228 protein-coding genes, 2 tRNA genes, 1 other RNA gene, 1 pseudogene and 1 other annotated feature (1 of these 233 cut by a window edge) are annotated in these 230686 nt (G+C 53.0%); of the genes and pseudogenes, 106 read left to right on the forward strand and 126 right to left on the reverse strand.

Annotation, left to right across the window (positions count from 1 at the left end):
• Positions 1–529 precede the first annotated feature (529 nt).
• Positions 530–1828 (forward strand): two-component system sensor histidine kinase RstB, encoded by a 1299-nt coding sequence (gene rstB, locus ACHHZ6_RS07095; protein WP_395122021.1) that lies wholly within the window; start codon positions 530–532, stop codon positions 1826–1828.
• Between the two features lie 74 nt (positions 1829–1902).
• Positions 1903–2832, forward strand: a complete 930-nt coding sequence (gene tus, locus ACHHZ6_RS07100) for a DNA replication terminus site-binding protein (RefSeq protein WP_395122023.1) — start codon at positions 1903–1905, stop codon at positions 2830–2832.
• On the opposite strand, the gene fumC is transcribed toward tus, so the two are convergent.
• Positions 2833–4227, reverse strand: a complete 1395-nt coding sequence (fumC, locus tag ACHHZ6_RS07105) for a class II fumarate hydratase (RefSeq protein ID WP_395122025.1) — start codon at positions 4225–4227, stop codon at positions 2833–2835.
• 144 nt (positions 4228–4371) lie between these two features.
• The gene (gene fumA, locus ACHHZ6_RS07110) at positions 4372–6018 is read right to left on the reverse strand and encodes a class I fumarate hydratase FumA (protein WP_395122027.1); all 1647 of its coding nucleotides are present in this window, start codon (positions 6016–6018) and stop codon (positions 4372–4374) included.
• 197 nt (positions 6019–6215) lie between these two features.
• On the opposite strand from fumA, the gene manA reads away from it, so the two are divergent.
• Both manA and ACHHZ6_RS07120 read left to right on the forward strand, forming a co-directional pair.
• Positions 6216–7391, forward strand: coding sequence for a mannose-6-phosphate isomerase (gene manA, locus ACHHZ6_RS07115; RefSeq protein ID WP_196391221.1), 1176 nt, complete (start codon positions 6216–6218; stop codon positions 7389–7391).
• A gap of 99 nt (positions 7392–7490) precedes the next feature.
• Positions 7491–9023: a YdgA family protein gene (locus tag ACHHZ6_RS07120; protein WP_196391220.1), complete on the forward strand. Its 1533-nt coding sequence runs from the start codon at positions 7491–7493 to the stop codon at positions 9021–9023.
• A gap of 70 nt (positions 9024–9093) precedes the next feature.
• Here the strand turns inward: ACHHZ6_RS07120 and ACHHZ6_RS07125 are convergent, their stop codons facing one another.
• Positions 9094–9393 carry a DUF1889 family protein gene (locus ACHHZ6_RS07125; protein WP_182271242.1) on the reverse strand — a complete coding sequence of 100 codons (300 nt, stop codon included), beginning with the start codon at positions 9391–9393 and terminating at the stop codon, positions 9094–9096.
• A 172-nt stretch (positions 9394–9565) separates the two neighbouring features.
• Positions 9566–10594, reverse strand: a complete 1029-nt coding sequence (locus ACHHZ6_RS07130) for a Mal regulon transcriptional regulator MalI (RefSeq protein WP_395122030.1) — start codon at positions 10592–10594, stop codon at positions 9566–9568.
• 178 nt (positions 10595–10772) lie between these two features.
• Here ACHHZ6_RS07130 and malX point away from each other — a divergent pair, with 178 nt between their 5' ends.
• From malX to add, 3 genes are all read left to right on the forward strand, one after another.
• On the forward strand, positions 10773–12365 hold the full coding sequence (gene malX, locus ACHHZ6_RS07135; RefSeq protein ID WP_395122032.1) for a maltose/glucose-specific PTS transporter subunit IIBC: 1593 nt from the start codon (positions 10773–10775) through the stop codon (positions 12363–12365).
• A gap of 48 nt (positions 12366–12413) precedes the next feature.
• Positions 12414–13586 carry a MalY/PatB family protein gene (locus tag ACHHZ6_RS07140; RefSeq protein WP_182918527.1) on the forward strand — a complete coding sequence of 391 codons (1173 nt, stop codon included), beginning with the start codon at positions 12414–12416 and terminating at the stop codon, positions 13584–13586.
• Positions 13587–13682: 96 nt separating this feature from the next.
• A complete protein-coding gene (gene add, locus ACHHZ6_RS07145) occupies positions 13683–14684 on the forward strand; it encodes an adenosine deaminase (protein WP_182271238.1) in 1002 nt (333 codons plus the stop codon).
• Positions 14685–14727: 43 nt separating this feature from the next.
• Here the strand turns inward: add and ACHHZ6_RS07150 are convergent, their stop codons facing one another.
• Entirely contained in the window at positions 14728–15768 is a 1041-nt protein-coding gene (locus ACHHZ6_RS07150; protein WP_182918529.1) for an oxidoreductase, read from the reverse strand.
• A gap of 243 nt (positions 15769–16011) precedes the next feature.
• On the opposite strand from ACHHZ6_RS07150, the gene blr reads away from it, so the two are divergent.
• The 10 genes from blr (at position 16012) to nth (ending at position 23554) form a co-directional block, all read left to right on the forward strand.
• Entirely contained in the window at positions 16012–16137 is a 126-nt protein-coding gene (blr, locus tag ACHHZ6_RS07155; protein ID WP_168112406.1) for a division septum protein Blr, read from the forward strand.
• Positions 16138–16369: 232 nt separating this feature from the next.
• On the forward strand, positions 16370–16585 hold the full coding sequence (gene ydgT / locus ACHHZ6_RS07160; protein ID WP_013096896.1) for a transcription modulator YdgT: 216 nt from the start codon (positions 16370–16372) through the stop codon (positions 16583–16585).
• A gap of 87 nt (positions 16586–16672) precedes the next feature.
• Positions 16673–17113 carry a DUF2569 domain-containing protein gene (locus tag ACHHZ6_RS07165; protein WP_395122033.1) on the forward strand — a complete coding sequence of 147 codons (441 nt, stop codon included), beginning with the start codon at positions 16673–16675 and terminating at the stop codon, positions 17111–17113.
• Between the two features lie 76 nt (positions 17114–17189).
• Positions 17190–17771, forward strand: a complete 582-nt coding sequence (gene rsxA, locus ACHHZ6_RS07170) for an electron transport complex subunit RsxA (protein WP_182271235.1) — start codon at positions 17190–17192, stop codon at positions 17769–17771.
• Positions 17771–18349, forward strand: coding sequence for an electron transport complex subunit RsxB (gene rsxB, locus ACHHZ6_RS07175; protein ID WP_182271234.1), 579 nt, complete (start codon positions 17771–17773; stop codon positions 18347–18349). The genes rsxA and rsxB overlap by 1 nt, the downstream gene beginning before the upstream one ends.
• Complete coding sequence (gene rsxC / locus ACHHZ6_RS07180) at positions 18342–20549, forward strand: electron transport complex subunit RsxC (protein WP_395122034.1); 2208 nt, start codon at positions 18342–18344, stop codon at positions 20547–20549. Before rsxB ends, rsxC begins: the two co-directional genes overlap by 8 nt.
• Positions 20550–21602, forward strand: a complete 1053-nt coding sequence (gene rsxD, locus ACHHZ6_RS07185) for an electron transport complex subunit RsxD (protein WP_395122035.1) — start codon at positions 20550–20552, stop codon at positions 21600–21602. It abuts the gene before it with no gap.
• 10 nt (positions 21603–21612) lie between these two features.
• Complete coding sequence (gene rsxG, locus ACHHZ6_RS07190; RefSeq protein ID WP_182271231.1) at positions 21613–22233, forward strand: electron transport complex subunit RsxG; 621 nt, start codon at positions 21613–21615, stop codon at positions 22231–22233.
• A gap of 2 nt (positions 22234–22235) precedes the next feature.
• Complete coding sequence (locus ACHHZ6_RS07195) at positions 22236–22922, forward strand: electron transport complex subunit E (RefSeq protein ID WP_182271230.1); 687 nt, start codon at positions 22236–22238, stop codon at positions 22920–22922.
• A complete protein-coding gene (gene nth / locus ACHHZ6_RS07200; RefSeq protein WP_395122036.1) occupies positions 22919–23554 on the forward strand; it encodes an endonuclease III in 636 nt (211 codons plus the stop codon). The genes ACHHZ6_RS07195 and nth overlap by 4 nt, the downstream gene beginning before the upstream one ends.
• Before the next feature lie 74 nt (positions 23555–23628).
• On the opposite strand, the gene ACHHZ6_RS07205 is transcribed toward nth, so the two are convergent.
• A complete protein-coding gene (locus tag ACHHZ6_RS07205) occupies positions 23629–26724 on the reverse strand; it encodes a multidrug efflux RND transporter permease subunit (RefSeq protein ID WP_395122037.1) in 3096 nt (1031 codons plus the stop codon).
• Between the two features lie 296 nt (positions 26725–27020).
• Positions 27021–27407 (reverse strand): transporter, encoded by a 387-nt coding sequence (locus ACHHZ6_RS07210; protein WP_182918532.1) that lies wholly within the window; start codon positions 27405–27407, stop codon positions 27021–27023.
• Between the two features lie 381 nt (positions 27408–27788).
• On the opposite strand from ACHHZ6_RS07210, the gene ACHHZ6_RS07215 reads away from it, so the two are divergent.
• On the forward strand, positions 27789–28493 hold the full coding sequence (locus ACHHZ6_RS07215) for a response regulator (RefSeq protein WP_182271227.1): 705 nt from the start codon (positions 27789–27791) through the stop codon (positions 28491–28493).
• Positions 28490–29557 carry an ATP-binding protein gene (locus ACHHZ6_RS07220; protein ID WP_182918534.1) on the forward strand — a complete coding sequence of 356 codons (1068 nt, stop codon included), beginning with the start codon at positions 28490–28492 and terminating at the stop codon, positions 29555–29557. The genes ACHHZ6_RS07215 and ACHHZ6_RS07220 overlap by 4 nt, the downstream gene beginning before the upstream one ends.
• A gap of 24 nt (positions 29558–29581) precedes the next feature.
• On the opposite strand, the gene ACHHZ6_RS07225 is transcribed toward ACHHZ6_RS07220, so the two are convergent.
• The gene (locus ACHHZ6_RS07225) at positions 29582–30496 is read right to left on the reverse strand and encodes an ATP-grasp fold amidoligase family protein (RefSeq protein WP_182918535.1); all 915 of its coding nucleotides are present in this window, start codon (positions 30494–30496) and stop codon (positions 29582–29584) included.
• A gap of 422 nt (positions 30497–30918) precedes the next feature.
• On the opposite strand from ACHHZ6_RS07225, the gene ACHHZ6_RS07230 reads away from it, so the two are divergent.
• From ACHHZ6_RS07230 to gstA, 3 genes are all read left to right on the forward strand, one after another.
• Positions 30919–31491 (forward strand): cytochrome b, encoded by a 573-nt coding sequence (locus ACHHZ6_RS07230; RefSeq protein WP_182271224.1) that lies wholly within the window; start codon positions 30919–30921, stop codon positions 31489–31491.
• Positions 31492–32120: 629 nt separating this feature from the next.
• Complete coding sequence (gene dtpA / locus ACHHZ6_RS07235; RefSeq protein ID WP_182271223.1) at positions 32121–33629, forward strand: dipeptide/tripeptide permease DtpA; 1509 nt, start codon at positions 32121–32123, stop codon at positions 33627–33629.
• A 108-nt stretch (positions 33630–33737) separates the two neighbouring features.
• Positions 33738–34343: a glutathione transferase GstA gene (gene gstA / locus ACHHZ6_RS07240; RefSeq protein ID WP_182271222.1), complete on the forward strand. Its 606-nt coding sequence runs from the start codon at positions 33738–33740 to the stop codon at positions 34341–34343.
• Between the two features lie 56 nt (positions 34344–34399).
• Here the strand turns inward: gstA and pdxY are convergent, their stop codons facing one another.
• From pdxY to anmK, 5 genes are all read right to left on the reverse strand, one after another.
• The gene (pdxY, locus tag ACHHZ6_RS07245; protein ID WP_182271221.1) at positions 34400–35260 is read right to left on the reverse strand and encodes a pyridoxal kinase PdxY; all 861 of its coding nucleotides are present in this window, start codon (positions 35258–35260) and stop codon (positions 34400–34402) included.
• A 65-nt stretch (positions 35261–35325) separates the two neighbouring features.
• Positions 35326–36600 carry a tyrosine--tRNA ligase gene (gene tyrS, locus ACHHZ6_RS07250; protein WP_182271220.1) on the reverse strand — a complete coding sequence of 425 codons (1275 nt, stop codon included), beginning with the start codon at positions 36598–36600 and terminating at the stop codon, positions 35326–35328.
• Positions 36601–36725: 125 nt separating this feature from the next.
• Positions 36726–37382, reverse strand: coding sequence for a pyridoxamine 5'-phosphate oxidase (gene pdxH / locus ACHHZ6_RS07255; protein ID WP_182274502.1), 657 nt, complete (start codon positions 37380–37382; stop codon positions 36726–36728).
• 57 nt (positions 37383–37439) lie between these two features.
• Positions 37440–37763 carry a C-type lysozyme inhibitor gene (gene mliC / locus ACHHZ6_RS07260; RefSeq protein ID WP_182271219.1) on the reverse strand — a complete coding sequence of 108 codons (324 nt, stop codon included), beginning with the start codon at positions 37761–37763 and terminating at the stop codon, positions 37440–37442.
• 93 nt (positions 37764–37856) lie between these two features.
• A complete protein-coding gene (gene anmK / locus ACHHZ6_RS07265) occupies positions 37857–38981 on the reverse strand; it encodes an anhydro-N-acetylmuramic acid kinase (RefSeq protein ID WP_182271218.1) in 1125 nt (374 codons plus the stop codon).
• A gap of 251 nt (positions 38982–39232) precedes the next feature.
• Here anmK and slyB point away from each other — a divergent pair, with 251 nt between their 5' ends.
• Positions 39233–39700, forward strand: coding sequence for an outer membrane lipoprotein SlyB (gene slyB, locus ACHHZ6_RS07270; protein ID WP_182271217.1), 468 nt, complete (start codon positions 39233–39235; stop codon positions 39698–39700).
• Between the two features lie 204 nt (positions 39701–39904).
• Positions 39905–41266 (forward strand): MASE4 domain-containing protein, encoded by a 1362-nt coding sequence (locus tag ACHHZ6_RS07275; RefSeq protein WP_395122038.1) that lies wholly within the window; start codon positions 39905–39907, stop codon positions 41264–41266.
• Between the two features lie 36 nt (positions 41267–41302).
• Here the strand turns inward: ACHHZ6_RS07275 and slyA are convergent, their stop codons facing one another.
• On the reverse strand, positions 41303–41743 hold the full coding sequence (gene slyA / locus ACHHZ6_RS07280; protein WP_182271215.1) for a transcriptional regulator SlyA: 441 nt from the start codon (positions 41741–41743) through the stop codon (positions 41303–41305).
• Between the two features lie 185 nt (positions 41744–41928).
• On the opposite strand from slyA, the gene ACHHZ6_RS07285 reads away from it, so the two are divergent.
• Genes ACHHZ6_RS07285 through ACHHZ6_RS07295 form a run of 3 tightly spaced genes read left to right on the forward strand, consistent with a single transcriptional unit; the run spans position 41929 to position 45061 of the window.
• Positions 41929–42165, forward strand: a complete 237-nt coding sequence (locus ACHHZ6_RS07285) for a DUF1656 domain-containing protein (RefSeq protein ID WP_182271214.1) — start codon at positions 41929–41931, stop codon at positions 42163–42165.
• A gap of 2 nt (positions 42166–42167) precedes the next feature.
• Entirely contained in the window at positions 42168–43031 is an 864-nt protein-coding gene (locus ACHHZ6_RS07290) for an HlyD family secretion protein (protein ID WP_196391372.1), read from the forward strand.
• Positions 43028–45061, forward strand: a complete 2034-nt coding sequence (locus tag ACHHZ6_RS07295) for an FUSC family protein (protein WP_182271212.1) — start codon at positions 43028–43030, stop codon at positions 45059–45061. The genes ACHHZ6_RS07290 and ACHHZ6_RS07295 overlap by 4 nt, the downstream gene beginning before the upstream one ends.
• On the opposite strand, the gene sodC is transcribed toward ACHHZ6_RS07295, so the two are convergent.
• The 3 genes from sodC to ACHHZ6_RS07310 all read right to left on the reverse strand — a co-directional run bounded on the left by sodC (position 45040) and on the right by ACHHZ6_RS07310 (position 46821).
• Complete coding sequence (sodC, locus tag ACHHZ6_RS07300; protein WP_182271211.1) at positions 45040–45558, reverse strand: superoxide dismutase [Cu-Zn] SodC; 519 nt, start codon at positions 45556–45558, stop codon at positions 45040–45042. The two genes, ACHHZ6_RS07295 and sodC, sit on opposite strands and share 22 nt — an antisense overlap.
• 78 nt (positions 45559–45636) lie before the next feature.
• On the reverse strand, positions 45637–46533 hold the full coding sequence (locus ACHHZ6_RS07305; RefSeq protein ID WP_196391209.1) for an aldo/keto reductase family oxidoreductase: 897 nt from the start codon (positions 46531–46533) through the stop codon (positions 45637–45639).
• A 48-nt stretch (positions 46534–46581) separates the two neighbouring features.
• Positions 46582–46821, reverse strand: coding sequence for a DUF1289 domain-containing protein (locus ACHHZ6_RS07310; RefSeq protein ID WP_182274501.1), 240 nt, complete (start codon positions 46819–46821; stop codon positions 46582–46584).
• A gap of 149 nt (positions 46822–46970) precedes the next feature.
• Here ACHHZ6_RS07310 and eptA point away from each other — a divergent pair, with 149 nt between their 5' ends.
• From eptA to rnt, 5 genes are all read left to right on the forward strand, one after another.
• A complete protein-coding gene (gene eptA, locus ACHHZ6_RS07315) occupies positions 46971–48596 on the forward strand; it encodes a phosphoethanolamine transferase EptA (RefSeq protein WP_395122039.1) in 1626 nt (541 codons plus the stop codon).
• A gap of 41 nt (positions 48597–48637) precedes the next feature.
• Complete coding sequence (locus ACHHZ6_RS07320) at positions 48638–49276, forward strand: TetR/AcrR family transcriptional regulator (RefSeq protein WP_395122040.1); 639 nt, start codon at positions 48638–48640, stop codon at positions 49274–49276.
• Positions 49277–49483: 207 nt separating this feature from the next.
• Positions 49484–50581 (forward strand): alkene reductase, encoded by a 1098-nt coding sequence (locus ACHHZ6_RS07325; RefSeq protein ID WP_395122041.1) that lies wholly within the window; start codon positions 49484–49486, stop codon positions 50579–50581.
• Between the two features lie 100 nt (positions 50582–50681).
• Positions 50682–51089, forward strand: a complete 408-nt coding sequence (gene gloA / locus ACHHZ6_RS07330; protein WP_182271206.1) for a lactoylglutathione lyase — start codon at positions 50682–50684, stop codon at positions 51087–51089.
• Between the two features lie 96 nt (positions 51090–51185).
• Entirely contained in the window at positions 51186–51842 is a 657-nt protein-coding gene (rnt, locus tag ACHHZ6_RS07335; protein WP_182271205.1) for a ribonuclease T, read from the forward strand.
• 58 nt (positions 51843–51900) lie between these two features.
• On the opposite strand, the gene grxD is transcribed toward rnt, so the two are convergent.
• Entirely contained in the window at positions 51901–52248 is a 348-nt protein-coding gene (grxD, locus tag ACHHZ6_RS07340; RefSeq protein WP_003832760.1) for a monothiol glutaredoxin 4, read from the reverse strand.
• 338 nt (positions 52249–52586) lie between these two features.
• Between grxD and ACHHZ6_RS07345 the strand changes: the two genes are divergently transcribed.
• Together ACHHZ6_RS07345 and sodB are read left to right on the forward strand one after the other, a co-directional pair.
• The gene (locus ACHHZ6_RS07345) at positions 52587–53363 is read left to right on the forward strand and encodes a C40 family peptidase (RefSeq protein ID WP_182271204.1); all 777 of its coding nucleotides are present in this window, start codon (positions 52587–52589) and stop codon (positions 53361–53363) included.
• A 122-nt stretch (positions 53364–53485) separates the two neighbouring features.
• The gene (gene sodB, locus ACHHZ6_RS07350) at positions 53486–54067 is read left to right on the forward strand and encodes a superoxide dismutase [Fe] (protein ID WP_182918544.1); all 582 of its coding nucleotides are present in this window, start codon (positions 53486–53488) and stop codon (positions 54065–54067) included.
• A 37-nt stretch (positions 54068–54104) separates the two neighbouring features.
• Here sodB and ACHHZ6_RS07355 read toward each other — a convergent pair whose 3' ends face one another.
• Positions 54105–55271 (reverse strand): MFS transporter, encoded by a 1167-nt coding sequence (locus ACHHZ6_RS07355; protein ID WP_395122042.1) that lies wholly within the window; start codon positions 55269–55271, stop codon positions 54105–54107.
• 164 nt (positions 55272–55435) lie between these two features.
• Positions 55436–55525 (reverse strand): YnhF family membrane protein, encoded by a 90-nt coding sequence (locus tag ACHHZ6_RS07360; protein ID WP_042319665.1) that lies wholly within the window; start codon positions 55523–55525, stop codon positions 55436–55438.
• Positions 55526–55823: 298 nt separating this feature from the next.
• Here ACHHZ6_RS07360 and purR point away from each other — a divergent pair, with 298 nt between their 5' ends.
• Entirely contained in the window at positions 55824–56849 is a 1026-nt protein-coding gene (purR, locus tag ACHHZ6_RS07365) for an HTH-type transcriptional repressor PurR (protein WP_182271201.1), read from the forward strand.
• Positions 56850–56866: 17 nt separating this feature from the next.
• Here purR and punR read toward each other — a convergent pair whose 3' ends face one another.
• Positions 56867–57778, reverse strand: a complete 912-nt coding sequence (punR, locus tag ACHHZ6_RS07370) for a DNA-binding transcriptional activator PunR (protein WP_182271200.1) — start codon at positions 57776–57778, stop codon at positions 56867–56869.
• 115 nt (positions 57779–57893) lie between these two features.
• Between punR and punC the strand changes: the two genes are divergently transcribed.
• Both punC and cfa read left to right on the forward strand, forming a co-directional pair.
• A complete protein-coding gene (gene punC / locus ACHHZ6_RS07375; protein ID WP_182271199.1) occupies positions 57894–59093 on the forward strand; it encodes a purine nucleoside transporter PunC in 1200 nt (399 codons plus the stop codon).
• Between the two features lie 299 nt (positions 59094–59392).
• Positions 59393–60541 (forward strand): cyclopropane fatty acyl phospholipid synthase, encoded by a 1149-nt coding sequence (gene cfa, locus ACHHZ6_RS07380; RefSeq protein WP_182271198.1) that lies wholly within the window; start codon positions 59393–59395, stop codon positions 60539–60541.
• A 28-nt stretch (positions 60542–60569) separates the two neighbouring features.
• Here cfa and ACHHZ6_RS07385 read toward each other — a convergent pair whose 3' ends face one another.
• Positions 60570–61211, reverse strand: a complete 642-nt coding sequence (locus ACHHZ6_RS07385; protein ID WP_182918545.1) for a riboflavin synthase subunit alpha — start codon at positions 61209–61211, stop codon at positions 60570–60572.
• 225 nt (positions 61212–61436) lie between these two features.
• Here ACHHZ6_RS07385 and mdtK point away from each other — a divergent pair, with 225 nt between their 5' ends.
• The 3 genes from mdtK to ACHHZ6_RS07400 all read left to right on the forward strand — a co-directional run bounded on the left by mdtK (position 61437) and on the right by ACHHZ6_RS07400 (position 63121).
• Entirely contained in the window at positions 61437–62810 is a 1374-nt protein-coding gene (gene mdtK / locus ACHHZ6_RS07390; RefSeq protein ID WP_395122043.1) for an MdtK family multidrug efflux MATE transporter, read from the forward strand.
• Positions 62811–62963: 153 nt separating this feature from the next.
• Positions 62964–63040: transfer RNA gene (locus ACHHZ6_RS07395), tRNA-Val, on the forward strand.
• A gap of 4 nt (positions 63041–63044) precedes the next feature.
• Positions 63045–63121, forward strand: a tRNA-Val gene (locus ACHHZ6_RS07400).
• A 203-nt stretch (positions 63122–63324) separates the two neighbouring features.
• Here the strand turns inward: ACHHZ6_RS07400 and ACHHZ6_RS07405 are convergent.
• Positions 63325–63960 (reverse strand): carbonic anhydrase, encoded by a 636-nt coding sequence (locus ACHHZ6_RS07405; protein ID WP_182271195.1) that lies wholly within the window; start codon positions 63958–63960, stop codon positions 63325–63327.
• A 73-nt stretch (positions 63961–64033) separates the two neighbouring features.
• A complete protein-coding gene (locus ACHHZ6_RS07410) occupies positions 64034–64816 on the reverse strand; it encodes an MBL fold metallo-hydrolase (protein WP_196391206.1) in 783 nt (260 codons plus the stop codon).
• Between the two features lie 125 nt (positions 64817–64941).
• Here ACHHZ6_RS07410 and ACHHZ6_RS07415 point away from each other — a divergent pair, with 125 nt between their 5' ends.
• The gene (locus tag ACHHZ6_RS07415; RefSeq protein WP_003857665.1) at positions 64942–65082 is read left to right on the forward strand and encodes a hypothetical protein; all 141 of its coding nucleotides are present in this window, start codon (positions 64942–64944) and stop codon (positions 65080–65082) included.
• A 158-nt stretch (positions 65083–65240) separates the two neighbouring features.
• Here ACHHZ6_RS07415 and ACHHZ6_RS07420 read toward each other — a convergent pair whose 3' ends face one another.
• Positions 65241–65408, reverse strand: a complete 168-nt coding sequence (locus ACHHZ6_RS07420; RefSeq protein WP_182271193.1) for a hypothetical protein — start codon at positions 65406–65408, stop codon at positions 65241–65243.
• 242 nt (positions 65409–65650) lie between these two features.
• Between ACHHZ6_RS07420 and ACHHZ6_RS07425 the strand changes: the two genes are divergently transcribed.
• From ACHHZ6_RS07425 to ACHHZ6_RS07440, 4 genes are read left to right on the forward strand one after another with little or no spacing between them, the layout of a single operon-like run.
• Positions 65651–66481 (forward strand): ABC transporter substrate-binding protein, encoded by an 831-nt coding sequence (locus tag ACHHZ6_RS07425; protein WP_182271192.1) that lies wholly within the window; start codon positions 65651–65653, stop codon positions 66479–66481.
• A gap of 1 nt (position 66482) precedes the next feature.
• Complete coding sequence (locus ACHHZ6_RS07430) at positions 66483–67298, forward strand: amino acid ABC transporter ATP-binding protein (RefSeq protein WP_196391205.1); 816 nt, start codon at positions 66483–66485, stop codon at positions 67296–67298.
• Entirely contained in the window at positions 67298–68074 is a 777-nt protein-coding gene (locus tag ACHHZ6_RS07435) for an amino acid ABC transporter permease (protein WP_395122044.1), read from the forward strand. The genes ACHHZ6_RS07430 and ACHHZ6_RS07435 overlap by 1 nt, the downstream gene beginning before the upstream one ends.
• The gene (locus tag ACHHZ6_RS07440) at positions 68058–68744 is read left to right on the forward strand and encodes an amino acid ABC transporter permease (RefSeq protein WP_182918551.1); all 687 of its coding nucleotides are present in this window, start codon (positions 68058–68060) and stop codon (positions 68742–68744) included. Before ACHHZ6_RS07435 ends, ACHHZ6_RS07440 begins: the two co-directional genes overlap by 17 nt.
• Here ACHHZ6_RS07440 and fumD read toward each other — a convergent pair.
• The 4 genes from fumD to ACHHZ6_RS07460 all read right to left on the reverse strand — a co-directional run bounded on the left by fumD (position 68725) and on the right by ACHHZ6_RS07460 (position 71567).
• The gene (gene fumD / locus ACHHZ6_RS07445) at positions 68725–68934 is read right to left on the reverse strand and encodes a fumarate hydratase FumD (protein WP_008500615.1); all 210 of its coding nucleotides are present in this window, start codon (positions 68932–68934) and stop codon (positions 68725–68727) included. The genes ACHHZ6_RS07440 and fumD overlap by 20 nt on opposite strands.
• 108 nt (positions 68935–69042) lie before the next feature.
• Positions 69043–69855, reverse strand: a complete 813-nt coding sequence (locus tag ACHHZ6_RS07450; protein ID WP_182271188.1) for a MetQ/NlpA family ABC transporter substrate-binding protein — start codon at positions 69853–69855, stop codon at positions 69043–69045.
• Positions 69856–69883: 28 nt separating this feature from the next.
• A complete protein-coding gene (locus ACHHZ6_RS07455; protein ID WP_182271187.1) occupies positions 69884–70552 on the reverse strand; it encodes a methionine ABC transporter permease in 669 nt (222 codons plus the stop codon).
• A complete protein-coding gene (locus tag ACHHZ6_RS07460; RefSeq protein WP_395122045.1) occupies positions 70545–71567 on the reverse strand; it encodes a methionine ABC transporter ATP-binding protein in 1023 nt (340 codons plus the stop codon). Before ACHHZ6_RS07460 ends, ACHHZ6_RS07455 begins: the two co-directional genes overlap by 8 nt.
• 400 nt (positions 71568–71967) lie before the next feature.
• Between ACHHZ6_RS07460 and ACHHZ6_RS07465 the strand changes: the two genes are divergently transcribed.
• From ACHHZ6_RS07465 to lpp, 4 genes are all read left to right on the forward strand, one after another.
• Complete coding sequence (locus ACHHZ6_RS07465) at positions 71968–73338, forward strand: pyridoxal-phosphate dependent enzyme (protein WP_395122046.1); 1371 nt, start codon at positions 71968–71970, stop codon at positions 73336–73338.
• An 11-nt stretch (positions 73339–73349) separates the two neighbouring features.
• Positions 73350–74495 (forward strand): trans-sulfuration enzyme family protein, encoded by a 1146-nt coding sequence (locus tag ACHHZ6_RS07470; RefSeq protein ID WP_395122047.1) that lies wholly within the window; start codon positions 73350–73352, stop codon positions 74493–74495.
• Positions 74496–74872: 377 nt separating this feature from the next.
• Positions 74873–76294, forward strand: a complete 1422-nt coding sequence (pykF, locus tag ACHHZ6_RS07475) for a pyruvate kinase PykF (protein ID WP_182271183.1) — start codon at positions 74873–74875, stop codon at positions 76292–76294.
• Positions 76295–76605: 311 nt separating this feature from the next.
• Positions 76606–76842 carry a murein lipoprotein Lpp gene (gene lpp / locus ACHHZ6_RS07480; protein WP_001082307.1) on the forward strand — a complete coding sequence of 79 codons (237 nt, stop codon included), beginning with the start codon at positions 76606–76608 and terminating at the stop codon, positions 76840–76842.
• A 60-nt stretch (positions 76843–76902) separates the two neighbouring features.
• Here lpp and ACHHZ6_RS07485 read toward each other — a convergent pair whose 3' ends face one another.
• The 7 genes from ACHHZ6_RS07485 to sufA all read right to left on the reverse strand — a co-directional run bounded on the left by ACHHZ6_RS07485 (position 76903) and on the right by sufA (position 83531).
• Positions 76903–77916 (reverse strand): L,D-transpeptidase family protein, encoded by a 1014-nt coding sequence (locus ACHHZ6_RS07485; protein ID WP_182271182.1) that lies wholly within the window; start codon positions 77914–77916, stop codon positions 76903–76905.
• A gap of 97 nt (positions 77917–78013) precedes the next feature.
• A complete protein-coding gene (gene sufE, locus ACHHZ6_RS07490) occupies positions 78014–78430 on the reverse strand; it encodes a cysteine desulfuration protein SufE (RefSeq protein ID WP_182271181.1) in 417 nt (138 codons plus the stop codon).
• Positions 78431–78444: 14 nt separating this feature from the next.
• Positions 78445–79665, reverse strand: a complete 1221-nt coding sequence (gene sufS, locus ACHHZ6_RS07495; RefSeq protein ID WP_182271180.1) for a cysteine desulfurase SufS — start codon at positions 79663–79665, stop codon at positions 78445–78447.
• Positions 79662–80933: a Fe-S cluster assembly protein SufD gene (gene sufD / locus ACHHZ6_RS07500; protein WP_182918556.1), complete on the reverse strand. Its 1272-nt coding sequence runs from the start codon at positions 80931–80933 to the stop codon at positions 79662–79664. Before sufD ends, sufS begins: the two co-directional genes overlap by 4 nt.
• Positions 80908–81654: a Fe-S cluster assembly ATPase SufC gene (gene sufC / locus ACHHZ6_RS07505; RefSeq protein WP_395122048.1), complete on the reverse strand. Its 747-nt coding sequence runs from the start codon at positions 81652–81654 to the stop codon at positions 80908–80910. Before sufC ends, sufD begins: the two co-directional genes overlap by 26 nt.
• 9 nt (positions 81655–81663) lie before the next feature.
• Complete coding sequence (gene sufB / locus ACHHZ6_RS07510) at positions 81664–83154, reverse strand: Fe-S cluster assembly protein SufB (RefSeq protein ID WP_395122049.1); 1491 nt, start codon at positions 83152–83154, stop codon at positions 81664–81666.
• An 8-nt stretch (positions 83155–83162) separates the two neighbouring features.
• Positions 83163–83531, reverse strand: coding sequence for a Fe-S cluster assembly scaffold SufA (gene sufA / locus ACHHZ6_RS07515; protein WP_182271176.1), 369 nt, complete (start codon positions 83529–83531; stop codon positions 83163–83165).
• Between the two features lie 447 nt (positions 83532–83978).
• On the opposite strand from sufA, the gene fdhF reads away from it, so the two are divergent.
• Positions 83979–86129, forward strand: a complete 2151-nt coding sequence (gene fdhF / locus ACHHZ6_RS07520) for a formate dehydrogenase subunit alpha (RefSeq protein ID WP_182271175.1) — start codon at positions 83979–83981, stop codon at positions 86127–86129.
• A 44-nt stretch (positions 86130–86173) separates the two neighbouring features.
• Here the strand turns inward: fdhF and fdnI are convergent, their stop codons facing one another.
• From fdnI to ACHHZ6_RS07550, 6 genes are all read right to left on the reverse strand, one after another.
• Entirely contained in the window at positions 86174–86812 is a 639-nt protein-coding gene (gene fdnI, locus ACHHZ6_RS07525; protein ID WP_182918559.1) for a formate dehydrogenase-N subunit gamma, read from the reverse strand.
• Positions 86805–87692, reverse strand: coding sequence for a formate dehydrogenase subunit beta (gene fdxH, locus ACHHZ6_RS07530; protein WP_182271173.1), 888 nt, complete (start codon positions 87690–87692; stop codon positions 86805–86807). Before fdxH ends, fdnI begins: the two co-directional genes overlap by 8 nt.
• Positions 87693–87704: 12 nt before the next feature.
• Positions 87705–90755 carry a formate dehydrogenase-N subunit alpha gene (fdnG, locus tag ACHHZ6_RS07535; protein WP_395122050.1) on the reverse strand — a complete coding sequence of 1017 codons (3051 nt, stop codon included), beginning with the start codon at positions 90753–90755 and terminating at the stop codon, positions 87705–87707.
• A 470-nt stretch (positions 90756–91225) separates the two neighbouring features.
• Positions 91226–91420: a YdiH family protein gene (locus ACHHZ6_RS07540; protein WP_131634415.1), complete on the reverse strand. Its 195-nt coding sequence runs from the start codon at positions 91418–91420 to the stop codon at positions 91226–91228.
• Positions 91421–91505: 85 nt separating this feature from the next.
• Positions 91506–91916 carry a 1,4-dihydroxy-2-naphthoyl-CoA hydrolase gene (gene menI, locus ACHHZ6_RS07545; protein ID WP_395122051.1) on the reverse strand — a complete coding sequence of 137 codons (411 nt, stop codon included), beginning with the start codon at positions 91914–91916 and terminating at the stop codon, positions 91506–91508.
• Positions 91895–94969, reverse strand: coding sequence for an FAD-binding and (Fe-S)-binding domain-containing protein (locus ACHHZ6_RS07550; RefSeq protein ID WP_395122052.1), 3075 nt, complete (start codon positions 94967–94969; stop codon positions 91895–91897). Before ACHHZ6_RS07550 ends, menI begins: the two co-directional genes overlap by 22 nt.
• 322 nt (positions 94970–95291) lie before the next feature.
• Between ACHHZ6_RS07550 and ydiK the strand changes: the two genes are divergently transcribed.
• The 3 genes from ydiK (at position 95292) to ACHHZ6_RS07565 (ending at position 97223) form a co-directional block, all read left to right on the forward strand.
• A complete protein-coding gene (gene ydiK / locus ACHHZ6_RS07555) occupies positions 95292–96407 on the forward strand; it encodes an AI-2E family transporter YdiK (protein ID WP_395122053.1) in 1116 nt (371 codons plus the stop codon).
• 207 nt (positions 96408–96614) lie between these two features.
• Positions 96615–96722, forward strand: an RNA gene (gene rprA / locus ACHHZ6_RS07560) — antisense sRNA RprA.
• Between the two features lie 297 nt (positions 96723–97019).
• Positions 97020–97223 (forward strand): hypothetical protein, encoded by a 204-nt coding sequence (locus ACHHZ6_RS07565; protein WP_395122054.1) that lies wholly within the window; start codon positions 97020–97022, stop codon positions 97221–97223.
• Between the two features lie 109 nt (positions 97224–97332).
• Here the strand turns inward: ACHHZ6_RS07565 and ppsA are convergent, their stop codons facing one another.
• Positions 97333–99711 (reverse strand): phosphoenolpyruvate synthase, encoded by a 2379-nt coding sequence (gene ppsA, locus ACHHZ6_RS07570; protein ID WP_182271168.1) that lies wholly within the window; start codon positions 99709–99711, stop codon positions 97333–97335.
• Positions 99712–100046: 335 nt separating this feature from the next.
• Here ppsA and ppsR point away from each other — a divergent pair, with 335 nt between their 5' ends.
• Both ppsR and aroH read left to right on the forward strand, forming a co-directional pair.
• The gene (ppsR, locus tag ACHHZ6_RS07575) at positions 100047–100880 is read left to right on the forward strand and encodes a posphoenolpyruvate synthetase regulatory kinase/phosphorylase PpsR (protein ID WP_182271167.1); all 834 of its coding nucleotides are present in this window, start codon (positions 100047–100049) and stop codon (positions 100878–100880) included.
• Between the two features lie 152 nt (positions 100881–101032).
• Positions 101033–102079, forward strand: a complete 1047-nt coding sequence (gene aroH, locus ACHHZ6_RS07580; protein ID WP_196391188.1) for a 3-deoxy-7-phosphoheptulonate synthase AroH — start codon at positions 101033–101035, stop codon at positions 102077–102079.
• 87 nt (positions 102080–102166) lie between these two features.
• On the opposite strand, the gene pta is transcribed toward aroH, so the two are convergent.
• The 7 genes from pta to ACHHZ6_RS07615 form a co-directional block, all read right to left on the reverse strand.
• Positions 102167–104305 (reverse strand): phosphate acetyltransferase, encoded by a 2139-nt coding sequence (gene pta, locus ACHHZ6_RS07585; RefSeq protein WP_395122055.1) that lies wholly within the window; start codon positions 104303–104305, stop codon positions 102167–102169.
• 58 nt (positions 104306–104363) lie between these two features.
• Entirely contained in the window at positions 104364–105563 is a 1200-nt protein-coding gene (gene fabV, locus ACHHZ6_RS07590) for an enoyl-ACP reductase FabV (RefSeq protein WP_395122056.1), read from the reverse strand.
• Between the two features lie 10 nt (positions 105564–105573).
• Positions 105574–105996, reverse strand: coding sequence for a MaoC family dehydratase (locus tag ACHHZ6_RS07595; protein WP_182918566.1), 423 nt, complete (start codon positions 105994–105996; stop codon positions 105574–105576).
• Positions 105997–106057: 61 nt separating this feature from the next.
• Positions 106058–107614 (reverse strand): acyl CoA:acetate/3-ketoacid CoA transferase, encoded by a 1557-nt coding sequence (locus ACHHZ6_RS07600; RefSeq protein ID WP_196391185.1) that lies wholly within the window; start codon positions 107612–107614, stop codon positions 106058–106060.
• 13 nt (positions 107615–107627) lie between these two features.
• Positions 107628–108962 (reverse strand): GntP family permease, encoded by a 1335-nt coding sequence (locus ACHHZ6_RS07605; RefSeq protein WP_196391184.1) that lies wholly within the window; start codon positions 108960–108962, stop codon positions 107628–107630.
• A gap of 61 nt (positions 108963–109023) precedes the next feature.
• Entirely contained in the window at positions 109024–110232 is a 1209-nt protein-coding gene (locus ACHHZ6_RS07610; protein ID WP_182920042.1) for an acetyl-CoA C-acetyltransferase, read from the reverse strand.
• 10 nt (positions 110233–110242) lie between these two features.
• Positions 110243–110962 (reverse strand): SDR family oxidoreductase, encoded by a 720-nt coding sequence (locus ACHHZ6_RS07615; RefSeq protein ID WP_395122057.1) that lies wholly within the window; start codon positions 110960–110962, stop codon positions 110243–110245.
• Between the two features lie 480 nt (positions 110963–111442).
• Between ACHHZ6_RS07615 and ACHHZ6_RS07620 the strand changes: the two genes are divergently transcribed.
• Complete coding sequence (locus ACHHZ6_RS07620; protein WP_182918570.1) at positions 111443–112360, forward strand: LysR family transcriptional regulator; 918 nt, start codon at positions 111443–111445, stop codon at positions 112358–112360.
• A 55-nt stretch (positions 112361–112415) separates the two neighbouring features.
• On the opposite strand, the gene selO is transcribed toward ACHHZ6_RS07620, so the two are convergent.
• The 16 genes and pseudogenes from selO to thrS all read right to left on the reverse strand — a co-directional run bounded on the left by selO (position 112416) and on the right by thrS (position 125838).
• A complete protein-coding gene (gene selO / locus ACHHZ6_RS07625; protein ID WP_182918571.1) occupies positions 112416–113858 on the reverse strand; it encodes a protein adenylyltransferase SelO in 1443 nt (480 codons plus the stop codon).
• A gap of 61 nt (positions 113859–113919) precedes the next feature.
• A pseudogene (locus ACHHZ6_RS07630) lies at positions 113920–114513 on the reverse strand (EAL domain-containing protein); the annotation flags it as partial.
• A gap of 20 nt (positions 114514–114533) precedes the next feature.
• Positions 114534–115231 (reverse strand): IS1-like element IS1B family transposase gene (locus ACHHZ6_RS07635; protein WP_095033700.1). Its coding sequence is split into 2 segments (ribosomal slippage): positions 114534–114982 and positions 114982–115231, totalling 699 coding nucleotides; the frame shifts between segments, so codons are not numbered across the junction.
• Positions 115232–115259: 28 nt separating this feature from the next.
• A complete protein-coding gene (locus tag ACHHZ6_RS07640) occupies positions 115260–115409 on the reverse strand; it encodes a hypothetical protein (protein WP_395122058.1) in 150 nt (49 codons plus the stop codon).
• Between the two features lie 293 nt (positions 115410–115702).
• Complete coding sequence (locus tag ACHHZ6_RS07645; protein WP_182271164.1) at positions 115703–116167, reverse strand: NlpC/P60 family protein; 465 nt, start codon at positions 116165–116167, stop codon at positions 115703–115705.
• Between the two features lie 74 nt (positions 116168–116241).
• Positions 116242–116997 (reverse strand): vitamin B12 ABC transporter ATP-binding protein BtuD, encoded by a 756-nt coding sequence (gene btuD, locus ACHHZ6_RS07650; RefSeq protein WP_395122059.1) that lies wholly within the window; start codon positions 116995–116997, stop codon positions 116242–116244.
• Positions 116997–117548 carry a glutathione peroxidase gene (locus ACHHZ6_RS07655; protein WP_182918574.1) on the reverse strand — a complete coding sequence of 184 codons (552 nt, stop codon included), beginning with the start codon at positions 117546–117548 and terminating at the stop codon, positions 116997–116999. The genes btuD and ACHHZ6_RS07655 overlap by 1 nt, the downstream gene beginning before the upstream one ends.
• Positions 117549–117581: 33 nt before the next feature.
• Positions 117582–118562, reverse strand: a complete 981-nt coding sequence (gene btuC / locus ACHHZ6_RS07660) for a vitamin B12 ABC transporter permease BtuC (protein WP_182918575.1) — start codon at positions 118560–118562, stop codon at positions 117582–117584.
• A 103-nt stretch (positions 118563–118665) separates the two neighbouring features.
• Complete coding sequence (gene ihfA, locus ACHHZ6_RS07665; RefSeq protein WP_003857805.1) at positions 118666–118965, reverse strand: integration host factor subunit alpha; 300 nt, start codon at positions 118963–118965, stop codon at positions 118666–118668.
• 4 nt (positions 118966–118969) lie between these two features.
• Positions 118970–121357 carry a phenylalanine--tRNA ligase subunit beta gene (gene pheT / locus ACHHZ6_RS07670; RefSeq protein ID WP_182271160.1) on the reverse strand — a complete coding sequence of 796 codons (2388 nt, stop codon included), beginning with the start codon at positions 121355–121357 and terminating at the stop codon, positions 118970–118972.
• A gap of 15 nt (positions 121358–121372) precedes the next feature.
• A complete protein-coding gene (pheS, locus tag ACHHZ6_RS07675) occupies positions 121373–122356 on the reverse strand; it encodes a phenylalanine--tRNA ligase subunit alpha (RefSeq protein ID WP_182271159.1) in 984 nt (327 codons plus the stop codon).
• 62 nt (positions 122357–122418) lie between these two features.
• Positions 122419–122543 (reverse strand) — a sequence feature (Phe leader region).
• Entirely contained in the window at positions 122494–122538 is a 45-nt protein-coding gene (pheM, locus tag ACHHZ6_RS07680; protein WP_001386830.1) for a pheST operon leader peptide PheM, read from the reverse strand. (Overlaps the previous feature by 45 nt.)
• A gap of 117 nt (positions 122544–122660) precedes the next feature.
• Positions 122661–123017 (reverse strand): 50S ribosomal protein L20, encoded by a 357-nt coding sequence (rplT, locus tag ACHHZ6_RS07685; RefSeq protein ID WP_000124850.1) that lies wholly within the window; start codon positions 123015–123017, stop codon positions 122661–122663.
• A 51-nt stretch (positions 123018–123068) separates the two neighbouring features.
• Positions 123069–123266: a 50S ribosomal protein L35 gene (gene rpmI / locus ACHHZ6_RS07690; RefSeq protein WP_003030583.1), complete on the reverse strand. Its 198-nt coding sequence runs from the start codon at positions 123264–123266 to the stop codon at positions 123069–123071.
• 97 nt (positions 123267–123363) lie between these two features.
• Positions 123364–123906 carry a translation initiation factor IF-3 gene (infC, locus tag ACHHZ6_RS07695; protein ID WP_023616141.1) on the reverse strand — a complete coding sequence of 181 codons (543 nt, stop codon included), beginning with the start codon at positions 123904–123906 and terminating at the stop codon, positions 123364–123366.
• Between the two features lie 3 nt (positions 123907–123909).
• A complete protein-coding gene (gene thrS, locus ACHHZ6_RS07700) occupies positions 123910–125838 on the reverse strand; it encodes a threonine--tRNA ligase (RefSeq protein ID WP_182271158.1) in 1929 nt (642 codons plus the stop codon).
• Between the two features lie 321 nt (positions 125839–126159).
• Between thrS and yncL the strand changes: the two genes are divergently transcribed.
• A complete protein-coding gene (yncL, locus tag ACHHZ6_RS07705) occupies positions 126160–126252 on the forward strand; it encodes a stress response membrane protein YncL (RefSeq protein ID WP_021241082.1) in 93 nt (30 codons plus the stop codon).
• Between the two features lie 97 nt (positions 126253–126349).
• A complete protein-coding gene (yniD, locus tag ACHHZ6_RS07710) occupies positions 126350–126457 on the forward strand; it encodes a small membrane protein YniD (RefSeq protein ID WP_008500658.1) in 108 nt (35 codons plus the stop codon).
• 52 nt (positions 126458–126509) lie between these two features.
• Here yniD and ACHHZ6_RS07715 read toward each other — a convergent pair whose 3' ends face one another.
• Positions 126510–127268, reverse strand: coding sequence for a YdiY family protein (locus ACHHZ6_RS07715; protein WP_182271157.1), 759 nt, complete (start codon positions 127266–127268; stop codon positions 126510–126512).
• Between the two features lie 295 nt (positions 127269–127563).
• On the opposite strand from ACHHZ6_RS07715, the gene pfkB reads away from it, so the two are divergent.
• The 3 genes from pfkB (at position 127564) to ACHHZ6_RS07730 (ending at position 129857) form a co-directional block, all read left to right on the forward strand.
• Complete coding sequence (gene pfkB, locus ACHHZ6_RS07720) at positions 127564–128496, forward strand: 6-phosphofructokinase II (protein WP_182918577.1); 933 nt, start codon at positions 127564–127566, stop codon at positions 128494–128496.
• 104 nt (positions 128497–128600) lie between these two features.
• Positions 128601–128891, forward strand: coding sequence for a type V toxin-antitoxin system endoribonuclease antitoxin GhoS (ghoS, locus tag ACHHZ6_RS07725; RefSeq protein WP_395122060.1), 291 nt, complete (start codon positions 128601–128603; stop codon positions 128889–128891).
• A 105-nt stretch (positions 128892–128996) separates the two neighbouring features.
• Positions 128997–129857, forward strand: a complete 861-nt coding sequence (locus tag ACHHZ6_RS07730) for a fructosamine kinase family protein (protein WP_196391180.1) — start codon at positions 128997–128999, stop codon at positions 129855–129857.
• A gap of 36 nt (positions 129858–129893) precedes the next feature.
• Here the strand turns inward: ACHHZ6_RS07730 and ACHHZ6_RS07735 are convergent, their stop codons facing one another.
• Entirely contained in the window at positions 129894–130430 is a 537-nt protein-coding gene (locus ACHHZ6_RS07735; RefSeq protein ID WP_182271153.1) for a YniB family protein, read from the reverse strand.
• Positions 130431–130600: 170 nt separating this feature from the next.
• On the opposite strand from ACHHZ6_RS07735, the gene hxpB reads away from it, so the two are divergent.
• The 3 genes from hxpB (at position 130601) to ACHHZ6_RS07750 (ending at position 133537) form a co-directional block, all read left to right on the forward strand.
• A complete protein-coding gene (hxpB, locus tag ACHHZ6_RS07740) occupies positions 130601–131272 on the forward strand; it encodes a hexitol phosphatase HxpB (RefSeq protein ID WP_182271152.1) in 672 nt (223 codons plus the stop codon).
• A gap of 156 nt (positions 131273–131428) precedes the next feature.
• A complete protein-coding gene (locus ACHHZ6_RS07745; RefSeq protein WP_182271151.1) occupies positions 131429–132019 on the forward strand; it encodes a metal-dependent hydrolase in 591 nt (196 codons plus the stop codon).
• 126 nt (positions 132020–132145) lie between these two features.
• On the forward strand, positions 132146–133537 hold the full coding sequence (locus ACHHZ6_RS07750; protein ID WP_182271150.1) for an L-cystine transporter: 1392 nt from the start codon (positions 132146–132148) through the stop codon (positions 133535–133537).
• A gap of 49 nt (positions 133538–133586) precedes the next feature.
• Here ACHHZ6_RS07750 and cedA read toward each other — a convergent pair whose 3' ends face one another.
• The 8 genes from cedA to osmE form a co-directional block, all read right to left on the reverse strand.
• On the reverse strand, positions 133587–133826 hold the full coding sequence (gene cedA / locus ACHHZ6_RS07755; protein WP_230857858.1) for a cell division activator CedA: 240 nt from the start codon (positions 133824–133826) through the stop codon (positions 133587–133589).
• 223 nt (positions 133827–134049) lie between these two features.
• Positions 134050–134808 carry a chitin disaccharide deacetylase gene (gene chbG / locus ACHHZ6_RS07760; protein WP_182271149.1) on the reverse strand — a complete coding sequence of 253 codons (759 nt, stop codon included), beginning with the start codon at positions 134806–134808 and terminating at the stop codon, positions 134050–134052.
• Between the two features lie 11 nt (positions 134809–134819).
• Positions 134820–136175: a 6-phospho-beta-glucosidase gene (locus ACHHZ6_RS07765; RefSeq protein WP_182271148.1), complete on the reverse strand. Its 1356-nt coding sequence runs from the start codon at positions 136173–136175 to the stop codon at positions 134820–134822.
• 110 nt (positions 136176–136285) lie between these two features.
• The gene (gene chbR, locus ACHHZ6_RS07770) at positions 136286–137104 is read right to left on the reverse strand and encodes a transcriptional regulator ChbR (RefSeq protein ID WP_182271147.1); all 819 of its coding nucleotides are present in this window, start codon (positions 137102–137104) and stop codon (positions 136286–136288) included.
• Between the two features lie 29 nt (positions 137105–137133).
• A complete protein-coding gene (gene chbA / locus ACHHZ6_RS07775; RefSeq protein ID WP_045285271.1) occupies positions 137134–137481 on the reverse strand; it encodes a PTS N,N'-diacetylchitobiose transporter subunit IIA in 348 nt (115 codons plus the stop codon).
• Positions 137482–137528: 47 nt separating this feature from the next.
• Positions 137529–138887 carry a PTS N,N'-diacetylchitobiose transporter subunit IIC gene (gene chbC, locus ACHHZ6_RS07780; RefSeq protein ID WP_395122061.1) on the reverse strand — a complete coding sequence of 453 codons (1359 nt, stop codon included), beginning with the start codon at positions 138885–138887 and terminating at the stop codon, positions 137529–137531.
• An 80-nt stretch (positions 138888–138967) separates the two neighbouring features.
• Positions 138968–139285, reverse strand: a complete 318-nt coding sequence (gene chbB, locus ACHHZ6_RS07785; RefSeq protein WP_182271145.1) for a PTS N,N'-diacetylchitobiose transporter subunit IIB — start codon at positions 139283–139285, stop codon at positions 138968–138970.
• Between the two features lie 282 nt (positions 139286–139567).
• A complete protein-coding gene (gene osmE / locus ACHHZ6_RS07790) occupies positions 139568–139912 on the reverse strand; it encodes an osmotically-inducible lipoprotein OsmE (protein ID WP_182918580.1) in 345 nt (114 codons plus the stop codon).
• 231 nt (positions 139913–140143) lie between these two features.
• On the opposite strand from osmE, the gene nadE reads away from it, so the two are divergent.
• On the forward strand, positions 140144–140971 hold the full coding sequence (nadE, locus tag ACHHZ6_RS07795; RefSeq protein WP_182271143.1) for an ammonia-dependent NAD(+) synthetase: 828 nt from the start codon (positions 140144–140146) through the stop codon (positions 140969–140971).
• A 73-nt stretch (positions 140972–141044) separates the two neighbouring features.
• On the opposite strand, the gene ves is transcribed toward nadE, so the two are convergent.
• From ves to ACHHZ6_RS07830, 7 genes are all read right to left on the reverse strand, one after another.
• Positions 141045–141602: an environmental stress-induced protein Ves gene (gene ves, locus ACHHZ6_RS07800; RefSeq protein WP_182271142.1), complete on the reverse strand. Its 558-nt coding sequence runs from the start codon at positions 141600–141602 to the stop codon at positions 141045–141047.
• A 298-nt stretch (positions 141603–141900) separates the two neighbouring features.
• The gene (spy, locus tag ACHHZ6_RS07805) at positions 141901–142395 is read right to left on the reverse strand and encodes an ATP-independent periplasmic protein-refolding chaperone Spy (RefSeq protein ID WP_182271141.1); all 495 of its coding nucleotides are present in this window, start codon (positions 142393–142395) and stop codon (positions 141901–141903) included.
• 369 nt (positions 142396–142764) lie between these two features.
• Entirely contained in the window at positions 142765–143730 is a 966-nt protein-coding gene (gene astE, locus ACHHZ6_RS07810; protein WP_196391178.1) for a succinylglutamate desuccinylase, read from the reverse strand.
• A gap of 10 nt (positions 143731–143740) precedes the next feature.
• The gene (gene astB, locus ACHHZ6_RS07815; RefSeq protein WP_395122062.1) at positions 143741–145066 is read right to left on the reverse strand and encodes an N-succinylarginine dihydrolase; all 1326 of its coding nucleotides are present in this window, start codon (positions 145064–145066) and stop codon (positions 143741–143743) included.
• Entirely contained in the window at positions 145053–146540 is a 1488-nt protein-coding gene (gene astD / locus ACHHZ6_RS07820) for a succinylglutamate-semialdehyde dehydrogenase (protein WP_395122063.1), read from the reverse strand. Before astD ends, astB begins: the two co-directional genes overlap by 14 nt.
• Entirely contained in the window at positions 146537–147571 is a 1035-nt protein-coding gene (astA, locus tag ACHHZ6_RS07825) for an arginine N-succinyltransferase (RefSeq protein WP_182271137.1), read from the reverse strand. Before astA ends, astD begins: the two co-directional genes overlap by 4 nt.
• Positions 147568–148788, reverse strand: coding sequence for an aspartate aminotransferase family protein (locus ACHHZ6_RS07830; protein ID WP_182271136.1), 1221 nt, complete (start codon positions 148786–148788; stop codon positions 147568–147570). Before ACHHZ6_RS07830 ends, astA begins: the two co-directional genes overlap by 4 nt.
• A gap of 433 nt (positions 148789–149221) precedes the next feature.
• Here ACHHZ6_RS07830 and xthA point away from each other — a divergent pair, with 433 nt between their 5' ends.
• From xthA to ACHHZ6_RS07860, 6 genes are all read left to right on the forward strand, one after another.
• Positions 149222–150028 carry an exodeoxyribonuclease III gene (gene xthA, locus ACHHZ6_RS07835; RefSeq protein ID WP_182271135.1) on the forward strand — a complete coding sequence of 269 codons (807 nt, stop codon included), beginning with the start codon at positions 149222–149224 and terminating at the stop codon, positions 150026–150028.
• A gap of 6 nt (positions 150029–150034) precedes the next feature.
• Positions 150035–150721 (forward strand): TVP38/TMEM64 family protein, encoded by a 687-nt coding sequence (locus ACHHZ6_RS07840; protein WP_182271134.1) that lies wholly within the window; start codon positions 150035–150037, stop codon positions 150719–150721.
• A gap of 15 nt (positions 150722–150736) precedes the next feature.
• Positions 150737–151897 (forward strand): ABC transporter substrate-binding protein, encoded by a 1161-nt coding sequence (locus ACHHZ6_RS07845; protein WP_395122087.1) that lies wholly within the window; start codon positions 150737–150739, stop codon positions 151895–151897.
• Complete coding sequence (locus tag ACHHZ6_RS07850; RefSeq protein ID WP_395122064.1) at positions 151870–153405, forward strand: thiamine ABC transporter permease; 1536 nt, start codon at positions 151870–151872, stop codon at positions 153403–153405. The genes ACHHZ6_RS07845 and ACHHZ6_RS07850 overlap by 28 nt, the downstream gene beginning before the upstream one ends.
• Positions 153405–154025 carry an ATP-binding cassette domain-containing protein gene (locus tag ACHHZ6_RS07855; protein ID WP_395122065.1) on the forward strand — a complete coding sequence of 207 codons (621 nt, stop codon included), beginning with the start codon at positions 153405–153407 and terminating at the stop codon, positions 154023–154025. The genes ACHHZ6_RS07850 and ACHHZ6_RS07855 overlap by 1 nt, the downstream gene beginning before the upstream one ends.
• Positions 154026–154098: 73 nt before the next feature.
• Positions 154099–155406, forward strand: a complete 1308-nt coding sequence (locus ACHHZ6_RS07860; protein WP_182271131.1) for a sulfurtransferase — start codon at positions 154099–154101, stop codon at positions 155404–155406.
• Here the strand turns inward: ACHHZ6_RS07860 and ACHHZ6_RS07865 are convergent.
• Both ACHHZ6_RS07865 and ACHHZ6_RS07870 read right to left on the reverse strand, forming a co-directional pair.
• Complete coding sequence (locus ACHHZ6_RS07865; protein WP_395122066.1) at positions 155400–156020, reverse strand: CDP-alcohol phosphatidyltransferase family protein; 621 nt, start codon at positions 156018–156020, stop codon at positions 155400–155402. The genes ACHHZ6_RS07860 and ACHHZ6_RS07865 overlap by 7 nt on opposite strands.
• The gene (locus ACHHZ6_RS07870; RefSeq protein WP_182271129.1) at positions 156013–156582 is read right to left on the reverse strand and encodes a carboxymuconolactone decarboxylase family protein; all 570 of its coding nucleotides are present in this window, start codon (positions 156580–156582) and stop codon (positions 156013–156015) included. The genes ACHHZ6_RS07865 and ACHHZ6_RS07870 overlap by 8 nt, the downstream gene beginning before the upstream one ends.
• 75 nt (positions 156583–156657) lie before the next feature.
• On the opposite strand from ACHHZ6_RS07870, the gene ACHHZ6_RS07875 reads away from it, so the two are divergent.
• Positions 156658–157068, forward strand: coding sequence for a pyrimidine (deoxy)nucleoside triphosphate diphosphatase (locus ACHHZ6_RS07875; RefSeq protein ID WP_269475507.1), 411 nt, complete (start codon positions 156658–156660; stop codon positions 157066–157068).
• Here ACHHZ6_RS07875 and ACHHZ6_RS07880 read toward each other — a convergent pair.
• On the reverse strand, positions 157034–157306 hold the full coding sequence (locus tag ACHHZ6_RS07880) for a YnjH family protein (protein ID WP_182271128.1): 273 nt from the start codon (positions 157304–157306) through the stop codon (positions 157034–157036). The two genes, ACHHZ6_RS07875 and ACHHZ6_RS07880, sit on opposite strands and share 35 nt — an antisense overlap.
• A 228-nt stretch (positions 157307–157534) precedes the next feature.
• Here ACHHZ6_RS07880 and gdhA point away from each other — a divergent pair, with 228 nt between their 5' ends.
• Positions 157535–158878 carry an NADP-specific glutamate dehydrogenase gene (gene gdhA, locus ACHHZ6_RS07885; RefSeq protein WP_182918588.1) on the forward strand — a complete coding sequence of 448 codons (1344 nt, stop codon included), beginning with the start codon at positions 157535–157537 and terminating at the stop codon, positions 158876–158878.
• Between the two features lie 115 nt (positions 158879–158993).
• Here gdhA and ACHHZ6_RS07890 read toward each other — a convergent pair whose 3' ends face one another.
• The 3 genes from ACHHZ6_RS07890 to ACHHZ6_RS07900 form a co-directional block, all read right to left on the reverse strand.
• Positions 158994–160901: a DNA topoisomerase III gene (locus ACHHZ6_RS07890; protein WP_182920044.1), complete on the reverse strand. Its 1908-nt coding sequence runs from the start codon at positions 160899–160901 to the stop codon at positions 158994–158996.
• A gap of 4 nt (positions 160902–160905) precedes the next feature.
• On the reverse strand, positions 160906–161949 hold the full coding sequence (selD, locus tag ACHHZ6_RS07895) for a selenide, water dikinase SelD (protein ID WP_182271126.1): 1044 nt from the start codon (positions 161947–161949) through the stop codon (positions 160906–160908).
• A 116-nt stretch (positions 161950–162065) separates the two neighbouring features.
• Positions 162066–162617: an NAD(P)H nitroreductase gene (locus tag ACHHZ6_RS07900; RefSeq protein WP_182918590.1), complete on the reverse strand. Its 552-nt coding sequence runs from the start codon at positions 162615–162617 to the stop codon at positions 162066–162068.
• A 166-nt stretch (positions 162618–162783) separates the two neighbouring features.
• Here ACHHZ6_RS07900 and sppA point away from each other — a divergent pair, with 166 nt between their 5' ends.
• The 4 genes from sppA (at position 162784) to ACHHZ6_RS07920 (ending at position 167801) form a co-directional block, all read left to right on the forward strand.
• A complete protein-coding gene (gene sppA, locus ACHHZ6_RS07905) occupies positions 162784–164640 on the forward strand; it encodes a signal peptide peptidase SppA (protein WP_196391171.1) in 1857 nt (618 codons plus the stop codon).
• Between the two features lie 62 nt (positions 164641–164702).
• Positions 164703–165719 carry an asparaginase gene (ansA, locus tag ACHHZ6_RS07910; protein ID WP_182271123.1) on the forward strand — a complete coding sequence of 339 codons (1017 nt, stop codon included), beginning with the start codon at positions 164703–164705 and terminating at the stop codon, positions 165717–165719.
• 9 nt (positions 165720–165728) lie between these two features.
• A complete protein-coding gene (gene pncA / locus ACHHZ6_RS07915; RefSeq protein ID WP_182271122.1) occupies positions 165729–166370 on the forward strand; it encodes a bifunctional nicotinamidase/pyrazinamidase in 642 nt (213 codons plus the stop codon).
• A gap of 177 nt (positions 166371–166547) precedes the next feature.
• Positions 166548–167801, forward strand: a complete 1254-nt coding sequence (locus ACHHZ6_RS07920) for a glycoside hydrolase family 18 protein (RefSeq protein WP_182271121.1) — start codon at positions 166548–166550, stop codon at positions 167799–167801.
• Positions 167802–167853: 52 nt separating this feature from the next.
• Here the strand turns inward: ACHHZ6_RS07920 and ACHHZ6_RS07925 are convergent, their stop codons facing one another.
• Together ACHHZ6_RS07925 and msrB are read right to left on the reverse strand one after the other, a co-directional pair.
• Complete coding sequence (locus ACHHZ6_RS07925; RefSeq protein WP_182918593.1) at positions 167854–168126, reverse strand: YeaC family protein; 273 nt, start codon at positions 168124–168126, stop codon at positions 167854–167856.
• 41 nt (positions 168127–168167) lie between these two features.
• Positions 168168–168581, reverse strand: a complete 414-nt coding sequence (msrB, locus tag ACHHZ6_RS07930) for a peptide-methionine (R)-S-oxide reductase MsrB (protein WP_182271119.1) — start codon at positions 168579–168581, stop codon at positions 168168–168170.
• Between the two features lie 340 nt (positions 168582–168921).
• Between msrB and gapA the strand changes: the two genes are divergently transcribed.
• Complete coding sequence (gapA, locus tag ACHHZ6_RS07935; RefSeq protein WP_023311257.1) at positions 168922–169917, forward strand: glyceraldehyde-3-phosphate dehydrogenase; 996 nt, start codon at positions 168922–168924, stop codon at positions 169915–169917.
• Between the two features lie 73 nt (positions 169918–169990).
• Positions 169991–170875 carry a D-hexose-6-phosphate mutarotase gene (locus ACHHZ6_RS07940; protein WP_395122067.1) on the forward strand — a complete coding sequence of 295 codons (885 nt, stop codon included), beginning with the start codon at positions 169991–169993 and terminating at the stop codon, positions 170873–170875.
• A gap of 122 nt (positions 170876–170997) precedes the next feature.
• On the opposite strand, the gene ACHHZ6_RS07945 is transcribed toward ACHHZ6_RS07940, so the two are convergent.
• Positions 170998–171744: a MipA/OmpV family protein gene (locus ACHHZ6_RS07945; protein ID WP_182271117.1), complete on the reverse strand. Its 747-nt coding sequence runs from the start codon at positions 171742–171744 to the stop codon at positions 170998–171000.
• A 431-nt stretch (positions 171745–172175) separates the two neighbouring features.
• Here ACHHZ6_RS07945 and yeaG point away from each other — a divergent pair, with 431 nt between their 5' ends.
• Positions 172176–174110, forward strand: a complete 1935-nt coding sequence (gene yeaG / locus ACHHZ6_RS07950) for a protein kinase YeaG (protein ID WP_182918594.1) — start codon at positions 172176–172178, stop codon at positions 174108–174110.
• A 93-nt stretch (positions 174111–174203) separates the two neighbouring features.
• Positions 174204–175487: a YeaH/YhbH family protein gene (locus tag ACHHZ6_RS07955; RefSeq protein WP_182271115.1), complete on the forward strand. Its 1284-nt coding sequence runs from the start codon at positions 174204–174206 to the stop codon at positions 175485–175487.
• 183 nt (positions 175488–175670) lie between these two features.
• Here the strand turns inward: ACHHZ6_RS07955 and ACHHZ6_RS07960 are convergent, their stop codons facing one another.
• Entirely contained in the window at positions 175671–175817 is a 147-nt protein-coding gene (locus ACHHZ6_RS07960) for a cold shock domain-containing protein (RefSeq protein ID WP_182918595.1), read from the reverse strand.
• Between the two features lie 142 nt (positions 175818–175959).
• Here ACHHZ6_RS07960 and ACHHZ6_RS07965 point away from each other — a divergent pair, with 142 nt between their 5' ends.
• Positions 175960–177393, forward strand: a complete 1434-nt coding sequence (locus ACHHZ6_RS07965) for a GGDEF domain-containing protein (RefSeq protein WP_395122068.1) — start codon at positions 175960–175962, stop codon at positions 177391–177393.
• 297 nt (positions 177394–177690) lie between these two features.
• Here ACHHZ6_RS07965 and ACHHZ6_RS07970 read toward each other — a convergent pair whose 3' ends face one another.
• Positions 177691–178044 carry a two pore domain potassium channel family protein gene (locus ACHHZ6_RS07970; RefSeq protein ID WP_182271112.1) on the reverse strand — a complete coding sequence of 118 codons (354 nt, stop codon included), beginning with the start codon at positions 178042–178044 and terminating at the stop codon, positions 177691–177693.
• Between the two features lie 405 nt (positions 178045–178449).
• Here ACHHZ6_RS07970 and ACHHZ6_RS07975 point away from each other — a divergent pair, with 405 nt between their 5' ends.
• Complete coding sequence (locus ACHHZ6_RS07975; protein ID WP_182918598.1) at positions 178450–178950, forward strand: YbaK/prolyl-tRNA synthetase associated domain-containing protein; 501 nt, start codon at positions 178450–178452, stop codon at positions 178948–178950.
• 21 nt (positions 178951–178971) lie between these two features.
• Here the strand turns inward: ACHHZ6_RS07975 and yoaI are convergent, their stop codons facing one another.
• Entirely contained in the window at positions 178972–179076 is a 105-nt protein-coding gene (yoaI, locus tag ACHHZ6_RS07980) for a small membrane protein YoaI (protein ID WP_182271110.1), read from the reverse strand.
• 244 nt (positions 179077–179320) lie between these two features.
• Here yoaI and ACHHZ6_RS07985 point away from each other — a divergent pair, with 244 nt between their 5' ends.
• Positions 179321–179767, forward strand: a complete 447-nt coding sequence (locus ACHHZ6_RS07985) for a DUF441 domain-containing protein (protein ID WP_182271109.1) — start codon at positions 179321–179323, stop codon at positions 179765–179767.
• Here the strand turns inward: ACHHZ6_RS07985 and ACHHZ6_RS07990 are convergent.
• Positions 179751–180542, reverse strand: a complete 792-nt coding sequence (locus tag ACHHZ6_RS07990) for a helix-turn-helix transcriptional regulator (RefSeq protein ID WP_269475508.1) — start codon at positions 180540–180542, stop codon at positions 179751–179753. The genes ACHHZ6_RS07985 and ACHHZ6_RS07990 overlap by 17 nt on opposite strands.
• A 99-nt stretch (positions 180543–180641) precedes the next feature.
• Here ACHHZ6_RS07990 and ACHHZ6_RS07995 point away from each other — a divergent pair, with 99 nt between their 5' ends.
• Complete coding sequence (locus tag ACHHZ6_RS07995) at positions 180642–181829, forward strand: CynX/NimT family MFS transporter (RefSeq protein ID WP_395122069.1); 1188 nt, start codon at positions 180642–180644, stop codon at positions 181827–181829.
• 31 nt (positions 181830–181860) lie between these two features.
• On the opposite strand, the gene ACHHZ6_RS08000 is transcribed toward ACHHZ6_RS07995, so the two are convergent.
• Complete coding sequence (locus ACHHZ6_RS08000; protein ID WP_182271107.1) at positions 181861–182568, reverse strand: CTP synthase; 708 nt, start codon at positions 182566–182568, stop codon at positions 181861–181863.
• A 152-nt stretch (positions 182569–182720) separates the two neighbouring features.
• On the opposite strand from ACHHZ6_RS08000, the gene ACHHZ6_RS08005 reads away from it, so the two are divergent.
• A complete protein-coding gene (locus ACHHZ6_RS08005; RefSeq protein WP_182271106.1) occupies positions 182721–183065 on the forward strand; it encodes a DUF488 domain-containing protein in 345 nt (114 codons plus the stop codon).
• Here ACHHZ6_RS08005 and ACHHZ6_RS08010 read toward each other — a convergent pair whose 3' ends face one another.
• Together ACHHZ6_RS08010 and ACHHZ6_RS08015 are read right to left on the reverse strand one after the other, a co-directional pair.
• Positions 183066–183371 (reverse strand): hypothetical protein, encoded by a 306-nt coding sequence (locus ACHHZ6_RS08010; protein ID WP_182271105.1) that lies wholly within the window; start codon positions 183369–183371, stop codon positions 183066–183068.
• Positions 183372–183450: 79 nt separating this feature from the next.
• Positions 183451–183705 carry a DUF333 domain-containing protein gene (locus ACHHZ6_RS08015; RefSeq protein WP_182271104.1) on the reverse strand — a complete coding sequence of 85 codons (255 nt, stop codon included), beginning with the start codon at positions 183703–183705 and terminating at the stop codon, positions 183451–183453.
• A 349-nt stretch (positions 183706–184054) separates the two neighbouring features.
• Between ACHHZ6_RS08015 and ACHHZ6_RS08020 the strand changes: the two genes are divergently transcribed.
• Both ACHHZ6_RS08020 and yoaJ read left to right on the forward strand, forming a co-directional pair.
• Entirely contained in the window at positions 184055–184153 is a 99-nt protein-coding gene (locus tag ACHHZ6_RS08020; protein WP_049003319.1) for a YoaK family small membrane protein, read from the forward strand.
• Complete coding sequence (gene yoaJ, locus ACHHZ6_RS08025) at positions 184154–184228, forward strand: protein YoaJ (RefSeq protein ID WP_071830143.1); 75 nt, start codon at positions 184154–184156, stop codon at positions 184226–184228.
• A gap of 54 nt (positions 184229–184282) precedes the next feature.
• Here yoaJ and ACHHZ6_RS08030 read toward each other — a convergent pair whose 3' ends face one another.
• Together ACHHZ6_RS08030 and ACHHZ6_RS08035 are read right to left on the reverse strand one after the other, a co-directional pair.
• Positions 184283–184531, reverse strand: coding sequence for a GlsB/YeaQ/YmgE family stress response membrane protein (locus ACHHZ6_RS08030; protein ID WP_395122070.1), 249 nt, complete (start codon positions 184529–184531; stop codon positions 184283–184285).
• 125 nt (positions 184532–184656) lie between these two features.
• Positions 184657–186189, reverse strand: a complete 1533-nt coding sequence (locus ACHHZ6_RS08035) for an EAL domain-containing protein (protein WP_395122071.1) — start codon at positions 186187–186189, stop codon at positions 184657–184659.
• A gap of 267 nt (positions 186190–186456) precedes the next feature.
• Between ACHHZ6_RS08035 and ACHHZ6_RS08040 the strand changes: the two genes are divergently transcribed.
• On the forward strand, positions 186457–187953 hold the full coding sequence (locus ACHHZ6_RS08040) for an EAL domain-containing protein (RefSeq protein ID WP_182918602.1): 1497 nt from the start codon (positions 186457–186459) through the stop codon (positions 187951–187953).
• A 355-nt stretch (positions 187954–188308) separates the two neighbouring features.
• On the opposite strand, the gene ACHHZ6_RS08045 is transcribed toward ACHHZ6_RS08040, so the two are convergent.
• The 3 genes from ACHHZ6_RS08045 to ACHHZ6_RS08055 form a co-directional block, all read right to left on the reverse strand.
• Positions 188309–188554 (reverse strand): YmjA family protein, encoded by a 246-nt coding sequence (locus tag ACHHZ6_RS08045; RefSeq protein WP_182271100.1) that lies wholly within the window; start codon positions 188552–188554, stop codon positions 188309–188311.
• A 95-nt stretch (positions 188555–188649) separates the two neighbouring features.
• On the reverse strand, positions 188650–189000 hold the full coding sequence (locus tag ACHHZ6_RS08050; protein ID WP_182271099.1) for a DUF1304 domain-containing protein: 351 nt from the start codon (positions 188998–189000) through the stop codon (positions 188650–188652).
• A 241-nt stretch (positions 189001–189241) separates the two neighbouring features.
• Positions 189242–189691 (reverse strand): hypothetical protein, encoded by a 450-nt coding sequence (locus tag ACHHZ6_RS08055; protein WP_182271098.1) that lies wholly within the window; start codon positions 189689–189691, stop codon positions 189242–189244.
• A gap of 187 nt (positions 189692–189878) precedes the next feature.
• Here ACHHZ6_RS08055 and ACHHZ6_RS08060 point away from each other — a divergent pair, with 187 nt between their 5' ends.
• On the forward strand, positions 189879–190091 hold the full coding sequence (locus tag ACHHZ6_RS08060) for a hypothetical protein (RefSeq protein ID WP_182271097.1): 213 nt from the start codon (positions 189879–189881) through the stop codon (positions 190089–190091).
• A 205-nt stretch (positions 190092–190296) separates the two neighbouring features.
• Here ACHHZ6_RS08060 and icd read toward each other — a convergent pair whose 3' ends face one another.
• Positions 190297–191547 (reverse strand): NADP-dependent isocitrate dehydrogenase, encoded by a 1251-nt coding sequence (icd, locus tag ACHHZ6_RS08065; RefSeq protein ID WP_182918604.1) that lies wholly within the window; start codon positions 191545–191547, stop codon positions 190297–190299.
• 117 nt (positions 191548–191664) lie between these two features.
• Between icd and rluE the strand changes: the two genes are divergently transcribed.
• The 8 genes from rluE (at position 191665) to ACHHZ6_RS08105 (ending at position 199471) form a co-directional block, all read left to right on the forward strand.
• The gene (gene rluE / locus ACHHZ6_RS08070) at positions 191665–192318 is read left to right on the forward strand and encodes a 23S rRNA pseudouridine(2457) synthase RluE (RefSeq protein WP_395122072.1); all 654 of its coding nucleotides are present in this window, start codon (positions 191665–191667) and stop codon (positions 192316–192318) included.
• A gap of 9 nt (positions 192319–192327) precedes the next feature.
• Positions 192328–192801, forward strand: coding sequence for an NUDIX hydrolase (locus ACHHZ6_RS08075; protein WP_182271094.1), 474 nt, complete (start codon positions 192328–192330; stop codon positions 192799–192801).
• Positions 192802–192841: 40 nt separating this feature from the next.
• Positions 192842–193954 (forward strand): tRNA 2-thiouridine(34) synthase MnmA, encoded by a 1113-nt coding sequence (gene mnmA / locus ACHHZ6_RS08080; protein ID WP_182271093.1) that lies wholly within the window; start codon positions 192842–192844, stop codon positions 193952–193954.
• Positions 193955–193981: 27 nt separating this feature from the next.
• Positions 193982–194611 (forward strand): high frequency lysogenization protein HflD, encoded by a 630-nt coding sequence (hflD, locus tag ACHHZ6_RS08085; RefSeq protein ID WP_014169611.1) that lies wholly within the window; start codon positions 193982–193984, stop codon positions 194609–194611.
• A 19-nt stretch (positions 194612–194630) separates the two neighbouring features.
• Positions 194631–196001: an adenylosuccinate lyase gene (gene purB / locus ACHHZ6_RS08090; RefSeq protein ID WP_182271092.1), complete on the forward strand. Its 1371-nt coding sequence runs from the start codon at positions 194631–194633 to the stop codon at positions 195999–196001.
• A 122-nt stretch (positions 196002–196123) separates the two neighbouring features.
• Positions 196124–196795: a two-component system response regulator PhoP gene (phoP, locus tag ACHHZ6_RS08095; RefSeq protein WP_182274493.1), complete on the forward strand. Its 672-nt coding sequence runs from the start codon at positions 196124–196126 to the stop codon at positions 196793–196795.
• Positions 196796–198259: a two-component system sensor histidine kinase PhoQ gene (gene phoQ / locus ACHHZ6_RS08100; protein WP_182271058.1), complete on the forward strand. Its 1464-nt coding sequence runs from the start codon at positions 196796–196798 to the stop codon at positions 198257–198259.
• A 90-nt stretch (positions 198260–198349) separates the two neighbouring features.
• On the forward strand, positions 198350–199471 hold the full coding sequence (locus ACHHZ6_RS08105) for a cupin domain-containing protein (protein ID WP_182271057.1): 1122 nt from the start codon (positions 198350–198352) through the stop codon (positions 199469–199471).
• Between the two features lie 44 nt (positions 199472–199515).
• Here ACHHZ6_RS08105 and pepT read toward each other — a convergent pair whose 3' ends face one another.
• Entirely contained in the window at positions 199516–200739 is a 1224-nt protein-coding gene (gene pepT, locus ACHHZ6_RS08110) for a peptidase T (protein ID WP_196391165.1), read from the reverse strand.
• A gap of 243 nt (positions 200740–200982) precedes the next feature.
• Here pepT and potA point away from each other — a divergent pair, with 243 nt between their 5' ends.
• From potA to potD, 4 genes are read left to right on the forward strand one after another with little or no spacing between them, the layout of a single operon-like run.
• Entirely contained in the window at positions 200983–202131 is a 1149-nt protein-coding gene (potA, locus tag ACHHZ6_RS08115; protein WP_182274492.1) for a spermidine/putrescine ABC transporter ATP-binding protein PotA, read from the forward strand.
• Positions 202115–202972, forward strand: a complete 858-nt coding sequence (potB, locus tag ACHHZ6_RS08120) for a spermidine/putrescine ABC transporter permease PotB (RefSeq protein ID WP_182271055.1) — start codon at positions 202115–202117, stop codon at positions 202970–202972. Before potA ends, potB begins: the two co-directional genes overlap by 17 nt.
• Complete coding sequence (gene potC / locus ACHHZ6_RS08125) at positions 202969–203760, forward strand: spermidine/putrescine ABC transporter permease PotC (protein ID WP_182919802.1); 792 nt, start codon at positions 202969–202971, stop codon at positions 203758–203760. Before potB ends, potC begins: the two co-directional genes overlap by 4 nt.
• On the forward strand, positions 203757–204791 hold the full coding sequence (potD, locus tag ACHHZ6_RS08130; RefSeq protein ID WP_182271053.1) for a spermidine/putrescine ABC transporter substrate-binding protein PotD: 1035 nt from the start codon (positions 203757–203759) through the stop codon (positions 204789–204791). The genes potC and potD overlap by 4 nt, the downstream gene beginning before the upstream one ends.
• Positions 204792–204838: 47 nt before the next feature.
• On the opposite strand, the gene ACHHZ6_RS08135 is transcribed toward potD, so the two are convergent.
• Positions 204839–206068 (reverse strand): EAL and HDOD domain-containing protein, encoded by a 1230-nt coding sequence (locus ACHHZ6_RS08135; RefSeq protein WP_182271052.1) that lies wholly within the window; start codon positions 206066–206068, stop codon positions 204839–204841.
• 249 nt (positions 206069–206317) lie between these two features.
• On the opposite strand from ACHHZ6_RS08135, the gene ACHHZ6_RS08140 reads away from it, so the two are divergent.
• Positions 206318–208237, forward strand: coding sequence for a methyl-accepting chemotaxis protein (locus ACHHZ6_RS08140; protein WP_230857857.1), 1920 nt, complete (start codon positions 206318–206320; stop codon positions 208235–208237).
• Positions 208238–208275: 38 nt separating this feature from the next.
• On the opposite strand, the gene cobB is transcribed toward ACHHZ6_RS08140, so the two are convergent.
• The 5 genes from cobB to lolC form a co-directional block, all read right to left on the reverse strand.
• Positions 208276–209097 carry a Sir2 family NAD+-dependent deacetylase gene (gene cobB, locus ACHHZ6_RS08145; RefSeq protein ID WP_182271050.1) on the reverse strand — a complete coding sequence of 274 codons (822 nt, stop codon included), beginning with the start codon at positions 209095–209097 and terminating at the stop codon, positions 208276–208278.
• Positions 209098–209111: 14 nt separating this feature from the next.
• A complete protein-coding gene (gene nagK, locus ACHHZ6_RS08150; RefSeq protein ID WP_182271049.1) occupies positions 209112–210023 on the reverse strand; it encodes an N-acetylglucosamine kinase in 912 nt (303 codons plus the stop codon).
• Between the two features lie 175 nt (positions 210024–210198).
• Positions 210199–211443 (reverse strand): lipoprotein-releasing ABC transporter permease subunit LolE, encoded by a 1245-nt coding sequence (gene lolE / locus ACHHZ6_RS08155; RefSeq protein WP_182271048.1) that lies wholly within the window; start codon positions 211441–211443, stop codon positions 210199–210201.
• Positions 211443–212144, reverse strand: a complete 702-nt coding sequence (gene lolD / locus ACHHZ6_RS08160; protein ID WP_182271047.1) for a lipoprotein-releasing ABC transporter ATP-binding protein LolD — start codon at positions 212142–212144, stop codon at positions 211443–211445. Before lolD ends, lolE begins: the two co-directional genes overlap by 1 nt.
• The gene (lolC, locus tag ACHHZ6_RS08165) at positions 212137–213336 is read right to left on the reverse strand and encodes a lipoprotein-releasing ABC transporter permease subunit LolC (RefSeq protein ID WP_182919801.1); all 1200 of its coding nucleotides are present in this window, start codon (positions 213334–213336) and stop codon (positions 212137–212139) included. Before lolC ends, lolD begins: the two co-directional genes overlap by 8 nt.
• A 335-nt stretch (positions 213337–213671) precedes the next feature.
• Between lolC and mfd the strand changes: the two genes are divergently transcribed.
• A complete protein-coding gene (mfd, locus tag ACHHZ6_RS08170) occupies positions 213672–217118 on the forward strand; it encodes a transcription-repair coupling factor (RefSeq protein ID WP_182271045.1) in 3447 nt (1148 codons plus the stop codon).
• Between the two features lie 151 nt (positions 217119–217269).
• A complete protein-coding gene (locus tag ACHHZ6_RS08175) occupies positions 217270–218235 on the forward strand; it encodes a L,D-transpeptidase family protein (protein WP_182271044.1) in 966 nt (321 codons plus the stop codon).
• A 73-nt stretch (positions 218236–218308) separates the two neighbouring features.
• On the opposite strand, the gene bhsA is transcribed toward ACHHZ6_RS08175, so the two are convergent.
• On the reverse strand, positions 218309–218566 hold the full coding sequence (bhsA, locus tag ACHHZ6_RS08180; protein ID WP_182271043.1) for a multiple stress resistance protein BhsA: 258 nt from the start codon (positions 218564–218566) through the stop codon (positions 218309–218311).
• A 246-nt stretch (positions 218567–218812) separates the two neighbouring features.
• Here bhsA and comR point away from each other — a divergent pair, with 246 nt between their 5' ends.
• Entirely contained in the window at positions 218813–219448 is a 636-nt protein-coding gene (gene comR, locus ACHHZ6_RS08185) for a TetR family copper-responsive transcriptional repressor ComR (protein ID WP_395122073.1), read from the forward strand.
• Positions 219449–219507: 59 nt separating this feature from the next.
• Here comR and ACHHZ6_RS08190 read toward each other — a convergent pair whose 3' ends face one another.
• The 13 genes from ACHHZ6_RS08190 to yceG all read right to left on the reverse strand — a co-directional run.
• Positions 219508–220047, reverse strand: a complete 540-nt coding sequence (locus ACHHZ6_RS08190) for a glycine zipper 2TM domain-containing protein (RefSeq protein WP_182271041.1) — start codon at positions 220045–220047, stop codon at positions 219508–219510.
• 192 nt (positions 220048–220239) lie between these two features.
• Positions 220240–221544: an NAD(P)/FAD-dependent oxidoreductase gene (locus ACHHZ6_RS08195; protein ID WP_182271040.1), complete on the reverse strand. Its 1305-nt coding sequence runs from the start codon at positions 221542–221544 to the stop codon at positions 220240–220242.
• 238 nt (positions 221545–221782) lie between these two features.
• Entirely contained in the window at positions 221783–222325 is a 543-nt protein-coding gene (gene ycfP, locus ACHHZ6_RS08200) for an alpha/beta hydrolase YcfP (protein ID WP_182271039.1), read from the reverse strand.
• A 33-nt stretch (positions 222326–222358) separates the two neighbouring features.
• The gene (nagZ, locus tag ACHHZ6_RS08205; protein ID WP_395122074.1) at positions 222359–223384 is read right to left on the reverse strand and encodes a beta-N-acetylhexosaminidase; all 1026 of its coding nucleotides are present in this window, start codon (positions 223382–223384) and stop codon (positions 222359–222361) included.
• An 11-nt stretch (positions 223385–223395) separates the two neighbouring features.
• Entirely contained in the window at positions 223396–224220 is an 825-nt protein-coding gene (thiK, locus tag ACHHZ6_RS08210) for a thiamine kinase (protein WP_182919799.1), read from the reverse strand.
• Complete coding sequence (gene lpoB / locus ACHHZ6_RS08215; RefSeq protein ID WP_182271036.1) at positions 224201–224848, reverse strand: penicillin-binding protein activator LpoB; 648 nt, start codon at positions 224846–224848, stop codon at positions 224201–224203. Before lpoB ends, thiK begins: the two co-directional genes overlap by 20 nt.
• A gap of 10 nt (positions 224849–224858) precedes the next feature.
• On the reverse strand, positions 224859–225233 hold the full coding sequence (locus ACHHZ6_RS08220; RefSeq protein WP_182919798.1) for a YcfL family protein: 375 nt from the start codon (positions 225231–225233) through the stop codon (positions 224859–224861).
• A gap of 1 nt (position 225234) precedes the next feature.
• Positions 225235–225594: a purine nucleoside phosphoramidase gene (gene hinT / locus ACHHZ6_RS08225; RefSeq protein ID WP_182271034.1), complete on the reverse strand. Its 360-nt coding sequence runs from the start codon at positions 225592–225594 to the stop codon at positions 225235–225237.
• A gap of 264 nt (positions 225595–225858) precedes the next feature.
• Complete coding sequence (gene ptsG / locus ACHHZ6_RS08230; protein WP_182271033.1) at positions 225859–227292, reverse strand: PTS glucose transporter subunit IIBC; 1434 nt, start codon at positions 227290–227292, stop codon at positions 225859–225861.
• Between the two features lie 299 nt (positions 227293–227591).
• Entirely contained in the window at positions 227592–228386 is a 795-nt protein-coding gene (locus tag ACHHZ6_RS08235) for a metal-dependent hydrolase (protein ID WP_395122075.1), read from the reverse strand.
• Positions 228387–228396: 10 nt separating this feature from the next.
• On the reverse strand, positions 228397–229401 hold the full coding sequence (holB, locus tag ACHHZ6_RS08240) for a DNA polymerase III subunit delta' (protein WP_395122076.1): 1005 nt from the start codon (positions 229399–229401) through the stop codon (positions 228397–228399).
• Positions 229398–230039, reverse strand: coding sequence for a dTMP kinase (tmk, locus tag ACHHZ6_RS08245; RefSeq protein WP_182919795.1), 642 nt, complete (start codon positions 230037–230039; stop codon positions 229398–229400). The genes holB and tmk overlap by 4 nt, the downstream gene beginning before the upstream one ends.
• Positions 230029–230686, reverse strand: the 3' portion of a protein-coding gene (gene yceG / locus ACHHZ6_RS08250; protein WP_182271029.1) for a cell division protein YceG. It continues 365 nt past the right edge of the window; the window shows 658 of its 1023 coding nt (coding positions 366–1023); its start codon lies beyond the right edge, outside the window — the gene reads right to left on this strand; the stop codon is at positions 230029–230031. The genes tmk and yceG overlap by 11 nt, the downstream gene beginning before the upstream one ends.

The raw sequence follows: 230686 nt of genomic DNA on the forward strand, positions 1-230686 counted from the left end.
TGACGGCGCTTAGTGCTGAATTCACTATCGGCGAAGGTGAGTTGATGGCTCATGATGTCCCTCTGGGATGCGCTCCGGATGAATATGATGATCTCATATCAGGAACTTGTTCGCACCTTCCTTAGCTGAAGTGATGTCATGCTGCACGGCATCACTAAAACGTTCATTGATTGCAAATCACCGTGCTATGCCCCCGGAATACTCAACTGCGTCACTCCTCATGGTCATATCTTCGTGATCACTCATTTACCTCTCCAGATAACGTGTAAAATATTCATTCGCTTCTTTCTTCCTGCGCGATTTATGTCATACGCCCGCGTGCTGAATGTTGTCACCCGGAGTAAACCCTGTTTTCATAGCGACATGGAAACGCCGGGGTAGTTTTCACGTATACTCAGCCTGGATAATGCCCTGGATGGCGATCAGGTCTCGTTCCTGAGCCTGCGCGCTGGTGGAGATGTCAATCCACCATCGTGCCCCTTAAGGTAAGAGCCATGTAGTTAACAAATTGATTGTTCGGTGGTTTTTAATGAAAAAGCTGTTTATCCAGTTTTATCTTTTGCTGTTTGTCTGCTTCCTGGTGATGACGATGCTGGTTGGGCTGGTCTATAAATTCACCGCCGAACGAGCGGGCAGACAGTCGCTGGATGATTTGATGAAAAGTTCGCTTTACCTGATGCGAAGCGAACTACGTGAAATTCCGCCGCACGAATGGGCCAAAACCTTAAAAGAACTGGATCTCAATCTGTCCTTTGATTTGCGCATTGAGCCGATGAAGGATTTCGATTTAGCGCCGCGAGCCATGCAGCGTCTGAGTGACGGCGACATTGTGGCGCTGGACGAGAAATATACCTTCATCCAGCGCATTCCGCGCAGCCACTACGTGCTGGCCGTGGGGCCGGTGCCCTATCTTTATTATCTGCACCAGATGCGCCTGCTGGACATGGCGTTGATGGCATTTATTGCCATTTCGCTGGCTTTCCCGGTCTTTATCTGGATGAGACCGCACTGGCAGGACATGCTGAAACTGGAATCGGCTGCACAGCGTTTCGGTGAGGGGCATCTTACCGAACGCATTCACTTCGACAGCGGTTCCAGCTTTGACCGGCTTGGGGTGGCCTTTAACCAGATGGCCGATAACATTAATGCGTTGATTGCCAGTAAGAAGCAACTGATCGACGGCATTGCCCACGAGCTACGCACCCCGCTGGTACGCCTGCGCTACCGCCTGGAGATGAGCGAGAACCTGACTGAGGCAGAGTCTCAGGCGCTGAACCGCGATATCGGCCAGCTTGAAGCACTGATTGAAGAACTGCTGACCTATGCCCGCCTCGATCGGCCGCAAAACGAGCTGAATCTCAGCACACCGGATTTGCCCATCTGGCTGCAAACCCATATTGATGATGTACAAAGCGTGAACCCGCAACGCGCGCTGATGACGACGATCACGCCTGGCGATTATGGCGCGCTGGATATGCGTCTGATGGAGCGCGTGCTGGATAACCTGATGAACAACGCCATGCGCTATAGCGAAAGCACGCTGCATATTGGGCTGGATTTGCAGGGGAATCAGGCCAGCCTGACGGTTGATGATGACGGCCCCGGTATCGCTCCGGAAGAACGTGAAACTATTTTCGAGCCGTTTGTACGCCTTGATCCCAGCCGCGATCGCGCGACGGGAGGATGTGGCCTGGGGCTGGCAATCGTCTACTCAATCGCTCAGGCGATGGGCGGCACGGTTCACTGTGAAGCAAGCGAACTCGGCGGTGCGCGCTTCTGTTTTAGCTGGCCGGTGTACCATAACATTACCCTTCCCGTTCCTGCCTGACCTTAACCGCACGCTGGTCGAACCCGGCGTGCTGTGTTATACCGTAAGTATGTTGTAACTAATGAGAGGCTAACATGGCAACGTACGATCTCATCGAAAGGCTGAACACCACTTTCCGGGAAACAGAACACAACCTGCTCACCCTGACAGAGCGTTTGCAGACCTGTCGTCTGTTAGCCGCACGCGTCTTTACCCTGCCCGATGTGGTAAAAGGCGCTGAGCACGATCCGCTGGAAACCATTGCGGTGAAGCAGCATATCGGCAACGCGGCGATGGAACTGGCGATGCAACACTATCGTCACCTGTTTATCCAGCAGCAGTCAGAAAACCGCAGCAGCAAGGCAGCCGTGCGCTTGCCTGGTGTTATCTGCCTGCAAACCGACGTTGCAACGCGCGAAGCGCTGGAAGCCCACATTGCGCATATCAACACGCTAAAAGCGACGTTTGAAAAGATTGTCACCGAAGAGTCAGGCCTCGCCCCAGCCGCCCGTTTTGAATGGGTACACCGCCAGCTTCCGGGCTTAATCACCCTCAATGCCTATCGCACCCTGACGGTACTGCACCACCCTGCCACGCTCCGTTTTGGCTGGGCGAACAAGCACATCATTAAAAACTTCACCCGCGATGAGATCCTGGCACAACTGGAAAAAAGCCTGAAAGCCCCACGAACGGTGGCTCCGTGGTCGCGTGAGCAGTGGATTGAGCGTCTGGAGCAGGAGTATCACAGCATCGCCTCGTTACCGGCGAAAACGCGTCTCAAGATAAAGCGTCCGGTGAAGGTGCAGCCTATCGCCCGCGTCTGGTATTCCGGGCAGCAAAAGCAGGTGCAGTATGCCTGCCCGACGCCGTTAATTGCGCTTTATGATGACGACCGGGGGGCGGTGGTACCGGACATTGGTGAACTGTTGAATTACGATGCTGAAAACGTCCAGCATCGCTATAAACCTCAGGCGCAGCCGCTGCAGCTGATTATTCCCCGGCTGCACCTGTATGTTGCAGAGTGATTACGTCAGGCTTCCGACCATTGCTTCCGGGCGTACCCAGGCATCAAATTCGGCGTCTGTCAGGTAGCCCAGCGCCAGCGCAGACGCTTTTAGCGTAAGCCCCTCTTTGTGCGCTTTTTTGGCAATCTCGGCGGCTTTGTCGTAACCGATATGGGTATTGAGCGCCGTCACCAGCATCAGGGATTCGTTGAGCAACTGACTGATGCGCTCGCGATTCGGCTCGATACCCACCGCACAGTGCTCATTGAAGCTCTCCATTCCGTCCGCCAGCAAGCGTACTGACTGCAGCACGTTGTGGATCACCATTGGGCGGTAGACATTCAACTCAAAGTTACCGGATGCCCCGCCCATATTGACGGCCACATCGTTGCCCATCACCTGACAGCAGAGCATGGTCATGGCTTCACACTGGGTCGGGTTCACTTTCCCGGGCATGATGGAGCTACCCGGTTCATTTTCCGGAATGCTGATTTCGCCAATACCGCAGCGCGGGCCAGAGGCCAGCCAGCGCACGTCGTTAGCAATTTTCATCAGCGAGGCTGCCAGCCCTTTTAACGCACCGTGGGTATGAACCAGCGCATCACAGGTCGCCAGCGCTTCGAATTTATTCGGCGCGGTGACAAACGGCTGCCCGGTGATTTTTGCCAGCTCTGCGGCAACGCGCACGGCGTACTCCGGATGGGTGTTTAACCCGGTACCCACTGCCGTACCGCCCAGAGCCAGTTCCGCCAGATGTGGCAGGCTGTAATCAATGTGCTTCAGGTTGTGTTCGAGCATGGCAACCCAGCCGGAAATCTCCTGGCCGAGCGTCAGAGGGGTGGCATCCTGCAGGTGCGTGCGGCCGATTTTAACGATATCGCGAAAGGTCAGCGCTTTCTCGTTAAGCGTGGTCTTAAGCACGTTCAGTTGCGGGATCAGCTGTTCACGGATAGCAATCACCGCTGCCACGTGCATCGCCGTCGGGAACACATCGTTAGAACTTTGGCTCTTGTTGACGTCATCGTTCGGGTGAACCTTGCGCTCCATACCGCGCACACCGCCCAGCAGTTCGCTTGCCCGGTTCGCCAGCACTTCGTTCATGTTCATGTTGCTCTGAGTACCAGAGCCGGTCTGCCAGATGGCAAGGGGGAATTCGTCGCCGTGTTTGCCTGCCAGCACTTCGTCGGCGGCATCGATGATGGCGGTGGCTTTGTCTGCCGACAGCAGGCCTAAATCCTGATTCACTTTGGCTGCAGCGCGTTTGGTCAGCGCCAGCGCCTGAATCAACGAGACGGGCATTTTCTCAGTCGAAATACGGAAATGCTCCAGCGAACGCTGGGTTTGCGCGCCCCATAGCTTGTCAGCCGGGACGTCGATTGCGCCCATTGAGTCTTTCTCACGGCGTATCGTTGTCATTACTTTCTCCTTGATAACAATGAAGTTGGGAACATTGCTCACATGCTTAAGAGATAAGTATTGATGGCTTTTGAATTACTGTATGGCGCTTTGTGCGCTCTTTAATGTACCGGGTGGCGTTAGCACCACCCGGTATTTGTCAAACTACTTCACGCACGCCGAACACTGCGAAGACTGGATCTGTTTGAAGAAGTCATTGCCTTTGTCATCCACCAGGATAAACGCCGGGAAGTCTTCCACTTCAATTTTCCAGATAGCTTCCATACCCAGTTCCGGGTATTCCACGCACTCCAGGCTCTTGATACTGCCCTGTGCCAGCACCGCTGCCGGGCCGCCGATGCTGCCCAGATAGAAGCCGCCATGCTTATGGCACGCATCCGTGACCTGCTGGCTACGGTTACCTTTCGCGAGCATGATCATGCTGCCGCCGTTGGCCTGAAGCTGGTCAACGTAAGAGTCCATACGACCTGCAGTGGTTGGGCCTAACGAACCAGAGGCATAACCTTCCGGGGTTTTCGCCGGGCCTGCATAATAGATTGGGTGATCTTTAATGTACTGCGGCAGACCTTCACCGTTATCCAGACGCTCTTTCAGCTTCGCATGCGCAATGTCGCGCCCCACGATAATCGTCCCGTTCAGGGAGAGTCGTGTCGAAACCGGATACTGAGAAAGCTGCGCCAGAATGTCACTCATCGGACGGTTCAGGTCGACGCGCACTGCTTCGCCCTCACCCGCTTTACGCAGTGCTTCAGGAATATACTTGCCCGGGTTGTTCTCCAGTTTTTCGATCCAGACGCCTTCGCGGTTGATCTTCGCCTTGATGTTACGATCCGCTGAGCAAGAGACGCCCATCCCTACCGGACAGGATGCGCCGTGGCGCGGCAGACGAACAACGCGGATATCGTGGGCGAAGTATTTACCGCCAAACTGCGCGCCAAGCCCCAGATTCTGCGCTTCCTGTAACAGTTCCTGTTCGAGCTGAACATCGCGGAACGCCTGACCGTGCTCGTTCCCTTCCGTTGGCAGGCCGTCGTAATATTTGGTCGAGGCCAGCTTCACCGTTTTCAGGGTGCTTTCTGCTGACGTACCGCCAATCACAAACGCGATATGGTACGGCGGGCACGCCGCAGTGCCGAGGGTGCGCATTTTCTCAACCAGATAGTTCTTCAGCTTGCCCGGCGTGAGCAGCGCTTTGGTTTCCTGGTAGAGGTAAGTTTTGTTAGCTGAACCGCCACCTTTGGCGATGCAGAGGAATTTGTATTCGTCACCGTCAACGCTGTAGAGATCAATCTGCGCTGGCAGGTTGGTGCCGGTGTTGACCTCTTTGTACATGTCCAGCGCCGCGTTCTGAGAGTAGCGCAGGTTGTCTTCGGTGTAGGTGTTGTAAACACCGTGCGCCAGCGCCGCTTCATCGCCGCCGCCCGTCCAGACGCGCTGACCTTTTTTACCGACGATGATCGCCGTGCCGGTGTCCTGGCAGGTTGGCAGAATGCCTTTTGCCGCGATATCGGAGTTACGCAGGAACTGCAGGGCCACGTACTTGTCGTTTTCGCTGGCCTGCGGGTCACTCAGGATATCAGCAACCTGCTGCTGGTGTGCGGGGCGGAGCATAAACGAGGCATCGTGGAAAGCGTGCTGCGCCAGTAACGTCAGCGCTTGCGGATCCACTTTGAGGATCTCCTGTCCTTCGAACTCAGAAACAGAAACGTGATCGCGGGTTAACAGGTAATACTCGGTATGATCCTTACTGAGGGGGAAAGGATCCTGATAATAAAAGGGTTTGGTCGACATTGTTCTCTCACTTACTGCTTCAGTCTGATTATTTGGGCAGATGTTCCGCTGCCCGCTTAAAAGCGAGTTAGCTTATCCTACACAATTTTTTAACAAAAACTGAGACTAGTACGACTTTTTACATGCGCAGGTTACTTCCGTGCGGTTTATTGCTTTAATACCCGAAGTTTATTTCACATTTGAATCAGGGCTTGATAATGCAAAAACTCATCAACTCAGTGCAAAACTACGCCTGGGGAAGTAAAACTGCGTTAACGGATCTCTACGGGATCGCGAATCCAGGCAATCTGCCGATGGCAGAGCTGTGGATGGGCGCACACCCGAAGAGCAGCTCAAAAATTGAGGACGCAAACGGCCAGGTACAAAGTCTGCGTGACGTGATTGATGCTGACAAAGCTACACTCCTGGGCAGCAAGGTTGCCAGCCGTTTTGGCGAACTGCCGTTCCTGTTTAAAGTGCTGTGCGCCGACCAGCCGCTCTCCATCCAGGTACATCCAAACAAAAAAGCGTCTGAAATGGGTTTTGCGAAAGAGAACGCAGCGGGTATCCCGTTAGACGCCGCCGAGCGAAACTACAAAGATCCGAACCATAAACCGGAACTGGTCTTCGCCCTCACCCCCTTCCTGGCGATGAACGCGTTCCGCGAATTCTCAGAGATTATCACTCTGCTGCAGCCGGTTTCAGGTGCCAACAGCGCTATTTCGCACTTCCTCGAAAACCCGAATGCAGAAAGTCTGGGCCAACTGTTCGCCAGCCTGCTTAACATGCAGGGTGAGGAAAAAACTCACGCGCTGGCAGTGCTGAAAGCAGCCCTCAACAGCCAACAGGGTGAGCCGTGGGATACCATTCGCGTCATTTCTGAGTTCTACCCGGACGACAGCGGCCTGTTCTCCCCGCTGCTGCTGAACGTGGTGAAGCTGAACCCGGGCGAAGCAATGTTCCTGTTTGCCGAGACTCCGCACGCCTACCTGCAGGGTGTGGCGCTGGAGGTGATGGCTAACTCTGATAACGTCCTGCGCGCGGGTCTGACGCCAAAATACATCGACATCCCTGAACTGGTGGCTAACGTCAAGTTCGTGGCAAAACCTGCTGCTGAGCTGCTGACCCAGCCGGTCAAAAATGGTACAGAGCTGGACTTCCCGATCCCGGTGGATGATTTTGCCTTCTCGCTGCACGATCTGAGCGCAACAGAAACGCCGGTTGCTCAGGAGAGCGCTGCTATTCTGTTCTGCGTGGAGGGCGAAGCGGTATTGCATAAGGGAGAACAACGCCTGGTGCTGAAACCGGGCGAGTCGGCATTTGTTGCGGCAAATGAATCTCCGATCGGCATTAGTGGCACTGGCCGTCTGGCGCGTGTTTTCAATAAGCTATAAGCACTTACTGAATTTCTTAACAACTCTTGCTAAGCTAGTTGCAGACTTTATATCACCAGGCGGTCTCTACCGCCTGGTTTCATTTTAGGGATAGTCGCAATGAAAAAATCGGTCGTAGCGGTTGGAGTGATTGTTGCTTTAGGTGTGGTCTGGTCGGGAGCCTCCTGGTTTACCGGTAAACAACTGGAAACCCGCCTGGCAGAGATGGTGGTGCAGGCTAACGGCGAAATTAAGCGTAGCGCGCCGGAGTCAGGTGTCGAGCTAAGCTATCAGAATTATCAGCGTGGCGTGTTTAGCAGCCATATGCAGGTCGTTGTGAAGCCCGTTGCCGGTAACGCAAATGCCTGGCTGAAGCCTGGCCAAAGCGTCGTGCTGGATGAAACGGTAAGCCACGGCCCGTTCCCGCTGGCACAGTTAAAATCCTTGAACCTGATCCCGTCGATGGCGTCGGTTCATACCGTACTGGTGAATAACGATTTAACGAAGCCGTTGTTCGACCTGGCAAAAAATGAATCTCCTTTCGATATTAATACCCGCATCAGCTATTCCGGTGACACCAGTTCTGATATTGCCCTGAAAGCGCTGAACTATGAAAACGGTAACGAGAAGGTCACCTTCAGCGGCGGTAACTTCAATGTGGGTGCTGACCGCGATGGAAATGTGTTCTCACTGACAGGTGAGGCGCAAAGTGGTCAGGTTAATGCCGTCAACGAATACGATCAAAAGGTTCAACTCACCTTCAATAGCCTGAAAGCCGACGGCAACAGCCGGATGACTGATTTTAAAGAGCGCATAGGCGACCAGAAAATCTCTGTCGATAAGATCGCTATCGCAGTTGAAGGCAAAGAGCTGGCTGTCCTGGAAGGGATGGATCTGGACGGTAAATCCGACGTTTCTAAAGACGGTAAGAGTATCAATACTCAGCTCGACTACACCCTGAAAAGCCTGAAAGTACAGAACCAGGATCTGGGTACCGGCAAGTTGTCGCTGAAAATCGGCAATATCGACGGCCAGGCGTGGCATGAGTTTAGTCAGAAATACAGCAAAGAGAGCCAGGCGTTGCTGACTGATACCGCCCTGCAGCAAAACCCGGAGGTTTATCAGCAACAGGTGATCGCGGTGTTGTTCAACAATCTGCCAATCCTGCTGAAAGGTGAACCGACGATCACCGTCGCTCCTCTGAGCTGGAAAAACAGCAAAGGCGAAACCAACTTTAACCTGTCTCTGCTCCTGAAAGACCCGGCAACCGCAACCGGTGAACCGCAGACGCTGGCGGAGGAAGTGGATCGCACCGTGAAGTCTCTCGACAGCAAGCTGACCATCCCGATGGACATGGCGACCGAGCTGATGACTCAGGTCGCGAAGCTTGAAGGTTACGGTGATGAAGATGCCGGTAAGCTGGCAAACCAACAGGTGAAAGGCCTGGCGGCAATGGGCCAGATGTTCCGCATCACGAAGCTGGAAAACAACACCATTTCAGCCAGCCTGCAGTATGCCAACGGCCAGGTGACGCTCAACGGCGATAAAATGCCGCTGGATGAGTTTGTCGGGATGTTTGGTATGCCAGCTCTGGATGTCCCGGATCAGGCTGCACCGGATGCACCTGCAGAACCGGTTGCACCACAGCAGTAATCTGAAAAACCCCTCTTTGAGGGGTTTTTTATTGCCGGGTGGTAATTAATACGAATCCAACCCCCTGCGTTCACACCAGTGCACGCAGTTCTTCCTTCATATAGGACGAAAAGTACTCAGGGTTTTTAATAATGACACGCTCACCGGACTCAATTCGTTCTGCCCATCCCGCTAATGTTTTCGTAAACCCGGGGTTCCAGCCTTCCTGAGCGCCCCGGGCAAAAACATCAGCTGCACTGGCCGGAGCCCCTAACTCATTAAGATACTTGAAAATGCCCTTAGCCGTACTTTCATCCATCGGGTGAGGCGCTGAAGATGATGTATTCATTCCATTAATAAAATCCAGTGCTTTATCAATTACCGCTGGCATATTCTTATCCTTAAATTATCCATGATATGTACAAGGCTATAATATGGACTGAATTTTGCTTAGCAATCAAAAGGTTTTTCCATTCAGTGCATATTTAGTTGGTCAAATGTGAGCTATGTACGAATGACAGATTTTTTCTACCGCCCTGCGGAATGGGGCAATTGGCCGGACGCTATTTCACCGTCACCAGCCGTGCCGCTACAATCTGGTGTCCGGCCAGGACATCTGTTTTCTCGATACGCTGCATGATCCTGTCGGCCAGCGTGTAACCCATCTCGCGTGCAGGCGTGATAGCCCAGACGATTGGCAGATCGTCCAGCGCATTTTCACCAACATCGGCAAATGCGCCCAGCGCAACCTGATGGCCGAAGAACGTTTCAACACCGCCCTCACCGCTCTGACGCCCGGCGCGGATCAAGCCAAACCAGGCCCCCATCGCAATCACGTCGTTATAGCAAATCACGGCACTTATCGTCGGGCTGCTACGTAATAATGTGCTCATCGCTTCTGCCGCTTTTTTCTGGCTGGATTCGCATTCCACCACCCATTCGCTGTGGAACGGTAGCCCGTATTTGATTAACGTTGCGCAGTAACCGCCCACCCGTTCGGCGCGCGTAAGGGACGAGCTTTTACCCCCAAGCCAGGCAATGCGTTGATGACCGCGTCGAATAAGATGCTCGGTCAACATTTGTGCGGCCTGCATATTGTCCGGACGCAGCGTATCGGCCTCGTCCAGATAACTGGCGCGCGAAGCAAACACCAGCGGAACCCCTTTCTGGGCGGCGTGCTCACACAATTCGCTCCCCACACCCGACGCCCCGGCGATGATCACTCCGTCAACGCCCTGTGTCAGCAGCATATCCAGACGCTGAAGCAGTTGATCGGGCTCACGCCCACCGTGCAGTAAAAAGACCATTCGCCCCTGCGCTTCAAGCGCTTCCGTCAACCCGGCGGTCAGTTCTGCGTAAAACGGAGAAGTCAGGTCACGGACGATCAAACCAATCACGCCACTTTGCCCGCCGCGCAGTGCCGATGCCTGACGGTTACGCACAAAGCCCAGTTGCTCAACGGCCTCGTTAACCCGCTGACCGGTCGCGGGAGAGATGCGCCCTTTCCCGCTCAGCACCAGTGAAACGGTGCTAACAGAAACGCCCGCCGCCAGCGCGACATCGTTGATGGTTATCTTTTTCGCTACAGCCATGTGGTGGCGTGACTCCCTGATAATGAGATCGGTAAAACGTTTTATCAAAACGTTATCTTTATACTACCAGTCAAAGCCTGAGAATGTGATTTAGCGCGCACTAAACTTTGATAAAACGTTTTATCTTCTCGCAGCATTGAAGCAGATAAACCGATTTTAACAATAAAGGAGTCGTTTTATGACGGCAAAAGCGGCACAAAAAATATCGCTGTGGGAGTTTTTCCAGCAACTGGGTAAAACCTTTATGCTGCCCGTGGCACTACTCTCTTTCTGCGGGATCATGCTCGGGATCGGCAGTTCGCTGAGCAGTAATGATGTCATCACGCTGATCCCATTCCTTGGCAACCCTGTGCTGCAGGCGATTTTTATCTGGATGAGTAAAGTCGGCTCCTTTGCGTTTAGCTTCCTGCCGGTCATGTTCTGTATCGCTATCCCATTGGGTCTGGCACGTGAAAACAAAGGCGTGGCCGCATTTGCCGGCTTCGTCGGTTACGCGGTCATGAACCTTGCGGTCAACTTCTGGCTGACCGCGAAAGGCATTCTGCCAACGACCGATGCTGCCATCCTGAAAGCCAACAACATCCAGAGCGTGATTGGTATTCAGTCCATTGATACCGGGATCCTCGGTGCCGTGATCGCAGGTGTGATCATCTGGATGCTGCACGAGCGTTTCCACAACATCCGTCTGCCTGATGCGCTGGCATTCTTTGGCGGCACCCGCTTTGTTCCGATCATCACACTCGTCGTAATGGGGCTGTTTGGTCTGATCATCCCCCTGATTTGGCCGGTCTTCGCGCTGGGTATCAACGGTATTGGTCGCATCATTAACGGTGCCGGTGATTTTGGCCCGATGATCTTCGGTACCGGCGAGCGCCTGCTGTTGCCATTCGGTCTGCAACATATTCTGGTGGCCCTGATTCGCTTTACCGAAGCAGGCGGAACGATGGATGTGTGTGGACACGATGTGAGCGGTGCGCTGACCATCTTCCAGGCTCAGCTCAGCTGTCCGACAACGCACGGCTTCTCCGAGAGTGCGACCCGCTTCCTGTCTCAGGGTAAAATGCCAGCCTTCCTGGGCGGTCTGCCGGGTGCCGCGCTGGCAATGTACCACTGCGCCCGCCCGGAAAACCGTCACAAAATTAAAGGTCTGCTGATTTCCGGTGTGATCGCCTGCGTCGTGGGCGGCACAACGGAACCGATCGAATTCCTGTTCCTGTTCGTCGCGCCAGTGCTGTATCTCATCCACGCCGTGTTAACCGGTCTGGGCTTTACCACGATGGCTGTCCTGGGTGTGACTATCGGTAATACTGACGGCAACGTGATTGACTTCGTGGTGTTCGGTATCCTGCACGGCCTCTCCACCAAATGGTACCTGGTACCGGTGGTGGCCGCTATCTGGTTCGCGGTGTACTACGCTATCTTCCGCTTCGCCATCACCCGCTTTAACCTGAAAACGCCGGGCCGTGATACCGACTCCGCCACCAGCGTTGAACAGGCGGTTGCCGGTACGGTGGGCAAATCGGGCTATAACACCCCTGCTATCCTCGCGGCGCTGGGCGGTGCGGATAACATTACCTCGCTGGACAACTGCATCACCCGTCTGCGTTTGTCGGTGGCAGATATGTCCAAAGTTGATACCAATGCCCTGAAAGCCAACCGGGCCATCGGCGTGGTACAGTTAAATCAGCATAATTTGCAGGTGGTCATCGGCCCGCAGGTACAGTCAGTGAAAGACGAACTGACCACCCTGATGCGTACAGTAGAAGCCTGATACCTTCCCCCCTCAGCACGAGGGGGTTTTACTTTAAGGACTAAAGTCATGTTTGATTTTTCATCCGTGGTGGATCGTCACGGTACCTGGTGTACCCAGTGGGATTATGTCGCTGACCGCTTTGGAGCCGCAGACCTGCTGCCCTTCACCATCTCCGATATGGATTTCGCCACCGCCCCCTGCATTACCGACGCGCTGCACCAGCGAATCAATCACGGCGTGTTTGGCTATAGCCGCTGGAAAAACGATGAGTTTCTGGCCGCCGTCGCGCACTGGTTCCGTCAACGCTTTAACAGCCGTATCAATACCGATACTGTCGTTTACGGGCCTTCCGTTATCTATATGGTGTCCGAACTGATTCGTCTCTGGTCAAAACCCGGCGACGGTGTCGTCGTTCATACCCCGGCGTATGATGCTTTTTATAAAGCCATCGAGGGTAATGCACGTAATGTGGTTGCAGTTGCGATGGAGAAACAGGCTACCGGCTGGCAGGGTAATATGGCCGCGCTTGAGGCCGCACTGGCAAAACCGGAAAACAAAATCCTGCTACTGTGCAGCCCACAAAACCCGACGGGCAAGGTATGGACACGCGATGAACTGACCCTCATGGCAGATCTTTGCGCACGTTATGATGTGGCGGTGATCAGCGATGAAATTCATATGGACATGGTGTGGGGAGAGCATCGTCATACCCCGTGGAACGAGGTTGCCCGTGGCAAATGGGCACTGCTGACTTCCGGCTCCAAGAGTTTTAATATTCCGGCGTTGACGGGCGCATACGGCCTTATTGGCGATGACGACAGCCGTCATGGCTATCTGAGTGCGCTAAAAGGCCGTGACGGGCTCTCTTCCCCTTCCGTGCTGGCGCTGACCGCGCATATTGCCGCCTATCAACAGGGTGAGCCGTGGCTGGATGCATTGCGGGCTTACCTGGAAGAGAATTTGCGTTATATCGCTCATGAATTGAACAGTGCTTTTCCGAAATTAAACTGGCAGCCACCTGAGGCCACCTATCTTGCGTGGATTGATTTACGCCCGTTAAACATTGATGAGCAGGCGCTGCAAAAAGTGCTGATTGAGCAGGAAAAAGTCGCCATCATGCCGGGATATACCTATGGAAAAGAGGGTAACGGTTTTATTCGCCTCAATGCGGGTTGCCCGCGCAGTAAGCTGGAACAAGGGGTGAAGCGGCTTATTTCCGGGGTGAACACCCTTCTGTAACGCATTTGCGCAACGGAATATTCCATTGCGCAAATGGATTTTTACCCCGTTTTGTTTTTATAATATGACGCACTTTAACCAGAAAAGAGTGCGACCATGATTGATACAAGCCTTCCTTTAACTGATATTCATCGTCACCTTGACGGTAACATTCGTGCCCAAACCATTCTCGATCTTGGCCGCCAGTTCAATTTAACTCTTCCTGCTCAAACGCTTGAAACCTTGATCCCTCACGTTCAGGTCACCTCAAATGAACCGGATCTGGTCAGTTTTCTGAGCAAGCTCGACTGGGGCGTGAAAATGCTGGCCTCGCTGGACGCCTGCCGCCGTGTCGCCTTTGAGAACATTGAAGATGCTGCCCGTAACGGCCTGCATTATGTCGAACTGCGCTTCTCGCCAGGTTATATGGCAATGAACCACAACCTGCCGGTTGCAGGTGTGGTGGAAGCCGTGATTGAAGGCGTGCGCGAAGGGTGCAAAGCCTTCGATGTACAGGCGCGTCTGATTGGCATTATGAGCCGTACGTTCGGTGAAGCGGCCTGCCTGCAGGAACTGGAAGCGCTGCTGGCACATCGTGACCAGATCACCGCCGTCGATCTGGCCGGTGACGAGCTGGGCTTCCCGGGTCATCTGTTCCTCTCTCATTTCAACCGCGCACGCGATGCTGGCTGGCATATCACCGTTCATGCAGGCGAAGCGGCAGGCCCGGAAAGTATCTGGCAGGCGATCCGTGAACTGGGTGCCGAGCGTATTGGCCACGGCGTGAAGGCAGTAGAAGATCGCGCGTTGATGGATTTCCTTGCAGAACAGCGCATTGGCATTGAATCTTGCCTGACCTCCAACATCCAGACCAGCACGGTGCCAACGCTGGCGCAGCATCCGCTGAAAACGTTCCTGGAGCATGGCGTTCTGGCCTCGCTGAACACCGACGATCCGGCCGTTCAGGGGGTGGATATTATCCACGAATACAACATCGCTGCACCGCAGGCGGGGCTGAGCCGCGAGCAGATCCGTCAGGCACAAATTAACGGGCTGGAAAGTGCCTTCTTAACACCAGCGGAGAAACAGGCGCTACGCGAGAAGGTCGCTCAGAAGTAACATTATTGCCGGGTCGCACTGCGCGTACCCGGCCTGCAAGGATCTACGCCAGACAAAGCGTCGCGCGATGTTTGGCGGATTCAATCCCCAGTTCGATCAGCTCCATAATCTGGATAGCCTGACTGGCCGGAATCGGGTTTTCCCCGACACCGTTCAGCGCATCACGGACAGAGGCATAAAACGCGGGATAGTTACCCGGCAGAGTCAGCAGCGTTTCCTCAACCACCTCCTCACCTTCAACACGCGTCACTACGCCATCCCGCATGTCGTAACCCCAGTCTTCCTGCGGTAAACGCTCCCCGTTTTTCAGACGGTCTTCCTGCGGATCCAGACCAAACTTCACGTAGCTCCCCCGCGTACCGTGGAGGATATACCGCGCAGATTCTGCGGCGGCCAGCATCGTTCCGTGAAGCACGACACGGCGCTGCGGGTAACTTAAGATTGCGTGAAAGTAATCCGTCGTTTGTGCGCCAGGCCTGAGCTGAGCCAGATCAACCGTCATGCTTACCGGCAGGCCAAACAGATTCACGGTCTGGTCGAGCAGATGCGGGGCTAAATCGTACCAGATACCGCTACCCGGCCCCGCCAGTTCCCGCCAGCGGTTACGCACCTGGGGACGGAAACGGTCAAAATGCGATTCAAAATAAACAATTTCCCCCAGTGTCCCCTCGCTGAGGAGCGCTTTTACCGTCAGAAAATCGCTGTCCCAGCGTCGGTTGTGGAATACCGACAGCAGTCTGCCAGAACTTCTTGCCAGCGCATCCAGTTCACGCGCCTGTGACAACGTCACGGTAAAGGGTTTATCGACAACCACATGCTTAGCGGCTTCCAGTGCGGCCTTCGCCAGCGGAAAGTGCGTGTCGTTCGGGGTGGGGATAACAATTAAATCAATATCTGGATCGTTGAAAAGATGTTTGGGCTCAGAGACCACCGGAACGGTGGGCCAGTCTGCATGCACTTTGGTTGCATCGCTGCTTGAAACCGCCGCCAGCGTCATTCCCGGCGTTCCGGCAATCAGAGGCGCGTGAAATGTTTTACTTGCATACCCGTAACCAATAAGCCCGACACGGATGCTATCACTCATAGTGTTGCCCTCTCATGTGATGTTCTTATTTCACACTGGCTATCCTGGTGTCACTACAGATTAATAATGTGCTATATGACTTAGAATAGCATCCTGTGCCGGTTGTTTTTGTTACATTAATGTAACCTTCTGATTTTGCTTAGGGGAAACGTTCCCAAAGCGCTTGCCGTGACAGAAACAGCACTGTAACATTTGCAATCTGTATTTATGGATAAATTACAAACACGAATCATGACGTCAATTATTAATAGAATCATTGAATTAGCGGGATGGATTGTTCTTGGGGTTTCGGTCATTTTGCTCGGCGTTGCCAGTCATATCGATAACTACCAGCCGCCGGAGCCTGTCACTGTCGCGCAACCGAAGTAGCCCGGGCTGCAATAAAGAGTGACATAATATGTCAGTTACTTATTGCCAGTCGTGTTGAACACGGTTAACCTTCTCTTCCAGGCATCAGTCGATGCCTGAATCTTTCAGCAAAGAAAACTCCTAATTTCGTCGCGTTACCTGAGTGGGCTGTTTACGTCTTTATTAATCCGTTTATTATTCGAACGAATTACCTTTAATGGTATTACTCACTTTTATATGGAAACTTATTAACATGACAGTTCAGGACTATTTATTAAAATTTCGCAAGATCAATTCCCTTGAGAGCCTGGAAAAACTGTTTGACCATCTGAACTACACGCTGTCGGATAATCAGGACATCATTAATATGTATCGCGCCGCTGACCATCGCCGTGCGGAGCTTGTCTCTGGTGGCCGTTTGTTCAACGTCGGTGAAGTGCCTAAATCTGTATGGCGTTACGTTTTATAAGAAAGTAGCCATCCGCGCGAAATGTTATATACTCTCCGCCCTGCAAACTGGCTGTACAACATTTCGCGCAGACTTATGGGAGAGTTCATGACCGCAACGCCTGGAGAAAGAATTGGAGGCTGGTTAATCGCCCCACTGGCATGGCTGCTGGTTGCCTTATTAAGCGCCTCACTTGCGCTGTTGCTTTACACTACAGCACTGATTACACCTCATGCAATCCAGACCCTGATGTCGCAAAGCGTGCTTAATATTGCGATGTGGTTTGTGTCTTTCGTTTTCGCGATCGCCATGTGGTACTACACGCTGTGGCTCACCATTGCGTTCTTTAAGCGCCGCAAGAGTGTACCGAAACACTACATTATCTGGCTGCTCATTTCGGTGCTGCTGGCGGTAAAGGCGTTTGCTTTTTCACCGGTTTCCGACGCTCTGGCCGTTCGTCAGCTGCTCTTCCCGCTGCTGGTGGCTGCGCTGCTGGTGCCTTACTTCAAGCGTTCGACGCGGGTGAAAAAAACCTTCGTCAACCCGTAATAACCTTACAGTTAACCTGTTGTCGCCTGTTGTGGTTTATCCGATAATGGGCGGCTTTTTTATTTCAGGCTGAATAATGACCGATTACTTACTGCTCTTTGTCGGGACTGTGCTGGTTAACAACTTCGTTCTGGTGAAGTTTCTTGGCCTGTGCCCGTTTATGGGGGTTTCCAAAAAGCTGGAAACTGCAATGGGCATGGGGCTGGCGACAACCTTCGTCATGACGCTGGCCTCTGTCTGCGCGTGGTGGATTGATACCTGGATCCTCATCCCGCTGGGGTTAACCTATCTCCGCACGCTGGCTTTTATCCTGGTTATCGCGGTTGTTGTGCAATTTACCGAAATGGTGGTGCGCAAAACCAGCCCTGCGCTGTATCGCCTGCTGGGCATCTTTTTGCCGCTGATCACCACCAACTGCGCCGTACTTGGCGTGGCACTGCTGAACATCAACCTCGGGCATAACTTCATGCAATCGGCGCTGTATGGCTTCTCTGCCGCCGTCGGTTTCTCGCTGGTGATGGTGCTGTTTGCCTCTATTCGTGAACGCCTGGCGGCTGCGGACATCCCTGCGCCCTTTCGCGGGAATGCGATTGCACTGGTGACCGCAGGTTTAATGTCTTTGGCCTTTATGGGCTTTAGTGGGCTGGTGAAGTTGTAATGAATGCTATCTGGATTGCCATCGCCTCCATCAGCGTCCTGGGGTTGATGTTTGGCCTGATTCTGGGTTACGCCTCCCGTCGGTTTGCGGTCGAGGACGATCCGGTTGTAGAAAAAATTGATGAGCTCCTGCCGCAAAGCCAGTGTGGGCAATGTGGTTACCCTGGCTGTCGCCCCTATGCAGAAGCCGTCGGTATTCAGGGTGAGAAAATCAACCGCTGTGCGCCAGGTGGCGAAGCGGTGATGCTGAAAATAGCGGCCCTGCTTAACGTTGATCCGCAGCCTGTTGATGGTGATGCGGAGGTACAGGAGCCGGTTCGGGCCCTTGCCGTGATCGACGAAGCAAACTGTATTGGTTGTACCAAATGTATTCAGGCCTGCCCTGTCGACGCCATTGTTGGCGCAACCCGCGCCATGCATACCGTAGTGGCAGATCTGTGCACCGGCTGTAATCTCTGCGTGGCCCCCTGCCCGACACAGTGCATAGAATTGCGTCCGGTCGAAACGACTACCGAAAGCTGGAAGTGGGATCTTCAAACCATTCCGGTTCGCATCATTCCTGTGGAACAACATGCTTAAGTTATTTTCTGCGTTCAGAAAAGAGAAGATTTGGGACTTTGACGGCGGTATTCATCCGCCAGAGATGAAAACCCAGTCCAACGGTACGCCGCTGCGTCAAATTCCGCTGGCCACCCGTTACGTCATGCCGCTGAAACAACATATCGGCGCGGAAGGTGAACTGTGCGTAAAAGAAGGTGACATTGTCCTTCGCGGCCAGCCGCTGACCTTTGGTCGCGGACGTATGCTGCCGATACACGCCCCAACGTCCGGCAAAGTCGTGTCGATTGCGCCCCATACCGTTGCCCACCCTTCTGCACTGTCTGAACTGAGCGTCGTTATTGAAGCCGACGGTGAAGATCGCTGGATAGACCGTGACGGCTGGAGCGACTACCGCACCCAGAGTCGTGAAGCACTTATCGAACGCATTCATCAGTTCGGCGTTGCCGGTCTGGGTGGTGCAGGGTTCCCGACGGGCACCAAACTGCGCGGCGGCGGCGATAAAATTCAGACGCTGATCATCAATGCCGCCGAGTGCGAGCCATATATCACCGCCGATGACCGTCTGATGCAGGACTGTGCTGCACAGGTGGTGGAAGGTATCCGTATCCTCGCGCACATCCTGCAGCCGCGCGACGTGCTGATTGGTATTGAAGATAACAAACCGCAGGCCATTTCCATGCTGCGCGCAGTACTGGCAGGCTGTCATGATATCAGCCTGCGCGTTATCCCGACTAAATACCCGTCAGGTGGCGCGAAACAGCTGACACAAATTTTGACCGGTAAACAGGTTCCGCACGGCGGACGCTCCTCCGATATTGGCGTGCTGATGCAAAACGTCGGTACCGCCTATGCCGTGAAGCGTGCAGTGATTGACGGTGAACCGCTGACCGAGCGCGTGGTGACGCTGACCGGGGAGTCAGTTTCCCGGCCTGGCAACGTCTGGGCGCGTCTGGGTACGCCAGTGCGTCATCTTCTGGATCAGGCCGGGTTCTGCCCTGGCAGTGACCAGATGGTGATTATGGGGGGCCCTCTGATGGGCTTTACCCTGCCGTGGCTGGATGTCCCGGTCGTGAAGATCACCAACTGCCTGCTCGCCCCTTCCCCGACGGAAATGGGCGAAGAGCAGGAAGAGAAAGGCTGTATTCGTTGTAGCGCCTGCGCCGACGCCTGCCCGGCGGATCTGCTCCCGCAGCAGTTGTACTGGTACAGCAAAGGTCAGCTGCACGATAAAGCCAAAGCACATAACCTTGCCGACTGTATAGAATGCGGTGCCTGCGCCTGGGTGTGTCCAAGCAACATCCCGCTGGTGCAATATTTCCGTCAGGAGAAGGCTGAAATTTATGCCATCTCCCAGGAAGAGAAACGCGCTGCCGACGCAAAAGCCCGTTTTGAAGCCCGTCAGGCACGACTCGAACGCGAGAAAATGGCCCGTCAGGAGCGCCATAAGCAGGCAGCCGTCCAGCCTGGAGAGAAAGATCAGGATGCGATAAACGCCGCGCTGGCTCGCGTGCGGGAGAAAAAAGCTACCGCCGCACAAACCGTGGTGATCCCGGCAGGCGAGAAACCGGATAACAGCGAAGCCATTGCCGCCCGTGAAGCGCGTAAGGCCGCAGCACGCGCACGTCAGGCAGAGAAAGCACAAGACGTACAGCCGGAAGTGAACGCCGATCCGCGTAAAGCTGCCGTTGAAGCGGCTATTGCTCGCGCCAAAGCGCGTAAAGCCGGACAGCAGGACGTGGTTGTTGAGCCTGAACAGGTTGACCCACGTAAGGCTGCAGTGGAAGCGGCTATCGCCCGCGCCAAAGCGCGTAAAGCCGGACAGCAGGACGTGGTTGTTGAGCCTGAACAGGTTGACCCACGTAAGGCTGCAGTGGAAGCGGCTATCGCCCGCGCCAAAGCGCGTAAAGCCGGACAGCCGGACGTGGTTGTTGAGCCTGAACAGGTTGACCCACGTAAGGCTGCAGTGGAAGCGGCTATCGCCCGCGCCAAAGCGCGTAAAGCCGCGCAGCTGGAGCAAACCACGGAGTCAGACGCGCCGGTTGATCCGCGCAAAGCTGCCGTTGAAGCAGCGATTGCCCGGGCCAAAGCACGCAAAGCGGCACAGCAGGAAGAACAGCCCCTGACCGCAAATGACGATCCACGCAAAGCCGCCGTCGCTGCCGCGATTGCGCGCGTTCAGGCGAAGAAAGCCGCACAGCAAGCAGTTAACGAGGATTAAATGGTTTTCAGAATCGCAAGTTCCCCCTACACCCATAACCAGCGTCAGACGTCCCGGATTATGATGCTGGTCTGTCTGGCCGCACTGCCGGGCATCGCCGTACAGTTCTGGTTTTTCGGCTGGGGAACCCTTTTCCAGTTAGTCCTGGGTTGCGCCAGTGCGTTAACGGCTGAAGCGCTGGTGCTGAAGCTGCGTAAGATGGATGTCTCCCGTATTCTGAGCGACAACTCCGCGCTGTTAACCGGCCTGCTACTGGCTATCAGTATTCCACCGTTTGCTCCGTGGTGGATGGTGGTTCTCGGTACCGTGTTCGCAGTGATCATTGCCAAACAACTCTATGGCGGGCTGGGCCATAACCCGTTTAACCCGGCGATGATCGGTTACGTGGTTCTGCTGATCTCCTTCCCGGTACAGATGACCAGCTGGTTGCCGCCGCACGAAATAGCAGCCACAGTGCCAGGTTTTATGGATGCCCTGCAGATGATCTTTACCAGCCATTCGGCATCCGGTGCCGATATGAACACGCTGCGTATGGGTGTGGACGGTATCAGCCAGGCCACCCCACTTGATACCTTTAAAACCTCCCTGCATGCCGGGCACAGCGTTGAGCAGATCATGAAATCGGCGATTTACAGCGGTGTGCTGGCAGGTGCTGGCTGGCAGTGGGTCAACCTGGCGTATCTGCTGGGTGGCGTATTCCTGCTGCAACAAAAAGCGATTCGCTGGCATATTCCGGTCAGTTTCCTTGTGACGCTGGCAGTCTGTTCCACGCTGGGCTGGGTGTTTTCTCCTGAGTCACTTGCCAGCCCGCAGATGCATCTGCTCTCCGGTGCGACCATGCTGGGTGCGTTCTTTATCCTGACCGACCCGGTCACAGCGTCTACCACCAATCGCGGTCGCCTGATTTTCGGCGCGCTCGCCGGGCTGCTGGTGTGGCTTATTCGTAGCTTTGGTGGCTACCCGGACGGTGTTGCCTTCGCCGTCCTGCTTGCCAACATCACCGTTCCGCTCATTGACTACTACACGCGTCCGCGTGTGTATGGTCATCGTTAAGGGTTTCGCTATGCTGAAAACAATGCAAAAACATGGCGTCACGCTGGCCATTTTCGCCGCCGTCCTGACAGGGCTGACGGCGCTGGTAAACGCACTGACCAAAACGACCATTGATGAACAGGCAGCGAAGCAGCAAAAAGCGTTGTTCGATCAGGTGATCCCGTCTGACGTCTACGATAATGACCTGCAGAAAAGCTGTTTCGTGGTGCAGGCACCGCAGTTAGGCAAAGGCACACATCGCGTCTTTATTGCCCGCAAAGGGGATAAGGCCGTGGGCGCGGTCATGGAAGCGACGGCCCCCGACGGGTATTCCGGTGCCATTCAACTGCTCGTTGGCAGCGATTTTTCCGGTACCGTGCTGGGTACCCGCGTGACGGCACATCATGAAACGCCAGGGCTGGGAGATAAAATCGAACTGCGTCTGAGCGACTGGATTTTGCATTTTGCCGGTAAAGTGATCCACGGTGAGACAGACACGGCTTTCGCCGTGAAGAAAGATGGCGGCGAATTCGACCAGTTCACGGGCGCAACCATTACCCCGCGCGCCGTCGTCAATGCCGTAAAACGAGCCGGGTTGTATGCAGAAACACTGCCCGCGCAAATTAATAATCTTCCGGCCTGTGAGGAGTAGTCATGAGCCAGGTTAAAGAGGTTATCGTCCAGGGGCTGTGGAAAAACAACTCCGCACTGGTGCAATTGCTGGGGATGTGCCCGCTGCTGGCAGTGACATCCACCGCCACCAACGCGCTTGGCCTGGGGCTGGCGACAACGCTGGTGCTGACCCTGACCAACCTGTCCATCTCCGCGCTGCGCCGCTGGACACCGTCGGAAATCCGCATTCCGATTTACGTGATGATCATCGCTTCGGTGGTAAGTATCGTTCAGATGCTGATTAACGCCTATGCTTTTGGTCTGTACCAGTCTCTGGGGATTTTTATTCCGCTTATCGTGACCAACTGTATTGTGGTCGGACGCGCTGAAGCCTTTGCGGTGAAGAACAGCCCGGCAATGTCAGCCCTGGATGGTTTTTCCATCGGCATGGGTGCGACCTGCGCAATGTTTGTTCTGGGATCTCTGCGTGAAATTCTGGGCAACGGAACGCTGTTTGACGGTGCCGATGCGCTGCTGGGCGGCTGGGCAAAAGCGTTGCGTATCGAGGTGTTCCATACGGATACACCATTCCTGCTGGCGATGTTACCGCCGGGCGCTTTTATTGGCCTCGGCATGATGCTGGCGGTAAAATATCTGATTGATGAGAAACGTAAACGCCGTGCTGCCGAGCGCAGCGTACAGGAAGGGATACCCGAGAAGGCCTCATGAATAAAGAAAAACGCATCGCGATCCTGACCCGTCTGCGGGACGAGAACCCACATCCGACGACGGAGCTGAATTTTAACTCGCCGTTTGAGCTATTGATCGCCGTGTTGCTTTCGGCGCAGGCCACTGACGTGAGCGTCAATAAAGCGACTGCCCTGCTCTATCCGGTAGCCAACACGCCAAAGGCGATGCTGGAGCTTGGTGTAGATGGCGTGAAGTCGTATATCAAAACCATCGGCCTGTTTAACAGCAAAGCGGAAAACGTCATCAAGACCTGCCGGATTTTGCTTGAACAGCACGGCGGTGAAGTACCGGAAGATCGTGCTGCGCTGGAGGCGTTACCTGGCGTTGGGCGTAAAACAGCTAACGTGGTGTTGAACACTGCGTTTGGCTGGCCAACTATCGCCGTTGACACCCATATTTTCCGCGTATCCAACCGCACTCGCTTCGCACCGGGTAAGAACGTAGAACAGGTTGAAGAGAAACTGTTAAAAGTGGTTCCCGCCGAATTTAAGGTCGATTGCCATCACTGGTTGATTCTGCATGGCCGTTATACCTGCATTGCGCGCAAGCCTCACTGCGGCTCCTGTATCATTGAAGATCTCTGCGAATACGATAGCAAAGAATCATTGTAAGGGTTGCAGGCGGCAGTGACGTCAGAATGCCCCGGCAGATGATGCTGTCGGGGCATGACGTTCTGTCTGGCTTCCTACTTTTTCCGCGTGTCAATGAAACGCATAATCACCACATAGAAAACGGGCACAAAGAAAACGGCGAGTAAAGTACCACTTATCATACCGCCGAAAACGCCCGTACCAATTGCGTGCTGCGTACTGTCGCTTGCTCCGCTGGCGAACATCAGTGGCACGACCCCCAGCGTAAAAGCAAGTGACGTCATGAGTATCGGCCTTAAGCGTTGCTTCGACGCAGCTAAAGTTGCCTGTATCAACGTGTGACCCTGAGCCCGTAACTGCCTCGCAAACTCTATAATCAGAATCGCATTTTTGGCAGACAGCCCTATCAGGGTTATCAGCCCCACTTTGAAAAAGACATCGTTCGTCATATTCGCAATGGTCACAGCCAGAACCGCGCCGAGGAGCCCCAGCGGAACAACCAGCATAACCGCAAACGGAATAGACCAGCTTTCATACAGTGCCGCCAAAACCATAAACACCACTAAAATCGACAGGACAATGAGCCCCGGGAGTTGAGATGCAGACTCTTTTTCCTGTAATGAGCTGCCCGCCCATTCTCCTGCAAAACCTGCGGGTAAACGCCCTGCCAGCGTTTCCATCTCTGCCATCGCAGTACCACTGGATCCCCCCGGAGCCGCGCTGCCGGTGATGCGTATAGCAGGATACCCCTGATAACGATTTAACTGCTGTGGTGCGACGGCCCAGGATTGGGTCACAAATGTCGACAAGGGTACCATTTGCCCCAAGCGGTTTTTTACCGGGATGTTCAGTAACTGCTCAGGCTGCATGCGGTAAGGTGCATCGGCCTGTACAATAACCTGCTGAACCCGGCCATTATTTGTGTAGTCATTGACGTAATTTGAGCCTGTTGTGACGGAAAGCGTTTGATTAATCTCTTCAAACGACACGCTCATGGCTTCCGCCTTTTCCCTGTCCACATTAAGGGCCAGACGGGTTCCCTCCGGAAGCCCATCAATATAAACATCCGTCAATTGTGAACTCTGGTTGGCATGCCGCACGAGCTCATCCGCTGCATTTTTTAATGCCTGATACCCCTTCCCCCCTCTGTCCTGCAGGTAATAGGTAAATCCGGATGAGGTCCCCATATCGGAAATTGCCGGTGGAAGCAGGCTCATTGTGACCGCATCAGGAACAGCTTCCATTCTGGACTGGATATGGTCGGCTTCATCCTGCGCGGTGGCTCCCTTACGGTATTTCCAGTCTTTCAGCGTGGTGAAGGACATTGCCGAATTCGGCCCTGAACCTGAAAACCCAAATCCGAGGATCATGATGTTGCTTTCAATTGCCTGCCGTGACGCAATTTCATCTTCAAATGTTTTCACCACCTTCAGGGTACGCTGCATCGTGGCGTCTGCAGGCAGCTGGATAGAAGACATAAAGTAGCCTTGATCTTCGTCTGGCAGAAACGAAGAAGGTAACGAGGATAACCCGACAAACAAGGCACTACATAATGCAGCATACAGCAGCATCATGCGCCCGGTCCGCTTCAGAACACCGCCCAGACCGGACTCATAAAAGGACGTGAGCGTGTGGAAACGTGCGTTAAACCACAACGAAAACGCATTGCCTCTGTTCTTCTGGCCAGGTGGATGAGGCTTAAGCAACGTGGCACACAGCGCAGGTGTAAGCGTTAGCGCCAGAAATGCCGATAACAAAATAGACACGGCCATAGAAATACAAAATTGCCGGTAAATGATGCCGACGGAACCGGTCGCAAAACCCATTGGAATAAATACGGCGGTGAGTACGAGCGTAATGCCTATGATTGCTGGCGTGATCTCATGCATAGCTTCCCGCGTTGCATCCCGGGGAGACAACCCTTTTTCTTCCATCAGACGTTCGACGTTCTCTACGACAACAATGGCGTCATCAACGATGATGCCAATCGCCAGCACCATACCAAACATCGTCAGAATGTTGATGGAATAACCACTTAATAGCATCACGGTAAAGGTCCCCAGAAGTGCCACCGGTGCCACAATAGCCGGGATCAGCGTGCAACGTATCTTGTGCAGAAAAAGCAGCATCACAAGGAAGACCAGCACCATCGCTTCAGCAAAAGTCTGCATGACTTTCAGAATTGAAAGCTTCACAAAGGGAGCGGTATCAAAGGGAACCGTAAACGCCATCCCTTCAGGAAGAACACCTGAAAGCTCGCTAATCCGTTCGCGAATTCCCGATGCCGTGCTTATCGCATTTGCGCCAGGCGAAAGCTGGATAGCGGCTGCCGTGGCAGGTACCCCCTTCTCGCGGATGCCGAAAGCATAACTTTGCAGCCCGGACTCAACGCGAGCGATATCGGACAACTTCAGACGTGCGCCTGTCGTCTCTGACTTAATGGTGATATTGCGAAAAGCATCCACAGAGGAGAGCTGCCCCATCACCGTAATCGGATACGTCACCCCCTGCCCGGGTACTGCAGGCTCATCGCCCGTTCTGCCAGGTGAAACGATCATGTTTTGCTGGGCAACGGCAGTCAGTACGTCGGTGACAGAAAGGCCAAAACTGTGCAGTTTCATTGGATCCAGCCATATCCGCAGGGCTTTTTCACCGCCAAACAACTGAACTTTTCCCACGCCTGGCACCCGCCGAAGCTCATCGCTCACGTTTCTGGCAAAATAGTCGCTCAAATCTGCTTCCTGGTACTCTCCTGTGCTGGAGGTTAACCCCACCATCATCAGAAACCCGGAATTTGCCGCCTCAACGTTAATACCGTTTTGACGAACTGCCTGAGGTAGACGGGGCTCCACAATTTTTATCTGGTTTTGCAGATCCATCTGAGCAAGTTTACTGTCTGTGCCAGGCCTGAACGTGACTGTAATAGAAGCGGTACCGCTGGTATCGCTGGAGGATTCAAAATAAAGCAAATTATCCACGCCAGAAATTTCACGTTCGATGAGTGAAACGACGGATGTATTCATGACGTCAGGACTGACGCCAGGGTAACTGACCGAAATAATGATACCAGGCGGCGCGACTGCCGGATACTGAGCGACGGGTAGACGCGGTATAGACAATATTCCAGTCAGAACGATGAACAGCGCCACTACCCAGGCGAAAACAGGACGTTCAATAAAAAATTGTGGCATTAAATATACTTCCAGTCAGCTAACATAACGTTCAGGTAAGTCAGAATGCTCCACCCGATAAACGTCTATCGTCGTCGGTTGTTACCCGTTTACCGGGATCCCGGAGTGGCAAAATTTTTGTAAGCAGCTGCGGAATGTCATCCAGATAAAGCGACATTCAGCATGTGTTGAGTCTACGGTGTACATGTTTAGAGTGTATGGGGGGTTTATGGAGGAAATGTTGAGCCAGGCTCAGAGATCTTGCGCCCCCCTATTTAGATAAATATGTAATATCTGAATTTGTGTTACACATGCATTCAAATCATTCTCATGATCAGATATAAAGGTGAGCCAATAAAAAAGATCAACAAAAAACATTCATAGTAAAAGACCAGATCGTCTATATCTGGCGGAACATTCAGCAGCGTGGTGAAGATAAGGATAAGGTAAGCAAAAATCACCACCAAACCAAAAGTCAAAATACATAACTCCTTAAGCGCCCCTGATTTTTTTTGCGAAATGAGTAACAGAACTGACATTGATATGCAGCCATAAATCAACGGTGACGAGAGGATGGTCGACGCCACTTGCTCTTCTTCATTGTGCATCAGAACCAGCCAAAGATAGAGCAACCCCCAGGACATTAACAGGAATACAAATGAGATGCTGATTTTTCTGGATACTGCATATTTTTTAATGTTCATACTCATTAGCGTCGAAATTTAATTAATGTGGCAAGTCATGGACAGGTTCTTTTTCCAGAAGTTCATTTGTTCACAGAATATATCCTTTCCATCTATACCTGAATGCACGCCCTGCACACTATTACACTACTGTGTTGAGTGTTTATTTCCGTAATGTGGAGCCAATGTGGAGATACCATTCTAAATGACCTTTATCACTTACCTGATACAACAATGGAAATTTTCACTATAACTGCAACTTTTACATAAAAGGAGGGTCTGAATGCTTCATACAGACCTGACAGGTCAAACAATGGGCGTTAATTTGCTTTTGGTATCAAATTTTTCAGCCATATACTCAGATAAGACATAGCATATATTATCCGTACAACAGGAGATAAAATGAACAAAAACAACCTAATCCTGGTTGCCGAAGATGATGATGAAATAGCCGATATCCTGATGAGCTATTTACAACGTGCGGGAATGAAGACGCTCAGGGCGGCGGATGGCGAGCTGGCAATAAGCCTTAGTCGCCTTAATAAACCCGATCTTATCTTGCTGGACATCCACCTGCCCGTGTTTGATGGCTGGAGTGTCCTGACAACGTTGCGTAAAGAAAGTAATGTTCCCGTCATTATGGTCACCGCGCTTGATCAGGATGTGGATAAACTCATGGGCTTACGGCTTGGTGCTGATGATTATGTTATCAAACCCTTTAATCCTTCCGAGGTGGTTGCGAGGGTTGAAGCGGTGCTGCGCCGAACAAAACCCAACGCACAGCAGGCTGGTGCCAGACCACTCAGAACGCCATTTATTACCATCTACCCTGATGATTTCTATATTGAGATCACCGTCGGGAGTGACGTTGTTACCCCGGTACTGACAACAACCGAATTTAAGCTCCTGACTTATCTGGCCAGAAACCCGAGAAAAGTGTGTTCCCGTGAAGAATTACTTAACGCCTGCCTGCCTGAAGGCGACACGCTTGACCGAACGGTAGACAGCCACATGAGTAAACTGCGTAAAAAACTTGAACACGCAGGCCTTAAAGGGGTTCCAGAAAGTATAAGGGGGATGGGTTACCGGTTGGGTGAGAATAAATGAGAAAAGAGCCTATTCTGAGCCGTCAAATATTGACGTACATGCTATCGCTAACGTTCATCATCATTATTATCTCCATCGTGGGAACCTATTTATTTTATACCTTTTTAATAGATTACATTCCGGGAGGTCTGGCATCCGGAGAAGAAGACAAGATGACCTTGCTGGACTGGTCATGGATAATCATCGCGACAACAACCAGTCTGATGATTTCCCTCTTTTTCACATTGAAATTGTCAGCAAGAATACTGACTCCGCTAAACGCTGTAGCCTATAGCCTGAAACGCATTTCACAAGGGGATCTTGATGCCAGGGCGTATTGTGCTACGTCGCAGTTGGGGGAGATAAATAACCTTGTTAATGATTTCAACGAAATGGCCGAAAAGTTGCAAACGCTGGAGGCCCAGAGACAGTCGTGGAATGCGGCTATTGCCCATGAACTCAGAACACCCGTGACGATTCTGCGGGGACGGCTTCAGGGGCTGGTAGACGGTGTTTTTGAACCGGACGCGGCTTTGTTCAAAAATCTGCTCAAGCAAACCGAAGGGTTAACCCATCTGATTGAAGATCTCAGGGTTGTTAGCTCTTCCGGAGGAGCAGGTTATACATTATCACCCTGTGAAGTTGATCTTCAGGAAACGATAACAAGTGCGCTTGATGCCTTCGCGATGGAATTTAAAAGCAATCATTTCAATATTATAACTGAACTCAGACACCAGCACTGCGTCTGCGATCCCTTGCGCATTATTCAGTGCCTGACCGTACTCTTTGATAATGCCTTACACTATTCAACATCGAAGACACTCGTCGTGAGAAATGGCGTTACTGATAAAGAAAACTACATTCTGATTGAGGATAAGGGCCCCGGCATTCCCCAACCATTTCAGAAATTTTTGTTCCAGCCCTTTCAGCGTGGAGAAGGCGCACGAGAAGCCAATCCCGAAGGGTGCGGGCTTGGGTTATCGGTCGTCAGAGCTATCATGTTAGCCCACAGTGGTGATGCAAGTTACAGGCTAACGCAGCAGAATCACTCAGTATTCAGGCTGTCATGGCCAGTGGCTAAGTAACGTCAGCGACATCATGAAACAGGCTCATGCGAGCCTGTTTTCTACTGGCGTTAAGTGCCACATCTCCCCGAGTCTGGCATCCCACTCTGACGGTGTTATTTTAAGCTTCCCGCGTTTTGGGCTTAATGTAATTTCACTGAAGTAGATTTCATCTTTGTTTAGCATAAGATCAACACGACAATAGTCTATTCCCTTTGCTAACTCCTGTGATGCAGCAATGGCATGACGAAATGATTCAGGCTCCTGAATCATATGTGGTGTATTCGGGTATTCCATCTGGAATGGTTGCAATCGCCAGGACCTATCATAAACATTGATAAAACCTTTCCCACTATCATCGGTGAAATCTGCCTCAACGAAGCAGGCAACACCATGAAAACAATGCACCCGCAGCATTTCAGGAGTATTGTTCCTGTCCTGACCCGAAAACAAATCTATGTACTCTTCGCAGAGAATGACTGGCTTGATATTCTTATATTGCCACTCCCTCGTGGTGTAATACATATTTCGTTTTAACGCAAATTTAAGCCTGTTCGCCGCTTTTGTGGTGTTAAATCCGTCCCGACTTGTGCAAATGACGGTGCTCCCGCAGTCATGATTACACTTCAGAACAAACTTCTCAGGTAACACGCTAAAATCGATATCTTCTGCTTTATTATAGATACCAATCAGAGGTACCGTTTTAATTTTTTGCGTTCTGGCGTGAACATACTCCCGAACCGCAAGCTTATCAGCAAGAAACGTATATAACGTGTTATGGTCAAATATCAGTCTGTGACATAGCTTTTCGTTCAGCGTTACAGGCTGCCTTAAGTTTGAAAGTTTACCTGATGATTTATAAAGTCTGGTTGTATGGAAGTGCAAGTCTGTTGTGAAAAAAGACCGCCATTTCCTGAGCAAATATTCAGCATATTTTAAATGACCGTTAAGTTTGTTCATTGTTCCTCCTGGGCACAATGAACATTTTGCTAGCGGATGATTGATTTATATTGTGCAAATTATGGAGAGGATATGGAGCAGGCCCTGCCATGGATATATTTTTTGCCGTTATTGACATAAGAGGCATACGTCAATTAGCATCCGATAAGGACGTTGCATAAAAATGAAGGCCGTAACATCGCTGTAATCGGTCTGAAGTAAGATATGCGCTGTCGCTATTTCGATAATAAAATAAGCAACCGTTCCATTCCAGGATAATTCGGCACTCTGTATGATATCCGGTATTGTCACAGAAGCGTCATTTTGGGTTGCTAAATAATAACTACGTCTGTACCAGACGATCAGATATAGCGCATCTGCTGAAGAGGATCGCTCCTCTTTCTGGACTGCATGGCATTCAACACTTTTCAGGATAATTACAAATGCAATGGCGCAACACCGCAACCCACTTTGGCGTGCTCGCTAAATTCTTCCACTGGACCACTGCTGCCGCGTTTATCGCCGCTTACATCGTCGTCTATTATGTCATCTGGTTCATGGACGACACTTCGCAGGGATCCTGGCCAGTACTCAATATTCATTGGGTACTGGGTTTACTGGTGGGCTTCCTGGTGCTTCCGCGCTTGCTGTGGCGGTTGCTGAACGTACAGCCTGAAGAAGTGCCCGGCTCCAGCCTTGAACACACGCTTGCGAGCGTCGCGCATTGGGGTCTGTACGGACTGCTGGTTATGATGCCGCTGACCGGATACCTCGGCACCGGGGCCCCCACGAATTTCGGGCTATTCAGCGTAACCGGCTTCAACGAAACCCGGCTGTTCGGGTGGATAAGCAGCACCTGGGGTTTGAGCTTTGAAGCATTTGAGGTGCCCATTGATGCAGTGCATCACTTTTTAGGTAAATGGGTGGCGTGGGTCGTGGTGGGTCTGCATATAGCCGCTGCACTTTTCCATCACTGGGTGCGTCGTGACGACGTGCTGACACGTATGTTGCCTTAGTCGATGGGCTGAAAATATTCGATGGCGTACTGAGCTATCACTGCTGGCATTCAGACAGGAATGCTGATTGCCAGCCAAAAAATCTCTACCGCTTAATATTCGTTTTCGTAACCCCTCTTCCTGTCAATTACCCGGTCATTTAGCACTCAAACAGGTTAATTGTTTTTTCATCACCCAAAATTTCTATACATCTGTGATCGAGATCACTCTGATAACGTCATGTTGGATTTTTGTTGTTAAAACCGCCGCAACCCCTTAGCCAGACAAGATTTAACCGCCTATCAGCAACATATAAGACCAGTCATTTTTCAGATTATAGGCTATATCACTGCCGTAAAGGTCAAATAGCAGAACATATTGCCGAAAGGGGGCCTCCAGGGGTTTTTGGCAGTGAAAAAAACCACCAATGCTCAACCATCAAAATTTAACGCTGAATAACATTTGTATGACCCGATGATTATACCGCCCCAGTTATATGTAACAGAGTATTACAAACGTATTGCCAGACGGGTCAGGATAGTGAACATTACCCGCCGTTTCCCCTCCCAATATAACTATAAGGCGGATGGACTACGGCCATCACGCTATGAACACCCCCGTTAATATGGGATGTAAAAAAAGAGGTATATGTGTCTACTGCAAACAATAAACCAACAGATGAAAGCGTGAGTCTTAACGCTTTTAAACAACCAAAAGCGTTCTATCTCATCTTCTCTATCGAGTTATGGGAGCGTTTTGGTTATTACGGCCTGCAAGGGATCATGGCGGTTTACCTGGTCAAACAACTGGGTATGTCCGAAGCGGATTCCATCACGCTGTTCTCTTCTTTCAGTGCCCTCGTGTACGGTCTGGTCGCAATTGGCGGCTGGCTGGGTGATAAAGTCCTCGGTACCAAACGTGTGATTATGCTGGGCGCTATCGTTCTGGCCATTGGTTACGCGCTGGTTGCATGGTCTGGCCACGATGCCGCTGTCGTCTATATGGGTATGGCGACCATCGCAGTAGGTAACGGTCTGTTCAAAGCGAACCCGTCTTCCCTGCTCTCTACCTGCTACAGCAAAGATGACCCACGTCTGGACGGTGCATTCACGATGTACTACATGTCCGTGAACATCGGTTCCTTCTTCTCTATGCTGGCAACACCGTGGCTGGCAGCAAAATTCGGCTGGAGCGTTGCGTTCTCTCTGTCCGTTGTCGGTATGCTGATCACCGTAGTGAACTTTGCCTTCTGCAAACGCTGGGTTAAAAACTACGGTTCAAAACCAGACTTCGAGCCAGTGCATATGGGCAAACTGCTGGCAACCATCGTTGGCGTGGTGATCCTCGCAACGATCGCAACCTGGCTGCTGCATAACCAGGGCGTTGCGCGTGCCGTTCTGGGTCTGGTTGCTCTGGGTATTGTGTGCATCTTCGCGAAAGAAGCCTTCGCCATGCAGGGTGCTGCACGTCGTAAGATGATTGTGGCGTTCATCCTGATGCTGGAAGCGGTTATCTTCTTCGTACTGTACAGCCAGATGCCAACGTCTCTGAACTTCTTCGCCATCCGTAACGTAGAGCACTCCATCCTGGGTATCGCGTTCGAGCCGGAGCAGTATCAGGCGCTGAACCCGTTCTGGATCATGATTGGTAGCCCAATTCTGGCTGCTATCTACAACAAGATGGGCGACCGTCTGCCAATGCCACACAAGTTTGCTATCGGCATGGTACTGTGCTCTGGTGCATTCCTGGTGCTGCCACTGGGCGCGAAATTTGCGACCGACGCAGGTATCGTCTCCGTGAACTGGCTGATCCTGAGCTACGCGCTGCAGTCTATCGGTGAGCTGATGATCTCTGGTCTGGGTCTGGCAATGGTTGCACAGCTGGTTCCACAGCGTCTGATGGGCTTCATCATGGGTAGCTGGTTCCTGACCACTGCAGGTGCAGCCATCATCGCGGGTAAAATCGCGAACCTGATGGCGGTGCCTGATAACGTGACCGACCCACTGGTTTCCCTGAATGTCTACGGTAGCGTATTCATGCAGATTGGCATTGCAACAGCGGTTATCGCCGTTCTGATGCTGCTGACAGCGCCTAAACTGAATCGTATGACCCTGGACGACGACAAAATCGCAAAAGCGACCAAAACCGCTACCGCGTAATGTCATCGGGAAACGACTGAACAGAAGCCGCTAACTTTGCGTTAGCGGCTTTTTTTTTATCCGTTCGCGCACTAACATAGCTGGAACCTCAGCAAAAAGGAGTTACCGATGAAACTGTTCTACAAACCGGGCGCGTGCTCTCTTGCTTCTCATATTACCCTGCGCGAGAGCGGCAAAGATTTCACGCTGGATGGCGTTGACCTGATGAAAAAACGCCTGGAAAACGGCGATGACTTCTTTGCTATCAACCCGAAGGGACAAGTTCCGGCCCTGCTGTTAGATGACGGTACGCTCTTGACTGAAGGCGTGGCGATCATGCAATTCCTGGCCGATAGCGTGCCTGACCGTCAACTGCTGGCACCTGTAAGCAGCATTTCCCGCTACAAGACGCTGGAGTGGCTGAACTACATTGCAACCGAGCTGCACAAAGGCTTCACGCCACTGTTCCGCCCGGATACACCAGAAGAGTTCAAGCCGACGGTGCGTGCCCAACTGGAGAAAAAGCTGCACTACATTAACGACTCGCTGAAAGACGATCAGTGGATTTGTGGTACGCGGTTCACCATTGCCGATGCCTATCTGTTTACCGTTCTGCGCTGGGCGCGGGCGGTTAAACTGAACATGGAAGGGTTAGACCATATTGCATCTTATATGGAACGTGTGGCAGCGCGCCCTGCGGTGGCTGCGGCGCTGAAAGCGGAAGGATTGAACTAAGCTGTTTGTCTTGCCGGGTGGCGCTAACGCTTACCCGGCATACAAAATGCAAACCGTTATAATTGTGTCGCGCTGAAATACTGCTCCGGCTTCGCGATACGATCCTGCGCCGCAACGACCTGTAACTCATATTCCTGTCTGCTTTTCGTCGCAACCATGATTTCGTAAACCGCCGCAGTAACATGCTCCAGCGCATCACGCAGCGTCGCTCCCTGAAGCAACTTCACCAACAGCAGGCCGCTGGTCACATCACCAACGCCAACCGGCTGACGTGCGCCAAAATCCACCAGCGGACGGCTGATATGCCAGGCTTCGTCTTTGGTCACCAGCAGCATCTCAAAACGATCCTGGCTCACTCCTGCACGCGCAAGATGTTTCACCAGCACAATCTCTGGCCCCAGGGCAATCAGCTCACGGGAAGCGCTAACCGCCTCTTCTACGCTGTTGACCGGATGCTCGCAAAGGATCTCCAGCTCGATCAGGTTTGGCGCAATAATATCGCTGGCAGGCAGCGCGTGACGAACATGGAATTCAGCCACACCGGGGGCCACAATGCAGCCTTTCTCCGGATGCCCCATCACAGGGTCGCAGAAGTATTTTGCCGCCGGGTTCGCCGCTTTCACCTGACGCACGATGCCGAGAATATGTTCTCCCTGCTCTGCCGAACCGAGGTAACCGCTCAGGACGGCGTCACAGCGTTTAAGCTGATCGATATCGGCAAGGCCTTGTACAATCTCCGTCAGATGCGAAGGCGGCATCACACAGCCGGCCCATTTACCGTATTGCGTGTGGTTTGAGAACTGTACGGTATTGAGGGGCCAGACGTTGGCCCCGAGGCGACGCATCGGGAATTCCGCAGCGCTGTTGCCAGCATGTCCAAAAACGACGTGAGACTGAATGGCGAGGATGTTCTTCATTTTTTGCTTACCAAACCCTTACAAACAAAAAGGGCGTGGTTTCCCACGCCCCTGCATACAGTTAATTACTTCCAGCAGACCAGACAGTAATTTTTCTTACCGCGACGCAGCAACGTGTAACGTCCGTACAGACGATCGCTGTCAACGAAGGTGTATTCCGGGTCAGCCTGTTTTTCACCGTTGATGGTGATCGCGTTAGAAGCGATGGTTTTGCGAGCCTGACCGCGGGACGGCTGCAGCTCAGAGTCCACCAGCGCCTGCATCAGGTCTGCACCTTTTTCCATTTCAACCATCGGCACACCATCCTGCGCCAGCTGTTCGAAGTCCGCTTCGCTCAAATCGCTCAGCGTGCCGTTGAACAGGCTTGCAGTAATGCGTTTTGCCGCCGCCAGACCTTCTTCACCGTGAACCAGTTTGGTCACTTCATCGGCCAGAACGTACTGAGCGCGTGGTGCTTTACCGCTGTTTTTGTCTTCTTCTTCCAGGGCATTAATTGCGTCAATGTCCATAAAGGTGAAGAACTTCAGGAAGCGGTACACATCAGCATCAGCCGTGTTGATCCAGAACTGGTAGAATTTGTACGGGCTGGTTTTCTTCGGATCGAGCCATACCGCACCGCCTTCGGTTTTACCGAATTTAGTCCCGTCTGCTTTGGTGATCAGCGGAACAGTCAGGCCAAAGACCTGGTTCTGGTGCAGACGACGCGTCAGATCGATACCGGAGGTGATGTTACCCCACTGGTCTGAACCCCCAATTTGCAGGGAAACACCGTGCAACTTGTTCAGGCAGGCAAAGTCATAACCCTGCAACAGGTTGTAGGAGAACTCGGTAAAGGAAATCCCCTGGTCGTCACGATTCAGACGCTGCTTCACCGCTTCTTTGTTGATCATCTGGTTAACAGAGAAGTGTTTACCGATATCACGCAGGAAGGTCAGCACGTTCATGCCACCAAACCAGTCGTAGTTGTTCGCGGCAATGGCAGAGTTTTCACCACAGTTGAAGTCGAGGAACGGTGCAACCTGTTTGCGGATTTTGTCCACCCACTCCTGCACGGTGTCTTCGGTGTTCAGTTTACGCTCAGCGGCTTTAAAGCTTGGGTCGCCAATCAGACCGGTTGCGCCGCCAACCAGGGCAACAGGTTTATGGCCTGCCATCTGGAAGCGTTTCAGGCATAACAATGGAACAAGATGCCCCAAATGCAAGCTGTCAGCGGTGGGATCGAAGCCGCAATAGAGCGCGATCGGGCCTTGCGCCAGTCGCTCTGCTAACGCTTCCTCGTCCGTCACCTGGGCCACGAGGCCCCGCTCTTGCAATTGTTTAATCAAGTTACTGCTTGCCATCAAATTCTCCATGTATAAACGACTGCACCTTTGCCGGTACACGACTTTTCGCCTGATGCGAAAGGTACATAGAATAAAGCGCTGACGCACGTAGCGCTAGCGCTTAAAACAACAAATTTCGGGGATTACGGAGCCAGTCTGTCGATTTTCCAGCCACCGTTGTCACGCTGGTATAAAAAGCGGTCGTGCAGGCGATGTTCGCCCCCCTGCCAGAACTCCATCTGTTCGACTGGAATGCGGAAACCGCCCCAGAAGCTGGGGAGAGGAACTTCCCCCTTCTGGAACTTCTGTTTCAGCTCAAGGAATTTACTTTCCAGCACACCACGGGCAGAGATACGGCTGGACTGTTTTGATACCCAGGCCCCGATCTGGCTGTCGCGCGGACGGCTATGGAAATACTTCACCACTTCCAGCGTGGAGAGGCGTTCCGCTTTACCGGTCACCATGACCTGGCGTTCCAGCATGTGCCACGGAAACAGCAGGCTAATGCGAGGGTTGTTTTCCAGATGGTGAGCTTTGCGGCTGCCCAGGTTGGTATAAAACACCAGCCCTTTTTCGTCATAGTGCTTAAGCAGAACGATGCGCTGATAAGGCTGACCATTCTCGTCAACCGTCGCGACAACCATCGCGGTTGGATCGGCAAGTTTCGCTTCACAGGCCTGCTTCAGCCAGCGTTCAAAAAGCACCAGAGGTTCGGCGGGAAGATCCTGGCGGCGCAGGCCGCCTTTGGTGTATTCACGGCGCAGATGCGCAATTTGCTGCAGTTCGTCGTTATCTGACATGGCGTTAGCTGAAATAGACATTGGGTGGCGCTATTGTGCGCCGCCCCTGTAAAAATCTCAACGCTTCGGATTTTGCAGCTGGCAATTGTTCAGCACGATGCGGTCGCGTTTGTAAACCGTTGCACTGTCACCTTTTGACCAGAATACGTAGATACCGTCCGTATACCGTGCGCCAGAGGCCGACATCCCCTGCTTCAGATTAAGCAATTTGTTGTCGTAGACAAAGCTGGCTTCCTGACGCGGGTTATTCAGCTTCACGGTCAGCGGTTTTTCATCACAGCGATACTCCAGCGTATCTGTCTGCATGCGCTCAACGAGCTGGTTATAGACGCTGCACCCTGTCAGTAGAAAAGGGAGAGCAACAAGAAGAAGTTTTTTCATGGGCGTATTCCAAGACTATCCTGGTCCTGGAGGACATTGCTGCCCTCCTGTTTTTATTCCATTTTAGTGGTTACGCACCGCGCTGAATTTAAGTTAACTCTGATTATGACGCGGATTTGCCGGGAAAATAGCCCCAAGCACGCTCGCTTCCCGTGCACCGGTTACCGAAGGCAAATTTCCCGGTAATCCGGCAACCGTACGCCAGGCAAGCCAGGCGAAAGCCAGCGCTTCCATATCATCACCGCTGATACCCGCTTCGTCCGTGGTCGTGACTTCAGTACCCGGCAGTAATCCGGCAAGACGCGCCATCACCAGCGGGTTGCGGCTTCCACCACCGCAGACCAACAGACGCTCACACCCACCGCTGAGAAGGACCTGTTCAGAGATCGAGATGGCCGTTAACTCAGCAAGCGTCGCCTGGACATCCTGCGGTGCAAGTGCCGGGAACTGCGCCAGCTGACGTTCAAGCCAGCCATAGTTGAAATATTCACGTCCCGTGCTTTTTGGTGCGGGGGCGGCAAAATAGGGGTCGCTCAGCATGGACTGCAACAGCGGAATAATCACTTTGCCTTCACAGGCCCACTGCGCATCTTTATCGTACGGTTTACCGCGTTGACGCCAGATCCAGGCATCCATAAGCATGTTGCCGGGGCCGGTATCGTAACCACGCACAGGCTGCTCAGGGATTAACATCGACAGGTTGGCAATACCACCAATATTGAGCACCATACGGCGTTCTACCGGGTGTGCCAGCAACGCCTGATGGAATGCCGGCACCAGAGGCGCACCTTGCCCGCCAAGTGCAATATCACGACGGCGAAAATCCCCCACTACTGTGACACCCGTTTTCGCCACAATCTGGTTGTTATCACCAATTTGCAGGGTGTTTGGCGCATCACCGGTTGGCTCATGCCAGACCGTCTGGCCGTGGCAGCCAATGGCAACCACATCCTGCGGCTGAAGATTTTCTTTGTGCATCAGTGCCAGTACCGCCTCCGCAAATAGTGCACCCAGCCGCACATCAAGCTGTCCGAGCTGTGAAAGCGTCAATGGCTGTCCCTGGCAGATGCTCAGAATGTCCTCTTTCAGCGAAACAGGGATCGGCCAGCTCAGGCTTGCCTGCTGCGCCACCATGTTTTCATCTATTGCGGCCAGAACGACATCCACCCCATCAAGACTGGTGCCTGACATCACACCAATGTAGCGACCCGATTTCATGCGCTTTCCTTAGGTTGTGTGGTCTTAAGGTAAACACTGAATCATAAACGGCGCTGCTTTGCTATGCAGCGATAGCATTTTTTAACAATCTCAGACACGTAGCACGCAGGGAGTTGTTTATGTCTTGTTAAGCTAAATACAAGTACAATTTTCCCATTGTTAATGCAAAGATATGAACTATGGCTCCTTATGCCATATAATTTAGCCATAACGGAGCCCAACCGGGCACTTTTGGTGAACAGGAGATTCAAATGATTTTACGTGTACTGGGCGTTTCGCTGATCGGATTGACGCTGGCTGGCTGTGTGAATAACGATTCTCTTTCTGGCGACGTTTATAGCGCATCTGAAGCTAAACAAGTTCAGAACGTGACTTACGGTACCATTGTCAACGCACGCCCTGTTCAAATTCAGGGTGGCGATGAAAACAACGTCATGGGCGCGATCGGCGGTGCGGTGCTGGGTGGTTTCCTGGGTAACACCGTCGGCGGCGGAACCGGTCGTTCCCTGGCAACCGCAGCAGGTGCTGTTGCCGGTGGTGTAGCAGGCCAGGGCGTTCAGGGTGCAATGAACAAAACCCAGGGCGTAGAGCTGGAAATTCGTAAAGATGACGGCAATACCATCATGGTTGTGCAGAAACAAGGCAGCACCCACTTCTCTGCGGGTCAGCGCGTTGTTATCGCCAGCAATGGCCAACAGGTGACGGTGTCCCCGCGTTAATATCATACCGGATGTGGCCGCCAGGCCACATTCGCTTACATTACCTGTCATTTCAAAATATTGTTTTACAAAATTTCCTTCCTCGCTAATTATTAAACCCTGCTTACATTGTTCCTGCGCAAAGTATTCTTTTTTTAATTCCGTTAAACTATTTATATTCACGCTGTCTATTAATTTAGTATTATTATATTGTTAAAAATAGGTATGATTTCGATTAATCGCTATGTAAAGAACCGTTATATCTCTTTCTGCCTGGGTTGCATTATTGTGGTCGGGGTATTGCAGGGGCTATTTTTAAAGCTTGCCGAAGCAGTGCCGTCATTTTCACCGCTCTTATTCCCGACACTGACCATTTTTTTACTCGTCTTCCATCTGTTCATTGCCTGTTTTATGGCGATGAAATACTGGTGTGACCGAAAGCGGTTGTATCTGGTCGCGATTGCGTTCGCCTTCACAGGATCGGCGCTGTTGATGGCAGGCACGCTTTCCTGCTTCCCGGCATGGCTTGACCTCTATCAGTTCAGCATTATTAACTATAACGATGCGATGATCTTCTTCATGTTCCGCCATCTCTTAATGGCTGTTCTGATTTTCACGTCGGCCTTACTGTATGCCATGCGCGATCGCCCGTTCTCCCGGATGACCCACGTTGCTATTGTTGTCGGTATGTTCCTGTTCACCGCAGGCATGGTTACGCTTGCCTGGTTTTATTCCAGCCACTCTGCGCTGTTTACGTTAGATCTTGTCGATAATGAAACGCGGCAATTTATGGTGCTCTGGAGTCAGGTCATCAATATTAGTTTAATCATCTTATGGATTGTTGTATTAACAACGCTGATGATTATTACGCGCGTGCGCAATCTTTTCTGGATTGGCGGTAATTTCTTATGCATTTGTTATATTACGACACTCATCATGCTTTTACTGGGTGGACACGCTGAAGATATCGACTGGTACCGGTCCCGTTTATTTGAGACAGTGGCAACGCTGCTCATTATTTTCGTGCTCCTTTACGATGTATTTAATCTGTATCGTGACTCGCATTTAAAGTATCAGCAATCTTATCAAAATTCGATTCGCGATCCGCTTACGCGTCTCTATAACCGCAGTTATTTTTATGATGCATTAAATCAGGCGATCGATAATGCTAACGCATCCCGTCCGGTTTCGGTCATTGTCAGTGATTTGGATCGTTTTAAGCGCATTAACGATTGCTACGGGCATCTGCAGGGGGACAAGGTGTTGCAGTTTGTCGCCCATCTGCTGATGGATTCCGTGCGCCCACAAGACATCGCGGCGCGAATCGGAGGGGAAGAGTTTGTGTTGATGCTGGCAAATACACCGTCAGACGCCGCACGTCAGGTTGCAGAGAGAATACGGCTGAATCTCAGTAGTTTCGATAAAGCCAGCAGCGAGGGGCAACTGCCGGAGCCCATTACCATCAGTATGGGTGTCTTTACGACAACGTCACCGAATATCACCGCCGAAGAGTGTGTGGAAAGCGCCGATAAAGCAATGTACGAGGCAAAAGAGACAGGTCGCAACCGCGTCGTCGTCTTCCAGTAAAAAAAGGCCTTGCATCAGCAAGGCCTTTTTATGTTATCAGTCGCGTGACTGCAGCTCATGGATGTTTTGCTCAAGCCGTCCAATGAGACTGATGAGCATTTCGAGCTCCGCCGGTGAAACCCCTGACAGGATTTCCCCTCGCGTTTTGCTGATCACGGCTTCCATCTCAGTAATGATTGGAGCCGCTTTCTCCGTCAGTTTAATCCGCTTAGCGCGACGATCGCTGGCGCAAGTTTGCCGGGAGATCAGCCCCTTCTCTTCCAGCTGATCGAGTGTGCGTACCAGTGACGGCTGTTCAATACCGATCGCTTTTGCCAGTTGAATTTGTGACTGTTCGGGCGGAAGCTGATGAATATTATGCAGCGTGACCCAATGCGTCTGTGTCAATTCCAGAGGTTTCAGGCGATGGTCAATCAGAGCACGCCAGACGCGTACTAACCTTGCCAGATCAGAACCTAATGGCGATTCCAATTTCATCTCCTTATAATTAGCTTGCTAAGTTATTATACTGATTTTAGAATAGTGTGCAGCATTTATATTGCCAAAACAAATGCAATACGACATTCATCAACACCAAAAGTATGATTTACACTGAATACCGATGTTCCATTTTATAAAACAGGCCGTCGTGACCATTTATCCACTGCAAAGGAACTCTGCTCGTGAAGTTCTTTCATAGCGCCACGGGGTTACCCCTTCAGGACTTGATCTTCGGTGCATCAGTCTACTTTCCTCCCCTGTTTAAAGCCGTCCTGGTGGGCTTTATGATCTGGCTGGTCGCACACCGACTGCTTCGCGACTGGATGTATTCCGGTGAGATCTGGCACCCCATGCTCATGGATCTCTCTTTGTTTGCCTTGTCCGTATGCCTGGGCCTTGCTGTGTTGATTGTGTGGTGAATATATCCATGAAAACGCTGAAGTATTTTTCTACTCTTTTTGTTCTTGCGCTGGCTCTGGTTGCCGGTTGGTGGCTCTGGAATTTTTATATGCAGTCCCCCTGGACGCGCGACGGTAAAATCCGCGCTGAGCAGGTCAGTATCACCCCACAGGTTTCAGGAAGTATCACGGCGCTTCTTGTTAAGGATAACCAGTTCGTTAAAAAGGGTGACGTTTTATTCCGCATCGATGAAACTCCCTTTCATATCGCTGTACTCAATGCCGAAGCTCAACTGGCGAAAGCCCAGTCTGATTTAGCAAAAGCAAACAACGAAGCAAACCGCCGTCGCCATTTGTCGCAAAACTATATTTCCGCCGAAGATTTAGATACGGCCAACATCAACGTGAAAGCCATGCAGGCAAACCTCAACGTGGCTGAAGCCACGCTAAAACAGGCGCAATGGCAGTTGACTCAAACCGTGGTACAGGCTCCGGTCGATGGATGGGTGACCAACCTCTCGACCCGTGAGGGGAACTATGCCACCACCGGACAACCCGTCTTTGCCCTGGTTGACAGCCACTCCTTTTATATCGTGGGTTATTTTGAGGAGACCAAGCTTCGCCACATTCGGGAAGGCGCTCCTGCCACAATCACGCTTTACAGCGGATCGCAAACGTTACAGGGTCACGTTTCCAGTATTGGTCGTGCCATTTACGATCAAAGTGTCGAAACGGATTCAGGCCTGGTGCCAGACATCAAGCCTAACGTACCGTGGGTGCGTCTGGCACAGCGCGTTCCGGTTCGCGTGGAATTTGACCGCTTACCACAGGATCTCACGCTGGTATCCGGCACAACCTGCACGGTCTCTATCGGGACTCGTCAATGAATCTGTCGGCGTTATCCTGGCGACACACGCCCTGGGCTAAAGCGACAGCCTCTCAGTGGCGCTACGCGCTGCGTAACGTCATTGCAATGTGCCTGGCGCTAACAATCGCCTATTATCTGAATCTTGATGAACCTTACTGGGCGATGACCTCTGCCGCGGTGGTGAGCTTCCCTACCGTCGGCGGTGTGATCAGTAAAAGTCTTGGCCGCGTTGCCGGAAGCCTGCTGGGAGCCACCGCGGCGTTAATTATTGCGGGCCATACGCTGAACGACCCGTGGCTCTTTTTGCTAAGCATGGCGGCGTGGCTGGGGTTTTGCACCTGGGCCTGCGCCCATTTTACCAATAACGTCGCCTACGCGTTCCAGCTGGCGGGCTATACCGCCGCGATTATTGCCTTTCCGGTAGTCAACGTTCTGGACACCACCGAGCTTTGGGATATCGCCCAGGCACGTGTATGTGAAGTCATTGTGGGTATTCTGTGCGGCGGGGTCATGATGATGATCCTGCCCAGCACCTCCGACGGTACAGCGCTTATCTCCGCCCTGAAGACCATGCATGCCCGTTTACTGGAGCATGCAAGTCTGCTCTGGCAACCTGACACCAACGATGAAATCCGCCTTGCGCATGAAAAGGTCATCGGCCAGATCCTGACCATGAACCTGTTACGTATTCAGGCCTTCTGGAGCCACTACCGTTTTCGCCGCCAGAATACGCTGCTTAACTATTTGCTCCACCAACAGCTGCGGATGACCAGCGCCATCTCCAGCCTGCGCAGAATGTTGCTTAACTGGCCGACTCCGCCAGAAAACACCCGCGCCGTAATCGAAACACTGCTTGCCGCCCTCGCGCGGCCAGATACCGACATCTACACCGTGGCACGTATTATCGCGCCGCTCGTGCCAACGGATGAGTATGATTATCGCCACCGCGCCTTCTGGCAGCGCCTGAACTACTTTTGCCGGTTGTATCTGCGCAGCAGTCGCTGGATCACTGCCGTAGAAAATGCCACCCCGATAACCGAATTCACCGTACCGGGCAGCCCGGCTCTGGCACGCCACACCGACAACATAGAAGCGTTGTGGAGTGGGTTTCGCACCTTCTGCGCGCTTACGCTGGTTGGTGCCTGGAGTATCACCACGCAATGGGGATCCGGAAGCGCGGCCCTCACGCTTGCCGCCATTAGCTGCGTACTCTATTCCATTGCTGCATCACCGTTTAACTCCCTCACGCTGTTGATGCGCACGCTGGTATTGCTGTCGCTGTTCAGTTTTATGGTGAAATTTGGGTTGATGGTGCAGATAAGCGACTTATGGCAGTTTCTGCTGTTTCTGTTTCCGCTCTTAACCACCATGCAGTTGCTGAAGCTGCAAATGCCAAAACTGGCCGGTCTCTGGGGGCAGTTGATTGTTTTTATGGGTTCGTTTATCTCCGTGACCAACCCGCCGGTTTATAACTACGCTGATTTTCTCAATGACAATCTGGCGAAGATCCTCGGCGTGGGTCTGGCGTGGCTGGCGTTTGCCGTGTTACGGCCCGGTTCAGATGCCCGTAAGAGCCGCAGACATATCCGCGAGCTGCGCCGGGGGTTTGTTGACCAGCTCAGCCGTAAACCGCATCTGCGTGAGAGTGAGTATGAATCGCTGGTCTACCACCATGTAAGCCAGCTCAATAACAGCCAGGACTCCCTGGCCCGCCGCTGGTTGCTGCGCTGGGGCGTAGTGCTGTTGAACTGCTCGCATGTGGTCTGGCAGCTTCGCGCATGGGAAACACGCTCCGACCCGCTGTCGCAGGTGCGTGATGTCTGTATTTCCCTGCTTCGCGATGTGATGAGTGAACGCGGGGTTCAGCAACGTCCGCTGGAAGCCACGCTTGCCGAGCTTCAGCGGATTTGCGGTACCCTTGCGCACCACCATTCACCCGCAGCACGTGATTTAGCCTCGATAATCTGGCGGCTACACTGTTCGCTGTCGCAGCTGGAACAGGCTCCCCCGCCAGGCACGATTGGCGATCAGATCACCCCGCAGGCATAGCGTACCCCGCCACCACCGAGCGGTTTAGGTTGATCGGACATATTGTCGCCGCCGACGTGGATCATCAGCGCTTTGCCTTTGATCTCATCCAGCTTTTTCAGCCGCGGTGCAACAACCGGCTCCGTGGCTTTACCGTCGTTATTCACCACCAGTACGGGTAAATCGCCAAGATGCCCCATACCGTTCGGGCCTTCATGTTTGCCGGAATGCAGCGGGTCAAAGTGGCCTCCTGCCGCTTCCGCCGCCGAGGCTTTACCCTCTTTCAGCGCAGGCTGGCAGCTACCTTTGGCATGAACATGAAAACCATGTTCGCCAGGAGGAAGGGTGTTGAGATTGGGGGTAAACTCCAGCCCTTTATCGGTTTCCGTGATTTTCACTGTTCCGACAGACTGGCCGACGCCCTGAGGCGTGACAAGATTCATTTCGACGTTCTCGCTGGCTGCCTGCGCTCCTGCGCAAACAACCAGCGTGATGAGTGCCAGAGCAAAACGCGTCATATGACCTCCCGGGTTATTTTTGCCCCTTAAGTTTATACCAGGGGCGGTAATCTCACCGGAAAGTCACGGTATTCCAGATTAAGGTACGTCGTACCCCAGAGCGGCTTTGCGGATACGGAACCACTGTTGACGGGTCATCTGCAGTTCTTCTGCTGCCAGCGCAGAGCGGACGCGTTCAATTTTACCAGAGCCAATAATAGGCAGCGGTTTTGACGGCAGACGAAGGATCCACGCGTAAACCACCTGTTCAATGCTCTGGGCATTCAACTCGCGGGCAATGGTTTCCAGCTCATCGCGCAGCGGCTGGAACTCATCATCATTAAACAGACGCCCCCCACCCAGGCACGACCACGCCATAGGGCGGATACGGAGCTGTTGCAGCTGATCGAGTGTGCCATCCAGCAGCAACGGCTGATGAACCGGGGAAATTTCTACCTGGTTGGTCGCCAGCGTAAACGGCAGGCGCGACTGCAGCAGCGCAAACTGCGCAGGCGTGAAGTTCGATACGCCAAAATGACGCACTTTTCCACTTTGATGCAGGTTCAGAAACGCTTCTGCCACTTCATCGGCATCCATTAACGGGTCTGGACGGTGGATCAGCAGCAGGTCGATATGATCCGTCGCCAGATTGACCAGCGACTGCTCGGCACTCTTGATGATGTGCGCGCTGTCAGTGATGTAATGCCCCAGTACGTTTTCCGGTTTTGCCGTGGTGGCAATACCGCATTTGGTGACGATTTCCATACGCTCGCGCAGCGCCGGAACCTGCTTAAGCGCCTCACCGAACGCAGCTTCACATTGGTAGCCGCCATAAATATCAGCATGATCGACCGTAGTGATCCCTAAATCGAGATGCTCCTCAATGAAGCCCGCCAGCTGAAGGGGGGACATATTCCAGTCCATCAGACGCCAGTAGCCCATCACAAAACGGGAGAACTCCGGCCCCTGGGGAGAAAGGGTAATACGCTGAACCATAACATTTTCCTCAAGGAAGTAATGTCACGAGTATACGCAATTACCGTGTTAAAACAGTGAAGGTTGCTGGGGTTCTTCAGTTTCCCCCGCTTTGTTTGCGCGAATTTTGCGCAGAAGACGTTGTCGACAGAGACGAATAATGTCCTGTTTTTGCGTATCGCTAAAGTTTTGCCAGTTAAAACGCTCATCGCGGGTACGCATGCACCCACGGCAGTACCCGCGTTCATCCGCCTGACAAATTCCCCGGCACGGGCTCTGGATGGGGAAAAACTCCAGTTGCTCTGCCACACTCACCTCCAGAAACCGATTCTCACCTACAGTGAAGACGTTAAACGCCGCGCGTGCAAGGGCTTTACCACAGATTTGTGGCATTAAGGTTTCACTAATCTTCCCTCTCTATACTCGCTCAATCATTAAAATTACAGGTTTCTTTATCGATGTGGTTAATCAAAAAGTTACAATGTAACGACATTAAATTTACTCTGGGTTGTGCGTTTTTCTTTACTCTGCTGAATGCTCTCTTCATACAGCGCAGCTGGGCTATTATTGCGCCTGCGCAATTACACGACATTCTCTTTGCGGCTTCCGTCCCTCTGGTCCTTTTTTGCGGCTGGGTGATTGTTTTCAGTTTCCTCAATATTCCCTTTATCCGTAAACCGCTGCTGATCGTATTAACCATGGGATGCGCCGCAGCGACTTACTTCATGTATACCTACGGTGCAGTTATCGATCAGAACATGATTGTTAACGTGTTCGAGACGAACTCTCAGGAAGCCACCGCGCTGGTTACGCCACAAATGCTCCTGTGGATTGTCGTCGCCGGTGTTATTCCTTCCGTGGTGCTGGCCCTGACGCGCATCCGTGCCGGAAAATGGTGGTATGCCCTGCTGATGCGTTTTGTCGCGATGCTCGGTGCTCTGCTGATTATCATTCTGGTCGCTGCCGTATTCTATAAAGATTACGCATCGCTGTTCCGTAATAACAAAAGCATCGTCAAAATGGTCACCCCGGCGAACTACGTCAGCGGCATCATCAAATACAGCAAGACACGCTGGTTCGCAGGCGATCAAACGCTGGTACGCATTGGTGAAGATGCCCACAAAGGCCCGCTGATTTCTGGTCAACAAAAGAAAACCGTCCTGGTTCTGCTGGTCGGTGAAGCTTCACGTGCAGCAAACTACTCGCTGAATGGTTATGCGCGTGAAACCAACCCGCAGTTGAAAAAACAAAATATCATTAACTTCCCGCAGGCTTCCTCATGCGGGACGGAAACGGCGGTCTCTGTCCCCTGCATGTTCTCCGGCATGACGCGCCAGAAATACGATGCAGACCTGGCCCGCCACCAGGAAGGTCTGCTCGACGTGCTCGGTCACGCGGGTATCAACCTGCTCTGGCGTGATAATGACGGCGGCTGTAAAGGTGCCTGCGACCGCATACCCCATACGGACATGACCCAGTGGAAACTGGATCAGTTCTGCAAAGACAAATCCTGTATTGACGATGTGAACTTCTATCGTCTGGACAACGTGCTGGACGGACTGAAGCAGGATACCGTGCTGGTTATTCACCTGATGGGCAGCCACGGCCCGGCATACTACCGCCGTTACCCGGATAACTTCCGCCAGTTCACGCCAACCTGTGACACCAACGAGATTCAGGATTGCGATCACCAGGCGCTGATCAACACCTACGACAACACCATCCTGTATACCGACAGCATGGTAAGCAAAACAATCGATACGCTGAAGGCACGTCAGGACAGCATGAATACCGCGCTGATTTATCTCTCCGATCACGGTGAGTCGCTGGGTGAAAGCGGTATTTATCTGCACGGAACACCGTACATGCTGGCTCCTGAGCAGCAAACGCACATTCCATTTATGTTCTGGCTGTCCCCGGACTATACGAAGAACTTTGGCATTAACGAGCAATGTTTACGTGACCGTGCAGCAAAAGATGCGGTTTCACAGGACAATTTGTTCTCCACTGTTCTGGGTATGATGGATGTGAAATCAAAGGTTTATCAACAAAACCTGGATATTCTGAACGCGTGTCGTCAGTAAAATCACTTGTAATAGACCGAACGGTCTATTACAGTGCGGCCATGAGCAGAAATACTGAGCACGATACACGAGAACACCTACTGGCGACCGGCGAGCGTCTTTGTATGCATCGCGGGTTCACCGGTATGGGGCTGAGCGAGTTATTAAAAACCGCTGAGGTACCGAAGGGATCGTTTTATCACTACTTCCGATCCAAAGAAGCCTTCGGTGTGGCGATGCTGGAGCGGCACTATGCCTGCTACCATCAGCGCCTTGCCGCCCACTTCGCCAGCGGCGAAGGTAACTATCGGGATCGTGTTCTGAATTACTATCAGGAAACGCTGACGCAGTTCTGTCAGCAGGGCATCATCAGCGGTTGCCTGACGGTAAAACTCTCTGCTGAAGTGTGCGATCTTTCTGAAGATATGCGCACGGCGATGGATAAAGGTGCCAGTGGGGTGATCGCCCTGCTTGCGCAGGCGCTGGAGAAAGGTCGCAACGAAAAGACGTTGTCCTTCCCTGGTGAACCTTTAACTCAGGCACAGGTGTTATACGCTCTCTGGTTAGGCGCTAACCTGCAGGCCAAGATTTCTCGCAGTGCGGTGCCGCTCGAAAGCGCACTGGCACATGTGAAAAGCAGTATTACAACGCCTGGCGTAAATACCCTAAATAATTCGAGTTGCAGGACAAAACGCGTGTAGCGTTTTGAACAGTGCTTGCGCTGGCCCCGAAGGGGCGAGGCCACAGGCCGAGTAACGCGGCAAGGGAGTGAATCCCCGGGAGCTTACACCAGTAAGTGACTGGGGTGAGCGAGTGCAGCCAACGCACATGCAACTTGAAGTATGACGGGTATAGCAGGTGTTTTTATTTACCTAATTACTAGTCGACTGGTCTACTCAGGAGTCTTTATGTCCGCTGATAAATTATTTACCCCACTGAAAGTGGGTGCTGTTACCGCGCCAAACCGTGTGTTCATGGCTCCACTTACCCGCCTGCGCAGCATTGAGCCGGGTGACATCCCAACGCCTCTGATGGGTGAGTATTACCGTCAACGTGCCAGCTCTGGCCTGATCATCTCCGAAGCCACGCAGATTTCTGCCCAGGCAAAAGGCTACGCGGGCGCACCGGGTCTGCACAGCCCTGAACAGATCGCCGCCTGGAAGAAAATCACGGCCGGTGTTCACGCTGACGAAGGTCGCATTGCGGTTCAACTGTGGCACACCGGTCGTATCTCTCACAACAGCATCCAGCCTGGCGGCCAGGCACCGGTTTCCGCCTCTGCCCTGAGCGCAAACACCCGTACTTCCCTGCGTGATGAAAACGGTCATGCGATCCGCGTCGACACTTCCATGCCGCGTGCACTTGAGCTGGAAGAGATCCCGGGTATCGTGAATGATTTCCGCCAGGCCGTTGCGAATGCACGTGAAGCCGGTTTCGACCTGGTTGAACTGCACTCTGCCCACGGCTATCTGCTGCACCAGTTCCTGTCACCGTCTTCTAACCATCGTACCGACCAGTATGGCGGCAGCGTCGAAAACCGTGCCCGTCTGGTGCTGGAAGTGGTTGATGCGGTATGTAAAGAGTGGAGCGCAGACCGTATCGGCATCCGCGTCTCCCCAATTGGTTCTTTCCAGAACGTTGATAACGGTGCAAACGAAGAAGCGGATGCTCTGTACCTGATTGAGGAGCTGGCTAAACGTGGTATTGCTTATCTGCACATGTCTGAGCCTGACTGGGCTGGCGGCCAGCCTTACACCGAAGCCTTCCGTCAGAAAGTCCGCGAGCGTTTTAACGGTGTGATCATCGGTGCAGGTGCATACACGCCTGAGAAAGCAGAAGATCTGATCAACAAAGGTCTGATCGACGCGGTGGCGTTTGGTCGTGACTATATTGCCAACCCGGATCTGGTTGCACGTCTGCAACATAAAGCAGAACTGAATCCACAGCGCCCGGAAAGCTACTACGGTGGCGGCGCAGAAGGCTACACCGACTACCCTTCTCTGTAATCCCTCCCTTGTGCATTGATAGCGGCGATACTTCGCCGCTATACTAAAACATCGTTTCTGTTCAAAAAGATCATCCATTCCATTGGTTAATGAGGAAATTATGCGCCTACTTCACACCATGCTGCGCGTTGGCGACCTGCAACGTTCTATCAATTTCTACACTAACGTACTGGGTATGAAACTGCTGCGTACCAGTGAAAACCCGGAATACAAATACTCACTGGCGTTTGTGGGTTACGGCCTGGAAACGGATGAAGCGGTTATTGAGCTGACCTACAACTGGGGCGTGGATGCATACGAGCTGGGCACGGCATACGGTCATATCGCGCTGGAAGTGGATAACGCGGCTGAAGCCTGCGAACGCATCCGCAGCAACGGCGGTAACGTCACGCGGGAAGCCGGCCCGGTAAAAGGTGGAACGACCGTGATTGCATTTGTTGAAGATCCAGACGGTTACAAAATCGAACTGATTGAAGCCAAAGACGCTGGTCGCGGTCTGGGCAACTGATCCCGCAGGGCGCAATATGCGCCCGTAGTTTTACTGCATCCCCGCCCAAAATTTGCCATAATGCGCTCTGCTTTTTTCCCCTTGTAAGAGACCCTGATGTCCGATAACGCTCAATTTACCGGTCTGTGCGACCGTTTTCGTGGTTTTTATCCCGTTGTCATTGATGTAGAAACAGCCGGATTTAACGCTAAAACCGATGCGCTGCTTGAAATTGCCGCCATCACGCTGAAGATGGATGAACAGGGCTGGCTTACTCCGGACACCACGCTGCATTTCCACGTTGAACCGTTTGAGGGGGCAAACCTCCAGCCAGAAGCGCTGGCCTTTAACGGTATCGACCCGAAAAACCCACTGCGCGGCGCGGTGAGTGAATACGAAGCCCTTCACGCCATTTTTAAAATGGTGCGTAAAGGCATGAAAGATAATGACTGTAGCCGTGCCATTATGGTGGCCCATAACGCCACGTTCGATCACAGCTTTACGATGGCCGCTGCCGAACGCGCGTCACTTAAGCGCAACCCCTTCCACCCGTTTGTGACGTTTGATACTGCGGCACTGAGTGGTCTGGCGCTGGGGCAAACGGTTTTATCCAAAGCCTGCATCACGGCGGGTATTGATTTTGACGGTACGCAGGCGCATTCCGCGCTATATGACACGGAACGTACGGCTGAACTGTTCTGCGAAATTGTGAACCGCTGGAAACGTCTGGGCGGCTGGCCGCTGCCGATGGGTGAAGACGCAGGCCAGGAATAACGGGCCCAGCGTAAAAAAAGCGACCTTAAAAGGTCGCTTTTTTGTCTGCACAGAAAACTTATTCTGCGTCCGGCTCTTCCGTTTTGTACTTCGCCGCCGTCTCTTTGATCAGCTGCTGCAGTTCGCCACGCTGATACATTTCAATCAGGATGTCGCAACCGCCCACCAGCTCACCGTCTACCCACAGCTGTGGGAAAGTCGGCCAGTTTGCGTATTTAGGCAGCTCAGCGCGAATATCCGGGTTCTGCAGGATATCAACGTAAGCAAAACGTTCACCACAGGCAGACAGCGCCTGAACCGCTTGCGCGGAGAAACCGCAGCTTGGCAGCTTCGGAGAACCTTTCATGTACAGGAGAATCGGGTTTTCAGCGATCTGGCGCTGGATTTTTTCAATAGTGGTGCTCATGTCTTGCTTCCTTTAACTTCTGTTACGGCATTCGTCTGACATTGTAGCGGTTCAGACAGACATCGGAAAATAACATTTTTGTCACGTCTTATTATTTTAACGATTGTCGCTAAAAGTTGCATTCTAAATGGTGCTTATCCCTGTTCCCTGCAGGGTTTTGCTTAGGGAGTGAACAATAGTGCGACAAATCGATGAATTTTTTTGCACTTGCTAACGAAACATAATTTTAGATTGAAAAATGCTATTAACTTCTCGGGTTTTTATAGATTAGAATCGTCGGGCTTTGTAAATCACACGCAGGTATTATAGATGGCCTGCCTTTACCAGGGGACTGCCCAGTGGCGCGGATAAATAAAATCTCGATCACGCTCTGTGCTTTACTGTTTACAACATTCACTTTCACGCCAGTGGCGAACGCCTCTCAGCAGGCGCGGCATTCTGCTGTGCAAAAAACGCATCTGGCGAAGAGCACAGAACGTAATAAAAAAACCGCCAGTAAGAACGAAAAGAAGAAAACCACCACTCAGACCAAACAAACCGCCTCCAGCAAGACAAAAACAAAACCTTCCCGCACCGCCCACACCACAAAGAGTAAAGCCTCGCAAACTGCCGCTAACCTCATGACTGAAAAGTGTACCGTGCGTAAAGGTCATAAAACGAAATGCACGAAAGTCCCTAAAAAATTAGCGGAAGTGCATAAGGTTCGCGTGCAGAAAGCACAAAAAACGGCGATGAATAAACTGATGGGGCAAATCGGCAAACCGTACCGCTGGGGGGGAACCTCACCACGTACCGGTTTTGACTGTAGCGGCCTGGTCTATTACGCCTATAAAGATCTGGTGAAGTTCCGCATTCCACGTACCGCCAATGAAATGTACCACCTGCGCGATGCCTCTCCGGTTGACCGTGGTGAACTGGAAAGCGGCGATCTGGTCTTCTTCCGCACCCAGGGTCGCGGAATGGCCGATCACGTCGGCGTCTACGTTGGCAACGGGAAATTCATCCAGTCACCGCGCAGCGGCCAGGATATTCAAATCACCTCTCTGAGCGAAGACTACTGGGTGCGCCACTATGTGGGTGCGCGCCGCGTCATGACACCGAATACTATCCGCTGATCCCTGCCCTGCCGCTACCGTGGCAGGGTAAGTTCCTCTTTTGAATGCCCTTTCAATTTGCTACTCTATCCTCGTTGTGCGTATGGCTATACGCAACATAAAAAACAATAAGGAGAGAAGCAATGTCGTTCGAATTACCTGCACTACCGTATGCAAAAGACGCCCTGGCCCCACACATTTCTGTGGAGACCCTGGAATACCATTACGGCAAACATCATCAGACGTATGTCACCAATCTGAACAATCTGATCAAAGGCACCGATTTCGAAGGCAAAACGCTGGAAGAGATCGTACGCAGTTCAGAAGGTGGCGTATTCAACAACGCGGCTCAGGTGTGGAACCACACCTTCTACTGGCACTGCCTGGCTCCGAACGCCGGTGGAGAACCTGTTGGTGAACTGGCTGCCGCCATTAACGCCGCATTCGGCAGCTTCGCGGATTTCAAAGCGAAGTTTACTGATGCAGCAATCAAAAACTTCGGTTCTGGCTGGACCTGGCTGGTAAAAGAAGCTGATGGCAAACTGGCTATCGTTTCTACCTCTAACGCAGGCACGCCACTGACCACCAGCGCAACGCCGCTGATGACCGTGGATGTGTGGGAACACGCTTACTACATCGACTACCGCAACGCGCGTCCTAACTATCTGGAGCACTTCTGGGCACTGGCTAACTGGGACTTTGTGGCGAAGAACTTCGCTGCATAAGAGATACGCAGAAGGGTTCGCCCTTCTGCGTTTTTGTTTATTCTGCGACGCAGGCCGTTTCAGGTTGTTTACGACCTGACATTATCACTAGCAGCAGGCCCAGTGCGGCAATGATTGCCCCCATCACTGGCACAAAGCTGTAACCCAGCCCACCAGAAATCACGGCCCCACCGGCCGCCGCTCCCAGCGCATTACCCAGGTTGAATGCCCCGATATTGACGGAAGACGAAAGACCCGGTGCTTCATGGGCGACACGCATCACGCGCATCTGCAGCGGAGGAACCACGGCAAACGTTGCCGCACCCCATACCACCATCGCAATAGCTGCCCCCAGCTCGTTACGCGCCAGCCACGGGATCGCCACCATGATGACTATCAGCAGAGTTAAAAAGCCTTTCAGCGTTCCATTCACCGAACGATCGGCCAGTTTCCCGCCGAGATAGTTGCCGATGGAAAAGCCCACGCCGATCAACACCAGCATCGCGGTAATAAAGACCGGCGTTGCGTGGGTGATATCATGTAGCACCGGGGAAATATAGGTGTAGAGGGTAAACATCGCCCCGGCCCCCAGCACAGTGGTCAGCAGCGCGGAGAGTACCTGAGGGCGCATCAGCACCGCCAGCTCTTTGCGTACTTCAGGGCGTTCACCGACACTGCCTTTTGGCAGGGAGAAGAACAGCGCCACCATCGCGACCACCCCCAACGCAGCGGTGGCGAGGAAAGACATACGCCAGCCAATCACTTCTCCCAGCCAGGTGGCAGCAGGCACGCCACCAATATTGGCGATCGTCAGCCCCATAAACATGGTTGCCACCGCGCTGGCTTGCTTGTGTTTTGGTACCACACTTGCCGCCACAACAGACCCCAGCCCAAAGAATGCGCCGTGGTTAAGACTGGTCAGGATCCGTGACAGCATCAGCGTGGTGTAATCCGGTGAAATGGCGGAGAGCACATTGCCCAGCGTAAAGATAGCCATCAGGAAAATCAGCGCATTGCGCCGGGCGCGATGCGAAAGCAGCAGCGTCATCAGCGGAGCCCCCACCATCACACCAATGGCATAAGCACTGATTAACATACCGGCCGCAGGGATAGAGACGTCCACGCCCCGGGCGATAACAGGCAGTAACCCCATTGGGGAGAATTCAGTGGTGCCAATCCCGAAAGCGCCAATCGCCAGGGCCAGCAGAGGAAAATTGATTTTCATGAGTCAACTCCGGATGCCGTGTCATCACGCGACACAGAACAAAGAAGTCAAAAGCATGACATCAATCACAAAAAATGAGAAGTTAACAAATTGGCAAAAGATTTTTGCCAGAGGAGTAACAATCGGGAGATCCGGAGGGCGAGTACACTCTCCCTCCGCGTAAATCAGTGCAATGCAGCAGTCAGACCGCCAGCCACAATCAAAGCCAGCACAATAACGGTGGTCACCAGTGAAAACTTCAGATCGGAACTCATCAATTTTTCTCCTTTTAATCCCCACACGGAAAGTGAGCTTGCTCATTTTTACACAGTTTACATCAAAAATCTTCCTGGATTTAAACTGATAACCACTTTTGCTCTTCCCCTTTTCATCAAGATAGGACAAAATTCCACGCTAAATTTATTAGCGTACCGGCCATTGACCCCCTCCTGACGTCCCGTGTCGTTTTCCTGGCGTGCCGCACTTCAAAAGTTGCGAGATAAGGGTGAGAGAAGGCAAACGTTTACCTTCCAGTTTTTCAGGAGCTTAGGATATGGTCTGGAGTGACATTTAATGGCAACAATTAAAGACGTAGCAAAACGCGCAAACGTTTCCACTACAACCGTATCACATGTAATTAACAAAACCCGCTTTGTTGCGGAAGAGACGCGTAATGCCGTTTGGGCAGCCATCAAAGAACTGCACTACTCACCAAGTGCGGTGGCTCGCAGCCTCAAAGTTAATCACACCAAATCCATTGGTTTGCTGGCCACCAGCAGTGAAGCGGCCTATTTTGCCGAGATCATCGAAGCGGTAGAGAAAAACTGTTTCCAGAAAGGCTACACCCTGATTCTGGGCAACGCATGGAACAGCATTGAAAAACAGCGTGCCTACCTGTCGATGATGGCACAAAAGCGCGTGGACGGCCTTCTGGTGATGTGTTCCGAATACCCGGAGTCTGTTCTTTCCATGCTGGAAGAGTACCGCCATATTCCGATGGTGGTCATGGACTGGGGTGAAGCGCGCGCCGATTTCACCGATTCCGTCATCGATAACGCCTTTGAAGGTGGTTATATGGCAGGTCGTTATCTGGTCGAGCGCGGCCACCGCGAGATTGGCGTGATCCCGGGTCCGCTTGAGCGCAATACCGGAGCCGGTCGTCTGGCGGGCTTTATGAAAGCGATGGAAGAAGCGCTGATCACCGTACCGGAAAACTGGATTGTGCAGGGCGACTTTGAGCCGGAATCCGGTTATCGCGCCATGCAGCAGATTGTCTCCCAACAGCACCGCCCCACCGCCGTCTTCTGTGGCGGGGACATCATGGCGATGGGCGCACTCTGTGCGGCGGATGAGCTGGGTCTGCGCGTGCCGCAGGATATTTCTGTGATCGGGTATGACAACGTGCGTAACTCGCGCTTCTTCACCCCGGCGCTGACCACCATTCACCAGCCGAAAGACTCACTGGGTGAAACGGCCTTCAATATGCTGATGGACAGGATCGTCAGCAAGCGCGAAGAGTCACAGTCCATTGAAGTTCACCCGCGTCTCATCGAACGTCGTTCCGTTGCGGATGGTCCATTCCGCGACTACCGTCGTTAATCGCCATACGGAGCCAGCTAAGCTGGCTCCCGTAGCCACTCCCGGTTCAGCGTTTCACTGTCTCCCAGATAATCCAGTAGCCAGGCCATCGCGGGCGATACATCGTTTTGTTGCCAGGTCAGACAGCAGGCCGCATCCGGGAACGGATTCTCCAGCGTCAGCGCAACCCATTCGCCGGTGTCGATCCTCGGACGGGCAAAATGGACAGGCACCATCCCCACGCACAGCCCGGCGCTGAGACAGGTCGCAGAAGATGCCCAGTCCGGCGCAACCACCCGTCGCTGGTTATCCAGCAGCCAGGTAATACGCTTGGGTAGCGAACGCGAGGTATCTTCCAGCACCAGCGACGGCCAGTTGCGTAGCGTATCGTCACTCAGCGGCCCCTCCATTGCTGCCAGCGGGTGATCGCTGGCCACCACACATTTCCAGCTCAGCATCCCCATATCGCGAAACGCATAGCGCCCCCCAACGGGGATTGCCTGGGTCGCGCCAATCGCCATCTCTACCCTGCCGTCCGCCAGCGCATCCCAGACACCGTTGAACACCTCCTGCGACACGCGCAGCTCGACATCCGAGAAATGGCGATAAAAATCAACAACCATCTGCCGGGTACGTTCGGGTTTGACGATGTTATCCACGGCAATGGAAAGATGCCCTCGCCAGCCGTTGGCTATCTGCTGACACTGTTCACGGGTGATCTGCATTTTTTTGATAACAGAACGCCCTTCTTTCAAAAACCACGCTCCTGCGGGCGTTAATTCCACATCGCGATGACGCCGCTCAAACAGCGGTACTGCCAGCCACTCCTCCAGCTGACGCACCGTATAGCTGATCGCCGACGGGACACGGTGCAGCTCCTGCGCTGCACCACTAAAGCTGCCGTTGCGTGCGACAGCATCCACGACTTCAAGAGAATAATCTGACCACATTTTCTGCCTGCAAAAAATTTGAATGCACCCGCCAAATATTAGCGTTTCACAAGCCGGTTTGCACTCCCTACACTCTGCGCCAACATACCCCTGCCTCCTTAAAGAGAATAAAACCATGCAACCCAGGAAAGGATTTTTAGTCTGGCTCGGCGGCTTAAGCGTGCTGGGCTTTTTAGCCACCGATATGTACCTGCCCGCTTTCGCCGCGATGCAGGAAGATTTACAAACGCCAGCTGCAGCCATCAGCGCCAGCCTGAGTCTGTTCCTCGCCGGTTTTGCCTTCGCACAGCTGCTCTGGGGACCGCTCTCCGACCGCTTCGGCCGTAAACCTGTGTTGTTACTGGGTCTGGCTATTTTTGCCGTGGGCTGTCTGGGCATGTTATGGGTACGCGATGCGGCCTGGCTGCTGGTGTTGCGCTTTGTTCAGGCTGTCGGCGTCTGCGCCGCTGCCGTGACCTGGCAGGCGCTGGTGACTGACTATTACCCGGCGTCACGCACCAACCGCATTTTCGCCACCATTATGCCGCTGGTGGGCCTCTCACCGGCACTCGCCCCGCTGCTGGGCAGCTGGATCCTGGCGCATTTCGACTGGCAGGCGATCTTCGCCACGCTGTTTGCCATTACTCTGGTGTTGATGCTGCCGGCATTCGCCCTCAAACCTGCACATAAAAAAGAGACGCATACCGGGGCAAAACCCATTACGTTTATTTCGTTACTGCGCACCAAAGCCTACCGTGGAAACGTACTGATTTACGCCGCCTGTTCCGCGAGCTTCTTCGCCTGGCTGACCGGTTCACCGTTTATTCTGCACGATATGGGGTATAGCCCGGCCGCCATCGGTCTGAGCTATGTTCCGCAAACTATCGCCTTCCTGGTCGGTGGCTACGGTTGTCGCGCCGCGCTGCAAAAATGGGAGGGTCAGCAAATGCTGCCCTGGTTACTGGGTCTGTATGCATTAAGCGTGATAGGTACCTGGTCTGTTGGCTTTATCCCACACGTTGGTCTGGCCGAAATTTTGATTCCATTCTGTGTAATGGCGGTCGCTAACGGTGCTATTTACCCTATCGTCGTGGCGCAGGCGTTACGTCCGTTCCCACAGGCGACAGGGCGTGCAGCTGCGCTGCAAAACACCCTGCAACTGGGTTTGTGCTTCCTGGCAAGCCTGGTGGTTTCTGCACTGATTGCCACGCCGCTGTTGACCACCACCAGCGTGATGCTGGTTACCGTTGCGCTGGCCGCCATTGGCTATCGTATGCAGTCATCAGCACAACGTGAGCAGAATGACAGCACTCAGGCGGAAACCACACATGCATAATCGCACCCGAAATTATGTTGCATTTCAGTGATTAGGTTGCTAAGAATTTTTTATTGAATCACCAAATTTTGAGGCCTATACTAAATTTGGTTCGATTAAATACGATAAATATTAAGTGTTAACGGGAGCCGGAGTGCTCCCGTTTTACCAGGGAAGGCATTTCGGCAAGGGTTATCTCCCTTCCTCTGTTCTACGTCGGATACTAGCCTCGCGGTTAATTACCGTGAGATTTCTCACAAACCATAAAAAGCGTCTACGCTGTTTGAAGGTTCTGATCACAGCAAGGTGATGGAGAAGCTATGAGTTCATCGTGTATAGAAGAAGTCAACATTCCGGACGATAACTGGTCCCGGATCGTCAGTGAGCTGTTAGGCCGTGCAGGCATCACGATTAACGGATCGTCCCCTTCCGATCCGCAGGTTAAGCATCCCGATTTTTTTAAACGCGTATTGCAGGAGGGATCGTTAGGCCTGGGTGAAAGCTATATGGACGGCTGGTGGGAATGTGAACGGCTGGATATCTTTTTCTCCAGCGTGTTACGCGCGGGTCTGGAAAACCAACTCCCTCGCAACCTGAAAGACACGCTGCGTGTCGCCTCTACCCGTTTGTTCAATCTGCAAAATAAAAAACGGGCGTGGATCGTCGGCAAAGAGCATTACGATCTGGGTAACGACCTGTTCAGCCGTATGCTCGACCCTTTCATGCAATACTCCTGCGCCTACTGGAAAGAGGCGTCCACCCTTGAAGAGGCACAGCAGGATAAGTTGCGTTTGATTTGCGAAAAACTGCAGTTACAGCCCGGTATGCGGGTGCTGGATATTGGCTGTGGCTGGGGTGGGCTGGCGTATTTTATGGCGAAACACTACGGCGTCAGCGTAGTGGGTGTCACTATTTCCGCTGAACAGCAAAAAATGGCGCAGGAACGCTGTCAGACGCTGGATGTTGATATCCGGCTTCAGGATTACCGTGATCTGAACGAACAGTTCGACCGTATTGTGTCCGTTGGCATGTTCGAGCATGTGGGCCCTAAAAATTACGCGACTTACTTCGCGGTGGCGGATCGTAATTTGAAACCTGACGGTATCTTCTTATTGCATACCATCGGTTCTAAGCGCACTGACAATAACGTTGACCCGTGGATCAACAAATACATCTTCCCGAACGGGTGTTTACCCTCCGTACGCCAGATAGCGAACGCCAGTGAGCCTCATTTCGTTGTCGAAGACTGGCATAACTTCGGCGCGGATTACGACACCACGTTGATGGCATGGCACACACGTTTTCAGGAGTCCTGGCCAGAGATTGCGGACAACTATTCCGAGCGATTTAAACGGATGTTTAGCTATTACCTGAATGCCTGCGCAGGCGCGTTCCGGGCGCGAGATATTCAGCTCTGGCAGGTGGTCTTTAGCCGTGGGATTGAACATGGGCTCCGTGTCGCCCGATAAAAATAACCCCGGATATCCGGGGTTATTTTTATTCTTCGTCTGCTGCTTTTATTACTGCGGCCTCTTTTGCCGCCAGCACACGCTCAACGGTATCCACTACCGCCTGGGTTTGCGGATCAATTTCGATATTCACACGATGACCCAGTTTTTTCGCCCCCAGCGTGGTGCGCTGGAGAGTTTCAGGAATTAAATGCACGCAAAAACGCGTTGGCGTCACTTCCCCTACCGTCAGGCTAATACCATCAATACCAATAAATCCTTTATACAGGACGTATTTCATTAATGTCGGGTCCTGCATTTTAAACCAGATTTGACGGTTATTTTCCGACGTCACGATTTTCGCCACTTCTGCGGTTGTCATGATATGGCCCGACATCAGATGACCGCCAATCTCATCGCTGAACTTTGCCGCCCGCTCGACGTTTACGGTATCCCCCACCGCCAGCTCACCCAGATTGGTAATGCGCAGTGTTTCTTTCATTAAATCAAAGCTAATCTGGTTACCGTTTATTTCGGTCACCGTCAGGCAACAGCCGTTATGTGCAATCGAGGCTCCGGTTTCAATGCCCTCGAGCATATATTCCGGCAACTCCACCACGTGAGTGCGGAAATTGGGTTTTTCATCAATAGACACCACTTTGGCGGTGCCCTGCACAATACCAGTAAACATGCTTACAACTCCTGTTTTTTCCGGACGGTGGTGACACCGTTTAATCCCACCACAATAACAGTTGGAAAAACAGGTTGCCAGCAGAGCGCATTTTCTGGCGATTTTTTCACTAGATAATTAGTTAAACCCAGCTACAATAGCGGGTACTCCCCTGCATTTTCTTCTTGCTGCCAGTTACGGCGGCTTTTTTAGTCTCTCAAATAACAACAATATAAAGGTGTTCACGTGCAGAAGTACACGAACGAAGCGCGCCAGTTATTGGCACTGGCTATACCAGTGATCATCGCGCAAGTGGCCCAGACCGCAATGGGATTTGTGGATACGGTGATGGCGGGTGGCTACAGTGCCACCGACATGGCTGCCGTTGCGATAGGTACCTCCATCTGGCTCCCGGCTATTCTATTCGGCCACGGCCTGCTGCTGGCGCTCACGCCAGTCATCGCTCAGCTAAATGGCTCCGGACGACGCGATCGCGTTGCCCATCAGGTTCGCCAGGGATTCTGGCTGGCCGGGTGTGTCTCGGTACTCATCATGGTGGTGCTCTGGAACGCCGGCCATATCATCCGCGCCATGCATAATATTGACCCGGCTCTCGCCGATAAAGCCGTCGGCTATCTGCGTGCCCTGCTCTGGGGCGCACCGGGTTACCTGTTCTTCCAGGTGGCACGTAACCAGTGTGAAGGTCTGGCTAAAACCAAACCGGGTATGGTGATGGGCTTTATCGGCCTGCTGGTGAACATTCCGGTGAACTATGTCTTTATTTACGGTCACTTCGGTATGCCGGAACTTGGCGGCGTAGGCTGTGGCGTGGCGACAGCGGCAGTGTATTGGGTGATGTTCTTCAGCATGCTCACCTTCATTAAACATGCCCGTTCCATGCGTGATATTCGTAATGAACACCGATTCAGCACACCGGACTGGAGCATCCTGACGCGTCTGGTACAGTTGGGGCTTCCTATTGCGCTGGCGCTGTTTTTTGTGGTGACCCTGTTCGCCGTTGTTGCTCTGCTGGTCTCCCCGCTGGGCATTGTGAACGTTGCCGGACACCAGATTGCGCTGAACTTCAGCTCCCTGATGTTCGTCCTGCCGATGTCACTGGCAGCTGCCGTGACCATCCGCGTGGGCTTCCGTCTGGGACAGGGTTCAACTCTTGATGCACAAACCGCCGCACGTACCGGGCTGGCCGTGGGGGTCTGTATGGCAGCCTGTACGGCACTCTTTACCATCACGCTGCGTGAGCAAATTGCCCTGCTCTACAATGACAACCCGGAGGTTGTGGCGCTCGCATCACACCTGATGCTGCTGGCTGCCGTGTATCAGCTTTCCGATTCTATTCAGGTGATCGGCAGCGGCGTGCTGCGCGGGTATAAAGATACGCGTTCCATATTCTTTATCACCTTCATTGCTTACTGGGTACTGGGCCTGCCATGTGGTTATATCCTGGCGCTCACCGACCTGGTGGTTGATCGCATGGGGCCAGCCGGTTTCTGGATGGGCTTTATCATCGGCCTGACCTCCGCCGCCATCATGATGATGATGCGTATGCGCTTCCTGCAACGCCAGCCATCGACGGTGATTTTGCAACGCGCCGCGCGTTAAATGGGCAGTAGCCGCCTGCTGGCGGCTACTTTCTCTTCACTTTGCGCGGTAATGAAGCAATCACGTGAAATCAGAGAGAAAAATGCATTTTCCCTCTTGCCTCATTGAGGCTGTGCCGCTAATATTCGTCCCCGTTGTCACCGACAACACGTTGCGTTCATAGCTCAGTTGGTTAGAGCACCACCTTGACATGGTGGGGGTCGTTGGTTCGAGTCCAATTGAACGCACCATTCTGCGTCCGTAGCTCAGTTGGTTAGAGCACCACCTTGACATGGTGGGGGTCGGTGGTTCGAGTCCACTCGGACGCACCATTTCAGTTTTCCTGATTTGGTGCATTCTCCCTTAAAAAATCCCGCATATTACGCCTTGTTTCATCCCACTCTGTAATAGCGCTCTGCAGACTCAAAACGTTTTACACCGCATGCATACCCGTCGTGTAAAAACAGCCCAAAGCACCCTTATCCGCTGGGATACGATTTTCAGGTGCTTTCGGAATACAAAAAAGCGTCAGTCGTTACTCGAAGAAGACGTCCGGGTTTTCAGACAGCGAGATGAACGTTTTCGTCTCTTTATCCAGCGCACGAATGTCGCCGCTTTCAATGTCATATACCCAGCCGTGCAGGCGGATAGCATTGTTGCGTAGCCCCACCGCAACCGATGGGTGCGTTTTAATGTTGCTCAACTGCGCAAACACGTTTTCCTGCACCATCGCGTTCACTTTATCGGTAGGGTTATCCCAGGTTTTATTCTCAATAACCGCTTTTGCCGCATCAGCGTAGCGCAGCCAGTGGGAAACCGCAGGCATCGGCTCCAGGTTCGCGTTGTCGGCAATCGCCTTCATCGCACCACAGTTAGAGTGGCCGCAGATCACGATATCCGTTACGCCTAACGCCACCACGGCATATTCGATGGTGGCAGAGACACCGCCTGGCTCAGGCCCGAAAGGTGGCACAATGTTGCCAGCATTACGAATGACAAAGAGCTGTCCCGGCTCTTGCTGGGTGACCAGTTCCGGAACCAGGCGACTGTCGGAGCAGGAGATGAACAGCGCTTTGGGATTCTGGCTGGACGCTAAACTGCGGAAGAGCTCTTTACGTTGCGGAAAAACCTCTTTTTGAAAGTTGAGGAAACCTTCAATGATATGTTGCATAGCAATATCTCTTTTATCTGTTTTGAGTTTAGGCACGATCTGGATCACACTCTGAAAGTTTACCCACCGCGCTTTACTTCAGACAAGCAATATATTTCTGGCCCGACCGCTGCACAATCTCACTGGCCTTCGCCAGGATGTTCTGACCTTCGAATGCGCCATAGAGCCGTTCAAACATCTTGCCCTGCAAATGGTGCATCACCCGTTCGACCGTGCCCGCCGACAGCGGGAGCATATTAGGGTAGCTCCACATAAACGAGACAGCATTTTTCCCCGGCGTCACCTGCAAAATATCACCTGCCAGTAAAACCCCCTCTCCGTCATGCCAGTGCAGCACCGTGCCGCCCGCAAAGTGACCGCCAGTCCGCAGCAGCGTCACCGACGGCATGATGTCCAGCGCGTCTCCCTCCCAGAAGTGGATCGCGGTGCTGCTACGCATCACCCATTCTCTGTCGCTGGCATGTAAATAGACAGGAGCATCGAAGGCCGCGGCCCAGTCCTGCATCGTGGTGTAATAATGGGGGTGCGAAATCGCGATCGCGCTGATACCGCCCAGCGCCGCGATCAACGTTTTGGTTGCCGGGTCGAGGTTCGCGATGCAATCCCACAGAATATTGCCTTGCGGAGTGAGTAACAGAATTGCGCGCTGGTTAATGGCAAAGGACGGTACCGTTCTGATGCTGAACAGCCGTGGTTCGAGCTGCTGCCATGTGTTGGTATGGGTGGCTGTCAACGCAGCCACATCAATCCATTCCTGACCAGTCACCGGAACATACTGGCGTTCATCCTCGCAAATCGGGCATCTGTCTGGCGTTGTCCCATAAGAAGTACCGCAGGCTTTACAGAGTGTAATCATGCGCTTTCCTCAGCAATTAAGCTCTGAGTATGGCAGGGATTATCCTTATGTGCTGCGCGCTACATTGCCGGCGTTTTTTGCCCTATACTGTGCCAGTATCAAAAACCGAACAAAGCAGGTGCAACATGGAAATTGATCTCGATAACTTAGTCTTTAATGGACTGGATGAAGCAGAAGAGCGCAACGCGGAACGTCTGGACGACGCAGACAAAAAAGCCCAGGCGATTGTTGCTGACGATGACTGCGGCGATGCCTGCAAAATCTGATCGCGAAGCACCGGACACCCCGGTGCTTTTTTATTGGTGTGACTTTTTCAGCCCATCCCTTTGCGCGTGATGTCTCCTTCCCGGCAGTAAACCGACGCTCGCTTTCCCCAGTGGTTTCGCACAGCTCATTCCAGTACATTTCGCGCGTGCGGCGCAGTTCAGCGTGGCGTTTTATCATGGAACCACTCCGGGTCGATGTTGGCAACGTCCACGCCATACAGGCTGGCGACAGGCAGTATTGACTCAAGAACACGTTGCGCGCTGTTCTCCGCATTCGCAGGTCGGGTCGCCAAAAACCGCCGTAACGTGCTTATCCACTTTTTCATCGTCTTTACCCCTTTCGCTCAACATGCCCTCAGTTAAGCACCCAAATTCTGTGCAGGGGAAATACCAATATCCACTGTTGATGTGCAGGATCCGCAAATAGCCCCATTTCTTCACCTGTCAGTAACACCTTGTTCACTAATGCTTTTTCACTCATAGCAAAGAACAATTTCTTATTTGGCGAGAACGTTCGCTTATGGGAGCGTAACCGGACAAAACAACAATGAGGGGCAGACGTATTACTATGGCAGAAAATAAAAAAGGATATCAAAAACAGGTCATTGCGCTGGGTTTACTGGTGGCGGGCGGCATGCTTTCTCTGCAGGCACAGGCAGATCAACTGGCGGATATCAAGGCCGCAGGGGTGGTAAAAGTCGCCACGTTTGACGCCAACCCACCGTTTGGTGCAATCGATGCCCAAACCCATAACATCGTAGGTTATGACGTCGATTTTGCCCACGCACTGGCAAAAGCGCTGGGCGTGAAGCTTGAGCTGGTTGCCACCAACCCGGCCAACCGTATTCCTCTGCTGCAGTCCGGCAAAGCGGATTTGATTGTGGCAGATATCACCATCACCCCGGAACGTGCGCAGGTCGTTGATTTCTCAACCCCCTATTTCGTCACCGGACAACAGTTCCTGGTTCCGGCCAAATCGGCCAATAAGCTGGACGACTATAGCCGGGCGCGTATTGGCGCGGTAAAAGGAACAACGGGTGAACAGACTCTGCATCAGCGCTTCCCGCAGTCCCGCGTGCTCTCTTATGACGATATTCCGCTGGCGCTGACGGCGTTGCGTAACGGTAATGTGCAGGCGATCACTCAGGACAGTACCATCCTGGCAGGTCTGCTGGCGCAGGCTCCGGATAAAGCCAACTTCAAAATTCTGCCCGACCTGCTCAGCAAAGAAGAGATTGGCGTCGGCGTGAAAAAAGGCGAAACGGCACTGCTGAAGGTCGTCAATGATGAACTGGTGAATCTGGAGAAAAGTGGCCAGGCCGCCAGAATTTATGATGTCTGGTTTGGCCCACAAACCCAATCCCCACAGCCTCGCGCCTTTAAAATAGAAGCCCAGTAATATGCTCTCAGGTTTATTTTCACGCTCCGCGGCTCGTGCCGCGGATTTTTCACATCTGGAACATGCCAGCGTCGAGTTTCGTGACGTCGTCAAACGCTACGGGGACCATCACGTTTTAAAAGGCATTAACCTCAGCATTATGCCTGGCGAAGTGGTTGCTATCCTCGGCCCTTCGGGTTCCGGTAAATCGACCCTAATCCGGCTTATCAACCAGCTTGAAACCCTGAACGGCGGCGAAATCCTGATCGACAACACCCCTACCGGGCAGCTGTCCGGTGCGGCACTGCGCCAGCTACGCAGCCGCGTTGGGTTTGTGTTCCAGCAATTTAATCTCTACGCCCATCTCACCGCCAGCCAGAATATCACCCTGGCTCTGGAACATGTTCACGGCTGGAAGCCGCAGCCCGCACAGGAACGGGCGCTGGCATTGCTGGAAAACGTGGGGATGCTGGAAAAAGCCCACCATTTTCCCGCCGAGCTTTCTGGCGGCCAGCAACAGCGCGTGGCAATTGCCCGCGCCCTGGCCTCTTCCCCGCAAATCATCCTGTTCGATGAACCTACCTCCGCGCTCGATCCGGAAATGATCGGCGAAGTCTTGTTCGTGATGAAAGCCCTTGCCCACAGCGGGATCACCATGATTGTGGTGACACATGAGATGCAATTTGCCCGGGAAATTGCCGACCGGATTGTCTTTATCGACGGCGGACAGATTCTGGAAACCGCACCGCCGGAGCAATTTTTCAGTCAGCCGTCGCATCCGCGTGCGCAGCGTTTCCTGCAAAAAGTGCTGAACCCGCTGCATCAGGAGCATCTGTAATGCCCGCGCTCGACTGGCAGGGCGTGCTGACCGGACAGCCCCTGCAATGGATTTTATCCGGTTTTTTGACCACGCTGTGGGTCACGCTCGCCGGGGCGATTCTGGCAAGCCTTCTCGCCCTGCTTTTTCTGCTCCTGCGCCTCTCCGGTGGCCGGTTTGGCAATGGGGTCGTCAGTTGCTGGGTCTCACTGTTTCGCAATACCCCCTTACTGGTGCAACTGCTGTTCTGGTATTTCGCGGCCTGGAACGGGCTTCCCCTCGCATTTCGCGATCTGGTGAACGCAGATCACAGCTGGTCGATCCTGCCGGGTGGTGTCTGGTGGTTCACGCCCGAGTTTTTATGTTCCGCCTGGGGATTGGGGGTGTTCACCTCCGCCTTTTTAATTGAAGAGGTGGAGTCCGGGCTACGTTCCGTCCCGGCCGGGCAACGGGAGGCGGCGCTGGCACAGGGGTTCTCTGCGTGGCGGCTGTTTCGCTATATCCTTCTGCCGCAAGGCCTGGCTAATGCCTGGCAGCCTGTCGTCGGGCAATATCTCAATCTGATGAAACTCTCCTCACTCGCCAGCGGAATTGGCTTTGCAGAGCTGACCTACCAGGTGCGGCAGATTGAAAGCTACAACGCTCATGCGCTGGAGGCGTTTACCGTGGGAACCGTACTGTACTTGCTCACTGGCGTGGCGATGGGCATGGCGCTGGTGCGCATTGGCCCCTCTGTGAAACGGAAACACCACGCGACTGTCGCAACAGGAAGTGAAAAACATGATTGCCGGACTTAATGTTATTACGGATAACCTGGATTATCTGCTGTGGGGACGTGCGGCAGCCGGTGAGCCTGGCGGGGTATTGCTCTCGTTACTGATGGCCGCTGGCGCGGCGGGACTGGCACTGCCCGGCGGTATTGCCCTCGCCTGCCTGGCCTGGCGTTGTCCGGGTCTCGTACGCAAAGCGCTCTTCCTGTGGGCGGAACTGATTCGCGGTATCCCGTTGATCTTCGTGATTTTCTGGATGTGGTATCTTCTTCCGCTCATCACGGGCGGCGATCTGCCGGGTGCCCTCACCGTAACGCTGGCGCTGGCCTGGTTTACGGCGGCAACGGTTATGCACTCGGTATTGGCCGGGCTGAGTGCATTACCCGGCGGACAGTATGAAGCCGCGTTGACTCAGGGATTTAGCACACAGCAAACCCTGTGGCGTGTACTACTGCCGCAGGTAATACGCAATATTCTGCCGTCTCTGGTGGGGATTTTTATCAGCCTGCTGAAGGATACATCGCTGGCGTTTATTGTGAACGTCCCGGAACTGACCACGGTGGCGGGACAGGTGAACAACCGGGTGCAAATCTACCCGGCAGCTATTTTTATCTTTACAGGGGTGGTCTACTACCTGCTCTGCTGTTCCCTCGAACAGCTTGCAAAACGCTGGCGCATTAACCGGCCAGCGCTTTAACCACCGTTTCCATCGCTTCCGTTGTCAATTCGCTGCGTTTGACGCGCTGGTTCGCCAGCGCGGTACGCAGCACACCGGCAATCACAATATGCTTCGGCTCCTGCCCTAAATCACGCATTTCGAGAACGACCTTACCTACCACCCGGCACATTTCCTGGTACAGCGCTTCGTCTTTGGTCACATTGCCCATTGGCTTCACTCCATTGCTTCAAAAACTCAGCTTAATTGATTCATCGCCCGGATACAAAAAAGAAGCCCGATGAATAAATCACCGGGCTTCATTCACAAAATCAAACAATTAGTTATTTACAGGGATCACCGCGCCTTTGTATTTGGTGCGGATCCAGTCCTGAATCTCTTTAGAGTGCAGCACATTCACCAGCGCAACGATATCTTTCTTCTTCTCATCGCCACGGTGTACGGTAATGATGTTGGCATACGGGTTGTTTTCACCGCTCTCAACTGCAATCGGGTCGTGAACCGGATCCAGACCGGCATCAATCGCGTAGTTGGCGTTGATCACTACCGCAGCACCTTCGTCGTTGTTGTACATCTGCGGCAGCAGAGACGCTTCTACGTTAGGCGTGAACTGCAGCTTCTTCGGGTTCTCGACGATATCGCTGATGCGTGCGGTCACTTTGTCGATGCCCGGCTTCAGCTTGATCACGCCCGCTTTCTCAAAGATGGAGAGAATTCGCCCCTCTTCAGAAACGGCATCGCGCATGATGATTTTGCCGCCTGCCGGCAAATCTTTCAGCGATTTGTATTTTTTGGAGTAGATACCGATTGGCTCAATGTGGATCGCCCCCGCGCTGACAAAATCGTAATCCTTATCGCCAGCGTGATCTTTCAGCACGCTGTTCAGATAAGGGATGTGCTGGAAGTAGTTGGCGTCAATGTCATGCCCCGCCAGCGCCGTGTTTGGCAGAATGTAGTCCTGGAAGGGTTTGATCTCCAGATCGATACCCTGCTTCGCCAGAATCGGCTTCGCCTGCTCCAGAATTTCGGCATGCGGCGTGTTGGACGCCCCCACCGTCAGGGTGTCCGCCCAGGAGGCAAAGCTCAGGGCACTCAGGGTTGCGGCGGCGATCAGTGTCAGTGTTTTTTTCATGATGATGGTTCCTGTGTGTTATTAGAAATTATCTTTTGTCTAACAGTGAAGTAATGACATCGCCGCAGAACTGGATAATGAAAACGATGATCAAAATAGTCACCGTTGCCACCAGCGTGACGTCACCGTGGTTGCGCTGGAATCCTTCCAGATAAGCCAGATTTCCCAAGCCGCCAGCGCCAATCACCCCCGCCATTGCGCTGTAGCTCACCAGCGCAATCAGCGTCACCGTAATACCTGAAACCAATGCAGGTGATGACTCCGGCAGTAAAACCCGAAACACTAAGGTGCTCAGTCGTGCGCCCATCGAGCGCGTTGCTTCTATTACCCCTTTGTCCACCTCACGCAGAGCAATCTCGACCAGACGCGCGTAGAACGGCGCAGCCCCCACAATCAGGGCAGGCAGTGCGGCGTTTGCCCCGAGGATGGTACCGACGACGGTCTTGGTGAACGGGATCAGCAGGACGATCAGAATGATGAACGGGACCGAGCGGAACACGTTCACCACAATCGACATCACGCTATACACCGCACGGTTGTGGAACAAACCACCGCGCGCAGTCAAAAACAGCGCCAGGCCAAGCACAATCCCCAGTACAAAGGTTGCCACGCCGGAGAGTGCGGTCATGTACAGCGTCTCCTGCGTGGCTGCCCACAGTTGATCCCACTTCAGATGCGGAAAAAGATCCTCAGCCATGCTTAATTACCTCGCCTTCAATATCACTGTGCTGCAGATCGGCGAGGATATTGTTCAGTTGCTCATCAGATGCCACCACGTGCACCCAGAGTTGCCCAAAAACACCGTGGGCTGTTTGCGTCATTTTCCCGTGCAGGATGTTAAACGGCAGGCCGTAGCGCAGCGTTAACTCACCCACGATCGGCTTATGCGTGCTGTGTCCGGTGAAGGTCAGCCGGATGACCGTGCCTTCCAGCTCATTCGCCAGCGCCGAATTAAATGTCTCTTCCTCAGCGTACTGGCTGACCTGACGCACGAACTGCCGGGTAATTGGCTGTTGCGGATGGGTAAAGACGTTCAGCACATCCCCCTCTTCCACAACTTTGCCGTTTTCCATCACCGCCACGCGGTCACAGATTTTGCGCACCACGTGCATCTCGTGGGTGATCAGCACAATGGTCAGTTTGAAACGACGGTTAATGTCCAGCAGCAGATCGAGGATCTGATCGGTGGTTTGTGGGTCAAGGGCGGATGTTGCCTCGTCACAAAGCAACACGTCCGGGTTATTCGCCAGCGCGCGGGCAATACCGACGCGCTGCTTTTGCCCGCCGCTCAGCTGGGACGGATACGCATTCTCGCGACCTTTCAGGCCGACCAGCGCCACCAGCTCGGCCACGCGAGCCTTGATGTTGGCTTTAGGCACCCCGGCAATTTGCATCGAAAAAGCGATGTTCTCGTTTACCGTACGCGACCACAGCAGGTTGAAGTGCTGGAACACCATACTGATTTTCAGCCGCGCCTGGCGCAGCGCTTCACCCTTTGCGGCAGAGATGTCTTGTCCATTGATGGTGACGCTGCCAGTGCTGGGTTTTTCCAGACCATTCAGCAGACGGATCAGGGTACTTTTCCCTGCGCCGCTGTAACCAATAATGCCGTAAATTTGTCCCTGTTCTACCGTCAGATTGACGTTATCAACGGCAGTGAGTGCCACCTTTCCGTTATCAAAAACCTTCGAAATATTCCTGAGTACGATCATTCTTATTCGCAATCCGTTCCGCATATAGCGGTTTAGCAGTATGGATGTCCAAATGAGTGTAAACAGGCGATATCAGGTTTTAAATGACCAAAAAGGAATTTGTTATAACCTCAGGAAATAAGAAGCGGCATCACCGGGTTGAAAGCCAATAGACCAATTTCAGCAATGATTATCTGCGGATTGCATATCTCACGGGGCATCTCCGGTGAAAATGGTTATTTTTTCCGCATTTCATGCCGATATAGCCATCCTCACATCCAGAGCACTTTACGTCTCACCATCCTGACATCCGAAATCAGCATGAATATGCTTTTCTGTTCTAAATGACAGTGAATCGTTCTTTATCGGGAATTTTTCATCGCCCTATCATCCCGTCATGACCTCCTGAAAGGAAAACACCATGACGATTTACCATTCCGTCACCGAGCTGATTGGCCAGACGCCGCTTATCCAGTTGCATAAACTCGATACCGGCCCGTGCTCGCTATTTTTGAAGCTGGAAAACCAAAACCCCGGCGGCTCGATTAAAGATCGCGTTGCGCTGTCGATGATTAATGAAGCGGAGCGCAACGGTTTGCTGCTGCCGGGCGGTACCATTATTGAGGCCACGGCGGGAAATACCGGCCTCGGTCTGGCCCTGATTGCCGCCCAGAAAGGATATTCGCTGATCCTGGTGGTGCCGGACAAAATGAGCCGCGAGAAGATTTTCCACCTGCGGGCGCTGGGTGCTCAGGTGGTGCTGACACGTTCCGACGTCAACAAGGGGCATCCGGCCTATTATCAGGATTACGCCCAGCGCCTGGCGGACGAGCTGCCCGGCGCGTTTTACATTGACCAGTTCAATAACGAAGCCAATCCGCTGGCGCACCGCACCACCACGGCACCGGAACTGTATGAACAACTTGGCGGCAACATTGACGCCATTGTGGTCGGCGTGGGTTCCGGCGGAACGCTGGGCGGTCTGCAGGCATGGTTTGCCGAACACTCCCCGCACACGGAATTCGTGCTGGCCGACCCTGCAGGGTCCGTTCTCGCCGACCAGGTGGAAACCGGGCGCTACCACGATGCTGGCTCCTGGCTGGTTGAAGGGATCGGCGAAGACTTTATTCCGCCGCTGGCGCATATCGAAGGGGTGAACCGCGCCTGGCGCATCACCGATCGCGAAGCGTTCACCACCGCACGCGAACTGCTGAAAACGGAAGGTATTCTGGCAGGCTCCTCCAGCGGCACGTTGCTGGCAGCAGCGCTGAAATATTGTCAGGCCCAGACCACGCCAAAACGTGTCGTCACCTTCGCCTGCGACAGCGGGAACAAGTATCTGTCGAAAATGTTCAACGATGACTGGATGCGCCAGCAGGGGCTGATTTCTCGCCCGCAGGCAGGCGATCTCTCTGACTACATTGCCCTGCGCCACGATGAAGGCGCGACCGTCGCCGCCGCCCCGGATGACACGCTTTCCACCGTGCTGGCACGGATGCGTCTGTACGACATCTCTCAGTTACCGGTGCTGGATAACGGCAAGGTCGTGGGCATTATCGATGAATGGGATCTGCTGCGGCACATCGGCGGCGACGGCGATCGTTTCACCCTTCCCGTGACAGCAGCAATGACGCGCCAGGTGGAGTTTCTCGATAAACATGCGCCGGAAAGCGCCCTGACGACCCTTTTCGACCGGGGTCTGGTGGCAGTGATCACCGACCGTGACCGTTTTCTGGGTCTGATTACGCGCAGCGATGTCCTTACCGCCTGGCGCAACCGTCTACCACAATAAAGGAATAAACGATGAAAAACCTGGCAACCCTGAGTGTACACAGCGGTGAATTTAACGATCGTCACGGCGCAGTTATGCCACCAATTTACGCCACCTCGACGTTTGCGCAACCGTCACCGGGAGAACATACCGGCTACGAATATTCCCGCAGCGGCAACCCAACCCGCCATGCGCTGGAAACCGCGATAGCCACGCTGGAAGGTGGCACGCGCGGCTATGCCTTTGCTTCTGGTCTCGCAGCCATTTCTACTGTGCTGGAGCTGCTGGATAAAGACAGTCATATCGTCGCAATTGATGATGTCTATGGCGGAACCTATCGGTTGATTGAAAACGTGCGCAAGCACAGCACTGGCCTGCGGGTCAGTTGGGTTAAACCGGACGATGTCGCGGGACTCGAGGCTGCCATTCGCCCGGATACGCGAATGGTCTGGGTAGAAACACCAACCAACCCGCTGCTTAAGCTGGCGGATCTTGCTGCCATCGCAGAAATCGCCCGTCGCCATAATATTATCAGCGTGGCGGATAACACCTTTGCCTCACCGGTCATTCACCGACCGCTGGAGTTCGGCTTTGATATTGTGGTGCACTCTGCCACCAAATATCTTAACGGCCATTCAGACGTGGTGGCCGGGCTGGCGGTGGTGGGTGATAACAAAGTGCTGGCAGACAAACTGGGCTACCTGCAAAACGCGGTCGGCGGTGTACTGGATCCGTTCAGCAGTTTCCTGACGCTTCGCGGCATCCGTACCCTCGCGCTGCGAGTGGAAAAGCACAGCACCAACGCTCTGGCCGTTGCGCAATGGCTGGAACAGCACCCTCAGGTCGCAAAAGTATTCTATCCGGGACTGGAATCGCACCCGCAGTATTCCCTCGCCCGCACGCAGATGGCATTGCCGGGCGGGATGATCTCGGTGGTGGTGAAAGGTGATGCGCAACGCGCAGCAGAGGTTATCCGCAAACTGAAACTGTTTACCCTCGCCGAAAGCCTGGGGGGTGTGGAAAGTCTGGTGAGCCAGCCTTACAGCATGACCCATGCTTCAATTCCGCTGGAACAACGTCTGGCCAACGGTATTGTGCCGCAGTTGATCCGCCTGTCAGTCGGGATTGAAGATGCAAAAGATCTGATTGCCGACCTCAACCAGGCACTGAAAAATTAAACAAAATGCGGCAGGCAATCGGTCTGCCGCTATAAGATGTCATGATACCTTAACGCCTTGATAACAATCTTGTGTGGATCTTCACAGAATGTTTTTGAAACGCTGTTTTCATTTTCCTTTTGTCTGAAAACCAGCGTATAATGCGCGCCTAATCCCTGGTGAATGGTTTCAGCGCTTGGAATACAAAAAACAACGTACAACTTCTCCTCTCTCTCGTTGGGCTGAAACTCAGGCACACTTTCTTCTGCACGCTCATTTGATGTCACCTATCCTTAGTGCGTGCCATAGCCAATTTCGCAACACAGGTTTGACTCCGCGGCGGTGCGCCCCCGGAGCGAGATTCCCATATCCTTCCCAACTTAAAGACTAAGACTGTCATGAAAAAGACGAAAATTGTTTGCACCATCGGCCCAAAAACCGAATCTGAAGAGATGCTGAGCAAAATGCTGGACGCCGGCATGAACGTTATGCGTCTGAACTTCTCCCACGGCGATTACGCAGAACACGGTCAGCGCATCCAGAACTTGCGCAACGTGATGAGCAAGACCGGTAAAAAAGCCGCGATCCTGCTGGACACCAAAGGCCCGGAAATCCGCACCATTAAACTGGAAGGCGGTAACGACGTTTCTCTGAAAGCAGGCCAGACCTTCACCTTCACCACTGACAAGTCTGTTATCGGCAACAGCGAAATCGTTGCTGTGACCTATGAAGGCTTCACCAGCGATCTGTCCGTCGGTAACACCGTTCTGGTGGACGATGGTCTGATCGGCATGGAAGTGACCGCTATCGAAGGTAAAAACGTTGTTTGTAAAGTACTGAACAACGGCGACCTGGGCGAAAACAAAGGCGTTAACCTGCCAGGCGTTTCCATCGCGCTGCCAGCACTGGCTGAAAAAGACAAACAAGATCTGATTTTCGGTTGCGAACAAGGCGTTGACTTCGTTGCAGCATCCTTCATCCGTAAACGTTCCGACGTGGTTGAAATCCGTGAGCATCTGAAAGCCCACGGCGGCGAGAAGATCCAGATCATCTCCAAAATCGAAAACCAGGAAGGCCTGAACAACTTCGACGAAATCCTCGAAGCGTCTGACGGCATCATGGTTGCACGTGGTGACCTGGGTGTTGAGATCCCGGTTGAAGAAGTGATCTTCGCGCAGAAGATGATGATCGAGAAATGTGTTCGCGCACGTAAAGTGGTTATCACTGCAACGCAGATGCTGGACTCGATGATCAAAAACCCACGTCCAACCCGCGCAGAAGCAGGCGACGTGGCTAACGCCATCCTCGACGGTACTGATGCCGTTATGCTGTCCGGCGAATCCGCGAAGGGTAAATACCCACTGGAAGCGGTGACCATCATGGCGACCATCTGCGAACGTACCGATCGCGTGATGAAAAGCCGTCTGGACTATAACAACGACAGCCGCAAACTGCGCATCACTGAAGCTGTGTGCCGTGGTGCAGTAGAAACCGCTGAGAAGCTGGAAGCGCCACTGATCGTGGTTGCAACCCAGGGTGGTAAATCTGCCCGCGCAGTACGTAAATACTTCCCTGACGCGACCATCCTGGCGCTGACCACCAACGAAACCACTGCTCGTCAGCTGGTACTGAGCAAAGGCGTGGTTCCACACCTGGTGAAAGAGATCGCTTCTACTGATGATTTCTACCGTCTGGGTAAAGAAGTGGCTCTGCAGCTCGTTGAACGCGGCCTGGCACAGAAAGGCGACGTTGTTGTGATGGTTTCGGGTGCCCTGGTTCCATCAGGTACGACCAATACAGCATCTGTTCACGTACTGTAATAATTCCCGAACGAATTATTTTTTGATAAGAAGCGTCCTTCGGGACGCTTTTTTTATTCCTGTCATTAGCCAAATCTATTCAAAAAGCAAATCGGGTTTCTCTATTTAATTGCGAATTATCTAAGATGAATCCGATGAAAAATGCCTTTTTTAACATAGCTTTTTACGCAAAATGGTCTGATTCGATGCTTCTTTGAGCGAACGATCAAAAATAGGCGTATTCCCATCAAAAAAATATTCTCAACATAAAAAACTTTGTGTAATACTTGTAACGCTACATGGAGATTAACTCAATCTAGAGGGTATTAATAATGAATCGTACTAAACTGGTACTGGGCGCGGTAATCCTGGGTTCTACTCTGCTGGCAGGTTGCTCCAGCAACGCTAAAATCGATCAGCTGTCTTCTGACGTTCAGACTCTGAACGCTAAAGTTGACCAGCTGAGCAACGACGTGAACGCAATGCGTTCCGACGTTCAGGCTGCTAAAGACGACGCAGCTCGCGCTAACCAGCGTCTGGACAACCAGGCTACTAAATACCGTAAGTAATAGTACCTGTTAATAAAATGGCGCACATTGTGCGCCATTTTTTTTGTCTGCGTCAAACCGCTACTGCGTGACCTTCTCTCCCCCGCCTTCGGCAACCGCAGCGGACACCCGGCTGTTCTGTACCGACAACACATTATTGCTGGCCGATGTGTCAGTCCCTGCCGACACGGCGACCGGGATCCCCGCCCGACGTGACAAGGCTTTATCAATAAGCGCTTTATCACTACCCGACTGAGAAACAAACGACGCGAAATCGGCGGAATGGGTGATTGGTGTGATCTGTGGGTTTTCCCCCTCAATCTGCGCCAGCGGACGGTGAACTTCAATATAGCGCTTACCATCCGGCTCGACGGAGAACTTCACCGGCTCATTGATAATCTGTACCCGGGTGCCGACGCGCGCCTGCCCGAACAATGCTTTGATATCCGGTGCGTTCATGCGCATGCAACCCGAACTGACCCGTAAACCCACGCTGTCCGGCGCACTGGTACCGTGGATAAGATATTCACCATGCCCCACACCTAAACGCAGCGCAAAACGTCCTAGCGGGTTATTTGGCCCTGCCGGTACAACTGGCGGCAATTTAATTCCCTGCTCCAGAGAGCGCGCTCTGATGCCTGGTGTTGGTGTCCAGGTTGGATTCGGGATTTTCTGGCTTACGTGGGTGATCGTCACCGGGGTTTCCAGCCCCTGCTTCCCTATACCGAGCGGAAAGACCTGAACAATCTTTTCCCCCGGCGGGAAGTAATAGAGCCGGAGCTCAGCCAGGTTCACGACAATACCCTCACGCGGCGTGTCCGGCAGCAGCATCTGGGATGGAATGATGATAGTGGTGCCCGGGGCAGGATCCACCGGCGCAATGGTATTATTTGTTTCCAGGATAAGTTGTGCTGCAGTATTAAACCGACGGGCAATAGTCTGCAGTTTATTGTCTCCTTCCTGAATCGTGTAGGTTTGGTTTTGCCCAATCAGGCGGCTGCCCGCTGGCGGCAATGGATAGTCCACCGCCCAGGCTGAATTAAGAGCACCGAGAGAACTGAGGAGTAATAGAGTTATTAGAGACGCGCGCTTCATGCTGAGATTCCTTATTCACTGGCAGAATGCCAGAAAGCTGAAAAACCAGCGAGGCGGGAGCCACCTCGCGAAACAGAATGAATGCTGTCCTGTAAGTCTAGCTAATGATTGCAGCTTTGGAGCGAATTGCGCGAATCATCGCTTCCAGCCCCTGGGAACGGGATGGGGTAAGGTGTTGCGTCAGCGCCATTTTTTCAAACCAGGGGCGGACATCAAACGCGACAATGTCCTGTGCCGACATCTGGTGATACAGAATGAACACGATGGCGATAAGCCCTTTCACAATCGCCGCGTCGCTGTCGCCCTGTAGCTCAATGACGCCATCGTTATTCGTCTGCATTATGATCCACACCTGGCTCTGGCAGCCCTGGATCATATTCTCCGGGTTATGTGCCTCTTCGCTGAGCGTCGGCAAACGCTGCCCCAGCTCAATAATATAGAGATACTTTTCTTCCCAGTTTGCGCAACGACTGAAGTTACGCAGCAATTTATCTTTATCCGGCAACGCTGCCATCTTGTGCCTCTCCGTTAGCCCAGCAACTGGTGAATGCGTTTTAGCCCCGCCACCAGCCTGTCGACCTCTTCCATTGTGTTATACATCACCAACGATGCACGGCACATCGCCGGAACCTGGTAAAACGCCATCAGCGGCATGGCGCAGTGATGTCCGGTACGTACCGCAACGCCGTAGTTATCGAGGAAGCTGCCCACATCAAAGGCATGGTGTTTCCCGAGATTAAACGCGATTACGCCCTGTCGGGTGGCTGGGCCATACAGGGTCAAATCTGGCACGCTGGCAAGCTCCTGCAGCGCGTAGTGCATCAGCAGCTGTTCATACTCCTGAATGGCGTCAAGGCCAACAGACGAGATATAAGCAATGGCCGCCCCCAGCCCGATAATACCGCCCGTGTTCGGCGTACCCGCCTCAAAACGCCACGGCGCACGTGCGTAAGTCGTCCCCTCCGACAGGCTGACGGTGGCAATCATTGAACCGCCTCCTTCCCACGGCGGCATAGCCTGCAGGATAGCGTCCTTAACATACAGCACGCCGATCCCCGTCGGCCCATAAAGCTTATGGCCGGAGAAGACGTAGAAATCGCAATCCAGCGCTTGCACGTCCACCGCGTGGTGCATCACTGCCTGTGCGCCATCAATCAGCACTTTCGCACCGGCCTGGTGGGCTTTTTCGATAATCTCTGCCACCGGGTTTTCAGTCCCCAGCACGTTTGAAACCTGGGTAACGGCCACCAGCCGGGTACGCACGTCGAGCAACACATCCAGCTGTTCCAGCTTTAACGTTCCGTCTTCGTTCAGTGGGATCACCCGCAGCTGTGCGCCAACACGCTCACACAGCATCTGCCAGGGAACGATATTGGCATGGTGCTCCATCTGGGTGATGATGATGTTATCGCCCGCGTGAACCTGTGCGTTGCCCCAGCTGTTGGCGACCAGGTTGATCCCTTCGGTTGTACCCCGCACAAACACCAGCTCTTCCGGCGAGCGGGCGTTAAGGAAGGCGGCAATTTGGGTACGCACGTTCTCCATACGCTGGGTCGCCTCTGCGCTCAGCGTATGAATACCGCGATGCACGGCGGCGTAGCCGTGGCGGTAGAACTCGGCCTCCGCATCCACCACCTGATTCGGTTTCTGCGCGCTGGCCGCACTGTCGAGATAGGCCAGCGGCAAACCGTTCACTTCACGGGTCAGCACCGGAAAATCTGCCCGTACTTTCTCTACGGGGAAACTCATACTTCGCCTCCAGGCAGACGCTGGCCAATACGCGTCAGCACCTGCTGTTTAAGTGCGCCATCGGAGAGCGCTTCCGTCAGTTCTGCGGCAAACGCATAGATGATCATCTTCTGCGCCGCCTGCTTGTCGATACCCCGGGAACGCAGATAGAACATCTGTTCGTCGTCAATCCGCCCAACCGTTGCGCCGTGGCTACACTTCACGTCGTCGGCATAGATCTCCAGCTGCGGTTTGGTATCCACTTCTGCCAGACGCCCCAACAGAAGATTGTTGTTGGTCATCTGCCCGTCAGTTTTGATGGCGTGCTGCGCCACGTTAATCAGGCCATTAAACACCGCGCGCCCTTTATCGCTGACGATGGTTTTATGCAGCTGACGGCTGTTGCAGTAGCCTTTGTTGTGCTCAAGCCAGGTACGCGTGTCACACACTTCCGATTTGACCGGCATTGCCAGGCTGTTGATACGCAGCGTCGTATTTTCACCGTTGAGCTGCGTGCTGGTGTTGTGGCGCAGCACGCCCCCACCCAGCAGGAAACTGTGGCTGTATGCGGTGGCATCTGGCCCCAGCAACAGATCGTTATGGGCAAAGTGGTGGCTTGCCGGGTTTTCAAACGCCAGCTTGATGTGGTGAAGATGCGCACTGGCGGCCACGTCCATCGTCAGCCTTGTACCGGTAAAATGACGAATAGCATTGAGGCTGGCGTAATGCTCAATCACCGTCGCCTCGGCTCCCTCCGCCAGCTCAAGATGGTGGCGATAGTGCGCGGTGTTGATCTCCTCGCCGTCCAGCCCCTGAGTGATATGCATCAGCAACAGCGGTTTTTCCGGGCGCTGGTTACGCCTCACGCGGATATGCGTCACAGACTGCGCCAGGCTTTCGGTAAGGTGCAGGAAGACCTCCGGCTGCACCGGTGCAGACAGGTGCTGGCGTTCGTCATTCACGACGACGTCAAAACCGCTGTGTTGTGTCTCGTCGCTCAGTTCCGGGCGGAACACACCGTCGACAAAGACCAGACGTACCGCATCCACGCTCAGCGCCAGCGCATCACGCACGGAGGCACTGACATCCGCCAGACGCGTCACAAACTGAGCGTTCAGCAGGCCTTCAAGCGGCGTGTATTTCCAGTCTTCATGCTTACGCGTGGGCAGGCCCAGACGCAGCATCTGCTGCAGATGCTGTTGCGCCTGTTCGGATCGCGTTTCACCCTGCGCTTCAAACAAGCGGTGCCATTGCTGGAGTGCATTACTGCTGTTCGGTAAGCCAGCCATAGCCCTGCTCCTCCAGTTGTTTAACCAGCGTGAAATCGCCGGATTTCACAATACGCCCCTGGTAAAGCACATGAACGTAGTCTGGTTTGATGTAGTCAAGAATACGCTGGTAGTGGGTGACGATAATGAACGACCGTTTGCCGTCGCGCAGGGAGTTAACACCATCCGCAACTATTTTCAGGGCGTCGATATCCAGACCAGAGTCAGTCTCATCAAGAATGCACAGTTCCGGCTCCAGCACCGCCATTTGCAGAATATCGTTGCGCTTTTTCTCACCGCCGGAGAAACCGACGTTGACCGAGCGGGTCAGCAGATCTTCCGGCATTTTCAGCAGCTTGATCTTCTCTTCCATCAAATCCTGGAAGTCAAAGCGATCCAGCGCTTCCAGACCGCGATATTTGCGCACCGCATTCAGCGCCGTTTGCAGAAAGAACTGGTTACTGACGCCTGGAATTTCTACCGGATACTGGAAGGCCATAAAAATGCCCTCTCCCGCCCGGTCTTCCGGGGACATATCCAGCAGATCTTTACCGTTAAACTCGACTGACCCGTTTGTCACTTCGTAATCTTCACGTCCTGCCAGCGTCGCCGAAAGCGTACTTTTCCCGGACCCATTTGGCCCCATAATGGCGTGAACTTCACCCGGCTTGACGTCAAAATTGAGGCCACGCAGGATCTCTTTATCTTCCACACTGACCTGTAACTCTTTAATACTTAACATGTGCTTTCCTTAACCGACGCTGTGTTCAAGACTAATGGCGAGGAGTTTCTGAGCTTCAACGGCAAATTCCAGCGGCAGTTCAGAGAACACATCCTTACAGAAGCCGTTCACAATCATAGAGATGGCATCTTCTTCGCTGATCCCGCGCTGCAGGCAGTAGAAGAGCTGGTCTTCTCCAATACGCGACGTCGTCGCTTCGTGTTCAAGCTGGGCACTGTTGTTACGGCACTCCACATACGGGAAGGTATGTGCGCCGCAGTCTGCGCCAATCAGCATGGAGTCACACTGGGTAAAGTTACGGGCATTGGTCGCCGTCGGCATGATTTTGACCAGCCCGCGATAGCTGTTCTGGCTATGTCCTGCGGAAATGCCTTTTGAGATGATGGTCGACCGGGTGTTTTTACCGATGTGGATCATCTTGGTGCCGGTATCCGCCTGTTGATAGCCGCTGGTCAGCGCCACCGAGTAAAATTCACCGATGGAGTTATCCCCGCGCAGAATGCAGCTCGGGTATTTCCAGGTGATGGCAGAGCCGGTTTCCGACTGGGTCCAGGACATTTTGCTGTTTTCACCTTCACACAACGCTCGCTTGGTGACGAAGTTCAAAATGCCGCCCGTGTTGCCATCACCAGGGAACCAGTTTTGCACCGTGGAATATTTCACCTCGGCATCTTTATGAATGATGACTTCGACCACCGCCGCGTGAAGCTGGTAGCTGTCACGAACCGGGGCAGAACACCCTTCGATGTAGCTGACGTAGCTGCCTTCGTCCGCCACCAGGATGGTGCGTTCGAACTGACCGGTTTTTTCAGCATTAATGCGGAAATAGGTCGACAGCTCCATCGGGCAGCGCACGCCTTTTGGCACATAGATGAAGGTGCCATCAGAGGCCACCGCCGCGTTGAGTGCGGCAAAGAAATTATCGTTACCCGGCACGACGGTCCCGAGGTACTTTTTCACCAGATCAGGGTGATCGTGGATAGCTTCACCGAAGGAACAGAAAATGATGCCCTGTTCTGCCAGCTTCTCGCGATACGTGGTCGCCACCGACACGGAGTCAAAAATGGCATCCACCGCCACCTCTTTACCTTCACGAACCGGTACGCCGAGCTGATTAAACGCCTCTTCCACCTCTTTGCTCAGGAAGCTGTTTTCCGCCCCGGTTTGCTGTACCACACCGGGCTGTGAGGCGCAGGTATCATCACAACTGCCGCAGGATGGCGCGGAGTAGTAGCTATAGTCCTGGTAATTCAGCTTGTCATAGTGCGCTTTCAGCCAGTGCGGCTCTTCCATCTCCAGCCAGGCACGGAAGGCATTCAGGCGGAATTCAAGCATCCACTCCGGCTCGTGGCGCTTGGCGGAAATCGCCCGCACGACATCTTCGTTAATGCCTTTCGCCAGTTCATCGGTCTGCAGCTGCGTGAAGAACCCCTCTTTGTAGTTAAGGTGTCCGCCGCTCCAGGTGTTCACATCATCAGTTGCTTCAGTATTACGAGACATAGCACCGCCTATACCCCAAAGCTTTCGCCGCAGCCGCATTCATTCTGGGCTTTCGGGTTATGAAATTTGAATAACTGGTTTAAGCCTTCGCGTACGTAATCCACTTCGGTGCCATCAATAAATGGCATCGCCTGGAGTGCGACGTACAATCTGGCTCCTTCGGTTTCAAAGACCAGATCGTCTTTCTCCGCCTGAGTGACGGTATCCAGCACATACCCAAAGCCCGCGCAGCCGGTTTGCTTAACACCTAAACGCAATCCCAGAATGTCTGGATTTTTCGCCACCAGCTCGTGGATATGCGCCGCAGCCGCTGGCGTTAGCGTTAAGCCGCGCCAGGCAAAGTCGGCAGGATTGAAGGTTTCTGAATGCAGTTCCATAGTTCCACCTCATCTGTTGAGCCACCAGGGCATAACATCATGTTAGTGATAACGATTATCACTTCAACCCCTTGCGAGCAGGGGCTTTCGGCTAAATCGCCCTTTCTGGCTGCTTTTATTAAGCATAGACCCTGTCAGGCGAAGCTGACGGGATGGATTTAATTGTTCAATGCATTGATAAATAATGCATTTATCAACAGAGATCGCCGAGGTCAGATGCAAATTAAAATATGCATCGGAAATGCCTATTTTTAAGATAGATTTTGAGACACCTGCGAACGTGTCATCGTCAATTCTGACGAGCAGTCTGACGACGACACCCTCCCGCCACAGATAACCCCTTATAAAACAAGAAAAGAAAATTTGGCACGTATCCTGCTTACTTGCGTTTACGGGACTGGGTTACCCAGTTAACTATCGCTTCATTTCTTAACAGGTCTGTTATTGATGAAAAAAATCGCAAGCGTCTGCCCCTATTGTGGTGCGGGCTGCAAATTAAATCTTGTCGTTGAAAATAACCGTATTCTCCGTGCCGAAGCAGCAGAGGGCGTGACAAACCAGGGAACCCTGTGTCTGAAAGGCTTTTACGGCTGGGATTTTCTCAACGATACCCGCCTGCTCACCCCCCGCCTGACGCAACCGATGATCCGCTACCACAAAGGCGAAGCATTCACACCCGTCACCTGGGAAGAGGCTATCCGCTATACCGCCCACAGGCTCAACGCCATCAAAACAGAGTTTGGCCCACGCTCAATTATGACCACCGGCTCCTCCAGAGGGACAGGTAATGAAACAAACTATGTGATGCAAAAATTTGCCCGCGCGGTGCTTAACACCAATAACGTGGATTGCTGCGCCCGCGTCTGCCACGGCCCTTCCGTTGCGGGTCTGCAGGAAACACTTGGTAATGGCGCGATGAGTAATTCAATAAACGATATTGAAAACTCAAAATGCCTGCTGGTATTTGGCTACAACTGCGCAGATTCTCACCCCATCGTCGCCCGGCGCGTGCTGAAAGCCCGTGAGAATGGCGCAAAAATCATAGTTTGCGATCCGCGACGTATTGAAACCGCCCGCATTGCCGATCAGCATCTGCAGCTGAAAAACGGCAGCAATATGGCGCTGGTCAATGCCTTTGGCTACGTGCTGCTGGAAGAAGAGTTGTACGACAAAAACTACGTCGCACGTTTCACTGAGGGGCTTGAGGCCTACCGGCAGACAATTAAAGATTATGCTCCCGAGAACGTCGAACACCTGACCGGTATTCCGGCCCGCGACATTCGCCAGGCGATGCGTACGTTCGCGGCGGCACCTTCCGCCACCGTTATGTGGGGCATGGGCGTTACGCAGTTTGGCCAGGCCGTGGATGTGGTAAAAGGCCTCTCCAGCCTGGCGCTGCTGACCGGTAACCTGGGACGTCCAGCGGTAGGCGTCGGGCCTGTGCGCGGGCAGAATAATGTACAGGGAGCGTGTGACATGGGCGTTTTGCCCAACATGTTCCCCGGCTATCAGGACGTGACCGACCCGGCGGTCAGGCAGAAATTTGCCGATGCCTGGGGAATAGACGTGAACAAGATGGACGATCGCATCGGAACACGCATCACCGAAGTCCCGCACCTTGCGCTGGAAGGTAAGGTCAAAGCCTATTACATCATGGGGGAAGATCCGCTTCAGACCGAAGCCGATCTGGGCCTGGTACGCAGCGGTTTCGGGGCGCTCGATTTTGTGGTCGTACAGGATATCTTCATGACCAAGACCGCTGAAGTGGCGGACGTACTGCTCCCGGCGACCTCCTGGGGCGAACATGGCGGTGTCTTTACCTGTGCCGATCGCGGCTTCCAGCGTTTCGGGAAAGCGATTGAGGCCAGCGGTAACGTGAAGCGCGACTGGGAAATCATCAGCCTGTTGGCAACGGAGATGGGCTACCCGATGCATTACGAATCTAACCAGCAGATCTGGGATGAAATGCGCGAGCTGTGCCCGCTGTTCTACGGCGTGACGTATGAAAAAATGGGTGAGATGGGCCATGTTCAGTGGCCGTGTCCAACGCTCGACCATCCAGGTACCCCGTATTTATACAAAGACAATCAGTTCGACACGCCTTCCGGCAAAGGCCAGCTCTTTGCCGCCACCTGGCGCGCTCCGGCTGAGACGCCGGATGAAGACTATCCGCTGGTGCTCTGCACGGTGCGCGAAGTTGGACACTACTCCTGCCGGTCAATGACCGGAAACTGTGCCGCGCTACAAAGCCTGGCCGACGAACCGGGCCGGGTACAGATGAACCCAGCCGATGCGAACAAACTGGGCATTGCTGACGGTCAGCTGGTGTGGGTGCGCTCACGTCGTGGCAAAGTCATCACGCGTGCCAGCATCAGTGAACGCATCAACGTCGGTGCGGTCTATATGACTTATCAATGGTGGATTGGTGCCTGTAACGAACTGACACAGGATAATCTCGACCCAATCTCCAAAACGCCGGAAACAAAATACTGTGCGGTTCAACTGGAGGCGATCGAAGACCAGCGCTGGGCGGAGGACTTTGCGGCCTCAGCGTATCAAACCATGAAGACGCGGTTGATCAGTGCGGTGAATATCTGATGGCACTGCCGGGTAAGGTATAACGCTTACCCGGCAACACTGCTCTACTCCAGCCCCTTCTCTTTTGCTTCCACCTCGCGATACCAGCGCGGATGGTGTTTCTTCGCCCAGCGACGGCTGACCTTACCTTCAATCATTCCCTTGATCGATCCTTTTACCCAAAACGCCATATACACATGAATAAGGATGGCGTGGATCAGAATGATGGCGGCGGTTGCGTGGATCAGTAAGCTCCAGCGCACCATCTTCACTGGGAAATGGTGGGCAAAATAAGGCCGCCAGATAATCACCCCGGTCGCCAGCAACACGAAGATCATACTCATGATGCTCCAGAACATCATTTTCTGCCCGGCATTGTACTTACCAACATCCGCCACCTTATGCTCATTGCCTTTCAGCACCTCAACAATCCCCTTCACCCAGGGAATATCCTGTTTATCCGGGATGTTGTGATGTACGAAACGCACAAACATAAACATCAGCGCAAAGAAGATCAGCACGCCAAAAAAAGGATGCAGAATACGCCCCATCTGCGGCGTGCCGAAGGTTTCGGTTAGCCATTGCAGCGTCGGGAAAAAGAGCGCAATACCGGAGAGGGCAACCAGAAAGAAGCAGATCACCACCGTCCAGTGGCAGGCACGGTCGATAAACGTCGTGCGCTGGATCATGATACGTTTACTCATGGTCGTTCTCCTCTTCGTCGTCATCCGTCTCCTTGTTTGGCCCCACACCGATGTAGTGATAAACCAGCCCGGCAAAAGTAGCGATAAAACCAGCGGCAGAAAGCGGTTTGAGTACTCCTTTCCACAGATTAACCGGCACATCAATTTTCGGTTCAGCTGGCAGGTTGTGATACAGCTCAGGCTGGTCGGCGTGGTGCAGCACATACATCACGTGAGTCCCGCCCACACCCTGCGGGTTATAGACCCCCGCCTGACCATAACCGCGTTTTTTCAACTGCACCACGCGGGATTCGCCCAGCTCCAGCATCTCTTTTTTGGTACCGAAATGAATAGCCCCCGTCGGACAAGTTTTAACGCAGGCAGGCTCCTGCCCGACGCTGACCCGGTCGACACAAAGGGTGCATTTGTAGACGCGGTTATCATCCGGATTAAGACGCGGAATATTGAATGGACAGCCCGCGATGCAGTAGCCGCAGCCAATACAGTGTTCCGACTGGAAATCGACAATCCCGTTGGCATACTGAATAATTGCCCCCGCAGACGGACAGGCTTTCAGACAACCCGGTTCGGCACAGTGCATACAGCCGTCCTTGCGGATCAACCACTCCAGTTTGTCGTTTTGCGTGGTTTCGCTAAAGCGCATTACCGTCCAGGATTTGGCGCTCAAATCCATCGGGTTATCATAGACCCCCTCGCAGTAACCCACCTCATCGCGGATATCGTTCCATTCCGAACAGGCCACCTGACACCCCTTACAACCAATGCAGATGGACACATCGATGAGCTTTGCCACTTCCGCTTTGAAATCGCGAGCCCGCGGCGGAGGCGTCAGACCGTTGGTTGCCGAGCGTTTGATAATATCTTGTGATTGCATGGACATACGCAGGTTCCCTTACGCCTTCTCAATGTTGACTAAGAACGCCTTGTACTCTGGCGTTTGTGAGTTAGCGTCACCCACCGATGGCGTCAGCGTATTGGCAAGGAAGCCTTTGCGGGTTGCACCTTCAAAGCCCCAGTGACACGGAATACCAATGGTGTTGACCTTGCGGCCATCAATGGTCAAGGTTTGCAGGCGTTTGGTCACCACCGCTTTGGCTTTGATAAAACCACGTTTCGAGGTCACCTTCACCGTATCTCCTGCCGTAATGCCTTTCTCATGTGCCAGACTCTCCCCGATCTCGATAAACTGATCCGGCTGGGCGATGGCGTTAAGTCGTGCATGCTTGGTCCAGTGGCGAAACAGCTCGGTAATCGAGTAGGTTGTCGCAACATAGGGAAACGCATCTGCTTTGCCCATATTGGCAATATCGTCTTTAAACACGCGGGCTACCGGGCTGGAGATAACATCCGGGTGCAACGGGTTTGTTCCAATCGGTGATTCAATCGGTTCGTAGTGTTCCGGGAACGGTCCATCGTTCATTTTGTCGATGGAGAAGAGCCGCGCTACGCCCTCCGGGTTCATGATAAATGGCCCGACATTGCTACCCGGTGCAGAGGCGTTGTAATCCGCCACATCCATTCCGGACCACTTTTTGCCGTCCCAGTGCAATAAGGCACGCTCTGCATCCCACGGTTTTCCCTGAGGGTCGGCCGACGCGCGGTTATAGAGAATGCGACGGTTAGCTGGCCACGACCATGCCCATCCCGGTGTGCAGCCCAGCCCGTACGGATCGCTGTTATCACGATTCGCCATCTGGTTACCCAGCTCCGTCCAACTACCGCAGTAAACCCAGCAGAAGCTGCTGGTTGAACCATCATCACGCAGCTGGGCAAAGCTGCTGAGCTGCTGACCCTTCTTCGCGATTGGCTGACCTTCATCATCAAACAGATCCACCAGCGCGACACCGTTGGCCTCACGGGCAATCTCTTCAGGATGCGGATCGCGCGGATTCTTATACGCCCAGGACATACTCAGCACCGGTTCCGGGTTCGCCCCGCCTTCCTGCTGGTACAGTTCACGCAGACGCGTAAACAGGCGGCCCAGAATTTTGCCATCATGCATCGCTTCGCCTGGTGGCTCAGCTGCAGCCCAGTGCCACTGTAGCCAACGGCCTGAGTTGGCGATTGAGCCATCTTCCTCCGCGAAGCACGACGACGGCAGACGGAAAACTTCGGTCTGGATATCCGCGGGGTTGACGTCGTTCATCTCCCCGTGATGCTGCCAGAAGGTTGATGACTCGGTGACCAGCGGATCAATAATCACCATGTATTTCAGCTTTGCCAGCGCGCGGGAAGATTTGTTCTTATCCGGGAATGCCGCCAGCGGGTTAAAGCCCTGTACGATATAACCGTTGATTTTGCCTTCCAGCATCAGCTCTGCCTGGGTCATCACGTCGTAGAGACGATCCCACTTCGGCAGCCAGTCATAGCCCCAGTTATTTTCAGCCGTTGCGCGATCGCCCCAGAAGCTTTTCATCATGCTGACGAAGAACTTCGGCGTGTTTTGCCAGTAGTTCACTTCGTTAAGGCCTAACGATGGGGGCGTAATCTGGGAAATATAGGTCTGATAGTCCGGCTGTTTTTCCGACGGCAGCGGCATGTATCCCGGAAGGTTAGTTGAGAGCAAACCGAGATCGGTATAGCCCTGAATATTGGAGTGTCCGCGCAGGGCATTCACGCCACCACCCGCCATACCAATATTGCCGAGCAACAGCTGTAACATGCCCGCCGCACGAATAATCTGCGCCCCGGCAGAGTGGTGCGTCCAGCCCAGTGCATAGAGGATGGTTGCAGTGCGATCCGGTACGCTGGTACTGGCGAGGATCTCACAGATGCGGGTGAAGTCAGCAACAGAAGTGCCGCACAGACGGTTGACCATTTCCGGCGTGTAGCGGTCAACGTGTGTTTTCAGCAAGTTCCAGACGCAACGGGGATCGCTGAGCGTTTCATCACGCCGGGCATTCCCCTGCGCGTCCAGCTGATAGAACCAGCTCGATTTATCATACTGGCGCTTGCTCGCGTCATATCCACTGAACAACCCGTCGTGAAAAGTATAATCCTCGCGGATCAGCAGGCTGGCATTCGTATAAGCGCGGACATAGTCGTGCTGAACGGTATCGTGCGCAATCAGATAGCGGATAACCCCCAGCAGAAAGGCGGTGTCTGAACCTGCACGGATTGGGGCGTAAAGGTCGGCGACAGCAGCACTGCGGTTGAAGCGCGGATCGACCACCACCACCGTGGCATCGTTTTTTGTTTGTGCTTCAACGACCCACTTAAAACCTACCGGGTGCGCTTCAGCGGCGTTTCCGCCCATCACCAACACCACATTGGCGTTTTTGATATCCACCCAGTTGTTGGTCATCGCACCGCGACCAAAGGTTGGTGCCAGTGCCGCCACGGTTGGCCCATGACACAAACGCGCCTGACAGTCGATGGCGACCATCCCCAGTGCGCGGGTGAACTTACCGTCGAGGATCCCAGTTTCGTTACTCGCTGCCGATGAGCAAAGCATCCCGGTGGTGCTCCAGCGGTTGACCGTCAGCCCCTGGGCATTTTTCTCAATAAAATTCGCATCGCGATCCGTCTTCATCAGCCGGGCGATGCGCTCGATTGCATCATCCCAGGAAATACGCTGCCATTTATCCGAACCCGGCGCACGGTATTCAGGGTAAAGCAGACGGTTATCGCTATGAATATAGTCCAGTACCCCGGCCCCTTTTGGACACAACGAACCGCGGCTCACCGGATGATCAGGATCCCCTTCAACGTGATAAATACTTTCCCTGACGTTTTTGGCGGTATCGCCGAGGCTGTACATGATCATGCCGCAACCTACTGAACAATAGGTACAGTTATTACGCGTCTCTTTTGCTTTTAAAAGTTTGTATTGACGTGTTTCTGCCTGTGCAGAAAACGATGATAAAAATCCGAGTGATGCGACAGTTGTTCCTGCCATACCCCCCGCGCAGATCTTGAAGAACTGCCTCCGGCTAAGCTCCATTTTTCCTCCAGCTTAAACTTAAGACATGAAAAGGGACAGAGATTATAGGGGTATTGTGTCTGATAAACCATTATCCATTTGTGGTTATAAGACCCTGATAAATGAGAGGGCGCATTCCTGTCAAATTCGGGACATTCTAAGGATGCATGTTGATGCATGCTGCTCTGTCTCTCATTTTCACGAAAAATTAAATTGTCTGCTTAGACAGCATCGATAAAGCCATTTACGACTTATACCAGTACTTAAATCGTAAATGCTTAAAGAGATATTTTTCTTAACAGGATACCTGGTATTATTTTTTTACTGGTTTCTGTTGAAGTTACTAAGAATAAAATATACGGACAGTCATTATGATGAATATCATAATAAAATTTATAACCAACAACTATTTAGAGAATACGTGGTGAATTGATTGCAATCCCAGTGATAGTGTACAAAAAAGGCCGCAAGCGCGGCCTTTTCTTCAGGTATTAATGGACGTGAACGCCCAACCGCCAGGCAAAGTAGATCTCTTCTTTGAGTTCATTTGAAGAGAGCGCCAGCAAATCAGCAAACTCCAGCTCAAGCTGCTTCAGCTTTTTCAGGTACTGCGCCGGAGACAGGTTGCTTTTATCGCGACGTATATATTCAATTGCCAGTTGTGTTGGGGTTATTTCAGTATCCATGATGTCCTCGCTTATGTACAAAACCTGACCAGTATATCACAGTCAACCGCCTGGTTTTTGACCAAATGCAAAACATCGGGCAACTTTACACAACCGCCGTCGTCAGGCGCGACGAACAGCACAGACGTTCCTGCTCATCGAGAATGTCTATCTGCCACACCTGATGACGTCTCCCGGCGTGGAGGGCGCGGCAGATCCCCCGCACTCGCCCACTGCGCACGGAACGAATATGGTTAGCATTAACTTCCAGTCCGACAACGTTTTGCTCGCCTTCGGTGCAGAGATACCCTGCCACCGACCCCAGCGTTTCGGCCAGCACGACGGACGCGCCACCGTGCAGTAAGCCAAACGGTTGATGGGTACGGCTATCGACCGGCATGGTGGCTTCCAGCTCATTCTCACCAATGCGGGTAAACTGGATATCCAGCAAACCCACCATATTACCTTCGCTCATGGCATTCAGTGCCTGTAGCGTCACTGCTCGTTTCCAGACCATCCGATAATCTCCAGTAAAGCCTGTAATGGATGGCGCACGCCGTTACCTTCGACACGTTTTACCTGGCTGCGGCACGAGTAGCCCGTCGCCAGACAACGATTTCGCGGTAAGCGCTGCATCGCCTGATGCCACGACAACTCGTAGATCCCCAACGACGTTGCATGGTTTTTCACTTCATGCCCGTAAGTACCGGCCATACCGCAGCAGCCGGCGCTGACGTTCTCCAGTTTCGCGCCAAAACGGGCGAAAATAGAGGCCCACTGGGCAGGAGCCCCTGGCAAAGCGGTCACTTCGGTACAGTGGCCAAAAAGATACCATGACTCACCGCGCACATCTGCCGTGGTCATCCCCTGTAGTGCGGCTGGTAGCCATTCGTGCACCAGCATGACGTGGAAATCGCCGCGTTTTTCGCCCAGCGTCTGTTTGTACTCATCCCGGTAGCACAGCACCAGCGCCGGATCGACACCGACCATTGGCATGCCCAGTTGCGCAACACGATTTAAGAAATCTGCGGTTTTCCGGGCCGTTTTGGCAAAGCGGGTCAGGAAACCTTTAATGTGCTGCGCCTTGCCGTTTGGCGAGAACGGCAGCACCACTGGCTGATAATCCAGCTTTTCAGCCAGGCGTACAAAGTCAGCCACCACCTGAGCATCGTAGTAACTGGTAAACGGATCCTGCACCACCAGCACCACGCGGGCTTTCTGCTCCGGGCTTAACGCTTCAAGTTGCTCCAGCGTCATGTTCGCCGAGCGGTGTCCAACCAGCTGGCGTTGCAAGGATGGCGTCGACAACAGCGGCAGATCCACCATCCCGATATGTTTTTCGGAGAGCTTGCGCACCAGCGGCTGATTGATAAAGAAGTTAAAGGTCTTCGGCGCTCTCGCCATCAGCGGCGCGTAGCTTTCCACTGTTGCCACCAGGTGGTCACGCATCGGGCGCAGATAGCGCGTGTGGTAAAGCTGCAGGAAGCGGGAACGGAACTCCGGCACGTCGATTTTAATTGGGCACTGGGTCGAACACGCCTTACAGGCCAGGCAGCCGGACATTGCCTCTTTCACTTCATGCGAGAAGTCATACTCGCCCTTGCTTGCATGCCAGCTGTTGCGGGTACGTTCGATAAGCGAACGCAGGCTGGCACCTTTCTCCGGCAGTTCCTGCTCCAGTTTCAGTGGATCCACCCCACGATCGGCCAACAAACGCAGCCATTCGCGCACCAGCGTTGCTCGCCCCTTTGGGGAGTGAATGCGGTTGCTGGTCATTTTCATCGACGGGCACATCGGGCTTTTCACGTCAAAGTTAAAGCACAGGCCGTTGCCATTACACTCCATTGCACCGCGCCAGGAGGTGCGTACCGCAACCGGAATTTGTCTGTCCCAGGTGCCGCGTTTGACGGAATCCACCCGTAACATCGGCGCGTCAACCCCCTCTGGCGGGCAAATTTTTCCCGGGTTGAGGCGGTTATCAGGGTCGAATACCGCTTTGACCTTGCGCAGCTCACCGTAGAGTTGTTCACCGAAGAAAGCCGGGCTGTACTCCGCACGGAACCCCTTACCGTGTTCACCCCACAGCAGACCGCCATATTTGGCGGTCAGGGCCACGACATCGTCGGAGATTGCTTTCATCAGCATCTCCTGCTGGGGGTCACACATGTCCAGTGCCGGACGCACATGCAGTACCCCGGCGTCGACGTGTCCGAACATGCCATAGCTCAGGCCGTGGCTGTCCAGCAGTGCGCGAAACTCAACGATATAATCCGCCAGATGCTCCGGTGGTACGCAGGTGTCTTCGGCAAAGGGAATGGGTTTGGCGGCACCTTTGGCGTTGCCAAGCAGCCCCACCGCTTTTTTACGCATCGCGTAGATACGTTCAATGCCGGAGAGATCGTTACAGAGCTGCCAGCCAATCACCCCGCCCTCGCCCCGGGCGATGAGCTCGTCCAGCCTCTGACAAAGCATCGTCACCTGACTTTCGATCAGTTCGGCATCATCACCCGCAAATTCAACAATATTCAGGCCGAGCATCTCTTTATCCGGCACATCGGTGATCAGCTCGCTCACGGAGTGCCAGACGATATCTTCCCGGGCCAGATTCAGCACTTTGGAGTCGACGGTTTCCACCGACAACGCCCGCGCCTCCACCATAAACGGCGCATTGCGCAGTGCGGAGTCGAAAGAGTTGTATTTGACGTTCACCAGGCGGCGCACCTTCGGCAAGCGGGTGATATCCAGACGCGCCTCGGTGATAAACGCCAGTGTCCCTTCGGAGCCGGTCAGCACGCGGGTCAAATCAAACTGGCTCAAATCATCATTAAAAACATGACGCAGGTCGTAACCTGTTAAGAAGCGGTTCAGTTTTGGGAATTTATCGAGGATCAGCTGGCGGTTATCGCGACAGCGTTCCAGTACGGTGCGATAAATTCGCCCGCTCGTGGTGTTCTCTTTGCCCAACGTTTCCGCCAGCTCAACCGGCATCGGCTGGGTATCAAGGATATCGCCCCCCATCAGTACCGCGCGAACGCCCATGACGTGATCGGAGGTTTTACCGTAGACCAGGGAACCCTGACCGGAAGCATCGGTGTTGATCATCCCGCCAATTGTGGCGCGGTTGCTTGTGGACAGCTCCGGGGCGAAAAAGTAGCCGTAGGGTTTCAGGTATTGGTTGAGCTGATCTTTAATGACCCCCGCTTCAACGCGCACCCACCCCTCTTCAGGGTTGATCTCAATGATGCGGTTCATATAGCGGGACATATCGATGATGATGCCCTGGTTCAGTGCCTGGCCATTGGTGCCAGTACCGCCGCCGCGTGGGGTAAATATCAGAGACGTAAATCGTTCTTGCGCCGCCAGACGGGCTACCAGCGCGACATCAGCCGTTGAGCGTGGGAAAACGACGGCATCGGGAAGTAGCTGGTAGATACTGTTATCGGTCGCCATCGTCAGCCTGTCGGCATAATTGGTGGCGGTATCACCTGTAAAACCCTGTTGCTCCAGTGCCTGCAAAAAATTAAGCACCAGCTGAACGACGCCGGGTGCCTGGGAAATCTGTGGGATCATTACTGTCGACCCTAATTAGAGTTGTGGATCCCCTTCATACTTCAAGCAGCAGATGCGTTGGCTGCGTCTACTCACCCTGGCCACATAGTTATCCATGCGCCCAGGGATTCGTTCACTTGCCGCCTTCCTGCAGCCCGAATTATTCAGGAGATAATCGTTTGCGTTGTGTCCCAACTTTTTATCACATTTTTTTCTTATACGCTCAGCAGAATTACAGGCAAAATCCGCCTGTCAAAAATCGCTGAAATCACTAATGATTAGAGAGACGCGGTTTTACGTTTCCGCCGGCCTGTCTGGCGTTCATTTAAGGAAAGTTTTATTTATGGTCAATCTCCGTCAGCCCAGGGATGTTGCGCAAATTTTACTGTCGGTGCTGTTCTTAGCCATCATGATTATTGCGTGTCTGTGGATTGTTCAACCTTTCGTGCTCGGCTTTGCCTGGGCCGCGACCGTGGTCGTCGCGACCTGGCCTTTACTCTTGCGTTTGCAGAAACTGCTCTTTGGACGGCGTGGTCTGGCGGTGCTGGTCATGACCCTGCTGCTGTTCCTGCTGTTTATTATTCCGATTGCGCTGCTGGTGAATAGCCTTGTTGACTCCAGTGGCCCGGTTATTCGCGCCATCTCCAGCGGCGATCTGACGCTGCCGGATCTCGCCTGGCTCAACAGTATTCCCGTCGTGGGCGCAAAACTCTACAGCGGCTGGCACAGCCTGCTGGAGATGGGCGGCAGTGCGCTGATGACGAAAGTGCGACCGTATATTGGCACCACCACTACCTGGTTTGTTGGTCAGGCCGCGCATATCGGCCGGTTTATGATGCACTGTACCCTGATGCTGGTCTTCAGCGCCCTGCTGTACTGGCGTGGTGAACAAGTGGCTCTGGGGATCCGTCATTTTGCCACCCGACTGGCGGGTAAACGCGGCGATGCGGCCGTTCTGCTGGCCGCTCAGGCCGTCCGTGCCGTTGCGCTTGGCGTGGTGGTGACTGCGCTGGTGCAGGCCGTGCTGGGCGGTATCGGGCTTGCCATCTCAGGTGTGCCTTACGCAACCATCTTTACCGTCGTGATGCTGATGACCTGCCTTGCGCAACTGGGACCATTGCTGGTGCTGATACCCTGCATTATCTGGCTCTACTGGACAGGTGATACCACCTGGGGCACCGTCCTGTTGGTCTGGAGCTGCGTGGTCGGGACGATGGATAACGTCATTCGCCCAATCCTCATCCGTATGGGAGCCGATCTGCCGCTGATCCTGATCCTGTCAGGCGTTATTGGTGGATTGATTGCATTTGGGATGATCGGTCTGTTTATTGGTCCGGTACTTCTGGCAGTGACATGGCGTCTCTTCTCCGCCTGGGTGCATGAAGTACCACCGCCGGGAACTGACCCGGACGTGATCCTGAGCGAACTGGAAGAGCTGGAAGACCAGAACAAACAGTAACGGTATGGCCGGGTAGCGCTACGTTTACCCGGCCTGAATTGCTCCCCGCAATACTTAACCATTGTTAAACTATTTATTCTCTGCGCACTGGTCTGACCCGCAAAACCAGCTGTAACTCTGTCATCCACTTCAAAAAATCTTTACGACTCTTTAACTATTGAGACGAATCTGATCGACGCAAAAAAACGCAATGCCTACTATTAGCTCACGGTTATAGATCAACACCTTGATTTATAAGCATGGAAATCCCCTGAGTGAAACAACGAATTGCTGTGTGTAGTCTTTGCCCATCTCCCACGATGGGCTTTTTTTTTTGCTTATAAAAACAACAAACCCAATGGCGAGCGTATTTAATCGTCTGGTAGAGTCCATAGTTATATTCTGAATTTGCGATTTCATCTGGAGGCTCAGCCTTTACTTTCAGACTTATTGGATATAGTCGGGTAATAGCAGAGTATGCAAAGCAATATTTTTAGTTAAGGAAAACGCCATGAAATGTGAAAATATTTTTTCAACTCTGATATTAACCTCCTGCGGGATGATTAACAGGATGGCAGTTGAAAGTGAGATCGAAAAATCAAATCTGGAACGGGTTCGTGGGGACTATTGCGCATGAGCAATGCGCAGCGTTATTCAAATGCCTGTTCCAGAACCAAACCGGAAGTGCGGCAAGGCACACAACAAACCTGTGTCGACGTTCCCGTACTGGAACGCGACAAAAATAACCAGGTTGTAAAAACTGGCGCAACCGAATCTCGCTGCGCTAACGGAACTTACACCTATACTGTTGATACCACGGAAAGATTCGGGGGATGACAAGTTCTATGCCAAAGCGCGTTTCGCCAGAGATGTATCTGATGAATTAATCAACATTATTGTGCCTTAATCATATGGGCTTCCTGTTACCAGGAAGCCCATCATATTTTTACTTGTTCAGCTCAGCCAGGCTCAACCAGGTTTGCACCACGGTGTCCGGGTTCAGGGACAGACTATCAATCCCCTCTTCCATCAGCCAGGCGGCAAAGTCTTCATGGTCGGAAGGCCCCTGACCACAAATCCCGACATATTTGCCCTGTTTCTTCGCCGCACGGATGGACATCGACAGCAGCGCTTTGACCGCCTCGTTACGTTCATCGAACAGCTCAGAGACGACGCCAGAATCGCGATCCAGACCCAGCGTTAGCTGTGTCATATCGTTGGAGCCGATGGAGAAGCCGTCGAAGTGCTCCAGGAACTGCTCAGCCAGCAGGGCGTTGGACGGGATCTCACACATCATGATGATCTTCAGCCCATTTTCGCCGCGCTTCAGACCCTGGCGCGCCAGTTCGTCAACCACGGCTTTCGCCTGATCCACGGTACGCACGAACGGGATCATAATCTCAACGTTGGTTAGCCCCATGTCGTTGCGCACGCGTTTCACCGCGTCGCACTCCAGCGCAAAACAGTCGCGGAAGCTGTCGGAGACATAACGTCCGGCACCGCGGAAGCCCAGCATCGGGTTCTCTTCTTCCGGCTCGTAGCGCTCACCGCCCACCAGGTTGGCATATTCGTTAGATTTAAAGTCCGACAGACGCACGATCACGCGTTTCGGATAGAACGCAGCACCCAGCGTCGCGATCCCTTCGGTCAGACGACCAACGTAGAACTCTTTCGGTGAGTCGTAGCCTTTCATCATCTCGCGGATTTCGCTTTGCAGCTTCGCATCCTGGTCGTCAAACTCCAGCAGTGCGCGCGGGTGTACCCCGATCATACGGTTGATGATAAATTCCAGACGCGCCAGCCCTACGCCTTCGTTCGGCAGGCAGGCGAAGTCAAACGCTCTGTCCGGGTTACCGACGTTCATCATGATCTTCAGCGGCAGATCCGGCATGGTATCCACGCTGGAGCTTTTCACGCTGAAGTCCAGGATATCGGCATAGACGTAGCCGGTATCACCTTCGGCACAGGAGACGGTCACTTTTTCGTCGTCCTTCATGCGTTCGGTTGCATCACCACAGCCAACAACGGCCGGAATACCTAATTCACGGGCGATGATTGCGGCGTGGCAGGTACGGCCGCCACGGTTAGTGACGATTGCCGCAGCTTTCTTCATGATCGGTTCCCAGTCCGGGTCGGTCATGTCGGTTACCAGCACGTCGCCCGGCTGAATGCGGTTCATCTCGCTGATGTCGTGGATCACTTTGACCGGGCCCGCACCGATGCGGTGACCGATAGCACGGCCTTCAGCCACAATTCTGCCCTGCGCGTGCAGCGTATAACGCTCCATCACCTGACCGCGCGAGCGGACGGTTTCCGGGCGTGCCTGCACGATAAACAGTTTGCCGGTGTTACCGTCTTTCGCCCATTCGATATCCATCGGACGGCCGTAATGTTTTTCGATCTGTACCGCCTGTTTCGCCAGCTCCTGCACTTCGGCATCGGTCAACGAGAAGCGGTCACACTGCTCCTGCGGCACATCTTCAATTTTAACCTGCTTGCCATGCTCCTGCGTCGGGGCATAGATCATGCGGATTTTTTTCGAACCCATCGTACGGCGAACCACCGCCGGACGGTTTGCCGCAAGCGTCGGTTTGTGAACATAGAATTCGTCAGGGTTAACCGCCCCTTGCACAACCATCTCACCCAGACCCCACGCGGAAGTGATAAATACCACCTGGTCGAAACCGGATTCGGTATCAATGGAGAACATCACGCCGGAAGACCCTACGTCGGAACGCACCATGCGCTGCACACCTGCGGACAACGCGACACCGCGGTGGTCGTAGCCCTGATGCACACGATAGGAGATAGCGCGGTCATTAAACAGGGAGGCAAACACATGCTTCACCGCTACCAGTACGGCATCATAACCCTGAACGTTCAGGAAGGTTTCCTGCTGTCCGGCGAACGAAGCATCCGGCATGTCTTCTGCGGTGGCAGAAGAACGTACGGCAAACGACGCCTGCGCATCATCAGCGGAGAGCTGGTTGTACGCATCGTGAATGGCTTTTTCCAGTTCCGGCTGGAAAGGTGTGTCGATAATCCACTGGCGGATTTGCGCCCCGGCTTTCGCAAGCTCGGTGACGTCATCAATATCCGTTTTATCCAGCAGGTTGTAAATGCGCTGGTTTACGCCACTCTGGTCTAAAAACAGGTTAAACGCATCGGCAGTTGTGGCAAACCCGTTCGGTACGGAGACACCCATACCCGACAGATTTGTAATCATTTCACCCAGGGAGGCATTTTTGCCCCCAACTCTGTCTACATCATTCATGCCGAGTTGGTTATACCAAAGCACCAGCGGTGACGAGCCATTGTTGGACATCGAAACAATCCTTTTGTGATATTTGATCGGAGTAAGAAACACCTGACTACGTATTTATACTGGCATATTTATTCCCGCTAAAAAAACGGTGAATCGTGTAAGCAATTTAAATTTTCAACTTTTCGGACACTTTCCCACCTGTCACTAACCCGATGATTCCTATATATTCGGGAAAAAACCATAGAAATAAAGCTACTACTGGAAAAATGAAATCCACTTTTCAGGAAAATTAAAAACACCATTTCATTTATAATTAGGATAAGTTCTTTGCTGTGTATTTTACTTTTTTAATTTATGCTTTCAGACAATTACGTACGCTATTCAGGGTGAATAAAATGGATAATGCTGTCGATCGCCATGTTTTTTATATTTCCGATGGTACGGCGATCACCGCCGAGGTGCTGGGGCACGCGGTGATGTCGCAATTCCCCGTTACGATTAACAGCATCACGCTGCCGTTTGTGGAAAATGAGAGCCGCGCCAGGGCGGTGAAAGACCAGATTGACGCTATTTATCAGCAAACCGGTATCCGACCACTGGTTTTCTATTCCATCGTTATTCCAGAAATTCGCACCATTATTCTGCAAAGTGAAGGCTTCTGTCAGGACATTGTGCAGGCTCTGGTCGCCCCGTTGCAGAACGAAATGAAGCTCGACCCGACCCCCATCGCTCACCGTACTCACGGGCTGAACCCCGGTAACCTGACCAAGTACGATGCGCGCATCGCCGCCATTGATTACACGCTGGCGCACGACGATGGTATCTCTCTGCGTAATCTGGATCAGGCTCAGGTGATCCTGCTGGGTGTGTCACGCTGCGGAAAAACGCCGACCAGCCTCTACCTGGCCATGCAGTTTGGTATTCGCGCGGCAAACTACCCCTTTATTGCCGATGACATGGATAACCTGATCCTGCCTGCCGCGCTTAAGCCGTTGCAGCACAAGCTGTTTGGCCTGACCATCAACCCTGAACGCCTGGCGGCTATTCGGGAAGAGCGGCGCGAAAACAGCCGTTACGCCTCATTGCGCCAGTGTCGAATGGAAGTCTCTGAGGTTGAAGCGCTGTACCGGAAAAACCAGATCCCCTGGCTCAACAGCACCAACTACTCGGTAGAAGAAATTGCGACCAAAATGCTCGACATCATGGGGCTGAATCGCCGGATGTACTAACAAGCTAGTACATCAATACAAAATCAGGTATCATGGTGCTCACTATTGGGGCGGAACCGCCCCGAACTTGAAATCAGCAGGGATTGGTTTAAGGTGATGCCCATCACTTCCCGGTAGTCTGCCGATGAAGCAAAAAATTTCTGAGATATCCCATGAATAAAACTGACGAACTCCGCACCGCGCGCATTGATAGCCTGGTGACACCGTCTGAACTGGCACAGCGGCACCCCCTTTCCGCAGGTGTTGCGGAACATGTAACGGCATCCCGCCGACGCATTGAAAAAATCCTCAATGGTGAAGACAAACGTCTTCTGGTGGTTATTGGGCCTTGCTCCATCCATGACCTGGATGCCGCAATGGATTATGCAAAACGCCTTCAGGGTCTGCGTGATAAACACCAGCAGCGTCTGGAGATTGTGATGCGCACCTACTTTGAAAAGCCGCGTACCGTCGTGGGCTGGAAAGGGTTAATCTCCGATCCTGATCTCAATGGCAGCTATCGCGTCAATCACGGCATTGAGCTGGCGCGTAAGTTGCTGTTGCAGGTGAATGAGCTGGGTGTACCGACTGCGACCGAATTCCTCGATATGGTGACCGGGCAATTTATCGCCGACCTGATAAGCTGGGGTGCCATTGGCGCTCGCACCACGGAAAGCCAAATCCACCGTGAGATGGCTTCAGCCCTCTCCTGCCCGGTTGGCTTTAAAAATGGTACCGATGGCAACACCCGTATTGCCGTCGATGCGATCCGTGCTTCACGTGCCAGCCATATGTTCCTCTCCCCGGATAAAAACGGCCAGATGACCATTTACCAGACCAGCGGCAACCCGTACGGGCATATCATTATGCGTGGCGGTAAAAAACCGAACTATCACGCACAGGATATCGCCGCAGCCTGCGAAACGCTGGCCGAATTTGACCTGCCGGAACACCTGGTTGTGGATTTCAGCCACGGTAACTGCCAGAAACAGCATCGTCGCCAGCTGGATGTTTGCGATGAGGTCTGCCAGCAGATCCGCAGCGGCTCCAGCGCCATTGCCGGTATTATGGCCGAAAGCTTCATCAAGGAAGGTACGCAGAAAATTGTTGCCGGGCAGCCGATGGTGTACGGTCAGTCTATTACCGACCCATGCCTGAGCTGGGAAGATACCGAACTGCTGCTGGAGAAACTGGCAGCGGCAGTTGATAGTCGCTTCTGAAAAATGGTCCGTTATTGCCTGGTGGCGCTAGCGTTTACCGGGCCAGCGGGTCTGTAAGCCGGATGCGAAGTATCATCCGGCAATACATTACTGTTGCAGCGAAGACTGGATCGCGGTCAGCGCGATGGTGTAGACGATATCATCTACCAGCGCACCACGGGACAGGTCGTTCACAGGTTTGCGCATACCCTGCAGCATTGGCCCGATGGAGATCAGGTCTGCAGAACGCTGTACCGCTTTGTAGGTGGTGTTACCGGTGTTCAGATCCGGGAAGATGAACACGGTAGCGCGACCGGCAACCGGTGAGTTAGGCGCTTTGGATTTCGCCACGTCAGCCATTACCGCAGCGTCGTACTGCAGCGGGCCGTCGATCATCAGGTCAGGACGTTTTTCCTGCGCCAGACGGGTCGCTTCGCGAACTTTCTCTACATCGCTGCCTGCACCAGAAGTGCCGGTAGAGTAGGAGAGCATCGCCACGCGCGGTTCGATACCGAAGGCAATCGCGGAGTCTGCAGACTGGATAGCGATTTCAGCCAGCTGTTCTGCCGTTGGATCCGGGTTGATCGCACAGTCGCCGTAAACGTAAACCTGTTCAGGCAGCAGCATGAAGAACACGGAAGACACCAGCGAGCTACCCGGTGCAGTTTTGATCAGCTGCAGTGGCGGACGGATGGTGTTCGCGGTGGTGTGAACAGCACCAGAAACCAGACCGTCAACTTCGTCCTGTTCCAGCATCAGCGTACCCAGCACCACGTTGTCTTCCAGCTGTTCACGCGCAACGGCTTCGGTCATGCCCTTGCTCTTACGCAGCTCAACCAGACGGGCAACGTAGCTTTCGCGAACCACTTCCGGGTCAACGATTTCGATACCCGCACCCAGCTCAACGCCCTGAGAGGCCGCCACACGGGTGATTTCATCCGGGTTACCCAGCAGCACACAGGTCGCGATACCGCGTTCTGCGCAGATAGCTGCCGCTTTAACGGTACGTGGTTCATCACCTTCAGGCAGAACAACGCGTTTGCCCGCTTTACGCGCCAGCTCAGTCAGCTGGTAACGGAAGGCTGGTGGAGACAGACGACGGCTGCGCTCAGAAGTCGCAGTCAGGGATTCGATCCAGTCTGCATTGATGTAACCCGCAACGTATTCCTGCACTTTCTCGATACGTTCGTGGTCATCAACCGGCACTTCCAGGTTGAAGCTCTGCAGGCTCAGGGAGGTCTGCCAGGTGTTGGTGTTCACCATGAAGACCGGCAGGCCAGTGGCAAAAGCGCGCTCGCAGAGCTTGCTGACGCGTGGGTCCATCTCGTAAGCACCGGTCAGCAGAATGGCACCGATTTCCACGCCGTTCATTGCTGCCAGGCAGGCTGCAACCAGCACGTCAGGGCGGTCTGCGGAGGTCACCAGCAGGGAGCCTGCGCGGAAGTGTTCCAGCATGTGCGCAACGCTGTGGGCGCAGAATGAAACCGCGCGAATGCGGCGCTGCCGGATGTCTCCTTCATTCAGTATCTGCGCATTCAGATGGCGGGCCATATCAATTGCCCGTACGGCAATTAATTCCGCACTCCAGGGGACAGCAGCCAGTACCGGAACAGGACTGTTCGAACAGAGTCTGGCCGTAAAGTTATGCCACGCCAGCGGGCGTGAAAGCCCGTCTTGTGGCGCAGACATTTCACTCTGGATCGCTTCGCGCCCTTCCTGCGGAGCATTAATCTTGTTGACGATCACACCAGAGAGCATCTTTTTTGCGCTACCTAACCCGCTGCGCGCCAGTTCCATACGTTCATGCAGCTGTGCAGGCGTTTGTCGCCCGTGGGACATCACCAGCACAATTTCAGCATTCAGCGTCTTCGCGATCTCGACATTCAGCGATTGCGCAAACTGATGCTGGCGTGTCGGGATAAGTCCTTCCACCAGCACCACTTCCGCATGCTCGCTGGCGGCATGATAACGGGCAACAATGGTTTCCATCAGCACGTCTTTCTGATTGCAGGAAAGCCAGGCTTCTGCATCGCTCATTGTCAGCGGTGCACCCGCATGCAAGCCCGTCCTTGCACGGATGATCGCAGTGGTGCGATCGGGCACGGCATTCTCATCCCGGGGCTGAGCGATGGGTTTATATACGCTCAGCCGGACGCCTTTACGCTCCATAGCCCGGATCACCCCAAGACTGACGCTGGTCAGGCCGATACCGGGTTCCGCAGGAATTAACATGATGGTACGTGACACGGAGTCTCCTCATCAGACATGAAAAAGCCTGTCACCACCGGCAACAGGCTTTTGACGTTTACGGTTTCATCGCCATCAGGTCAGACAACGCAATATGTTTCTGGTAATCAACATTATCGAAACCAAAACCGTTGAGCTGCAGGAACTCTTTTTTGTACCCTGCGTAATCGCCAACCTGCGTGAAATTGTCGTCGTTAAGCGTGCTCATTAACTCGCTCACCGCATGCTGCACGTCCGGACGTAACTCCCGGTCATCAACACGAATAAGCCGGGAAGAATCAACCGATACCTGTCCCCCGGCGTAGAGTTTATCGGTGAACAGACGCTGCATTTGCTCAATACAGGTTTCATGCAATCCCATCTGTTTCATCACCTGATACAGGCACAGCACATACGGGGAAAATGCGGGGATAAAGACGCTGGCTTTGGTGACCAGCGCTTTACAGACCGACACCCAGGCCCCGCCATTATCAGCAGACAGTTGCGCATTCAGGCGCTCCGCCGTCTGAGACAGATGCTTCTTCGCCAGCCCTAAGGTTCCATCATGGTAGATGGGGTATGTCATTTCAGGGCCAATATAGGAAAAGGCTACCGTTCTCGCCCCTTTCGCCAGCGCGTTATGGTGCTGCAGCCAGTGGATCCACTCCTCCCAGTCTTCACCGCCCATCACCTTTTCCGTCGCCAGGATCTCGGCGTCATTCGCCACATCCAGTACGGTGGTATCCAGACAATCCTTTTCCAGATTAACGGTCTTACCGCTGAAAGGTTTTCCCACCGTTTTCAGACAGGAGCGCCACATTTCACCGGTTTTAGGATCGGGGCGCATACCGGTTGCCAGGCTGTAGACAACCAGGTCAATTTGGCCACCGAAATCACGATTGATAAGCTCAATAACCTGTTCTTTTACTTCGGCAGAAAAGGCATCACCCACGATATTATGGGCAATGCGCCCTTCTGCTTCGGCCTGCTGGCGGAAATAAACGTTGTTATACCAGCCTGCCGTACCCACACCCTTTTCGCCCGGCCCACGTTCAAATGATACGCCAATGGTATCCGCCTTCGCGCCACCAAATGTCAGCGCGACTCTGGCAGCCAGGCCAAAACCGGAAGATGCCCCAAGAATTAACACACGTTTAGGGCCATGCTGAATTTGCTTGTGATGCTGGCTGTAATGAATCTGATTTTTCACCGCCTGCTTGCAGCCCTCAGGGTGGGCCGTTCTGGCCACTACACCATTAATAACAGGTTCAATAATCATCTTTATATCCTTATGCTCTTTTTTTCGGAGCCATCACCACGGCAATGCCTTCAATAACAATTTCGTTATTCTGGTTGGTGGTGGTGGTGGCTAATTTGGCAATATTTTTCTCGGTATTCAGCTCAATCACTTCGCAGGTGGCTTTAACGGTATCACCAATATAAACCGGGCGGCGGAATTTATTATCCTGCCCAAGATAAATGGTTCCCTCGCCGGGTAATTGCATCCCCAGTACGGCAGAGGTCAACCCGGACACCAGCACGCCATGCGCGACGCGCTTGCCAAAGATGCTCTCTTTTGCCACCACGTCATTGATATGTACCGGATTGATATCGCCGGAAATACCTGAAAACAGCAGCACATCACTTTCAGTGATCGTTTTTTCAAAACTGGCTTTTTGGCCAATAAACATATCTTTGATTGTATAAGACACGGTCATACCCTCGATAGATAATCGCAATATTAAAAAAGAATCGGAGAAATCAGTTGAACGATTATTTCAAACTTAGCTGCATTGGCTGTTCACTGAAGATACGCGCATCCATCGTTTTTAATGATGGGCTGATCTTCGGCATAAATTCCATTTTATCAAGAATATCTCGATGCAAATCAATACCAGGTGCTATCTCTACCAGCTCAATCGTACCGGCGGTTAATTTAAATACTGCCCGTTCGGTAATGTAATATACCGTCTTATTATTCTTACGGGCCGTATCGGAAGAGAATGTGATTTGTTGCACCTGCTTAATGAACTTCAGTATATGGCCATCGCGGCGGATATTGAGTTGACCGTCTTCAACGACAATATCGCTTTCACCAGCGGTAAACGAGCCGCAGAAGAAGACCTGTTTTGCGTTCTGGGTGATGTTAATAAACCCACCGCAGCCCGCAATTTTCACACCAAATTTTGAGACATTAAGATCGCCTTTTGCATCCGTCTCCGCCAGCCCCAGAAAAGCCTGATCCAGACCACCACCATCATAGAAATCAAACATTTGATCCTGAGTAATGATGGCCTCAGGGAATGCTGATGCCCCAAAAGAGAGCCCACCGGCCGGGGAACCCCCGATTGCGCCCGGCTCAACGGTGGCAATCAGTTCCTGCGTCACGTGTTCTTCATCCGTGATTTGCGCAATCACTTCCGGAGCACCAATGCCGTAGTTAACAATCGCATTCTTTTTCAGCTCCATTGCCGCACGCCGCGCGATGATTTTCTTGACGTCCAGCGGACGAGGCTTACGTTGATCTCCGGTGCGAGCACCGCGACCAACATAATTTTCGTTCATCGCCTCGGCAAAGGTCTGCATGTGTAATTCACCTTCAGCCACCACAATAGCATCAACGAAAATCCCCGGGATCTTCACCTGCTGCGGATCCAGCGAACCATCCGGAACAATGCGCTTCACCTGGACAATCACCTTTCCCCCCTGGTTATGCACCAGTTGAGCCGCCGCCAGGTTTTCCAGAATCAGGCATTCGTCTTCCATCGTAATATTGCCCCGGGTATCTGCTGTCGTCCCCCGCAGAATAGCGATATTGGCGTCGATTTTTTTATAGAAGAGGTTTTCAACGCCATTCACTTCGGTATACGTCACAATATCTTGCGTTGTTTTGGCATTGATTTTTCCCCCTTCAACGCGGGGATCGACAAATGTGCCTAACCCCACGTGCGTGAAGGTGCCCATTTTGCCTGCCGCGCTGTCACGGAACAGGTGACAAATAACGCCCTGTGGTAAGTTATAACCCGTTATTTTCCCTTCATTCGCGAGCTTTTGCAGACGTGGGATAAGACCCCAGTGTCCACCAATGGCACGGCTCACAAGCCCTTCATGCGCCAGGCGATTATTGGCCTTCTCTTTTGCATCGCCCTGCCCGGCCGCAAAAATAAGCCCCAGATGGCGAGGGTGCCCCGTCGCCAGGAATTTGTCTTCAATTGCTTTTTCAATAGACTCCGGTACGACAGCACCAATAAAACCACCCAAAATGACGTTATCGCCGTCCTGAATTAAATCAGCTGCCTGCTGTGCCGTAATTTGTTTGACAGATTGCATGATAATAACCTTTTTAAATTAAAAAGAATGTGGCGTAAGCGATCATGGCGACCACTGCGAATACAGGGAAAATACAGGTAACGATAAACAGCTCTTTATAGCTTTGTTTATGTGTTAAGCCGCAGACGCCCAGCAATGTAATAATGAAGCCAGAATGAGGTAGCGTATCGAAGGTCGAGGCACTGAAAACAATCACCCGGTGCATCAACCCGGCAGGAATATTATGTTCGACCGATAACGCCATCAGTTCTTTACCGAATGCCAGCATCGCCAGCCCAACGCCACCGGACGTGGAGCCCACAATCCCGGCCAGCACTGCCGTTCCAACAGAAGCCGCAATCATTGCTGACCCTGGGATAGCAAACACCGCGGCCTTGATCACCGCAAAAACCGGCAACATTTTCACCACACCGCCATAGCCCACCTGGGTTGCAGTGTTAAAGATGGGAGTCAGCGAGTCGTTCGCCCCCTGCGCCAGTGTTCGGGTTGTGTTTCCAATCTCTTTACGATAGAGCACCAGCGTAACGACAATGGCAATACACAGCGAAACTGTAATAGCCCAAATCCCCTGAATACCGCCAACGCTGGCGTAATGCTGAATGACATGGTCAAGTTCGAAATATTGTGTGAGCAAAATATTACCGAAAATAACGATTGCAATCGGTGTCATGGCAACCAGGATATTTCCCTGCGCAATAGTTTTCTCACCCTCCAGCCCTTCTCCGTAACCTTCACCCTGGCTTTTAGCCTGCCTAACCAGACGGGTCATATACCACACGCCAATAATTAACCAGACAAGCGTCCCGATGATGCCGATATCCATACCGGAATAGATAGTCGTTTTAAAAATCGGAATGGGAATAGTGTTAATAAACTGCGCCGAACCTGGCGCAACATAAGCCGGTAAACATCCCGCACAAATTGCGCTGGGTAGCAAACGACGAGGGTAATCGCTGTTGATAAATATAGTTCTGGCGATAGGTAAAACGGCAAAGACCACAACAAAAACAGACACACCGCCGTAGGTAAGTAAAAATGATGCGAGAATAACTGCGAGGATCGCTTTTTGCGGCCCCATTGCCTGGGAAATAAACTGCGCAATCGTTAATGCTGCACCACTGGCGTTCATTAACGTACCAAATATCGCGCCTACGAGAAATATGGGGAAATAGGCAGCAACAAATCCCACCACCGACTGCATAAACGGGCCTGTCCAGGAGTAGAGCACGGGTATTTCTGACCCCAGGAGTACCGCAAGCATGGCCATTAATGGTGAGACAATTAATACGGGTACGCCACGATAGATAAGATAAATAAGTAAAACCAAAGAGAGGATTAATCCAGTCATAATGTCCTCTGAGAATAAGAGTGCTGTTCGCATTGACGATACAATGCGAACAAAGGTTATTTTATTGTGCGCGTTTGATAATGATTGCAGTCCCCATACCGCCACCAATGCAGAGTGACGCCAGGCCTGTTTTTTTATTCTGCTTAATCATTTCATAGAGCAGTGAAACAATAATGCGTCCACCGGATGCACCTAATGGATGTCCCAGCGCAATGGCTCCGCCGTTCACGTTAGTCCGCCCTTCAAACCACGCGGCGTCGACGCCATGTTCAGCACACAATCCACGCATCACGCCAATGGCCTGCGCGGCAAAGGCTTCGTTGAGTTCCAGCAGTTCAATATCGCGAAGGGTCAATTTGCCACGCGTGAGCGCATCCGCAATGGCCGGCACCGGCCCCAGCCCCATCACGGCGGCATCAACACCGCCCTGTCCGCAGGCGATAATTTCAGCCAGCGGCTCCAGATGCCACTTGTCTACCGCCTCCTGAGACGCCAGGATCAGCGCGACAGCGCCGTCGTTAATACCAGAGGCATTACCCGCGGTCACGGTGCCTTGTTTGTCAAATGCCGGTTTTAATTTGGCAAGCTGTTCCAGAGAAGCGTCTTTACGCGGGTATTCATCACGCGCAAACTGCGTTTCGCCTTTTCTGCTGGTGACAGTCACGCCAGCAATTTCATCGTCGAAACGACCTTGCTCCACCGCCTGCACCGCACGTTGTTGGCTTTTCAGTGCGAAAATGTCCTGCTCTTCCCGACTGATGGAATATTTCTGCGCAATATTTTCTGCCGTCACCCCCATGTGATAGCGGTTAAATACATCCGTTAGCCCATCGGCTATCAGCGAATCGGTCATCTGTTGGTTGCCCATCTTCAGACCAAAACGGGCACGGCTATCGACCAGATACGGTGCCTGGGACATGTTTTCCATACCCGCAGCAACAACCAAATCCATCTCACCACTTTTGATTTTTAGCGTGCCATCAATGACGGTTTTCATGCCGCTGCCACAGATCATATTCAGCGTCAGTGCCGGAACCTGAAAAGGGATCCCCGCTTTTACCGCTGCCTGCCGCCCCGGCCCCATTCCCTGTCCTGCAGCCAGAACGTTGCCGACGATAACCTCATCAATATTTTCAGGATTGATTTTACTCTGGGCGATAGCGGCTGAAATGGCGGTAGCAGCCAGATCACTGGCGGGAACGCTCATCAGACTCCCACCGAACGCCCCCAGCGCAGTACGTTTCGCACCAACGATATAGACTTTTTTCATCATCGGCTCCTCAGATAACCAGCCCGCCATCGATCTTCAGCGTCTGACCGGTAATAAAGCTCGATTTTTCGCTGGCGAGGAACAGGACACCGTTGGCAATGTCTTCCGCAGTTGCCATGCGGCCCAAAGGGGTTTTGGCAATCATGTGGTCAATCACTTTTTCCGGCAGATCTTTGGTCATTGGAGTCACCACAAAACCCGGTGCGACACAGTTGGCGCGTACTTTTGCCCCTTTACGGGCAAACTCTTTAGCCCAGCCTTTCGTCATTGCAATAACGCCGCCTTTCGTCGCCGCATAATTACTCTGGCCGATATTACCGTCGGTTCCTACAACGGAAGACATGGTGATAATGGAACCGGTATTGTTTTCCATCATGATGGGGGCCACCGCCTGAGTCATATTGAAAACACCCTTCAGGTTAATATCAATAACCAGATCCCAGTCCTGTTCCGTCATCTTATTAATAAGATTATCACGGGTGACGCCCGCATTATTCACCAGGACATCAATATGACCATCCTGCTGCTGGATTTTATTTACCACTTCCTGAATGGCCTGCCGGTCGCAGACATTAAGCGTAACAGGAATAACATTTTTAAGTACTTCGCTATCACCATGCTGAATATCACAAGCATAAATCTTAGCTGCACCAGCCTGCGAGAAGAGCTCTACGATTTTTCGGCCAATACCTTGCGCCGCACCAGTAACAATACAAATTTTATTATGCATATTGTTCTCCATAGAAAATTATCCCGTATGTTTACGAGAATTACCTGAGGTAACCTTCGTATTCAGTAATAACAACTATGGTGTCACTAAACAATCTAAAGAGGATTATCAGCAAGGTGCAATAAAAACTGATTAACATTTTTCACACAATACCAACAACGCAAAACAAACTCTTTATTTTCAATGAAATAACACCTTTGAAATCACCCTGGCACAGGGTTGAATAGCGATCAAACTCACATACCGAACAAAAAAAATCGCCCGTTAATTAAAAAAAATAAAAACTGTTTTGCAAAAAACGATGGTCTATTTTAACCCGATCAATTTTTCAGATAATAACTTCCAGGACGCAACTCAAACATTGACTTCGTTCTTCCCCCCGCCCTATACTCTGATAAAACAAAGCAGTAATTATAACATTCGAAATTACCTTTATTCCTTTAAGAAACAAACCATCTTGTTCAATCTCTGGGGGAGTGAATGCTGGATAAAACTGTTTTCTTTATGCATGTCGTACGCTGCGGTTCGATATCTGAAGCAGCAAAAGAATTTCACATTACGGCAGCAACAGGGAGTCGCTGGTTGAAGGAGTTAGAGGAAAAACTAAACGTTCCTTTACTTATTTCCACCACACGCAAAAGCCAACCGACAGAAGCCGGCATGCTGTTATATGAACGTTTTTATGCTGCTTATTTAGGTATTCAGGATATTTATAAAGAAGTCGAAACCTCCAACAACACCGATCGGGGCGTGATCTCAATAGCCTCAACTCCGCTATTCTCACGAAATTTTCTTTCCAAAATCATCGGTGAATATCTCTTTATTTGCCCGGAAGTGAGTTTTCGTATCGAAGAAACAGCCTATGTTGATGAAAAAAATAGCGATATTGATTTTTATATTCGCGCCGGTGCTACCTATCGCGGCCATATGGAGCCAGACAGCCAGTTAATCAAGAAAGCCCTCTTTAACTATCCTCTGGTTGTATGTTGTTCACCCAGCTATATCGATTCATACGGTGAACCGCAGTCGCCCGAAGAGCTTAAGTTCCATAACTGTATTTATACTTCAACGCTGGTAGGGGGGAACCGATGGCAGTTTGACGTGGACGGGGATGTTACGACCATAGAGATAGCCAAAACAGTAGAGATTGAGAATAGCGAGTTTCTCAAGGACGTTGCCCTGGCCGGGGGAGGCATTGCTTATCTTCCGCTCCCACTGGTCAAGAAAGAGCTGGAAAAGGGTGAACTGGTTTCTATTCTGGATAACTATATTAAGAGTAAATTTGAGATAAGTCTTTGGTTTCGTTCGCTAAAGGTCATGCCATCGCGATGCCTTAAATTTAAAGATTTTCTGGTGAAGAGGACTCTGGAAATCAAAGATCTGATCCACTACTCCTGAGCCATCTGCGTCAGGCCCGGCAATACGTCTCGCCGGGCTTGCGTCTTCAGACAGATTAACTCGAACAGCTCACTTCCAGCCGTTTGCCCCACTCCGGCGGGCGGTTCGCATAGTCGTCGCACCTGTCGGCAAATGGCGTACGCAATGCAATATGCAGACGGTGCAGCTCTTCAACATCCCCCTGCTCTGCCTGGGCGATCGCGCGCTGTGCCAGCCAGTTGCGCAACACTATCGCAGGGTTTGACGCCTTCATACTGGCCTGCCGGGTGGCGTCATCAACCTGCTCCTGCTGCAAGCGGGCGCGGTAAGTGGCGAACCAGTCATCAAATGCCTGCCTGTCGATAAACTCATCGCGCAGCTGTGACGCAGTGCTGTGCTGTTCCGTTTCGCTCAGCATGCGGAAAGTACGGGTGTAATCGCTGCCCTCGCGGGCCATGAGAGCGAACAACGCATTCAGAATGTCGTTATCCCCCTTCTCTTGCGTCATTAACCCCAGTTTGCTCCGCATCAGTTGGCCATATTCACGCAGCAATATCTCCTGATAGCTGTCGAGTGCATCATTCAGGCCGTCAACGTCGATAAATGGCGACAGGCTTTGCGCAAGGCGCTGGAGATTCCATAACCCCACGGCAGGCTGGTTGTCAAAACTGTAGCGCCCCTGATAGTCCGAGTGGTTGCAGATATAACCCGGCTGATAGTCATCCAGGAAACCAAACGGACCATAATCGAAGGTCAGCCCCAGAATAGACATGTTATCGGTGTTCATCACGCCGTGCGCAAACCCCACGGTTTGCCAGCGGGCGATCATCGAAGCGGTACGCGCGACAACATCGCGGAACCAGAGCACATATTTATCGGCCTCATCCTGCAGATGTGACCAGTGGCGACGAATAGCATAGTCAGCAAGCTGGCGAACCTTTTCCGGCTCCCGACGATAGTAAAAGTGTTCAAAATGCCCAAAACGCAGGTGGCTTTGCGCAATGCGCATCAGCATTGCGCCTTTTTCCATCGTTTCCCGGGCGACCGGAGTGTCGCTGGTGACAATCGACAACGCACGCGTGGTGGGGATACCCAGCGCATGCATTGCTTCCGACGCCAGGCATTCGCGGATGGTTGAACGCAGTACCGCACGGCCATCACCCATGCGCGAATAAGGTGTCAGGCCTGCGCCTTTCAGATGCCAGTCAACTGTGTCCCCGTTGGGAAGTTGCTGTTCGCCAAGCAGGATACCCCTGCCATCACCCAGTTGCCCCGCCCAGACGCCAAACTGGTGTCCGCTGTAGACCTGAGCAAGTGGCTGCATGCCTGGCAGTAGCGTTTCGCCACCCCAGACGCCTGCACCCTCTGAAGGCTGGAACATACCGGGCGGGATAGCCAGCTCACCTGCCAGCCGGTCGTTGTGCCAGATAAGGCGGGTATTTTGTAATGGTGTTGGTTTGAGTGCGGTATAAAAGCCGGGCAACTCATCATGCCAGTGCGCAGTAAAAGACAGGGTCATAGGTCCTCCTGCTTTTAGTGTAGAGGGTTTACCTGGACTTAAACACGGGCGAAAGCAAGGGTTATCGCTGAACCAGCGTGGTGACCTGCTCCGCAGAGACCGCTGGCCAGAGTGTTCCCTGCATCGCGCCAACGTTAAAGGATAAGATTCGTTGCAATAAGTTGTGATCGTCAACCCCGGACACGATCACCGACTGGCAATGAGGCGTTATTTGCCAGAGGATTGCGCGCATAAAAGGCTCAAAAGAGAGTTCGGGCGCACGCTGCTGGATAAAGCCCTTGTCCAGAATAACCCGCTTAAACAAACCGTCATACACCGCTTTGAGAGAGGCTGCACCTGCACCAAAATTGGCCAGAACCAGTGGAAACCGGATCGCCATTCTCGCCAGAACCAGATCGTCCTTGCCGTTATTTAAGCCTGGATAGTTCTCATTAACCGTAAACTCCAGAAACGGATAACGTTCGAGTAATGAAACGGTATTCTCACTAGTTAATAAAAATTCAACAATAGCAGGTGTAATATTGATCCATGCAATTAACTGGTGCTGAATAAAAAACAGTTTGCAGGTATCAAGCAATTGCAGCTTTTCGTGAAACAGCGAGAGCTCTTCTGCAGGGGTCAGACGTGCGATAACCAGTTCAGTCGGGATGCGTACATTTGGGTAATGACTCCAACTTATTGATAGTGTTTTATGTTCAGATAATGCCCGATGACTTTGTCATGCAGCTCCACCGATTTTGAGAACGACAGCGACTTCCGTCCCAGCCGTGCCAGGTGCTGCCTCAGATTCAGGTTATGCCGCTCAATTCGCTGCGTATATCGCTTGCTGATTACGTGCAGCTTTCCCTTCAGGCGGGATTCATACAGCGGCCAGCCATCCGTCATCCATATCACCACGTCAAAGGGTGACAGCAGGCTCATAAGACGCCCCAGCGTCGCCATAGTGCGTTCACCGAATACGTGCGCAACAACCGTCTTCCGGAGCCTGTCATACGCGTAAAACAGCCAGCGCTGGCGCGATTTAGCCCCGACGTAGCCCCACTGTTCGTCCATTTCCGCGCAGACGATGACGTCACTGCCCGGCTGTATGCGCGAGGTTACCGACTGCGGCCTGAGTTTTTTAAATGGCGGAAAATCGTGTTGAGGCCAACGCCCATAATGCGGGCGGTTGCCCGGCATCCAACGCCATTCATGGCCATATCAATGATTTTCTGGTGCGTACCGGGTTGAGAAGCGGTGTAAGTGAACTGCAGTTGCCATGTTTTACGGCAGTGAGAGCAGAGATAGCGCTGATGTCCGGCAGTGCTTTTGCCGTTACGCACCACCCCGTCAGTAGCTGAACAGGAGGGACAGCTGATAGAAACAGAAGCCACTGGAGCACCTCAAAAACACCATCATACACTAAATCAGTAAGTTGGCAGCATCACCTACATTTGTACCGACGCCAGTAAAGTTAACCATAATCTCTAAACCTTTCAGCTCACCTGCGCTATTACGGGCAGGCTGGAGCAAAAGTTCAGATTGGTAATCATTATCTAGCGTGATAATCATTGCACTCGCCCCGCACTAAAGATGAGAGAGGACATCCTGGAGCAATTGCCGACACAATTCCACTGTCTTGATTTTAATAAGATTAATTTCATTAGTTCCGTATTATTTTTCAGATTTATCCCTGAATCTAAAATAATCTTATCCTGGTTGCTGAATAATAGCCAGTTTTAGATAAAACAGACACATATGGACATAACTAATTCGTCGTAAATTTAACTTTAATCATCTTATTCCAAAAAATCGGCATAGTATATTCGCTCCCATGCCGCCATAAGTGATTTGTGTGCTTTGCACTAAATACGCCGTGCTTGCCAGAAGTTTTTACGCCAGTAGACATTATCGAGCGAAGAACGCATCACTCCACGGCTGGTCGAGGCGTGAATAAACTGGTTATCCGTATCATAAATGCCGACATGAAGGCCGCTTTCACCCGATCCGGTTTTGAAAAAGACCAGATCACCGGGCAACAAATCATCTTTATCGATTTCCGTACCAATTTCAGCCTGCTTACGTGTTTCGCGCGGAAGCTGTAAGTCAAACTTATCGCGGAATGTCATCAGGACAAAACCGGAACAATCCACACCACCACGGCTCATGCCGCCGTAGCGATAAGGCGTGCCGCGCCAGTTGCTCAGCTGATCGTTCAGGCTGGCAATGACTGTAATTGAATCAGAAAGCCGCGGGTTAGGCGGCGGCGCACGATGGCTACTGCATCCCGCAAGAAATAACGCTGCCACCAGGAGAAACCAGAATCGCATTTTCAGACGAATCCTCTGCTTTTTTTGTTCTTTTCGTAATTTAGCGTGCAATTGTGCTAACAGGCAAGAAACGCTTACTCCTGCGCGGTAGAAATCAGCATCTTATGTCCTTCTATATCCAGCCTGCGGAACGCCATGTTGTAAGCGCGAGCCAGATTAGGCGGCGTCAGGACGGTGTCACGCGTGCCACTGGCGATCATTTTCCCCCGGGCCAGGAGCCATACTCTGTGCGCATGACGCAGCGTATGGTTCAGGTCATGGCTACTCATCACGACCGCAATACCCTGACGGCTCAGCGCGCTTAGAAGGGTATCCAGTGCAGCCTGCTGAGCAACATCCAGACCGCTCATCGGTTCATCCAGAAGGAGCAAACGCCCGTGAGGATTTTCTGCGGGATGGATCTGGAGAATGACAGCCGCCAGACGCACGCGCTGCCATTCTCCACCGGAAAGCTGGCTGGCGTGCCGGGACAGTTTATCTTCTAACCCTAACGCCGCAGCCACTTCCGTGAGCAACGCCGTGTGCTGTTTATCGTGCAGATGCAGCATCAGGTAGTGCCAGACAGGCATCGCAAACGGCGGAATCTGCTGCTGCACCAGGTAGCTACGCCGGTGCGCCAGTGATACCGGTGACCAGTCGGCCAGGGAGTGTTCCAGTAAAGAGATCTCCCCCGGCCCGCTGGTCAGCCCCGCCATACGCGCCAGCAAGGTGCTCTTCCCCGCGCCATTCGGCCCAACAAGATGCAGGATTTCTCCTGCATTGATTGTCGCCGTTACCGGCTCCAGACGCTCCTTCTCGGCAACGTCCGTAAGCTGCATCAACAACGTCATTATTTCGCCAGTGCCCGCTTGATAGACTCAGTGAGCGTCGGGTCTTCAGGTGTCATATCCGGAGAAAAACGCTGAATAACCTGACCGTCCCGACCAATCAGGAATTTTTCGAAATTCCACAGGATATCGTCCGGATAAAGCGGAGCACGCCCTTTGCTCGCCATACGCTCGTAGAAACCGCTCCCTTCTGGCGCAACGGCTGTCGGCGCGGCGGCAACCAGCTTCGCATAGAGTGGGTGGCGGTCTTCACCATTCACATCAATTTTACTGAACAGCGGGAATGTCACGCCGTAGGTGGTGCTGCAAAACGTTTTGATCTCTTCTTCGCTGCCCGGCTCCTGGCCCAGGAACTGGTTGCACGGGAAGCCCAGCACGGTAAAACCGTCTTTCTCCCAGACTTTCTGGATGTTCTCAAGTTGTTCATACTGCGGAGTCAGACCACATTTAGACGCCACATTCACCAGCAGCAAAACCTTGCCCTTATACCCTTCCAGCGTGGTCTTCTCGCCGTCAATGGTGGTCACTTCGGTATTCAGAATATCGTACTGCATAGCATCCCCTCAGGTTGTCTTACGTGTAGTGATTTAACGTCCGGCTTTTAATAGTAGCCAGATAAATACCGGCGCGCCCAGCGTGGCTGTCACTACACCGATGGGCAGCTCAGCGGCTGTCAGCGCGAGCCGGGCGATGATATCCGCAATCAACAGCGTTGCCGCCCCGGCAACGGCCGAGGCAGGAAGTAAGGTTCGATGGTCGGTGATACCACACAGACGCAGCATGTGCGGTATCACCAGCCCGATAAAGCCAATCGCCCCTGCCAGCGCCACGCTAACGCCTGCCATCCAGCCAATGGCAATCACCAGCACATTACGCCAGAGTGCAATTGGCATGCCGAGCTGACGAGCCGACGTTTCGCCCAGCGCAAGAATATTCAGCGGATGCGCCTGGAAACCCGCCCACAGAATGACCGGGATCAGTAGCATCATTAGCCAGCCTTGTCGCCAGTCGACGCCACCAAAACCGCCCATCATCCAGTACATCAACTGACGCAAATCGAACGAGGTAGAAAAATAGACCGCCCAGGTCATCAACGCACTGCAGATGATCCCCAGCGCCACCCCGGCAAGCAGCAACCGGCTGGTCGATAAATGCCGTCTGGCAAAGCGCAGCAAAATGATGGTTATCAGCAACGCGCCGAGGATGGCACTCAGACTGATTGCCCAGGCTGACAGTTCGCCGCTCCCCAGCATGACGGCCGCAATCAGCCCGACCCCCGCGCCATTCGAGACGCCAAGCAGCCCAGGTTCCGCAAGAGGGTTTTCAAAAAGCGCCTGCATAATTGTACCGCACAGCGCCAGCGAGGCTCCCACCAGGATCACCGCCAGCGTACGCGGCAGGCGAATTTGCCAGACGAAAAGCTGCCCGTCAGGGCCAAACCAGCTTTCCGGCCCCAGCCATCTGTCGCCTGCGCATAAGCTGACACCAGCGGCGGCAATGAGCAGCAGCACGAGGACAAGCAGGCGGCGTCGGTCGGAGCAGTGCTGGCGATGGGCAAAATCAAACATGGATGCAGTTATATAAAGATGAGATGGTATTGATTTTACGGCGGGTTTGCCAAAGAGCGCAAAGAAAAAAGGCCGCGATAGCGGCCTTTTTAGTTAGTTCATATTACTCTGCTTTGGGCGTTGCGTTTTCGACACGGCTTTTTAACTTCTGACCGGGTCTGAAGGTCACCACGCGGCGGGCTGTAATGGGAATATCTTCCCCCGTCTTCGGGTTGCGACCCGGACGTTGGTTTTTGTCTCGCAAATCAAAATTGCCAAAACCGGAGAGTTTTACCTGCTCACCGTTTTCCAGAGCACGACGGATCTCTTCGAAAAACAGCTCTACCAGCTCTTTGGCATCCCGTTTGCTAAGCCCAAGCTTATCAAACAGATATTCTGACATTTCAGCTTTTGTAAGCGCCATAGGTTCAATCCCTCAATGATGCCTGGAATCGCTCTTTTAATGCCTCTACACATTTGGCGACGGTAGCGGCAATCTCCTCTTCTTCGAGTGTACGGCTGGTATCCTGAAGGATCAGGCTGATAGCGAGGCTCTTGAAACCTTCCGCTACGCCCTTGCCGCGGTACACGTCAAATAAGTTTACGCCAACTACCTGATTTACGCCAACTTTCTTACATTCGGCCAAAATATCTGCTGCTGGCACGTTTTCAGCGACCACAACCGCGATATCACGGCGGTTCGCCGGGAAGCGAGAGACGTCCTGCGCCTGAGGAATGACGCGGTCTGCAACCGGGTTCCACTCCAGCTCGAACACGATGGTACGACCATTCAGATCCAGTTTACGTTCCAGCTCAGGGTGAACAACACCAATGAAACCAACACGTTTGCCGTCTAAATAAATGGCCGCACTCTGGCCCGGATGCAGGGCCGGGATGGCTTCCGCACGGAATTCAATTTCAGATAATTTACCGGTCAGATCGAGAATAGCTTCCAGATCGCCCTTCATATCGTAGAAATCAACCGTGCCTTTTGCCAGATCCCAGTGCTCTTCATAGCGGTTACCGCTGATCGCACCAGCCAGCATGAGATCCTGACGGATGCCTAAATTTGCCTGATTATCTGGTACAAAGCGTAATCCACTTTCGAAAATTCGCACGCGGTTTTGCTGGCGATTCTGGTTATACACGATAGTACCCAGCAGACCCGTCCACAGAGACAGACGCATCGCGGACATTTCGCTGGAGATTGGGCTTGGCAGGATCAGGGCTTCCTGACCCGGGTGGATCAACTGCTGCAGCTTAGGATCAACGAAGCTGTAGGTGATCACTTCCTGGTAGCCTTTGTCGTTCAGCATGGTTTTCACACGCTTCAGGGACAGGTCAGCTTCGCGGTGGGAACCCATGACCAGACCCGCCTGAACAGGTTCGTCAGGAATGTTGTTGTAGCCGTATACGCGAGCCACTTCCTCTACCAGGTCTTCTTCGATTTCCATGTCGAAACGCCAGGATGGCGCAACGGCTTTCCACTCGTCCTGACCTTCCGTCACTTCACAGCCCAGACGACGCAGAATGTCGCTCACCTGCGCATCGGCAACGTGATGGCCAATCAGACGATCCAGCTTGCTGCGACGCAGCGTAATGGTTGCACGCTTCGGCAGTGCCTCTTCGTGAGTCACGTCGATAACCGGGCCGGCTTCACCACCGCAGATGTCGATCAGCAGGCGGGTTGCACGTTCCATCGCTTTGTACTGCAGAGCCGGGTCAACGCCACGCTCATAACGGTGAGAAGCGTCGGTATGCAGGCCATGACGGCGTGCACGGCCGGTGATGGAAAGCGGGCTGAAGAACGCACATTCCAGCAGGACGTTTTGCGTTTCATCGTTCACGCCAGAATGGTCGCCACCGAAGATACCGCCCATCGCCAGCGCTTTGCCGTGATCGGCAATCACCAGCGTATCTGCGTTCAGTTTCGCTTCGCTGCCGTCCAGCAGAACCAGGGTTTCACCCTCTTTTGCCATACGTACAACGATACCGCCTTCGATACGGTCTTTATCGAACGCGTGCATTGGCTGACCCAGTTCCAGCAGAACGTAGTTAGTCACGTCAACCACAGCATCGATAGAACGGATACCGCAGCGGCGCAGCTTCTCTTTCATCCACAGTGGCGTTGGGGCTTTAACGTTGATGCCTTTCACCACACGACCGAGGTAGCGTGGGCAAGCGTCAGCCGCTTCAACCTGGATTGGCAGCGTGTCGCTGATGGTGGCTGCAACCGGTACAATTTCAGGTGCGTTCAGTTCAGCCTGGTTCAGCACGGCCACATCACGCGCCACACCGATAATGCCTAAGCAGTCCGCACGGTTTGGCGTTACGCTGATTTCGATGGTGTTGTCATCGAGTTTCAGATATTCGCGGATATCGGTACCAACAGCAGCATCCAGAGGCAGCTCAATGATGCCATTGTGATCGTCGGAAATACCCAGCTCAGAGAACGAGCACAGCATGCCTTCAGACGGCTCACCGCGCAGTTTCGCAGCTTTAATTTTGAAATCACCCGGCAGTACTGCACCCACAGTTGCCACGGCCACTTTCAGGCCCTGACGGCAGTTTGGCGCACCACAGACGATATCCAGCAGGCGGTCACCGCCTACATTCACTTTTGTTACGCGCAGTTTGTCCGCGTTAGGGTGCTGTCCGCACTCCACCACTTCACCCACGACGACACCGTTAAACGCACCCGCAACAGGCTCAACGCCGTCCACTTCCAGACCCGCCATCGTGATTTGGTTGGAAAGCGCTTCGCTATCGAGCGTGGTGTTTACCCATTCGCGTAACCACAGTTCACTGAATTTCATTGTTCTGTCCTGCCCTTATTTAAACTGTTTGAGGAAACGCAGATCGTTTTCGAAGAATGCACGCAAATCGGTAACACCGTAGCGCAGCATGGTCAGACGCTCCATGCCCATGCCGAACGCAAAACCGGAGTACACTTCTGGATCAATACCCACGTTGCGCAATACGTTTGGATGCACCATGCCGCAGCCCAGCACTTCCAGCCATTTGCCGTTTTTGCCCATCACGTCAACTTCCGCAGACGGCTCGGTGAACGGGAAGTAGGAAGGACGGAAACGAACCTGCAGATCTTCCTCAAAGAAGTTGTTCAGGAAATCGTGCAACGTGCCTTTCAGGTTGGTGAAGCTGATGTTTTTATCAACAATCAGGCCTTCCATCTGGTGGAACATTGGGGTGTGCGTCTGATCGTAGTCGTTACGATACACACGACCCGGCGCGATGATGCGGATTGGTGGTTCCTGATCCTTCATGGTACGGATCTGAACGCCAGAGGTCTGAGTACGCAGCAGACGTGTGGCGTCAAACCAGAAAGTGTCGTGGTCAGCGCGTGCCGGATGATGGCCTGGGATATTCAGGGCATCGAAGTTGTGGTAGTCATCTTCGATTTCCGGGCCAGTCGCCACGGTAAAGCCGAGCTCACCGAAGAAACTTTCAATGCGGTCAATGGTACGGGTCACCGGATGCAGGCCACCGTTCTCAATACGACGACCCGGCAGAGAAACATCAATTGTTTCCTGCGCCAGACGGGCATTCAGTACTGCGCTTTCCAGCTCAGCTTTACGCGCGTTCAGTGCCTGTTGTACCTGCTCTTTAGCTTCGTTAATCACCGCACCCGCTGCCGGGCGCTCTTCCGCTGGCAGTTCACGCAGGGTAGTCATTTGAAGGGTCAGGTGCCCTTTTTTACCCAGATATTCGACGCGGACATTGTCTAACGCGGCAACATCTGAGGCCTGATTAATGGCGGCTGTTGCACTGGCAACCAGCTCTGCGAGATGTGACATGATTTTCCTCATTATGTCGGTGCAGACACCGATTTGGTGGACTTATTCTCTCGAATTTAGACACAAAAAAAGCCTCCATCGGGAGGCTTATCTGGCGCTGTTTTTCGTTTCATCTTTCACGCGCTAGCCTCCTGAATTCAGGTGCTAAAGTAAAAGAAGAAGCGGAAAATAGCAGCATTCATGCTTGCGTTACCTTGTGTGGTAAAAACCGTTAAGACCTTATTGAAAAGCCTGGACGGGTAAATGTCAATCTTCTGATGGTGTTAAATGAAAAGAGGGAGCAAAGCCCCCTCTCTCAACTGGCTTACGCCAGTGCTGCTTTCGCTTTTTCGACCAGAGCGGTGAACGCTACTTTGTCGAATACTGCGATGTCAGCCAGGATCTTACGGTCGATTTCAACAGAGGCTTTTTTCAGGCCGTTGATGAATTTGCTGTAAGAAATACCGTTCTGACGTGCTGCTGCGTTGATACGCGCAATCCACAGTTGACGGAACTGACGCTTACGTTGACGACGGTCACGGTAAGCGTACTGACCAGCCTTGATAACAGCCTGGAAGGCAACGCGGTATACGCGTGAACGCGCACCGTAGTAGCCTTTAGCTTGTTTCAGAATTTTTTTGTGACGTGCACGAGCAATTACACCACGTTTTACGCGAGCCATGTGAGCTCTCCTGTATCTATATTCTTAGAAAAAAAATTAAACGTTAACGACTTATGCGTACGGCAGGCACGCGATAACCAGACCCAGATCGCCTTTAGACACGAGGCCTTTTGGACGCAGGTGACGTTTACGTTTAGTAGATTTTTTGGTCAGAATATGACGCAGGTTTGCGTGCTTACGCTTAAATCCACCACCACCGGTTTTTTTGAAGCGCTTAGCAGCACCGCGTACGGTCTTAATTTTTGGCATCTTAATAACTTCCACTTCGCATTGTTAAATAAACGAAACATAGGCGAGCAAAACCTATGAGACCCGAAGGCTTCACAGATTTTGCTGCTTGAAGGCCTTACTGTTTCTTCTTAGGAGCGAGCACCATGATCATCTGGCGGCCTTCGATCTTCGTAGGGAAGGATTCGACTACTGCCAGTTCACTCAGATCGTCACGGACGCGGTTAAGCACTTCCATACCGATCTGTTGGTGGGCCATCTCACGACCGCGGAAACGCAGTGTGATCTTGGCCTTATCGCCATCTTCCAGAAAGCGAATCAGGCTGCGGAGTTTTACCTGATAATCGCCATCGTCGGTACCAGGACGGAATTTGATTTCCTTAACCTGGATAACTTTTTGCTTTTTCTTCTGTTCCTTAGAAGACTTACTCTTTTCATAAAGGAACTTGCCGTAGTCCATGATACGACAAACTGGCGGTTCGGCGTTAGGGCTGATTTCAACTAAATCTACTCCAGCTTCTTCAGCCTTTTCGATTGCTTCTCTCAGACTCACAATCCCCAGTTGCTCACCTTCCAGACCTGTTAAGCGAACTTCCTGGGCGCGAATCTCGCCATTGATACGATTCGGACGTGCCGTTTGAACTCGTTTTCCGCCTTTAATACCTTATTCCTCCAGTTGTTGAAGACTGCGGCTGCGAATCTCTTGTTGCAGCTTCTCAATCACTTCACTTACGTCCAGGCTGCCCAGGTCTTTACCACGGCGGGTGCGAACGGCCACTTTGCCTGCTTCCACCTCTTTATCACCACAGACCAACATATACGGGACACGACGTAAAGTGTGCTCGCGGATTTTAAAGCCAATCTTCTCATTTCTCAAGTCTGCTTTTACGCGAATGCCCGCATTTTGTAGTTTCTGCGTCAATTCTTTAACGTATTCAGACTGAGAATCGGTAATGTTCATCACTACAACCTGCACTGGCGCAAGCCAGGTTGGGAAGAAGCCCGCGAATTCTTCGGTCAGGATGCCGATGAAGCGCTCCAGAGAACCGAGGATAGCACGGTGAATCATTACCGGTACCTGACGCTCGTTGTCTTCGCCAACATAAGAGGCGCTTAAACGCTGCGGCAGGGAGAAGTCCAGCTGTACAGTACCGCACTGCCATGCACGATCGAGGCAGTCATACAGGGTAAATTCAATTTTCGGACCGTAGAATGCGCCCTCACCCAGCTGGTATTCGAACGGAATACCGTTCTCTTCCAGCGCAACGGCGAGATCCGCTTCTGCGCGATCCCAGGTCTCGTCGCTACCGATACGTTTTTCCGGACGCGTTGAGAGTTTGACGACGATCTTCTCGAAGCCAAAGGTGCTGTACATATCGTAGACCATACGAATACAGGCGTTAACTTCATCACGTACCTGATCTTCCGTACAGAAGATATGCGCATCATCCTGAGTAAAGCCGCGAACACGCATCAGACCGTGCAGCGCACCTGATGGCTCATTACGGTGGCAGCTACCGAACTCTGCCATACGCAGCGGCAGGTCGCGGTAGGATTTCAGACCCTGGTTGAAGATCTGAACGTGGCCCGGGCAGTTCATTGGCTTGATGCAGTATTCACGGTTCTCAGAAGAGGTAGTGAACATCGCATCTTTGTAGTTGTCCCAGTGGCCGGTTTTTTCCCACAGCACACGGTCCATCATGAACGGACCTTTCACTTCCTGATACTGGTACGCTTTCAGCTTGGAGCGCACGAACGTTTCCAGTTCACGGAAGATAGTCCAGCCGTCGTTATGCCAGAACACCATACCCGGTGCTTCTTCCTGCATATGGTACAGGTCAAGCTGCTTACCGATTTTACGGTGGTCACGTTTAGCCGCTTCTTCCAGGCGCTGGAGGTACGCGCTCAGGGCTTTTTTATCTGCCCACGCGGTACCATAAATACGCTGCAACATCTTGTTGTTGCTGTCGCCACGCCAGTAAGCACCTGCGATTTTCATCAGTTTAAAGTGATGGCAGAAGCGCATATTCGGCACGTGCGGCCCACGGCACATGTCGATGTATTCTTCGTGATGGTACAAGCCAGGCTTGTCATCATGAGAGATATTTTCATCAAGAATAGAGACTTTATAGCTCTCGCCACGCTTCACGAAGGTCTCACGCGCTTCGTGCCAGCTGACTTTCTTCTTAATGACGTCATAGTTGCTTTCGGCGAGCTCGTGCATACGTTTTTCGAGCGCGTCGATATCTTCCTGGGTCAGGGTATGGTCAAGGTCAACGTCGTAGTAGAAACCGTTGTCGATAACCGGGCCAATCGCCATTTTGGTGTTTGGCCACAGCTGTTTGATGGCATGACCTAACAGGTGCGCGCAGGAGTGACGAATGATTTCCAGACCTTCTTCGTCCTTCGCTGTGATGATAGACAGCTTCGCATCGTTTTCAATCAGGTCGGAGGCATCAACCAGCTCACCATTAACACGGCCAGCGATGGTCGCTTTCGCGAGTCCAGGACCGATGTCCAGGGCAACATCCATTGGGCTAACAGCGCGGTCGTAATGGCGTTGGCTGCCATCAGGAAGAGTAATTACAGGCATTTTATATCCTTATTTGCAGTGATGCCCCACACATAAGAGCATATACAAAGAAAATAATCGTGATTTGACAGTAGATTACGACACCATCTGACCAACAATCGTCAAATTGGCTCGTCATCATGCACCCACCGAAATCAGACAATGGCGGATTTACGGCAAGCCTTGCCATGTTAACACTAACAAAAGGGAGAATGCACCCTCTGCCGCCAGATTGATCCCTGGCACTTTCGCATGAATTTGCAGGGCGCAAATCCCAGGTGCTCGCATTCCCGAGATGCTGGGCTAATCTTGAACAGGTCCTTAAACCCAAAGGGGCATACGATGAATGTATCCAGTAGAACAGTTGTGATATTGAATATACTTTCAGCCACCGGTTTATTATTGATTCTCGCAGAGCGATTCCACTGGTTCTGACCCAGACCGTGCTGTGGCATAACCTGACGGAGCCAGGAAGCGGTATTTCCTCTCGTTTTTGATAGACTCCCCACATCAATGGACAAGGATGCAGGTTATGCCAACAAAACGATTTGCCGTAAAACACTGGAAAATGGTACTGGTGCTGATCGCTATCTGCGGTGCAATGTTGCTGTTACGTTGGGCGGCGATGATTTGGGGCTAAGACATTCCTGAACGTAAAAAAGCGGGTCGATAACGTTATCGACCCGCTTAAATTACATCTTATAGCCCAGAGAAATCGTGGTTCTGCGGTCGGTATGGTCCGGTGCAGTTTCTGGAGGTGATGAATTCCAGGTCACGTTATAGGCCACTTTCAGACCAAAGTGTTCGTTGATGGCTACGTTCAGCGCAGTCTCAGAGTTCAGCGTGGTATCGTCGGCACCAAACACAGACACACCCTGGGTAAATTTGGTGTTATCAGTCATCTGCCAGGCGTAAGTGCCGGATGCATAGCCGAGTGGCTGGGTTTTGGTTTCACCGTCGGTGAATTCGTCATACCGGACACCCGGACCGAATTCAAAACGGAAGCTGTGAACAGGCCCGTTCAGGAACTGACGACCATAACCCGTAGTGAACACATCGCGCTGGCGATACCCGTTGTAACGGTCGGTTAACCAGCTTGCCTGACCAAACAGGTAGTCATAGTCGGTCATGTTGTAACGGCTACGTCCGCCTACCGCATACTTCTCGGAAGAACGTTCGTCGTTAGCGGAGGTGTTACTGGCATTTCCCCACAGCGACCAGGCGGTAGAGCTACCGTACCAGGTCAGGGTACTGTCTGCCGTCAGAGAGGAGCTTTTCGTGTTACCGGATTGTGCCAGATACCCTGCGTTCAGGTTACCTTCAAAGGGTTTCTTCGCGGTGGTGGGATCGTCCATGACAGTAAAAACGGTATCATCGGCGGCCGCATTCATTGACGCAAACACGCCACCCGCCAGCATCAGTGCAGCGGGTACTGTCTTCAAAAGCTTCATTTTATTAAGGAGTCCGTACAACAAAAAAAGAGACCGTCACGGTCCCGGAAACTTTCTTGAGGCTCAACGACAAGGCGTCCAGAGAAAGGTAACAAATTATAAAAAGGCGCAAATAACATAGCAACGTTTTCTTATTTCATTTTTTGAATAAGAACGATCCCAAAAAGACTTTTATTGTATAAAACAAATCCCCCGCTTCTTTCCGTATTCATTTTTAAAATCATACTGTTATTTACATTGCCTTCTTGCCAATCGGTGCCAGACTTAACGTAACCCATACTAAAAGGAGGTAATAATGGTTTCTATTTATACGCTGACGCTCTCTCCTTCTCTTGATTCTGCGACGCTGACGCCACAGATTTACCCGGAAGGTAAACTACGCTGTAGCACCCCGGTGTTTGAGCCTGGCGGCGGTGGAATCAACGTGGCGCGAGCCATTACCCACCTCGGTGGCAAAGCGACAGCGATTTTCCCCGCGGGGGGAGCCACCGGTGAGCACCTGGTTTCTTTGCTGGCAGAGGAAAACGTTGCTGTGGAAACGGTCCACGCCAAAGACTGGACGCGACAAAACCTGCACGTTCAGGTGGATTCCAGCGGCGAGCAGTACCGTTTTGTCATGCCAGGGGCAAAGTTGAGTGACGATGAGTTTCGTCAACTTGAAGAGAAAGTGCTGGCGATTGAAAACGGTGCCTTACTCGTTATCAGCGGCAGTCTGCCACCCGGCGTCAGCACGGAAAAACTGACGTCGCTCATTCGCGCAGCACAACAGCGCGGTATCCGCTGCATTGTCGACAGTTCTGGAGAAGCGCTACGCGCCGCCTTAGAGCCGGGCAACCTTGAGCTGGTGAAACCCAACCAAAAAGAGTTAAGCGCGCTGGTCAACCGCGAGCTAACCCAGCCTGATGACGTTCGTACCGCCGCACAGGAGCTGGTGCGCAGTGGCAAAGCGCGACGCGTCGTGGTTTCGCTTGGCCCTCAGGGGGCGCTGGGCGTGGATGAAACGGGTTCCGTTCAGGTTGTCCCACCGCCGATGAAAAGCCAGAGTACCGTGGGCGCTGGCGACAGCATGGTCGGTGCGATGGCGCTGAAACTGGCGCAGGGCGCAACACTGCTGGAGATGACACGCTACGGCGTGGCGGCGGGTAGCGCCGCCACCATTAACCAGGGTACGCGTTTGTGTTCGCTCGCCGAGACGCAAAAAATCGTCGATTATCTGTCGCGACATTAACCCCCGTTCCCCTTCTTTAATGAAGGGGACGTGCTCTTCATAGTCGCCAAACGCAAACTATCGACTATGCTAAGAAAACTTTCATGATAACAATGAGGTGAATTATGAGCAGCGGTGACATCATTCGCTACGTCGTTACCATTCATATTCATGAAGCATCATTGACCGAACTCAATGAACTCAACAACACCTTTACCCGGGCCAATTTCCTGCTGACGCTTACGGATGATGACGGCAATATTCATGATTTAGGTACGCTCACATTTGGCCTGATTAGCGCCCTCAGCGAAGAAGAGATCCACACGCTGGCAAGCAGTCTGGTCGAAAGTGTTACCGACAAGCATGCTGAAACCGATGTAGAAACCTGGGAACGCTGGCAAAAAAAGGAACAATAAGTGCCCTGCATGAATTTAAACCGCTCAGGTGTGCGTTAGTTCGTATTTTTTTACCGCAATTTTGCGCTAACTTTATGATCTGGCAGACAACATGGGAGAGACATCATGTGGCAGGCTATCAGTCATCTTTTAAGTGAGCAACTGGGTGAAGGTGAAATTGAACTGCGTAACGAACTGCCAGGCGGAGAGATTCACGCCGCATGGCATTTACGCTACGCAGGACGCGATCTTTTCGTGAAATGCGATGAGCGGGAGTTACTCCCTATCTTCACCGCTGAAGCCGACCAGCTGGAGCTGTTATCGCGCAGTAAAACGGTCACCGTTCCTCGGGTCTGGGCCGTCGGCAGCGACCGCGATTACAGTTTTCTGGTCATGGAATACCTTCCTGCCCGCCCCCTGGATGCCCACAACGCGTTCATTCTTGGGCAACAGTTAGCACGTCTCCACCAATGGAGCGACCAGCCGCAGTTTGGCCTCGATTTTGATAACGACCTTTCCACTACCCCGCAGCCGAATACCTGGCAGCGCCGCTGGTCGACCTTTTTCTCCGAACAACGTATTGGCTGGCAACTGGAACTGGCCGCAGAAAAAGGGCTGGAGTTTGGCAATATCGACGCCATTGTCGAACACGTGCAACAACGTCTTGCTTCGCACCAGCCTCAGCCTTCGCTGTTGCACGGTGATTTGTGGTCAGGAAACTGCGCGCTGGGGCCAAATGGTCCGTTTATCTTCGATCCAGCCTGTTACTGGGGCGACCGGGAGTGCGACCTCGCTATGCTGCCACTGCATCCTGAACAACCGCCACAGATTTACGACGGATATCAGTCTGTTTCGCCCCTGCCGCAGGATTTCCTTGAGCGTCAGCCGGTGTACCAGCTGTACACCCTGATTAACCGTGCCATTCTGTTTGGTGGTGAGCATCTCGTGCAGGCGCAACGCGCGCTTGAACGCATGCTGGCGGCATAATGACAAAACGGGGTGGCATGACGCCCCCCTATTTCATTACAAAAAGCCCAGCAGAGAGAAGAAGAAGTACCCCGCCACAATGATGATGACCGGCAGGATATAAAGCGGGAAAATTTGCAGGAAAATGGTGTGACGCGGAACCACGATGCGGGATTCAATCTGTTCGCGGCTCATCCCTTCTGCACCTTTGGCCTGCTCAAGAATCAGCTGGTCTTCCACCCCTTCACGTAAAAACCGTGTCTGGCGGCTCATTCTCGCCCCTGATGCCTGTAATGCCATTGCGATAAAGATCAGCGCGTAGATAACCCAGAACCCGACATTAAGCTGCTGATGAAAATCCGGCGTTGGCGAATTAAACCAGAAGACGTTTAAAAAAGGCGTATTGAAACGCATCATCTCGATCATGACATGTGCAAAATCAAGCATTACCGCATTGATACCCGGCTGCTTTTCGCTGTGATCGTACATAAATTTGAGCACTGAAATCAGCGTGGAAATGACGGCCGGGATAAAAATCACCCAGCCAGCAACACGTTTTAAGACAGCAATGCGTCCAGCTTGTTGATACGTCATCAGTTCCCCTTCCAAAAGACGCGTTATTTGTGCCTAAGTCTACCTGCTGACCATCATTTTCGCCCGTTCTTTAAAGGCAATATGCTAAATTGCAGAGTGTACTTAGCATTTATACCCTAAAGAATTCGGGTATATCGTCTGTCGAACACCTTAGCCAGGGAGACATTGTGATGTCGACACCGCGCCAGATTGTTGCCGCTATTTTTGACATGGATGGATTACTGATTGATTCCGAGCCGCTGTGGGATCGGGCCGAACTGGACGTCATGGCCAGCCTGGGCGTCGATATCAGTCGTCGGAATGAACTGCCGGATACGCTGGGCCTGCGCATCGATATGGTGGTTGAACTTTGGTATGCCCACCAGCCGTGGGTTGGCCCCAATCACGGCGAAGTTACCGCACGCATTATCAACCGCGCCATTGCGCTGGTTGAAGAGTACAAACCGCTTCTGCCCGGCGTGCGTGAAGCGGTAGCCCTGTGTAAAGCTCAGGGGATGAAGGTTGGACTGGCCTCCGCCTCCCCACTGCATATGCTGGAAAAAGTGCTCACCCTGTTTGAGCTGCGTGACAGTTTCGATGCCCTGGCCTCAGCCGAAACGCTGCCCTATAGCAAACCCCACCCGCAGGTCTATATGGACTGCGCAGCGAAGCTGGGTCTTGATCCGCTGGTATGCGTGGCACTGGAAGATTCCGTTAACGGCATGGTGGCATCAAAAGCCGCGCGCATGCGCTCCATTGTGGTACCCGCCGAAGAAGGCCGTCACGACCCCCGTTTTGCACTTGCCGACGTGAAGCTCACCTCGCTGGCCAATCTGACGGTGCAACATTTGCGCGGTGAATAAGTAATATTCCAGTCTCGGAGGCGCGTATGACGCCGGGATAGTCGGTATCCTGCGCCCTCTGACACCCGTTTGTGACAAAGAGTTACACCGTCACCTCTTCCGCCTACTGTACAAAAACCCTATACTGTATGAATTGACAGTTTCCTGGGTTTTATCATGACGGCGGAAGGCCACCTGCTTTTTTCTATCGCGTGCGCAGTATTTGCCAAAAACGCTGAACTTACCCCCGTGCTGGCACAAGGGGACTGGTGGCATATTGTCCCTTCGGCCGTGTTGACCTGCCTGTTGCCCGATATTGATCATCCAAAATCATTCCTCGGGCAACGCTTGAAGTGGGTGTCGAAGCCCATCGCCCGCGCATTCGGCCATCGTGGGTTTACCCACAGCCTGCTGGCTGTCTTCGGCCTGCTCACGCTTTTCTATTTAAAGGTTCCTGAAAGCTGGATAGTCCCCGCCGATGCCATCCAGGGGATGGTGCTGGGTTATTTGAGCCATATTCTGGCCGATATGCTGACGCCTGCGGGCGTGCCACTACTCTGGCCATGCCGCTGGCGTTTCCGCCTGCCTATTCTCGCCCCTCAGAAAGGTAACCAGCTTGAGCGCGTTTTGTGCATGGCGCTGTTCGCTTATGCCGTCTGGATGCCCCAAACATTGCCCGAAAATAGTGCAGTCCGCTGGTCATCGCAGATGATCAATTCGCTGCAATTTCAGTTCGATCGTTTTATTAATCACCAGACAGAACATTAAACCAGCAAAATAATCGCATTTGTCATAACCCATTCCATTTGGATATAAGCGCGACATCACACTTCTGCTAACCTTGCGCCAACAGGCTCGGGAAAACCGACCACATAATAAATCAGGAGAACGGGGATGAATTTTCCACTCATCGCGAACGTTGTTGTGTTCGTTGTATTGCTATTGCTTCTGGCCCAGACACGCCACACACAGTGGAGTCTGGCGAAGAAAGTGCTGGCGGGTCTGGGCACAGGTGTTGTATTTGGTCTGGCATTACAGGCGATTTATGGCTCTGATAATCCGGTACTGAAAGATTCCATTCAGTGGTTTAATGTCGTCGGTAACGGCTACGTGCAACTGCTGCAGATGATCGTTATGCCGCTGGTGTTTGCCTCTATTCTGAGCGCCGTTGCCCGTCTGCATAATGCCACTCAGCTGGGTAAAATCAGCTTCCTGACCATTGGTACGCTGCTGTTCACCACCCTTATCGCCGCACTGGTCGGTGTGCTGGTCACCAACCTGTTTGGTCTGACTGCCGAAGGTCTGGTGCAAGGGTCTGCTGAAACGGCGCGTCTGGCGGCTATTCAGTCTAACTACGTCGGTAAAGTTGCCGATCTGACCGTGCCGCAAATGCTGCTCTCCTTCATTCCGAAGAACCCGTTTGCAGACCTGACCGGTGCAAGCCCAACCTCCATTATCAGCGTGGTGATCTTCGCAGCGTTCCTGGGTGTGGCTGCGCTGAAGCTGCTGAAAGACGATGCACCGAAGGGGCAGCGTGTTCTGACGGCGATTGATACCCTGCAAAGCTGGGTGATGAAACTGGTTCGTCTGGTGATGCAGTTAACGCCATACGGCGTGCTGGCACTGATGACCAAAGTGGTTGCGGGTTCAAACCTGCAGGACATCATCAAGCTGGGTAGCTTTGTGATTGCCTCTTACCTGGGTCTGGGCATCATGTTTGTGGTTCACGGCATCCTGCTGGGTGTGAACGGCATTAGCCCACTGAAATACTTCCGTAAAGTCTGGCCGGTACTGACCTTCGCGTTCACCAGCCGTTCCAGTGCGGCCTCTATTCCGCTGAACGTCGAAGCGCAGACTCGTCGTCTGGGTGTACCAGAATCTATCGCCAGCTTCTCAGCCTCCTTTGGTGCAACCATTGGTCAGAACGGCTGTGCGGGTCTCTACCCGGCGATGCTGGCCGTGATGGTTGCCCCGACGGTGGGTATCAACCCGCTGGATCCAGTCTGGATTGCCACCCTGGTCGGTATTGTTACCGTAAGCTCCGCAGGTGTGGCGGGTGTTGGCGGTGGCGCGACCTTCGCAGCATTGATTGTCCTGCCTGCACTGGGCCTGCCGGTAACGCTGGTTGCTCTGCTTATCTCTGTTGAACCACTGATCGACATGGGTCGTACCGCCCTGAATGTCAGCGGCTCCATGACGGCCGGTACGCTAACCAGCCAGTGGCTGAAGCAGACCGATAAAGCCGTACTGGAAAGTGAAGACGACGCTGAACTGGCGCACCGTTAATCCACTTCTGAAATAAAAAAACCGCCTGAGGGCGGTTTTTTTATGACTGTTATTCTTCAACATCACCATCCTGACGGATTTGCATTGCCCAGCGCTGCGCCGATTCCGGCACCGTGAAGGCAGGCGAACGGCGAAAGTGTTCACCTGCCAGCACGAAGGCCACATATTTGCCACGCAACTGCCAGACATCGCGAAAACCATCCACTTTCAGGGCGTGTTCAGGCGGAGCGGGCTCAACGCGGGGCACGTAGCTAATCACAGGGCGATTTTGTTGACGAAGTGGTTTCATAAGCGACGGGTTCACTAAAGCAAATTCTGACAGCAGGAAATTCCTATCATAGCCGATTCCGTCCCCACACGTCGCGCCTTCCATGCGGTATGCCGCCTCTTTCACGAAACCACCAGGCTGAAAACGTTCAGTTTATCCGCAACGACGCCGTACTTCAGTAAAAAAGCCGGGTGACGACTTAACCTCACCCGGCCTGCGATACCAACAATAACGGCACGTTTTATCAAAGATCCCCAAACGTTCCCAGACGATAGCCACGTTCCGCAATGGCATATTTCAGCGATGCCGACGTCAGCACATCCAGTTCCGCCAGACGCGGCCAGCAGTAGGCGCTTTTACGCACGGTATTATCGACAAACGCCGGGTGCGCCATCACTTCCAGCGACTTTTCACCACGCGCGGCTGAATCATCCAGCACCTGCAGGAACAGCGCTTCGCTGATCACTTCACCGTAAAACGCGCTGCTGAATCCCTCCGTTGTCGGCACAGAGAAGAACGACAGCCCGTGCAGCGCCTGCACTTCACGATCCACGCGCATCGCCACCCCTTTTCGTTGCGCAAACTCAGCGACGATGGGGAAAATCGCCGGGATCATATGCACATGGTGATGGCTGTCGATGTGTGTCGGTTCACGGCCAAACACATCAACAAAGCGGTTGAACTGACAATCCAGCTCGCGGGTAATCTCTTCAAGCGGCAGAGCGTCCTGCCCGGCCAGTTCCCAAATCCATTTCCCCAACTGTCCACCGCGCGTCAGCCCGGGCATGGGTGAAAGCGGCATCCCAAGCGTCAGCACAAAGTGCATGCCGACACCAAGCTCCGGGGTTTCACGGCTCAACAACGCCGCATGCTCAACCGCATCACCATTAATTAATGCCGTTGTTGAGGTCACTACGCCCCGGCGACAGGCTTCAATAATGCCGTAGTTCTGCCCTTTCGACAGGCCAAAATCATCGGCATTTACGATCAGCAGGTTTTCCATCGCACATCCCCTTAACGGTGTTTGAACTTCAGTTTCTCAACCGTCGCAGCAAAGTTTGGTAGCCATTTTTCATGCGCCAGGATCATCTCACTCGCCAGTTGCTCCGCGTCGCGGTCGGAATGCACCAGCGGACTGAGGTTTAGCGCCAGCAGGACATCATTCAGCTCACCGCTCAGCGCCGCATTGCTTGCCGCAATTTCAAACCCTTTGATGGTGTGGATGAGGCCCATCACTTTGTCATCAAAGTGAGTAATACGCGAATGCGGTTTGGCCCCCTCGCGGCCCAGAATGCAGGTCATCTCAACGGCCCAGTCGGCCGGGATGTTATCAATGTGTCCATGATGCGGCACGTTAACGTAGTGTTCAGCCTGCTTGTCGTTGTAAATGGCGTTGATCACCTCGCACGCCGCGTCCGAATAGTACGCCCCACCACGCTGCTCCAGCTCTTTCGGTTTGACGTTCAGGTTCGGATCTTTATACAAATCAAACAGCTGCTTTTCAACTTTCTGCACGACCTGAGCACGCGCGCCACCTTTATAGTATTCACCCATTTCGATGGCCAGCATCTCTTTCTGCTTGAAGTAGTAAAGCAGATACGAGCACGGCAGCAGGTTCAGGGAGCGGATCAGCCCTTCGCTGAACGGCAGGTCGAAGATGTTTTTCACAGAAGCGGCCGTCAGGCGGCCAGACGCCACGCCGTCGAGCAGCTCGGCAAAGCGCGATTTACCGTTCACCATCACATCTTTGATAAACACCATGTGGTTCAGACCGAACAGGTCGATGGAGAGATCGTCTTTGTCGGTCAGCTCCAGCACATCGCGGATAAACATCTTCATCCCAATCGGGATATTACACACGCCGATAAAGCGTTTGAAACTGGTGTGGCGGTAGACCGCTTCGGTCACCATTCCTGCCGGGTTGGTAAAGTTAATCACCCACGCGTTCGGGCAGATCTCTTCCACGTCTTTGATGATATCGAACACCACCGGAATGGTACGCAGACCTTTAAACAGGCCGCCCGCTCCGTTGGTTTCCTGGCCCAGATAACCGTGGCTCAGCGGAATACGCTCGTCCAGCTCACGCGCTTTCAGCTGGCCGACGCGCAGCTGCGTGGTCACGAAGTCGGCATCTTTCAGCGCCAGACGGCGATCCAGGGTTTTATGCACGGTTAACGGGACACCGGCTTTCTCAACCATGCGTTTGCACAGGTCGAAAATAATATTCAGCTTCTCTTGCCCTTCCTCAACGTCCACCAGCCATAATTCGCTCACCGGTAATTCATGATAACGTTTCAGAAAACCTTCCAGTAATTCCGGGGTATAACTGCTGCCGCCGCCAATGGTTACGACTTTTAATTTCTGTTGCATAATATCTCCCTTAGCGTATCAGGTTAACCGCCTGCAAGGTATAGCGTTCTCTTCCCGCTATTTGGGCAAGCGTTTAAGTCAATAGTCATGGCGGATATAACCGCCAAAAGTTAATTAATTACCGTCAAATTCTTTCGGTAACTGTTCGGTGTGAATGAGGTAAATTTCTTAAAGGTTTTAATAAACAGGCTGGGACTGCTGTAACCTGACTCATAAGCAATGTCGGTCACGGAGTAGTTGGTAATTTCCAGCTGTTTTTTGGCAAAATTAATGCGGATTTCATTAATGATCTGCACGGGTGTTTTTCGATAATAACGCTGAGTGGCACGGGTTAAATATTCCTGCGACTTACCCGACAGCGAAACCATATTTTCCAGTGCGTTATCACTGAACTGCCCTTTGTCATGCATCAGCTCAACGGTGCTACGGAGCCATTGCGGGATATCGTCAATTACCTGTTGTTCTTCACGGTGATGGCGAAGACGGTTCATCACGTAGAATGTCACGGTTTCAATAAACTCATCGAACTCATTGTCGCGGAAGTTAAGCGAGGCTATAACCGTTTCGATCCAGGTCATAAACTCATTTTTGACGCGATACACCTGTGACGCCACAAAGCAGAACGGGACCAGCGGCAGATAGTGTTTCTCAAAGAAGCGCTTACTGACACCCACATTAAGAATGCGGGTGGCACCAAATTCATAAAAGCTCTGGTGATAGGACCCCATCGGCAGGAAGACAAAGTCACCGCGCTCCAGCAGAACGCGTTTGCCGTTAATCTCCTGGTAGTAGCGGCCAGTCAGAACAATCGTGAACTCGTAGTAGTCATGCTGATGCAGACCGCTGGCGCTCTCCGTCTTGTTGTAGATAACCACGTGAAAATTCTTGCCATTAAACAGTTGCTGCTCAAGTGCGGTTTTAATTTCCATCGTGCTGACCTCCTGCTACTGAATCTGACTTACTGCATCTTTTCGTGAAGCTCGATTAACTCCGCCACCAGCTCACGTGCCAGCATGGAGGTCATCAGGTGATCCTGGGCATGCACCAGCACCAGGCTGACCTTCATCTTCCCTTCGCCTTGATCACCTTCAATCAGTTTTGTCTGCACGAGGTGAGCTTCATTCAGCGCGGTACGGGACTGCTCCATCATGGTTTTCGCTGCCGCGAAATCACCCTGTTTGGCCTGCCGAAGCGCGGCATACGCCAGGCTGCGCGCCTGACCGGAATTGATGATAAGGCCCATCACGACTTCTTCTAAATCATTCTCTGCGCTTTCTTCGGCAACGATACTATCCAAATCTAACATCTTTTAGCTCCTTTTCACTGGCGCGGGTTGCCCCGCGCCGTGCAATTTTAGAATTTCAGTGAGAGGGCAATATCCTCTTCGCTCTCTTCTTCATCGATAATGGTTGCAGCTTTGTTCGCAATCGCCACGAATGGCATGTAGAGCATTGTCGAAATCCCGAGGTTGAATATCGCCAGCAGGAAGGCGGCTACGCTACCGTTAGTGTTGAAGAACGCGCCCAGACCCGCCGGCATTGTCCACGGTGCAATGTTGGTGATTGGCGGGATAATTCCCAGGTAATACGCCGTCAGGGTAATCGCGGCCAGCAGCGGCTGAATCAGGATGAACGGGATGAACATTACCGGGTTCATGATGATTGGCAGACCAAACAGGATCGGTTCGTTAATCTGGAAGATGCCTGATGGCAGCGCCAGCTTCGCAACCTGGCGATAGTCAGCACGACGAGAGACAATAAAGACCGCGATGATCAGACCCAGCGTCGCCCCGGTACCCCCCAGGAAGATATAGGAATCAAGCATCGGCTTCGCCCACACATGGAAGGTTTTACCGGCTGCCAGCGCCGCATCAACGGAACCGTACTGCTGGTAAAGCGCAACGTTTTCCAGTGCCCACGGGGTCATAATACCGCTGTCCAGCGCTGCCAGTGCCAGTGAACCATGCACGCCGAAGAACCACAGCAGGGAGGTAAAAATCACATACGCCCAACCGACCACTCCACCCATTGACGCCAGCGGCGTAGAGATAGAGTCCATGATGATCTGGTGGAAGTTTGTGCCCCAGTGAGAGAGCACCCAGGCAATAATCCCCATGATGGAGAGAATAATGAAGCCTGGAATCAACGCGGAAAATGAACGAGAAACGGAAGCGGGTACGCTGTCCGGCAAACGGATCACCCAGTTGCGACGGATAATAAAGGTGAACATTTCGGCAACCACCAGACCGATAACAATACCGGAAATAATGTTTGCCCCACCCAGCCAGTTGGCACCGACTGCGTAAGCCTCACCCACGCTATAAGGCGTTACGGTCATAAAAGCGGCGACGGATAATAACCCCGCAGCCAGCGGATCAACTTTACGCTCTTCTGCCAGCGCCATCCCAATAAAGAAAGGGGCCATCAGCGACATAATACCCAACGTACCGTTGTATACGTTGCCGCCGATGGCTTTAAAACCATTAAGGGTTTCAATAGTGGAAGCGTCTAACCGAATTCCTAATGAATAAAAGAAGGAACCTTCACCAAAGCTCAGAAAAACGTTGTTAATTAAAACGAACATTGCCCCGGCCAGCGTCAACGGCATTAATTTAATAAAACCGTTTTTGATGGCATTAACGTGAGGCTGCTTTCCTATTTTAACAGCAAAAGGAAGGAGTACCTTTTCAAGTGAAGCGATGACTTTACTCATAGGAAAATACCCTTAAATGCCGCAACGAGGGTTACGGCGTATTGTGTGTGAAATTACTCTTTGACGGGAAAAATAAAAAATTAATTTGCAGCTCTTTTAATCGCTGCAACGGCAGCTTTTAATACACCTAAACCATCAATTTTGCCGTACAGCGCAGAGTCGATCACTTCGACAGGCTTATTGGGTAACAAGCGCTGGATTTCCGGCAACATATAAGCGATTTGTGGCCCCAGTAATACGACATCGGCCGTCTGTCCCTTTTCGCCCGCCAGCGTTTCTGGAAACGCTTCAATCACCACAGGGACTTCATACTTTTCGGCCTGCGTACGCATCTTTGACACCAGCAGTGAAGTTGACATGCCCGCTGAACAGAACAGATAGATATGTTTCTTTTCCATAGTCATTTCCCTCTTGTATGACTACCTGCCGTCGCGCTATCACTCGACTCGCTGTCCTGGCTGACAGGTAGTTTGTTCGCTATTGTTTATCGTTGAAGTGAGTATACGGCATGGTACAAGGAGGGGATAATTCTGAACAGACTCAAATTGTCTCTGGTTGACCTGGCTTGTTGACTACCTTCACATTTCAGGTAAATAATTCGCGCAAATAAATAAGATTTACGTATGTATAAAAAAAACCGGCACGCAGGCCGGTTTGTTAACATTCTCAGGCTAGCAGGGTTATTTCACCTTAGCCGCCTGCGGATCGGTATCGTACTCGGCGCAGGTCTGGTAACCCGAATTGATCACGTGTCCAGTATCGTCCAGCGCGACAAAGTAGGTTTCAGCCTTACCATCTCGTTGACCCAGGATATAGGTCTGACACGTACCACGCGCATGAATCATCGTGATTTCAGACGATGGTTTACCGGCAATCGCGGCGACCTGCGAGCGTGTCATCCCTTTTTTGACGTCTTTAACCACAGGTTGTGTGAACTGATCTTTGGTGCGATCGTAAGCTGTACACCCTGCCAGCATAGTCAGAACCGCCGCTGCACCCAGAATTCCTGCTATGTTCTTGTTCATTTCCCGTCCTCTTGTTTATCAACGCGTTACCTAAGCATGGAATAAAAAGTACTATTGTTCAACTTTGCGGGTTATGCCAGATGAATTTTGGAAAATTCCAGTAAAACAGCGATAAGCTGCTAAATCGCCGTAATTTAACCCACTCGAAACTGTGATCCTTGTCGTTTTACGCCCGAAGAGTTAGCTTTAACAGATCATACTTTCTGTTTCGTTCTGCATAGGGAGGGCGTCATGGCTCTGCAACAAGAAATTATTCAGGCGCTGGGCGCAAAACCAGCAGTAGACGCAAATGAAGAGATCCGTCGAAGCGTCGACTTTTTAAAATCCTATTTGAAAACCTATCCCTTTCTGAAGTCGCTGGTGCTGGGTATCAGTGGGGGTCAGGACTCCACGCTGACCGGCAAGCTGTGTCAGATGGCCATTTCCGAACGGCGTGAAGAGACCGGCGATGAAACGTTACAGTTTATCGCGGTACGCCTTCCTTATGGTGTGCAGGCAGACGAGCAGGATTGCCAGGATGCGATCGAGTTTATCCAGCCAGACCGCGTCCTTACCGTGAATATCAAAGGTTCAGTGCTGGCGAGTGAGCAGGCACTGCGTGAGGCAGGTATTGAGCTGAGCGATTTTGTCCGTGGCAACGAAAAAGCCCGCGAACGCATGAAAGCGCAATACAGCATTGCGGGAATGACCAAAGGCGTTGTCGTGGGTACCGACCATGCGGCTGAAGCGATCACGGGGTTCTTCACCAAGTACGGCGACGGGGGCACTGATATCAACCCGATCTTCCGTCTGAACAAACGTCAGGGGAAGCAGTTGCTTGCCACGCTGGGCTGCCCGGAACATCTTTATAAGAAAGCGCCAACGGCCGATCTGGAAGACGATCGCCCTTCCCTGCCGGATGAAGCCGCGCTGGGCGTCACTTACGACAACATTGATGATTACCTGGAAGGTAAAAAACTGGATGAAGGTACCGCGAAGATCATTGAGGGCTGGTATCTGAAAACCGAGCACAAACGCCGTCCACCGATCACCGTGTTTGATGATTTCTGGAAGAGATAATCGTCTGTGATGATTGCGGGTGGCGGTCCATAGCAGACCGCCATCCGGTACAAGGAACAGCCTGAACGATTGCTCAGTGGCCGGGTAGCCAGGTTATTTCGCTGAACAGTAACGTTCCTTTCGACTCCAGCAAACGGAGAGTATGCGTTCCTTCCTCCCAGCTTGCACCCTGATCGGCCGTCAGCAATTTTTCGCCAAGCTGCCACGCGCCGCTTAACACCAGAACCACGCCACCGCGTGAGCCAAAGGTGGTAAACGTGCGGTCAGCAACGCGGACTTTCGCCTGACAGCAGTCCCGCCGGGTCATAATATTGAAGTCCATCGACATCTTCCCGTCGGTAAGCAGCGCTTTCACCGGTAGATCGCCCGAAAAACTAAAAGGCTGGTGATGCTTCAGGGTATGGCAAAACGCCTTACCGGCATCCAGCGTTACCTCTCCCCCTTCCAGCAAGGCGATCACCCGATCGACGCCGGGGAACGAAGAGAATTCGCCATTACTGGCAATGGAGGCAATGCTGGCGCGCCAGAAAAAATCACGCGTCGCGGGAGGAAAACAACAAATTTCACGAGTCTCGCCAGCACCATTGCGCCAGAGACTGACCGGCATTTTACGGATATCAAAAAACTCCATCACCACTCCTGAAAGGCACAGCATGCGCCCGGGCAAGGATATCGCTATCGTTGCTGTCTTGTTTGTTATCGTTGGGTACTCACAGACGTATTATCGGCAACAGAACAGGCAGGCCTTAGCTGGATGCGAATAAAAATTCTAACACCATGACTCTGCTATACATTCTCTGAAGCGACTACAGGAGGATACCGCGCTTATGGCGGCAGGCAAGAGGGATAAAAGAAAAAACCGCCGGCCCTGTCCACAGCGATTGCGCTTTTGTGGACAGGATCCCGGCGGTCTTAAGATGTTGAACCGATTATTCGGTTGGTGCAGGCATTTTACCTTCCAGCGCCGGACGTTCTGTCAGACGCTTCTCAAAATTGGCATTAAATTGTTTTTTCTGTTCAGGGGTCAGAATGTTGTAGATCTTGTTCTGGGTTTCCATGTGAGCCAGCATGCGGGCTTTATTCTGCTCAGCCATTTTGTCGATTTGCGCTTCGGCTTTTGCCTTATCGAAGCTGTCGCTGGCAATGATGTCATGCATCGCGCGGCGCTCTTCCAGCGAAGGACGTTTCATCTGGTCACGCTGGCTTTTCATGATGTCGCGCACCTGCTGCTTCTGCGCATCGGTCAGGTTCAGACCTTTAAACATCATGTCGTGGTTCATACCCGGCATGCCCTGATGATGCATCATCATTTTGCCTGACAGCGGCGCGGCAGGGGTGGTGGTTGCGGTATCTGCGGCGAACGCCATGCTGGTAGCGCCCAGAGCCAGGGTAGAAGCAACAAACAGTGCAGTTAACTTACGCATAATTTATTTCCTTACTTTCAGTTATTCTTCGGCGCTATGCCGTGTTGACGAGATTAACTTTACAAGGTTTAGCGTCAATTAGTCAGAGCATTGGTAAAGCAATGAAAGTGTAAAAAACACTTTATCGCCAATTATGGAGAAATTAAGAATAAAACGTGGAGAGTTGAAACAAAAAATATTCAATATGATGATTTTAAAGAAATTATGAGAGAGTATAGCGAAGCAATGCTTATTTTGAAAGCAATCACCCAGGAATAATCTGTAAAAACTCGCTAAGCGCTTTATTTGCGAAGAAAATAAGTTTTTGGCGAAAATAGAAATGATAACTCATACGATTTGCCCCTCTTTCCACAAGAGGGGCAAACCGGCTCAGCTCATTTTTTCCAGCATCAACCCGGCTCTCAGCCCAAACGCGACGGAAGGGTTCGGGAACAGGACATACTCCGTGGCTTTCTGCACCTCATAGCGCTCATCACCGTCCTCTGCCAGCAATACCCCCTGGCGGAATGGCGTGAAGTTCAGCGTATGTGCCGCCATGTGAAGAAGGAAGGCATCGCTGCGGCGCGTTATCTGTTGTACAACCCGATAACGCTCAACGGGTTCATGTGCGTGCTCAGGCGCGGTTCCGCCCAGCAGCGCCCGAAGCGCAAGATGCGTAGGTGCAAAGCGCGTGAGATCGTTCTGCCCAAATGGCAGTGCTTTTCCCAGCTCCAGCGTGCAGGCCAGCGCCCCGAAATGTTCGCAGGTAAAATGGGTGAACGTTCCTCCCGGTGACTGATGGAATACCAGCGCTTCCAGACCCGCATCCCCCAGCCAGCTCAGGAACGTTTCATCCCACGGCTGATGACGCTGCGGTAAAACACCAAAGCGTACATGGTATGACGCCCGGATCGCCGTATGCAGATCAAGATGCCAGCGGTCTGGCCCAGCGGTGGCAAAAAACGTGGCCACCACCTTCTCCAGCCACTGCGCGCGCACCGTTTCGTCACCCTGCGGGAACTGCGACCAGCGGCCACCGAACATCCGGTTAATATCACTCAACAGATAACGCTTATTTTGCGCCAGCGCAGGTGGATTCCCGAGCACCACCAGCAGACGGCATTGCAGGGTGATATCACCGCGATACAATGCGCGCAGCAGCAGGTCGACAATCTCAACGGGTGCAGTTTCGTTACCGTGAATGCCGGTTGAAAGCAGAAGCGACAGCGTATACTTCCCGGATGGCGTCAGCTCAAGCACTCCGCGCCCCAGCCACCGCCAGTGGAATGAGGGGCCTTCCCCCTCAGCCTGCTCAGGCATGTCGTCTGCCAGCGTCAGCGCCAGTAAATTTTCCATATCCTCTCCTTTAGCGCTGGAATGGATAAACCGACCCCAGCTGCAGGATCGTCGTTAACGCATCCAGCGCCTCGCGGCCTTCACGCAGCAGCTGCGGGTCGACCAGATCGGCCGGCGTTAATCTGTCGCGATAGTAACGATCCACCCAGTCATTCAGGGTATTAAAGAGCGTATCGTTCATCATGACGGCAGGATTCACCGCCTGCATTTCGTTCTGCGTCAACACCACGCGCAGACGTAAACACGCCGGGCCACCGCCGTTTGCCATACTTTCGCGCAGGTCAAACACGCGCAGTTCGTCAATCGGGTTATCGGCTTTCACCAGCTCGCTCAGATAACGCCACACCCCTGCATGGTTGCGGGACTCCTGCGGCAGCACCAGCATCATGCTGCCGTCATCACGGCTCAACAGCTGGCTGTTGAACAGATAGGTTTCAACCGCATCCTGCACGCTGACCGCGTCAGTCGGCACCTGAACCGGCATAAACCCGGGAACACGCTCATGCAGCGTAGCGAGCAGTTTCTCCTGATGGGCAAACGCCTGCTCGTGGCAGAACAACACCTGACGGTTAGAGACGGCAATGACGTCGTTGTGGAACACGCCCTGATCGATCACTTGCGGGTTCTGTTGGGCGAAAATCAGCTGTGAAGGATTAACCTGATTCAGGCGCGCAACCGCCTGGCTTGCCGCCAGCGTCTGACGGGCAGGATAACGGGTTGGCTCAGCGTGGCCCCCCTCCTCGCGCCCGTAAATAAACAGCTGCAAGCCGGGCTCACCATAATCGCCCCCCAGACGGTTATGGTTCGCCGCCCCTTCATCGCCAAACATCGCCACCTGCGGCAGCGCCTGGTGTACGTCAAAATGGGTGTCATTATGGAAAATGGCGCGCAGCACGCGCTCGGTGGTGTCCGCTTCGGTGGCGCGGTGGAACTTGTTATTCAGGTTCGCGACCGTCAAATGGACTTTGCCATCCAGCGTATCGGCTGACGGCGCGACGGTTGCCGCATTTGCCACCCACATCGAAGAGGCGGAGCTGGCCGCAGAGAGCAGGTATGGCGTCTGGGTGCCCGCTTTTTCAACCACCTGCTCGTCACTGCCGCTGAAACCAAGCTGACGCAGGACGGCCACGTTTGGCCGCTCCTGAGGGGGGATCACCGCCTGCGGAAAACCCGCATCCGAGAGGGCTTTCATTTTCAGCAGCCCCTGCTTCGCCGCCAGTTTCGGGTTAGAGACCTGAAAACGGTGCTTCGTCGAGGCTTCATTACCAAACGACAGGCCAGCATAGTGGTGCGTCAGCCCCACCAGCCCGTCAAAGTTCACTTCACGCGCTTTCATGGCTATCCCCCTGGGTAAAATCCAGACCCGGATTCAGCGTCTCCGGCAGCGTCAGCGCGGGTGTTTCCAGGCTTGCCATTGGCCATGCGCAGTAATCTGCCGCATACCATGCGCTGGCGCGATGGTTGCCCGACGCCCCCACGCCGCCAAACGGGGCGGTGCTCGCTGCGCCGGTAAGCGGTTTGTTCCAGTTCACAATCCCCGCGCGCGCTTCGAGCAGCAGCTGATCAAACTTCTCGCGATGAGGTGAAATCAAACCGCTCGACAAACCGTAGCGGGTGTTATTCGCCATCCTGATGGCACTGTCAAAATCGTCATAGCGCCAGACACACAGTAATGGGCCGAAGACCTCTTCATCCGGCACGTTGCTCGTGCCGCTCATCTCAACAATGCCCGGTGTCAGCAGCGACGTACCTGGCTGAACCTGCTTCGGCTCCAGCAAGGTTTTCGCGCCCCGCGCCACATGAGCCTGCCAGGCTTTCAACACGTTCTCTGCCGCCTGCGCTGAAATCAGCCCGCCGATAAACGGCTGGGGGTCTGCATCCCACTTAGCAGGCATCAGACGTGCGCTCACTTCGACCAGACGTTTCAGGAACGCATCGCCCTGTGCGCCACGCTTCACCAGCAACCGACGGGCACAGGTGCAGCGCTGTCCGGCGGTAATAAAGGCTGACTGGATCGTCAGATGCACAGCGGCATCAATATCGTCGGGATCTTCCACAATCAGCGGATTATTACCGCCCATTTCCAGGGCAAGGATTTTCTCCGGCTGTCCTGCCAGTTGGCGGTGCAGTTGATAGCCCGTACCGGCGCTGCCGGTGAACAGCAGGCCGTCAATGTCATTTAGCGCACTCAGCGCCTGGCCGGTTTCACGCCCGCCCTGCACCAGGTTGAGTACGCCTGGTGGTAAACCCGCCTGCTCCCAGAGTTTCACCACCGCCTCACCGGTTAACGGCGTTAACTCACTCGGTTTGAAAATGACGGTATTGCCCGCCAGCAACGCAGGCACAATATGGCCGTTTGGCAGATGGCCCGGGAAGTTATACGGGCCAAATACCGCGAGCACGCCGTGCGGACGGTGGCGCAGCGTGGCCGCCCCGTCGGGCATTTCAGTGTGTTGTTCACCGGTACGGGTATGGTATGCCTTCACCGAAATGGCGATTTTGTTAATCATCGCCGTCACTTCGGTTGTGGCTTCCCAGCGAGGCTTACTGGTTTCGGAAGCAATAATTCGCGTCAGTTCAGCCTTATTCACCTCAAGCAGTGCGGCAAATTTTTCAACAATCGTCTGACGCGCGGAGAAAGGCTGTTTCGCCCACGCCGGGAACGCACGACGCGCGGCGTGACAGGCTTGTTCCACCTGCGCGGTGCTGGCATCATTTCCCTTCCAGAGCACCTCTTGCCCCACCGGGTTCGTTTTCACGCGATGTTCGCCCTCGCCCGCCACCCAGTCACCGTTAATCCATAAAGTCATGCTGTTTTCTCCTCAGGGCAGAGTCGCACCAGGCGCACCGTGTCGCCGGCATTACATTTCAGGGCATCAAGCTGTGCGGCGGTCAGCACCAGACGTTCACATTTCGGATCGGTGCGTATCAGCATGGCGCGGAAATTATCATAATGTTCGTTAGACACCAGGCACGCCGGCCATTCACCCGGCGCAGGCTGGCCTTCAGACACTGTCACCAGGCGGCTTTTACGGATCGCACGCACGCGGTCAATATCGCACTCAAGCGTAGGCCCGCCGTCAAAGATGTCGACGTAATTGCGGTAGCGGAAGCCTTCTTTCTCCAGCACCGCGCGGGCAGGGGCCGTTTGCGGATGCACTTCACCGATCACCGCCTGCGCTTCCGGGCTTAAGAAATGGGTATAAATAGGATGTTTCGGCATCAGCTCGGCGATAAACGCTTTCTGCCCGGTACCGCAGAGATAGTCCGCGCGGCTAAACTCCATTGAAAAGAAGCGTTCGCCCAGGCTTTCCCAGAACGGGGAATAGCCTTTGTCGTCGATCACACCGCGCATCTCAGCAACCACTTTTTCGTTGAAGCGGTCGCGGAACGCCGCCATAAACATAAAGCGCGACTTGGAGAGTAAATAACCGTTGCCCTCCTTGCGCCACGCCGGATCGAGAAACAGCGTGCAGAGCTCGCTGGCACCGGTGTGGTCATTACAGAGAAACAGCGTTGGCAGTGCGTTATAGACGTTCAGCTCTTTCGAGGCGTGAACCATCGTACCAACCCGGTAGTTGTACCACGGGTCATTTAGCCCCACAGCCACTTCGATGGCGCAAATCCCGGCGACTGCGCCCGTTTCAGTATCTTCCAGCACGAACACATAGCCCTGTTCGCTTTTCGGCAACGTCCCTTGCCAGGTTTGCAGGGCGCGCTCAATGCGCGCCGACAGCGTTTTTTCATCGGCAGGAAGCGAGGTCAGCCCGCCTCCTGTCTTACCGGCAAGCAGCATAAGCCCGGCGAGATCGCCGCGCTCAACGGGACGGATGACCATCATGATGACACCCCGGACTTCACATGTTCACAGGCCAGCGCAAAACGATCTAACCCGGTTTTCACCTCTTCTTCACTGACAACCAGCGCAGGGGCAAACCGCACCACGTTGGCACCGGCAATCAGCACCATCACGCCCATTTTTGCTGCTTCCTGTGAAATAAGTTTAGCTTTTCCGGCAAACTCAGGCGTGAGTTCACAGCCAATTAACAGCCCCAGACCACGGATCTCTTTAAACAGGCCGGTTTTGCTGTTGATGGCATTCAGGCGTTCAACAAACCAGTCGTGACGCTGTTTCACGCCGTTCAGCACTTCCGGGGTGTTGATGATATCCAGTACCTGCCCGGCCACGGCGGATGCCAGCGGGTTACCGCCGTAGGTGGTACCGTGAGTACCAACGGTCATCACGCTGGCGAATTTATCCGTTGTCAGCATCGCCCCCACCGGGAAACCGCCGCCCAGCGCTTTAGCGGTAGAGAGAACGTCCGGCGTAACGCCATAGTGCATATAGGCATACAGCTCACCGGTGCGGCCCACGCCCGTCTGCACTTCGTCAAAAATCAGCACTGCGTTATGACGATCGCACAGCTCGCGCAGCCCCTGCAGGAATGCTTTCTGCGCCGGAAGCACACCGCCTTCACCCTGCATTGGCTCGACAATCACCGCACAGGTGGTATCGCTGATAAGCTCGCTGGCCGACGCCAGATCGTTATAAATGCCGTGACGGATATCTGGCGGCAGCGGCGCAAAATCCTGGGAGTAGGACGGTTGACCACCCGCGCTCACGGTAAAGAGCGTGCGGCCGTGGAAAGCATTTTTAAACGCGACAATTCCGCTCTTATGCACGCCAAATTTATCGTGCGCATATTTACGCGCCAGCTTCAGCGCGGCTTCGTTCGCTTCCGCACCCGAGTTACAGAAAAAGACTTTTTCCGCAAAGGTGGCGTCGATCAGTTTTTTCGCCAGACGCAGTGCTGGCTCGTTGGTGTAGCCATTGCCGGTATGCCAGAACTTTGCCGCCTGATCGTTCAGCGCCTGACGCAGTGCCGGGTGCGCATGACCCAGCGCATTGACCGCAATCCCACCCGCAAAGTCGATATACTCTTTGCCCTGCTGATCCCACAGGCGTGAGCCTTCCCCACGTACCGGAATAAAAGCCGCCGGGGCGTAAACCGGCATCATCCATTCATCAAAATTTTCACGCGTAATTGACAGAGACATAGCGACCTCATCCGGTAAATAAAAGGTTGTTTAAATGTTAAATAATTGAGTGTTTGCCCTGTGAATGTAGATTGCAGAGTTCGTGCCAGCCAGCGATAAAAATGCATAAACGGGATGGAGTGACAGAATATCAATAGCTTACGATATGGAATTATTCACTGTTATTGCATAAAAAGTGAATATTTTTACGGTAAGCGGCGCTTTGCCGCATGAAAACAAGAAAGAGTATGCACAGGCCAAATATAATTCTGGAATTGTGATCGCTCGCGAAATTTATTGACCATTTACGCCCTGTAACAGGGCGAGACGCGTCAGAATGGTGCAAATATTGCACCGTTGACATTATCTGTTGCAGTTATTGGTCAATCCCCGTAACAGATGAAAGAAATTCTGCTACCATCCATGCACTATTCACCTTGCATTGGCAGCGACTATGAAATTTGTCTCTTTTAATATCAACGGCCTGCGTGCCCGCCCTCACCAGCTTGAAGCGATTGTTGAGCAACATCAGCCAGATGTGATCGGCCTGCAGGAGACAAAAGTTCACGACGATATGTTCCCCCTCGAAGAGGTGGCAAAACTGGGCTACAACGTCTTTTATCACGGGCAGAAAGGCCACTACGGTGTGGCGCTGCTGACTAAAGAAACGCCGGTTTCCGTACGTCGCGGTTTCCCGGGCGATGACGAAGAAGCCCAGCGCCGCATCATCATGGCCGAAGTGCCTTCTGCACTCGGAAATATCACGGTGATCAACGGCTATTTCCCACAAGGTGAGAGCCGTGACCATGAGACCAAATTCCCGGCTAAAGCCAGGTTTTACCAGGATCTGCAGGATTACCTGACAAGCGAACTGAAGAAAGAGAACCCGGTGCTGATCATGGGCGACATGAATATCAGCCCGAGCGATCTGGATATTGGTATTGGGGAAGAGAACCGTAAACGCTGGCTGCGCACCGGTAAATGCTCTTTCCTGCCGGAAGAACGCGAGTGGATGCAGCGTCTGCTGGGCTGGGGTCTGGTTGACACCTTCCGCACGGCTAACCCGGAAACGCAGGATCGCTTCTCATGGTTCGATTACCGCTCAAAAGGTTTTGATGACAACCGTGGCCTGCGTATAGACCTGCTTCTGGCCAGCTCGCCGCTGGCAGAACGCTGCATTGAAACCGGTATTGATTACGATATCCGCAGCATGGAAAAACCGTCTGACCACGCGCCAGTGTGGGCGAAATTCAAACTGTAACCCCGTGTGAACATTCAAAAATTACTCTTCCTGTGCGCCCTTTTGGGCGCATTTATTCTGGCGTTTGTGTTTCTTCCACCAGAGATGCTCTCCCTGGACGCCATCAAAACACACCAGCAAACGTTGCTCGCGCAGGTGGCACATTCACCACTGCAAAGCGCCCTGCTCTATTTTGCGGTGTATGTCGCGATTTCGGCGCTGTCGATCCCCGGAGCAGCAATCCTGACGCTGCTGGGAGGAGCCCTTTTCAGCCTGTGGGAAGGGACACTGCTGGTCTCGTTTGCCTCTACGCTGGGGGCGACGCTTGCTATGCTCGCCAGCCGCTATCTGCTGTGCGACTGGGTACAACAGCGCTTTGCTGCGCAGATGAAAACGGTCAATGCCGGAATGTCTCGCGACGGCGCGCGCTACCTTTTTGCCCTGCGCCTGATGCCTCTGTTTCCCTTTTTTCTGGTGAACCTGCTGATGGGGCTTACCCGTATTAGCGTGCGACGCTACTGGTGGGTGAGCCAGCTCGCCATGCTGCCCGCAACGGTTGTTTTTCTTAACGCCGGGCGAGAGCTGGGAAAACTGACATCGCTGCGCGATATTCTGTCGCCAGGTCTGGTATTCGCCTTTACACTACTGGGGTTATTGCCCCTGGCCACCCGGTGGCTGTTTTCTCATTGCACCCTTTCTTCGTTTAAAAAGTGAGGCATTATGCGCCGTGTGCGTTTTTGCGCGTTTCTGACAGGTCTGCTGCTGGCTGTCCCTGCATTTGCAGCAGACAGCTGGCAATCCATTCAACAACAAGCTAAAGGCCAGACCGTCTGGTTTAACGCCTGGGGTGGCGATCAGGCGGTAAACCGCTACCTGGACTGGGTCAGCGGCGAGATGAAAACGCACTACGCCATAAACCTCAAAATTGTCCACCTGGCCGATGCCGCCGATGCCGTAAAACGCATTCAGACGGAACATGATGCAGGACGAAACCACAACGGTTCAGTCGACCTGCTATGGGTCAACGGAGAAAATTTCCGCACGCTGAAAGAGGCGAATCTGTTGCAAACCCAGTGGGCACAGACCCTGCCGAACTGGCGGTACGTCGATACCCACAAACCGGTCACGGAAGATTTTGCCATCGCGACCGATGGCGCGGAATCTCCGTGGGGCGGCGCTCAGCTCACCTTTATCGCCCGCAAGGGAAGCATGCCAACGCCGCCGGATAATCCCCAGGCCTTGCTGGCCTGGGCGCAGCAACATCCGGGTAAAGTGAGCTACCCTCGCCCACCGGATTTTACCGGCACTGCGTTTCTGGAACAGTTACTCCTGAACCTCACCACCCAGCCTGAGGCGCTAAAACGCGCGCCTGATAACACATTTGCGCAAGTGACAGCCCCACTCTGGAACTACCTCGACAAACTGCACCCACTGCTGTGGCGCGAAGGGAAAGACTTCCCCCCTTCGCCTGCACGCATGGATACCCTGCTTGCCGCTGGAAACCTGGATCTGTCACTGACGTTTAACCCCGCACATGTGCAGCAAAAAGTGGTCAGCGGCGAGTTGCCTGCCGACAGCTACAGTTTCGGTTTTCGTGGCGGGATGATCGGTAACGTCCATTTTGTTGCCATTCCGGCCAATGCCAGTGCGAGCGCAGGTGCGAAAGTGGTCGCCAATTTCCTGCTTTCACCGCAGGCGCAGATCCGCAAAGCCAATCCGGCCATCTGGGGTGACCCAACCGTACTCGATCCCAAAACGCTGCCCGCCGTCGAGGCCAGGCAACTTAGCGCACATGCACCGGAAGGTTTACCGGTTGTTCTGCCGGAACCGCATGCCACCTGGGTTAACGCGCTGGAGCAGGAATGGTTTCGTCGTTACGGTACCCACTAAGCGTGCTCGTCTGGCTGGCGATGGCGGTCATTTATATACCGCTACTCCCCGCCGGAGCCATGTTGGTAACACCGGCATTGTCGCAGGCGAACTGGCAGTCGCTGGCTGACGATCCGCAGTTACCCCAGGCGCTCGCCGCCACGCTGGTGTCCGCGATAATTGCCACTCTGGGCGCACTCGTTATCGCCCTGTTTTTTATCACCGCGCTATGGCCTGGTGAACGCTGGCGTCGCCTGTGCAGCCATTTGCCCTGGTTACTGGCCGTTCCCCATGTTGCTTTCGCCACCAGCGTCTTGCTGACGTTTGCGGAGGGCGGCCTGTTTTATCAGGTCTGTACATTCTGCTCACCGCAGCTCGATCGTTACGGTATCGGGTTAGGGCTGACGCTTGCCGTCAAGGAGGGGGCTTTCGTGTTGTGGGCGATTTACGCCGTATTGCCTGAAACACGGCTGGCACAGCAAAATGTGGTTTTGCAGACTCTGGGCTACGGCCGCATTCAGAGGCTGTGCTGGCTGGTGCTTCCCACCATCGCCCCTGCGCTGGGTGCGGTCATGCTGGCAGTGCTCGCCTGGTCGCTTTCTGTTGTGGATATGGCCATTATCCTCGGGCCGGGAAATCCCCCCACGCTGGCGGTGCTGGCCTGGCAGTGGCTCAGCCAGGGAGATGCGCAGCAGCAGGCCAAAGGTATGCTGTTGTGTCTGGTTTTGCTCACACTCCTGGCCCTGCTGGCGGCGCTGGGTTATGGCGTCTGGAAAGCCTGGCGGCGTACGCTACCCGGTCTTTCCGGGATCCGCCACAGTTCAGCCCTCGTGGTGCCTGAAAAGACGCTGTCCTGGCTGCTCCCGGGTTGTGGGATCCTCTGTGCCATCGTGCTGCTCTTCCTGGCAAGGCATGAGGATGTCGCCCGTTCCTTCATCGCCACCAGCCTCGCGTTTGGTCTGCTCTCCAGCCTGCTGGCCCTTGCGCTGATCGTTATCTGGCTCGAATGGGGGCCACAGCGCGGTGCGCAGTGGGTCTGGCTGCCGCTCGCACTGCCTGCACTGCCGCTAGTCTCCGGGCAATATGTTGTCGCATTAACGCTTGGCATTGACGGGCACTTCACCGCCGTACTCTGGAGCCACCTGCTGTGGGTTGTACCGTGGATGTTGCTGGTACTGCAACCGGCATGGCGCAGGCTCGATCCCCGGCTGATCCTCACCGCCAGAACGTTGGGCTGGCGGCGCGCGAAGATCTTCTGGTTGCTGAAATGCCCCTTACTGGTACGCCCGGCGCTGCTGGCCTTTGCAACCGGATTTTCCGTCAGTATGGCGCAATACATGCCCACGCTCTGGCTGGGTGCGGGGCGGTTTGCCACACTGAACACCGAAACCGTGGCGCTCAGTAGCGGGGGCAGCATCCCGGTTCTGGCTCAGCGTGCGCTGGGGCTATTGCTCGTAACGGGTATCATTTTTGGCATTGCTGCGCTGTTGTCCCGGCTTGCGGGCCGTTACCGACGAGGATTACGTTAATGCTGAAGGTAAAAGATCTCACCATTGAGCCGCTGTTCCGGCAGGTCAATTTTTGTGTGCCACGCGGGGAAATTGTGACCCTGATGGGGCCTTCCGGCAGCGGGAAATCTACCCTTTTTTCCTGGATGGTCGGGGCGCTGTCTGCCGACTTTCAGGCGCATGGCGAACTGTGGATTGACGATCGGCGCTGCGATGGTCTCCCCGTGGAACAGCGCGGCTTAGGTATTCTCTTTCAGGACGCCCTGCTGTTCGATCATTTCAGCGTCGGGCAGAACCTGATGCTCGCCCTCCCGCCGCAGATTGCCGGGCGCTTTCGCCAGGAAACGGTGGAACAGGCGTTATACTCTGCCGGGCTGGCAAACCACTATGCCAGCGATCCTGCGACGCTTTCCGGCGGGGAGCGCGCCCGGGTAAGCCTGCTGCGCGCCCTGCTTGCAGAGCCGCAGGCGTTATTGCTGGATGAACCCTTCAGCCGTCTGGATAAAGCGCTACGCGCGTCGTTTCGGGAATGGGTGTTTGAGGCAGTGCGCGCACGCCCTGTTCCGGTGGTGCTGGTTACCCATGACGACGAAGATATTCCGCCAGGTGGAGAGGTGATTGAGCTTTCTCGCTGGCAATAATGTGCTAACGCAATGTTTTCTGTCTCAGGAGAGACGACAATGCCCGCCTCACTCACTGACGTCAGGTTTTTCGATGAAACGTGTTTCTCAACTGACCGCGCTGGCCATGCTCTGCGGCCTCGCCTCTTTTTCCTCTCTGGCGGCTGATATGCCCCATTCCCTTACGCTGGCTCAACTCCAGGAACAGCACGGTGCGACGATAGACACCCGTGCCAGTGCGTTTTATAACGGCTGGCCGCAAACGCTCAACGGGACATCCGGGCATGAGCCAGCCGCGCTCAACCTTTCCGCCTCATGGCTTGCCGCAATGAGCGATGACCAGATTAGCGCCTGGGCAAAGCAGCATCAGCTTACACCCGCAATGACGATCGCCCTCTACGGCAGCGAAGCCGATAATCAGGCCGTTAAATCACGTCTGGAAAAAGCCGGGTATGCCCACGTTTCGGTTCTCAGCGATGCGCTGCAAACCCCTGCGCGTTTACAGCGCCTGCCGCACTTTGAGCAACTCGTCTACCCGCAGTGGCTCCATCAGTTACAGCAAGGTAAACCGGTGAATGCCGCTCCGGCTGGCGACTGGAAAGTCATTGAAGCCGCCTGGGGGGCACCAAAGTTCTACCTGCTGAACCACATTCCCGGCGCAGACTATATCGATACCAATGAAGTAGAAAGCGAGCCGCTGTGGAATAAAGTCTCCGACGACAAGCTGAAAGCGATGCTGGCGAAGCACGGTATCCGTCATGACACCACCGTCATTTTGTATGGTCGTGACGTCTATGCCGCCGCCCGTGTGGCGCAGATCATGCTCTACGCCGGAGTGAAAGATGTCCGCATTCTCGATGGCGGCTGGAAAGCATGGTCAGACGCAAGCCTGCCGGTTGAACGCGGCACGCCAGGAAACGTGAAACCCGCCCCTGATTTTGGTGCGCCGATCCCTGGACAGCCGCAGTTGATGGTGGATATGGAACAGGCTCGTGGGATGCTGCATCGCCAGGATGCCTCACTGGTCAGCATCCGCTCATGGCCGGAATTCATTGGTGAAACCAGCGGCTATAGCTACATCAAGCCAAAAGGAGAGATTGCCGGTGCCCGCTGGGGTCACGCGGGCAGCGATGCCACCCACATGGAAGATTTCCATAACCCGGATGGCACCATGCGCAGTGCCGACGATATTGCCGCCATGTGGAAAACGTGGAACATTCTGCCGGAGCAGCACGTTGCGTTCTACTGTGGTACCGGCTGGCGTGCGTCAGAAACCTTTATGTACGCGCGTGCAATGGGCTGGAAAAACGTCGCCGTCTATGACGGTGGCTGGTACGAATGGAGCAGTCACCCGCAAAACCCGGTCTCCACCGGTGAACGCGGGCCAGACAGTTCTCACTGACGGGTAAGTGACTTCAGCGTCACATAACCGCTCCAGATGCGCGTTGTGGTGGTCAGCCAGCACAACGCGCCAAATAGCCACGCAAACAGCGTGAAGTGTGCCGGAAACAGACAGCACAACACAAACAGCGCGATCGTCTCCGTCCCCTCCGTTAACCCGCCGATGTAATAAAACGACTTGTGCGCATAGCCCGGGTTATCAATATTGTGCTTCGCGGCCAGCGCGGCAAAGGCCAGAAAGCTGCTGCCGGTACCGATAAACGCGCACAACAGCCAGGCGGCGGCCAGCGCATTCTCCGCAGGAGCGGCCAGAGCAAAACCAAACGGCACCAGGGCATAGAACAGAAAATCGAGCGCGATATCAAGAAATCCTCCGGCGTCCGTTAACCCTCTGCGTCGCGCCAGCGCACCGTCCAGACCATCCAGCACACGGTTCAACACAATGGCCGCCAGCGCAGCCGGATACCAGCCAAGCGCCAGAAACGGCAGCGCCAGCACGCCGAAGATAAACCCGGTGAGCGTGAGTTTATCGGGTGAAATCGCGGGTTTGTCCAGTAAGGCTGCCAGCCGGTTAAGCATGGGTTTCACGCGCGGATGCAGATGTCGGTCAAGCATGTGGTTTCTCATTAAACGTGGCGCACAACCCCTGAGCAGGAATGTCCAGAGCGGCATTAAAGCGGGCGGAAAGGTTCTGAAACGCAATCAACGCCGTCATTTCGGTAATGGCTTCATCGGTGAAATGGCGCTTAATCTCCATTTTGACCGTTGCATCCACCTGTGGCGGTGTGGCGGTGACGGCCTCGGCATACGCCAGCGCAGCCCGCTCCTCCTCACTGAATAACCCGGAATCACGCCAGCCACTGACGGCCTGCACCTTATCCAGCGCCCCTGAGCGCTCGGCAAGGCGTAAGCTGTTGGCATCAATACAGAATGCACAGTGACAAATCTGCGATACCCGGGTCATCAGCAGCGAGCGTAGCACCGGCGTGAGGCGCGCATTACGCCGCTCCAGGAAACCAACGAACAGCGCCACCAGCCAGAAAAGACGCGGCATACGTCCCCACCAGCGCGTGGGATTAAGCACTGCACCAAAGTGTTTTTTCTGCATAACGGCAATCGGCTTTAAACTGGCCGGGAGGGTTTTAAGGGGGGCTACCCAGGTGGATGTCTCTTTCACTTGCTTCTCCTGATGACTGGACTCCTGGAAAGGGCAAGATACTATGTTGTTTTTCATTATCACTTATTGACGACCATGCTGAAAACACTCGATGTCGTTGCGGCAATCATCGAAAAAGACGACAAAATTTTACTGGCACAGCGCCCTGAGCATGCCGATCAACCCGGTATGTGGGAATTTCCGGGTGGAAAAGTCGAAGCGGGAGAAACTCAGCCCGACGCGCTCAGACGCGAGCTACAGGAGGAGCTGGGCATCTGCGCCCGGCCTGAGCGCTACGTCGCAAGCCACCAGCGGGAAGTGTCGCAGCGGCTTATTCATCTGCACGCATGGCTCGTACCCACGTTTAGCGGAGAGCTGACAGCGCACTACCACCGTGCGCTGGTGTGGTGTACGCCCGAAGAGGCGTTTACCTACGACTTAGCCCCGGCGGATATTCCGCTGCTGGAAGCGTTTATTCTTTTACGCGACGCCAGACCAGCGGATTAGTGCTAATGGCATGTTCATCGCGCTGGCACTGTAACAAGACGCCGTCCGCTTTTACCACGGCACCTTCCGAATAGTTCTGATCCTGATAAATACAGCACTGGTTGCAGGGCTGTGTATTTTGCCCGCCGGAGCTAAACACCTCCGGCGGCACATTCACTTCCACACCCGGTCGAATGCGGTCAGCCTGAGCGCCTGCAGTAAACATCAAACATAACGCGGTCATCACGTAACGGTTCATAGAGTTATCTTCCTGTTGTCTCCTGATAATGAATATAACGGTAAACCGGGGCGGAACCTTTAATTTATCTCGTCATCGCTTTTTGTTATGACACAAGCCGTGAGATGAATTTCCCTTTCGGCACACATTTTTGCTTGCTTCACAAAGCAGTACGGGTGGTATAGTCAAAAAAACAACACAAATCGCATAAACAACATCCCAACATAATTATAAGAGGTTCTTATATCTATGGATCAGACACGCTCTCTGGAAAGTTTCCTTACTCACGTTCAACAGCGCGATCCGCATCAAAGCGAGTTTGCGCAGGCCGTTCGTGAAGTCATGACCACCCTGTGGCCTTTTCTTGAAGAAAACCCGCGTTATCGTCAAATGTCACTCCTTGAGCGTCTGGTGGAGCCTGAACGCGTGATCCAGTTCCGCGTGGCATGGGTAGACGATAGCAACCAGGTACAGGTAAACCGCGCGTGGCGCGTGCAGTTTAACTCCGCCATTGGTCCGTTTAAGGGCGGTATGCGTTTTCACCCTTCCGTGAACCTGTCGATCCTGAAATTCCTCGGTTTTGAGCAGACGTTTAAAAATGCGCTCACTACCCTGCCAATGGGCGGCGGTAAAGGCGGCAGCGACTTCGATCCGAAAGGGAAAAGTGAAGGCGAAGTCATGCGCTTCTGCCAGGCGCTGGTCACCGAACTGTATCGCCACCTCGGGCCGGACACCGATGTCCCTGCAGGGGATATCGGCGTTGGCGGTCGTGAAGTGGGCTTTATGGCCGGGATGATGAAAAAACTCTCCAACAACAGCGCCTGCGTCTTTACTGGCAAAGGGCTTTCCTTCGGCGGGAGCCTGATTCGCCCGGAAGCGACGGGTTATGGTCTGGTTTATTTCACTGAAGCCATGCTCAAACGTCACGGATTAGGTTTCGAAGGAATGCGCGTGGCGGTGTCAGGTTCCGGCAATGTGGCGCAATACGCCATTGAGAAAGCGATGCAGTTTGGCGCGCGCGTGGTCACCGCCTCTGACTCCAGCGGCACGGTAGTGGACGAAGCAGGCTTCACGGTGGAGAAACTGGCACGTCTGTGCGAAATCAAAGCCAGCCGGGATGGTCGCGTCGCAGATTATGCCCGCGAGTTCGGGCTGACTTATCTGGAAGGCAAACAGCCGTGGTCGGTACCGGTAGATATCGCCCTGCCGTGCGCCACCCAGAACGAACTGAACGTGGATGCTGCCCGAACCCTTATTGCCAACGGCGTGAAGGCGGTGGCGGAAGGCGCAAACATGCCGACGACCATTGAAGCAACCGATCTGTTCCTGGAAGCAGGCGTGCTATTTGCACCGGGTAAAGCGGCAAATGCAGGCGGCGTGGCAACATCGGGGCTGGAGATGGCGCAAAACGCCGCGCGTCTTGGCTGGAAGGCGGAGAAAGTGGATGCACGCCTGCACCATATCATGCTGGATATTCACCATTCCTGCGTGGAGTATGGCGGTGAAGCGTCGCAGACCAACTATGTACGCGGTGCGAATATCGCCGGGTTCGTGAAGGTGGCAGATGCCATGATTGGGCAAGGGGTGATTTAGAGTAATGGCCGTGCGGCCGGGGTGCCCTCACCCACAGGGCTGAGGGTTCCCCACAAATTACAGGTTGGCACAGAATCCCCCTCTCCCTTGAGGGAGAGGGAGAAAACCGGGCGGATCAGGCCGCGCTCTTTTTCTTTTTGAACGGTTTCTTCGCACCGCCACCCGGTGCAACCATCCCTCTGAACTGCTTCACCGGCGTACTGCGCGCCTGGTTAATCAGCTCATACAACGTTCCCACCAGCGGCTGCATAAAGTCCTGATAGCGGCACTGTTTTTCACTGATTTGCGTCAGCACCGATTCCCAGTGCGCCGTCATGTCCGGCCTTGCGGCCAGTTCTGGCAGCGAGTGAATTAATGCCCGGCCCGGCTCCGTCGAGTGGATATAGCGCCCTTTTTTCTCCAGAAAACCGCGCTTAAACAGTAATTCGATGATCCCCGCACGCGTCGCTTCGGTGCCCAGCCCGTCCGTTGCACGCAGGATCTTCTTCAGATCTTTATCCTGCACAAAACGGGCGATCCCGGTCATGGCCGAGAGCAGCGTCGCATCGGTGAAATGGCGCGGCGGCTGGGTCTGACGCTCCACCACTTCACCTTTTTCACACAGCAGTTCGTCATCTTTGGCAACCACCGGCAACGGTGTACCGTCGTTCTCTTCGTCACGCTCTTTGTTGCCAAGCAGTGTGCGCCAGCCCGCTTCCGCGAGGAAACGCGCTTTGGCGACAAACTTGCCCTTAGCGATTTCCAGCTCAATGACACACTTGCGGAACACTGCATCGGGGCAGAACTGCATCAGATACTGACGGGCAACGAGGTTGTAAACCTTTGATTCGTTCTCGGTCAGGTTGACGTTGCTGGTGCGCGCCGTCGGGATGATGGCATGGTGGGCATCCACCTTTTTATCGTCCCAGCAGCGGTTATGGGTGTCCGGGTTTACGGCAGGCTGCGGCAGCAGATCCGGCGCGTGTACGCCTATGGCGTTCATTACCGCGTGGCGTCCGGCAAAATGCTCTTCCGGCAGATAACGGCTATCCGAACGCGGATAGGTAATCAGCTTATGGGTTTCATAGAGCTTCTGGCAAATGTCCAGCACGTTCTGCGCACTCAGACCAAAGCGTTTGGCGGCCTCAATCTGCAACGCGGAAAGGGAAAACGGCAGCGGTGCGGGTTCTGATTCCCGTTTATCGTTATAGCTGGTGACAATAGCGGGCTGGCCGGTGATCCGGTTGACCACGTGCTCCGCCAGCGGGCGGTGCAGCAGTCGCCCCTCTTCATCCTGGTACGATTCACAGGCATCGCTCGGCTGCCAGACGGCGGTAAAGCGTTCGTCTTTTGGCGTGACGATATGCGCTTTAACTTCGAAGAAATCTTTGGCGACGAAATTCTCAATCTCTTCGTCACGACGTACCACCAGCCCCAGTACCGGGGTCTGTACGCGCCCAACGGAGAGCACACCCTGATACCCCGCATTGCGCCCCAGAATAGTGTAGGCACGGGTCATGTTGATGCCGTACAGCCAGTCAGCCCTGGCACGCGCCAGCGCGGAGACGCACAGCGGGATAAACTCGCTGTTGGCGCGCAGGCGGGAAATTGCGCGCTCGACGGCCTGCGGATTGAGGTCGTTAATCAGACAGCGCTGAACCTGCTGGCGCTTTTCAGGTGCCAGTTCCAGATAATCCAGCACTTCATCAACCAGCAACTGCCCTTCTCTGTCCGGGTCACCCGCGTGGATGACTTCCGACGCCTCATGCAGGAAGCGCTTAATGACGTTGAGCTGTTTGGTGACGGAGGGCCGGGGCTGCAAGCGCCACTTTTCCGGCACGATGGGCAAATCGTTCAGGTTCCAGCGGGCATAGCGGCTGTCATAGACATCCGGCTGTGCCTGCTCAAGCAGGTGACCAATACACCAGGTGACCACCTGCCCGTTACCGCATTCGATAAAGCCGTCACCCTTGCGATGCGGTTTAGGCAGTACATCGGCGATAGCACGGGCCAGGCTTGGCTTTTCGGCAATAAACAACCGCATCGAATTAACGGATCTCAATCATCGGGCGGCCACCGCGTGCGGTTACCAGCTCACCGATGGCCGTCAGGGTGATGCCGAATTCAGCGGCAGTCGCCTGAACCTCTGCTTCTGACTCTGGCGTTACTGCCAGCAGCAGACCGCCGGAGGTTTGCGGGTCACAAAGCAGGTTGCGCCACGCTTCCGGCATATCGCCCATCAGGTGACCATAGCTGGCAAAGTTACGCTGGGTGCCACCCGGTACCGCGCCCTGGGTAATGTACTCTTCCACACCAGGCAGTTTTGGCACGTCCTGATACCAGACCTGCGCCTGCACGCCAGCCCCCTGACATACCTCGCTCAGGTGGCCCAGCAGACCAAAGCCAGTCACGTCGGTCATCGCCTTCACGCCGTCAATATTGGCGAAAGCGGCTCCGGCCAGGTTCATCTGGCACATCACCTCTGTCGCCAGACCAACGTGTTCTGGCTTGAGCAGCGATTTCTTTTCTGCGGTGGTGAGGACACCAATGCCCAGCGGCTTGGTGAGGAACAGTTTGCAGCCTGCCTGGGCGGTGCTGTTACGCTTCACTCGCTCGGTTGGCACGATGCCCGTCACGGCCAGGCCGAAGATCGGTTCCGGCGCATCGATAGAGTGACCACCAGCCAGTGCAATCCCCGCCTGCTGGCAGGCAAAGCGGCCGCCTTCAATTACGTCGCGGGCAATTTCCGGTGGAATGGTGTTGATCGGCCAGCCCAGAATGGCAATCGCCATGATTGGCTTGCCACCCATCGCGAAAATATCGCTGATGGCGTTAGTCGCCGCAATGCGCCCGAAATCAAACGGGTTGTCGACAATCGGCATAAAGAAGTCAGTGGTACTGATAATGCTGGTGCCGTTACCTAAGTCATAAACCGCTGCATCGTCACGCGTTTCATTACCGACAAGCAGGTTCGGGTCGACAAACTTCGCCTGTTCACTGTGCAGGATGGTTTCCAGCACTTTCGGGGAAATTTTACAACCGCAACCGGCTCCGTGGCTGTATTGCGTTAAACGAATGGTTTGCTCGCTCATGGACATCTCCTGTCATTGCAATCGCGCTATGGTAGCGCTCATTCCATAAAGAGGTAAGTATGACTGTCTGAATTCTGCGGCAGATGCTCAGAATCCAGACAGTTTAGCGCGCGTTATCAGAAACGGCTGACGAAAGGGGTAGTATCCGGCACATTTATCGTGCTGGAGGCTTTAAGCTGAGGGGTGCCAAGATAGAGGAAACCGACGATTTTGTCGTGTTCACCGCAAGAGAAGCCATCGCGAACAAACGGGCTTTCGGTCAGCGCGCCTGTACGCCAGATACCGTTAAAGCCCTGTGCAACAGCGGCCATTTGCATCGCCATTACCGCACAGCCTGCGGACATCTCCTGTTCCCAGACCGGTACTTTGTGTTCAGCCTGACACTTTGCCACCACGGCAATGATCATCGGCGCACGAAATGGCGCGCTGCGGGCTTTCTCAATGCCCTTCTCATCCTGACCCGCAGCAACCGCACCTTCCGCCAGCAAGTGACTGAAGCGATCGCGGCCTTCGCCTTCAATAATAAAGAAATGCCACGGCTGAAGCGTGCCATGATCCGGTGCGCGCATACCGGCACGCACAATGTTTTCCAGCTGCTCGCCCGCAGGTGCAGGATCGACCAGACGTGAAGCGCTACGGCGGTTAACAAGCAGTGTAAGAGCGTCCATTAATTAACTCCTGTCTTGAAATTTGCTCACAAAATTAACACGACGGCAGATTTTGTTACAGCGCGGCAGGCGATTCCTGCTGACAAGTGACGGTTGGGTCATTACGATAACCCCACATTACCGTCCAGTGGCGACGGAACAGTCATTTTCTGGTTAGGGAGAATACATGCGAACCCTTTGGCGTATCTTTGCCGGTTTCTTTAAATGGACGTGGCGGTTGCTCAACTTCGTTCGTGAACTGGTGATGAATTTGTTTTTCATCTTCCTGGTTCTGGTTTGCGCAGGTCTCTGGATGCACCTCAGCAGCACAAACCAGGCGCAGCATTCGACGCGCGGGGCCCTGTTACTCGATATTACCGGGGTCATCGTCGATAAGCCCTCCACCAGCAATCGTCTGGGGGTGATTGGCCGCCAGCTGTTTGGTGCAACCTCAGACCGCCTGCAGGAAAACTCCCTGTTCGATATCGTCGATACCATTCGTCAGGCAAAAGATGACCGTAACATTACGGGTATCGTGCTGGATCTGAAAAATTTTGCCGGGGGTGACCAGCCTTCAATGCAGTACATTGGTAAAGCGCTGCGCGAATTCCGCGACAGCGGTAAACCGGTGATTGCGGTAGGTGATAGCTACAGCCAGGGTCAATATTATCTGGCCAGCTTTGCCAATAAAATCTGGCTTTCCCCACAGGGTGAAGTCGATCTGCATGGTTTTGCGACGAACGGGCTTTACTATAAATCCCTGCTCGACAAGCTGAAAGTCACCACCCACGTTTTCCGCGTCGGTACCTATAAATCCGCCGTTGAACCGTTTATCCGTGATGATATGTCCCCTGCCGCCCGTGAAGCAGACAGCCGCTGGATTGGTGAGCTGTGGCAGAACTATCTGGGCACGGTCGCTGCTAACCGTCAAATCACCGCTGAACAGGTCTTCCCAGGTGCACAGGGCATGCTGGATGGCCTGCGCAAAGTTGACGGTGATACGGCGAAATATGCCCTCGATAACAAACTGGTCGATGCGCTGGGTTCGAGTGCAGATATCGAGAAATCCCTGACGAAACAGTTTGGCTGGAGCAAAGAGGATAAAAATTACAGCGCCATCAGCATGTACGATTACACGACGAAAAAACCGGATAACAGTGGTGACAGCGTCGCGGTGGTTATTGCTAATGGAGCCATCATGGACGGTCAGGAGACACCAGGGAACGTTGGCGGTGATACCACCGCATCGCAAATCCGTGATGCCCGCCTTGATCCGAAAGTGAAAGCGATTGTCCTGCGCGTGAACAGCCCTGGTGGCAGCGTCAGCGCCTCCGAGGTGATCCGTGCAGAGCTGGCCGCCGCGCGCGCCGCAGGTAAGCCGGTGGTCGTGTCGATGGGCGGAATGGCTGCATCCGGGGGGTACTGGATCTCTACCCCTGCAAACTACATTGTGGCGAACCCAAGTACCCTGACCGGCTCGATTGGTATCTTCGGGGTGATCAACACCGTGGAAAACAGCCTTGATTACCTGGGCGTGCATACCGATGGCGTTTCCACCTCACCGCTGGCCGATGTCTCTGTGACGAAATCTCTGCCACCGGAAGTGTCGGAAATGATGCAGCTCAGTATCGAGAACGGCTATAAGCGCTTCATCACGCTGGTTGCGGACTCCCGTAAAAAAACGCCGCAGCAGATCGATGAAATCGCTCAGGGTCACGTCTGGACCGGGCAGGATGCGAAGAACAACGGTCTGGTGGACAGTCTGGGTGACTTTGATGACGCGGTGAAGAAAGCCGCCGAACTGGCGAAACTCAAGCAGTGGCATGTGGACTATTACCAGGATGAACCGTCGTTCTTTGACCTGGTGATAGACAGCATGTCCGGCTCTGCTCGCGCCATGTTGCCGGAGGCACTGCAGGCCTATCTGCCTGCGCCTGTCGCCACGGCGGCAAAAGCGATAAAAGCGGAAAGTGACAAGCTCGCCGCGTTTAACGACCCGCAAAACCGTTACGCGTTTTGTCTGACCTGCGGCTCCGTCCGTTAAAATCCGTCCCCTCTTCCCGTGAAGAGGGGATTTTTTTCTTTGAAGCACAAGAACTCACTATCATGCAGAAGAAATCGATTTATGTCGCGTATACCGGCGGTACCATCGGTATGCAGCGTTCTGAGAATGGTTATATTCCTGTCTCCGGCCACCTGCAGCGTCAGCTTGCGCTGATGCCTGAATTCCATCGTCAGGAAATGCCTGACTTTACGATCCACGAATATGAGCCGCTGATGGACTCCTCCGACATGACGCCAGAAGACTGGCAGCATATCGCGGATGATATTAAAGCCCATTATGACCAGTACGACGGTTTCGTGATCCTGCACGGCACCGACACGATGGCGTTTACCGCCTCAGCGCTCTCGTTCATGCTGGAAAATCTGAGTAAACCCGTCATCGTGACTGGCTCACAAATTCCGCTGGCAGAGCTGCGCTCTGATGGGCAGATCAATCTGCTTAACTCCCTGTATGTGGCCGCGAATTACCCGATTAACGAAGTGTCGCTGTTCTTCAACAATCGTCTGTATCGCGGTAACCGTACCACCAAAGCCCACGCCGATGGTTTTGACGCCTTTGCCTCGCCAAACCTCCAGCCCCTGCTGGAAGCGGGGATCCATATTCGTCGTCTGGGCACACCTCCTGCACCAAACAGTGCAGGCGAGCTGATTGTTCACCCGATCACCCCGCAGCCAATTGGTGTCGTGACGATTTACCCGGGGATCTCTGCCGATGTCGTGCGTAACTTCCTGCGCCAGCCGGTAAAAGCGCTGATCCTGCGCTCCTACGGTGTGGGCAATGCCCCGCAGAACGGTGAATTCCTGAAAGAGCTGCAGGAAGCAAGCGAACGTGGGATCGTGGTGGTTAACCTGACCCAGTGTATGTCGGGCAAGGTTAATATGGGCGGTTATGCCACCGGTAACGCGCTGGCACATGCGGGTGTTATCAGCGGCTTCGATATGACCGTCGAGGCAACGCTGACTAAACTTCATTATTTACTGAGTCAGAACCTGGACATCCAGTCCATTCGCAGCGCAATGATGCAAAACCTGCGCGGTGAACTGACCCCGGACGAATAAGGAGACCTCATGAAGCAACGCGCTCTGTTACTGGTCGATTTGCAAAATGATTTCTGTGCAGGCGGCGCGCTGGCCGTGGCGGAAGGCGATAGCACCATTGATGTGGCTAATTCGCTAATCGCCTGGTGTAAAACGCGTGGTGACGCCGTTGTGGCAAGCCAGGACTGGCACCCCGCCAGCCACGGTAGCTTTGCCAGCCAGCACGGCGTTAAACCCTACAGCCAGGGGGAGCTCGATGGTCTGGCGCAAACCTTCTGGCCCGATCACTGCATACAGCAGACCGAAGGCGCAGAGCTGCATCCGCTGCTGAATCAGAAGGCCATTGACGCGGTGTTTCACAAGGGGGAAAACCCGGCTATCGACAGCTACAGCGCGTTTTTTGATAACGGACATCGTCAAAAAACGGCGCTGGACGCGTGGTTACGCCATCACGAAATCACCGAACTGATTGTGCTGGGGCTGGCAACGGACTATTGCGTGAAATTCACCGTGCTGGATGCACTTCAGCTTGGTTACAACGTAAATGTCATCACCGACGGCTGCCGTGGTGTGAATATTCACCCCCAGGACAGTGCTCAGGCGTTTATGGATATGGCCGCAGAGGGTGCGACACTGTATACGCTGGAAGACTGGCTGGAGACACAACCGTAAGCCTTTTCGCCGGGGGCAGCAACGCCTGCCCCGGTAAAACCCTCCCCCCTCGATCTCCCATAAAGTGAACTCCCTCGCATCACCAGCGAAGCGGCAATGCTATTCTTTTCTGGCTGTTTTTTTCGCCACGCCTTTTCCGTGGCGTGGTTAATTTTATTAAGTCAAAGAGGAAGTTATATGAAACGTTTGCCATTGCTGGCAGCATTACCCTTGCTTTGCGCGTCAGTTGCCTCCGCCAGCTCCATGATGTCTGTGGGCTACTTTAACGGAGGTGGCGATGTCACTGCGGGGCCTGGTGGTGACATCAATAAACTCGACGTTCGCCAGATTACCCACCTGAACTACTCATTTGGTCTGGTCTATAACAATGAGAAAGACGAAACCAACGCCGCGCTGAAAGATCCGGCAAAACTGCATCAAATCTGGCTATCGCCAAAAGTCACGTCCGACCTCGCGTTAATCCCTGCCCTGCGTAAACAAAATCCGAACCTCAAAGTGCTGCTTTCCGTTGGTGGCTGGGGGGCACGTGGTTTCTCCGGTGCAGCGGCCAGCAAAGAGACGCGCGCGGTGTTTATCCGCTCTGCGCAGGAGATCGTCGATAAATACGGCCTGGACGGAATCGATCTCGACTGGGAGTATCCGGTGAATGGCGCATGGGGGCTTGTCGCAAGCCAGCCTGCCGATCGGGATAATTTCACCGCACTGCTGAAGGAGATGCGCGATGCATTCGGGCATAAAAAGCTGGTCACCATTGCGGTGGGGGCAAATGCGGAAAGTCCGAAAAGCTGGGTGGATGTAAAGGCGATCGCCCCGCTGCTCGACTATATCAACCTGATGACCTACGACATGGCCTACGGTACCCAGTACTTCAACGCCAACCTCTATGACTCCAGCGCCTGGCCAACGGTCGCCGCCGCCGATAAATACAGTGTCGACTTTGTGGTTAACAACTACCTGGCCGCCGGGCTGAAGCCACAGCAGATGAACCTTGGGATCGGTTTCTATGGCCGCGTCCCGAAACGCTCCGTGGAGCCAGGGGTTGACTGGTCGAAACCGGATGCGCAAAAAAATCCAGTGACGCAGCCCTACTTCGGCCCTCAGGAGACAGGTTTGTTCAAATCACTCGGCTATGACCTGACCAAAGATACCTACGTGAAGTACAACGATATCGTGAAGAAGCTACTGAACGATCCGCAGAAGCGCTTTACCGAACACTGGGACGATCAGGCGAAAGTGCCGTGGTTGTCGGTGAATTCCGCAGACGGTAAGGCGTTGTTTGCCCTTTCCTACGAAAACCCACGTTCCGTTGCCATCAAAGCGGACTATATCAAGGAGAAAGGTCTCGCCGGGGCGATGTTCTGGGAGTACGGCGCGGATGACGAAAACCAGCTAGCGAAACAGCTGGCAGAATCGCTGGGGATTAAACACTAGAGCATATTGTGCCGGGTAGCGACTGCGCTTACCCGGCCTACTCACGCGACCGCTATTTGAAGGTCGCAATTGGCTTTGGCGTAATACCAAAATCTTCTTTTAGCTCGCGCTTACTCTTCATCACCATCTGACCTTGAGTGTCGATAGTCATGTGCTGGGCATCCGTGTTGTGACGGGCCTGCCACAGCATCACCAGTTGCAGGCTGTTCTCTTTTTGCTCCGGGGTGAGTGCCACGCCATCCGGCCATTTTCCCAGTTCAACCGCCGTCACCAGACGCTGATAAATCTCCGGTGTCATACCGCTAACCATGTCATCAATATTCATGATTTCTCCCTTTCAAAGGAATAATTTGCTGAATCGTTTTTTCAGCCTTTGGTCTGATCGCCATTTTCATCATCAGTGAAGCTCATTGATGCTGAATTCACGCAGAAACGCTCCCCTGTTGGCTGTGGGCCATCCGGGAATACATGCCCGAGATGCGCGTCACAGTTACCACAGCGGATTTCAGTGCGCTGCATACCGTGCGACATGTCACTCAGATAGCGGATCGCGTCATCGCTCACCGGCTCATAAAAGCTCGGCCAGCCACAGCCAGAATCATACTTTGTCTGCGAATTGAACAGCGGTGCATCACACACCAGACAGTGATAGACGCCGTCTCGCTTATTGTGCAGCAAACGCCCGGTAAATGGCGGTTCAGTACCGTGATTCTGCGTCACATAAAACTGCATTTCTGTGAGGTTTTTTTTCAGATCGTCGGGGTTACGTTGGTTCGACATATACTTACATCTCGCAGTAGAAACAGACAACTTTCGCCCAGATTCTAACAAAACATTAACACCACCGCGTGCACTTTTGTTCTAAACTTATGTGTCGCGAAAAGGCGGTCAGGCAATTGTGATCTGCTTCACATTTTTATCCTGAGAGGCCTTTAAAATTCCGGGCGCAGCCCCCATGTGGTTGCTAGCTCAAAGGGAAAGTGAGGCGAGTCAGTCGCACAAACGTTAGTCACAGGATTGATTTGTCGCAATGATTGACACGATTCCGCTTGACGCTGCGTAAGGTTTTTGTAATTTTACAGGCAACCTTTTATTCACTAACAAATAGCTGGTGGAATATATGACTATCAAAGTAGGTATCAACGGTTTTGGCCGTATTGGCCGTATTGTTTTCCGTGCTGCTCAGAAACGTTCTGACATCGAAATCGTTGGTATCAACGATCTCCTGGACGCTGAATACATGGCGTACATGCTGAAGTACGACTCAACTCACGGTCGTTTCGACGGCACCGTTGAAGTGAAAGACGGCCACCTGGTTGTTAACGGCAAAACCATCCGCGTTACTGCTGAAAAAGACCCAGCTAACCTGAAATGGAACGAAATCGGTGTTGACGTTGTTGCTGAAGCAACCGGTATCTTCCTGACCGACGAAACTGCACGTAAACACATCACTGCGGGTGCGAAGAAAGTTGTTCTGACTGGTCCTTCCAAAGACAACACCCCAATGTTCGTTCGTGGTGCAAACTTCGAAACTTATGCTGGCCAGGACATCGTTTCTAACGCATCCTGCACCACCAACTGCCTGGCACCGCTGGCTAAAGTTATCAACGACAACTTCGGCATCATCGAAGGTCTGATGACTACCGTTCACGCGACCACCGCTACTCAGAAAACCGTTGACGGCCCGTCTCACAAAGACTGGCGTGGCGGCCGTGGCGCGGCTCAGAACATCATCCCATCCTCTACCGGTGCTGCTAAAGCAGTAGGTAAAGTACTGCCAGAACTGAATGGCAAACTGACTGGTATGGCGTTCCGCGTTCCAACTCCTAACGTATCCGTTGTTGACCTGACCGTTCGTCTGGAAAAAGCTGCTTCTTATGAAGAAATTAAGAAAGCAATCAAAGCTGCTTCCGAAGGCGCAATGAAAGGCGTTCTGGGCTACACCGAAGACGACGTTGTTTCTACCGATTTCAACGGCGAAATCTGCACTTCCGTGTTCGATGCTAAAGCTGGTATCGCACTGAACGACAACTTCGTTAAACTGGTTTCCTGGTACGACAACGAAACTGGCTACTCTAACAAAGTACTGGACCTGATCGCTCACATCTCCAAATAAGTTGAGATGAGATTCTGATCCAAAAAGGCGACTTCGGTCGCCTTTTTTATTTTCTAAGACAGAGGATTGCTTAATGATTAATAAAATTTTTGCACTTCCGGTAGTCGAACAACTTACCCCTGTGCTCTCCCTCCGTCAGATTGACGGTGCCGATATTATCGTCGTTGACCATCCACGCGTAAAAGCCTCCGTGGCCCTGAATGGCGCTCATCTGCTCTCCTGGAAACCAGAAGGTGAAAAGGAAGGTCTGTGGTTGAGCAATGCCACCTCCTTCAAAAAAGGCGCAGCAATCCGCGGTGGTGTACCGATCTGCTGGCCGTGGTTCGGCCCGGCAGCACAACAGGGTCTGCCTGCTCACGGGTTTGCCCGTAACCAGCAGTGGACGCTGAAAGCACATAATGAAGACGATCACAACGTGGTGCTGACCTTCGAGCTTCAGGCCAATGATGACACCCGTAAACTCTGGCCGCACGATTTCACCTTGTATGCCCGCTTCAAGCTGGGCAAGACCTGTGAAATTGAACTGGAAGCGCACGGTGAGTTTGAAACCACGTCTGCCCTGCACACCTATTTCAACGTGGGTGATATCAACGCGGTAAAAGTGAGCGGTCTTGGTGATACCTTTATCGACAAAGTGGATAACGCAAAAGAAGGGAAACTGAGCGACGGTGTACAGACCTTCCCTGACCGCACCGACCGCGTTTATCTGCACCCGGAAGCGTGCAGCGTGATCCACGACAGTGCCCTGAACCGTGGTATCGAAGTGGTTCACCATCACCACAGCAACGTGGTGGGCTGGAACCCTGGCCCTGCGCTCTCCATCAGCATGGCTGACGTCCCAGACGACGGTTACAAGACGTTTGTCTGTGTGGAAACCGCGTGTGTCAGTACACCGCAGAAAGCGAGCGCTGAGAAGCCATCTCGTTTAGGACAGACGATTAGCATTGTTAAACGCTGATCGCATTTCCCTCTCCCGTGTTGGGTGAGAGGAAAAGAACTGCGCAACCAGGCACCAACATAAAGCAAACGGGGCGTAAACGCCCCGTTATGATGCACGGATTGCACTACAAGAGTGCGCAATCAGAATTTGTAGGTCACACCCACTGAGAAGATCCCCGACCAGGACTTATCGACCATCGGGCTATCTTTTACTTCATCACTCACGCGAACATAACGACCTGTGCCGTATACGCTCCAGTCGGTGAGGAAGTTGTAGCTTGCGGTCAACTCCAGGTACGGATCCCAGCTATCATCGGCGCTATAGCTTTTCAGACCACTGCGGCGGGATTCGTTTTTAGACACGCCATAATAGTAGTCGTTGTAGTTCTCACTGCTGTACTGCACACCGATACCTGGCGTCAGGGTCACCGCACCATTGGTATAGCGATAGAGCCAGGCCAGATCCCAGATAAAACCGTTGCTGTTATCCAGAGTATCGCCCGCCAGCGCGGTACGCAGGAAGCCATACTGGGTGTTATGAACGTAAGAGAGCCCTGCCATCATCGAGCTTTTACGCTTGTCGAGCTGGCGAAGCGCGTGGTTATCACTGTCACCTGGCTTGAAGTGCATCGGATCGTAATAGGCCATGATGGAGAGCTTATCGGCCGTATCGTTCCACAGATAGTAGCCGCCACCCAGACCGCGGAACCAGAAGTTATCGCCTTCATAGGTGACAACCGGAACGGCATAGACATCACGGTCATACTGTTTGTACGGGCTGTTAATGACGCCAACACCCGCACCAGCAGTCCACTGACTCTCCGCCTGTGCGGTGCTCATTGCGGTAGCGGCAAGTACGCCCAATGCCAGAAGTTTGAGTTTGGTCACAATCCATTCTTTCCTGTAGTCAAATAATCAGCGGGTGAAGTGTAACCGCCATTTCCGTACATCCCAAAACTTTTTGCCCACTAATGGCTTTACTTAACCTGTTATTTTTAACTTTTCAGATGACAGGCTGCTTTCATTTATGTGACTACTGAATAAAAAACGTACTTTCACGCTATAACGGCAGTGGAAATTTTTGGATGAGTTATTGATATGTCATTGAAATTAGAATTTATCTGCATGCAAGTTTTGCAAATGCCATCTACGCTTTAATTTAAGAAGAGTTTTTCTGGACACCCTGCGGTTCTTAGCGCCAGACCTGGCACACAGGTTGCTGCTCTGGCAGTGAGGTGTGAGAAATTCTCTTCCGGGAGCCTCCACTACTCATTCGAACGGCTCTTATCCTGTGCTAAAAAACGAAAGGACGGCATGCCATGAATATATTCGATCACTATCGCCAGCGCTATGAAGCTGCCAAGGACGAAGAGTTCACACTGCAGGAGTTTCTTACCATTTGTCGGCAAGATCGCAGTGCCTATGCCAATGCGGCAGAACGGCTATTGATGGCTATTGGTGAGCCAAACATGGTTGATACTGCCCTGGAGCCACGGCTCTCCCGTCTCTTTTCGAATCGGGTCGTCGCCCGATACCCGGCGTTTGAAGAGTTCTATGGTATGGAAGATGCCATTGAACAGATTGTCTCCTATCTGAAGCACGCAGCTCAGGGTCTGGAAGAGAAGAAACAGATCCTCTATTTACTGGGGCCTGTGGGTGGGGGTAAATCATCGCTGGCTGAACGACTGAAATCACTGATGCAGCGTGTGCCCATCTATGTGCTGAGTGCAAACGGTGAGCGCAGCCCGGTGAATGACCACCCGCTGTGCCTGTTTAATCCGCAGGAAGATGCGCAGATTCTGGATAAAGAGTTTGGTATCCCACACCGCTATCTCGGCACCATCATGTCGCCGTGGGCCGCGAAACGTCTGTATGAATTTGGTGGGGATATCACCAAATTCCGCGTCGTCAAAGTGTGGCCGTCCATCCTGGAACAGATCGCCATCGCCAAAACAGAGCCGGGTGATGAGAACAACCAGGATATTTCGGCCCTGGTCGGTAAAGTCGATATCCGTAAGCTGGAACACTTCGCGCAAAACGACCCGGATGCCTACGGCTATTCCGGTGCGCTGTGCCGGGCGAACCAGGGGATTATGGAATTCGTTGAGATGTTTAAAGCACCGATTAAAGTGCTGCATCCGCTGCTGACCGCGACCCAGGAAGGGAACTACAACGGGACAGAAGGTATTTCCGCCCTGCCGTTTAACGGGATTATCCTCGCCCACTCGAACGAATCGGAATGGGTTCAGTTCCGTAACAACAAAAATAACGAGGCCTTCCTTGACCGTGTATACATTGTCAAAGTGCCTTATTGCCTGCGGATCTCCGAAGAGATCAAAATTTACGAGAAGCTGCTTAACCATAGTGAGCTGGTGCATGCGCCTTGCGCCCCGGGCACGCTGGAAACACTGTCGCGCTTCTCCATTCTGTCGCGCCTGAAAGAGCCGGAAAACTCCAGCATCTACTCAAAAATGCGCGTGTATGACGGTGAAAGCCTGAAAGATACCGACCCGAAAGCGAAGTCTTACCAGGAGTACCGCGACTACGCCGGTGTTGACGAAGGGATGAACGGTCTGTCCACGCGTTTCGCGTTTAAGATCCTCTCCCGGGTCTTTAACTTCGACCATGCGGAAGTGGCGGCTAACCCGGTTCACCTGTTCTATGTACTGGAACAGCAGATCGAACGTGAACAGTTCCCACAAGAGCTGGCTGAACGTTACCTTGAGTTCCTGAAAGGCTATCTGATCCCGAAATATGCCGAGTTTATTGGCAAAGAGATCCAGACCGCCTACCTGGAATCCTATTCGGAATACGGACAGAACATTTTCGACCGTTACGTCACGTATGCTGACTTCTGGATCCAGGATCAGGAGTACCGCGACCCGGATACCGGCCAGCTGTTTGACCGCGAATCCCTGAACGCTGAACTGGAGAAAATTGAGAAGCCTGCCGGGATCAGCAACCCAAAAGACTTCCGTAATGAGATTGTGAACTTCGTGCTGCGCGCCAGAGCACACAACAGTGGACGGAACCCGAACTGGACGAGCTACGAAAAACTGCGCACGGTTATTGAGAAGAAAATGTTCTCCAATACCGAAGAGCTGTTGCCGGTCATTTCGTTTAACGCCAAAACCTCAACCGACGAGCAGAAAAAGCACGACGATTTTGTCGACCGTATGATGGAGAAAGGCTATACCCGCAAACAGGTTCGCCTGCTCTGCGAATGGTATCTGCGTGTACGTAAATCGTCTTAACACAAGTGCCCGGTAGCGCTAGCGCTACCGGGCCGACAAAAATGTCCGGCACTTACGGACACTGCTCGTTGGCAAATGCAGTACGGGGGGTATATGACCTGGTTTATTGACCGGCGTCTTAACGGCAAAAACAAGAGCACGGTGAATCGCCAGCGCTTCTTGCGTCGTTATAAAGCGCAAATTAAACAGTCGATCTCCGAAGCCATCAACAAACGCTCGGTGACCGACGTCGACAGCGGCGAATCTGTCTCCATCCCCACAGATGACATCAGCGAACCGATGTTTCATCAGGGGCGTGGCGGCCTGCGCCATCGCGTACACCCAGGTAATGACCACTTCGTTCAGAACGACAGAATCGAGCGTCCACAAGGCGGTGGCGGTGGTTCAGGAAGCGGTCAGGGACAGGCCAGCCAGGACGGTGAAGGTCAGGATGAGTTTGTCTTCCAGATCTCAAAAGATGAATATCTCGACCTGCTCTTTGAAGATCTGGCGCTGCCAAATCTGAAAAAGAACCAGCACCGTCAGCTTAACGAGTACAAAACCCATCGTGCGGGTTATACCGCGAACGGTGTACCTGCCAATATCAGCGTTGTGCGTTCGCTACAAAACTCACTGGCTCGACGCACAGCAATGACGGCAGGTAAACGGCGTGAACTGCGCGAGCTGGAAAGCAGTCTGAAAGTCGTGGAAAACACCGAGCCGGCACAACTGCTGGAAGAGGAGCGCCTGCGTAAAGAGATTGCCGAGCTACGGGCGAAGATCGATCGGGTACCTTTTATCGACACCTTCGACCTGCGCTATAAGAACTACGAAAAACGTCCTGAGCCATCCAGCCAGGCGGTGATGTTCTGCCTGATGGACGTTTCGGGTTCGATGGATCAGGCCACCAAGGACATGGCGAAGCGTTTTTATATTCTGCTCTACCTGTTCCTGAGCAGAACCTATAAGAACGTGGAAGTGGTCTACATTCGCCACCATACTCAGGCAAAAGAGGTCGATGAGCATGAGTTCTTCTACTCGCAAGAGACCGGTGGCACCATCGTGTCGAGCGCCCTGAAGCTGATGGATGAAGTGGTCAAAGATCGCTACGACCCGGCGCAATGGAATATCTACGCTGCGCAGGCATCCGATGGCGATAACTGGGCGGACGACTCGCCGTTGTGTCACGAAATTCTGGCGAAGAAAATTCTGCCAGTAGTACGTTACTACAGCTACATCGAGATTACGCGGCGTGCGCATCAGACGCTGTGGCGCGAATATGAACATCTGCAATCCATGTTCGATAACTTTGCGATGCAGCACATTCGCGACCAGGATGATATCTATCCGGTGTTCCGTGAACTGTTCCATAAACAGGGTTCGACAACAACAAGTTAATCAATATAAATCAGCCAGTTAAGATACTTTTACTGGCTGATTTATCATTCATTTATTTCTTCATTTTTGCCCTGTTTTTCATTAAATCCGTTTTAATTTTTGGGAATGTTTTTTGTAGGTTGCAATTGCAACACCTTTCAGGACTTGCACTTTTTTCAAGCTAATTTCATACCCGTCGTATTTTTAAGAAAGAAATATGTTTGCCGCCATCGAACCGCTGAGCCCATTTACGCGATAAATTTCAACACGAACACCGGGTCTTAACGATTGGTCTTCGCTGTTATTTAATCCGGAGATATGTAGAAAAACATCTTTTTGGCCAATTGCCATTTTTTGTTATCGGGTTCCCGGCATCGGCTCACATTAACACTGACCCTCAGGGGGTGTTGTAACGCAAAAAAGGTTATTCATTTTCAATAAAAAATTCGGCGGACAACCCTATCCTTCTGTTCTGATTGAGTATGGGACCTCTATGCGCATAGCCACTTTATTACTTTTCATGGTATTGACAACTTACAATGTCACTTACTATACGGTATTGATACACAAGGATATTTACAGCCTGGCATGGGCACCAAACGTGTTTTTGATCAGCTGGCTACTGCTCTTAGCAGAATCTAAACACTCTCTTAAGTCCAGGCTAGTAAGCGCATTTTCAGTCTGCATCATCGCCCTCCCAGGAGGAAACCTCTTCTTTTCATGGATATTTACTCGCACCTTATCAGGAATTGATGGTTACCTTGTTAATGACATTTTATTTGTCACTATAAGTTTTGGCACGCTCCTTATTCTTAAGAATCTCAATCAAGACTCATTAACTAGCGTAAAGACCCATACGCAATATCTGTTGACCTATATTAAGTTAATTTCAGCCGGTATCTCGGTTACATTTTTGAGTGCAATTCCCGCCGGAGTCATTGGCCAGCTATCAGGAAAAGAGTTACAACAGCTATTCCTGGGAGGACTATTGGCATTTATCTTGTATGGTGTTCCTGTCTTTTTTTCGTGGATGAACCGCTTTAATTTTCATTTGCGTTTGTATCAGGGACAAGCCATTCTTTCAACACTAATGGTTTTAAGTGTATTTATTTTACCCGATATCAGTACCAATACCTTCAACTGGTTCCTGTGGGGAGGTATGTTTTTGACCCTTCTCTGGCGTTCAGCATGGTGTCAGGTTATTGTTTTTGGTCTGTGGGGCCCGTTAATCACACAGGAATTCGCACTTAAAGATAAATCACTAACGGATTACGGTTCGATGCTGTTAGTTATTATATCGACCCAGATTCTATGGCTATTGTTCTTGCATGGTGATTTATTATACGAGAGTCTAAAAAGGAAAATAGAGAAACAAGATAAGGCACTGAATACTGACCCCCTTACTGATTGTTTAAACCGCCGTGGTTTTTTTAACATGTGCAACGCCTTGTTGCAGAAGGGGCAAGAGTTAAGTATAGGAATACTGGACATTAATCGATTTAAAGCGATTAATGATAGTCTGGGACATGAAGCGGGTGACGTAGTCCTCCAGATTGTAGCGAACAGACTGGCCGGGTGTATGGGAGGAAAGGAACGAATATCACGCATAGGAGGAGATGAATTTGCATTTGTAGTATCCGGCAGCGAAGCGTTAATGCGTCAAAAATGTCAACTTTTTTTCTCCCAACTTAGTGAACGTCCAATCATTATTTCAGGTCAGATCCTTTATATTGGAGTCTCTTTGGGATATAGCTGCTCACCTCGTGATGGTATATTACCTGAACATTTACTTCATCGCGCGGATATTGCTATGTACATAGCGAAGCGTCAGAGGTTGCAGGAAAGCGTAACTTATGAACCGTCAATGAATATTACAACAACGGAGGTTTCTGGCACAGCATTTTCCCCCATATCCCGGCAAGTGTAATACCTGAGTGCTACGCTTTTTTCCAGCCTGTTTATAATGTACAAGAAAAACGGATGCACTCAAACACTTATACGACATTCTCAGATAAGCACAAGCAAACTTGTAACCTGGGCTGAACAAAGTGGAAGACTTGATCAGATGTTTGAGCATATGTTGACACTGTCACTCCCGGTTGCCCTTCCCGTATCCCTGAATGTTTCACCAACACCTGGGATGGCTTATGTTCAATGGTTGAAAAAGAAAAATAAAGATATTTTCAACCATATTAAAAGGAAGGCTGCAGTGGAAACAGTCATGCTATTGCACACTGTCATTTTCAATGTGAAATCGATGTAATATACGGTGAGCAATTGGGGCCAAAACAACACCCAATGTAGTCATAAAAACCAGACTGGTAAACATACCATATATAGCAAAAAATATTTTTCCTGATATACCCTGCGGTACAATGTAAGGACCAATTCCATTGGCTATAAATGCACTATTCAATGCTGCATCATGCCATTTTATGCTATTATCAAAAATCATATGTCCAACAGTTCCTATTATCAACGTAATGATAATCAAGAGACTTGCAATGCCAAAATGTGACAGCATGCGTTTTAAAAATGCACAAAATGGGATTAATGGCATATCTTTCGACTCATACATTTTATAAATCTCCTTAGACTGCATAGAAAAAATACAACCACAAAAAAACAATAAGCCACTTAACAATCAGTAACTTAAGAAATTACAGTGCGGACATTCTCGAACAATAATGGTCATTTTATCGCCCCAAATCATGCCCCCAGCACGATTTTGCCCCCAAATTTTCTTTCACTGTAGCCCTTACATCTTCCAAACTCAATTTGATTACTTATCCATTGACCATATCTCCGATCCTATCGACTGTATACACACAGTAAAAAGGGATTGTTTTATGGCAAATAAAAAAGAATCGAATGTAGGCGCGATACCGGAGTTAACTCACTTTGCGATCAGTTACTGCGCGCGAGTGAAATAGAGATGTGCTACTGTAGACATCTGATGTCATTTGCTACAGGTCATTCACGCATGTCTGAAGAAATAAAAGGCACGACCACCCACCGGCAATTAATTTCGCTGTTATCTGACCAGGGGGCAAAATACCGCGTTGTGGAGCACGAGGCCGTAGGGAAATGCGAGGCGGTGAGTGAAATTCGCGGTACCGATCTGGGGCAAGGTGCAAAAGCACTGGTGTGCAAAGTGAAGGGAAATGGCGTAAAAAAACACGTTCTGGCGATCCTCGCCGCCGATCAACAGGCCGATTTAAACCAGCTTGCCAGCCATTTCGGTGGGCTCAAAGCCTCTCTCGCAAGCCCGGCTGAAGTTGATACCCTGACCGCCTGCGTCTTTGGTGCTATTCCACCGTTTAGCTTCCACCCCGATCTCACGCTGGTTGCCGACCCGCTGCTGTTTGAGCGCTTTGACGAAATTGCGTTTAACGCCGGTCTGCTGGAAAAATCCGTCATTATGGACACCCAGGATTATCTGCGTATTGCTCGTCCTGAACTGGTGATGTTCCGTAAAGGGTAGCGCTGATGGCTGGCGCGACTGTCAGCCGTTTTTTTCCAGAAAAAGAATCGATGCCACGAGAATAACGGCAATAGCGAAAAACGATGAGGAGATAATCAGCGTTTCAACAAACATTTGATCGTTCATGATGTAACCCCTTTTGCCCCGTTTAGCCTTTTTTACCCCCGCATAATGACAGTGAAATGACAGCTTCAGGTCAGCCAGATGAATATTGCTGGCGTTGACGGGCCACTAAAAATGTCACCGACTCATGCATGAACAGATGAGTCGGGTGCTCAGGTAACCCCCCAAAAAATAGCGTTTTTTTTATAAAAATCTGTTTGCTTGCGCGTAAAGTAGGTAGGCTTACTTTTTTTGGCAAGGACTCCTCATGCTTGACCCGACTCTGCTCATCCTTCTGGCACTGGCCGCACTCGGCTTTATCAGCCATAACACCACCGTCGCCATCTCTATTCTGGTGCTCATCATTGTGCGCGTGACCCCGTTAAACAACCTCTTCCCGTGGATAGAAAAACAAGGCCTCACCATCGGGATTATTATTTTGACCATTGGGGTAATGGCCCCTATTGCCAGCGGAACCCTCCCGGCCTCGACGCTGCTGCACTCGTTCGTGAACTGGAAATCACTGATCGCTATCGCAGTGGGTATTTTTGTATCGTGGCTGGGCGGACGCGGCGTCACGCTGATGAGCAGCCAGCCCTCGCTGGTGGCTGGCCTGCTGGTGGGAACCGTGCTCGGCGTGGCGCTTTTTCGCGGCGTGCCGGTTGGCCCGCTGATTGCCGCCGGGCTGGTCTCGCTGTTTATTGGGAAGTCGTAGTCAGGCTGGTGATATAGCGCGCTGGCGTCTGCCCTAACCCTTTCTTAAACATGGTGATAAACGCGGTGGTAGAGTCATACCCCAGTGACTGTGCCACCTGTTGTACTGACTTCCCGCCAATCAATAGCTGCAGGGCCACAATCAGCTGCAGCTGGTGTCGCCAGCGACGAAAGCTTAGCCCCGTCTCTTTCACCACCAGCCGCGCCAGATTGCGTTCGCTCATGGCAAAATGACTCGCCCACTGTCCCAGCGTCTGCCACGCAGCAGGCTCTTCTGCCATCTTCTCGCTCATCAGCCGAATTTTGGGATGAGGAGAGACAGGCAACTGTAAATGCTCCTGGCGCTGCAGCGGCAATTCATCAAAAAGGACATCGACCAGGCGTGATGTGGCGGCAAGTGGCAATTGCTCACGCGATTTATCTGCCAGAGACAAAATGAGCTCTCGCACCAGCGGCGATATTTTCAGCGTACAGCAACGTTCGGGCAAACCGACAGCACCGGGTTCAATAAACAAAAAGCAAAGCTGCGCACCCGGCGTGGCTTTATTGCTGTGTGGCATCTGCCCCGGGATCCACACCGCATACTGTGGCGGCACCATCAGCATGGCATTTTCCACTTCGCAGGTGATTGCACCACCCAGCGCCAGAATCAGCTGACCTTTGCGGTGCTGATGCCGGGGTATGTGCTGTTCTTGCGCCACTACGCGGATGCGAAACGCTACTGCCGCATCGTGCTGGCTATCGGGGTCGTAGCCATCCAGTCCCAGACCGATCATCAGGTTGTCCGATATTAGCGATAAACTGTCATTTTAGCCTGATTTCAACCGCTGTAAAAATCGGTATCGTGTGCGCTCGCTTGAACGTAAGAGAACACAATGACTACTGCTATTCGAACTTCAGGGAAGCAAGGCGCGTTGCTGATTGCAGGCATCCTGATGATTGCCACTACGCTGCGCGTAACTTTTACCGGAGCGGCCCCGCTGCTCGACACCATCCGTCAGGATTATGGCTTAAGTACCGCGCAAACCGGTCTGCTCACGACTCTGCCTCTGCTGGCTTTCGCACTTATCTCCCCGCTCGCTGCGGGTGTGGCCCGACGTATTGGCATGGAGCGTAGCCTGTTTATCGCCCTGCTGCTGATTTGCGTCGGGATTGGTATTCGTTCCCTGCCTTCTGCAACCCTTCTGTTCACGGGTACGGCGACGATCGGCTGCGGCATTGCGCTGGGAAATGTTCTGCTACCCGGGTTAATCAAACGAGACTTCCCGGGACAGGTCGCCAGACTTACAGGGGCATACTCCCTGACGATGGGCGCGTCTGCCGCGTTAGGCTCGGCGCTGATTGTTCCGCTGGCGCTGGGCTCTGCTGGCTGGCACGGTGCATTGCTGATGCTGATGGCCTTTCCGCTGGCAGCATTACTGCTCTGGCTACCACAGTGGCGTCAGACCCCTATCGCCACGCTGACTGGCGCGGGTGCGCTACACAATCGCGCCATCTGGCGCTCTGCGCTTGCCTGGCAGGTGACGCTCTTTCTGGGCCTTAACTCGCTGATTTACTATGTCATCATCGGCTGGCTACCGGCTATTTTGCTCAGCCACGGCTACAGCGAAACACAGGCAGGCTCCATGCACGGCCTGTTGCAGCTGGCTACTGCCGTGCCGGGCCTCGCCGTTCCGCTGCTCCTCCACCGGCTGAAAGATCAGCGGGGGATCGCCGGCGCTATGGCCCTGATGTGTGCAGTCAGTGCCGCGGGATTTTGGTTTGTGCCTGACATGGCCGTGGTGTGGACGCTGGTGTTTGGTTTTGGGTCCGGGGCAACCATGATCCTCGGCCTGACGTTTATCGGTCTGCGCGCCAGCTCAGCTCATCAGGCTGCGGCACTGTCCGGTATGGCGCAGTCAATTGGTTATCTGCTGGCCGCCTGCGGGCCGCCGCTGATGGGGAAAATTCACGATACGGCCGGAGACTGGCGGATACCGCTTATAGCCTGTGCGCTGGCCTCCGTGGCGATGGCCGCTTGCGGCGTGCTTGCCGGGCGTAATCGGGAGATCACGCCCCGCTAAACACAATGGCAGACCCGGCGGTCTGCCTTTTTTATCCGCGCGCCGCGCGCAGCATCGCCTGCGCCAGCACCACAGGACGACCATCCAGCGCAGCACGCTCGTGCTGGAATAGTGTGATCACAAAGAACGGATGCGTAACCAGTTCTGCCGCGCGGACTTCTCCCTGCTCGTCCCAGCCTGTTACACGCATATCGCCCTTTTCAAGCTCCTGCGCAAATTCCGGTGACACGCCATAGTTGCAGTGATATCCCTCTTCAATTTCCGGCTTGCCATAGGCTTTCGCAATAAGCGTATTGCTGCGCAGTTCAATCGAATCGGTTTTTTCCACCAGCGAGCAGGTCAGCGGTGCGATAACCATCGTGCCTTCGGTGTCCGTTTCAGCATGTGCCGCATCGCTCCATCCCAGCACATTACGGGCGTACTCAATCAACGCATGCTGAAACCCGCCGCACGTGCCAAGGAAAGGAATGCTGTTTTCACGCGCATAACGTGCAGCAATGAATGCCGCCTCGGGGTTCTTGTACGGGCTTGCCGGAACCAGCCAGATTGCGTCGTAACCGACCAGATCTTCGGGGCTGGTCAGTTCCGTCGTGGCGAGCCAGTCGTAATCAGCGGTGAGTTCAAGTACAGCAGCAGCATCGTCAATGGCGAGTGGGATGGCCTGGTGCGCAATGACATTGGGGTTGTAATCGCCAACCAGCGCAATACGCAGCGTGGTTTTAACCGGAAGGTGTTCCATGAGGGGGTCCTTATGCCAGAGTATTATCAGATAACATAAGGAACCTCAGACTACCGATCTTTTGCAATTATCACAATACCTTAAATTGGGAGGGTAAAGACAAAGTGATATAGTTAGCGTGCTGAACGTATCGCCTGAGTTGAGGAGAAAACATGATTCAATGCAAACGCGTATATGAACAGGCCAGCCCTGAGGACGGTTACCGGGTTCTGGTCGACAGGCTGTGGCCACGTGGGGTGAAAAAAACCGATCTCATGTTCGACGAATGGTGTAAAACCCTGACGCCGTCCAGCGAGCTGCGTAAAGCCTTTCACAGCGACATGATTGATTTTACCGCCTTCAGCAAAGCCTATCAGGACGAACTGGCACAACATCAGGATGAGGGGTTGCGCCTGGCGCAGCGGGCAAACAAACAGACCGTAACGCTACTTTACGGCGCGAAAGATACCGAACAAAATCACGCCCTGGTGTTAGCCGACTGGCTGCGCCAGCTGTAATCAACTGATCATCAGCTCGTCAAGCGTTTGCGGTGCGTCATCCGGGGTGAGCGGCATCAGATGCTCTGCGCGAACAAATGCAAAGCCCTGTTGATTATCAAACGCGTAGACATCTCCCGTCACCAGCCACAATGCGCGGTCTGCCGTGGCGGGAAGTTGCGTCATTACGCCATTAACAGGGTTAACAAAACGCAGGCCAGGCTGGCACAGACCAAACAACTCCACAGATTTACCAATATTGCGACGGCCAGATGCCGTGCGGGCACCCACAATCATGGCCAGGCTACCCGGTTTAAGCTGAAACATACTTCTCTCGCGGTAAGTGCGCCAGTTACTGGCTAAGAAAAATCCTAAAGAGAAGTGTATCCCAATCACAGTACCCCTGTCACCTGGCGGGCTGAGGGTGATCGCGACGGTAGAGATCCCATTCATCAATCACTTCTCCCCCCGGTAATTTGCACTCAGTACGAACGCCCTGCGGACTTTGAACGGGGATCTGCACTCCCCCCTTCTCCAGACAGTAGACTGAAGCCGGGTTCGCCATGCCTATAATCTGCGGGGGTTTCGGGGCATCGGGGGGCGTTTTCGCCGTGGTACATGCGGTTAGTGGTAATGCCAGTGCCAGTAACAGATATCTCATCTTGTTGATCCTTTTAGAATTCCTGAAACGTAAAGGTAACGAGTCAACGATGAATTCTCCATTATTTCTTCATCTTAACTGCACTTTTCAACACTATAGTGCGCTTGTTCTCGTTATGACCAGAGAACATCATTCCGTAATCAAGATGTCTTTGCCCCGGTCTCAACAACGGGGCTTTTTTTTCTCCCCGCGTTTTCTTCCTGAATATAATCAAATTTTTATATTCATCAACAGCACATTACGCGCCGCTGGTCTCGCGATATATCAGAAAAAAGCAAAACCCGCTTTCTCACCAGGAATTAACCTCGTACACTCTACGGTATGGTGTAAACCCAAAACAGGTGATGGCATGAGAATAGGAATCCTCTTCCCGGTCGTTATTTTTATAACGGCGGTTGTTTTTTTGACATGGTTTTTTGTCGGTGGTTACGCGGCACCTGGGGCATAGATGAGAAAAACAACCCTCATTATGTTGCTTGTGGCTATCGTGGCGGTTGCTGGCACACAGTTTGGCTGGTGGTAACCCTGCGAAGTAAAAAGGCCGCCATCAGGCAGCCTTTTTCAACATATGGCAAACTTAGCTTTTGATTTTTCTGTAGATAAACAGAACAACCAGCGCACCAATCACCGCAACGGCAAAGCTGCCGAAGTTGAACCCATCGACCTTGCCAAAACCGAGTTGCGTACTGATCCAGCCGCCGACTACCGCGCCAACAATCCCCAGTACTACGGTGATGATAAACCCACCGCCATCTTTGCCTGGCATGATCCACTTCGCAAGGATCCCCGCAATCAGCCCAAAGATAATCCAGGATATAATTCCCATAGCTTTCCTCTCTGTATGGTTTTTGTCATTAAATCAACGACACGGACAAGGATAGCACAGGATGAGCGAAAGGAAATTTGCGATAGGCATCACAGATTAGACTACCCTGCCTACGGGCCTGACATTCATCTCTGATGATCCATCCTGACCTCCTCCCGGGGCTTAGACAATATCACCTTAATAAACTCGATGTAGGAGACTGGTTTCCCAAAATAATACCCCTGCAGCAGAGTGATCGCATTACGGTTGAGGTAATCCCGTTGTTCCTTCGTTTCAACCCCCTCGGCAACAATGTGTAAAGAGAGCTTTTTAGCCAGCTCAATAACACAGTCCAGCAGTATCGTTGAGTCTTTCTGCTCTGATACCCGGTTCACAAAGCTCTTATCAATTTTGATGTAATCAATGGCTAGCGCGTGAAGGCAGGATAGCCCGGAGTAGCCAGTACCAAAATCATCCAGAGCAATCACGAAGCCGGCTTGATGTAATGCATTAAGGTTTTCCACCAGGTGGGGATGTTCAAGCAACGGTTCTCGCTCGGTCACTTCGAGAACCAGTTTGACTTTTTTGCCATTGAACCCTTTTTCAAAAGCAGAGCAGTCGCTAATAAAGGACGGCGCATTAATATGCCTGGCGCTGATGTTTATCCCAATATGAAATCCATCCGGTAATTTAGGTAAAAGTGGCTTTAACTGACTAACCACTTTTGCCATCAGCCCTTTGGTCAGAGGAATAATTAAACCGCTACGCTCCGCAATCGGGATAAAAACATCTGGCGGAATAAAGCCAGATTTAGGGTGTTTCCATCTTGCCAGTACTTCAACACCATACAGTCCTCCGGTATCGCCATTCACGATTGGCTGGTAATAAGGAATAATTTCCCCTCTCAGAATGGCCTTACGCAGATCGTCTTCAAATGTGGTGCTTTTTCCCCTGTACCGGCGAATAAGAATCCCCCCGGCGACGGACAGCACGAAGATCAATAACACCAGGCTCCACCCCTGCTGCATCAGGCGCGGCATACTAAAGAAAGCAGGAGTCTGCCATGCCATGCTGAAAGGGAAATGCGCTGATTGCGTCAGCGTGGCCGACCCCGTCGCCGGTGGATATGCACTTACGTCACCCTGGCGAGTAAGCATACGTTTACCGACGACCAGCGCCAGGCCTGCACTATCCGAAGCCCCCGCGATAACATCACGCAAATGTGCGTCGCTGACACTGACGATAACCCGCCCTTCAGGGATCGGCACCTGGAAAATGAGCACTGGCACCCCATTCACGAGCTGGTTGCCAGCTAGCAGCATCAGTTTTTCAGTGGGTAATGCTTCAGGATGAACAATCAATACCCCATTCCCCGGGAGAGAAGTGCAGATGATTTTATCCTGTTGCTGGATCATGATGGCGCGCAGATGGGGTTTTAGCGCAGCTTCCGTTCCCAATTCTTGCTGTCCGGTGCTGGAGCACCCTTCTGCCGCAACATCCTTCGCTTTTTTTGCCGCGCTCACGGCTTCAGCGAGAATATCATCTATTTTCAGGGTGCTGGTACTGGCGGTCCCGGCATTGTTCAACGTCGCCATATTCCACAGCTGCCAGTTGATGATCAGCATTCCGGCCAGAAAAAGCAGTAAGGCACTTAAGAAGGGAACCATAACGTTGCGCACGATTTTTCCTTAAAAGAAAAAACAAGCATTTAAGTCATGTTGAATTAGAAATTCAGACTAACTCAGCGTCATTTACCTCGATAAATAAATCTTAGCTGAGATTTATCTTAAAAACCTGGTACTCCGGTACTAACCGTGAACCGTAATGTGAAATGCGCGGCGCGCTTGTCAGACTGGAGGAACTTACCTACCGTTATTATCAGGCTTGTACCTTCATCTGTCTGTGTTAGGATCGATGAAAACAGGGATCAGAGGAACAACAGGAAAATGAAGAAGATCATTGCCGTTGCTATCGTTTCAACGCTTCTGGTCATCCTGTCTCTTTATGTGGTTAATGCTGTTATCGTTGGGCAGCAGAAGAACAAACAGTTTGAAATCTCCCACACGCTTTTGCGTTATTCCGAAGAGGTATCTCAAAGTGTGGCGGGCACACTCAAAAGTATTACCACACAGGGATGCGATGAAACCAGTATTGATAGCTACAGAAAAATAAAACTCAGTAGCCTCTATTTTGGTGATGTTGGCTTTATTAAAAATGGGAAAATAGTCTGCACCGCCTTTTGGGGGAAACTGGAAACGCCTGTCGCACTTCCCGCTGCGCTACATAAAACACCAAATGGTTTTGTTTTAGCACAGTTTCATCTGAAGGGCTTTTTCACAGGCAATGCGGCAATCTATAACAACGTGATTATTTTCACCTCCCGGTATGTTTACGATAAATTTTCCCCGATTACGGCAAACTATTCACTCACCGCCGCCACAAAAGATTTCGACAAGACATTTTTCTCCATCGCCCCTGAAAAAAAACAGAACTGGCTGCATTCTAGATTGTTTACGTTAGACATGACCCTATGCAGTACCAAATGGGATTTGTGTGTCATTGTAAAACATCATGATGCGGGGCTGGCTTCGTTATCAATCGTGGTATTTGTTCTTCTCTCAGCAATTCTGTATTTCATCTGGATATCGCTTACGCTGTTCTTCATTCGCCTCCATGAAGACCGTTTCTCGCTGGAGCGGGCGCTGGTCAATGCGGTGACGGCAAAGACCTTCAGCGTCAACTATCAGCCTGTTGTACGCATCCACGATAAAAAAATTGTAGGTGTTGAAGTTCTGTCGAGATGGCGTGATTATAACCACGCAGAAGTCTCTCCTGAACTCTTCATCCCGTTAATTACAAAGCTGGGCCTGTATAAAAAATACTATATCAATATTATTGAAAAATCCTTGTCAGAAGTCGCATCGCTTGCCGTTGAAAACCAGATGATGATTTCATTAAACGTTGGCAGAACGGAGATCGAAGATAAACAGTTTATCCACGTTTTGCGCCGTGAATGCTCGCTTAATAACATTCCCTTGTCATTGATTAAAGTCGAGCTATCTGAGAAAGCAGTGGCCAGCGCGGATATTCTTGAAGAGTTCTGCCTGGAGCTAAAATCTATTGGTGTCAAAATATCAATAGATGATTTTGGTGTCCAGAACTCTAATCTGGCCAGGCTTTCGAACCTGGAATACGATGAAATCAAAATCGATAAATCACTGGTCGATGGTATCAGTGAACACTATAAACAGGACATCTTCGTCATTTTTAGTGATGCTCTTGTCAAACTGAATAAAACACTTGTTTTTGAAGGTGTGGAGAATGAAATACAATACAATTTTATCGCCAACAGATACCCCAATGCCCTGATTCAGGGCTGGTATTTTTCAAAATCGCTGACCTGCAGTGAGCTGGCGCAGCAGCTCGAAGGTTCTGCCCGTTGACCTCACGGTCACCGGGCTGCCATTGACGCTATATTGTCCGATGGTAACGTATGTATGAATGGCTGCATTTTTTTAATGCAGACCGTTTCCATTTTTCTTCCAGGAAAATACAGTCGTCACAATCAGAGTGTAGATTGCTCTGAAACAGTCTCTTATATGGTCAAAAACGTGAAAATTTCTTTAGTGCTGCCCCTGATACTCTTTTTCCTGGTCTTTGTTTTCGCCCTGTTCATGGATAACCCCTCATCACATGCACTGCGGAAAAAATGCATGTGGTCTGATAACGTGATGTTGAGCTGTATGGCAAAACATCAGAACAAAGGGTTTTGAGGCAGATAACGCGGCGTATTCCGGGTTACTCGTTACCCCACTGGTTCAGGAAGTTCGCAATATCATCAATGCGACGCACAGGGATCCCTGCTTCATCAGCCATCTCTTGCTGCGCGTTTTCACTGATTTCCTCGTTATTCATTAAACGGGTGATCAGCAGCTGGAAATAGTACGCCAGAGGATCGCGCTCTGGTTCACTCACCGGCTCTGCGGCTTCCGTCGAATACTCATCAACGATGTCATAAAATTTAAGCGGGATTTCGTTGTTCATCAGTGGTCTCTTGTCTGCGCTTTAGTGGGTAACGCGCCCAGTATATCTGGATGATCACCCTGAACCAAAATTTTGAGGCCGCTCGTGGTGAACCATCAACGGCTCAGCAGCGCTATCAATGCCGCCAGGGCCGGAATAGCCTGAACATACAGTATCTTCCGACTGGCCGTCATTGCGCCAAACACTCCGGCGATAAGCACACAAGCCAGGAAGAAGACGGTTACCTGAATACCATTTTCCCCAAGCCAGAGTCCCCAAAGTAAACCCGCAGCCAGAAAACCGTTGTACAGACCTTGATTAGCAGCCAGCACCCGGGTTTCACGTGCAAAATCAGCACTGAGATTAAATGCCTTGCGGCCCGTTTTTGTGTTCCACAGGAACATTTCCAGAACAAGAATGTAGATATGTATTAAAGCAACAACGGTAACAAGGGTAGTGGCTAACACGGCAGTCCTTAATGAATGAGGAAGAATGAAATGGAGTATAGGTATTCAGACGAAACAAGACGCAAAAACATTTCACGAGGCAATGGGTTAAAACCGTTCAAAATACATCGACACACGGTTGACCAACCTTGTTAAGGGCATTTATCAGCCGCGCCGGAGCTCAGCCAATGCCTTTTCTTTCTCTTCAAGCTGTTCAAGCTTGTGGTGAAGAGAGTATCCACGCCTGGGCACTCAAAATGATTCAAAACCGCGGAGCCAAACCATACTTCGGGGTTTTGATATTTGAGGCCCAGACCTTAATATCGTTTTGCAGTAGCAGAGTGAAATCGGAATTCAGGTGGTGCACCATATCATTGACGCTGTCAGCATCATTCACGGCAAAATGTTCAATCCTGTTTTGTCCTATCGTAATACATCGATACGTCGCAGGCACATCTTTGCCATTTACATTCAACGTTTGCTCACCCTCTCCGCAACTCCCTTCAGATATATAGGAAACCAGCATATTTGCTGAACGACGACCCGACTGAGAGAAACTTAACATGACAGGCATCCCTTCAGAAGTTTGCGTCATATCATAGAGAACGGCGTTTTTTGCATACCAGGTATTGTATTCCCGCTCCTGGAATGCTGAATGTGAAGACGTAGAGAAAACCACCAGCGCAGCGAGTGTAATAGATTGAATATTCATAGGATGTTGTCTTTATTTGTTGTTGTACTCATTATTCAGATCGTGCTAAAAACAGCAACCACTTAAGATTATTCCTACTACTATTGGCAGTTCTGAAGTAACCTACGCTCCTCTCTAATACCCTCACATCACGAATATAAAAAGAATAAAAAAGTCATATTTTGCATTAATTTAAGGAATTTATTTCATGGAAAAAATAAAGATTAGCAATAACATCTCGATTTTTTATCAATTTTCGAGATCATCCTCTGTTTATCTTGCCAGTTTGTTTGATGCGAACACAGGGGACTATATCTCGTCGGTGATGTCGAACAACAAAGAGTCGCTGATTAAACAAGTTGAGGCCTATGCGCAGCTTGATGAAAACGAACAAGCTCAGCTACGGAAGCTCATTATTTAATGGGTAGAGTGTTGGCTTCTTTCACCGATTCATTTGGCAGCAGATATTTTAATGTATTTATTCTTATCCATTAACTCTGCCCTATATTGGATAACGAATGACATAAACCCGGAACGGGTTGATTGAATTTTGGGGCGTGATCTTTTATAGCATAAAAAAAACGGGGGCCTTACGGCTCCCGTTCTCATTTAACCCAGAATCTGGATTACATGTTCGCGATAATCGCGTCGCCAAACTCTGAACATTTCAGTAGCTTAGCGCCTTCCATCAGACGTTCGAAGTCATAGGTCACGGTCTTGGCAGCAATCGCGCCTTCCATGCCTTTAACAATCAGGTCTGCGGCTTCGAACCATTCCATATGACGCAGCATCATCTCTGCGGACAGGATGATAGAACCCGGGTTCACTTTGTCCTGGCCTGCATATTTTGGTGCAGTACCGTGGGTCGCTTCGAACAGTGCACACTCGTCACCGATGTTCGCGCCCGGGGCAATACCGATACCACCAACCTGTGCAGCCAGAGCATCGGAGATGTAGTCACCGTTCAGGTTCATACAGGCGATCACGTCGTATTCAGCAGGACGCAGCAGGATCTGCTGCAGGAACGCATCGGCGATCACATCTTTAATGATGATCTCTTTACCGGTGTTAGGGTTCTTGATCTTCTGCCACGGGCCACCGTCGATCAGCTCACCACCGAACTCTTCCGCCGCCAGCTGGTAACCCCAGTCTTTGAACGCGCCTTCGGTGAACTTCATGATGTTGCCTTTGTGAACCAGGGTCACAGAGTCACGGTCGTTGGTGATAGCGTATTCGATTGCTGCACGTACCAGACGTTTGGTGCCTTCTTCGGAGCACGGCTTGATGCCGATACCGCAATGCTCAGGGAAGCGAATTTTCTTCACGCCCATCTCTTCACGCAGGAATTTAATCACTTTTTCTGCATCAGCAGAGTCTGCTTTCCATTCGATACCCGCGTAGATGTCTTCTGCGTTTTCGCGGAAGATAACCATGTCGGTCAGTTCAGGGTGCTTAACCGGGCTTGGGGTGCCCTGGTAGTAACGAACCGGACGCAGACACACGTACAGATCCAGCTCCTGACGCAGCGCTACGTTCAGAGAACGAATACCGCCGCCAACTGGCGTGGTCAGAGGGCCTTTAATAGCAACACGGTAGTCGCGAATCAGGTCCAGCGTTTCAGCTGGCAGCCAAACGTCCTGGCCATAAACTTGAGTAGATTTTTCACCGGTGTAAATTTCCATCCAGGAAATTTTACGCTCGCCTTTGTAGGCTTTCTCAACAGCGGCATCAACCACTTTCAGCATTGCCGGGGTAACGTCTACACCGATACCGTCACCTTCAATGAACGGGATAATCGGGTTGTGAGGAACGTTAATCTTGCCGTTTTGCAGGGTGATCTTTTTACCTTCCGCCGGAACAACTACTTTGCTTTCCATTAACCTCTCCTTCGAGCGCTTCTGGTTGTTACTGATCTTATGTTAATAAATTGTAATGAGCCTTTCGATAGTACCTGATTGTCCGACGCCATGAAAGGTCTTCGTTATTAGGCTATAATGCGGCAATTGATAGAGCCTGAAAATACCATGAAGAAAACTTCTTTTAGAAATCACCGGGTTGAGCGATTCAGCTCGCGACAAGCTACCAAAAGATCGCCGGAAAACCAGCCAAAGCGGGTTATTTTGTTCAATAAACCCTACGATGTTTTGCCGCAGTTTACCGATGAAGCCGGGCGCAGCACGCTGAAGGATTACATTCCTGTTCAGGGAGTATACGCAGCCGGCCGTCTGGATCGGGACAGCGAAGGGCTACTGGTGTTAACGAACGATGGCGCGTTACAGGCGAATCTCACCCAGCCAGGCAAACGCACCGGGAAAATCTACTTCGTACAGGTTGAAGGCGAACCTGATGAGGAGACACTGGCGAAATTACGTCATGGCGTAACCTTAAACGATGGTCCAACCTTACCTGCAGGTATCGAACGCGTTAGCGAGCCTGAATGGCTATGGCCGCGCAATCCCCCTATTCGCGAGCGCAAATCGATTCCGACAAGCTGGCTCAAAATTACCCTTTACGAAGGCCGCAACCGTCAGGTTCGCCGGATGACCGCACACGTGGGCTTCCCCACTCTGCGGCTTATCCGCTATGCCACGGGCAGCTACACGCTGGATACCCTGGCTAACGGCGAATGGCGAGACGTTGCCCTTTAAGGAGTCACTATGTTTAAACCTCATGTCACCGTCGCCTGCGTGGTTCACGCGCAGGGTAAATTCCTGGTTGTGGAAGAGAGCATCAACGGTAAGGCGCTGTGGAACCAACCAGCCGGACATCTCGAAGAGAACGAAACGCTGCTGCAGGCCGCCACGCGCGAGCTGTGGGAAGAGACGGGTATCCACGCCCGGCCTCAACACTTCATTCGCCTGCACCAGTGGATTGCACCTGACCATACCCCCTTCCTGCGCTTTTTATTTGCCGTCGAGCTTAGCGAAACGTGCGCCACTGAGCCGCAGGATAACGATATCGATCGCTGCCTGTGGGTCACTGCCGAAGAGATCCTGAATGCGCCAAACCTGCGCTCGCCGCTGGTTGCCGAAAGCATCCGCTGCTGGCAGTCTGCCGGTCGCTTACCGCTTGATGTCATCGGAGAATTTAACTGGCCGTTTACAGAGGGTGTCAATGGTGGGGGGGCGTGATAGAATACGCCGCCTTGAAGTTCAATGTCGTGAGTATTCCATGTCAGATAACAGCCAGAAAAAAGTAATCGTCGGCATGTCCGGCGGTGTCGATTCCTCCGTTTCCGCCTACCTGTTGCAACAACAGGGTTATAAGGTTGAGGGCCTGTTCATGAAGAACTGGGAGGAAGACGATGGCGAGGAATACTGTACTGCCGCAGCGGATCTCGCCGATGCGCAGGCCGTGTGCGATAAGCTCGGTATTGAACTGCACACCGTTAACTTTGCCGCAGAATACTGGGACAACGTCTTCGAGCTTTTCCTCGAAGAGTACAAAGCAGGCCGTACTCCGAACCCGGATATTCTGTGCAACAAAGAGATCAAATTTAAAGCCTTCCTGGAATTCGCCGCTGAAGATCTGGGCGCAGATTACATTGCGACCGGTCACTACGTGCGTCGTGCGGATGTGAATGGCAAAAGCCAGCTACTGCGCGGTCTGGACGGCAACAAAGATCAGAGCTACTTCCTCTATACGCTGAGCCACGAACAAATTGCCCAGAGCCTGTTCCCGGTTGGCGAGCTGGAAAAGCCAGAGGTGCGTAAAATCGCCGAAGCGTTGGATCTGATCACCGCGAAGAAAAAAGACTCCACCGGTATCTGCTTTATCGGCGAGCGCAAATTCCGCGAATTCCTTGGTCGCTACCTGCCTGCACAGCCAGGTAAAATTGTCACCGTGGATGGCGACGAAATTGGTCAGCATCAGGGGCTGATGTACCACACCCTCGGCCAGCGCAAAGGTCTGGGCATTGGTGGTACCAAAGAAGGTAGCGAAGATCCGTGGTACGTTGTCGACAAAGATGTCGAAAACAATATTCTGATTGTCGCGCAGGGTCATGACCACCCGCGTCTGATGTCCGTTGGGCTAATTGCGCAACAGCTGCACTGGGTCGATCGCGAACCGGTAAAAGGCACCCTGCGCTGCACGGTAAAAACACGCTACCGTCAGACGGATATCCCCTGCACCGTCACCGCACTGGATGACGATCGCATTGAAGTGCATTTCGACGAGCCGGTTGCCGCCGTCACCCCGGGTCAGTCCGCTGTCTTCTACAGTGGCGAAGTCTGCCTGGGTGGTGGGATCATTGAACAGCGCCTGCCGCTGCCTGCTGTTTAACACGATTGCACACATAAAGGAGAGCGTGTGGCGAAGAACTATTATGACATCACCCTGGCGCTGGCGGGAATTTGCCAGTCTGCCCGTCTGGTGCAACAGCTGGCGCATCAGGGTCATTGCGACGCTGACGCGCTGCACGTTTCACTCAACAGCGTTATCGACCTCAACCCTGGCTCGACTCTGGGTGTCTTCGGTGGGAGTGAAACCAATCTTCGCCTCGGTCTTGAAACGTTGCTTGGCGTGCTCAACGCCAGTAGCCGTCAGGGGTTAAACGCGGAGCTGACCCGCTACACGTTAAGCCTGATGGTGCTGGAGCGTAAGCTGAGCGCAGCGAAAGGCGCGCTGGATACGCTCGGTGACCGCATTGCCGGTCTGCAGCGTCAGCTCGACCATTTTGATCTGCAGTCCGAAACGCTGCTGAGCGCAATGGCCGGTATTTATGTAGATGTAATTAGCCCGTTGGGGCCGCGTATTCAGGTTACCGGTTCCCCTGCCGTGCTGCAAAGTCCACAGGTCCAGGCGAAGGTTCGCGCCTCGCTGCTGGCAGGCATTCGCGCCGCAGTCCTGTGGCATCAGGTTGGCGGTGGCCGCCTGCAGTTAATGTTTTCTCGTAATCGCCTGACGACTCAGGCAAAACAAATTCTTGCTCATTGTTAACCTCCCGGAGTTGCGAATTATGGAATTATCCTCACTGACCGCCGTATCCCCTGTCGATGGACGCTACGGCGATAAAGTCAGCGCGCTGCGCGAGATCTTCAGCGAATATGGCCTGCTGAAGTTCCGTGTACAGGTAGAAGTACGCTGGCTGCAAAAGCTGGCCGCCCAGGCAGCAATCAAGGAAGTTCCTGCTTTTGACGCCCAGGCAAACGATTACCTTGATAAAATCGTTGCTGACTTTAATGAAGAAGATGCGGCACGCATTAAGACTATCGAGCGCACCACCAACCACGACGTGAAAGCGGTTGAATACTTCCTGAAAGAGAAAGTCGCGAGCGTTCCTGCGCTGCACGCGGTATCTGAATTCATTCACTTCGCCTGTACTTCAGAAGATATCAACAACCTGTCTCATGCGCTGATGCTCTCTACCGCGCGCAAAGACGTGGTGCTGCCATACTGGCGTAAAATCATTGATGCGGTGAAAGCATTGTCCGTGGAATACCGCGACATCCCTCTGCTTTCCCGTACTCACGGCCAGCCAGCGACCCCATCCACGATGGGTAAAGAGATGGCGAACGTGGCGTACCGTATGGAACGTCAGTATCGTCAGCTGGAGCAGGTTGAAATTCTGGGTAAAATCAACGGCGCGGTCGGTAACTATAACGCCCACATCGCCGCGTACCCGGAAGTGGACTGGCACCAGTTCAGCGAAGAGTTCGTGACCTCTCTGGGCATTCAGTGGAACCCGTACACCACCCAGATTGAGCCGCACGACTATATCGCAGAGCTGTTTGACTGCGTTGCACGCTTCAACACCATTCTGATCGACTTCGATCGTGACGTGTGGGGTTACATCGCGCTGAACCACTTCAAACAGAAAACCATCGCCGGTGAAATCGGCTCTTCTACCATGCCGCATAAAGTGAACCCAATTGACTTCGAAAACTCCGAAGGCAACCTGGGTCTGGCGAACGCCGTGCTGCAGCATATGGCGAGCAAACTGCCGGTTTCCCGCTGGCAGCGCGACCTGACCGACTCCACCGTACTGCGTAACCTGGGCGTTGGCATTGGTTATGCGCTGATCGCGTACCAATCCACCCTGAAAGGTGTGAGCAAACTGGAAGTGAACCGTGACCGTCTGCTGGACGAACTGGATCACAACTGGGAAGTTCTGGCAGAGCCGATCCAGACCGTAATGCGTCGTTATGGCATCGAAAAACCGTACGAAAAACTGAAAGAGCTGACCCGCGGTAAGCGCGTTGACGCCGAAGGCATGAAACAGTTTATCGACGGTCTCGAACTGCCAGAAGAAGAGAAAACGCGCCTGAAAGCGATGACGCCAGCAAACTACATTGGCCGCGCAATGACGATGGTCGACGAGCTGAAGTAATTCCCCTCCCCCCTTTCCGCCCGGAAAGGGGGTTGCTTTTCCCCGGTTTACTCAATGTTTATCCCCACAACAACATAATCAGCGTTAAACTATTCATACCATTCATATAGGGAGAAAAGATGATGCGCGTACTGGTTGTTGAGGATAACGCATTGCTACGCCATCACCTGAAGGTTCAGCTTCAGGAGATGGGACATCAGGTAGACGATGCCGAAGATGCAAAAGAAGCCGACTATTATCTCAATGAACACATACCGGATATCGCCATCGTCGACTTAGGGTTACCTGATGAAGATGGCCTGTCGTTGATTCGTCGCTGGCGCAACCATGACGTCTCTCTTCCGGTGCTGGTGTTGACCGCCCGTGAAGGCTGGCAGGACAAAGTTGAAGTGCTGAGCGCGGGTGCGGATGATTACGTCACCAAACCATTCCACATTGAAGAAGTGGCCGCACGCATGCAGGCACTGTTGCGCCGCAACAGCGGGCTGGCTTCACAGGTTATCTCCATCCCTCCTTTCCAGGTTGACCTCTCCCGTCGAGAGTTCTCGATTAACGATGAAGCGATCAAACTGACGGCGTTCGAATACACCATCATGGAAACGCTGATCCGCAACAGCGGTAAAGTGGTGAGCAAAGACTCCCTGATGCTCCAGCTTTACCCGGATGCCGAGCTGCGTGAAAGTCACACTATTGATGTGCTGATGGGTCGCCTGCGTAAGAAAATCCAGGCACAGTATCCACAGGATGTGATCACGACCGTGCGTGGTCAGGGTTACCTGTTTGAATTACGCTAAATGAAACGGATTTTTCGCCACATTCTGCCCCTTTCGCTGCGGGTTCGCTTTTTACTGGCGACGGCCGCCGTTGTGCTGGTGCTGTCTCTCTCTTATGGCATGGTGGCACTGGTTGGCTACAGCGTCAGTTTTGATAAAACGACCTTTCGCCTGCTGCGTGGTGAAAGCAACCTGTTTTATACCCTGGCGAAGTGGGAAAATAACCACATCACCGTCGATATGCCGGAAAACCTGAACCAGCAAAGTCCGACGCTGGCGCTTATCTACGATGAAAAGGGAACGCTACTCTGGACACAGCGTAACGTTCCGTGGCTGGTAAAAAGCATCCAACCGGAATGGCTCAAAACCAACGGATTCCATGAAATTGAAGCCGATCTCAACACCACCAGCACACTGATACGTGAGGATCGCTCTCTCCAGCAAAAACTGAATGAGATCCGCGCTGATAACGCCGACATGGAGATGACGCACTCCGTCGCGATCAACATATACCCGGCGACGATGGGCATGCCACAGTTGACTATCGTGGTGGTCGATACCATACCGGTCGAGCTTAAACGTTCTTACATGGTCTGGAACTGGTTCGTGTACGTTCTGGCCGCTAACCTGCTGCTGGTGATCCCGCTATTGTGGGTCGCAGCGTGGTGGAGTTTGCGTCCGATTGAATCGCTGGCGAAAGAGGTTCGCGAGCTGGAGGAACATCACCGCGAGAAGCTCAATCCGGAAACAACGCGCGAACTGACCAGTCTGGTACGTAACCTTAACCGTCTGCTGAAAAGCGAGCGCGAGCGCTATGATAAGTACCGCACTACCCTTACCGACCTTACTCACAGCCTGAAAACGCCCCTTGCAGTGATGCAAAGCACCCTGCGTTCAATGCGCAGTTCAAAGCTTAGCGTCGACGATGCAGAGCCGGTGATGCTGGAGCAAATCAGCCGTATCTCACAGCAAATTGGCTATTATCTGCACCGTGCCAGTATGCGTTCCGGTAGTGCCCTGTTAAGCCGTGAACTACATCCGGTGGCACCTTTACTGGATAGCCTCACCTCTGCGCTCAATAAGGTTTACCAGCGTAAAGGGGTGAATATCAGTCTCGATATCTCGCCGGAAATCAGCTTTGTCGGTGAAAAAAATGATTTCATGGAAGTGATGGGTAATCTGCTCGACAACGCCTGTAAATACTGTCTGGAGTTTGTGGAAGTCACCGCGCGTCAGACGGATAACGAGTTACATATTATCGTTGAGGATGATGGCCCCGGTATTCCGCACAACAAACGTGATGTCGTGTTCGATCGCGGTCAGCGCGCGGATACGTTGCGCCCCGGCCAGGGCGTTGGGTTATCCGTCGCCCGTGAGATTGTCGATCAATACGACGGTAACATAGACGCCGGTGAAAGCTTGCTGGGCGGAGCCAGAATGGAGGTCATTTTTGGTCGTCAGCAGCCCACATCGAACGATAGTTAACCCATTATGTGAAAAATGCGAGGATCTCGCACCCAGGCTCCTGAGCTTCCGTTATAATCCGACTCAGTAAGAGCCTGCGGAATAAAAAAGATGGATTATCACTTAACACTTAACTGGCCCGACTTTATTGAACGTTACTGGCAGAAACGCCCGGTCGTTCTGAAACGCGGATTCAGCAATTTTGTCGACCCTATCTCCCCTGATGAGCTGGCGGGTCTGGCAATGGAAAATGAAGTGGACAGCCGCCTGGTCAGCCACCAGGACGGGAAGTGGCAGGTCAGCCACGGTCCTTTCGAAAGCTACGATCACCTGGGTGAAAACAACTGGTCTTTACTGGTTCAGGCGGTCAACCACTGGCACGAACCAACCGCTGCCTTGATGCGCCCATTCCGCGCCCTGCCTGACTGGCGAATGGACGATCTGATGATCTCCTTCTCCGTGCCTGGCGGTGGCGTTGGCCCGCATCTGGATCAGTATGACGTGTTTATCATTCAGGGTACCGGACGCCGCCGCTGGCGCGTGGGTGAAAAAGTGCCGATGAAACAACACTGCCCGCATCCTGACCTGCTTCAGGTTGATCCGTTTGAAGGCATTATCGACGAAGAGCTGGAGCCGGGTGATATTCTCTATATTCCACCAGGCTTCCCGCATGAAGGCTATTCGCTGGAAAATTCCCTGAACTATTCTGTCGGGTTCCGCGCACCAAGCGGGCGAGAGATGATCAGTGGCTTTGCCGACTACGTTCTGCAACGCGAGCTGGGCAGCCATCGTTACAGCGATCCGGATGTGCCTGCCCGCGAGCACCCGGCAGACATTCTGCCAGAGGAGCTGGATAAGCTGCGCGGCATGATGCTGGATCTGATCAACGAACCTGAGCATTTCAGACAGTGGTTTGGTGAATTTGTCAGCCAGTCGCGCCACGAGCTGGACGTCGCGCCACCAGAGCCACCGTATCAGGCCGATGAGATTTATGATGCACTGCAGCAGGGCGATAAACTGATTCGTCTGGGCGGGTTACGCGTACTGCGTATTGGTGAGGACGTCTTCGTCAACGGCGAGAAGCTTGATTCTCCGCACCGTCCGGCGCTGGATGCCATCGCCAGCCATCTGACGTTGACTGCCGATATCTTTGGTGATGCGCTGGAAGATCCGTCATTCCTCGCCATGTTAGCCGCACTGGTGAACAGCGGGTACTGGTTCTTCGAGGACTAAATCACCTGATCTTGCCCGGTGGCGCTACGCCACCGGGCGTTTTATCATCGATTCGCCGTCAACTCTGCGATCCGCACGATCACCTTCACCGCTTTTTCCATCCCCTCCAGCGTCACGAATTCATGCTTGCCGTGGTAGTTATAACCGCCGGTAAACAGGTTCGGGCATGGCAGCCCCATAAACGACAGCTGCGAACCATCGGTGCCGCCGCGAATGGGTTTCAGTAACGGTTCGATGTCGCAATCCCGCATCGCCTGCTGTGCGATATCGAGGATATGCGGGTGCTCCATCACTTTATCGCGCATATTGTAATAGCTGTCTTCGATAATCAGCTCAATGTAGCAATCCGGGTGCAGCCCCTTGCCGACCTTCTTCGCAATTTCCATCATCTTGCGCTTGCGCGCCTCAAAGGCTTTGCGATCAAAATCGCGCACGATGTAGTGCATCTGCGCACTGTCCACCGTGCCCTTGATGCTGGTCAGATGATAGAAACCTTCGTACCCTTCAGTCAGCTCCGGGCTCTCTTCTGCTGGCACTTCCGCATGAATGCGGGAAGCCAGCGACAGCGCGTTCACCATCACCCCTTTTGCAGAGCCAGGATGGACATTGTTTCCCACAATTTTGATGGTGACCGACGCCGCGTTGAAGTTTTCATACTCCAGCTCCCCCACACCACCACCGTCAACGGTATAGGCCCACTTCGCATCAAAGGCGTCAACGTCGAAGTGCTTCGCGCCCTTGCCTACCTCTTCATCCGGCGTAAACGCCACACGAATATCACCATGCGGAATATTTTTGCCTTTTAGCACCGCCAGTGCGGTCATGATCTCGGCAATACCCGCTTTATCATCAGCCCCCAGCAACGTTTTACCATCGGTGGTGATCAGCGTCTGGCCAAGCAGCTGGTGCAGAACCGGGAACATCACCGGTGACAGCACTTCATCACCAATCCCCAGGGCAATGTCTCCACCGCGATAATTTTCAACAATCTGTGGGTTCACATGCTTACCGCTAAAATCCGGTGAGGTGTCAACATGAGAGATAAAGCCGATCGCCGGGATATCCCCGGAGACATTTGCCGGCAGCGTTCCCATCACAGTGCCTTTCTCGCTTAGCGTGACGTTGACCAGCCCTTGTGCTTCAAGCTGCTCTTTGAGCAGGTTTAATAACTTCCACTGGCCTTCGGTGCTCGGCACCTGTCGGACACCCGGTTTAGATTGGGTATCCAGCGAAACGTACTGTAAAAAACGCTCAAGTAATTTATCCATGCAGTCACCCTCACTTTTCGTGACAACATTATCAATAACCATCAAAACGCAAATATTGCGTCAGGTCACTTTTATCCCGCAAACGAGAACTTTTTACGTTTATATCTTTATGCGTTAATAAATGTAGCTTATAGATCAGTGACAAGGATTGGCGATTGCAGGGGATTGCCGTAGAATGTCCGCCCTCATTACGCGTCACCAGGGTGGTTACGGTTACACACAAACCCCGCTTCAGTCTGCTGCCTGAGGCGTTTATATGGGACAGCACAAAAATTGAATACACAACGCCGTTCACGTTCACCGCTGGTGCAACTGGAACGAATTTGTAAAAGTTTTGATGGTAAAGCAGTGATCTCCGATCTCAGCCTGACCATCAATGATGGTGAGTTTCTCACGCTACTTGGCCCTTCTGGCTGCGGTAAGACAACTGTACTGCGCCTTATCGCCGGGCTGGAAAACGTTGATAACGGCCTTATCCATCTTGAAAACCAGGACATTACCCAGGTTCCCGCCGAAAATCGCCACGTTAATACCGTCTTTCAAAGTTATGCGTTGTTCCCGCACATGACCGTGTTTGAGAACGTAGCGTTTGGCCTGCGGATGCAAAAAACACCGGCAAAAGACATTCCCGCGCGCGTTACCGAAGCACTGCGTATGGTTCAGCTGGAGGAGTTTGCTCAGCGTAACCCCCACCAGCTTTCCGGCGGCCAGCAACAGCGTGTGGCCATCGCGCGTGCAGTGGTCAATAAACCGCGCTTGCTGCTGCTGGATGAATCGCTTTCCGCACTGGATTACAAACTGCGCAAGCAGATGCAGAACGAACTGAAAGCCTTACAGCGCAAACTGGGTATCACCTTTGTCTTTGTCACCCACGATCAAGAAGAAGCGCTGACCATGTCAGACCGCATCGTCGTGATGCGTGACGGCAAAATCGAGCAGGACGGTACCCCGCGCGAAATCTATGAAGAGCCGAAAAACCTGTTTGTGGCGAGCTTCATTGGCGAAATCAATATCTTCAACGCTACAGTCATTGAACGTCTGGATGAAGAGCGCGTTCGAGCCCGTGTCGAAGGCCACGAGTGCAATATCACCGTTAACTTTGCCGTTGAAAAGGGGCAAAAGCTCAACGTTCTGCTGCGCCCGGAAGACCTGCGTGTTGATGAAATTCACGGCAGTGACGATGCCGACGGTCTTATCGGCTATATCCGCGAGCGGAACTATAAGGGGATGACGCTGGAGTCCGTCGTCGAACTGGAAAACGGTAAGATGGTTCTCGTCAGCGAATTCTTTAACGAAGATGACCCGGACTTTGACCACTCTCTTGATCAAAAAATGGTCATCAACTGGGTAGAAAGCTGGGAGGTTGTACTGGCTGATGAAGAACACAAGTAAATTCCAGAATGTGGTGATTGCCACTATCGTCGGTTGGCTTGTGTTGTTTGTCTTTTTACCCAACCTGATGATCATCGCGACCAGCTTCCTGACCCGCGACGATACCCGTTTCGTTCAGTTGGTCTTTACGCTGGAGAACTACTCGCGCCTGCTCGACCCGCTCTATTTTGACGTGCTCCTGCACTCGCTCAGTATGGCGCTGATAGCCACCGTTGCCTGTCTGGTGCTGGGTTATCCTTTCGCGTGGTTCCTCGCGCGTCTGCCGAAAAAGATACGCCCACTGCTGTTATTTTTACTGATTGTGCCTTTCTGGACCAACTCGTTAATCCGCATCTACGGCCTGAAAATCTTCCTCAGCACGAAGGGATATCTGAACGAGTTCCTGCTGTGGCTGGGGGTGATTGATACACCAATCCGCATCATGTTCACCCCGGGAGCGGTGATTATCGGTCTGGTCTATATTCTGCTGCCGTTTATGGTGATGCCGCTCTACTCCAGCATCGAAAAACTCGATAAGCCGCTGCTGGAAGCGGCGAAAGATCTGGGTGCCAGTAAATTGCAGACCTTTATTCGTATCGTGATCCCGCTGACCATGCCCGGCATTATCGCCGGTTGTCTGCTGGTGATGCTGCCCGCAATGGGTTTGTTCTACGTTTCTGACCTGATGGGCGGGGCAAAAAACCTGCTCATCGGTAACGTGATTAAGAGCCAGTTCCTGAACATCCGTGACTGGCCATTTGGCTCCGCCACCAGCATTACGCTGACGGTGGTGATGGGTCTGATGCTGCTGGTGTACTGGCGAGCCTCGCGCTTGCTGAACAAAAGGGTGGAACTCGAATGATCGGCCGACTGCTTCGCGGCGGTTTTATGGCCGCCATTTATGCATATCTCTATATCCCGATTATCATTTTGATCGTAAACTCGTTTAACAGCTCACGCTTTGGGATCAACTGGCAAGGGTTTACCACCAGCTGGTACAGCCTGCTGATGAACAATGATAGCCTGCTGCAGGCCGCTCAACACTCGCTGACGATGGCGATTTTCTCCGCCACCTTTGCCACGCTGATCGGCTCACTCACCGCCGTGGCGTTGTATCGCTATCAATTTCGTGGCAAGCCGTTCGTCAGCGGCATGCTGTTTGTCGTGATGATGTCACCCGATATTGTGATGGCGATTTCCCTGCTGGTGCTATTTATGCTGCTGGGCGTACAGCTGGGATTCTGGTCGCTGCTGTTTTCCCACATCACGTTCTGCCTGCCGTTTGTCGTGGTAACCGTTTTCGCACGCCTGAAAGGGTTCGACGTGCGAATGCTGGAGGCGGCGAAAGATCTGGGGGCCAGCGAGATGACCATCCTGCGTAAAATCATCCTGCCGCTGGCGATGCCTGCGGTGGCTGCCGGGTGGTTGCTCAGCTTTACCCTGTCGATGGATGACGTCGTGGTCTCCTCTTTCGTGACCGGGCCAGGCTATGAGATTCTGCCACTGAAGATCTATTCAATGGTCAAAGTTGGCGTTTCGCCCGAGGTGAACGCGCTGGCGACAATTCTGCTGGTGTTATCGCTGGTTATGGTGGTTGCCAGCCAGGTTATTGCGCGTGACAAAACAAAATCTCTGGGGACTTTAAAATGAAAAAAATGCTTGCCGCTGCAGCACTGGTGCTCGGTATGGGTACTGCGCATGCTGATGACAGCAAAACGCTCTATTTCTACAACTGGACTGAGTATGTGCCGCCAGGCCTGCTGGAACAGTTCACAAAAGAGACGGGTATCAAGGTTATCTATTCCACCTACGAGTCGAATGAAACCATGTACGCCAAGCTCAAAACCTACAAAAACGGCGCGTATGATCTGGTGGTTCCCTCAACCTATTTCGTCGATAAAATGCGCAAAGAGGGCATGATCCAGAAGATCGACAAAACGAAGCTGACTAACTTCAGCAACCTCGATCCGGAGATGCTCAATAAACCGTTTGATCCGAATAATGACTACTCTATTCCATATATCTGGGGTGCGACGGCTATTGGCATCAACAGTGACGCCATCGACCCTAAAACCGTCACCCGTTGGGCCGATCTGTGGAAACCGGAATACAAAAGTAGCCTGCTGCTCACTGACGACGCCCGCGAAGTGTTCCAGATTGCACTGCGTAAACTGGGTTACTCTGGCAACACCACGGATCCAAAAGAAATTGAAGCGGCCTATTATGAGCTGAAAAAGCTGATGCCTAACGTGGCAGCGTTTAACTCCGATAACCCGGCAAACCCGTATATGGAAGGCGAAGTGAACCTGGGTATGGTGTGGAACGGCTCCGCGTATGTTGCACGCCAGGCCGGTACACCGCTGGAAGTCGTCTGGCCGAAAGAAGGTGGGATCTTCTGGATGGACAGCCTCTCTATTCCGTCAAATGCGAAAAATGTAGAGGGTGCGCTGAAGCTGATTAACTTCCTTCTGCGCCCGGATGTGGCGAAACAGGTTGCCGAGACTATTGGCTACCCAACGCCAAACCTGGCCGCGCGTAAGCTGCTCAGCCCGGCGGTCGCGAACGATAAATCGCTTTACCCGGATGCGCAAATCATCAGTAAAGGGGAGTGGCAGAACGACGTCGGTGATGCCAGTCGTCTTTACGAAGAGTATTACCAGAAGTTAAAAGCGGGCCGCTAAGCCGTGTCGCACACGTCCTCACGTCGCACAGGCGGCGTGAGGACCGATTAACTGGCTGCATTCTCCCCTGCCCAGATCGTTGCCACTCGCATGGCCCCGACAACATCCTCATCCGACAGACCCAACACGTTACACATTCTGGTCGCCTCATCCCACTCCTGCTGTTCATAGTAGCGGCAAAGCGTAACGATGTCGGCTAACAGCCCTTCCTGATGGCACAACGCATTGCTCACACTCTGTGGCACGGCAATTTGCTTCATTAACTCAGTCATCGGCAGTTCAAGGATAGTATCGAGCAACGAGAACAGGCCGCACAGGAACGCATTTTCAGCCTGCGTCGGCTCCCCCATTTTCTCGGTGATCAGTTCACAAAATTTCCCTCGCATCATACTCAGAGGGTAAAGCTCGTTAACGGTATCATTACCCGCGCTGGCCAGCACCACGACCGCAACAAATCTTCTGAGCTGGTTCTCACCGAGATACCTAAGCACTTCACTTAGCGTTAACTTACTAAAATTACAGGCACTACAGTATTTAAATGCGGTATGTTTCATATACCGCATGATTTTATAGGACAAAGTGAGGTCTGTTTTAATCAGCGACTCGATAATCCGGAAATCGGGTTTGTTGCGTCCTATTTCCATCTGCAGACGAAAAATTGCGAGCTGGTTTTGCGATAACCGCTTATATTTTATGATCTCCGGGCGGCAGAAAAAGTAACCCTGAAACAGAGAAAAACCTGCATCGCGGTATTTTTTGAATTCCTCTTTAGTCTCAACTTTTTCAGCGAGATACTTAATATGTCCGGTCAGCTTTTTACGCTGTTGCAAATAATTTTCAATTTGCTCTAAGGTATTATTTCTGACATCGAATTTCAGTATGGAAATATAGGGTAAAAAAACATCCCATTCAGGTGCAAGGGTGAAATCATCCAACGCAAAGCGATATCCGTGGGCATTCATCTCTTTCACGGCCTGCAATAATTCGTCTCCCGGGACAGCATCCTCGAGGATCTCAACAACCACGTTATCTTTATCCAGCGCTTCTCCGCTGCGATCGATTACCATTCGGGAAGGGAAATTGATAAACGATGTGTGTGTCCCAGCAATCTGCTGAGACGGGACACATAAAAACTGGTCAGAAATCATCCTGGATGTTGCATATTCCGCCGACACATCCGGAAAACGGTTTGTCATCCCATCCCTGAAAAGCAGCTCATACGCCACTGTATTCATATCCGTGTTAAAAATGGGTTGTCTCGCGATAAATGCGTACATATCCCATCCTCCTCATCGTTTTTATATTTATTAGCATCTTCTTTTTACACGAGTATAACGAGCATTATCGAGCGCTATTTTGATTTATTGCACAAAACATTAGCAACCACATTAATCAAAAGGAATTGCATTCTCAAAATTTAAATTAAATTTATCCCGCACTCTACAGAAAAATGGAGATATATCCGATAAATGATCTGTACATGCCCGGTATGTGCGACATTCCTGGAGAAAAGAGTGAAGAACGCTATGATCCAAAAACGAAAATTAAGTGTCAAAACATTGATGCTGTTATCTATTTTTATCACCGTGACGGTAGGCTTTACGGCAACGATCGGTTTTATGATGTGGCAATGGATGGCTCAGCAAGAGGTTCTGGCCAAAAAGCACATCCAGCAAATTGCGCAAGTTCAGTCTTTACAGGTCAGTAAGCAGATGGATTCAGCCCTGACAGCCGCCCGGGATATCGGCAACAGCGCCCTTGCGTTGCGTGACGCGGGAATGGCTGACCGTCAGGGGTTAAACCAGCTGCTCACGCATTATCTCACCGCGCACGGCAATTTTTTGTCCATGTCGATGGCGTTTGAACCCAACGCCTTCGATGGCAAAGATGCCACTTTTGCCGGTCAGAGCGGTGAAGATCCGGCAGGACGTTACGCCCGCTACGTCGACCGCGATACCACGGGAAAACCCGCGTTACACCTGCTGACTGATATAGAAACGCCGGGCAGCGGTGATTACTATCTGTTGCCGAAGCAGCGACAAAAAGACGTCATCATCGAGCCCTATATTTACCCCTACAACGGCGTTGACGTGATGCTCACGTCGATTGCTGCACCCATCATGCACGATGGTCAGTTCCTGGGGTCAGTAACATCCGACTTCTCACTGGCCACGCTGCAGACGATGATCGGTGCGATTAAACCCTGGAACAACACAGGCTATGCCCTGCTCCTCTCAGCAGGCAACACCGTGGTTTCCAGCCCGGATAAACGGGCCGTGGGTAAGCCTTATGCAGGTAAAATTGCCGGTAACGACGTCATCCGCGTTCCCGATCCTCTTCTGAAGGAAGAGGTGTTTATTACCTGGCAATCCATCACTATCGGCAACAGTGAAACGCCGTGGAAGCTGGCCATCGTCACACCGGTCAGCGAAGTGATGGCCGAGGCAAGGCAGTTTTTGCTGAAAGCCATCATCCTGATGGTGTTAAGTATCGTGGTGGTTAGCCTGGTGATGGCACAGATCTTTACCCGCAAAGTTGACCGCCCGGTTGGTGGTGAGCCGGCTGATGCCGCCGGTATTGCGCTGGCCGTTGCACGGGGTGATTTAAATAACGTTATCCCGGTTCGGGCTGGCGATACCCGCAGCATTTTCTACGCCCTGCATACCATGCAGATGCAGCTCAGACGCATCGTCGACAACATCAACGAGGCCAGTCACACTGTCCACGGCGGCACCAGCGAAATTTCGGCGGGTAACCTTGATCTGGCCTCGCGTACCGAAGAACAGGCGGCGGCGATTGTTGAGACAGCAGCCAGCATGGAAGAAATTTCAGCCACGGTGAAAAATAACGCCGACAATGCCCACAAGGCGACACGTCTGACCGACCATGCGGCCACGATCGCCGGTCGGGGTGAAACGCTGGTGAACGAGGTCGTGGACGTGATTGCCGAAATAGACGAGAGCGCCCGTAAAATCGGCGAGATCAACAGTATTGTGGACGGTATTGCCTTCCAGACCAATATTCTGGCACTGAACGCTGCCGTGGAAGCAGCCCGGGCGGGCGAACAGGGACGCGGGTTTGCCGTGGTGGCTGGTGAAGTCCGCAATCTTGCCCAGCGGAGCGCCAACGCGGCCAAAGAGATCTCACATCTGATTGCGGAGTCGTCGAGCCGCGTCAGCAAAGGCGTTGAACTGGTTAATGAAACCGGTGGCATGATGAAGCAGGTCATCGAGGCCGTGTCGCATGTGCACCTGGTGATTAACGAAATTGTTCAGGCGCTGGACGAGCAGAACCGGGGGATTAGTCAGGTCAGCACCGCCGTCAATCAGATGGACAGCACCACTCAGCAGAATGCGTCACTGGTGCAGCAGATTTCAGCCGCAGCACTGTCGCTGGACGAGCAGGCGAAATCACTGGAGAAAACGCTGGCATTCTTTAATTCATAACGACAAAGGCACCCGGTAAAACGGGTGCCTTTTTACGGTTACAGCCCTTTCAGCAGCTTATCGACAAATTCCGGTACCACTTGACTTGCCAGGCCATAGTGCTTCTCTTCAAACTCGCTCCCAACCTGGCTCGGCTCAAGATTAAGTTCTACCGTGTGAGCACCATGTAGCCGCGCTTCGTGTACAAAACCTGCTGCCGGATAGACATGGCCTGAGGTGCCAATAGCAATAAACACGTCCGCCATTGCCAGCGCACTGTAGATATCATCCATCCCCAGCGGCATTTCACCAAACCAGACCACGTGTGGGCGCAGGCGCGAAGGGAACTGACAGCAATGGCACCGGTCTTCCTCCAGCACATCCTCTTTCCAGTCCAGCACCTGACCGCTCCAGGCGCAGCGCACCTTCAGCAGTTCACCGTGCATATGGATGATGTTCCGGTTACCCGCTCGCTCATGCAGGTTGTCGATATTCTGCGTGATCAGCAGAAAACGATCCCCCAGCGCCTCTTCCAGTTGCGCAAGTGCCAGATGCGCCGCATTCGGCGCAACCTCCGGTTGCTGAAGCTGACGACGACGGGCGTTATAAAACGCCTGCACCAGCTCCGGATCGCGGGCGAAGCCTTCCGGCGTCGCCACATCCTCGACACGATGCTCTTCCCACAGCCCATCCGTCGCACGGAAGGTACGAATACCAGATTCGGCAGAGATCCCCGCACCGGTCAGGACCACCACTCTGGGTTTATCCATCGCTTCCGGCATCATTCTGTCCCTGAAAAAAATCCGCTGGCGCAAGCGCTCACGTAAGCGGCGTTTATTTTTGCGAAAACGGCTGAGTCGACCTAACCGACGCGACAGCATAGTAACCTCGTAAACTAATCGGTGAGATGAAGGAATGCAGCTCCGCGCATGCCTCCTGCGTCCCCGTGCCGCGCGCGTTCAATACGCGGCACGTGGGCGACCGGCAATAAATGTCGGGGCAAACGCCCGGACAACTGTTCCGTAATCGCTGTAAAGTTTGAAAGCCCACCCCCAATCACCAGCAGATCCGGGTCGACAATAGTCAGAATATTCCCCAGACACACCGCCAGCAAATCAAGATAGCGTTCGACGTGTTCACGCGCCTGCGCATCCCCCTGCTCCCACAAGGTAATGATTTGGATGGCTTCAAGTTTCTGATGATAGAAGTGTTCATAAAGCCATGCAAACCCACGGCCTGAAAGATAGTTTTCAATGCAGCCGCGCTGACCACAGCCGCAGCGCGTCAGCGGGAAATCGCGCCCCACCACCTCCAGCGCATCCACCGGCAGGCGGATATGGCCGAATTCACCCGTGATGTAACTGTGCCCGGTAATCGGTTTACCGTTGATGACGATCCCGCCTCCGACGCCCGTACCGAGGATCAGCCCCATCACCAGCGGATATTGGCGGAACTCGTCGTCCCAGGCTTCCGAGAGAGCAAAACAGTTGGCATCGTTATCTAAACGCACGTCGCGTTCAAGGAGAACAGAGAGATCGGCGCGCAGCGGTTTACCGCTGGCCGCAGGAACGTTGGCGGCATACAGCGTGCCATCCTCCGTTTCGGGCATTCCCGGAATACCAATGCCGACGCTGCCTTTTACACCAAAACGAGCGTCGGCTTGCGCCACCAGCGCGGCAATGGCCGTTAAAAATTCATCGTAGCTTTCACGCGGGGTGGGAACACGAGTTTCCCACTGCAGTTTGAGGTTTTCATCAAACACGCCCAACGCAATTTTAGTGCCGCCAATATCAAATCCATAATACATAATGCATTCCTCTTTTGATTCAGCGGCCATACACTTCATCCTTCAAACTGCCTCTGCGTTGGCTTCGTCTGTTCACCCCAATCACCTACTTAAGTAAGCTTCTGGGGATTCTCAGACTTGCCGCCTTGATCCAGCTTGAATGATTTTGTGTATAAGACAATGAATCATGACGTAATTACTGGCCACTTAATACCCTCGCCGGATCAATTCGGCTTGCGCGACGCGCCGGATACCAGCTTGCCAGCAGACTCAGTAAAAGTGCTGTAACCAGCACATAAATAACGTCCAGCCAGTGCAATTCAGACGGCAGGAAGTCAATAAAATAGATATCACCTGACAGGAACTGGTGGCCAATTAGCTTTTCAATCCCGTTAATGATTGGCGTCAGCTGAAGTGAAACCACCACGCCAATCACCACACCGCACAGGCTGCCAAACAGCCCCGCCAGCAAACCGTACCAGACAAAGATGGCGCGAATAAGACCGTCTTTTGCCCCCAGGGTACGCAGCACAGCAATGTCACCGCTCTTGTCTTTGACCGCCATCACCAGCGTCGAGACGATATTAAAACACGCCACACCAATCACCAGCACCATCGCCAGGTACATAATGGCGCGGATCATCTGGATATCACGGTACATATACCCGTAAGTGCCAATCCAGCTCTTGATGTAGACATAGTTGTTGGTCACACCACCTGCATCGCGCACCAGTTTGTTGGCGTTAAAGACGTCGTTAACCTTAATGGCAATCCCCGTCACGCTGTCGCCCATGTCCAGATACTGACGCGCATCGTCCATCGGTACCATCGCGAAACTGTGATCGAGCTGGCCGCTCAGTTGAAGAATACCGGTCACGTGCAGGCGCACGCGTTTAGGCTGCTGCAGTTTATGGTCGGCGCTGGCGTTCGGGATCATGATGGATACCCAGTCGCCCTGCTTCACCTTGAGCGCATCGGCCACGCCTTTGCCCATGATGATTTGCTGCTCACCGGCCTTAAAACTGGACCACGCGCCATTCTGTACATATTTCGGCAACGCGCTCAGTCGCTCTTCCTGCACCGGGTTTACTCCTTTTACCTGAATGGCGCGCAGGTTAACGCCGCTTTCCACCAGCCCGGTAAAGTTAATATAGGGCGCAGCCGCAGCAATACCCGGCACTTTCTCTACTTTGCTGAGCGCATCGCTCCAGTTTGTCCACGGCTGGTTAACCGGTTCAATTTCACCGTGCGGTACTACCGCCAGAATGCGATTGTTCAGCTCACGCTCAAAACCGTTCATAGCGCTTAAGCCCACAATCAGCACCGCCACGCCAAGCGCAATCCCGATGGTGGAAATGACCGAAATGAGCGACACCATACCGCCGCGGCGGCGGCCACGGCTAAAACGCAACCCGATAAGTAACGATAACGGTGAAGCCATTACTCCGCTCCCATCAGGGTCAGTTCAGCATTCAGATGACCATCACGCATTTCAAGCTGGCGTCCCATACGTTTTGCCAGCTGCAGATCGTGGGTCACGACCAGAAACGCGGTCCCCTGGGAGGCATTCAGTTCACCCAGAAGCTGGAAAATACTGTCCGCATTGCGCGCATCCAGGTTCCCCGTCGGTTCGTCTGCCAGTACCAGGCGTGGGTTATTGACCAGCGCACGGGCAATTGCCACACGCTGACGCTCGCCGCCGGACAGCTCGGACGGACGGTGATTACCGCGATGCCCCAACCCCACGGCTTTCAGCATCTCGCTGGCACGGGTGTTAATTTCTGCGGGTTTCTTCCTGCCAATCAGCAGTGGCATCGCCACGTTTTCCAGCGCAGTGAAATCCGGCAGCAGGTGGTGGAACTGGTAGATAAAGCCCAGCTCACGGTTACGCAGTTCCGCTTTTGCCGCAGAAGACATTTTGCTCATCGGCTGGCCGGAGAAAATCACATCACCTGCCGTTGGGGTATCCAGCCCACCCAGCAGGTGCAACAGGGTACTTTTGCCGGAGCCAGAGCTCCCCACAATCGCCATCATCTCGCCTTCGCCTACGCTGAAGCTCACATTGTGCAGCACGTCGGTCTGCACAGCGCCTTCCTGATAGCGTTTGGACAGGTTGTCGCATTGCAACAGGATCTTATTCATAACGTAAAGCCTCAGCGGGTTGAGTGGCGGCAGCGCGCCAGGAAGGATAAAGCGTAGAAAGCAGCGCAATGGCCATCGCAGCCAGCGCAATACCGATCACCTGCAGCGGTTCGATAGCCACTGGCAGTGCCGCACCATCAAGCAACGCACCGATGATTGGCATTAAGTTGTTAAGCTGGCTGGCAAGCAGCGCCCCCAGCACCGCACCAAGCAGCGCACCGATAATCCCGGCGCTGGCTCCCTGCACCATAAACACGGCCATGATCTGGCGCGGCGTCAGCCCCTGGGTTTGCAGAATGGCGACTTCGCCCTGCTTTTCCATCACCATCAGCCCCAGCGAGGTGATGATGTTAAACGCCGCCACCGCCACAATGAGACTCAACAGCAGCCCCATCATGTTCTTTTCCATGCGCACGGCCTGGAACAGCTCGCCCTTACGCTCGCGCCAGTCCTGCCATTTTGTCCCGTCCGGTAATTTTTGCTGGCTGAGGGTATCGACCTTCAGCGGCGCATCAAGCCACAGACGCCAGCCGCTGATGTTCCCTGCGGGGTAACGCATCAGGCGAGAAGCATCCTGAATGTTAACCAGCATCTGATAACCGTCGACTTCGCTGTTGGCAGCAAACGTACCAATCACGTTGAACAGACGCTGGCTCGGCAGACGTCCCATCGGTGTAAACTGGCTGGCAGACGGCACCATCACGCGCAGCTGGTCGCCACGGTTGACGCCGAGCTGCCCGGCAAGCTGCTCACCAAGGATCACGTTATATTTACCGGCTTCCAGGTCAGTCTGTTTAACGTTGACCAGGTACGGCGTCAGCGGATCGTTTTGCGCCGGGTCAATACCCAGCATCACGCCTACTGCCACGCTACGTGCGCTTTGCAGCACGACATCGCCCGTCGTGAGCGGAGCCACGCGCGTGACACCCTGTAACTTCGCCGCGCTTTCCGGCAGCTGTTGCGGATTAATAGAACCGTTAGTTGATGAGAGAACGGCCTGCGGCATTAGCCCCAGGATGTTGTTTTGCAGCTCGCGCTCAAAGCCATTCATGACGGACAGTACCGTCACTAAAGCCATCACGCCAAGCGTAATGCCAATAGTCGAAAGCCAGGAGACAAAGCGACCGAAACGGTCCGCGGCGCGCCCACGCATGTAACGTAAGCCTATAAAGAGTGCGACAGGTTGGTACATGAAATCCGTCTGTTTGCTGATAGCAGACCCACGAGTATATAAGCGAATCCGTTAAGCGTAAATGACTGAAACCGTAAGCTTTGGTAATCATTATTCCTAAAAATTCAGATAAATCATTGGGCTACTCTTTTAACCTCCCTACAGAAGCCCTCACCTTTTCCGAAAAACGTCCCGATACAGACTGTTACTGATGACCTCCCTCACCTCCTGGGGACGAATCCCTCCCGTGCGGTTCCAGTTTGCTTATGCAAAACGATCGAGGATAATAAAGACATTGCGTATCAGTGATATGCCCCAATACTGTTGGTATATCCATAAGAGACTCTGACATAGCCATGGCTGAACACTATCGTTATTCCTTGCCCGTCAAAGCGGGCGACCAGCGCCAACTGGGCGAACTCACGGGCGCGGCGTGTGCCACGCTGGTGGCAGAAATCGCTGAGCGCCATCCTGGCCCGGTGGTGCTGGTTGCCCCGGACATGCAAAATGCCCTGCGTCTGCACGACGAAATTCGGCAGTTCACCGATAACCTGGTGTCCAGCCTGGCCGACTGGGAAACGCTGCCCTATGACAGCTTCTCCCCGCATCAGGAGATCATCTCCTCACGTCTGTCGACACTTTATCAATTACCTACCATGCAGCGCGGCGTATTAATCGTCCCGGTGAACACGCTGATGCAGCGCGTTTGCCCACACAGTTATCTGCATGGCCATGCCCTGGTGATGAAAAAAGGCCAGCGCCTGTCGCGCGATGCCCTGCGAGCGCAGCTGGATAGCGCTGGTTATCGCCACGTCGATCAGGTGATGGAGCACGGTGAATACGCCACACGCGGCGCGCTGCTGGATCTCTATCCGATGGGTAGCGACCAGCCTTATCGCCTGGATTTCTTCGATGATGAAATCGACAGCCTGCGCGTGTTCGATGCTGACACCCAGCGTACGCTGGAAGAAGTGGACTCCATTAACTTGCTGCCCGCCCATGAATTCCCGACGGACAAAACCGCCATCGAGCTGTTCCGCAGCCAGTGGCGCGACAAGTTTGATGTGAAGCGTGACGCCGAACATATTTATCAGCAGGTCAGCAAAGGCACGCTGCCGGCGGGGATCGAATACTGGCAGCCGTTGTTCTTTAACGAACCACTGCCCGCACTGTTTAGCTACTTCCCGGCAAACACGCTGATTGTGAATACCGGTGATGTCGACGCCAGTGCCAGTCGTTTTGAAAGTGAAACGCGCGCCCGCTTTGAAAGTCGGGGCGTGGATCCGATGCGTCCGCTACTGCCGCCGGAAACGCTGTGGCTACGCACTGATGAGCTAAACGCCGAGCTGAAGCGCTGGCCGCGTATGCAGCTCAAAACGGAATCGCTTGCCGACAAAGCGGCCAATACTAATCTGGCGTTCCAGAAATTGCCCGAGCTGGCCGTTCAGGCGCAGCAAAAATCACCGCTGGATAACCTGCGCAAGTTCCTCGAATCCTTTACCGGGCCGGTGGTCTTCTCGGTTGAGAGTGAAGGACGCCGGGAAGCCCTGGGTGAACTGCTCGGGCGGATTAAAGTTGCGCCGAAGCGCATTCTGCGGCTGAGCGAAGCCAGCGGTAATGGGCGTTACCTGATGATCGGTGCCGCCGAGCACGGGTTTATCGATACGCTCAACAACCTGGCGCTGATTTGCGAAAGCGACCTGCTGGGGGAACGCGTGGCGCGTCGCCGTCAGGACAGCCGTCGCACCATCAACCCGGACACGCTGATCCGCAACCTGGCGGAGCTGCACACGGGCCAGCCGATTGTTCACCTCGAACACGGCGTTGGGCGCTATCAGGGGATGACCACGCTTGAAGCGGGTGGCATCAAAGGCGAGTACCTGATGCTGACCTACGCTAACGACGCCAAACTCTATGTCCCGGTATCTTCCCTGCACCTGATCAGCCGCTACGCCGGTGGCGCAGAGGACAATGCACCGCTGCACAAACTGGGCGGTGATGCCTGGGCGCGAGCGCGTCAGAAGGCCGCCGAAAAAGTGCGCGATGTGGCGGCAGAACTGCTGGATATCTACGCCCAGCGCGCAGCCAAAGAAGGCTATGCCTTTAAGCACGATAAAGAACAATATCAGCTGTTCTGCGACAGCTTCCCGTTTGAAACCACGCCGGACCAGGCACAGGCTATTAATGCCGTACTGAGCGACATGTGTCAGCCGCTGGCGATGGACAGGCTGGTGTGTGGCGACGTTGGCTTCGGGAAAACCGAAGTGGCGATGCGCGCCGCCTTCCTGGCCGTAGAGAACAACAAGCAGGTTGCGGTGCTGGTGCCGACCACCCTTCTCGCCCAACAGCACTTTGACAACTTCCGCGACCGTTTTGCCAACTGGCCGGTACGCATTGAGATGTTGTCACGTTTTCGCAGTGCCAAAGAGCAAACACACATTCTGGAGCAGGCCAGTGAAGGCAAGATCGATATTTTGATCGGCACCCACAAGCTACTGCAGAGCGATGTGAAATGGAAAGATCTGGGGCTGTTGATTGTGGATGAAGAGCACCGCTTCGGGGTGCGTCATAAAGAGCGCATTAAAGCAATGCGCGCCGATGTCGACATTCTGACCCTGACCGCCACGCCAATTCCGCGTACGCTGAACATGGCGATGAGCGGCATGCGCGATCTGTCGATTATCGCCACCCCGCCAGCGCGCCGTCTGGCGGTGAAGACCTTTGTTCGCGAGTACGACAATCTGGTGGTACGTGAGGCCATTCTGCGTGAAGTGCTGCGTGGTGGGCAGGTTTATTACCTGTACAACGACGTGGAAAATATCCAGAAAGCGGCGGACAGGCTGGCCGAGCTGGTGCCGGAAGCACGCATTGCCATCGGTCATGGGCAGATGCGCGAACGTGAGCTGGAACGGGTGATGAACGACTTCCACCACCAGCGTTTTAACGTGCTGGTGTGTACCACCATCATCGAAACCGGGATCGACATTCCGACAGCAAACACCATCATCATTGAACGCGCGGATCACTTTGGTCTGGCACAGCTACACCAGCTGCGCGGTCGTGTCGGACGTTCACACCACCAGGCGTACGCCTGGCTGCTGACGCCGCATCCGAAAGCAATGACGACCGACGCGCAAAAGCGTCTGGAAGCGATCGCCTCGCTAGAAGATCTGGGTGCCGGTTTCGCGCTGGCGACGCACGATCTCGAGATCCGCGGTGCCGGTGAACTACTGGGTGAAGACCAGAGCGGCTCAATGGAAACCATCGGCTTCTCGCTGTATATGGAGCTGCTGGAAAATGCCGTCGATGCGCTGAAGGCCGGGCGTGAACCGTCGCTGGAAGATCTCACCAGCCAGCAAACGGAAGTGGAACTGCGTATGCCTTCCCTGCTGCCGGATGATTTTATCCCGGATGTGAATACCCGCCTGTCGTTCTACAAACGTATTGCCAGTGCGAAAAAAGAAACCGAACTGGAAGAAATTAAGGTCGAGTTGATCGACCGTTTTGGGCTTCTGCCAGATGCCGCGAGAACTCTGCTGGATATTGCGCGGCTGCGGCAACAGGCGCAGAAACTGGGCATTCGCAAGTTCGAAAGCAATGAAAAAGGCGGCATTATTGAGTTCGCCGAGAAAAACCATGTCGACCCGATGTGGCTGATTGGTTTGCTGCAAAAACAGCCGCAGCACTTCCGTCTTGATGGCCCAACGCGCCTCCGCTTTGTTCAGGCGCTGGCGGAGCGTAAAACCCGCATGGACTGGGTGCGTAATTTTATGCGCCAGCTGGAAGAAAACGCTATCGCGTAACGGGCTCTCAATCCCCCCGGTAACACCTGCTGCCGGGGGACTATTTACAAACTCTTTGCACTTCCCCCGATCTTCCCGACATACTCATTCATCATAATTATCATTAACGCCTTATAAAACAATAACCTTATCATTTATATGGATTATGGTAATGATGACCTCTTCGCGTTTTACTCGCTGGATAACCCTGTTTGCGCTGGCCGCAACGGTGGCTATTGCGCTTCCTGCTCGCGCAAACACCTGGCCGCTTCCGCCTGCTGGCAGTAAGGTTGTGGGGGAAAACCGCTTTCATGTGGTTGAAAATAATGGTGGTTCGCTGGAAGCGATTGCCAAAAAATATAACGTCGGCTTTCTGGCACTGCTGCAGGCTAATCCTGGCGTTGACCCTTACGTACCGCGTGCTGGCAGCGTACTGACCATTCCACTACAAACTATTTTGCCGGATGCACCGCGCGAGGGGATCGTAATAAATCTTGCCGAGCTGCGTCTTTACTACTATCCGCCGGGCAAAAACGTCGTCACCGTCTACCCTATCGGCATTGGTCAACTGGGCGGCGATACCCTTACACCAACGATGATCACCACCGTGTCGGACAAACGCGCGAACCCGACCTGGACACCAACGGCCAACATCCGTGCCCGCTATAAAGCGCAGGGGATTGACCTGCCAACTGTTGTACCGGCAGGCCCGGATAACCCAATGGGACACCATGCAATCCGCCTCGCGGCATACGGTGGTGTTTATCTGCTGCACGGAACGAATGCTGATTTTGGCATCGGCATGCGCGTCAGTTCCGGTTGTATTCGTCTGCGTGATGATGATATCAAAACGCTTTATAGCGTGATCGCACCAGGCACCAAAGTGAATATTATCAATACACCGATTAAGGTCTCCGGGGAGCCGGGCGGCATACGCCTGGTCGAAATCCACCAGCCGTTATCGAAGAATATTGGTGATGATCCGCAGACACTGCCAATCAACCTGAATGCGGCAATGATGAGCTTCAAGGCTAATGCCGGCACCGATGGCATCGTGATGGAACGCGCGATGGAAGCGCGTTCCGGTATGCCGACAAATGTCACGCGGTATCACGATACCACTCAACAGTCTATGTAACGCACAACGAAAAACGCCCTGCTCATGCAGGGCGTTTTTGATTGCAGTGGCATAACTGCAGGTTTTGTCGAGCTTATTTATAGATTACAGCAGTACCGTGCAGGGTGTTAGGGCCGGTGACTGAAGTGATACGGAAAGATTTTGCCCCCATTTCGTCAGCTTTTTGCGCCAGCTGATCTTCCAGAGAACTCAGGTTTGTACCTGCGTTTGCGGAGATAGTGCCCACTTTATGCTGATCAGCAGGGGTGGATTGCACTTCAACAGCAGCGAAGCTTGCGAAAGAAAGTGAACTCAGGACAGCAGCAGCGAGCAGGGTTTTTACGTTTTTCATGATTGTTACCTTTAGGCAGATGAATATGAAGGTCGTTAGTTATTTACTTAACGATCGATAGTTAAATGATAGATGTGATCCAGATCACACGTCAATATGTTTTTTATAACGACCGTTAAATTAATTTAAATTCTCTTATTAATCATATTGATATGATTAATTTATTTTTCAGCAATCAGCACTGGTGGTGGCACACGTTTATTTTTATAATGACTATTCAACAAACCAACAGAGGACCAACGGCAAATGACAACCGATGTCACGAGTTGCGCAAAGAAAAGCCGTGGCCGACCAAAAGTGTTCGACAGGGATGCAGCGCTTGATAAGGCCATGACACTCTTCTGGCAACATGGGTATGAAGCGACGTCGCTTTCCGATCTGGTGGAGGCCACCGGAGCTAAAGCGCCAACGCTGTATGCGGAATTCACGAATAAAGAGGGGCTGTTCAGAGCAGTGCTGGACAGATACATCTCGCGTTTTGCTGCCAAACACGAAGCGCAGCTTTTCTGTGAAGAAAAAAGTGTTGAGCAAGCATTACTGGACTATTTCACCACCGTCGCCACCTGCTTCACCAGCAAAGATACGCCTGCGGGCTGTTTTATGATTAACACCTCCGCCACCCTTGCGGCGTCTTCCAGAGAGATAGCCAACACGGTGAAATCGCGTCATGCCTTGCAGGAAGAGACGTTGAGCACATTTCTGGCCCAGCGCCAGCAGCGCGGTGAAATACCCGCGCATTGCCATCCACAGGCGCTGGCACAATTTCTGAGCTGCATTTTGCAGGGCATGTCGATCAGCGCCCGTGAAGGCGCAACGCTGGAAAAACTGCAAAGTATTACCCAGACCACACTGCGCCTGTGGCCTGAACTCCTCAAAGCCTGAGCAAAAAAAAAGCTCCTCAGCCTGAGCGCTTGAGGAGCTAAATTCAGAGAACATCTTTTTTACACTTTGTTATTCAGTACCAGCTGACCGTTTCCGTCCAGGGGGATCTGGGAACCAGGGTCTTTATCCATCCGAATTTTGCCCTGCTGGTCGCCAATTTTGTACGTTACGTCATAGCCCAGCATTTTTTCCGACTTGTCGTAGACAGTTTTACAGCGCTGCTGAGTCGTGGTGTATGTATCGTTGTCCTGCATTGCCCCCTGCACCTGGTTACCGGCGTAGCCGCCACCCAGTGCGCCGACGACGGTTGCGACATCCCTGCCACGTCCACCACCGAACTGATGGCCAATCACGCCACCGGCTACCGCACCCAGCACAGAACCGGCGATACGGTTTTCATCCTGCACCGGACGACGATGAGTCACGGCAACGTTACGACACTCCTGACGAGGTGTTTTAACGGTTTCTTTAATCGGGGTAGCGGAAACTACCTGAGCATACTGCGGGCCGCGATCAAGCACATTGAGACTGGCAACGGCAGCCACACCTAACGCAGCAGCGACGCCAATCCCTATACCCGCCAACATGGATTTATTCACGGGACTTCCTCCTTTGTTGCTATTAGTAACAATTTTGCAATTAACGGCAGATTTAGCCAATCGGAAAAAGGCGTAAAAGTGTGGGGATATCGACAGAATGACCGCGTTTCGGAGAACTCCTAAGCGATCAGAGGGAGATTACCAGCATGATATGCTAAAAAATCCCTCCGGAAGCCCGGAGGGAAGAGAGGATTAGTGCAGCTTGAGACGCGGACGAATAACGCGGTTGATTCTGCCTACCAGCATCATCAGGCCCGTTTTGAAGTAGCCGTGCAGCGCGATCTGGTGCATACGGTACAGGGAGATATACACAAAGCGTGCAATGCGCCCTTCCACCATCATGGACCCCCGCATCAGGTTACCCATCAGGCTACCGACGGTAGAGAAGTTAGACAGCGACACCAGTGAACCGTGATCTTTGTAGGTGTACGCCTTCATCGGCTTGCCTTTAGCCTGCGCCAGAATGTTGTGCAGAACCAGGCTTGCCATCTGGTGTGCTGCCTGGGCACGCGGAGGAACAAACCCGCCTTCCGGACGCGCACAGGACGCACAGTCACCGATCGCATAGATTTCCGGGTCACGTGTGGTTTGCAGCGTTGGCTCTGTCACCAGTTGGTTAATGCGGTTGGTTTCCAGCCCGCCGATATCTTTCATAAAGTCAGGTGCTTTGATACCCGCCGCCCAGACCATCAGATCGGCTTTGATGTACTCGCCATCTTTGGTATGCAGGCCGCCTGCATCCGCGCTGGTGACCATTGTCTGGGTCAGTACGCGTACGCCCAGTTTGGTCAGTTCGCTATGCGCCGCACCGGAGATACGTGGAGGCAGCGCAGGCAGAATACGTTCGCCGGCTTCCACCAGCGTCACGTTCAGCGCGTCGTTGGTCAGCCCTTTATAACCGTAGCTGTGCAGCTGTTTCACCGCGTTGTGCAGTTCAGCGGAGAGCTCAACACCCGTCGCACCACCGCCAACAATGGCGATATTAACCTTACCATTCGCACCCATGCTATTGGTGTACTTCAGGAACAGGTTCAACATTTCCTGATGGAAACGGCGTGCCTGGTGCGGGTTATCCAGGAAGATACAGTGCTCTTTCACACCTGGCGTGTTGAAGTCGTTAGAGGTACTGCCCAACGCCATCACCAGCGTGTCATACGCCAGTTTGCGCTCAGGTACCAGCAGCTCACCCTTTTCGTCGCGTAGCTCTGCCAGGGTAATGGTTTTGCTTTCACGGTTGATGTCCACCACGGAACCCAGCTGGAACTGGAAATGATGATTGCGTGCGTGCGCCAGATAGCTCAGTGCATCCACACCTTCATCCAGCGAACCGGTCGCCACCTCGTGCAGCAACGGCTTCCACAGGTGACTGTGGTTACGATCCACCAGCGTAATTTTGGCTTTTTTGCCGCGACCCAGCTTCTTGCCCAACTGTGTTGCCAGCTCCAGCCCGCCAGCACCACCGCCTACAATCACTATCTTTTTCAATGGCGTAGTCAACGTGACCCCCTCAAATTATTAACCAATTGTTAATTAAAAGTTATTGAAATAACTCTTAGTTAACAACAAGTTACAGCACTGAAACCATTCAGGTGCATTGAGAATAACACGTCAGGCGCATTGGTCATACCAAAATTGATATGCATCAAGTTTTGATGGCGTAAATTTGTACAAATTTAGCAAAAAAGAAGGCCCGGCACGCTGTCACGGCCAGGCCTGGTGAGTAAGATGATGGTGCTCAGCCCAGTGTTTTAAAGGCTTTGATGCGTTGTAAATGCGGAGAGATATTCTTGAACTTGTGGGTCTGATCCTCGTCCCAGACTATTTCATAGTAATGATGCAGCAGCTCTGCAGCCCGGTGGCTGCTCAGGGCCTCATCATTGCGCGAGAGGATCACCAGACAGCGGTCGCGGTTTTTCTCGCGGAAGTTACTGACGCACTTGGTGGCAATATCGACGTACTCTTCAGGGCGATCGATTTTGCCTTCCATGTTTTCATTCGGGAACAGGTTAGGATTGAACACCACCTGGCGAATGTCGCACAGGAACCCAATCCGCTCTGCCCAGTAGCCCCCCAACCCGACACCACAAATGAGCGGGCGCTCATCAACATTGAGTTGCAACATCTTGTCCACTTCTTTGAGTAAATGCTGCATATCATGCTTCGGATGGCGCGTACTGTAGCTGATCAACCGTACATCTGGATCGATAAACTGCAGCTGCAGCACCTTCTCATGATTACCTGGACTGTTTGAGTCAAAACCGTGTAAATAGATGATCATTGTCTCTCACCACGCTACGCCTTCCGGGAGGGTTTAAAGGCTGGCTTTATGTGCCTGCCAGCGCTCATTCAGTGCTTCAAGCTGGGCATTGACCGTCTTCCAGCGCGCCGAGCCCATCAGCTCCTGACGACTAAATGAACCTTTATGATACAATTGTGTAACACGCTCTGCATTGATCGGCGACAGGTTATCCAGCACGCTGACGGCTCCTTTACGATTATTGCAGACGAGGATCATATCGCAACCCGCATCCAGCGACGCCTGCCCGCGTTCTGCATAGCTCCCCATAATCGCCGCTCCTTCCATCGACAAATCGTCGGAGAAAATCACACCGTTGAAACCGAGCTCCTGGCGCAGAACGGTTTTGAGCCAGTGCGCAGAACCGCTGGCCGGACGCGGGTCAACATCACTGTAAATCACGTGTGCTGGCATGATGGCATCCAGTTTGTTATCGGTAATCAACGAACGGAATACCGACATATCTTTGGCACGAATGTCCGCCTCCGGACGCGGATCGCGTGGCGTCTCTTTGTGCGAATCCGCAGTCACTGCGCCGTGGCCAGGGAAGTGCTTCCCGGTGGTTTTCATTCCCGCATCGTGCATACCATCAATAAAACGGGTAGCCATCGCCAGTGTAATACGCGGATCCTCATGATACGAACGTTCACCAATGGCAGCACTGATATGCCCTACGTCCAGCACCGGTGCAAAGCTGATGTCGATATCCATCGCAATCATCTCACTGGCCATCAACCAGCCCGCATCCTGTGCCAGTTTGCCGCCCTCTTCCGTACCCAACAGTGCCGCAAATGATTGTGCCGCTGGCAGGCGGGTAAAGCCTTCGCGGAAACGTTGTACACGCCCGCCTTCCTGGTCTACAGCGACCACCAGACGATGATGGGATGCTGCGCGGATTTGCCGGACCAGTTCACGCAGCTGCTCCGGATCGTGATAGTTGCGGGTAAACAGAATCAGACCACCAACCAGCGGGTGCGCCAGAATTTCACGCTCCTCCGCATCCAGCTCAAACCCTTCTACATCCAACATGACTGGACCCACACGAACCTCTCTTATCCTTTAGTTTGTAACTGACGCCAGACGTCATCTGCCAGCGTAATAAATTGTTTGTCACCTGACTGCCGCAGGCGGACTTCGAACCAGCCTGCCATCAGCATCAATACCCACGGCCGCCAGCGCCTGACCTGATGAGCCAGAATTGTGGCATCCAGGTGGGCAATCCGGGCATAGTCGCTGATGAGCGTTTGTCGCGCGGTATCCTCTTCCGCCCACACTGCTGCCAGCTCCAGTGCCACATCCCCGTCTCCGGCATATTCCCAGTCGATAAGCCTGGTCCCTGCTGACGTATGAACGATATTCCCGGCGTGGACATCCATATGCAATGGTACCAACCGTAGCGGCTGTGGCTCTCCCGCTTTACGCAGCCGTTTAAGCTCAGCCAGCCAGAAAGGCGTTCGTCTGCCGGGTAAAGCCTGCTGCCAGTATTGTTCAAGCAGTGGTGCCAGCGTGACTCGCCACCCCAGACGCGGCTGGCTGTGCAGATGATACAACATAGCCGCAAGCGTGGGGGGATCCGGCAGCTCGCTTTTGATCTCTCCCGCAAGATATTCCACGGCCATCCAGCCCTGCATAAAAAAACACGGCTGCGGCACGAGATCCACCGGAAGACGCCTCAACGCGCGATACTGTCGACGAAAGTGGGAGGCAGGAGCGGAAGCATCATGATGCTGGCGCAAAACCAGCCGATGAGAGTCTTGCTCAATAATGCAACTCGCGCCGCCAAGCCCGGAATGGGCCTGCGGCGCGATAAGGCGATACTGAGGGAAATAACGCGTCAGAACATCTTCACGCGTGCAGTTATTGTTGCGTAACGGCACCTTTACCTGACCAGATAATTTCGCCTGTCTGAACCAGCATCAGCTGCATCTGCAGCGCTGGCGTATTCACGTTACCGGAGGCGTTTGAGTAGAGCACATACTGAGCGCCAACGTTACGGGCGATACCAATCGCCTTGCTACGCGAACCGAGGCTATCCTGTGGAGACAGGCCCAGTTGCTGTTTGGCAACTGCCAGCTGTTGCGCGGAGACCAGCGTAAATTTACCGTTATTTGCCAGGGCATTGCGCAGCGTTTCCGTCGCTTCACCCGCGTTCAGGGAACCGTTAGTACGGTTATTCACGCTGTCCACCAGCAGTACGCTTCCCGGCGTGACGCCTTGCGCCTGCAGCATTTTGCCTACCATCGGCTGCATCGCGCCGTTCCAGTCATAGTGACGCACGCGTGGTGCAGGCTGGGACGTTTGATCCTGATGTTCAATCGGGCCTGGCTGTGCCGGAATGCTCGGTACAGACGGCACGGTTGGCTGCGGCTCCGTTGGTTGTGTCGGCTGCTCTGTGCCTGGTTTGGCCTCTTCCACAGGAGCAGGTTGTTCCGTTCGCGTCACACACCCTGCAAGGAAGAGTGCAAAAGCGGTCACGAGCGCATAACGGCTCATATTTTTAATCAAGGTTCACCCCTTACAAATAAAGATAAAGCCGCACCTTATGCGCACCCAGAGAGTTGGCACTGCCATAAAGCGTGACTGACGACCTTGCCGGAATGGTGACGCTGCGCGTCGCCTCAAGCGGGTGCATTTCAAGGCCTCTTACGTCATACCAGTAAAAACGGTAGTGCACCGTTACCGGCTCATGTCTTTCGTTGAAGAGCGTAGAGGAAGCAGAAGACTGAATTTCACTGATGGTCAACGCGGGTTGCTCTGCCGTGATACCCGCAGCAAGCACGGAAGATTCCATCACCAGCGTCTGTTCATCACTGACCGGGATCGCCGGACGCGCGCTGCACCCGACCATCACCATTGTCATTACCAGCGCCACAATACGCCCTCTTAACATGTCAAAGACCTTTGTGTGCCAGCATCGGCCCCAGGGGACGACCACCCAGCAGATGCATATGAATATGATAAACTTCCTGACCACCGTGGCGATTACAGTTCATGATCAGACGGTAACCGTCTTCCGCAATCCCTTCCTGCTCAGCAATTTTCGCGGCCACCGTCAGCATACGGCCTAATGCCACTTCATGCTCGGTTTTTACGTCATTCATGGTCGGAATCAGAATATTTGGAATAATAAGGATATGTGTCGGTGCCTGAGGTGAAATGTCCCGGAAAGCCGTCACCAGCTCGTCCTGATAGACGATATCCGACGGGATTTCGCGGCGGATAATTTTACTGAAAATAGTTTCTTCAGCCATGACCTGTTCCTTTTTTGTTTAATCTGGCGTGGTGCGTCCGCTGTTAACACACAATGTCTGTATTACTGTGTGACATAACTCAAGAGTATGAGCGAATTTCTCCTGCCCTTTCAACCTTCTCCCTCGATTTCTTTCCTTATTGCTGACCAGCTGGCTGGAGAGTAACCACTCAGACACCTGTTTCATTTTTTACGGTGGCGTTTCATCCGCTACACATATAAAAAAGGCAGCCATTCGGCTGCCTTAGTCTCCCCAGATCACAACTTAGTTGCTGCGGATGTATTCATCCATTTCGGTTTTCAGGTTATCGGATTTCGTACCGAAGATTGCCTGAACACCAGAACCAGCCACTACGACGCCCGCTGCGCCCAGTTTTTTCAGACCAGGCTGGTCTACTTTCGCAACGTCGGCAACACTCACACGCAGACGAGTGATACACGCGTCCAGGTTAGTGATGTTTTCTTTACCACCGAACGCGGCAACCAGAGCCGGAGCCATTTCGCTGGTCACGCCAGCTTTGCTGTCTTCTGACGCATCTTCACGACCTGGTGTTTTCAGGTCCAGTGCTTTGATCAGCACACGGAAGATGGTGTAGTACAGAACGGCGTAGCACGCACCAACCACTGGGAACAGCCACAGTTTGCTGCTGTTACCGGACAGAACGATGAAGTCGATCAGGCCGTGAGAGAAGGACGTACCGTCACGCATACCCAGCAGAATACAGATTGGGAATGCCAGACCTGCCAGAACTGCGTGGATAACGTACAGGATCGGCGCAACGAACATGAAGGAGAACTCGATCGGCTCGGTGATACCGGTCAGGAACGAGGTCAACGCTGCGGAGATCATGATACCGCCCACTTTTGCACGGTTCTCTGGTTTAGCAGAGTGCCAGATTGCAATTGCAGCGGCTGGCAGACCGTACATTTTGAACAGGAAGCCACCAGACAGTTTGCCTGCAGTTGGGTCACCTGCCATATAACGTGGGATATCACCGTGGAACACCTGACCTGCGGCGTTGGTGAATTCACCAATCTGCATCTGGAATGGAACGTTCCAGATGTGGTGCAGACCGAATGGTACCAGGCAGCGTTCAACGAAGCCGTAGATACCGAACGCCACAACCGGGTTCTGGTAAGCAGCCCACTGGGAGAATGCCTGGATCGCAGAACCAATTGGAGGCCAGATGAAGGACAAGAGCACGCCCAGAATAATCGCGGCCAGACCAGAAATGATCGGAACAAAACGCTTGCCCGCGAAGAAGCCCAGATACTCAGGCAGCTTGATGCGATAGAAGCGGTTGAACATATACGCTGCAATCGCACCGGAGATGATACCGCCCAGAACACCGGTGTCTGCCAGGTGTTTCGCTGCGATCTCTTCAGCAGGTAAATGCAGAACCAGCGGCGCAACCACAGCCATAGTTTTCACCATGATGCCGTAGGCAACCACTGAAGCCAGAGCAGATACACCGTCGTTATTGGTGAAGCCCAGAGCAACACCGATAGCGAAGATCAGCGGCATGTTAGCAAAAACTGAGCCGCCTGCTTCGGCCATCACATGAGAAACTACGGCTGGCAGCCAGCTGAAGTTAGCAGAACCGACACCCAGCAGAATACCTGCGATAGGCAGTACGGATACTGGTAGCATCAGCGATTTACCGACCTTTTGCAGGTTAGCAAATGCATTCTTAAACATAATTGAGAGTGCTCCTGAGTATTTGTGCTTTTTTTTTACGCTTTCACGCATTGGCCCGGGGGGAGTACCGTGCCGTGGACGGGACATCTAAGCGCCCTTTATTTATTACACAGAGTAAAATAAATCCCTCTGAGTTTGTTTGACGGCTATCACGTTTCAGCTTAAGGCGGCCAAAAAACTTTCAGACATTTACAAAAAGCATTTCTGGATGTGTCTAAAAACACCATCACCGCCCCAAATGAGGCGGTGAACTTTACTCGCTTTGTTTATTAATTACGAGCCTAAAAAAAACAGGTGTATCAAACAGATTGCAGGCGGGCGGGATCAATGTGGAACAGTGTTGCGAAGTTTTCCGTTGTGGTGCGAGCCAGCTCATCGATGCTAACCCCCTTCAGAACGGCCATATACTCAGCCACATCTCTCGTCATGGCTGGCTGGTTTTCTTTACCGCGGTGCGGTACCGGTGCCAGGTAAGGAGAGTCTGTCTCCACCAGAATACGATCGAGAGGAACATAACGCGCGGCATCACGCAGTTGTTCTGCGTTGCGGAACGTAACGATCCCCGAAAACGAGATATAAAACCCCAAATCAAGCAGCTTACCCGCCGTTTCTCTGTCCTCTGTGAAACAGTGTAGTACGCCACCGCAATCCGTCACTTTTTCTTCCCTGAGGATCGCCAGCGTATCCGCACGCGCATCACGGGTATGGACAATAACTGGCTTGTTCAGCTCGCGACCAATGCGAATGTGGTGACGGAACGATTCCTGCTGGCGTGGTTTTGTTTCCGGCGTGTAATAATAATCCAGCCCGGTCTCCCCCAGCGCCACCACGCCCTCTTCCGCAGCCAGACGACGTAACTCTTCAACGTCGTACTCTTCATCCTGATTCAGCGGATGCACACCGCAGGAGAACACGACGTTATCGCGAACGCCCACCAGCTCACGCATGGTGCGGTAACCCGCTAGCGTCGTTGCTACAGCCAGGCAAAATTTCACATCACGGGCAGCGGCTTTTGCCAGCACATCGTCCACGTTTTTATGCAGGGATTGATAATCCAGGCCATCGAGATGGCAGTGTGAGTCGACTAAAAACATAATGTCTCTCTCAGAGATGGGAAACGGGCGGTATCACGCCCGGTTGCAGGTAATGTTCAATACGCAGTAACTGGTCGGTCAGTAAAAGCTCTCGATTGAGACCCGTGACGGCCAAAAGTTGTTCGCGGCTCTGACAAACGTCATGGAGGATAGCGCGCAGGGACGTGCCTGACAGACCGTTCGCCAGGGTGTTCACCAGCGGCCAGGCATCAGGGTTAGTCAACAACGTCGCCCCTTGCTGGATCTTGAGCGCATCAAGGAGTAAGGAGGCCAGCCAGTGCAGACGCTCGGTAACCTGATCGCTATTGAGTACAGGCAGCAGGCTCAACCAGTCGCGGCTATTCAGTGAAGATTCGACAGCCTGGCAGAGCGCCTCACGCTGTGACCAGACATCCGGTTGCAGCATCGCCAGAGCCGCAGCCGGTGCGCCACCGCACAGGCGTAGTGCAGAGAGCGCCACGTCTTGTGACGTTGTCACTTCCCGTTCCAGCCAGCTAAGCGCCCACGATTCCTGAGGCACTGCGAGGTGATGAAGGCGACAGCGGCTGCGTAGCGTGGCCAGCAATATGCCCGGCTCACGGCATGACAGGAAGAACCAGGTTTTTTCCGGCGGTTCTTCCAGCGTTTTCAACAGTGCGTTAGCGGCTGCTTCGGTAAGCAGTGCCGCATCTTTCAGCCAGATGACTTTTGCCCCGTTGAGTCGCGCGTGTTCGTACAATTTTTCGCTAACTTCACGCACAGCGTCAATACCGAGCGTACTTTTACCTTTCTCAGGTTCAAGTGTGTAATAGTCAGGATGTGTACCGGCCTGCATCAGCTGGCAGCCACGGCATTTGCCACAGCTTTTGTGTTCTTCCGGCTGTTGGCACATCAGAAAACGGGTGATGGCGTAAATCAACGCATCATCGCCCATACCCGGCAATGCCTGAATCAGTAACGCATGATGCCCCCGACCGCCCTGATAGCTGTTGACCAGCTGTTCAAAGTGCGGGCGCAACCACGGATACCATTTCATGCCTGTTGTTCCTGTAGCCATTGCGCGACGGTTTCCTGAATGGAACGAGTGACAACCTCAAGGGATTGCGTTGCATCAATGGTACGAATTGTGCTGTCCTGTCCGGCCAGTTCAAGATAACGCGCACGAGTACGGTTAAAGAAATCGAATGACTCTTGCTCAATGCGATCCAGTTCACCACGCGCACGTGCGCGCTTCAGCCCCACTTCCGGCGTTACGTCCAGATAGAGCGTCAGATCGGGGCGGAAATCACCGAGCACCACATCACGCAGCGTTGCGAGCATCGTCTGGTCAATACCGCGACCACCCCCCTGATAAGCCTGGGTAGACAGATCGTGGCGATCGCCAATGACCCACTTACCTTCGGTCAGCGCGGGTTTGATCACTGTCTCCACCAGCTGCACACGCGCAGCATAGAACATCAGCACTTCGGCTTTGTCGGTGATAACTTCGTCGCCTACGGATTTGATATCCAGCACCAGACTACGCAGTTTTTCAGCCAGCTGCGTGCCGCCCGGCTCACGGGTGAACACCATATCCGCAATACCATGCGATTTCAGCGTCTCAACGACCACGTTGCGGGCGGTGGTTTTACCTGCCCCTTCGAGTCCCTCAATGACAATGTATTTACTGCGCATTTTTTTCCTTAAGTGCCTTCAGATAGTCCTGAACAGAGCGATTATGGCTGGCAAGGTTGGTGTTAAAGGTATGACCACCTTTTCCATCAGCCACAAAATAGAGATACGGTGTTTTTGCCGGGTGCGCGGCAGCCTGAAGCGATGCTTCGCTCGGGGTCGCAATCGGGCCCGGCGGTAAACCACTAATCACGTAAGTATTATACGCCGTTGGTGTCTCCAGATCTTTTCTGGATATCTTACCGTTATAACCCTCTCCCATGCCGTAAATCACGGTAGGGTCGGTTTGCAGGCGCATGCCGATGCGCAAACGGTTGATAAAGACCGACGCCACCTGGTCGCGCTCTGCGGCAACGGCCGTCTCTTTCTCGATGATCGAGGCCATCGTAACAAACTGATTTTGATCTTTATACGGCAACCCATCGATGCGCCCTTCCCAGGCCGCCCCGACCGCCGCGACCATTTTTTTGTGCGCCCGCTTCAGAATGGCAACATCAGTGGTACCTGCCGTATACATCCAGGTATCTGGCCAGAACCAGCCTTCTACCCACTCAGGATGTTCGAATTTCAGTACCTCAGCCACCGTCTGGTAGCGGTCATCTTTCAGGGTATGCTTAATATACGGAGCATCGCGCAGTTGTTTGAGGTAA

Origin of the sequence: Enterobacter cloacae complex sp. 2024EL-00214 (genome assembly GCF_043945575.1) — a bacterium.
Lineage (GTDB): Bacteria > Pseudomonadota > Gammaproteobacteria > Enterobacterales > Enterobacteriaceae > Enterobacter > Enterobacter cloacae_P.

Bases quoted from the DNA above. Each gene is read 5' to 3' on its own strand.
- rstB (WP_395122021.1), top strand. From the start codon at position 530: ATGAAAAAGCTGTTTATCCAGTTTTATCTTTTGCTGTTTGTCTGCTTC.
- tus (WP_395122023.1), top strand. From the start codon at position 1,903: ATGGCAACGTACGATCTCATCGAAAGGCTGAACACCACTTTCCGGGAA.
- fumC (WP_395122025.1), bottom strand. From the start codon at position 4,227: ATGACAACGATACGCCGTGAGAAAGACTCAATGGGCGCAATCGACGTC.
- fumA (WP_395122027.1), bottom strand. From the start codon at position 6,018: ATGTCGACCAAACCCTTTTATTATCAGGATCCTTTCCCCCTCAGTAAG.
- manA (WP_196391221.1), top strand. From the start codon at position 6,216: ATGCAAAAACTCATCAACTCAGTGCAAAACTACGCCTGGGGAAGTAAA.
- ACHHZ6_RS07120 (WP_196391220.1), top strand. From the start codon at position 7,491: ATGAAAAAATCGGTCGTAGCGGTTGGAGTGATTGTTGCTTTAGGTGTG.
- ACHHZ6_RS07125 (WP_182271242.1), bottom strand. From the start codon at position 9,393: ATGCCAGCGGTAATTGATAAAGCACTGGATTTTATTAATGGAATGAAT.
- ACHHZ6_RS07130 (WP_395122030.1), bottom strand. From the start codon at position 10,594: ATGGCTGTAGCGAAAAAGATAACCATCAACGATGTCGCGCTGGCGGCG.
- malX (WP_395122032.1), top strand. From the start codon at position 10,773: ATGACGGCAAAAGCGGCACAAAAAATATCGCTGTGGGAGTTTTTCCAG.
- ACHHZ6_RS07140 (WP_182918527.1), top strand. From the start codon at position 12,414: ATGTTTGATTTTTCATCCGTGGTGGATCGTCACGGTACCTGGTGTACC.
- add (WP_182271238.1), top strand. From the start codon at position 13,683: ATGATTGATACAAGCCTTCCTTTAACTGATATTCATCGTCACCTTGAC.
- ACHHZ6_RS07150 (WP_182918529.1), bottom strand. From the start codon at position 15,768: ATGAGTGATAGCATCCGTGTCGGGCTTATTGGTTACGGGTATGCAAGT.
- ydgT (WP_013096896.1), top strand. From the start codon at position 16,370: ATGACAGTTCAGGACTATTTATTAAAATTTCGCAAGATCAATTCCCTT.
- ACHHZ6_RS07165 (WP_395122033.1), top strand. From the start codon at position 16,673: ATGACCGCAACGCCTGGAGAAAGAATTGGAGGCTGGTTAATCGCCCCA.
- rsxA (WP_182271235.1), top strand. From the start codon at position 17,190: ATGACCGATTACTTACTGCTCTTTGTCGGGACTGTGCTGGTTAACAAC.
- rsxB (WP_182271234.1), top strand. From the start codon at position 17,771: ATGAATGCTATCTGGATTGCCATCGCCTCCATCAGCGTCCTGGGGTTG.
- rsxC (WP_395122034.1), top strand. From the start codon at position 18,342: ATGCTTAAGTTATTTTCTGCGTTCAGAAAAGAGAAGATTTGGGACTTT.
- rsxD (WP_395122035.1), top strand. From the start codon at position 20,550: ATGGTTTTCAGAATCGCAAGTTCCCCCTACACCCATAACCAGCGTCAG.
- rsxG (WP_182271231.1), top strand. From the start codon at position 21,613: ATGCTGAAAACAATGCAAAAACATGGCGTCACGCTGGCCATTTTCGCC.
- ACHHZ6_RS07195 (WP_182271230.1), top strand. From the start codon at position 22,236: ATGAGCCAGGTTAAAGAGGTTATCGTCCAGGGGCTGTGGAAAAACAAC.
- nth (WP_395122036.1), top strand. From the start codon at position 22,919: ATGAATAAAGAAAAACGCATCGCGATCCTGACCCGTCTGCGGGACGAG.
- ACHHZ6_RS07205 (WP_395122037.1), bottom strand. From the start codon at position 26,724: ATGCCACAATTTTTTATTGAACGTCCTGTTTTCGCCTGGGTAGTGGCG.
- ACHHZ6_RS07210 (WP_182918532.1), bottom strand. From the start codon at position 27,407: ATGAACATTAAAAAATATGCAGTATCCAGAAAAATCAGCATCTCATTT.
- ACHHZ6_RS07215 (WP_182271227.1), top strand. From the start codon at position 27,789: ATGAACAAAAACAACCTAATCCTGGTTGCCGAAGATGATGATGAAATA.
- ACHHZ6_RS07220 (WP_182918534.1), top strand. From the start codon at position 28,490: ATGAGAAAAGAGCCTATTCTGAGCCGTCAAATATTGACGTACATGCTA.
- ACHHZ6_RS07225 (WP_182918535.1), bottom strand. From the start codon at position 30,496: ATGAACAAACTTAACGGTCATTTAAAATATGCTGAATATTTGCTCAGG.
- ACHHZ6_RS07230 (WP_182271224.1), top strand. From the start codon at position 30,919: ATGCAATGGCGCAACACCGCAACCCACTTTGGCGTGCTCGCTAAATTC.
- gstA (WP_182271222.1), top strand. From the start codon at position 33,738: ATGAAACTGTTCTACAAACCGGGCGCGTGCTCTCTTGCTTCTCATATT.
- pdxY (WP_182271221.1), bottom strand. From the start codon at position 35,260: ATGAAGAACATCCTCGCCATTCAGTCTCACGTCGTTTTTGGACATGCT.
- tyrS (WP_182271220.1), bottom strand. From the start codon at position 36,600: ATGGCAAGCAGTAACTTGATTAAACAATTGCAAGAGCGGGGCCTCGTG.
- pdxH (WP_182274502.1), bottom strand. From the start codon at position 37,382: ATGTCAGATAACGACGAACTGCAGCAAATTGCGCATCTGCGCCGTGAA.
- mliC (WP_182271219.1), bottom strand. From the start codon at position 37,763: ATGAAAAAACTTCTTCTTGTTGCTCTCCCTTTTCTACTGACAGGGTGC.
- anmK (WP_182271218.1), bottom strand. From the start codon at position 38,981: ATGAAATCGGGTCGCTACATTGGTGTGATGTCAGGCACCAGTCTTGAT.
- slyB (WP_182271217.1), top strand. From the start codon at position 39,233: ATGATTTTACGTGTACTGGGCGTTTCGCTGATCGGATTGACGCTGGCT.
- ACHHZ6_RS07275 (WP_395122038.1), top strand. From the start codon at position 39,905: ATGATTTCGATTAATCGCTATGTAAAGAACCGTTATATCTCTTTCTGC.
- slyA (WP_182271215.1), bottom strand. From the start codon at position 41,743: ATGAAATTGGAATCGCCATTAGGTTCTGATCTGGCAAGGTTAGTACGC.
- ACHHZ6_RS07295 (WP_182271212.1), top strand. From the start codon at position 43,028: ATGAATCTGTCGGCGTTATCCTGGCGACACACGCCCTGGGCTAAAGCG.
- sodC (WP_182271211.1), bottom strand. From the start codon at position 45,558: ATGACGCGTTTTGCTCTGGCACTCATCACGCTGGTTGTTTGCGCAGGA.
- ACHHZ6_RS07305 (WP_196391209.1), bottom strand. From the start codon at position 46,533: ATGGTTCAGCGTATTACCCTTTCTCCCCAGGGGCCGGAGTTCTCCCGT.
- eptA (WP_395122039.1), top strand. From the start codon at position 46,971: ATGTGGTTAATCAAAAAGTTACAATGTAACGACATTAAATTTACTCTG.
- ACHHZ6_RS07320 (WP_395122040.1), top strand. From the start codon at position 48,638: ATGAGCAGAAATACTGAGCACGATACACGAGAACACCTACTGGCGACC.
- ACHHZ6_RS07325 (WP_395122041.1), top strand. From the start codon at position 49,484: ATGTCCGCTGATAAATTATTTACCCCACTGAAAGTGGGTGCTGTTACC.
- gloA (WP_182271206.1), top strand. From the start codon at position 50,682: ATGCGCCTACTTCACACCATGCTGCGCGTTGGCGACCTGCAACGTTCT.
- rnt (WP_182271205.1), top strand. From the start codon at position 51,186: ATGTCCGATAACGCTCAATTTACCGGTCTGTGCGACCGTTTTCGTGGT.
- grxD (WP_003832760.1), bottom strand. From the start codon at position 52,248: ATGAGCACCACTATTGAAAAAATCCAGCGCCAGATCGCTGAAAACCCG.
- sodB (WP_182918544.1), top strand. From the start codon at position 53,486: ATGTCGTTCGAATTACCTGCACTACCGTATGCAAAAGACGCCCTGGCC.
- ACHHZ6_RS07355 (WP_395122042.1), bottom strand. From the start codon at position 55,271: ATGAAAATCAATTTTCCTCTGCTGGCCCTGGCGATTGGCGCTTTCGGG.
- ACHHZ6_RS07360 (WP_042319665.1), bottom strand. From the start codon at position 55,525: ATGAGTTCCGATCTGAAGTTTTCACTGGTGACCACCGTTATTGTGCTG.
- purR (WP_182271201.1), top strand. From the start codon at position 55,824: ATGGCAACAATTAAAGACGTAGCAAAACGCGCAAACGTTTCCACTACA.
- punR (WP_182271200.1), bottom strand. From the start codon at position 57,778: ATGTGGTCAGATTATTCTCTTGAAGTCGTGGATGCTGTCGCACGCAAC.
- punC (WP_182271199.1), top strand. From the start codon at position 57,894: ATGCAACCCAGGAAAGGATTTTTAGTCTGGCTCGGCGGCTTAAGCGTG.
- cfa (WP_182271198.1), top strand. From the start codon at position 59,393: ATGAGTTCATCGTGTATAGAAGAAGTCAACATTCCGGACGATAACTGG.
- ACHHZ6_RS07385 (WP_182918545.1), bottom strand. From the start codon at position 61,211: ATGTTTACTGGTATTGTGCAGGGCACCGCCAAAGTGGTGTCTATTGAT.
- ACHHZ6_RS07405 (WP_182271195.1), bottom strand. From the start codon at position 63,960: ATGCAACATATCATTGAAGGTTTCCTCAACTTTCAAAAAGAGGTTTTT.
- ACHHZ6_RS07410 (WP_196391206.1), bottom strand. From the start codon at position 64,816: ATGATTACACTCTGTAAAGCCTGCGGTACTTCTTATGGGACAACGCCA.
- ACHHZ6_RS07415 (WP_003857665.1), top strand. From the start codon at position 64,942: ATGGAAATTGATCTCGATAACTTAGTCTTTAATGGACTGGATGAAGCA.
- ACHHZ6_RS07420 (WP_182271193.1), bottom strand. From the start codon at position 65,408: ATGAAAAAGTGGATAAGCACGTTACGGCGGTTTTTGGCGACCCGACCT.
- ACHHZ6_RS07425 (WP_182271192.1), top strand. From the start codon at position 65,651: ATGGCAGAAAATAAAAAAGGATATCAAAAACAGGTCATTGCGCTGGGT.
- ACHHZ6_RS07430 (WP_196391205.1), top strand. From the start codon at position 66,483: ATGCTCTCAGGTTTATTTTCACGCTCCGCGGCTCGTGCCGCGGATTTT.
- ACHHZ6_RS07435 (WP_395122044.1), top strand. From the start codon at position 67,298: ATGCCCGCGCTCGACTGGCAGGGCGTGCTGACCGGACAGCCCCTGCAA.
- ACHHZ6_RS07440 (WP_182918551.1), top strand. From the start codon at position 68,058: ATGATTGCCGGACTTAATGTTATTACGGATAACCTGGATTATCTGCTG.
- fumD (WP_008500615.1), bottom strand. From the start codon at position 68,934: ATGGGCAATGTGACCAAAGACGAAGCGCTGTACCAGGAAATGTGCCGG.
- ACHHZ6_RS07450 (WP_182271188.1), bottom strand. From the start codon at position 69,855: ATGAAAAAAACACTGACACTGATCGCCGCCGCAACCCTGAGTGCCCTG.
- ACHHZ6_RS07455 (WP_182271187.1), bottom strand. From the start codon at position 70,552: ATGGCTGAGGATCTTTTTCCGCATCTGAAGTGGGATCAACTGTGGGCA.
- ACHHZ6_RS07460 (WP_395122045.1), bottom strand. From the start codon at position 71,567: ATGATCGTACTCAGGAATATTTCGAAGGTTTTTGATAACGGAAAGGTG.
- ACHHZ6_RS07465 (WP_395122046.1), top strand. From the start codon at position 71,968: ATGACGATTTACCATTCCGTCACCGAGCTGATTGGCCAGACGCCGCTT.
- ACHHZ6_RS07470 (WP_395122047.1), top strand. From the start codon at position 73,350: ATGAAAAACCTGGCAACCCTGAGTGTACACAGCGGTGAATTTAACGAT.
- pykF (WP_182271183.1), top strand. From the start codon at position 74,873: ATGAAAAAGACGAAAATTGTTTGCACCATCGGCCCAAAAACCGAATCT.
- lpp (WP_001082307.1), top strand. From the start codon at position 76,606: ATGAATCGTACTAAACTGGTACTGGGCGCGGTAATCCTGGGTTCTACT.
- ACHHZ6_RS07485 (WP_182271182.1), bottom strand. From the start codon at position 77,916: ATGAAGCGCGCGTCTCTAATAACTCTATTACTCCTCAGTTCTCTCGGT.
- sufE (WP_182271181.1), bottom strand. From the start codon at position 78,430: ATGGCAGCGTTGCCGGATAAAGATAAATTGCTGCGTAACTTCAGTCGT.
- sufS (WP_182271180.1), bottom strand. From the start codon at position 79,665: ATGAGTTTCCCCGTAGAGAAAGTACGGGCAGATTTTCCGGTGCTGACC.
- sufD (WP_182918556.1), bottom strand. From the start codon at position 80,933: ATGGCTGGCTTACCGAACAGCAGTAATGCACTCCAGCAATGGCACCGC.
- sufC (WP_395122048.1), bottom strand. From the start codon at position 81,654: ATGTTAAGTATTAAAGAGTTACAGGTCAGTGTGGAAGATAAAGAGATC.
- sufB (WP_395122049.1), bottom strand. From the start codon at position 83,154: ATGTCTCGTAATACTGAAGCAACTGATGATGTGAACACCTGGAGCGGC.
- sufA (WP_182271176.1), bottom strand. From the start codon at position 83,531: ATGGAACTGCATTCAGAAACCTTCAATCCTGCCGACTTTGCCTGGCGC.
- fdhF (WP_182271175.1), top strand. From the start codon at position 83,979: ATGAAAAAAATCGCAAGCGTCTGCCCCTATTGTGGTGCGGGCTGCAAA.
- fdnI (WP_182918559.1), bottom strand. From the start codon at position 86,812: ATGAGTAAACGTATCATGATCCAGCGCACGACGTTTATCGACCGTGCC.
- fdxH (WP_182271173.1), bottom strand. From the start codon at position 87,692: ATGTCCATGCAATCACAAGATATTATCAAACGCTCGGCAACCAACGGT.
- fdnG (WP_395122050.1), bottom strand. From the start codon at position 90,755: ATGGAGCTTAGCCGGAGGCAGTTCTTCAAGATCTGCGCGGGGGGTATG.
- ACHHZ6_RS07540 (WP_131634415.1), bottom strand. From the start codon at position 91,420: ATGGATACTGAAATAACCCCAACACAACTGGCAATTGAATATATACGT.
- menI (WP_395122051.1), bottom strand. From the start codon at position 91,916: ATGGTCTGGAAACGAGCAGTGACGCTACAGGCACTGAATGCCATGAGC.
- ACHHZ6_RS07550 (WP_395122052.1), bottom strand. From the start codon at position 94,969: ATGATCCCACAGATTTCCCAGGCACCCGGCGTCGTTCAGCTGGTGCTT.
- ydiK (WP_395122053.1), top strand. From the start codon at position 95,292: ATGGTCAATCTCCGTCAGCCCAGGGATGTTGCGCAAATTTTACTGTCG.
- ACHHZ6_RS07565 (WP_395122054.1), top strand. From the start codon at position 97,020: ATGAGCAATGCGCAGCGTTATTCAAATGCCTGTTCCAGAACCAAACCG.
- ppsA (WP_182271168.1), bottom strand. From the start codon at position 99,711: ATGTCCAACAATGGCTCGTCACCGCTGGTGCTTTGGTATAACCAACTC.
- ppsR (WP_182271167.1), top strand. From the start codon at position 100,047: ATGGATAATGCTGTCGATCGCCATGTTTTTTATATTTCCGATGGTACG.
- aroH (WP_196391188.1), top strand. From the start codon at position 101,033: ATGAATAAAACTGACGAACTCCGCACCGCGCGCATTGATAGCCTGGTG.
- fabV (WP_395122056.1), bottom strand. From the start codon at position 105,563: ATGATTATTGAACCTGTTATTAATGGTGTAGTGGCCAGAACGGCCCAC.
- ACHHZ6_RS07600 (WP_196391185.1), bottom strand. From the start codon at position 107,614: ATGCAATCTGTCAAACAAATTACGGCACAGCAGGCAGCTGATTTAATT.
- ACHHZ6_RS07605 (WP_196391184.1), bottom strand. From the start codon at position 108,962: ATGACTGGATTAATCCTCTCTTTGGTTTTACTTATTTATCTTATCTAT.
- ACHHZ6_RS07610 (WP_182920042.1), bottom strand. From the start codon at position 110,232: ATGAAAAAAGTCTATATCGTTGGTGCGAAACGTACTGCGCTGGGGGCG.
- ACHHZ6_RS07615 (WP_395122057.1), bottom strand. From the start codon at position 110,962: ATGCATAATAAAATTTGTATTGTTACTGGTGCGGCGCAAGGTATTGGC.
- ACHHZ6_RS07620 (WP_182918570.1), top strand. From the start codon at position 111,443: ATGCTGGATAAAACTGTTTTCTTTATGCATGTCGTACGCTGCGGTTCG.
- selO (WP_182918571.1), bottom strand. From the start codon at position 113,858: ATGACCCTGTCTTTTACTGCGCACTGGCATGATGAGTTGCCCGGCTTT.
- ACHHZ6_RS07640 (WP_395122058.1), bottom strand. From the start codon at position 115,409: ATGATTATCACGCTAGATAATGATTACCAATCTGAACTTTTGCTCCAG.
- ACHHZ6_RS07645 (WP_182271164.1), bottom strand. From the start codon at position 116,167: ATGCGATTCTGGTTTCTCCTGGTGGCAGCGTTATTTCTTGCGGGATGC.
- btuD (WP_395122059.1), bottom strand. From the start codon at position 116,997: ATGACGTTGTTGATGCAGCTTACGGACGTTGCCGAGAAGGAGCGTCTG.
- ACHHZ6_RS07655 (WP_182918574.1), bottom strand. From the start codon at position 117,548: ATGCAGTACGATATTCTGAATACCGAAGTGACCACCATTGACGGCGAG.
- btuC (WP_182918575.1), bottom strand. From the start codon at position 118,562: ATGTTTGATTTTGCCCATCGCCAGCACTGCTCCGACCGACGCCGCCTG.
- ihfA (WP_003857805.1), bottom strand. From the start codon at position 118,965: ATGGCGCTTACAAAAGCTGAAATGTCAGAATATCTGTTTGATAAGCTT.
- pheT (WP_182271160.1), bottom strand. From the start codon at position 121,357: ATGAAATTCAGTGAACTGTGGTTACGCGAATGGGTAAACACCACGCTC.
- pheS (WP_182271159.1), bottom strand. From the start codon at position 122,356: ATGTCACATCTCGCAGAGCTGGTTGCCAGTGCAACAGCCGCCATTAAT.
- rplT (WP_000124850.1), bottom strand. From the start codon at position 123,017: ATGGCTCGCGTAAAACGTGGTGTAATTGCTCGTGCACGTCACAAAAAA.
- rpmI (WP_003030583.1), bottom strand. From the start codon at position 123,266: ATGCCAAAAATTAAGACCGTACGCGGTGCTGCTAAGCGCTTCAAAAAA.
- thrS (WP_182271158.1), bottom strand. From the start codon at position 125,838: ATGCCTGTAATTACTCTTCCTGATGGCAGCCAACGCCATTACGACCGC.
- yncL (WP_021241082.1), top strand. From the start codon at position 126,160: ATGAATGTATCCAGTAGAACAGTTGTGATATTGAATATACTTTCAGCC.
- yniD (WP_008500658.1), top strand. From the start codon at position 126,350: ATGCCAACAAAACGATTTGCCGTAAAACACTGGAAAATGGTACTGGTG.
- ACHHZ6_RS07715 (WP_182271157.1), bottom strand. From the start codon at position 127,268: ATGAAGCTTTTGAAGACAGTACCCGCTGCACTGATGCTGGCGGGTGGC.
- pfkB (WP_182918577.1), top strand. From the start codon at position 127,564: ATGGTTTCTATTTATACGCTGACGCTCTCTCCTTCTCTTGATTCTGCG.
- ghoS (WP_395122060.1), top strand. From the start codon at position 128,601: ATGAGCAGCGGTGACATCATTCGCTACGTCGTTACCATTCATATTCAT.
- ACHHZ6_RS07730 (WP_196391180.1), top strand. From the start codon at position 128,997: ATGTGGCAGGCTATCAGTCATCTTTTAAGTGAGCAACTGGGTGAAGGT.
- ACHHZ6_RS07735 (WP_182271153.1), bottom strand. From the start codon at position 130,430: ATGACGTATCAACAAGCTGGACGCATTGCTGTCTTAAAACGTGTTGCT.
- hxpB (WP_182271152.1), top strand. From the start codon at position 130,601: ATGTCGACACCGCGCCAGATTGTTGCCGCTATTTTTGACATGGATGGA.
- ACHHZ6_RS07745 (WP_182271151.1), top strand. From the start codon at position 131,429: ATGACGGCGGAAGGCCACCTGCTTTTTTCTATCGCGTGCGCAGTATTT.
- ACHHZ6_RS07750 (WP_182271150.1), top strand. From the start codon at position 132,146: ATGAATTTTCCACTCATCGCGAACGTTGTTGTGTTCGTTGTATTGCTA.
- cedA (WP_230857858.1), bottom strand. From the start codon at position 133,826: ATGAAACCACTTCGTCAACAAAATCGCCCTGTGATTAGCTACGTGCCC.
- chbG (WP_182271149.1), bottom strand. From the start codon at position 134,808: ATGGAAAACCTGCTGATCGTAAATGCCGATGATTTTGGCCTGTCGAAA.
- ACHHZ6_RS07765 (WP_182271148.1), bottom strand. From the start codon at position 136,175: ATGCAACAGAAATTAAAAGTCGTAACCATTGGCGGCGGCAGCAGTTAT.
- chbR (WP_182271147.1), bottom strand. From the start codon at position 137,104: ATGGAAATTAAAACCGCACTTGAGCAGCAACTGTTTAATGGCAAGAAT.
- chbA (WP_045285271.1), bottom strand. From the start codon at position 137,481: ATGTTAGATTTGGATAGTATCGTTGCCGAAGAAAGCGCAGAGAATGAT.
- chbC (WP_395122061.1), bottom strand. From the start codon at position 138,887: ATGAGTAAAGTCATCGCTTCACTTGAAAAGGTACTCCTTCCTTTTGCT.
- chbB (WP_182271145.1), bottom strand. From the start codon at position 139,285: ATGGAAAAGAAACATATCTATCTGTTCTGTTCAGCGGGCATGTCAACT.
- osmE (WP_182918580.1), bottom strand. From the start codon at position 139,912: ATGAACAAGAACATAGCAGGAATTCTGGGTGCAGCGGCGGTTCTGACT.
- nadE (WP_182271143.1), top strand. From the start codon at position 140,144: ATGGCTCTGCAACAAGAAATTATTCAGGCGCTGGGCGCAAAACCAGCA.
- ves (WP_182271142.1), bottom strand. From the start codon at position 141,602: ATGGAGTTTTTTGATATCCGTAAAATGCCGGTCAGTCTCTGGCGCAAT.
- spy (WP_182271141.1), bottom strand. From the start codon at position 142,395: ATGCGTAAGTTAACTGCACTGTTTGTTGCTTCTACCCTGGCTCTGGGC.
- astE (WP_196391178.1), bottom strand. From the start codon at position 143,730: ATGGAAAATTTACTGGCGCTGACGCTGGCAGACGACATGCCTGAGCAG.
- astB (WP_395122062.1), bottom strand. From the start codon at position 145,066: ATGAAAGCGCGTGAAGTGAACTTTGACGGGCTGGTGGGGCTGACGCAC.
- astD (WP_395122063.1), bottom strand. From the start codon at position 146,540: ATGACTTTATGGATTAACGGTGACTGGGTGGCGGGCGAGGGCGAACAT.
- astA (WP_182271137.1), bottom strand. From the start codon at position 147,571: ATGATGGTCATCCGTCCCGTTGAGCGCGGCGATCTCGCCGGGCTTATG.
- ACHHZ6_RS07830 (WP_182271136.1), bottom strand. From the start codon at position 148,788: ATGTCTCTGTCAATTACGCGTGAAAATTTTGATGAATGGATGATGCCG.
- xthA (WP_182271135.1), top strand. From the start codon at position 149,222: ATGAAATTTGTCTCTTTTAATATCAACGGCCTGCGTGCCCGCCCTCAC.
- ACHHZ6_RS07850 (WP_395122064.1), top strand. From the start codon at position 151,870: ATGGTTTCGTCGTTACGGTACCCACTAAGCGTGCTCGTCTGGCTGGCG.
- ACHHZ6_RS07855 (WP_395122065.1), top strand. From the start codon at position 153,405: ATGCTGAAGGTAAAAGATCTCACCATTGAGCCGCTGTTCCGGCAGGTC.
- ACHHZ6_RS07860 (WP_182271131.1), top strand. From the start codon at position 154,099: ATGAAACGTGTTTCTCAACTGACCGCGCTGGCCATGCTCTGCGGCCTC.
- ACHHZ6_RS07865 (WP_395122066.1), bottom strand. From the start codon at position 156,020: ATGCTTGACCGACATCTGCATCCGCGCGTGAAACCCATGCTTAACCGG.
- ACHHZ6_RS07875 (WP_269475507.1), top strand. From the start codon at position 156,658: ATGCTGAAAACACTCGATGTCGTTGCGGCAATCATCGAAAAAGACGAC.
- ACHHZ6_RS07880 (WP_182271128.1), bottom strand. From the start codon at position 157,306: ATGAACCGTTACGTGATGACCGCGTTATGTTTGATGTTTACTGCAGGC.
- gdhA (WP_182918588.1), top strand. From the start codon at position 157,535: ATGGATCAGACACGCTCTCTGGAAAGTTTCCTTACTCACGTTCAACAG.
- ACHHZ6_RS07890 (WP_182920044.1), bottom strand. From the start codon at position 160,901: ATGCGGTTGTTTATTGCCGAAAAGCCAAGCCTGGCCCGTGCTATCGCC.
- selD (WP_182271126.1), bottom strand. From the start codon at position 161,949: ATGAGCGAGCAAACCATTCGTTTAACGCAATACAGCCACGGAGCCGGT.
- ACHHZ6_RS07900 (WP_182918590.1), bottom strand. From the start codon at position 162,617: ATGGACGCTCTTACACTGCTTGTTAACCGCCGTAGCGCTTCACGTCTG.
- sppA (WP_196391171.1), top strand. From the start codon at position 162,784: ATGCGAACCCTTTGGCGTATCTTTGCCGGTTTCTTTAAATGGACGTGG.
- ansA (WP_182271123.1), top strand. From the start codon at position 164,703: ATGCAGAAGAAATCGATTTATGTCGCGTATACCGGCGGTACCATCGGT.
- pncA (WP_182271122.1), top strand. From the start codon at position 165,729: ATGAAGCAACGCGCTCTGTTACTGGTCGATTTGCAAAATGATTTCTGT.
- ACHHZ6_RS07920 (WP_182271121.1), top strand. From the start codon at position 166,548: ATGAAACGTTTGCCATTGCTGGCAGCATTACCCTTGCTTTGCGCGTCA.
- ACHHZ6_RS07925 (WP_182918593.1), bottom strand. From the start codon at position 168,126: ATGAATATTGATGACATGGTTAGCGGTATGACACCGGAGATTTATCAG.
- msrB (WP_182271119.1), bottom strand. From the start codon at position 168,581: ATGTCGAACCAACGTAACCCCGACGATCTGAAAAAAAACCTCACAGAA.
- gapA (WP_023311257.1), top strand. From the start codon at position 168,922: ATGACTATCAAAGTAGGTATCAACGGTTTTGGCCGTATTGGCCGTATT.
- ACHHZ6_RS07940 (WP_395122067.1), top strand. From the start codon at position 169,991: ATGATTAATAAAATTTTTGCACTTCCGGTAGTCGAACAACTTACCCCT.
- yeaG (WP_182918594.1), top strand. From the start codon at position 172,176: ATGAATATATTCGATCACTATCGCCAGCGCTATGAAGCTGCCAAGGAC.
- ACHHZ6_RS07955 (WP_182271115.1), top strand. From the start codon at position 174,204: ATGACCTGGTTTATTGACCGGCGTCTTAACGGCAAAAACAAGAGCACG.
- ACHHZ6_RS07960 (WP_182918595.1), bottom strand. From the start codon at position 175,817: ATGGCAATTGGCCAAAAAGATGTTTTTCTACATATCTCCGGATTAAAT.
- ACHHZ6_RS07965 (WP_395122068.1), top strand. From the start codon at position 175,960: ATGCGCATAGCCACTTTATTACTTTTCATGGTATTGACAACTTACAAT.
- ACHHZ6_RS07970 (WP_182271112.1), bottom strand. From the start codon at position 178,044: ATGTATGAGTCGAAAGATATGCCATTAATCCCATTTTGTGCATTTTTA.
- ACHHZ6_RS07975 (WP_182918598.1), top strand. From the start codon at position 178,450: ATGTCTGAAGAAATAAAAGGCACGACCACCCACCGGCAATTAATTTCG.
- yoaI (WP_182271110.1), bottom strand. From the start codon at position 179,076: ATGAACGATCAAATGTTTGTTGAAACGCTGATTATCTCCTCATCGTTT.
- ACHHZ6_RS07985 (WP_182271109.1), top strand. From the start codon at position 179,321: ATGCTTGACCCGACTCTGCTCATCCTTCTGGCACTGGCCGCACTCGGC.
- ACHHZ6_RS07990 (WP_269475508.1), bottom strand. From the start codon at position 180,542: ATGATCGGTCTGGGACTGGATGGCTACGACCCCGATAGCCAGCACGAT.
- ACHHZ6_RS07995 (WP_395122069.1), top strand. From the start codon at position 180,642: ATGACTACTGCTATTCGAACTTCAGGGAAGCAAGGCGCGTTGCTGATT.
- ACHHZ6_RS08000 (WP_182271107.1), bottom strand. From the start codon at position 182,568: ATGGAACACCTTCCGGTTAAAACCACGCTGCGTATTGCGCTGGTTGGC.
- ACHHZ6_RS08005 (WP_182271106.1), top strand. From the start codon at position 182,721: ATGATTCAATGCAAACGCGTATATGAACAGGCCAGCCCTGAGGACGGT.
- ACHHZ6_RS08010 (WP_182271105.1), bottom strand. From the start codon at position 183,371: ATGTTTCAGCTTAAACCGGGTAGCCTGGCCATGATTGTGGGTGCCCGC.
- ACHHZ6_RS08015 (WP_182271104.1), bottom strand. From the start codon at position 183,705: ATGAGATATCTGTTACTGGCACTGGCATTACCACTAACCGCATGTACC.
- ACHHZ6_RS08020 (WP_049003319.1), top strand. From the start codon at position 184,055: ATGAGAATAGGAATCCTCTTCCCGGTCGTTATTTTTATAACGGCGGTT.
- ACHHZ6_RS08030 (WP_395122070.1), bottom strand. From the start codon at position 184,531: ATGGGAATTATATCCTGGATTATCTTTGGGCTGATTGCGGGGATCCTT.
- ACHHZ6_RS08040 (WP_182918602.1), top strand. From the start codon at position 186,457: ATGAAGAAGATCATTGCCGTTGCTATCGTTTCAACGCTTCTGGTCATC.
- ACHHZ6_RS08045 (WP_182271100.1), bottom strand. From the start codon at position 188,554: ATGAACAACGAAATCCCGCTTAAATTTTATGACATCGTTGATGAGTAT.
- ACHHZ6_RS08055 (WP_182271098.1), bottom strand. From the start codon at position 189,691: ATGAATATTCAATCTATTACACTCGCTGCGCTGGTGGTTTTCTCTACG.
- ACHHZ6_RS08060 (WP_182271097.1), top strand. From the start codon at position 189,879: ATGGAAAAAATAAAGATTAGCAATAACATCTCGATTTTTTATCAATTT.
- icd (WP_182918604.1), bottom strand. From the start codon at position 191,547: ATGGAAAGCAAAGTAGTTGTTCCGGCGGAAGGTAAAAAGATCACCCTG.
- rluE (WP_395122072.1), top strand. From the start codon at position 191,665: ATGCGGCAATTGATAGAGCCTGAAAATACCATGAAGAAAACTTCTTTT.
- ACHHZ6_RS08075 (WP_182271094.1), top strand. From the start codon at position 192,328: ATGTTTAAACCTCATGTCACCGTCGCCTGCGTGGTTCACGCGCAGGGT.
- mnmA (WP_182271093.1), top strand. From the start codon at position 192,842: ATGTCAGATAACAGCCAGAAAAAAGTAATCGTCGGCATGTCCGGCGGT.
- purB (WP_182271092.1), top strand. From the start codon at position 194,631: ATGGAATTATCCTCACTGACCGCCGTATCCCCTGTCGATGGACGCTAC.
- phoP (WP_182274493.1), top strand. From the start codon at position 196,124: ATGCGCGTACTGGTTGTTGAGGATAACGCATTGCTACGCCATCACCTG.
- phoQ (WP_182271058.1), top strand. From the start codon at position 196,796: ATGAAACGGATTTTTCGCCACATTCTGCCCCTTTCGCTGCGGGTTCGC.
- ACHHZ6_RS08105 (WP_182271057.1), top strand. From the start codon at position 198,350: ATGGATTATCACTTAACACTTAACTGGCCCGACTTTATTGAACGTTAC.
- pepT (WP_196391165.1), bottom strand. From the start codon at position 200,739: ATGGATAAATTACTTGAGCGTTTTTTACAGTACGTTTCGCTGGATACC.
- potB (WP_182271055.1), top strand. From the start codon at position 202,115: ATGAAGAACACAAGTAAATTCCAGAATGTGGTGATTGCCACTATCGTC.
- potC (WP_182919802.1), top strand. From the start codon at position 202,969: ATGATCGGCCGACTGCTTCGCGGCGGTTTTATGGCCGCCATTTATGCA.
- potD (WP_182271053.1), top strand. From the start codon at position 203,757: ATGAAAAAAATGCTTGCCGCTGCAGCACTGGTGCTCGGTATGGGTACT.
- ACHHZ6_RS08135 (WP_182271052.1), bottom strand. From the start codon at position 206,068: ATGTACGCATTTATCGCGAGACAACCCATTTTTAACACGGATATGAAT.
- ACHHZ6_RS08140 (WP_230857857.1), top strand. From the start codon at position 206,318: ATGATCCAAAAACGAAAATTAAGTGTCAAAACATTGATGCTGTTATCT.
- cobB (WP_182271050.1), bottom strand. From the start codon at position 209,097: ATGCTGTCGCGTCGGTTAGGTCGACTCAGCCGTTTTCGCAAAAATAAA.
- nagK (WP_182271049.1), bottom strand. From the start codon at position 210,023: ATGTATTATGGATTTGATATTGGCGGCACTAAAATTGCGTTGGGCGTG.
- lolE (WP_182271048.1), bottom strand. From the start codon at position 211,443: ATGGCTTCACCGTTATCGTTACTTATCGGGTTGCGTTTTAGCCGTGGC.
- lolD (WP_182271047.1), bottom strand. From the start codon at position 212,144: ATGAATAAGATCCTGTTGCAATGCGACAACCTGTCCAAACGCTATCAG.
- lolC (WP_182919801.1), bottom strand. From the start codon at position 213,336: ATGTACCAACCTGTCGCACTCTTTATAGGCTTACGTTACATGCGTGGG.
- mfd (WP_182271045.1), top strand. From the start codon at position 213,672: ATGGCTGAACACTATCGTTATTCCTTGCCCGTCAAAGCGGGCGACCAG.
- ACHHZ6_RS08175 (WP_182271044.1), top strand. From the start codon at position 217,270: ATGATGACCTCTTCGCGTTTTACTCGCTGGATAACCCTGTTTGCGCTG.
- bhsA (WP_182271043.1), bottom strand. From the start codon at position 218,566: ATGAAAAACGTAAAAACCCTGCTCGCTGCTGCTGTCCTGAGTTCACTT.
- comR (WP_395122073.1), top strand. From the start codon at position 218,813: ATGACAACCGATGTCACGAGTTGCGCAAAGAAAAGCCGTGGCCGACCA.
- ycfP (WP_182271039.1), bottom strand. From the start codon at position 222,325: ATGATCATCTATTTACACGGTTTTGACTCAAACAGTCCAGGTAATCAT.
- ACHHZ6_RS08220 (WP_182919798.1), bottom strand. From the start codon at position 225,233: ATGTTAAGAGGGCGTATTGTGGCGCTGGTAATGACAATGGTGATGGTC.
- hinT (WP_182271034.1), bottom strand. From the start codon at position 225,594: ATGGCTGAAGAAACTATTTTCAGTAAAATTATCCGCCGCGAAATCCCG.
- ptsG (WP_182271033.1), bottom strand. From the start codon at position 227,292: ATGTTTAAGAATGCATTTGCTAACCTGCAAAAGGTCGGTAAATCGCTG.
- ACHHZ6_RS08235 (WP_395122075.1), bottom strand. From the start codon at position 228,386: ATGTTTTTAGTCGACTCACACTGCCATCTCGATGGCCTGGATTATCAA.
- holB (WP_395122076.1), bottom strand. From the start codon at position 229,401: ATGAAATGGTATCCGTGGTTGCGCCCGCACTTTGAACAGCTGGTCAAC.
- tmk (WP_182919795.1), bottom strand. From the start codon at position 230,039: ATGCGCAGTAAATACATTGTCATTGAGGGACTCGAAGGGGCAGGTAAA.